210 protein-coding genes, 3 tRNA genes and 2 pseudogenes (1 of these 215 only partly in view) are annotated in these 230686 nt (G+C 36.6%); 82 read left to right on the plus strand and 133 right to left on the minus strand.

Features of this window, described 5'->3' with window-relative positions; all coding sequences use genetic code 11:
• Window positions 1-27: 27 nt before the first annotated feature.
• The 3 genes from NG809_RS08675 to NG809_RS08685 form a co-directional block, all read right to left on the minus strand.
• Complete coding sequence (locus NG809_RS08675; protein WP_262149818.1) at window positions 28-1857, minus strand: ABC transporter ATP-binding protein; 1830 nt, start codon at window positions 1855-1857, stop codon at window positions 28-30.
• Between the two features lie 50 nt (window positions 1858-1907).
• Window positions 1908-2831 (minus strand): M28 family metallopeptidase, encoded by a 924-nt coding sequence (locus NG809_RS08680; RefSeq protein ID WP_262149819.1) that lies wholly within the window; start codon window positions 2829-2831, stop codon window positions 1908-1910.
• Between the two features lie 146 nt (window positions 2832-2977).
• Window positions 2978-3367 carry a DUF4293 domain-containing protein gene (locus tag NG809_RS08685; RefSeq protein ID WP_262149820.1) on the minus strand — a complete coding sequence of 130 codons (390 nt, stop codon included), beginning with the start codon at window positions 3365-3367 and terminating at the stop codon, window positions 2978-2980.
• A gap of 145 nt (window positions 3368-3512) precedes the next feature.
• Between NG809_RS08685 and rho the strand changes: the two genes are divergently transcribed.
• Entirely contained in the window at window positions 3513-5360 is a 1848-nt protein-coding gene (rho, locus tag NG809_RS08690) for a transcription termination factor Rho (RefSeq protein ID WP_262149821.1), read from the plus strand.
• 165 nt (window positions 5361-5525) lie between these two features.
• Window positions 5526-6122 (plus strand): superoxide dismutase, encoded by a 597-nt coding sequence (locus NG809_RS08695; protein WP_262149822.1) that lies wholly within the window; start codon window positions 5526-5528, stop codon window positions 6120-6122.
• A 141-nt stretch (window positions 6123-6263) separates the two neighbouring features.
• Here NG809_RS08695 and NG809_RS08700 read toward each other — a convergent pair whose 3' ends face one another.
• Window positions 6264-7022, minus strand: coding sequence for a murein L,D-transpeptidase catalytic domain family protein (locus NG809_RS08700; protein WP_262149824.1), 759 nt, complete (start codon window positions 7020-7022; stop codon window positions 6264-6266).
• A 118-nt stretch (window positions 7023-7140) separates the two neighbouring features.
• Window positions 7141-7590, minus strand: coding sequence for a peptide-methionine (R)-S-oxide reductase MsrB (gene msrB / locus NG809_RS08705; protein ID WP_262149826.1), 450 nt, complete (start codon window positions 7588-7590; stop codon window positions 7141-7143).
• Window positions 7591-7919: 329 nt separating this feature from the next.
• On the opposite strand from msrB, the gene NG809_RS08710 reads away from it, so the two are divergent.
• On the plus strand, window positions 7920-9164 hold the full coding sequence (locus NG809_RS08710) for a DUF445 domain-containing protein (RefSeq protein ID WP_262149828.1): 1245 nt from the start codon (window positions 7920-7922) through the stop codon (window positions 9162-9164).
• A gap of 130 nt (window positions 9165-9294) precedes the next feature.
• Here NG809_RS08710 and NG809_RS08715 read toward each other — a convergent pair whose 3' ends face one another.
• From NG809_RS08715 to NG809_RS08745, 7 genes are all read right to left on the minus strand, one after another.
• Entirely contained in the window at window positions 9295-10620 is a 1326-nt protein-coding gene (locus tag NG809_RS08715) for a helix-turn-helix domain-containing protein (protein WP_262149830.1), read from the minus strand.
• Between the two features lie 212 nt (window positions 10621-10832).
• Window positions 10833-11402 (minus strand): hypothetical protein, encoded by a 570-nt coding sequence (locus NG809_RS08720; RefSeq protein WP_262149832.1) that lies wholly within the window; start codon window positions 11400-11402, stop codon window positions 10833-10835.
• A gap of 67 nt (window positions 11403-11469) precedes the next feature.
• The gene (locus tag NG809_RS08725) at window positions 11470-13797 is read right to left on the minus strand and encodes a GEVED domain-containing protein (RefSeq protein ID WP_262149833.1); all 2328 of its coding nucleotides are present in this window, start codon (window positions 13795-13797) and stop codon (window positions 11470-11472) included.
• 236 nt (window positions 13798-14033) lie between these two features.
• The gene (locus tag NG809_RS08730; RefSeq protein WP_262149835.1) at window positions 14034-14663 is read right to left on the minus strand and encodes a hypothetical protein; all 630 of its coding nucleotides are present in this window, start codon (window positions 14661-14663) and stop codon (window positions 14034-14036) included.
• A gap of 183 nt (window positions 14664-14846) precedes the next feature.
• Window positions 14847-15884 (minus strand): quinone-dependent dihydroorotate dehydrogenase, encoded by a 1038-nt coding sequence (locus NG809_RS08735; RefSeq protein ID WP_262149837.1) that lies wholly within the window; start codon window positions 15882-15884, stop codon window positions 14847-14849.
• A gap of 428 nt (window positions 15885-16312) precedes the next feature.
• Complete coding sequence (locus NG809_RS08740) at window positions 16313-17008, minus strand: pseudouridine synthase (protein WP_262149838.1); 696 nt, start codon at window positions 17006-17008, stop codon at window positions 16313-16315.
• A 26-nt stretch (window positions 17009-17034) separates the two neighbouring features.
• Window positions 17035-17229, minus strand: a complete 195-nt coding sequence (locus NG809_RS08745; RefSeq protein WP_056027245.1) for a DUF4177 domain-containing protein — start codon at window positions 17227-17229, stop codon at window positions 17035-17037.
• Between the two features lie 288 nt (window positions 17230-17517).
• Between NG809_RS08745 and NG809_RS08750 the strand changes: the two genes are divergently transcribed.
• The 4 genes from NG809_RS08750 to NG809_RS08765 all read left to right on the plus strand — a co-directional run bounded on the left by NG809_RS08750 (window position 17518) and on the right by NG809_RS08765 (window position 21930).
• Window positions 17518-18042, plus strand: coding sequence for a hypothetical protein (locus NG809_RS08750; RefSeq protein ID WP_262149842.1), 525 nt, complete (start codon window positions 17518-17520; stop codon window positions 18040-18042).
• Window positions 18043-18442: 400 nt separating this feature from the next.
• Window positions 18443-19984 (plus strand): glycine--tRNA ligase, encoded by a 1542-nt coding sequence (locus NG809_RS08755; RefSeq protein WP_262149843.1) that lies wholly within the window; start codon window positions 18443-18445, stop codon window positions 19982-19984.
• Between the two features lie 79 nt (window positions 19985-20063).
• Window positions 20064-21197, plus strand: a complete 1134-nt coding sequence (locus NG809_RS08760; RefSeq protein ID WP_262149845.1) for a serine hydrolase domain-containing protein — start codon at window positions 20064-20066, stop codon at window positions 21195-21197.
• Between the two features lie 121 nt (window positions 21198-21318).
• Complete coding sequence (locus NG809_RS08765) at window positions 21319-21930, plus strand: YdeI/OmpD-associated family protein (protein WP_262149847.1); 612 nt, start codon at window positions 21319-21321, stop codon at window positions 21928-21930.
• Between the two features lie 303 nt (window positions 21931-22233).
• On the opposite strand, the gene NG809_RS08770 is transcribed toward NG809_RS08765, so the two are convergent.
• Both NG809_RS08770 and dinB read right to left on the minus strand, forming a co-directional pair.
• Window positions 22234-25299 carry a DNA polymerase III subunit alpha gene (locus NG809_RS08770; RefSeq protein WP_262149848.1) on the minus strand — a complete coding sequence of 1022 codons (3066 nt, stop codon included), beginning with the start codon at window positions 25297-25299 and terminating at the stop codon, window positions 22234-22236.
• 16 nt (window positions 25300-25315) lie between these two features.
• Window positions 25316-26464: a DNA polymerase IV gene (gene dinB, locus NG809_RS08775; RefSeq protein ID WP_262149850.1), complete on the minus strand. Its 1149-nt coding sequence runs from the start codon at window positions 26462-26464 to the stop codon at window positions 25316-25318.
• 61 nt (window positions 26465-26525) lie between these two features.
• Here dinB and NG809_RS08780 point away from each other — a divergent pair, with 61 nt between their 5' ends.
• The gene (locus NG809_RS08780; protein ID WP_262149851.1) at window positions 26526-27302 is read left to right on the plus strand and encodes an XRE family transcriptional regulator; all 777 of its coding nucleotides are present in this window, start codon (window positions 26526-26528) and stop codon (window positions 27300-27302) included.
• Window positions 27303-27362: 60 nt separating this feature from the next.
• Here NG809_RS08780 and prfA read toward each other — a convergent pair whose 3' ends face one another.
• From prfA to lon, 5 genes are all read right to left on the minus strand, one after another.
• On the minus strand, window positions 27363-28448 hold the full coding sequence (gene prfA, locus NG809_RS08785) for a peptide chain release factor 1 (protein WP_262149853.1): 1086 nt from the start codon (window positions 28446-28448) through the stop codon (window positions 27363-27365).
• Window positions 28449-28687: 239 nt separating this feature from the next.
• On the minus strand, window positions 28688-31522 hold the full coding sequence (locus NG809_RS08790; RefSeq protein WP_262149855.1) for an alpha-amylase family glycosyl hydrolase: 2835 nt from the start codon (window positions 31520-31522) through the stop codon (window positions 28688-28690).
• 159 nt (window positions 31523-31681) lie between these two features.
• The gene (locus NG809_RS08795) at window positions 31682-33745 is read right to left on the minus strand and encodes a T9SS type A sorting domain-containing protein (protein WP_262149857.1); all 2064 of its coding nucleotides are present in this window, start codon (window positions 33743-33745) and stop codon (window positions 31682-31684) included.
• A gap of 149 nt (window positions 33746-33894) precedes the next feature.
• The gene (locus NG809_RS08800; protein ID WP_262149858.1) at window positions 33895-35007 is read right to left on the minus strand and encodes an AI-2E family transporter; all 1113 of its coding nucleotides are present in this window, start codon (window positions 35005-35007) and stop codon (window positions 33895-33897) included.
• 306 nt (window positions 35008-35313) lie between these two features.
• Window positions 35314-37719, minus strand: a complete 2406-nt coding sequence (lon, locus tag NG809_RS08805) for an endopeptidase La (protein ID WP_262149859.1) — start codon at window positions 37717-37719, stop codon at window positions 35314-35316.
• 255 nt (window positions 37720-37974) lie between these two features.
• On the opposite strand from lon, the gene NG809_RS08810 reads away from it, so the two are divergent.
• From NG809_RS08810 to serS, 12 genes are all read left to right on the plus strand, one after another.
• Complete coding sequence (locus NG809_RS08810) at window positions 37975-40107, plus strand: SurA N-terminal domain-containing protein (RefSeq protein WP_262149860.1); 2133 nt, start codon at window positions 37975-37977, stop codon at window positions 40105-40107.
• Window positions 40108-40231: 124 nt separating this feature from the next.
• Window positions 40232-41185, plus strand: a complete 954-nt coding sequence (locus tag NG809_RS08815; protein ID WP_262149861.1) for an MlaD family protein — start codon at window positions 40232-40234, stop codon at window positions 41183-41185.
• Between the two features lie 18 nt (window positions 41186-41203).
• The gene (locus NG809_RS08820; protein ID WP_262149862.1) at window positions 41204-42529 is read left to right on the plus strand and encodes a 4Fe-4S dicluster domain-containing protein; all 1326 of its coding nucleotides are present in this window, start codon (window positions 41204-41206) and stop codon (window positions 42527-42529) included.
• A 90-nt stretch (window positions 42530-42619) separates the two neighbouring features.
• On the plus strand, window positions 42620-43405 hold the full coding sequence (locus NG809_RS08825) for a (Fe-S)-binding protein (protein WP_262149863.1): 786 nt from the start codon (window positions 42620-42622) through the stop codon (window positions 43403-43405).
• Window positions 43406-43435: 30 nt separating this feature from the next.
• Complete coding sequence (locus NG809_RS08830; protein WP_262149865.1) at window positions 43436-43606, plus strand: hypothetical protein; 171 nt, start codon at window positions 43436-43438, stop codon at window positions 43604-43606.
• Between the two features lie 256 nt (window positions 43607-43862).
• The gene (locus NG809_RS08835) at window positions 43863-45026 is read left to right on the plus strand and encodes a hypothetical protein (protein WP_262149867.1); all 1164 of its coding nucleotides are present in this window, start codon (window positions 43863-43865) and stop codon (window positions 45024-45026) included.
• Window positions 45027-45092: 66 nt separating this feature from the next.
• Window positions 45093-45581 carry a hypothetical protein gene (locus NG809_RS08840; protein WP_262149868.1) on the plus strand — a complete coding sequence of 163 codons (489 nt, stop codon included), beginning with the start codon at window positions 45093-45095 and terminating at the stop codon, window positions 45579-45581.
• A gap of 87 nt (window positions 45582-45668) precedes the next feature.
• Window positions 45669-46799, plus strand: coding sequence for a glycosyltransferase (locus tag NG809_RS08845; protein WP_262149870.1), 1131 nt, complete (start codon window positions 45669-45671; stop codon window positions 46797-46799).
• A gap of 1 nt (window position 46800) precedes the next feature.
• Window positions 46801-48051: an MATE family efflux transporter gene (locus NG809_RS08850; RefSeq protein WP_262149872.1), complete on the plus strand. Its 1251-nt coding sequence runs from the start codon at window positions 46801-46803 to the stop codon at window positions 48049-48051.
• Between the two features lie 52 nt (window positions 48052-48103).
• Window positions 48104-50005 (plus strand): asparagine synthase (glutamine-hydrolyzing), encoded by a 1902-nt coding sequence (asnB, locus tag NG809_RS08855; RefSeq protein ID WP_262149873.1) that lies wholly within the window; start codon window positions 48104-48106, stop codon window positions 50003-50005.
• A 33-nt stretch (window positions 50006-50038) separates the two neighbouring features.
• A complete protein-coding gene (locus NG809_RS08860; protein WP_262149875.1) occupies window positions 50039-50548 on the plus strand; it encodes a hypothetical protein in 510 nt (169 codons plus the stop codon).
• A 111-nt stretch (window positions 50549-50659) separates the two neighbouring features.
• Window positions 50660-51940, plus strand: coding sequence for a serine--tRNA ligase (gene serS / locus NG809_RS08865; RefSeq protein ID WP_262149876.1), 1281 nt, complete (start codon window positions 50660-50662; stop codon window positions 51938-51940).
• A gap of 109 nt (window positions 51941-52049) precedes the next feature.
• On the opposite strand, the gene NG809_RS08870 is transcribed toward serS, so the two are convergent.
• From NG809_RS08870 to NG809_RS08895, 6 genes are all read right to left on the minus strand, one after another.
• Window positions 52050-52631, minus strand: coding sequence for a pentapeptide repeat-containing protein (locus NG809_RS08870; protein WP_262149877.1), 582 nt, complete (start codon window positions 52629-52631; stop codon window positions 52050-52052).
• A 178-nt stretch (window positions 52632-52809) separates the two neighbouring features.
• Window positions 52810-54039: a rod shape-determining protein RodA gene (gene rodA / locus NG809_RS08875; protein ID WP_262149878.1), complete on the minus strand. Its 1230-nt coding sequence runs from the start codon at window positions 54037-54039 to the stop codon at window positions 52810-52812.
• Entirely contained in the window at window positions 54036-56063 is a 2028-nt protein-coding gene (locus tag NG809_RS08880) for a peptidoglycan D,D-transpeptidase FtsI family protein (protein ID WP_262149880.1), read from the minus strand. The genes rodA and NG809_RS08880 overlap by 4 nt, the downstream gene beginning before the upstream one ends.
• Window positions 56060-56566 (minus strand): rod shape-determining protein MreD, encoded by a 507-nt coding sequence (locus NG809_RS08885; RefSeq protein WP_262149882.1) that lies wholly within the window; start codon window positions 56564-56566, stop codon window positions 56060-56062. The genes NG809_RS08880 and NG809_RS08885 overlap by 4 nt, the downstream gene beginning before the upstream one ends.
• A complete protein-coding gene (mreC, locus tag NG809_RS08890; protein WP_262149883.1) occupies window positions 56559-57413 on the minus strand; it encodes a rod shape-determining protein MreC in 855 nt (284 codons plus the stop codon). The genes NG809_RS08885 and mreC overlap by 8 nt, the downstream gene beginning before the upstream one ends.
• A 28-nt stretch (window positions 57414-57441) precedes the next feature.
• Window positions 57442-58467: a rod shape-determining protein gene (locus tag NG809_RS08895; protein ID WP_262149884.1), complete on the minus strand. Its 1026-nt coding sequence runs from the start codon at window positions 58465-58467 to the stop codon at window positions 57442-57444.
• A 236-nt stretch (window positions 58468-58703) separates the two neighbouring features.
• On the opposite strand from NG809_RS08895, the gene hemA reads away from it, so the two are divergent.
• From hemA to NG809_RS08930, 7 genes are all read left to right on the plus strand, one after another.
• The gene (hemA, locus tag NG809_RS08900) at window positions 58704-59978 is read left to right on the plus strand and encodes a glutamyl-tRNA reductase (RefSeq protein WP_262149886.1); all 1275 of its coding nucleotides are present in this window, start codon (window positions 58704-58706) and stop codon (window positions 59976-59978) included.
• Window positions 59965-60873, plus strand: coding sequence for a hydroxymethylbilane synthase (gene hemC / locus NG809_RS08905; RefSeq protein ID WP_262149887.1), 909 nt, complete (start codon window positions 59965-59967; stop codon window positions 60871-60873). The genes hemA and hemC overlap by 14 nt, the downstream gene beginning before the upstream one ends.
• Before the next feature lie 203 nt (window positions 60874-61076).
• Window positions 61077-61658, plus strand: a complete 582-nt coding sequence (locus NG809_RS08910; protein ID WP_262149888.1) for a DUF1287 domain-containing protein — start codon at window positions 61077-61079, stop codon at window positions 61656-61658.
• A gap of 6 nt (window positions 61659-61664) precedes the next feature.
• A complete protein-coding gene (locus NG809_RS08915) occupies window positions 61665-62321 on the plus strand; it encodes a peptidoglycan recognition protein family protein (RefSeq protein WP_262149889.1) in 657 nt (218 codons plus the stop codon).
• Window positions 62322-62564: 243 nt separating this feature from the next.
• Window positions 62565-63242, plus strand: coding sequence for a uroporphyrinogen-III synthase (locus tag NG809_RS08920; protein ID WP_262149891.1), 678 nt, complete (start codon window positions 62565-62567; stop codon window positions 63240-63242).
• Between the two features lie 30 nt (window positions 63243-63272).
• On the plus strand, window positions 63273-64304 hold the full coding sequence (hemE, locus tag NG809_RS08925; RefSeq protein WP_262149893.1) for a uroporphyrinogen decarboxylase: 1032 nt from the start codon (window positions 63273-63275) through the stop codon (window positions 64302-64304).
• Window positions 64304-64843 carry a hypothetical protein gene (locus NG809_RS08930; protein WP_262149895.1) on the plus strand — a complete coding sequence of 180 codons (540 nt, stop codon included), beginning with the start codon at window positions 64304-64306 and terminating at the stop codon, window positions 64841-64843. Before hemE ends, NG809_RS08930 begins: the two co-directional genes overlap by 1 nt.
• Before the next feature lie 61 nt (window positions 64844-64904).
• Here the strand turns inward: NG809_RS08930 and NG809_RS08935 are convergent, their stop codons facing one another.
• Both NG809_RS08935 and NG809_RS08940 read right to left on the minus strand, forming a co-directional pair.
• Window positions 64905-65537, minus strand: coding sequence for an NAD(P)H-dependent oxidoreductase (locus NG809_RS08935; RefSeq protein WP_262149896.1), 633 nt, complete (start codon window positions 65535-65537; stop codon window positions 64905-64907).
• A 189-nt stretch (window positions 65538-65726) separates the two neighbouring features.
• A complete protein-coding gene (locus tag NG809_RS08940; protein ID WP_262149897.1) occupies window positions 65727-66026 on the minus strand; it encodes a cytochrome C in 300 nt (99 codons plus the stop codon).
• 131 nt (window positions 66027-66157) lie between these two features.
• On the opposite strand from NG809_RS08940, the gene meaB reads away from it, so the two are divergent.
• Window positions 66158-67144: a methylmalonyl Co-A mutase-associated GTPase MeaB gene (gene meaB / locus NG809_RS08945; RefSeq protein ID WP_262149898.1), complete on the plus strand. Its 987-nt coding sequence runs from the start codon at window positions 66158-66160 to the stop codon at window positions 67142-67144.
• Here meaB and NG809_RS08950 read toward each other — a convergent pair.
• Entirely contained in the window at window positions 67141-67689 is a 549-nt protein-coding gene (locus NG809_RS08950) for a DUF4251 domain-containing protein (RefSeq protein WP_262149899.1), read from the minus strand. The two genes, meaB and NG809_RS08950, sit on opposite strands and share 4 nt — an antisense overlap.
• Before the next feature lie 112 nt (window positions 67690-67801).
• Here NG809_RS08950 and NG809_RS08955 point away from each other — a divergent pair, with 112 nt between their 5' ends.
• Both NG809_RS08955 and NG809_RS08960 read left to right on the plus strand, forming a co-directional pair.
• Window positions 67802-68608, plus strand: coding sequence for a M48 family metallopeptidase (locus NG809_RS08955; RefSeq protein ID WP_262149901.1), 807 nt, complete (start codon window positions 67802-67804; stop codon window positions 68606-68608).
• Window positions 68609-68674: 66 nt separating this feature from the next.
• On the plus strand, window positions 68675-68992 hold the full coding sequence (locus NG809_RS08960; RefSeq protein ID WP_262149902.1) for a hypothetical protein: 318 nt from the start codon (window positions 68675-68677) through the stop codon (window positions 68990-68992).
• 34 nt (window positions 68993-69026) lie between these two features.
• On the opposite strand, the gene NG809_RS08965 is transcribed toward NG809_RS08960, so the two are convergent.
• The 9 genes from NG809_RS08965 to pgi form a co-directional block, all read right to left on the minus strand.
• Window positions 69027-69656: a porin family protein gene (locus NG809_RS08965; protein WP_262149904.1), complete on the minus strand. Its 630-nt coding sequence runs from the start codon at window positions 69654-69656 to the stop codon at window positions 69027-69029.
• Window positions 69640-70455 carry an ABC transporter ATP-binding protein gene (locus tag NG809_RS08970; RefSeq protein WP_262149906.1) on the minus strand — a complete coding sequence of 272 codons (816 nt, stop codon included), beginning with the start codon at window positions 70453-70455 and terminating at the stop codon, window positions 69640-69642. The genes NG809_RS08965 and NG809_RS08970 overlap by 17 nt, the downstream gene beginning before the upstream one ends.
• The gene (locus tag NG809_RS08975) at window positions 70455-71207 is read right to left on the minus strand and encodes an MlaE family ABC transporter permease (RefSeq protein ID WP_262149908.1); all 753 of its coding nucleotides are present in this window, start codon (window positions 71205-71207) and stop codon (window positions 70455-70457) included. The genes NG809_RS08970 and NG809_RS08975 overlap by 1 nt, the downstream gene beginning before the upstream one ends.
• An 85-nt stretch (window positions 71208-71292) precedes the next feature.
• On the minus strand, window positions 71293-72627 hold the full coding sequence (locus NG809_RS08980; RefSeq protein WP_262149910.1) for an exopolysaccharide biosynthesis polyprenyl glycosylphosphotransferase: 1335 nt from the start codon (window positions 72625-72627) through the stop codon (window positions 71293-71295).
• A 69-nt stretch (window positions 72628-72696) separates the two neighbouring features.
• Window positions 72697-73326 carry a 7-carboxy-7-deazaguanine synthase QueE gene (locus tag NG809_RS08985; RefSeq protein ID WP_262149913.1) on the minus strand — a complete coding sequence of 210 codons (630 nt, stop codon included), beginning with the start codon at window positions 73324-73326 and terminating at the stop codon, window positions 72697-72699.
• Between the two features lie 50 nt (window positions 73327-73376).
• Complete coding sequence (locus tag NG809_RS08990; protein WP_262149915.1) at window positions 73377-74261, minus strand: bifunctional 5,10-methylenetetrahydrofolate dehydrogenase/5,10-methenyltetrahydrofolate cyclohydrolase; 885 nt, start codon at window positions 74259-74261, stop codon at window positions 73377-73379.
• A gap of 24 nt (window positions 74262-74285) precedes the next feature.
• Window positions 74286-74582 carry a type II toxin-antitoxin system RelE/ParE family toxin gene (locus NG809_RS08995; RefSeq protein ID WP_317619160.1) on the minus strand — a complete coding sequence of 99 codons (297 nt, stop codon included), beginning with the start codon at window positions 74580-74582 and terminating at the stop codon, window positions 74286-74288.
• The gene (locus NG809_RS09000) at window positions 74572-74790 is read right to left on the minus strand and encodes a DUF2683 family protein (protein WP_262149917.1); all 219 of its coding nucleotides are present in this window, start codon (window positions 74788-74790) and stop codon (window positions 74572-74574) included. The genes NG809_RS08995 and NG809_RS09000 overlap by 11 nt, the downstream gene beginning before the upstream one ends.
• Window positions 74791-74908: 118 nt before the next feature.
• On the minus strand, window positions 74909-76549 hold the full coding sequence (gene pgi, locus NG809_RS09005; protein WP_262149919.1) for a glucose-6-phosphate isomerase: 1641 nt from the start codon (window positions 76547-76549) through the stop codon (window positions 74909-74911).
• 237 nt (window positions 76550-76786) lie between these two features.
• Between pgi and NG809_RS09010 the strand changes: the two genes are divergently transcribed.
• On the plus strand, window positions 76787-78217 hold the full coding sequence (locus tag NG809_RS09010) for a glycoside hydrolase family 125 protein (protein ID WP_262149921.1): 1431 nt from the start codon (window positions 76787-76789) through the stop codon (window positions 78215-78217).
• Between the two features lie 59 nt (window positions 78218-78276).
• Here NG809_RS09010 and NG809_RS09015 read toward each other — a convergent pair whose 3' ends face one another.
• Window positions 78277-79194, minus strand: a complete 918-nt coding sequence (locus NG809_RS09015; protein WP_262149923.1) for a DUF4349 domain-containing protein — start codon at window positions 79192-79194, stop codon at window positions 78277-78279.
• A gap of 278 nt (window positions 79195-79472) precedes the next feature.
• Between NG809_RS09015 and NG809_RS09020 the strand changes: the two genes are divergently transcribed.
• On the plus strand, window positions 79473-80831 hold the full coding sequence (locus tag NG809_RS09020; protein ID WP_262149925.1) for an acyl-CoA dehydrogenase family protein: 1359 nt from the start codon (window positions 79473-79475) through the stop codon (window positions 80829-80831).
• A gap of 85 nt (window positions 80832-80916) precedes the next feature.
• On the opposite strand, the gene NG809_RS09025 is transcribed toward NG809_RS09020, so the two are convergent.
• On the minus strand, window positions 80917-81294 hold the full coding sequence (locus tag NG809_RS09025; RefSeq protein ID WP_262149927.1) for a DoxX family protein: 378 nt from the start codon (window positions 81292-81294) through the stop codon (window positions 80917-80919).
• A 126-nt stretch (window positions 81295-81420) separates the two neighbouring features.
• Here NG809_RS09025 and NG809_RS09030 point away from each other — a divergent pair, with 126 nt between their 5' ends.
• Entirely contained in the window at window positions 81421-82269 is an 849-nt protein-coding gene (locus NG809_RS09030; RefSeq protein ID WP_262149929.1) for a helix-turn-helix transcriptional regulator, read from the plus strand.
• A gap of 102 nt (window positions 82270-82371) precedes the next feature.
• Here the strand turns inward: NG809_RS09030 and NG809_RS09035 are convergent, their stop codons facing one another.
• Window positions 82372-82659, minus strand: a complete 288-nt coding sequence (locus NG809_RS09035; protein WP_056082726.1) for a hypothetical protein — start codon at window positions 82657-82659, stop codon at window positions 82372-82374.
• Window positions 82660-82757: 98 nt separating this feature from the next.
• Window positions 82758-84365: a fumarate hydratase gene (locus tag NG809_RS09040; protein WP_262149930.1), complete on the minus strand. Its 1608-nt coding sequence runs from the start codon at window positions 84363-84365 to the stop codon at window positions 82758-82760.
• Between the two features lie 302 nt (window positions 84366-84667).
• Here NG809_RS09040 and fumC point away from each other — a divergent pair, with 302 nt between their 5' ends.
• Window positions 84668-86062 carry a class II fumarate hydratase gene (fumC, locus tag NG809_RS09045; protein ID WP_262149931.1) on the plus strand — a complete coding sequence of 465 codons (1395 nt, stop codon included), beginning with the start codon at window positions 84668-84670 and terminating at the stop codon, window positions 86060-86062.
• A gap of 252 nt (window positions 86063-86314) precedes the next feature.
• Here the strand turns inward: fumC and NG809_RS09050 are convergent, their stop codons facing one another.
• From NG809_RS09050 to NG809_RS09105, 12 genes are all read right to left on the minus strand, one after another.
• Window positions 86315-87352: an outer membrane beta-barrel protein gene (locus NG809_RS09050; protein ID WP_262149933.1), complete on the minus strand. Its 1038-nt coding sequence runs from the start codon at window positions 87350-87352 to the stop codon at window positions 86315-86317.
• 30 nt (window positions 87353-87382) lie between these two features.
• The gene (locus tag NG809_RS09055; protein ID WP_262149934.1) at window positions 87383-87994 is read right to left on the minus strand and encodes a hypothetical protein; all 612 of its coding nucleotides are present in this window, start codon (window positions 87992-87994) and stop codon (window positions 87383-87385) included.
• Window positions 87981-88541 (minus strand): RNA polymerase sigma factor, encoded by a 561-nt coding sequence (locus NG809_RS09060; RefSeq protein WP_262149936.1) that lies wholly within the window; start codon window positions 88539-88541, stop codon window positions 87981-87983. The genes NG809_RS09055 and NG809_RS09060 overlap by 14 nt, the downstream gene beginning before the upstream one ends.
• 272 nt (window positions 88542-88813) lie before the next feature.
• Window positions 88814-89596: an ABC transporter ATP-binding protein gene (locus NG809_RS09065; protein ID WP_262149938.1), complete on the minus strand. Its 783-nt coding sequence runs from the start codon at window positions 89594-89596 to the stop codon at window positions 88814-88816.
• A gap of 169 nt (window positions 89597-89765) precedes the next feature.
• Window positions 89766-91229 (minus strand): DUF5687 family protein, encoded by a 1464-nt coding sequence (locus NG809_RS09070; RefSeq protein ID WP_262149940.1) that lies wholly within the window; start codon window positions 91227-91229, stop codon window positions 89766-89768.
• A gap of 76 nt (window positions 91230-91305) precedes the next feature.
• The gene (locus tag NG809_RS09075; protein ID WP_262149942.1) at window positions 91306-91884 is read right to left on the minus strand and encodes a hypothetical protein; all 579 of its coding nucleotides are present in this window, start codon (window positions 91882-91884) and stop codon (window positions 91306-91308) included.
• Between the two features lie 2 nt (window positions 91885-91886).
• The gene (locus tag NG809_RS09080; RefSeq protein ID WP_262149943.1) at window positions 91887-93551 is read right to left on the minus strand and encodes a DNA repair protein RecN; all 1665 of its coding nucleotides are present in this window, start codon (window positions 93549-93551) and stop codon (window positions 91887-91889) included.
• 66 nt (window positions 93552-93617) lie between these two features.
• Window positions 93618-94520: a type IX secretion system protein PorD gene (gene porD / locus NG809_RS09085; RefSeq protein ID WP_262149945.1), complete on the minus strand. Its 903-nt coding sequence runs from the start codon at window positions 94518-94520 to the stop codon at window positions 93618-93620.
• Between the two features lie 37 nt (window positions 94521-94557).
• The gene (gene coaBC, locus NG809_RS09090; RefSeq protein WP_262149946.1) at window positions 94558-95760 is read right to left on the minus strand and encodes a bifunctional phosphopantothenoylcysteine decarboxylase/phosphopantothenate--cysteine ligase CoaBC; all 1203 of its coding nucleotides are present in this window, start codon (window positions 95758-95760) and stop codon (window positions 94558-94560) included.
• A 116-nt stretch (window positions 95761-95876) separates the two neighbouring features.
• Window positions 95877-96200, minus strand: a complete 324-nt coding sequence (locus NG809_RS09095; protein ID WP_262149947.1) for a DNA-directed RNA polymerase subunit omega — start codon at window positions 96198-96200, stop codon at window positions 95877-95879.
• Window positions 96201-96242: 42 nt separating this feature from the next.
• Window positions 96243-97238 (minus strand): outer membrane protein assembly factor BamD, encoded by a 996-nt coding sequence (locus tag NG809_RS09100; RefSeq protein WP_262149948.1) that lies wholly within the window; start codon window positions 97236-97238, stop codon window positions 96243-96245.
• 98 nt (window positions 97239-97336) lie between these two features.
• Entirely contained in the window at window positions 97337-97966 is a 630-nt protein-coding gene (locus NG809_RS09105) for a TetR/AcrR family transcriptional regulator (protein WP_262149949.1), read from the minus strand.
• Between the two features lie 93 nt (window positions 97967-98059).
• Between NG809_RS09105 and NG809_RS09110 the strand changes: the two genes are divergently transcribed.
• The 4 genes from NG809_RS09110 to NG809_RS09125 all read left to right on the plus strand — a co-directional run bounded on the left by NG809_RS09110 (window position 98060) and on the right by NG809_RS09125 (window position 100472).
• Window positions 98060-98686: a TatD family hydrolase gene (locus NG809_RS09110; protein ID WP_262149950.1), complete on the plus strand. Its 627-nt coding sequence runs from the start codon at window positions 98060-98062 to the stop codon at window positions 98684-98686.
• Window positions 98679-99425 carry a tRNA threonylcarbamoyladenosine dehydratase gene (locus NG809_RS09115; RefSeq protein ID WP_262149951.1) on the plus strand — a complete coding sequence of 249 codons (747 nt, stop codon included), beginning with the start codon at window positions 98679-98681 and terminating at the stop codon, window positions 99423-99425. The genes NG809_RS09110 and NG809_RS09115 overlap by 8 nt, the downstream gene beginning before the upstream one ends.
• A complete protein-coding gene (gene rnpA, locus NG809_RS09120; protein WP_262149953.1) occupies window positions 99412-99786 on the plus strand; it encodes a ribonuclease P protein component in 375 nt (124 codons plus the stop codon). The genes NG809_RS09115 and rnpA overlap by 14 nt, the downstream gene beginning before the upstream one ends.
• Window positions 99787-99860: 74 nt before the next feature.
• Entirely contained in the window at window positions 99861-100472 is a 612-nt protein-coding gene (locus tag NG809_RS09125; protein ID WP_262149954.1) for a DUF4126 domain-containing protein, read from the plus strand.
• A gap of 37 nt (window positions 100473-100509) precedes the next feature.
• On the opposite strand, the gene NG809_RS09130 is transcribed toward NG809_RS09125, so the two are convergent.
• The 17 genes from NG809_RS09130 to NG809_RS09210 form a co-directional block, all read right to left on the minus strand.
• Window positions 100510-102993, minus strand: coding sequence for a hypothetical protein (locus tag NG809_RS09130; protein ID WP_262149955.1), 2484 nt, complete (start codon window positions 102991-102993; stop codon window positions 100510-100512).
• Between the two features lies 1 nt (window position 102994).
• Complete coding sequence (locus tag NG809_RS09135) at window positions 102995-103516, minus strand: LptE family protein (RefSeq protein WP_262149957.1); 522 nt, start codon at window positions 103514-103516, stop codon at window positions 102995-102997.
• 11 nt (window positions 103517-103527) lie between these two features.
• Entirely contained in the window at window positions 103528-104229 is a 702-nt protein-coding gene (locus NG809_RS09140; protein WP_262149958.1) for a hypothetical protein, read from the minus strand.
• A gap of 24 nt (window positions 104230-104253) precedes the next feature.
• Entirely contained in the window at window positions 104254-105546 is a 1293-nt protein-coding gene (locus NG809_RS09145; protein WP_262149960.1) for a sigma-54 interaction domain-containing protein, read from the minus strand.
• A 26-nt stretch (window positions 105547-105572) separates the two neighbouring features.
• Window positions 105573-106373, minus strand: coding sequence for a tetratricopeptide repeat protein (locus tag NG809_RS09150; protein ID WP_262149963.1), 801 nt, complete (start codon window positions 106371-106373; stop codon window positions 105573-105575).
• A complete protein-coding gene (locus NG809_RS09155) occupies window positions 106345-106845 on the minus strand; it encodes a hypothetical protein (RefSeq protein WP_262149965.1) in 501 nt (166 codons plus the stop codon). The genes NG809_RS09150 and NG809_RS09155 overlap by 29 nt, the downstream gene beginning before the upstream one ends.
• A gap of 43 nt (window positions 106846-106888) precedes the next feature.
• Window positions 106889-107377 carry a DUF1016 N-terminal domain-containing protein gene (locus tag NG809_RS09160; RefSeq protein WP_262149966.1) on the minus strand — a complete coding sequence of 163 codons (489 nt, stop codon included), beginning with the start codon at window positions 107375-107377 and terminating at the stop codon, window positions 106889-106891.
• A 9-nt stretch (window positions 107378-107386) separates the two neighbouring features.
• The gene (locus NG809_RS09165; protein ID WP_262149968.1) at window positions 107387-107797 is read right to left on the minus strand and encodes a hypothetical protein; all 411 of its coding nucleotides are present in this window, start codon (window positions 107795-107797) and stop codon (window positions 107387-107389) included.
• A gap of 53 nt (window positions 107798-107850) precedes the next feature.
• Window positions 107851-109284 carry a tRNA (N6-isopentenyl adenosine(37)-C2)-methylthiotransferase MiaB gene (miaB, locus tag NG809_RS09170; RefSeq protein WP_262149970.1) on the minus strand — a complete coding sequence of 478 codons (1434 nt, stop codon included), beginning with the start codon at window positions 109282-109284 and terminating at the stop codon, window positions 107851-107853.
• 158 nt (window positions 109285-109442) lie between these two features.
• Window positions 109443-110195, minus strand: a complete 753-nt coding sequence (locus tag NG809_RS09175) for an energy transducer TonB (protein WP_262149972.1) — start codon at window positions 110193-110195, stop codon at window positions 109443-109445.
• A 175-nt stretch (window positions 110196-110370) separates the two neighbouring features.
• Entirely contained in the window at window positions 110371-110859 is a 489-nt protein-coding gene (locus tag NG809_RS09180) for a hypothetical protein (protein WP_262149973.1), read from the minus strand.
• 66 nt (window positions 110860-110925) lie between these two features.
• Entirely contained in the window at window positions 110926-112143 is a 1218-nt protein-coding gene (locus tag NG809_RS09185) for an MFS transporter (RefSeq protein ID WP_262149975.1), read from the minus strand.
• Between the two features lie 11 nt (window positions 112144-112154).
• Entirely contained in the window at window positions 112155-113888 is a 1734-nt protein-coding gene (locus NG809_RS09190) for a thiamine pyrophosphate-dependent enzyme (RefSeq protein WP_262149977.1), read from the minus strand.
• A gap of 326 nt (window positions 113889-114214) precedes the next feature.
• Window positions 114215-114925, minus strand: coding sequence for an energy transducer TonB (locus tag NG809_RS09195; RefSeq protein ID WP_262149979.1), 711 nt, complete (start codon window positions 114923-114925; stop codon window positions 114215-114217).
• Window positions 114926-114990: 65 nt separating this feature from the next.
• Window positions 114991-116190: a diaminopimelate decarboxylase gene (lysA, locus tag NG809_RS09200; protein ID WP_262149981.1), complete on the minus strand. Its 1200-nt coding sequence runs from the start codon at window positions 116188-116190 to the stop codon at window positions 114991-114993.
• 253 nt (window positions 116191-116443) lie between these two features.
• Window positions 116444-117667 carry a 3'-5' exonuclease gene (locus tag NG809_RS09205; RefSeq protein ID WP_262149983.1) on the minus strand — a complete coding sequence of 408 codons (1224 nt, stop codon included), beginning with the start codon at window positions 117665-117667 and terminating at the stop codon, window positions 116444-116446.
• Between the two features lie 262 nt (window positions 117668-117929).
• Complete coding sequence (locus tag NG809_RS09210) at window positions 117930-119456, minus strand: DUF853 domain-containing protein (protein ID WP_262149984.1); 1527 nt, start codon at window positions 119454-119456, stop codon at window positions 117930-117932.
• A gap of 288 nt (window positions 119457-119744) precedes the next feature.
• Between NG809_RS09210 and NG809_RS09215 the strand changes: the two genes are divergently transcribed.
• The 3 genes from NG809_RS09215 to NG809_RS09225 are packed head-to-tail and all read left to right on the plus strand — an operon-like array spanning window position 119745 to window position 121839.
• Entirely contained in the window at window positions 119745-121154 is a 1410-nt protein-coding gene (locus NG809_RS09215; protein ID WP_262149986.1) for an MBL fold metallo-hydrolase, read from the plus strand.
• Complete coding sequence (locus tag NG809_RS09220; protein ID WP_262149988.1) at window positions 121155-121520, plus strand: rhodanese-like domain-containing protein; 366 nt, start codon at window positions 121155-121157, stop codon at window positions 121518-121520.
• A gap of 19 nt (window positions 121521-121539) precedes the next feature.
• Window positions 121540-121839 (plus strand): thioredoxin family protein, encoded by a 300-nt coding sequence (locus NG809_RS09225; protein WP_056027470.1) that lies wholly within the window; start codon window positions 121540-121542, stop codon window positions 121837-121839.
• A 144-nt stretch (window positions 121840-121983) separates the two neighbouring features.
• Here NG809_RS09225 and NG809_RS09230 read toward each other — a convergent pair whose 3' ends face one another.
• The 6 genes from NG809_RS09230 to NG809_RS09255 form a co-directional block, all read right to left on the minus strand.
• A complete protein-coding gene (locus tag NG809_RS09230) occupies window positions 121984-122739 on the minus strand; it encodes an amidohydrolase (RefSeq protein WP_262149992.1) in 756 nt (251 codons plus the stop codon).
• Between the two features lie 110 nt (window positions 122740-122849).
• The gene (locus NG809_RS09235; RefSeq protein WP_262149994.1) at window positions 122850-123752 is read right to left on the minus strand and encodes a glycosyltransferase family 2 protein; all 903 of its coding nucleotides are present in this window, start codon (window positions 123750-123752) and stop codon (window positions 122850-122852) included.
• A 5-nt stretch (window positions 123753-123757) separates the two neighbouring features.
• Window positions 123758-124723: a glycosyltransferase family 9 protein gene (locus NG809_RS09240; protein ID WP_262149996.1), complete on the minus strand. Its 966-nt coding sequence runs from the start codon at window positions 124721-124723 to the stop codon at window positions 123758-123760.
• A 2-nt stretch (window positions 124724-124725) separates the two neighbouring features.
• Window positions 124726-125145, minus strand: coding sequence for a SufE family protein (locus NG809_RS09245; protein WP_262152568.1), 420 nt, complete (start codon window positions 125143-125145; stop codon window positions 124726-124728).
• A gap of 32 nt (window positions 125146-125177) precedes the next feature.
• Window positions 125178-126275, minus strand: a complete 1098-nt coding sequence (locus NG809_RS09250) for a glycosyltransferase (RefSeq protein ID WP_262149998.1) — start codon at window positions 126273-126275, stop codon at window positions 125178-125180.
• Window positions 126272-126502 carry a uroporphyrinogen decarboxylase gene (locus NG809_RS09255; RefSeq protein ID WP_262149999.1) on the minus strand — a complete coding sequence of 77 codons (231 nt, stop codon included), beginning with the start codon at window positions 126500-126502 and terminating at the stop codon, window positions 126272-126274. Before NG809_RS09255 ends, NG809_RS09250 begins: the two co-directional genes overlap by 4 nt.
• Window positions 126503-126653: 151 nt before the next feature.
• Between NG809_RS09255 and NG809_RS09260 the strand changes: the two genes are divergently transcribed.
• Window positions 126654-129182: an ATP-dependent Clp protease ATP-binding subunit gene (locus NG809_RS09260; RefSeq protein WP_262150001.1), complete on the plus strand. Its 2529-nt coding sequence runs from the start codon at window positions 126654-126656 to the stop codon at window positions 129180-129182.
• A gap of 106 nt (window positions 129183-129288) precedes the next feature.
• Here the strand turns inward: NG809_RS09260 and NG809_RS09265 are convergent, their stop codons facing one another.
• Window positions 129289-130833: an IS1182 family transposase gene (locus NG809_RS09265; RefSeq protein WP_262147575.1), complete on the minus strand. Its 1545-nt coding sequence runs from the start codon at window positions 130831-130833 to the stop codon at window positions 129289-129291.
• Window positions 130834-130978: 145 nt separating this feature from the next.
• Here NG809_RS09265 and NG809_RS09270 point away from each other — a divergent pair, with 145 nt between their 5' ends.
• The 9 genes from NG809_RS09270 (at window position 130979) to NG809_RS09310 (ending at window position 139131) form a co-directional block, all read left to right on the plus strand.
• A complete protein-coding gene (locus NG809_RS09270) occupies window positions 130979-131686 on the plus strand; it encodes a response regulator transcription factor (RefSeq protein WP_262150003.1) in 708 nt (235 codons plus the stop codon).
• A gap of 3 nt (window positions 131687-131689) precedes the next feature.
• A complete protein-coding gene (locus NG809_RS09275; protein ID WP_262150004.1) occupies window positions 131690-133102 on the plus strand; it encodes a sensor histidine kinase in 1413 nt (470 codons plus the stop codon).
• Between the two features lie 131 nt (window positions 133103-133233).
• On the plus strand, window positions 133234-133731 hold the full coding sequence (locus NG809_RS09280; RefSeq protein ID WP_262150005.1) for a hypothetical protein: 498 nt from the start codon (window positions 133234-133236) through the stop codon (window positions 133729-133731).
• 31 nt (window positions 133732-133762) lie between these two features.
• Complete coding sequence (locus tag NG809_RS09285) at window positions 133763-134617, plus strand: YoaK family protein (protein ID WP_262150007.1); 855 nt, start codon at window positions 133763-133765, stop codon at window positions 134615-134617.
• A gap of 234 nt (window positions 134618-134851) precedes the next feature.
• Window positions 134852-136627, plus strand: a complete 1776-nt coding sequence (gene mutL, locus NG809_RS09290) for a DNA mismatch repair endonuclease MutL (RefSeq protein WP_262150009.1) — start codon at window positions 134852-134854, stop codon at window positions 136625-136627.
• A 4-nt stretch (window positions 136628-136631) separates the two neighbouring features.
• Window positions 136632-137354, plus strand: a complete 723-nt coding sequence (locus NG809_RS09295) for a rhomboid family intramembrane serine protease (protein WP_262150012.1) — start codon at window positions 136632-136634, stop codon at window positions 137352-137354.
• A 6-nt stretch (window positions 137355-137360) separates the two neighbouring features.
• Complete coding sequence (locus NG809_RS09300; RefSeq protein WP_262150013.1) at window positions 137361-138353, plus strand: endonuclease/exonuclease/phosphatase family protein; 993 nt, start codon at window positions 137361-137363, stop codon at window positions 138351-138353.
• Window positions 138354-138397: 44 nt separating this feature from the next.
• On the plus strand, window positions 138398-138736 hold the full coding sequence (locus NG809_RS09305) for a hypothetical protein (protein WP_262150015.1): 339 nt from the start codon (window positions 138398-138400) through the stop codon (window positions 138734-138736).
• A gap of 20 nt (window positions 138737-138756) precedes the next feature.
• Window positions 138757-139131, plus strand: a complete 375-nt coding sequence (locus NG809_RS09310) for a hypothetical protein (protein ID WP_262150017.1) — start codon at window positions 138757-138759, stop codon at window positions 139129-139131.
• A gap of 52 nt (window positions 139132-139183) precedes the next feature.
• Here the strand turns inward: NG809_RS09310 and NG809_RS09315 are convergent, their stop codons facing one another.
• The 20 genes from NG809_RS09315 to mraZ all read right to left on the minus strand — a co-directional run bounded on the left by NG809_RS09315 (window position 139184) and on the right by mraZ (window position 161812).
• Window positions 139184-140698 (minus strand): GH3 auxin-responsive promoter family protein, encoded by a 1515-nt coding sequence (locus NG809_RS09315; protein WP_262150018.1) that lies wholly within the window; start codon window positions 140696-140698, stop codon window positions 139184-139186.
• Window positions 140699-140801: 103 nt separating this feature from the next.
• Window positions 140802-141422, minus strand: a complete 621-nt coding sequence (locus NG809_RS09320; RefSeq protein ID WP_262150020.1) for a DUF6705 family protein — start codon at window positions 141420-141422, stop codon at window positions 140802-140804.
• A gap of 1 nt (window position 141423) precedes the next feature.
• On the minus strand, window positions 141424-142923 hold the full coding sequence (locus NG809_RS09325; RefSeq protein WP_262150022.1) for a hypothetical protein: 1500 nt from the start codon (window positions 142921-142923) through the stop codon (window positions 141424-141426).
• 197 nt (window positions 142924-143120) lie between these two features.
• A complete protein-coding gene (locus NG809_RS09330; RefSeq protein WP_262150023.1) occupies window positions 143121-143531 on the minus strand; it encodes a BrxA/BrxB family bacilliredoxin in 411 nt (136 codons plus the stop codon).
• A 406-nt stretch (window positions 143532-143937) separates the two neighbouring features.
• A complete protein-coding gene (locus tag NG809_RS09335) occupies window positions 143938-144384 on the minus strand; it encodes a GatB/YqeY domain-containing protein (RefSeq protein WP_262150025.1) in 447 nt (148 codons plus the stop codon).
• A 91-nt stretch (window positions 144385-144475) separates the two neighbouring features.
• Entirely contained in the window at window positions 144476-146389 is a 1914-nt protein-coding gene (gene ftsZ, locus NG809_RS09340; RefSeq protein ID WP_262150027.1) for a cell division protein FtsZ, read from the minus strand.
• A gap of 82 nt (window positions 146390-146471) precedes the next feature.
• On the minus strand, window positions 146472-147872 hold the full coding sequence (gene ftsA, locus NG809_RS09345; RefSeq protein ID WP_262150029.1) for a cell division protein FtsA: 1401 nt from the start codon (window positions 147870-147872) through the stop codon (window positions 146472-146474).
• An 86-nt stretch (window positions 147873-147958) separates the two neighbouring features.
• A complete protein-coding gene (locus tag NG809_RS09350; protein WP_262150030.1) occupies window positions 147959-148924 on the minus strand; it encodes a cell division protein FtsQ/DivIB in 966 nt (321 codons plus the stop codon).
• Window positions 148925-148966: 42 nt separating this feature from the next.
• On the minus strand, window positions 148967-150340 hold the full coding sequence (murC, locus tag NG809_RS09355) for a UDP-N-acetylmuramate--L-alanine ligase (protein WP_262150032.1): 1374 nt from the start codon (window positions 150338-150340) through the stop codon (window positions 148967-148969).
• 61 nt (window positions 150341-150401) lie between these two features.
• Window positions 150402-150710, minus strand: coding sequence for a GIY-YIG nuclease family protein (locus NG809_RS09360; RefSeq protein WP_262150034.1), 309 nt, complete (start codon window positions 150708-150710; stop codon window positions 150402-150404).
• Window positions 150711-150788: 78 nt separating this feature from the next.
• The gene (gene murG, locus NG809_RS09365) at window positions 150789-151931 is read right to left on the minus strand and encodes an undecaprenyldiphospho-muramoylpentapeptide beta-N-acetylglucosaminyltransferase (RefSeq protein WP_262150036.1); all 1143 of its coding nucleotides are present in this window, start codon (window positions 151929-151931) and stop codon (window positions 150789-150791) included.
• 57 nt (window positions 151932-151988) lie between these two features.
• Window positions 151989-153227: an FtsW/RodA/SpoVE family cell cycle protein gene (locus NG809_RS09370; RefSeq protein ID WP_262150038.1), complete on the minus strand. Its 1239-nt coding sequence runs from the start codon at window positions 153225-153227 to the stop codon at window positions 151989-151991.
• Window positions 153228-153291: 64 nt separating this feature from the next.
• The gene (gene murD, locus NG809_RS09375) at window positions 153292-154617 is read right to left on the minus strand and encodes a UDP-N-acetylmuramoyl-L-alanine--D-glutamate ligase (protein WP_262150040.1); all 1326 of its coding nucleotides are present in this window, start codon (window positions 154615-154617) and stop codon (window positions 153292-153294) included.
• An 87-nt stretch (window positions 154618-154704) separates the two neighbouring features.
• Window positions 154705-155946 carry a phospho-N-acetylmuramoyl-pentapeptide-transferase gene (mraY, locus tag NG809_RS09380; RefSeq protein ID WP_262150042.1) on the minus strand — a complete coding sequence of 414 codons (1242 nt, stop codon included), beginning with the start codon at window positions 155944-155946 and terminating at the stop codon, window positions 154705-154707.
• Between the two features lie 44 nt (window positions 155947-155990).
• Entirely contained in the window at window positions 155991-156359 is a 369-nt protein-coding gene (locus NG809_RS09385; RefSeq protein WP_262150045.1) for a four helix bundle protein, read from the minus strand.
• 30 nt (window positions 156360-156389) lie between these two features.
• The gene (locus NG809_RS09390; protein WP_262150047.1) at window positions 156390-157850 is read right to left on the minus strand and encodes a UDP-N-acetylmuramoyl-L-alanyl-D-glutamate--2,6-diaminopimelate ligase; all 1461 of its coding nucleotides are present in this window, start codon (window positions 157848-157850) and stop codon (window positions 156390-156392) included.
• Window positions 157851-157945: 95 nt separating this feature from the next.
• Entirely contained in the window at window positions 157946-159943 is a 1998-nt protein-coding gene (locus NG809_RS09395) for a penicillin-binding transpeptidase domain-containing protein (RefSeq protein WP_262150049.1), read from the minus strand.
• Window positions 159927-160292, minus strand: coding sequence for an FtsL-like putative cell division protein (locus NG809_RS09400; RefSeq protein WP_262150050.1), 366 nt, complete (start codon window positions 160290-160292; stop codon window positions 159927-159929). Before NG809_RS09400 ends, NG809_RS09395 begins: the two co-directional genes overlap by 17 nt.
• Before the next feature lie 123 nt (window positions 160293-160415).
• Window positions 160416-161309, minus strand: coding sequence for a 16S rRNA (cytosine(1402)-N(4))-methyltransferase RsmH (gene rsmH / locus NG809_RS09405; protein WP_262150052.1), 894 nt, complete (start codon window positions 161307-161309; stop codon window positions 160416-160418).
• Between the two features lie 44 nt (window positions 161310-161353).
• Window positions 161354-161812 carry a division/cell wall cluster transcriptional repressor MraZ gene (mraZ, locus tag NG809_RS09410; RefSeq protein ID WP_056082924.1) on the minus strand — a complete coding sequence of 153 codons (459 nt, stop codon included), beginning with the start codon at window positions 161810-161812 and terminating at the stop codon, window positions 161354-161356.
• A 272-nt stretch (window positions 161813-162084) separates the two neighbouring features.
• Between mraZ and NG809_RS09415 the strand changes: the two genes are divergently transcribed.
• The 7 genes from NG809_RS09415 (at window position 162085) to NG809_RS09445 (ending at window position 167191) form a co-directional block, all read left to right on the plus strand.
• Entirely contained in the window at window positions 162085-162846 is a 762-nt protein-coding gene (locus tag NG809_RS09415) for an alpha/beta fold hydrolase (protein ID WP_262150055.1), read from the plus strand.
• Window positions 162847-162906: 60 nt separating this feature from the next.
• Window positions 162907-163530, plus strand: a complete 624-nt coding sequence (gene yihA / locus NG809_RS09420) for a ribosome biogenesis GTP-binding protein YihA/YsxC (protein WP_262150057.1) — start codon at window positions 162907-162909, stop codon at window positions 163528-163530.
• Window positions 163523-163972 (plus strand): GNAT family N-acetyltransferase, encoded by a 450-nt coding sequence (locus NG809_RS09425; protein ID WP_262150059.1) that lies wholly within the window; start codon window positions 163523-163525, stop codon window positions 163970-163972. The genes yihA and NG809_RS09425 overlap by 8 nt, the downstream gene beginning before the upstream one ends.
• A gap of 637 nt (window positions 163973-164609) precedes the next feature.
• A complete protein-coding gene (locus NG809_RS09430) occupies window positions 164610-166049 on the plus strand; it encodes a tetratricopeptide repeat protein (RefSeq protein ID WP_262150061.1) in 1440 nt (479 codons plus the stop codon).
• Window positions 166050-166161: 112 nt separating this feature from the next.
• Entirely contained in the window at window positions 166162-166599 is a 438-nt protein-coding gene (locus NG809_RS09435) for a transposase (protein WP_262150063.1), read from the plus strand.
• Entirely contained in the window at window positions 166566-166868 is a 303-nt protein-coding gene (locus tag NG809_RS09440) for a hypothetical protein (RefSeq protein ID WP_262150065.1), read from the plus strand. Before NG809_RS09435 ends, NG809_RS09440 begins: the two co-directional genes overlap by 34 nt.
• Window positions 166865-167191, plus strand: a complete 327-nt coding sequence (locus tag NG809_RS09445; RefSeq protein WP_262150067.1) for a helix-turn-helix domain-containing protein — start codon at window positions 166865-166867, stop codon at window positions 167189-167191. Before NG809_RS09440 ends, NG809_RS09445 begins: the two co-directional genes overlap by 4 nt.
• Before the next feature lie 121 nt (window positions 167192-167312).
• Here NG809_RS09445 and NG809_RS09450 read toward each other — a convergent pair.
• The 3 genes from NG809_RS09450 to NG809_RS09460 all read right to left on the minus strand — a co-directional run bounded on the left by NG809_RS09450 (window position 167313) and on the right by NG809_RS09460 (window position 167566).
• Window positions 167313-167396, minus strand: a tRNA-Leu gene (locus tag NG809_RS09450).
• Between the two features lie 9 nt (window positions 167397-167405).
• Window positions 167406-167478 (minus strand) — tRNA-Gly (locus NG809_RS09455).
• A 6-nt stretch (window positions 167479-167484) separates the two neighbouring features.
• Window positions 167485-167566 (minus strand) — tRNA-Leu (locus NG809_RS09460).
• A gap of 174 nt (window positions 167567-167740) precedes the next feature.
• Here NG809_RS09460 and NG809_RS09465 point away from each other — a divergent pair.
• From NG809_RS09465 to NG809_RS09490, 6 genes are all read left to right on the plus strand, one after another.
• Window positions 167741-168121 carry a DUF3127 domain-containing protein gene (locus NG809_RS09465; RefSeq protein ID WP_262150068.1) on the plus strand — a complete coding sequence of 127 codons (381 nt, stop codon included), beginning with the start codon at window positions 167741-167743 and terminating at the stop codon, window positions 168119-168121.
• A gap of 60 nt (window positions 168122-168181) precedes the next feature.
• Window positions 168182-168832: a leucyl/phenylalanyl-tRNA--protein transferase gene (gene aat / locus NG809_RS09470; RefSeq protein ID WP_262150069.1), complete on the plus strand. Its 651-nt coding sequence runs from the start codon at window positions 168182-168184 to the stop codon at window positions 168830-168832.
• Window positions 168833-168839: 7 nt separating this feature from the next.
• A complete protein-coding gene (locus NG809_RS09475) occupies window positions 168840-169526 on the plus strand; it encodes an SIR2 family NAD-dependent protein deacylase (protein ID WP_262150070.1) in 687 nt (228 codons plus the stop codon).
• 10 nt (window positions 169527-169536) lie between these two features.
• Window positions 169537-170085 carry an RNA 2'-phosphotransferase gene (locus NG809_RS09480; protein ID WP_262150072.1) on the plus strand — a complete coding sequence of 183 codons (549 nt, stop codon included), beginning with the start codon at window positions 169537-169539 and terminating at the stop codon, window positions 170083-170085.
• 35 nt (window positions 170086-170120) lie between these two features.
• On the plus strand, window positions 170121-170873 hold the full coding sequence (locus NG809_RS09485; RefSeq protein ID WP_262150074.1) for a metallophosphoesterase family protein: 753 nt from the start codon (window positions 170121-170123) through the stop codon (window positions 170871-170873).
• A 68-nt stretch (window positions 170874-170941) separates the two neighbouring features.
• Entirely contained in the window at window positions 170942-172666 is a 1725-nt protein-coding gene (locus NG809_RS09490; RefSeq protein WP_262150076.1) for a M14 family metallopeptidase, read from the plus strand.
• 34 nt (window positions 172667-172700) lie between these two features.
• Here the strand turns inward: NG809_RS09490 and NG809_RS09495 are convergent, their stop codons facing one another.
• Entirely contained in the window at window positions 172701-173585 is an 885-nt protein-coding gene (locus NG809_RS09495) for a cupin-like domain-containing protein (protein ID WP_262150078.1), read from the minus strand.
• A gap of 454 nt (window positions 173586-174039) precedes the next feature.
• Between NG809_RS09495 and NG809_RS09500 the strand changes: the two genes are divergently transcribed.
• Window positions 174040-176748 carry a peptidase associated domain and porin domain-containing protein gene (locus tag NG809_RS09500; RefSeq protein ID WP_262150080.1) on the plus strand — a complete coding sequence of 903 codons (2709 nt, stop codon included), beginning with the start codon at window positions 174040-174042 and terminating at the stop codon, window positions 176746-176748.
• Between the two features lie 48 nt (window positions 176749-176796).
• On the opposite strand, the gene NG809_RS09505 is transcribed toward NG809_RS09500, so the two are convergent.
• Window positions 176797-177294, minus strand: coding sequence for a DinB family protein (locus NG809_RS09505; protein ID WP_262150081.1), 498 nt, complete (start codon window positions 177292-177294; stop codon window positions 176797-176799).
• 170 nt (window positions 177295-177464) lie between these two features.
• Between NG809_RS09505 and NG809_RS09510 the strand changes: the two genes are divergently transcribed.
• From NG809_RS09510 to NG809_RS09550, 9 genes are all read left to right on the plus strand, one after another.
• Window positions 177465-178403 carry a GLPGLI family protein gene (locus tag NG809_RS09510; RefSeq protein WP_262150082.1) on the plus strand — a complete coding sequence of 313 codons (939 nt, stop codon included), beginning with the start codon at window positions 177465-177467 and terminating at the stop codon, window positions 178401-178403.
• Window positions 178404-178531: 128 nt separating this feature from the next.
• The gene (locus NG809_RS09515; RefSeq protein WP_396124913.1) at window positions 178532-178786 is read left to right on the plus strand and encodes a ferrous iron transport protein A; all 255 of its coding nucleotides are present in this window, start codon (window positions 178532-178534) and stop codon (window positions 178784-178786) included.
• On the plus strand, window positions 178787-180802 hold the full coding sequence (gene feoB / locus NG809_RS09520; protein WP_262150083.1) for a ferrous iron transport protein B: 2016 nt from the start codon (window positions 178787-178789) through the stop codon (window positions 180800-180802).
• A complete protein-coding gene (locus NG809_RS09525) occupies window positions 180803-180955 on the plus strand; it encodes a hypothetical protein (protein WP_262150085.1) in 153 nt (50 codons plus the stop codon).
• Window positions 180956-181000: 45 nt separating this feature from the next.
• Complete coding sequence (locus NG809_RS09530) at window positions 181001-181582, plus strand: Uma2 family endonuclease (RefSeq protein ID WP_262150087.1); 582 nt, start codon at window positions 181001-181003, stop codon at window positions 181580-181582.
• Window positions 181583-181744: 162 nt separating this feature from the next.
• Entirely contained in the window at window positions 181745-183127 is a 1383-nt protein-coding gene (gene glmM / locus NG809_RS09535; protein ID WP_262150089.1) for a phosphoglucosamine mutase, read from the plus strand.
• Between the two features lie 39 nt (window positions 183128-183166).
• The gene (locus NG809_RS09540; RefSeq protein WP_262150091.1) at window positions 183167-183385 is read left to right on the plus strand and encodes a hypothetical protein; all 219 of its coding nucleotides are present in this window, start codon (window positions 183167-183169) and stop codon (window positions 183383-183385) included.
• A gap of 355 nt (window positions 183386-183740) precedes the next feature.
• The gene (locus NG809_RS09545) at window positions 183741-185120 is read left to right on the plus strand and encodes a tetratricopeptide repeat protein (RefSeq protein WP_262150093.1); all 1380 of its coding nucleotides are present in this window, start codon (window positions 183741-183743) and stop codon (window positions 185118-185120) included.
• 133 nt (window positions 185121-185253) lie between these two features.
• A complete protein-coding gene (locus tag NG809_RS09550; protein ID WP_262150095.1) occupies window positions 185254-187221 on the plus strand; it encodes a PAS domain-containing sensor histidine kinase in 1968 nt (655 codons plus the stop codon).
• On the opposite strand, the gene NG809_RS09555 is transcribed toward NG809_RS09550, so the two are convergent.
• The 5 genes from NG809_RS09555 to NG809_RS09575 all read right to left on the minus strand — a co-directional run bounded on the left by NG809_RS09555 (window position 187212) and on the right by NG809_RS09575 (window position 191471).
• Window positions 187212-188186 (minus strand): ADP-ribosylglycohydrolase family protein, encoded by a 975-nt coding sequence (locus NG809_RS09555; RefSeq protein WP_262150097.1) that lies wholly within the window; start codon window positions 188184-188186, stop codon window positions 187212-187214. The genes NG809_RS09550 and NG809_RS09555 overlap by 10 nt on opposite strands.
• Entirely contained in the window at window positions 188183-189184 is a 1002-nt protein-coding gene (locus NG809_RS09560) for an AAA family ATPase (protein WP_262150099.1), read from the minus strand. The genes NG809_RS09555 and NG809_RS09560 overlap by 4 nt, the downstream gene beginning before the upstream one ends.
• Window positions 189185-189236: 52 nt before the next feature.
• The gene (locus NG809_RS09565; RefSeq protein ID WP_262150100.1) at window positions 189237-189746 is read right to left on the minus strand and encodes an O-acetyl-ADP-ribose deacetylase; all 510 of its coding nucleotides are present in this window, start codon (window positions 189744-189746) and stop codon (window positions 189237-189239) included.
• A 456-nt stretch (window positions 189747-190202) separates the two neighbouring features.
• Window positions 190203-190697 (minus strand): YfbM family protein, encoded by a 495-nt coding sequence (locus tag NG809_RS09570; protein ID WP_262150102.1) that lies wholly within the window; start codon window positions 190695-190697, stop codon window positions 190203-190205.
• A gap of 78 nt (window positions 190698-190775) precedes the next feature.
• On the minus strand, window positions 190776-191471 hold the full coding sequence (locus tag NG809_RS09575) for an NUDIX hydrolase (RefSeq protein ID WP_262150104.1): 696 nt from the start codon (window positions 191469-191471) through the stop codon (window positions 190776-190778).
• A 123-nt stretch (window positions 191472-191594) separates the two neighbouring features.
• Here NG809_RS09575 and NG809_RS09580 point away from each other — a divergent pair, with 123 nt between their 5' ends.
• On the plus strand, window positions 191595-192233 hold the full coding sequence (locus tag NG809_RS09580; protein WP_262150106.1) for a DUF1579 domain-containing protein: 639 nt from the start codon (window positions 191595-191597) through the stop codon (window positions 192231-192233).
• Window positions 192234-192356: 123 nt separating this feature from the next.
• Here the strand turns inward: NG809_RS09580 and lepA are convergent, their stop codons facing one another.
• Window positions 192357-194153: a translation elongation factor 4 gene (lepA, locus tag NG809_RS09585; protein WP_262150108.1), complete on the minus strand. Its 1797-nt coding sequence runs from the start codon at window positions 194151-194153 to the stop codon at window positions 192357-192359.
• 632 nt (window positions 194154-194785) lie between these two features.
• On the opposite strand from lepA, the gene NG809_RS09590 reads away from it, so the two are divergent.
• Complete coding sequence (locus NG809_RS09590; protein ID WP_262150111.1) at window positions 194786-197074, plus strand: GH92 family glycosyl hydrolase; 2289 nt, start codon at window positions 194786-194788, stop codon at window positions 197072-197074.
• Between the two features lie 38 nt (window positions 197075-197112).
• Here the strand turns inward: NG809_RS09590 and NG809_RS09595 are convergent, their stop codons facing one another.
• The 5 genes from NG809_RS09595 to NG809_RS09615 all read right to left on the minus strand — a co-directional run bounded on the left by NG809_RS09595 (window position 197113) and on the right by NG809_RS09615 (window position 201086).
• Window positions 197113-198141 carry a hypothetical protein gene (locus NG809_RS09595; protein ID WP_262150113.1) on the minus strand — a complete coding sequence of 343 codons (1029 nt, stop codon included), beginning with the start codon at window positions 198139-198141 and terminating at the stop codon, window positions 197113-197115.
• A 34-nt stretch (window positions 198142-198175) separates the two neighbouring features.
• On the minus strand, window positions 198176-199201 hold the full coding sequence (locus NG809_RS09600; RefSeq protein WP_262150115.1) for a hypothetical protein: 1026 nt from the start codon (window positions 199199-199201) through the stop codon (window positions 198176-198178).
• A gap of 107 nt (window positions 199202-199308) precedes the next feature.
• Window positions 199309-199803 carry a hypothetical protein gene (locus NG809_RS09605; RefSeq protein ID WP_262150117.1) on the minus strand — a complete coding sequence of 165 codons (495 nt, stop codon included), beginning with the start codon at window positions 199801-199803 and terminating at the stop codon, window positions 199309-199311.
• A gap of 7 nt (window positions 199804-199810) precedes the next feature.
• Window positions 199811-200518, minus strand: coding sequence for a hypothetical protein (locus NG809_RS09610; RefSeq protein WP_262150119.1), 708 nt, complete (start codon window positions 200516-200518; stop codon window positions 199811-199813).
• A gap of 16 nt (window positions 200519-200534) precedes the next feature.
• A complete protein-coding gene (locus NG809_RS09615; RefSeq protein WP_262150121.1) occupies window positions 200535-201086 on the minus strand; it encodes an RNA polymerase sigma factor in 552 nt (183 codons plus the stop codon).
• Between the two features lie 418 nt (window positions 201087-201504).
• Here NG809_RS09615 and NG809_RS09620 point away from each other — a divergent pair, with 418 nt between their 5' ends.
• From NG809_RS09620 to porW, 5 genes are all read left to right on the plus strand, one after another.
• Window positions 201505-202257 carry a Rossmann-like and DUF2520 domain-containing protein gene (locus NG809_RS09620; RefSeq protein WP_262150123.1) on the plus strand — a complete coding sequence of 251 codons (753 nt, stop codon included), beginning with the start codon at window positions 201505-201507 and terminating at the stop codon, window positions 202255-202257.
• Window positions 202258-202286: 29 nt separating this feature from the next.
• Window positions 202287-203042 carry an SIMPL domain-containing protein gene (locus NG809_RS09625; RefSeq protein WP_262150125.1) on the plus strand — a complete coding sequence of 252 codons (756 nt, stop codon included), beginning with the start codon at window positions 202287-202289 and terminating at the stop codon, window positions 203040-203042.
• Between the two features lie 94 nt (window positions 203043-203136).
• A complete protein-coding gene (locus tag NG809_RS09630) occupies window positions 203137-203655 on the plus strand; it encodes a KdsC family phosphatase (RefSeq protein ID WP_262150127.1) in 519 nt (172 codons plus the stop codon).
• A 51-nt stretch (window positions 203656-203706) separates the two neighbouring features.
• Complete coding sequence (locus tag NG809_RS09635; protein ID WP_262150130.1) at window positions 203707-204261, plus strand: Maf family protein; 555 nt, start codon at window positions 203707-203709, stop codon at window positions 204259-204261.
• An 83-nt stretch (window positions 204262-204344) separates the two neighbouring features.
• A complete protein-coding gene (gene porW / locus NG809_RS09640; protein WP_262150131.1) occupies window positions 204345-206963 on the plus strand; it encodes a type IX secretion system periplasmic lipoprotein PorW/SprE in 2619 nt (872 codons plus the stop codon).
• Between the two features lie 15 nt (window positions 206964-206978).
• Here the strand turns inward: porW and tsaB are convergent, their stop codons facing one another.
• From tsaB to NG809_RS09715, 15 genes and pseudogenes are all read right to left on the minus strand, one after another.
• A complete protein-coding gene (gene tsaB / locus NG809_RS09645; RefSeq protein WP_262150133.1) occupies window positions 206979-207659 on the minus strand; it encodes a tRNA (adenosine(37)-N6)-threonylcarbamoyltransferase complex dimerization subunit type 1 TsaB in 681 nt (226 codons plus the stop codon).
• 115 nt (window positions 207660-207774) lie between these two features.
• The gene (locus tag NG809_RS09650; protein ID WP_262150135.1) at window positions 207775-208779 is read right to left on the minus strand and encodes a virulence RhuM family protein; all 1005 of its coding nucleotides are present in this window, start codon (window positions 208777-208779) and stop codon (window positions 207775-207777) included.
• A gap of 26 nt (window positions 208780-208805) precedes the next feature.
• Window positions 208806-209234, minus strand: coding sequence for a hypothetical protein (locus NG809_RS09655; RefSeq protein WP_262150138.1), 429 nt, complete (start codon window positions 209232-209234; stop codon window positions 208806-208808).
• A gap of 36 nt (window positions 209235-209270) precedes the next feature.
• Complete coding sequence (locus NG809_RS09660; protein ID WP_262150139.1) at window positions 209271-210023, minus strand: SDR family NAD(P)-dependent oxidoreductase; 753 nt, start codon at window positions 210021-210023, stop codon at window positions 209271-209273.
• A 61-nt stretch (window positions 210024-210084) separates the two neighbouring features.
• Window positions 210085-210456, minus strand: a complete 372-nt coding sequence (locus NG809_RS09665; protein WP_262150141.1) for a YraN family protein — start codon at window positions 210454-210456, stop codon at window positions 210085-210087.
• Between the two features lie 44 nt (window positions 210457-210500).
• Window positions 210501-210854, minus strand: coding sequence for a DoxX family protein (locus tag NG809_RS09670; RefSeq protein ID WP_262150143.1), 354 nt, complete (start codon window positions 210852-210854; stop codon window positions 210501-210503).
• A gap of 1 nt (window position 210855) precedes the next feature.
• Window positions 210856-211785: a S66 peptidase family protein gene (locus NG809_RS09675; protein ID WP_262150145.1), complete on the minus strand. Its 930-nt coding sequence runs from the start codon at window positions 211783-211785 to the stop codon at window positions 210856-210858.
• Window positions 211786-211888: 103 nt separating this feature from the next.
• Window positions 211889-212575 carry a LysE family translocator gene (locus NG809_RS09680; protein ID WP_262150146.1) on the minus strand — a complete coding sequence of 229 codons (687 nt, stop codon included), beginning with the start codon at window positions 212573-212575 and terminating at the stop codon, window positions 211889-211891.
• A 139-nt stretch (window positions 212576-212714) separates the two neighbouring features.
• Window positions 212715-214865, minus strand: coding sequence for a ribonuclease R (rnr, locus tag NG809_RS09685; protein WP_262150148.1), 2151 nt, complete (start codon window positions 214863-214865; stop codon window positions 212715-212717).
• A gap of 663 nt (window positions 214866-215528) precedes the next feature.
• Window positions 215529-215780: pseudogene (locus tag NG809_RS09690) on the minus strand (thrombospondin type 3 repeat-containing protein); the annotation flags it as partial.
• 133 nt (window positions 215781-215913) lie between these two features.
• Window positions 215914-216657 (minus strand): hypothetical protein, encoded by a 744-nt coding sequence (locus NG809_RS09695; protein ID WP_262150150.1) that lies wholly within the window; start codon window positions 216655-216657, stop codon window positions 215914-215916.
• A gap of 889 nt (window positions 216658-217546) precedes the next feature.
• Window positions 217547-217801 (minus strand): annotated as a pseudogene (locus NG809_RS09700) (thrombospondin type 3 repeat-containing protein); the annotation flags it as partial.
• A gap of 340 nt (window positions 217802-218141) precedes the next feature.
• Window positions 218142-218678, minus strand: coding sequence for a hypothetical protein (locus NG809_RS09705; RefSeq protein WP_262150152.1), 537 nt, complete (start codon window positions 218676-218678; stop codon window positions 218142-218144).
• Window positions 218679-218919: 241 nt separating this feature from the next.
• Window positions 218920-219354, minus strand: coding sequence for a ribose 5-phosphate isomerase B (gene rpiB / locus NG809_RS09710; protein WP_262150154.1), 435 nt, complete (start codon window positions 219352-219354; stop codon window positions 218920-218922).
• 36 nt (window positions 219355-219390) lie between these two features.
• The gene (locus tag NG809_RS09715) at window positions 219391-220995 is read right to left on the minus strand and encodes a DUF4139 domain-containing protein (RefSeq protein ID WP_262150156.1); all 1605 of its coding nucleotides are present in this window, start codon (window positions 220993-220995) and stop codon (window positions 219391-219393) included.
• Between the two features lie 685 nt (window positions 220996-221680).
• Here NG809_RS09715 and NG809_RS09720 point away from each other — a divergent pair.
• Window positions 221681-222871: a phosphoglycerate kinase gene (locus tag NG809_RS09720; RefSeq protein WP_262150158.1), complete on the plus strand. Its 1191-nt coding sequence runs from the start codon at window positions 221681-221683 to the stop codon at window positions 222869-222871.
• 621 nt (window positions 222872-223492) lie between these two features.
• Here the strand turns inward: NG809_RS09720 and NG809_RS09725 are convergent.
• From NG809_RS09725 to NG809_RS09745, 5 genes are all read right to left on the minus strand, one after another.
• Complete coding sequence (locus tag NG809_RS09725) at window positions 223493-224314, minus strand: class I SAM-dependent methyltransferase (RefSeq protein WP_262150159.1); 822 nt, start codon at window positions 224312-224314, stop codon at window positions 223493-223495.
• A gap of 100 nt (window positions 224315-224414) precedes the next feature.
• The gene (gene mnmG, locus NG809_RS09730; protein WP_262150161.1) at window positions 224415-226277 is read right to left on the minus strand and encodes a tRNA uridine-5-carboxymethylaminomethyl(34) synthesis enzyme MnmG; all 1863 of its coding nucleotides are present in this window, start codon (window positions 226275-226277) and stop codon (window positions 224415-224417) included.
• A gap of 189 nt (window positions 226278-226466) precedes the next feature.
• On the minus strand, window positions 226467-226874 hold the full coding sequence (gene ybeY / locus NG809_RS09735) for an rRNA maturation RNase YbeY (RefSeq protein WP_262150163.1): 408 nt from the start codon (window positions 226872-226874) through the stop codon (window positions 226467-226469).
• Window positions 226875-226878: 4 nt separating this feature from the next.
• A complete protein-coding gene (locus NG809_RS09740; RefSeq protein ID WP_262150165.1) occupies window positions 226879-229035 on the minus strand; it encodes a patatin-like phospholipase family protein in 2157 nt (718 codons plus the stop codon).
• 2 nt (window positions 229036-229037) lie between these two features.
• Window positions 229038-230686, minus strand: the 3' portion of a protein-coding gene (locus tag NG809_RS09745; RefSeq protein ID WP_262150166.1) for a bifunctional UDP-N-acetylmuramoyl-tripeptide:D-alanyl-D-alanine ligase/alanine racemase. Its footprint extends 799 nt past the window's final position; 1649 of the gene's 2448 nt are visible here — the last part of the coding sequence; the start codon falls outside the window, past its right edge — the gene reads right to left on this strand; its stop codon occupies window positions 229038-229040.

Consider the following 230686-nt stretch of genomic DNA (forward strand, 5'->3'; position numbering starts at 1 on the left):
CTTATACATCTTAATGTTTCAAATCAATTACTCAAAATTCTGCAGTTCAACCAGCTTGTTGTACATTCCTTTTTTGGCGATAAGATCGTGGTGATTTCCCTGTTCTACGATTTTCCCTTTCTCCATAACGACGATCCAGTCGGCTTTTTGGATGGTGGAAAGACGGTGGGCGATCACCAGTGAAGTTCGGTTCTGCATCATATTTTCTAAGGCAATCTGTACAAATCTTTCAGATTCTGTATCTAAAGCTGAAGTTGCTTCATCCAAAATCATAATTGGTGGATTTTTAAGAACCGCTCTTGCAATTGAAATCCTTTGCTTCTGTCCGCCTGAAAGTTTTCCTCCTGCTTCACCGATGCTCGTTTCATACTGCTTCGGAAGATCCATAATGAAATCATGGGCATTGGCAATCTTTGCCGCTTCCTGAATTTCCTCTAAGGTTGCATCAGGTTTACCTAAAGAAATATTATTTCTGATGGAGTCGTTAAAGAGAATATTATCCTGTGTAACGAGTCCGAAAAGCTTTCTGTAGTTGGAAAGTTTAATGTTTTTAATGTTTTCTCCATCCAAAAGAACTTCACCGTTATCTACGTCGTAAAATCTTGTTATCAGATTGGCAAGTGTGCTTTTTCCACTACCACTCTGCCCTACGAGAGCAACAGTTTTACCTTTCGGAATTGACAATGAGAAGTCCTTCAGAACATCTCTGTCTTCATATCCGAAAGTGATGTTTTTAAACTCTACATTTTGCTTGAAATCATTAATTTCTTTAGCATCTTTTTCTTCTTTGATGTCATAAGTTGCATCAAGAATATCAAAAATTCTCTTTGCAGAAACTTCCCCTTTCTGCATATTTGAAATAGCAGAAGAAAGTGATTTTAATGGCTGTAAAATGGTATAAAATAGACCAATATAAACGATAAATTCACTTCCGGAAAGCCCCTCTCCTTTTATGGCAAGACGACCTCCGAAATATACAATCATACCAATCGTGATGGCTCCCAAAAGTTCACTGACAGGCGATGCCAATGCTTTCTTTTTAAATAATCTCAGTGACAGAAAACGTATTTTATTGAGTACATCATCAAATCTTTTTTTGATTTGAGGCGATGCATCAAAAATTTTAATAATCTTTAAACCTACCAAAGTTTCATCAACGAAAGAGTACATTTTACCCAATTCGTTCTGAGCTTCTCCTGTGTCTTTTTTCAAACTTTTACCAATGATCGAAATTAATGTTCCCATGATCGGAAAAACTATTAAAGTAAAAATCGTGAGCTGAAAATTGGAATAAAGCAAATACGCCATTGTAATGATAATGACGATAGGCGAACGGATCAAATCAATTAAACTGTTCAGGATATTAGATTCAACTTCTCCTACATCTGAGGTAATTCTTGCAAAAACATCCCCTTTTCTGGAGTTTGTAAAAAATGAAACAGGAAGATCTAAAATCTTATCATGCAGCTGAATTCTGAAGTCTCTCGAAACACCGGTTCTTGAAAATGTAAGATAAAATTCTGAAAAATAGCTGAAAATATTCCTTAAAAAGAACATCGTAATAAACATGATGCAGGTAATCAGAAGAATATATTCCGCTCCCTTTTCTATTTCAAGCTGTTGAATAAAATAATTAAAACTCTCCGAGAGGAAACTTCCCACAGACTCAATCCCTTCATACACAGGCTTACTGTCTATCTTTTTTCCATCTTTTTTAAAAAGGATGTTCAGCACAGGCATGAAAAAAAGCATGGCAACAATGTTGAAGATCGCATAGAGAACGTTGAAGAAAATACCTGCTGCAATAGATTTTTTATACGGAAGTATATTGTCGATTGCCCGTTTATAATAATTCATTAAATATTAAAATTAATCCACAAAAATAGGGAATTTAAAAAGAAGACGTTTTAATTCAGTTTTACTTTACTGTTGTATTTTGGTGCAAACGTTTTTGGGGTGAGCTTTTCTATTGTTTTGGCAAAATTATTAATGATATTGGTCATGTTGTCTACATCAACGATAGAAAAATCGTCATTCACCTGATGGTAGTGTTTAATTTTAGACATATCTGCTGTAGAAAACGAATGGGCAATAATTTTCTTTTTAGCATAGCTTACATTGTCACTTCTGTAAAACAACTGTTGTTTAGCGTAAGGATCCGGATAAATTTTAATCATTCCGTCTGCGTGATGATTAAACAAATCTGCAAGGTCTGAAAACTCATCTCCTGTCATAAACATTGCGTTTTTACCAAATTCAGATTCTGTAGCAATCATTTCAAAATTGAAAAGTGCTGCCAGATTTTTATTGATTTTCTCCATTCCTTTATCTGCCGCAAGTGCTGTTGAACCTAAAAGTCCTGCTTCCTCTCCGTTAAAAGCCATGAAAACCATGGAGAATTCCGGTTTTTTATCTTTAAAATATTCAGAAATACTCACCAATGCTGCAATTCCGCTGGCGTCGTCGTCTGCACCATTGTAGATATTATCGCCTTTATCATCATTGGTTCCTATGTGATCGAAGTGACCGGAGAATCCCAGCATTTTTTCAGATGTACCTTTCTTAATTCCACAGACATTATAAACCGTTTGCCCTTTGTACTGAAAAGGAACGAGGTAAGAATCGCCAAAACAGTAATCAAGCTTATTTTCTTTAAATAATTTTGAAATATAATTGGCTGCCTGCTCATTTTCGGGAGTTCCTATGAGACGGCCTTTCATCTCGTCGGAAGCCAACCTTGTAACAATGGTTTTTACAGTTCCCTGGCTCACGGCCTGTGCAAAACTTAAAACTGAAAAGAATGATAGTGCTAATACTGATAACTTTTTCATAATACTGTTTTATTGGAATATTAGACGCAAGATAAAATGTTTTGTTTCAATTTTAACAATCTTTCTACAATTTGATCAAAAATTTAGCATAAAAAAACAGCCTTCCAATAAGGAAAGCTGTTCTCACTCAAAAAATCATTGTCTGGCTAACGCAGTCTGTCTACAGATTTCACGAGCCTCTCGTCTTTTTTGATGTAAATGTTGGCAATAGCCAGACAGATTACAGCAATAAACGGGAAAATCGGCTCAATACCCTTCTCAGGAAAATCTATTCCTCCGGGTAAGTTTAGCAGCCAGTACAGCAATACACCAATCAACAAAGCGTTTATAACGATGCTGATGTTATTCAGCATGATTTGTCTTGTTCTGTTTTTAAAGCTGAAAATACTCAAAGCACCGACAATTACTAAAATTGCAGATACAATTTTTATCAATGGAAACGTTCCGAAAACTTCTGCATCCTGACCTGTAATAAACAGGAAAACAGGTGCTAAAGTAGCAAGTAATATCCAGATGGTCTGTATTCTTTGTAGCATAAACTTTAAAATCAGGACAAAAATAGCATAAATTTTGCACAATTCAAAAATAAGTGTAGATTTGCATCATACAATTACCCTTGAAAACAAAAGTCACCGGACTTACTTTTCTTACTTACAATAAATTACATTTTTTACATTAAATATGTTTAACATAGAAACGTTAAGGTCAAAATCCGTAACGGAGTTGACTAAAATCCTGAGAGATTTGGGCGTTAAAGTTGCAAGAAACAGCACAGATAATGATAAAATCTTTGCCGTACTTGACTTTCAGGCGTCTAATCCTAAAGTGGCAAAAGATTACTTCAACACCACAGAAACTACAGCAGACAGTACTCCAGCTTCAACTACTGAAGAAACCACCGCGGAAAAACCTGCGAAAGCTCCTGCCAAAAAGCCTGCAGCCAAAAAAGCACCTGCGAAACCAAAAACTCCTGCAGCTGCAAAAGCAGAACCTCAGGAAGTGAAAGCAGAAGAACCTACAGCACAAACTGATCAAAAAACAGAAACGGCACAGCCTGAAATTTCAGCAGCAGAAGTATCCGAAAACGATCAGGCAAATAGGAAAAAAAGAAGAAGGCTGCCTTCGGAAAACAGCCAGCCTCAAAATACCGAGAGCAACACGGAAGAAAACACAGAATCTTCTGAACCAAAAGCTCCTCAACAAAATACGCCACAAGAGGAAAGACCTAGAAAACCTGTACATCCTCAACATTCTAAAGGGCAAAATCAACAACGGAACCAAAATCCAAATCAAAACCCTAATCAGAATCAAAACCAGCATCAACAGCAACAGCAAAATCAAAATCAGAATAATCAGCACCAAAACAGAAATCAGGACAGACCTGAGGAAGTGGAGCAGAAAAAAGAGTTTAGTTTTGACGGCCTGGTAAGCATTGAAGGTGTTCTTGAAATTTTACCGGATAACTACGGATTCCTGCGTTCATCAGACTTCTCTTACATTTCTTCACCGGACGATGTGTATGTTTCAACTGCACAGATCAGAAATTTCGGACTGAAAACCGGAGATAACGTAAAAGGAATCGTAAGACTGCCTAAAGAAGGTGAAAAATATTTTTCTCTGTTAAAACCTACAGAAGTTAACGGACGTGATTTGGCATTTATCAAAGACCGTGTTGCTTTTGAATACCTTACACCCCTTTTCCCTGAAGAGAAATTTAATCTTGCAGGAAAAGGAGCAACGATCTCCACAAGAATTGTAGATCTTTTTGCCCCAATCGGAAAAGGCCAGAGAGCGATGATTGTTGCCCAGCCAAAAACGGGTAAAACGATGCTTTTGAAAGATATTGCGAATTCTATCGCAAGCAACCACCCGGAAGTTTACATGATGGTACTTTTGATCGACGAACGTCCTGAAGAAGTTACCGATATGGAAAGAAGTGTAAATGCGGAAGTAATCGCTTCTACATTTGACGAAGCTGCAGACAAACACGTAAAAGTAGCCAATCTGGTTTTAGCCAAAGCCCAAAGAATGGTAGAATGTGGACATGATGTTGTGATTCTTTTAGATTCCATTACAAGATTGGCAAGAGCTTACAACACAGTAACTCCGGCATCAGGAAAAGTACTTTCCGGAGGTGTGGATGCCAACGCACTTCACAAACCGAAAAGATTCTTCGGAGCTGCAAGAAAGATTGAAGGCGGAGGATCTTTAACGATTATCGCTACAGCTTTAATTGACACAGGTTCTAAAATGGACGAGGTAATCTTTGAAGAATTTAAAGGTACCGGAAACATGGAACTTCAACTGGACAGAAAAATTGCCAACAGAAGAATTTATCCTGCGATTGATTTGGTTGCATCAAGCACCCGTCGTGATGATCTTCTTTTAGATGAAAACACCTCGCAGAGAATGTGGATTTTCAGAAAATTCCTTTCTGAAATGAATCCTGTGGAAGCCATGGATTTTGTGAATAAAAACATCAAAGGAACGATCAGCAATGAAGAATTCCTGATGTCGATGAACAGATAATTTTCAGTTAAAAAAATATTTAAGGCACATACTCAAAAAGTTTGTGCTTTTTTTATTTCAGCAAGTCGAATCATCAATGTTAAAGATTTATTAAAATAATCCGTAATTTTTGATAATGGCTTAAATATTGGCTAAATTTGGGTAATAACATTAAAAAATATAATTATGTCATTTGAATTACCACAACTAGGTTATGCTTACGATGCTTTAGAGCCGACTATTGATGCAAAAACAATGGAGATTCACCACTCGAAGCACCACCAGGCGTATATCGACAATTTAAATAAAGCAATTGAAGGTACTGAGCTTGCAGACAAATCTATCGAAGAAATCTGCAAAACAGGAACTGACAAACCTGCAGTAAGAAATAACGGAGGCGGACACTTTAACCACTCATTATTTTGGGAAATTCTTACTCCTGGTGGTAGCAATGAGCCTGTAGGATTGGTTAGAAACGCTATCGAAAATTATGGTGGATTAGAAAAATTCAAGACTGATTTTTCTGAAGCTGCTAAAACAAGATTCGGATCTGGATGGGCCTGGTTGGTTAAGAATGAAGATGGTTCTGTTTCTGTAACTTCTACGCCAAATCAGGACAACCCTTTGATGCCTGTTGCAGACATTAAAGGAACTCCGGTTTTAGGATTGGATGTTTGGGAGCACGCTTATTACTTAAACTACCAAAACAGAAGACCTGATTATGTTTCAGCGTTTTTCTCTGTTGTAAACTGGGATAAAGTGGAGGAATTATTCAACAAATAATCTTCAACAATTCATAAAAAAGGTTCAGAATTAATTTTCTGAACCTTTTTTTATTTTAGTATTTACATTTAATCATTAAACAAAATTCAACAATTAAATAAGAGTTTACTTTTCAGCCAAAAGCCAACTGCCAGAAGCCTCCTAAGCTTTATTCAGCCACTCCGATTTTGAAAGATAATTCTGATCCGGATAATAAATAAAAAGAAGATTTCTTCCTTTGATTGTATTGATGATCGGCTGAGTCAAATCTCTAGGAACCGCCGGACAGCCCCAGCTTCTTCCTATTCTTTTATGCGTTGCGGCAAAATCTTCGCTCACGTAATCTGCACCATGCATCACGATGGCTCTTCTGTAAGCCGCATCATTAAAACCTTTGTCCATCCCAAGAAGTTTTAAGGAATATCCGTTTCCACCGTTGTAGGTGGCATCAGTGATATAAAAACCCATGCTGCTTTGTAAAGAACTGTCGGTATTCGAAAAATTGGTGGCAAATTCTTCACCCGTGTTTTTTCCGTGGGCTACAAGAGAATTAAACAGCACTTTCTTATCGTTCAGATCAATCACCCAAAGCCTTTTCGTATTGGATGACATAGAAAAATCGCAAACAGTAAGCAAATGTGAATTTTCATTAAGTAGACCCGCCTTTTTCATATTTTCAAAACCAGTCAGCGCTTTGGAGAACACTTCAAAATTCAATTCATGTTCAGGCGCGAAAGCAATAGATTTGTAAAGTTCTTCGGAAGTTGATGTTTCAGATTTTTCTGATGATTTCAGATTAACAATCTTTTCAGATTTTTTTTCTTCACTCATTTTAAAATTTTCTTTTTTATCTGCTGGAGAAAGATAAAACGAGGTCGTCACTACATACACTACACTTAATACACTATACAATAACTTCATTCAATATTATGTTAAATTAAAATTGCGGAGACAAATTTATAAAAACATAATTATCAAATACTTAACATTGGAATAGTTTAACTCAATTTAAGAAACATTAACAACCGGAAAAAGTGAATTATTTCCCTGATTCTGAATCCCCTACAAACTCCAGACTTATAGAATTCATGCAGTATCGCGTGCCTGTGGGAGCCGGCCCGTCATTGAAAACATGACCCAAATGAGAATCACAACGTTTGCAAACAACTTCTATTCTTTCCATACCGTGAGAAGAATCCCGATTATATTTTACTCCGTTTTTATCAGCTTCAAAAAAACTTGGCCATCCGCAGCTGCTCATAAATTTCTGGTTGGAACGGAAGAGATGATTCCCACAAACGGCACAGTAATATTCTCCGGGCTCATCAAACTCATTGTATTTTCCTGTAAAAGGTCTTTCTGTGGCGGCTTCACGTGAAATCGCATACAATTCTGGTGAAAGAATTTTTCTCCATTCGTCATTGGAAATATTCAGTTTTTCAGTTTCTGTTCTTGAGTAATATGGATTGTTTTTTGCTTGGTCTTGCATAAGATTTAATTTAAAAATTGATTTTATTAACGCAAATATTTAACCACAAATCGAAGATTCGACGAAGTCAAAAGGCACAAAAGTCATTTTCTCTGTTTAGTGCTGTCGTAATTCAGTTTTTAAAGTTCACAAAATGTAATAGTTAAAATTAGATAACGCTGATAAACTTATCACCTAAAAACTTAGTGCGAAATGTTAAGATTTAAACATTAAATAATGCAAAAGACTTATTTGATCTTTTCACCGTTCACTTATAAACTTAAATTTCAACTATACCTTTTGTGACTTTTGTGGTAAAATACAATACCAAATTTACTAAATTTGAGGATATGAATGATGAACTGAAAAGAAAACAACTCAATAAATACAAGGCTTTTGCTACGGGACTCTTTGTTTTGATGGCAATTATCTTCGTTGTTACCACTATTTTACAGAAGACCCACGATTCTCATTGGATCGGCTACGTCCGTGCTTTTTCTGAAGCAGCAATGGTAGGCGCTTTGGCAGATTGGTTTGCGGTGACAGCACTTTTCCGTCATCCGCTCGGGTTGCCGATTCCGCATACAAATCTGATTGAAAACAGTAAAGAAAAACTGGGAGATAATCTGGGAAGTTTCGTGGTTTCTAATTTCCTTTCGCCTCAAACCATCCGTCCTTATATTCAGAAAATCAAAATATCCAACTTTGTGGGAGAATGGCTGACGAAAGAAAGAAATCAGGAAGTTTTGATTAAAAATCTTTCGGATATAATCTTGGATATTCTGAATAAACTGGATGATGCTGAAGTCAGCCGTTTTATCAGTAAAAAAGTGAGCGAAATGACCGATGATATTCAGCTGAATAAAATTTTAGGCAACGGAATCATATATCTTTTAGACAAAAACGACCATCAGAAAATCGTAACCAATCTTTCAAAACAAATCAAAGAATATTTGATTGAAAATGATGAGATGATTAAAGAAAGGGTGAAAAAAGGAAGTTATTCTTTCATTCCATCTTTTGTAGACAAAAAAATTGCTGAGAAAATTGCAAGCGGGCTATCTGATTTCTTCCGCGAAATAGAGGAAGATACCAACCACGAAATCAGAACTTTAATTACAGAAAAAATTTATGAGTTTTCAAATGATTTAAAAGAAGATCCAAAGTGGATTGATGAGTTTAAAAGCATTAAGAACGATTTTTTAAACAATCAAAAGCTTGATGAATACGCAAATGACATCTGGGTTTCAATTAAAAAAACATTGAGTACCGAACTTCAGGAAGAAGAATCTTCATTGAAAAAATACATTACCAAAAACCTCAACGAGTTTTCTGAAAACTTAAAAACCGACGAAAAACTTCAGAATAAAATCGACAACTGGGTGAGAGTAACGGCCTACAAATACATTCTGAAAAATACGCACCAAGCCGGAAACCTCATCAGTTCCACCGTCGGAAACTGGCAGGGCAAAGAACTGAGTGAAAAACTTGAATTAGAAGTCGGTAAAGACCTGCAGTTCATTCGTGTGAACGGAACTTTGGTTGGCGGTTTGGTGGGATTGATTATTTATACTATTTCGCATTTTTTTATTTAAAATTCTCACGCAGATTGAGCAGATTTTTACAGATCATTTAATTTTACGATCTGTTAAGTCAATCTGGAGACTTTAAAAACAAAAAATCAAAACCTCATCGATTTTGCTTTTTTATCTTGTCTTTAAGTTTTTATATTTCGTTTATCCACAGGTAAATATCCTGTTCAGAAGGAATATTGATTTTTTTTCTCAGTCTGCTTTTTCGGGTTTGCACGGTTCTTACCGTGACGAAAGTATAATCAGCAATATCTTTTGTAGAAAAATTGAGTTTTAGTAAAGCACAAAACCGCAAATCTTCACTGTTGATTTCGGGATATAATTCTTTTAAATTTTCGGTAAATTCGGGGTAAACTTCCTGGAAACGGGTTAGAAATTCGGGTTTGTTTTCTTTGGCCAATTGCACAATTTCTTCGAAGGATTCATTCACTTTTTGTTTTAAATCTTGGTTTTCTATTTCTTTTTCTTGAATTATGATTTCTTTATCTTTTGCCTCTTCAACATATTTCTTGCGAGTGAGAAGCCATGTAATAAAAAATAAAATGAGGGATATCAAAAAGATAATATAGAGGCTTGTTTTAGATTCTTCTTCGGCCATTTTATTTTCCTTCAGAACTTTTTTTAAAGGAATTTCTTGATTTCTCTTTTTTATCACTTCTATACTGTCATTGATGAAAGTATATTTTTCCAGATATTCTTTTTCCTTTTTCCCGTCGCCAATTGCTTTGTAGGCTTCGTAGAGCAGTTTGTAATCTTCTTTAATTTCGCTGGGGTTATTAATTTTTTTATAGATTTTAAGAGATTCATTGTAAAAAGAAATGGCTTTTTCATAATCCTTTTGATAAAAATGATATCTACCGTTCATTCTTTCCACCAACGCTTTTTGGAACTCCCGAAATGAGCCTTCATCATACAGCTTTTCTCCTAAGTCAAGATAATATCTTGCTGAATCTGATTTTTTCTCATACAGTATAAAATATTTTGCAAGCCGCACCGACGTATAAGGACTCCGATAATAGTAGTGGGCTTTTTGCGCATCTTTATAATACGACTTGTACATGTTTTTCTTTTCATAAAGAAACCCTCTTGAACTATACATATATTCAAGATCTTTATTTTCACCTTTTATGACTTCTAAAATTGAAATGGCTTTGCCATAATTTTCCAATGCAAGCGATTCATAATCTAAATAATCATAATTTCTTGCATATTGGGCATAGATTTTTGCCTCTATAAGTGGATTTTTAAAGCTTTTATTGGTAGCTTCTGCAAGCTCAAGATATTCAAAACTTTCTTTTATTCTGTAAAGCGTCATGCAAATATTTGCGGCAACTACATAAGCTTCACTTTTTCCTTTTTTATCATTTAAAGATTCATAATTTTTAATGACTTTTTTACATAAAAGTAAAGATTTTTCCACCTCTGCCGAACCTCTTAATCTTGGAATTTCTTTTTGCAATAAAGAATCTGTTTCTTTTTTTGAAATTTGGGAAAAGCAAAAATTGACAACAAAAAGCAGTACAAAAATGAATTTGAACCTTGATGGTATGAAAGAAGTTGGTGCTTTTTTAGAAAACATAAGTCTCAAAATTACTAAAATAGGATATAAATTAAAAAAAACCGACCAATTTTAATGGCCGGTTGATAACATTTTTTTATGTTTTTATTAAATTAAGGCTTCCAAAACGTCCATTTTTGCCCGTTAAAAACAATCAATCGGTGTTTATCCGATGTTGCTCCTTTCAAAAAAGCCATCATTCCCGGAGAAGGATTTTTGATGGTCGCATAACTGGAAACTATTGGCAAAACCATTGCTTTGTCGGAGGATTCCAACACCAAAACGCCTTCTGTAGATGTAGTTGCATTTCCGATAATGGCTTTTGCTCCCGCTATATCTGCAAGTGGGGCAGCTTGCGGATCTTTTACCAAAGCTTCTACCGCAGAAGAATATCCAGATTCTACGCTGAGGTCGCTCCAACCTGTGTTTTCGTTTTTTACTTTTACTTTGTACTGCCCTGTCGCAGAAACATCAAAAATTAAAGTTCCGCCTTTGGCATCGTTGGCGCCTGTGGGTACGGTTTCTACATAAGGAAGAATAATTCCCTTATCGTCATCTGTCCCGAATTCCAATAAAACGGAAGTGCTGCTGACATTTCCTGCTGAATTTGTTGCCCCAATTCTTACCTGCGAAAAAGCAAGTGCAGATATGGATAGCGTGAGTGTAATTACTATTTTTTTCATAATTTTTTCTTTTTTAAGTAACCTTTTGAAAGTTGGAATTTAGTTTTGATTAAATTATCCGTCATTATTAAGGGCAACCTTGAGTGTTGAAGCATTTCCAACCTTCACCTGTCCCCGGTCCTGTATAGATTTTCAGACAGCCTTTGCCACTATCTGCAAAAGTATCAAATACCATCATTCCCACAACTGGATTGGTAATCTTGTTTATGTGGTTGATTGCAGAACTTTGTGCAGGATCGCTCGTCATTCGGGTAATCACAAAACCTTTACTTTTACTTTCCAAAACGGTGAAAGCAGAGTTTTTGTTCATTGGCCAATCGCTTGCTGTATTATTTGTTCCTGAACTTGTTTTTCCTGCTCTTCCAAGAGTTGTGATACCGTGTTTCACCGGGTACGTTGCTCCTGTAACCAAGGTTGGGTCTTCATAACAAACTGCGCAATATTCGCCGGCAATTTTGGAAATGGTGTACGCTCCCTGCATCGCATCATCAGTGAATTCAAATACAACACGTGATACTTTTTTTCCGTGAAAATTAACATTCACAGTTCCTTCGCGTGTTCCAGAGGCAGCTTCAAAAACAACAGGATATTGAGCATCATAAAAACTGTTGCCAGAAACGCCAATATTTGCAGGGTTATAAATAGAGTAATTTGCAGGTGTTAAGGTAATGAGGCTGTTGTTTTCATCATAAGCATTTACCTTTACCCTATCGCCATAGTCTATATCGCTTAATGTGAATGATAACAAACTAATTGGTGTATTAAAAGACAGCGTACTCACAATTTTTTGTGATTCCGGAAGCCCAGATGATTGATTATGTCCTATTTGAATACCGGTTTCGCCATTATAATGATCATCCGAAATTCTATTGGGAGTAAACAAAGATGCAGCCAAGGTAGTTGTATGGGTAAGACTCAATCTGTTATTTCCGATGCTGATATTGTTGTTGGCAAATACAGCTTCGGATTTTGCAGTTCCGTTATTGTATGGGGTTAAATTTGCCATTACTACAGGACAGCCATTTGCGTTTGTAATGGTAATTCTTCCATCTTCTACCTCACCTCCAAATACAGAACCTGTTGGGAGTATGATATCTGCATTGTTTTTAGCAATTCTTAATCTGTAATAGGTTTCCCCAGCAGAAAGTCCAGATAATCCTGACCAGCTTAGAATGGCATTTGTTGCACCATTTGGTACAGCCACTGATACAGCTTCGGAAGCATCGAAAGTTCCGTTTCTATTAAAATCGATCCAACCTCTCAATGTTGCGCCAGTTCCTGTAGAATTTACTACCGGTACCGTGATTGTATAAGTGTTAGTAGCTGTAGTAAGTGCGGGAAATACCATACTGTTTTCATCATTTATATTATTATTGTCATCACCGTTTGCATCGGCATTAGGATAAGCGTCGAATTCTAAATCTATTGTGCTGCCAATCATTAGTGATGCGGTATTGTTTGTAGCATCATACTGAGAAGCGGTGTGACGAGGTCCGTTTGAAGAAAGCAAGGTTTTATAGCTATCGGGTGCATCTCCGAAATCAGATATTGCAAAAGGATTCAGTGGGTAAGCACAACTTGCCAAATCTCCTTGCCCTCCCATTGGAGATATATTTCCTATTTCTGAAACGGTAAAATTGTTATTCATACGGAACAATTTCGTTCCGTTAGAAATATATAATTCTCCTGCCGAATTGAAAGAAATACCATTTGGATTTTCCCCCATATTTTGCTTCAGAACCTGCTCTAATACCAAAGGTGTAGACCCCATACTTGTTTGCGGAACTGCACTTTTTACTCTAAACACATACGCTGTTGGTGAACCGTTGCCACCTGCTAAAATCCATAAGTTGCCATTTCCATCCATTGCAATATCACCACCGGCATTGTCATTCAAAAGGGTATTAAGGCTAACTCCGTTTTGATTGACATAGTTACTAGCTATGGTTGCCCATGTATTATTGGTAATGCTATAATATTTCAAAACATTGGTCGAAGTTATTGCATAATATCCCAGTCCATCATTGGTTGCCGTACCTCTAAAAATTGTTCCGGTAGTTCCTGCTAAAGTTGCGTACGTATTGGTAGTAGGATCATAACTTACAAATGTATTATTTGTGGAAGCGGTTCCTTGAACCTGAACGTAATAAAATTTACCCGTTGCATTGCTATATCCTAAAGCATTCGGGCCGTTTGTACCTGTTGGTGTTGCCGGATGTGGTGTGGTATTGATGACTGTGCCTAATGCGGCAGAAGTTAGCGGATTACTAAATGCTCTTATCTCCCCAGTTGTAGCACTTAAACTATAAGTTTTCCCTTCGCAATCAAATTGAGCATGTCCGAGATTAAAACTGATTAACTGAAAAATCAGTATCAAAAAAAAATTTGTTTTCATTAAAAATTGTATAATTATTTGTGTATTTTATTGTAAAATTGATTGCTTATTGCCTTACTTTTTATTAATAGATCTTTCTTTTCTACAACAATTTGTTTTTCCAAAATCAATAATGCTTGGAAACTATATTTAGAGAGTTAACTAAGAATAAATCTCAAACTAAATACATCTCAAAAATTTATCTTCTTTACTAACAGAAAAAAATTAAGTGAAGTATTAAAAAAATATCAAAGAATTTACGAAAGAGATGGCGGCGGTCTTACCGGGAAAGCAGATTTATTCTGAACCGTAAGAATTCCTGCTCTTTTAAAATGTTCCGATGCCAACTTAATCTCTCTAAAAGAAAAAGAAGTTTTGTAACCTTCGGAACGATTGATTTGTTTCGCATAGGTTGGCTGAAAATGCTCAGTAAAAGTAGAAATTTTCCCTATGAAAGTAAAGCGTTTTTCTAGTTTAGAAGTAGAAAATGTAAGTTTGTAGAAAGAAGGATTATCTTTTTTAGGAGCAATTTTTTCCTGAACCTTTTTTGCCGATTGCTTTTGGGCAATATGTAAAACGGATTGTTTTTTCGGCTCGGGCTTTATATTTTTTGAAGGAAGAATTTCTACAATTTCATAATTTTCAGAAGATTCGAGATTAGAAATTTTAACCCCCGAAGAAATGTAAATTTTACTTTTTGGGGAAGATACAGCTAAAGAATCTGGTTTCGAAACCAAAATCTCTTTTTCACCATAAACAGAAGTTCCGGCAGAAATAAAAATCTGAGCTTGAAAACTCTGAACAAGAAAAAACAAAAAGACATAGAACAATTTACTCGTAAAAAGTAAACTGTGCCAATATTTGCCATCATTTGTGTTTTTGCTCATATTGTGTTTTTCGTAAAGCAAAGAGAATAAAAACCTATAGAAAATACAAAAAAACACCTACGACACAGATACGCAAAAGTTACAGATATTTAAAATTCAATCTGTTACAAAAAAAAATGAGCACCTCATCAGATAAGGTGCTCTATTCAATTTACCAGATAAATTTATTAGAAGACAGTATTTCTATCTGGAGATCCTACCCGCTCTCGTCAAAATTTCTTTATTAATACCGTTAATCAACTGTGGACCTTCGTAGATAAAACCTGTATACAGCTGAACCAAAGTCGCCCCTGCATTCAGTTTTTCAATCGCATCTTTTGCAGAGTGAATTCCACCGACTCCAATGATTGGGAACGCACGGTTGCTTTTATCCGAAAGATATTTAATCATTTTTGTACTGCGCTCACGGATAGGTTTTCCACTCAAACCACCGTTTCCGATTTGCTCTAAAGTTTCTGCAGAAGTTTTCAGGTTTTCTCTGTTGACTGATGTATTTGAAACTACAATTCCATCGATTTTTGTATCGGCAATAAGTTCAATAATCTCGTCTAATTGCTGATTGTTTAAGTCCGGAGCGATTTTTAGAAGGATCGGTTTTGGATTTACTTTAGTTTGATTAATTCCTTTCACGGCTGTTATCAACTCTCTCAGGTATTCGACATCTTCCAGTTTTGCGTGGCTGCCAACGTTGGGACAACTTACATTCAGTACAAAATAATCTACGTAAGGATGCAGACCTTCAAAACAGTCAAGATAATCCTGTGTATAGTTTTCCGGCGTTGTATCGGTGTTTTTTCCGATGTTTCCACCGATGATGATTTTTCCTTTGTTGCCTTTCAGTTTTTGAATCGCTGCCTGCAAACCATCATTGTTGAAACCCATTCTGTTGATGATTCCACCATCTTCGATGAGACGGAATAGTCTTTTCTTAGGATTTCCGGCCTGAGCTTTTGGCGTTACCGTTCCTATTTCTACAAATCCAAATCCTAGATCACCTAATTCATTGAATAAAACTGCATTTTTATCAAAACCAGCTGCCAACCCAACCGGATTTTTAAATTTCAATCCGAAAACTTCTCTCTCAAGACGTTTATCTTCAATAGGTTTCGGAAGGAATAATTTGGTAAGAAACCCGAAATTTTTGAGCATCGAAAAAGTAAAGTGGTGTACTTCTTCAGGATCAAATTTGAAAAGAATTGGGCGAATGAGCGATTTGTACATTGAAAAAAAGTTTTACAAAAATAATCATTTTAAAATTAACGGATTATTGATGTAGGATACTTTTTCTCGAATATGAATTTTACGAATTCTTTTACGAGTTATGGAAATCTGCACGATCTGTAAAATTTGCATGAGAATTTATCGCAAAGTTTATTAGCAAACTTTTTATTTTAAGAGACAAAGGCAAATAAAATTTGCTTCACGAAGCGTGAACGTTAGCTTACTGATCAACTTGCTGATCATTCTTTATTCCTTGAGGTTGTAAAAATGAATATAAAACTTTGCGTTAAAAAAGCTACTGCTGAAAATTCGTCACTTCGAGTAACGCAGCAAAGCGGAGTGTATCGAGAAGTTTGCGCGATGTTCTCGATACATTTTTCTCCATTTCATTACGAAAAACACTCGAACTGACGGAAATTTTGTTACAATTACAGATATACACTCAAATCGAGTTTCAGAATATCCCCTACTCTTTTGAAATCTTCATCAACCGTTGCGTTCAAGGTAATTTTTTCATTTGAAATAGGATGATTGAAAGCCAATTGATGCGCGTGCAGTGTCATTTTTGAAATGCCAAAAGTTTCAAGCCACAATTTGTTTTGCTTGTTGCAGCCGTGTTTTCTACAGCCTAAAATGGGATGCAGAATATGTTTAAAATGTTTTCTCAACTGATGAAACCGTCCTGTCTCTGGAATCGCTTCTACCAGACAATATCTTGAAGTCTGATGTTTTAAAAAAGGCAAATCTATTTCTGAAGTCTGTAACCGACGATAATATGTAACCGCGTTCTGCTTAATTTCATTTTCATTCACCAAATCGTAATCGATGGTTTCTTCATCTTTCGCCCAGCCACGAAGAATGGCGATGTATCGCTTTTCAACCTTTTTCTCTTCAAACTGAGTGCTCATAAGTCGCAAAGTGTCTTTATCTAAAGTGAAAAGCAGAACGCCTGAAGTTTTTCTGTCTAATCGGTGAACAGGATACACTTTTTGTCCGATCTGTTTTCTCAGTTCCTGAATTGCGTAAGTGTCTGCCTCTCCGGAATAGAAAGATTTATGAACCAGGAGTCCGCTGGGTTTGTTGATGGCAATAAGATGTTCGTCGCGATACAGAATTTCTAACATTCCGCAAAACTAAGGATAAATTAGTTTTACAACTCTCTTTTAAAAGTATAAATAACACCGTAAAAGGTTCCTCCGTAATCCCTGCTTTCTGCGACCACCAATTCCCAGCCTTCACTTCCGTGTTGATTTAAAATCTTATCAATTTCAACAGGATCATATTTGGTTCCCCAAAATCCTTTCGGTTCAATAATAACTGTTTTATACTCGAATCTTTTTTTCATAATACATTTCTATTCAGCTTTAAATTTAAAATAATTAATTGAAATTTAGACGTAAACCTAACGGGTTTCAGAAACCCGTTAAGTTTTGTATTTTTATTCATAAGTTTAAAAGTGCAACTACTTATTTAGTTGAGTCCTCCTTTTCTTTAAACACTTCTCAGATTCTACAGTAGAAGCTTTTTCATGCCTAAAAAAAAAAGAATTACAAATCTCCTTCAGATGAAAAAATTAACATTTTATCCTTACTGATAATTGATTATTTTATTTATCATTGCAAAAAATAAAATTATGAAAAACTTCAGTTTAATATTACTCACATTGCTGTTGTCATCGAATCTTTTTTCGCAAACGACTGATACTTTGAGTTTAGGCAAAACAGGCAGAGAATTTTTCATCAAGGGAAACCAGAAATATAAGGCATCTGAATACAAAAGCGTTTTTACCAATCAGGAAGCTTTGGCTTACATGAAAAAATCACGTACCAACAATGCTGTTTCTCAGGTTTTTGGGATAATGGGCGGCGGATTGGTCGGATGGGGACTGGCTTCTGCAATCAGCGGAAAAAAAACAGTGCAAAATGGTGTGGTAATTAAAGAACAGGCAAAAGGTGGCTGGGGATTAGTTGGTGCCGGCGTTGGATTAATCGGTATCGCAATTCCTTTTGCAATTGGTTCTTCTAAAAACCTTAAAAATGCTGTTAAAACCCAGAATGAAGCTGACAGAAGAGGCAACGAATCTCAAAAGACTCATGCCAACAGATTTTACAAACTTGAAATTGGCGGAAACGGAGTTGGATTAAGTTATAATTTCTAAAAATAATGTAAAGCGGTTTTTTTAAACTGCTTTTTTATTCCTTATTAAAATATTGCATGATCTAAACCTAACGGGTTTTCGAAACCCGTTAGGTTTGGAAGTATGCTTTTGTAAAATTGGGATTTTAATTTTTGAGCTGTCGCTAAACCTCATAGATTTTTGAAACCTATGAGGTTTTCTTTGGAAAAATTACAGTTGTTCATAAACGTAATTTTCTCCATAGCCCTGATGGGAACGGCATCCTTTTTTGTGGCGGATGCAACGAAGTGGAGACCGCCACAAAAAAGATACAGTGGACAGCAGGTTCCCGGCTCCTAAAAATCTGCAATGCAAAAACTTCCGTCATCCCGCTTCCCACTTCCCGCTTTTTCACTATTTTTGCACGTAAGACGAAAAATTTATGGCAAAGCAAGACGATGTTTTCAAGAAAGTGATTTCTCACGCTAAAGAATATGGGTTTATTTTCCCTTCAAGTGAAATTTACGATGGTTTATCTGCAGTTTATGACTACGGACAAAACGGTGCAGAACTGAAAAACAATATCAAACAATACTGGTGGAAAGCGATGGTACAGTTGAACGAAAATATTGTGGGTATTGATTCGGCGATCCTGATGCACCCGACCACCTGGAAAGCCTCGGGCCACGTTGATGCTTTTAATGATCCTTTGATTGACAATAAAGATTCTAAAAAACGTTTCAGAGCGGATGTTTTGGTGGAAGATTACTGTGCGAAGATCGAGGATAAAGAAAATAAAGAGATTGAAAAAGCTGCCAAAAGATTTGGTGAGTCCTTCGATAAAGCTCAGTTTGAAGCGACGAATCCTAAAATTTTGGAATACCGTGCGAAGAGAGCTGAAATTCTTTCAAGATTGGCGAAATCTTTAGAAAATGAAGACCTTGCCGATGTAAAATCTTTAATTGAAGAACTGGAAATTGCTGATCCGGACACCGGTTCAAGAAACTGGACTGAGGTAAGACAATTTAATCTGATGTTTGGAACCAAACTGGGTGCTTCTGCAGATTCTGCGATGGATCTTTATTTGAGACCGGAAACTGCTCAGGGAATTTTTGTTAATTTTTTGAATGTACAGAAAACTTCGCGTCACAGACTTCCGTTTGGTATTGCTCAGATTGGTAAGGCGTTTAGAAATGAAATCGTTGCGAGACAGTTTATCTTCAGAATGCGTGAATTTGAACAGATGGAAATGCAGTTTTTTGTTGCTCCGGGAACTGAAATTGAATTCTACGAACAGTGGAAAACAAAACGTCTGAACTGGCACAGAGCGCTTGGTTTGGGTGATGAAAATTACAGATTCCACGACCATGAGAAACTGGCGCATTATGCAAATGCTGCGGCGGATATTGAATTTAATTTCCCGTTTGGATTTAAGGAACTGGAAGGTATTCACTCAAGAACCGATTTCGATTTGAAGGCGCATGAGAAATTCTCCGGAAGAAAATTACAGTTTTTCGATCCTGAGAGAAATGAAAATTATGTTCCTTATGTGGTGGAAACTTCTGTTGGTTTAGACAGATTATTCCTTTCTATATTCTCGCATTGCTTAAAAGATGAAGTACTGGAGGACGGTTCGGAAAGAACAGTTTTATCGTTACCTCCAGCGTTGGCTCCGGTAAAAGCAGCGATTCTTCCTTTGATGAAGAAAGATGGTTTGGCAGAATATGCTGAAAACATCTTCAATGATTTGAAATACGATTTTAATTTATTCTACGAAGAAAAAGATGCGATCGGAAAGCGTTACAGAAGACAGGATGCCATCGGAACGCCTTACTGTATCACAATTGACCACGATTCGTTAACCGATCACACAGTGACCATCAGAGACAGAGACACAATGCAGCAGGAAAGAGTTCCGGTTTCTGAACTGAGAAGAATTATCGATGAGAAAACGAATTTCAGAAATTTACTTTCTAAAATATAAATTGAAAGCCTTGAGAAATCAGGGCTTTTTTGATGCCTGATTCTAAAAATATTCTAAATTTGTTGAAGACCCAATTCTTATGATTATTCTTTTTTATATTACTTTATTTCTGGTAGCTGTCGTGATTTTATTCTATATTTTCGGATATGCTTACCTCTTTAACGGTATTTCTAAAACCTATCTGCGTGGGAAATCCAGCGCTAATATTGACGATGGTAAATTCTTCAGCAAAAACGTCATTGAAACGAAATCTCCTAAACCTTGGGTTAAAGCTGATAATTACAACAAAGAAGACTTACCTAAAAATATAGTTGATGATTTAAATCTTGGTAACACCGCTTCATTTTTAGTCATAAAGGACGGAAAACTGTTACACGAACAGTATTGGAAAGGGTACAACAAAAATTCGCTAACCAACTCTTTTTCTATGGCGAAGGCAGTAACTGTGATGCTTTTGGGAAAAGCTTTGGAGGAAGGAAAAATTAAAGATATCAATGATAAATTTTCTGATTATTTTGATGAATTTAAAACCAAACCATCTGCAGAAAATTTAACTTTAAAAAATCTGGCTCAGATGGAATCCGGTTTGGATTGGGATGAAGATTATAAAAATCCTTTCCGGCCGAATGCCAAGGCTTATTATGGGAAAAGCCTTATTGATGCTACATTTAAAAGAAGATTTAAAGAAAAATCCGGCGAAAGATTCGAGTATCAAAGCGGATCGACTCAGCTTTTGGGTTTTGCCATAAAGAAAGCTGCTGGACAAACGCTGGCAAGTTATCTATCTGAAAAATTCTGGATTCCGCTCGGTATGGAGCAAAATGCCATTTGGAGCACGGATAAAAGTGGTATGGAGAAAACGTATTGCTGCATTCACGCCACTTCCAGAGATTTTGCAAAGCTCGGACAGCTATTTTTAAATGACGGTGAATTTGATGGTCAGCAGTTATTGAATCTTGATTTCATCAATGAAATGAAAAATCCGACCAAAAAATCAAGCGAAATTTATGGAATGGGTTTTTGGATTAATAACGATAACCCTATTAAACATTATTATTTCCTCGGACTTCAGGGGCAATATATTATTATGATTCCTGAATATAAAATGGTAATCGTGAGAACAGGAAGTTATAATAATCTGCCTAAAACAGACAGAGGAAGACCAAATCAGGTGAGGTTTTTGGTGAATGAAACAGTGAAGCATTTTTCTTAAGGTTAAGGTTGAAGTTGAAGTTGATACTTAGGGAACAAAGATTAATTTAGATTTGTCTGAAACTTAAATAGACTTAAAAGCTAAAACACCTATTGTTTCAAATTCTTTTAAACAGAAAATTATGAAAAATTACAACCCGAAAGTGGATGAGTACATTGAAAAAGCTCCGGAGTTTGCACAACCGATTTTAAACATAATTCGTGACGTTGTTCATGAATGTTATCCTGAAATCGAAGAAGCGATCAAATGGAAGTTCCCGACTTTTATGTACAAAGGGAAAATTCTCTGCTCGATGGTGTCGTTTAAACAATATTGCAGCATGGGGTTTTGGCTTCACGGTGAAATGCAGACCATAAAAAATCTCAAAACCGATGCCGAACAAACCAACATGTTCAGTCTCGGGAAGATTACGAAAATGGAAGAACTTCCGAAAAGACCTCAGCTCAAAAAAATCATCTTTGAAGCCATGGAACTGACCGATATGGGCGTTAAGCTAAAGAAATCAGCACCTTCAAAAACCGAAATTGAAGTTCCTGACTATTTTCAAAATGCTTTAAATCAAAATCAAAAAGCTTTGGAAGTTTTTCAAAAAGCATCACCTTCTTTCAGAAAAGAATATGTCAATTGGATTGTTGAAGCCAAAACCGAAACTACCCGGAACAAAAGAATGGAGCAGGCTATAGAATGGATTTCTGAAGGAAAAGGCAGGAACTGGAAATATGAGAAGAAATAGAGATGGAAGCAGGAAGATGGGAGCCGGAAGTTTAGCGGCTTGAAATATTTTTTTTTAACTGAAAGTTTTTTTTTAAAAAAGGTCAACTTTCACATTAAATTGATCATTTTTCATAGGTGATGGACGCTGAAAAAGTAAAAAATTTTGAAGTTGATTTCTTTCAAGAAACAGCTTACAAAATTGATGTCCAAAGCTTATTTGAACTTGCCTGCCGCTCATATTCAACTTTAAATTCACCATTGATCTTTTGTGCCTTTTCTGGTTGATATAATTATTTGACAAGCTGTAAAACATTAAGCATGATCAACTAAATTTCTGTCTTGGCAAACCAATTTCGTGTTCCTGCGGATAAGGCTTTCTTGAAGTCATGCTTACATCTTCCTTTACCTGCTGATGAATGTCATAACGCTTTTTACTGTCGTAAGCATATCTGGGATCTGGAATCATCGGCATTTTTGCCATTTTGTGAATAGTTATCGTAGGAAAATGATAATCTACTTCCACTGTTCCGAGCAAAAGATAGCAGCCGCCACCCTGGAAATCGTATTCTTTCAGACTGTCGGGGAAATGTGCCGTGTCGAAATAATCGCCGTTGACGTCAATCCATGTTCCAAAATACATCGTTCCTTTTTTAGTAGGAACATGCTTTCTTGAAATGAGATAGGCGAGCATTTTGACCTGTTTTTTGTGGTTTTTCAAAAGATCTTTCACGAAAACCGAGCCTCTGTATTTGGTTTCAAGTAAATCAAAAGGTGTAGAAGAAACAGGAAATCCTATAATCTCAAGCTCATCAAATGCGTCTTCGAAAGGATCTCTTTTCAGTTCGGGAAGTCTGTATTCCTGTGGAGGTTCTTCAATCAACATCAGGCCTCTGTTTTCAGGTTTAAAATTAATGAGCAGCAATCTGGCTTCCACCAGAAGTTCGTTTTTTCCTTTTCCCGTAAACCGAAATGCGCCAATGAAAATAAGCGTCTGTACAGATTCTATTCCAATCGCAACTCTTCGGATGAAGTCTTCAAGCGATCTGTAATTTCCGTTCTGTTGGCGTTCCAAAACAATTTCGTGAGCGACTTTTGTTTCAAGATTCTGGAGTAACATTAACCCTAAATAAATGTTTTTTTCATGTAAACTGGTTTCAAAATCACTTGAATTCACACAAGGTGGCTGAATATTTCCACCGGACATTTTGGCTTCGTGAATATAGACTTCAGTACGGTAAAACCCACCCTGATTATTGATCACAGAAACCATAAATTCTAATGGATAATACACTTTCAGATATAAACTCTGATAGCTTTCCACCGCATAAGAAGCCGAATGTGCCTTGCAGAAAGAATATCCTGCAAACGATTCAATTTGTCGGTAAGCCTCAGTCGTAAGTTCAATGGAATGACCTTTTGCTATACAAGATTTGAAGAAATGCGTTTTTACTTTCTGGAGTGCAGACAGCGATCTTCCCTTCCCACTCATCGCTCTCCGCAGAATATCGCCATCGCCTAAGCTTAATCCACCAAAATATTGTGCAATTTTTAGAACGTCTTCCTGATATACCATAATTCCATATGTGTCGCTGAGATGTTTTTCAAAAATAGGATGGAAATATTCAAACTGATCAGGATGATTGTGCCGGAAAATATACTCCCGCATCATTCCGCTTTGTGCAACGCCGGGACGGATAATAGATGATGCCGCAACCAGTGTGATATAATCTTCACATTTTAATCTTCGCAAAAGTCCACGCATGGCGGGAGATTCTATGTAAAAACAGCCAATCGTTTTCCCGACGGCTAAATATTCATTGCATACCGGTTCATTTTTAGAGAGCGTTGTATCCCGAATATCAACATCAATTCCCTGTGTTTTCTTGATGAGTTTTACCGTGTCATTAATTGTTCCCAGACCTCTTTGGGAAAGAATATCAAATTTTTCCAGACCAATATCTTCTGCCACATACATATCAAACTGAACGATTGGAAATCCTTTTGGCGGCATTTCAAGAGCGGTGTAGTTGGTGATGGGTTCTTCAGAAATCAAAATCCCACAGGCGTGCATACTTCGTTGATTCGGGAATTTCTCCAACAGTTTTCCATATTGATGAACCAGTTTCACAACGGAATTCATCTCGTGCGTTTCCATTGATTTACCTGCTAAATTGTCCAATTCTTCTTTTGGTAAACCGAAAGCTTTTCCAACTTCACGAAAAATTGATTTGTATTTGAATTCCACGTTGGTTCCACAAAAAGCCACGTATTCTTTACCATACTTTTTAAAAATATATTCGAGCATTGCATCACGATCCTGCCAACTCCAGTCGAGGTCGAAATCGGGAGGTGCCGTACGGTTAAGATTTAAAAAACGCTCAAAATATAAATCCAGTTCCAAAGGACAAATGTCTGTAATTCCAAGGCAATAACTTACAATGGAATTAGCACCGCTTCCTCTTCCCACATGCATAAAACCCATTTCATTGCTGTGTTGAACAATGTCCCAGGTGATAAGAAAATAGGCTGAGAAATTAAGATCTCCAATGACTTTAAGTTCTTTTTCAACTCTTTTTTTTGCGGTTTCATCATCACCATATCGCTTTTTCAGGCCCTCAAAAGCGAGCTTATTTAAAAGTACTATATCTTCTTCGCGGGATTTTAAATAATATTTTTTATTCTTATTTTCGGTACTTCCGCGTTCTTTATAGGTAAAATCAAAACGACATTCTGCTAAAATTTCTGTTGTATTATTAATGATTTCCGGATAGTGTACGAATGATTTTATTAAATTTAATTCGGTAGTAAAATACTCAGATTTTCGGCAGATATCGTCTTCATTGAGTTTCGAAAGAATTGTATTGTTGTCGATCGCCCGCAAAATTCTGTGCAGATTGTACTCTTTTTTGGTGCTGAAAGTTACCGGATGCAAAACCACCATTTTATGGGTTTTATCTTTAAATTTCTGACGGATCAAAAAGTTTAACTCTTCTTCTCTGATGCCTATAAATTCATTTTCTTTTAAGCTTTCCGGAATGTTGTTTAATGGGTAAATGATGAAAACCTTTTCAAATTCCGGAGCTGTTTCAGAAAGTTCAACGCCGTCACAATTATGAGCGGTCAGCATTTTATTCACTTCTCCAATTCCACTGAATTCTTTGGCAATGGCGATGTACAGAAGTCTGTTCTCTTTTCTTACTTCAATTCCGGCGATGGGTTTAATGCCAAATTTCTCGCATTCTTTTTTAAAATCGTAAATAGCGGTTACTGTATTGATGTCTGTTAAAACCAGTTCTTTAATGCCCAATTCGTCAGCCTGCCTCACCAGTTCCTGTACCGATAAAGTGCCGTAGCGAAGACTGTGAAAAGAATGACAGTTGAGAAACATTTTATTTACATTTTAATTATTGACCAAAATCAAAACCTGAAGCTCTGCCTACAGCATCGGTTCCAAAACGGTTTTTGAGGTAATCCATCGTTTGGTAAAGATTCATTTGCTCTTCGGTATCTTCAAAAAGATTCATCTGATGATTCCCGTGAACGAGATCGGTAAACCGCAATCCGATAAGGCGAATTCTCATCCTCCGCGTGTACAGTTTGTCGAAAAGTTCCAGCGCAACCCTTGATAAAGTGTGGTCTGCAGCCGTGTAAGCCACGCGGCTTTGTTTGGTTTCCGTATCAAAATTGGCATAGCGGATTTTCACCATGATCGTTGAGGTGATCCATTTTTCCTGTCTGAGCTGAAATGCAAGTTTTTCAGCCATTCCGCTGAGGATTCTTTTTAATTCCAAAACATCAATCGTATCGGTCGCAAAAGTTCTTTCTGTGGAAACAGATTTCCTTTCAGAGTAGGGAACCACGGGATTTTCGTCGATGCCATTGGCTTTTTTCCAGAGTTCTTTTCCGTTTTTCCCGATCATTTGCTGGAGGACTAAAACGGGCATTTCTGAAAGGGTATGAATGGTCCGGATGCCAATTCGTGACAAAAGCTGAAACGTTTTATCGCCGACCATCGGGATTTTCTTTACTGAAAGAGGATTTAAAAAAGATTTCACCTCCATTTCTTTAATTTCCAGTCTTCCGACGGGTTTAGATTCTCCGGTTCCGATTTTAGATACCGTTTTATTGGTTGAAAGGGCAAAACTTATGGGTAGTCCGGCTTCTTTGTTGACGGCTTCGGCAATTTCTTTCGTCCATTGGTAGCAGCCGTAGAATTTATCCATCCCCGAGAGATCAAGATAAAATTCATCAATACTCGCTTTTTCCATGACGGGAACTCTTTCCTGAATAATTTCTGTAACCTTATGCGATAGATTTGAATACAGTTCATAATCTCCTTTAATGATCTTCGCATCGGGGCAAAGTCTCAGAGCCATGCGGATCGGCATTGCAGAGCGTACGCCAAATTTTCTGGCTTCATAAGAGCAGGAGGCAACAACGCCACGGTCGCCACCCCCGATAATCAAAGGAATTCCGTCGAGTTTGGAGTTGCCCAATCTTTCGCATGACACGAAAAACGTATCCATATCCATATGTACAATCGCACGATTCATGGTGTAAAATTAGTTACGTTTTTAAACAAAAAGCGTATATTTGTTGTTACAAATTATAACAATGTCAATTTTTTCAGATAACATCAAGGTTTTGAGAGGTAAAAAAATGATCACCCAGCAGGAGTTGGCAGAAACATTAATTATTACCAGATCACGATACGTTTCTTACGAGGACGGTCGTTCTGAGCCGCCGTATGAGGTCTTAATTAAAATTTCCAAATATTTTCACATCAGTATTGATCTGTTGCTTACGGTAGATATCCGAAAATATCCTTTAGAAGAAATGCTGAAACTTCCTGACAACCGTATCGTGCTTCCGGTGGTGGTGGATAAAATTGGAAACGGCAGCATTGAAATTATTCCTCAAAAGGCTTCAATGGGTTACCTGAACGGATACAGCGACCCGGAATATATTGAAAGTCTGCAAAGGATTTCTTTACCGTTTCTGACCAACGGAAAGTACAGGGCTTTTCCTGCCGATGGGGATTCTATGCCTCCTTTTAAAGATGGTTCTTTTATTATTGGAAAGTACGTTGAAAATATTGAAGATTTAAAACCTAACAAAAGTTATATTTTCATCACACTGGACGATGGAATTACCTATAAACGATGCAAGGCTAAAAAAGAAAATTCGATCACGGTAAGTGCCGACAACGATTTTTATGAACCTTATGATATTGATTTGAAAAATATTGTTGAAATCTGGCAGTATGCATCAGGAATTTTCCCTGAAGAATTTGAAGCAGATCATCCTCAGCATTATAACGTGAAAGATCTTTTCATGGAACTGAGAAAAGATATCAAAAATCTTGAAAGTAAAATTGAACAGCAGAAGTAAAACTTCACAAAAAAAGCTTCCAAAAAATTCGGAAGCTCAGTTTATATTCGAAAGAAAATTTTAATAATTATCTTCTTCTCCTTTCATTTTTTCTGCGTTTTCTGCCATAATTACGGCATCGATCATCTCAGAAATATCGCCATTCATATAGGCATCGAGATTGTACATCGATTTACCGATTCTGTGATCTGTAACTCTTCCCTGAGGATAGTTGTACGTTTTAATTTTTGCCGAACGGTCTCCGGTAGAAACCATCGATTTACGCTGTGCAGCAATATCTCCAACAGATTTCTGAACTTCAATATCGTACAATTTGGTACGAAGCATTTCCATTGCCAGCTCACGGTTGGCCAGCTGAGAACGCGCCTGCTGGCAAACCACCACCATTCCTGAAGGCTTGTGTGTCAACTGTACTTTGGTTTCAACCTTATTTACGTTTTGTCCACCTGCTCCACCTGAACGTGAAGTCTGCATTTCGATGTCAGCAGGATTTAATTCAAAATCAATTTCTTCAGCTTCAGGTAAAACCGCAACTGTGATGGCTGAAGTGTGAACTCTACCCTGAGATTCTGTTTCAGGAACACGCTGTACACGGTGAACTCCGGATTCAAATTTCATTATTCCGTAAACGCCGTCGCCTTCAATCTTTAGGATCAATTCTTTATAACCTTTTGCAGCTTCACTGGAGTCTGTAATTTCATGCTTCCAGCCTTTGGTTTTAAAGAACATGGTATAAGCTCTGTAAACGTCCTCCACGAAAATCGCAGCTTCATCACCACCGGTTCCGGCACGAAGTTCCACGATAACGTTTTTGTCGTCTGTAGGATCTTTAGGAATCAAAAGAACTTTTAATTCTTCTTCCAAACCAGGAAGTTTCTGCTGAGCTTCCACTTTTTCTTCTTTAGCCATATCAACAAGGTCTCTGTCTGAACCATCAGCGATGATCTCTTCAGATTCTGCGATATTGTCTAAAGCATTTTTATATTGGTTGTAAACGTGTACTATTTTTCCTAAATCGCTGTATTCTTTATTTAAAGAAGAATATTTTTTCTGATCCGAAATTACGTCTGGCTGTATAATAAGGTCTGCCACCTCATTATATCTCTGTTTTATCGCTTCTAATTTTGGAATTAATGACTTAGACATATTAAAAATTTAGTTTGCAAAGATACGGAATTGACAATGAAGAACAAAAGACCATTTTGAATGAGCTTAAAGTTTGTTGCTAACCACAAAAGTCACAAAAGATTTAGAGAATTTTTTTTATTCATTAAAGTTCAAAAAAGAAATATGCATTTACTCTTAAATGTTATTTTTTAAAAAGCCCTGCCAGCATTTCAAACGCTGGCAGGGCTGATGTGAGGATATTTTTAATAAACTCAATCTTACTTCACAATCATTTTTTCAATAGAAACTCCTGTGTTTGATTTTAAATGAACCAGATAAGTTCCTGAAGGATAATTGGTATTGATTTCCAAAATTCCGTTTTCAGTTTTAAGCTTATAAGAGTCCATTTTTTTACCTGTCAGGTCGTATATTGTGATTTCTCCATTTTTTACTTTGTGATACATCAGTTTTGCCATTTTATTTTTCACCGGATTATCGGCAATCTGAAGCGAAAGTCTGTTTTCTAAATTCTGCTCCGATGTTGACAAAGTTCCCGCTGCACTTCCGTAGATTCTAAATTCACCCGGCTCCAGACTGATTGGTGCTGTTGTAGATGCCACAGTGTAGGAAGAGTTATCCATCAAATTCTGCCACTGACCGACGTATGGGAAGTAAGGAACTACATTTCTCGTTGTAAGTCCGTAGTTTGCCAGCACCACAACGTTTTTCATTCCTGCAACAGTGTTATCCTGAAGATAAATTCGAGTAACCAAACCATCAACATCATTCGTCAAATTGTTTGACTCCACGGTATATGTTTTTGTTTTAAATACAGGATGAATATTTCTTAAATTAATAATCTGCGACCATGTACTGTAAATAGAATTTCTGTTCGGATTGGTATCATAACCCAAAGTGAAGGCTACAGGTTTTTCGTCAGTACGGCAGGCGTTGTTGATGCTTCCGTCCGGACATCTGTTGATGCTGAATTCATAGCCCAGCTCCCCAAACTGCCAGATCATTTTTGGTCCTGGAATGGTAAAGAAAGTTGCTCCAAAGGTTTTCATTCTGTTTAAAGCTGTATTTAAAGTAGTCACATTATAGCCACCGTTGCTCGCGCCATAAGCCAGATTTTTAAACATTAATCTTTCCTCGTCATGACTTTCACCAAATCCTACAGTGTAATTGTTGGTAAAACCGTGCGACTCGTGATCCATACGGTCAAAACTGCTGTTGTCTTTGTAACCCATTGTGTTTTGGTTGTATGGGCCATTTTGGTTGTTCCAAAGCATTACACCTTTACCTTCTGCCACTCTGTAGTTTGCCCACTGCTGCTCTTCGGCGTCAGTCCCAAGGTGCTCGAAAATCATGTAAGAATTGGGATCGATAGCCCATTGCTTGTCTGCATAATATTTCAGAACATCTACTCTGTCCTGCTGATAGGCATTGGTACAGGTTTCATCGTTTTCAGTACAGTTTTGAGTAAATCCTTTGGTTAAATCCCAACGGAAACCATCAACTTTATACTCTGTAAGCCACTGCTGAAGACATCTTTCAACATAATATCTCGTTGCAGCTGTGCTGTGGTTGAAATCATTAAAAACATTGTAAGAATGCTTCGGAACTGTATTAAAATAAGGATTATTGGCAGCAATATCGCCATAACCGTCACCATCAGGATCTACATTCCAAAGTCTTGCCAGCGGATTTCTTCCTGTTGCGTGGTTGAAGGCAACATCAAGAATAACAGCGATTCCCTGCTGATGACAAAGGTCTACGAATTCTTTAAATTTCGCCGGAGTTCCGTACGCTTTATCAATTGCATAATGAAATGATGTGTTGTATCCCCAAGAAAGATTTCCTTCAAATTCCATGATGGGCATCAACTCAATTGCATTGACATTTAAATTTTTTAAATATGAAATTTTATTAATCAGCGACTGCCAGTTTTTCTCTGCCGTGAAGTCTCTCAAAAGCAATTCATAAATGATAAGATTTTCTTTATTCGGTCTTGTGAAATTGGTTACCTGCCATGGATAAGCTGTTTCACCAGTTTTAAACATGGAAACCTCGAATCCTTGACCTGCAGGAAAAGCAGGTAAATTAGGATAGGTTGTTGCTGAAATATACTGATCGTCATAAGACGAAAGAATCTGAGGAGAAAACGGATCTGCCACTTTCTTCAAATCATTGGTTCTGTACTGGAAAGTGTACAGCTGCTGAGGCGTAAGTCCTGACAGCTCAATCCAATATAAATCCGGATTTGTGGTGTCACGCTTCATTAAATAAGTATCATTGACTGCCCAGCTGTTAAAACTTCCGATCACATGAACAAAATTCTTAAACGGAGCATATAAGGCCAGTCCTACTTTTGTCTGGTCTGTAGGGTGATAACTAATTCCCTGCTTCATCCATGTTGGAATTGCCTGCGAAACTACATTTCTCGGAGTCTGAAGAACGAAAGTTCTGTTTTTTATCGTGTTGTTGGCGTCTGTGGCAATCAGTTCCATATCCGCATCGGCAACCATTGTGTAGTTGTAAGAATATGAAGTTGACGCTGAAGAAGTGGAGCTCACAACAACACCGTTAGCCTTTAGCTGATAAGTTGCCGGCGTAGTTGCTGTAGCAGTAATGTTGATGGAACTTCCTGCAGCAACACTGGTAATGCTGTTGGCTGCGGGGCTGGTCATATTTAAAGTCAGAGTACCGACATTTACCAAAACATCTGATGTCTGACTGCTGCCTGTTTTTGTTTTCAAAAGAAAACCGATTCTTCCGATATTGGTTCTGTTGTAAAAAGTTGTTGGCGTGAATGTAAGCGAATAAGAATCTGTTCCCGAATTATAAGCCAAACGGTTTGTTTCATTAGAGTTTCCCCATGTGCCATTAGTCGGGCAATCCTGACTGTTGGCATAGTTCTGATCTAAAGACCAAGTCCAGATGTAAATTGCATTATTCGCAACACCCCATGCTGTCTCGTCAATTTGGTTTCCCGGCACCGTGAGTGTAATCTGCTGTGTTTCATTAAAAGGATTGGGCGAAATCGTGTAGGAAATCTGACCAAAAACATTAGCGATAATCAGCAGAAAAAAGGATATAAATATTTTTTTCATAAAGCTCTATTTTTAGCGAATCTACAATAAATTTTAAAACGAAAATTACTCTCATTAATATTTTATCATTTAGAGAAAATAAAAAGCCCATCCGGAGATGAGCTTCATGTAAAAATTAATGATTAAAACAGTGACTGGTGTTTATTATAAAATTTGTGTTTAGTTTTTGATGATTTTTTTTGAAACTTTCTGCCCGTTTTTAAACTGAACTTCTACGATGTAAATTCCTTTAGAAAAAGAAGTCATGTCAATTTGATTATTTCGCAATTCAACTGGCATTCTATGTCCGACAAGACTTGTTACATATACATTTTGAATTGACGAATCTGTCTTGATATTTAAAATTCCATCAGTCGGATTAGGAAAAATTCCAAATGAAATATTTTTAGAAACATCAGAAACACTTAAAGCTGAATTCGGCTTTAAACATCTTACGGAAGAGCCCTGACCTCTTGGAGCTCCTGCTGAAGGATTTCCGATGGTTGTTCCTATGTATAAATATTTCGCGCCCAAACCTGTGGGAGTTGAACTCCAGAAATACCCTCTCTGACCAACAAACCCAAAAGAACCGTCTGTAAAAGATCTGTTTCCGCCCGCGGGAAGTTTGAGTTTACTTTCATAAGCCGTTGCAGGATTATTGATTCCTTCAGCATTTTTAGCATCAGTCCAGTCGGCTTGTGAGGGCATTTGCCAGTTGGGTCCTATTGCTTTGCAAGGATCTGCCGCGTTTACAGCACTGACAGAATTTGGTGATGCTGTCCATTGATCATTCAGATCATTTCCTCCCCACCACGAACCGAGAATGAAAGACGAGGAATTACTTAGTCCATCAGGAGAATTGGGCGAAGGAACATTGGATGTTGCTGAATTTCTGGTCTGATGGCCATCATCCCATCTTCCCCACTGGAAAAGATCTCCGTACGAATCGGCATCAGAAACTGAAGTCGCCACCTGCGAACTTCCCAAATTCTGCTGAAGCCAGATTTTACCGTCTGCACCTCTTACAGTTGTATAAGTTACGGGTTGCCCTTTATAATTAAATGTTACACATCCCAGGTCGCCTACATTTGTTCCCGGATCTGTATTGTTGCATGAATTGTTTGATGATGTTGATGGAATTGTAATCCGCTTCACTTTTGTATTTCCTTCCGAATACGCCAAAACGAGATAATTATTCGCATTGTCTACAGCCAGATCATTATAAGTTGCCTCACCATCAGAGATAAAATCCCCTCCGAAAGTTGACCACGTATTTGTCGCTGTATTTAATTGATAGACTGTATTTTTCAAAAAGTTATCATTTTCCCAACGGCTTGCCACAACATAAGGTTTCCCTGCTGAAGTTACCGCCAAAGCAACGTGCTGTACTCCGCCTGAAGAAAAATAAGCGTTTCCGACCTGTTCCCATGAGGTTCCGTTAAATTTTTTAACATTAACTTTTCTGGAATTTGATGAGTTTGAAACATAAGCAACATACAGATTATTATTGGCATCAATTGCAATGTCAGAAGTATATTGCTCGCCGGAAGATGCTGCATCTACAATGCTACCACCAACTAAACTCCAGTTGTCTGAAGATGTTGCAGTAGTTGAGTTTTCGTAAACCCGTACTCCGCTTGCCACATTGGCTGTATAGACTTTATTGTTGGTTCCGATTACCATTTCTGCGAAGGCCGCACCGTTTGAAAAGCCGGCATTTCCTACCTGTTCCCATGCTCCGTTCACTAATCTTTTTACCGTTCCTGAACCCAGCGTGCTGTAAGTGAACAAAACCCCTGAAGGAGCAACCGCCGAAGCATGATAATTGATTGTAGAGGTCGCAGCACTTGGTAATTGTGTCCACGAAGTTCCGTTAAAATGACGGACTTCCAGACCGCTTCCCTGATTGGTGTAATAAAGATCGGTTCCTGCTGCGTTGATTGAAAGTGAGTTGTAAGTTGCGTAACTGTTGGTAATTCCTGCGCTTCCTCCAACGTAAGACCACGAAGTTCCGTTAAATTTCTGAACCGAACCTTTTTGAACCGAAACGTCATAATAAGAAAGATAATAATTCCCTGCGATATCAATTACTAAATTATTAAAACTGCTTCCACCCGCAGAAACACTGGCAGATGAACCAACATTTTGCCATTGCTGGGCTTTGACAAAACTATTTCCTGCAAACGATAGCAACAAAGCCGTAAAGCTCAATTTTGATACTGACGAGTATAAACTTCCAAACATAATAATCTTATTTTTATTTATTCTAAATTGACTTAATTTTTCTGCAAATTTAGATTTTGTAAATAAAAAAGACTTATCATTTCCGAAGTTTATGTTATCATACCCTGAAAATATTTTGTTTTAAATTTAAATTATTAAGAATCAGAAATTTAATCTTTTTCTTCGAAGGTAATATTCTTTGAAATTTTGTATTTTCTTTTCTTTTTGTCCGGTTTTCTGTCTTCACCCAAAAGTTTTCCCCACGCCTGAAGGCCTTCCACTCTTTCAAAAATAATCTTTATAATCGCAATTGCAGGAATGCAGAGCAGCATCCCTGAAATTCCCCAAAGATGTTCACCGATAATGATTCCGATAAAAGAAAAGAGTGCATTAATTTTGACTTTTGACCCAACTACAAACGGAAGTACAATATTCCCGTCTATCGCATGAATAATAATGTAGCCAATTGCCGTGTAAACACAGTCTGAAACTGTACCTGTAGCAAATGCGATAAAGCATGAAATTATAAGAGAGATGCAAATTCCGATGTATGGGATTACATTTAAAAGTCCTGTAAGGACACCAAGAAGGATCGCATATTTTACCCCAAGAATACTGAGCAAAGTTGTTGTAAGTACAGATACAATTATGATCTGAATAAACAACCCGATGATATACTGCTTGGTCATTACTCTTACTTCAAAAACCGCATCCATCACACTGCTCTGGTGCTTTTCATTAAAAACACTGATGATAAAACGGTTTAAAAGTCTTCTGTAATTCAATATAAAAATGAAAAACAGGATAAAGAAAGCTAAAAAGCCAAGCCCGCTGGAGAAAATTCCGAATGTAAAGCCTAAAATCAGTCCTGATGACGACAGTATTTTGCCCACACCCTGATCGATATAATCAAACTGCTCCTTGATTTTCACATTGAAAGTTCTCGAAACCCATTGCTGCAAATCTTCAAAAACATTGGTAAACTGAGCCCTCAACTTGGGAATATCATTGGTGAAGCCTGCAATCTGTGTCGAAAAGAAATAAATGAGTCCCGCCAGAAAAATCATCAGTAAAAAAACCGACGCCAAAGTGGAAAACGACCTTGGAAATCTCAGCCTTCTTTCCAAAAAAGTAGCAAACGGTAAAAAAAGCATCGCCATGAGGAATGCCAGAAAAAACGGAGCCAGAATGCTCTGCCCAAGACAGATAAGATAGCCAATTCCGATGATTGAAATGACTGCAAGTGCAAGTTTCTGCAGAAAAGGAAGTCGAAGTAGATTCATTTGGAAAGTTGTGTTTAAAATAAGGGAACACGCTGAGGCATAAACAAAAAACACGCCTTTCAGCGTGCCTGATGTAATTTAAATTATGTTTTAATTTTAAAACCAAATCTCAACTGCCTGCGTTTTGCGTAAGGGATAGAAGCGGCATCCTTTTGTGAGGAGGAACGACGAGCAAAAGATATAGCTGATAGCCCGACCCGCTTGCATGTTGCGTTGGGGAACGCTGGCAGGGTTCAAAACCCTGCCAGCGTTGAGCGTTGGCCATGCAAAGGGATACGCCCAAAATTTTATTACAAAAAACTTTGGCTATTTTTCCAATGCAATATCGATGACCTCCTCCATTCTGTTGACATAATGCACTTTCATGTTTTTGATGTAATCCTGTTTTATTTCGTTCACATCTTTGCGGTTGGCTTCGCAGAGAATCACTTCCCTGATTCCCGCTCTGGTTGCTGCGAGAAGTTTTTCTTTAATACCACCCACCGGAAGTACTTTTCCACGAAGTGTAATTTCTCCGGTCATAGCAAGGTGAGGCCGAAGTTTTTTATTGGTAAACGAAGAAATCATCGACGAAAGCATTGCAATTCCCGCAGACGGACCGTCTTTTGGCGTGGCACCTTCCGGAACGTGTACGTGAACGTTTTTCTTTTCTATTAAATCTTCATCAATTCCCAGTTCTTCATGTTTTGCTTTGATATATTCCAATGCAATGGTCGCAGATTCTTTCATTACTGTTCCCAGATTTCCGGTCATGGTCAACGTACCTTTTCCGTTGCTGAGAATACTTTCAATGAAAAGGATGTCTCCGCCAACGCTCGTCCACGCCAAACCTGTTACAACTCCCGGCGAATCTGTGATTTCAGAAATATTTTTAGGTCTTGGAACACCCAAAATCTCATCCACTTTATCAATGGAAATTTTGGGGTCATATTCTTTCACAAGAGCAGTCTGCAAAGCTACCCAACGGGCAATTCCTGCAATTCTTTTTTCCAAAGAACGCACGCCGCTTTCTGAGGTATGAGCTTCTACAATATGCTTCAGTTCGGCATTTCCGAGTTTGAATGATTTTCCATCCAAACCATTTTCGTCCTGTTGTTTTTTTATCAAATGTCTTTTGGCGATCTCAATTTTCTCTTCTAAAGTATAGCCGGCAATCTGAATGATCTCAGTTCTGTCTAAAAGCGGCGTCTGAATGGTTGACAGTGAATTTGCCGTTGCGATGAACATCACTTTAGACAAATCATAACCCAACTCAAGGAAATTGTCGTAGAAAGAATTGTTCTGTTCTGGGTCTAAAACTTCAAGCAAGGCCGAGCTAGGATCGCCGTGAAGACCTTGTGCAATTTTATCCATTTCATCCAAAACGATCACCGGATTTGAAGTTCCTGCCTTTTTGATAGACTGAAGAATTCTCCCAGCCATCGCACCGATGTAGGTTTTTCTGTGACCTCTGATTTCGCTCTCATCGTGAAGTCCGCCCAAAGAAAGGCGTACATATTTTCTGCCTAAAGCATCTGCAATCGACTTTCCTAACGAAGTTTTACCAACTCCCGGAGGTCCGACTAACAAAAGAATCGGCGATTTCATATTGTTTTTAAGTTTCAGAACCGCCATGTGTTCTAAAATTCTTTTCTTAATATCTTCAAGACCAAAGTGGGCTTTGTCTAAAATTTTCTCAGCTTTCGCGATATCGAAAACGTCTTTGGTGTAGCTTTCCCACGGAAGTTCTACGAAAAAATCAAGATAATTTCTCTGAACATTATAGTCAGGCGAATTTGGATTCTGCCTTTGAAGCCTTGAAATTTCTTTTTGAAAATGCTCCTCAACTTCAGGACTCCACTTTTTGTCGTTAGCCTTTTTTAAAAGTTCTTCAACATCACTTTCAGGCCCGCCGCCCAGTTCATCCTGGATAGTTCTGATCTGCTGATTCAGAAAGTACTCTCTCTGTTGTTTATCCAAATCTTTCGAAGTTTTCTGATGAATCTGATTTCTGAGCTCCAGTTTTCTGAAGTCTTCATGCATCATCTCGTAGCACTTTTTTGCACGTTCCGACAGGCTTTTCTCCTCAAGAAGTTTCTGTTTTTCTTCAGACCTGAAACTTGCATTGGTACATACAAAATTCAGAAGATCTTCATTGTTGCTGATGTTTTTTATTGCAAAATTGGCAGCGTTGGGAATATTTGGATCCAGCTCAATAATTTTAAGGGCTAAGTCTTTAATATTTTCAAGTAAAGCCTCATACTCTTCTTTATTTTTTGGTTTTGAATCCTTTAATTTGCTAACTTCAGCTTTAAAATAAGGCTGAGATTCCACAAAATTTTTAATTTTAAACCTGTGAAAACCTTTTGTAATTGCTGTGATATTACCTTCAGGAAGCTTGATGATTTTGATAATCTTCGCCAAAGTTCCCGTTGTATAAAGATCTTTTTCTACTGGCTGCTCAATATCTGAATGTTTTTGGCTTAAAATCCCTATCAGTTCGCCATTTTTCTGAGCTTCTTCCAATAGTTGAATAGAGTTTTTTCTACCTGCAGTAATCGGAATAACCACTTGCGGAAACATCACCATATTTCTAACAGGAAGAATAGGAAAAACCTTCTGCTCTGCATTTTTTTCTGTTTCGGAAAAGTCTGAAACATTGATTCCTTCAGTTACAATATCGAAACTTCCACCTAAGATTTCGTCAAAATCTATTTCTTCAAATTCTGTCATAGTATTTTCAATGACAATTTGTCATTATAATTTATTTGTTAATCGCAGGAATCTGAGAAAAGCTTTTGTCAAAAGCCTTGAGATTCCAGAAAGTTTAAATGGTCAATTGATATGCCATTTGATTTTAATTAAAAAATGTGGTCAAAATTTCCTTTTTACATAAAATTAAATTTAAAAACCTAAAAAAGCAACTTAGATTATGCTAATTTCTTAAAAATGTGTATTTTCGCAGACTATATAAAACTATATTATAAAATGGCAATTTTAGGACAGATTAGGAGTAAACCTTGGCTATTGATGGGGATTATTGCACTTGCACTTTTAGCATTTTTAGTAAACCCAGAAAGCATCGAGAAGGTTTTTGGTAAAAATCCTGATGTTTTAGGAAAGGTTAATGGCGAGAAAATAACCCGTGAAGAGTTTAATGACCAGCTATTTGTATTGCAGGAGCAGGCAAAAAATCAGGGTCAGCCACAAAACGGTCTTGAAGAGCAGGCTTGGCAACTATTGGTACAGTCTAAACTGATCAAGCAACAATTTGAAAAAATGGGATTTGAAATGACAGATGATCTTTTCTGGAATCAACTTCAGTATGATCAAATGTTTTCTCAAAACCAACAGCTTTTTGACGAAAAAGGAAACTTTAAACTTCAGGAGCTGAAAAAAGAAATTGAAACGCTTCAGAATACGAATCCTCAAGGGTACAGCCAATGGCTGAAAACCAGAAAATCTATTGAATACAGAATCATGGCAAGACAGGTATTTGCCAATATTTCCACAGGACTTACAACCGGAAAAAAAGAGGCTGAAGAACTGATGAGACAGAGAGATCAGTTGGCTGATATTGATTTCGTAAAAGTAGATTACACTTCTTATCTTGCAAAAAATAAGATTAAAGTTACTACTGAAGATTTAAAAAACTATATCGATCAGCATTCTGTAATGTTCAAAACTGAACCTAGCAGAAATCTTGGCGTGGTATATTTCCCTGCAAAACCAAGTGCTGCCGATGACGCTGCTGCATTAAAAGAAATCAACAGACTGTACACAGGAACTGAAAGCGGTGAAAACTTCACCAATACAGCAAGTGATTCTCTGTTTGTTTTGGCTAATTCTGATGTGCCTTTCAATAATCAGTATGTTCAGGCAAATCAGGTTCCACAAGCTCTTCAAGGCAAAGTTGAGACCGCTGCAATCGGGCAGGCTTTCGGGCCTTACAAAGAACAGGATCTTTATGTAGTTTCTAAAGTTTTAGATAAAAAACCTTCAGATTCTACCCTTTCTAAGCACATCTTAATTGCTTACAAAGGTGCTGAAAGATCTACTGCAACAAGAACTAAGGAAGCTGCAAAGAAAATTGCAGACAGCTTACTTGCAGCAATTAAAGGTAACCCTGCAAAATTTGCAGAAGGTCTTAAATTATCAGACGAACCAAATGCAGTAGAAAGAAACGGTAGCGTGGGCTGGACTACACCTCAAAGCCAATTTGCTCCTGGATATTTAAGCTTCCTTGCAAATAATGCGAAAGGCTCTACAGGTCTTGCAGAAACAGAATTTGGTTATCACATCATCAATGTTGAAGACAAAAAAGCGGGAACAATGGGCTATAAAATTGCTCACCTGGTAAAAGCTATAAAGCCATCGGACGCTACAGAAAATACAATTGATAAAAACTCAAGAAGATTTATTCAGCAGGTTGAAGGGAAATCTTTCAATGATTTTGTAAATATTGCTAAAAAAGGAAATTTTCAGTATACCAACGCTGCACAAGCCAAAAGATTTGACGGACAGATTCAAGGTTTAGGGACAGAGGCAGATTCTGAAATTCTTAAATGGGCATTTGATAAGAAAAGAGAAAAAGGAGATACTGAGCTATTTCCTGTAGAAGGAACCGGCGATAAAATTGTAGTTTACCTAAACGGAAAACAGGAAAAAGGTCTTGCTGATCCTGAATCTGTGAGAAGCCAGATCGAAACAATAGTTAAGAACAAATTGGCTGCTAAAAAGATTGCTGAGAAAATCGGTAAAGCATCAAGTCTTGATCAAGTCGCTAAAATGTTTGCTACAACAAAACAGTCTGCTCAGGTAAATATTCTTCAGCCTTCAGTGGCAGGAGCTATGGAGCCTAAAGTTGCCGGTGCTGCTTTCGGAATTCAGAAAGGTAAAGTTTCAAATCCTATCGAAGGAGGAACTGGAGTTTACGTTTTGGTGAAAAAATCTGAGACCGTAAACAAGCAGGGAGGTGATCTAAAACAGTTTACAGAATCTATCACTCAGAGAAATGCCGGTATGTTCGGACAGGCTTGGATGAAGAGCTTACAGGACAATGCAGACATCGATGATTACAGAATCGAGATCTGGGATAAGTTGGGATCGCAACAACAATAAAAATTAATTTTATCATAATATTGAAAGCGGCAAAGTTTTTGTCGCTTTCTTTGTACTTAACACCGAGCAATAGTTTAATACACTCAAAATGTATTATATTTGCTCATTAGAAAAAATTTAAAAAGTGAAATTCAGCAAAGAATTAAAAGCCGGTCTCATTGCGTTATTGGCTATAGTCAGTTTTGTGTTTTTATTCCAGTTTATGAAGGGCAAAAGCCTTTTTACAACGGATAATATTTTTTACGCTAAATACGAAAATGTAGAAGGTCTTACGCAGTCTGCGCCCGTTTCTATTAATGGTCTGAAGGTTGGTCAGGTTGATAAAATCATTCCTATTACCGGTAAAGACGGACAAATCAGTTTTGTTGTAAAAGTTACCGTAGACGACGAGTTTGAATTTTCAAAAAATTCCAGTATTGAAATTTTTGAACCAGGTTTGATGTCTGGTAAGGAAATGAAACTGAACCTTAAATATGGTGGTGCTACAGCTAAAGACGGCGATACTTTACAGGGAGCTTACAAACTTGGAATGCTGAACAGTCTTTCTTCTCAGGTTGGGCCGGTAAAAGATCAGTTACAGACCGTGCTTCACCGAGTTGATTCTTTGATGATGAATGCCAATCAGGTGATGAATGCTCAAAACAGAGAAGAAATCAAAGTTTTACTTCACAACTTAAACAGAACTGTAGGCGCTTTAGAAAACACAGCAGGAAGCGTGAACAAATTAGTTGGAAACAATGATCCTAAACTTCAGAGGGTTTTGGATGAGGCAAGCCTTACAATGCAGAGCGGTAAAACAACTTTAGACAAATACGGAAATCTTGCTGAAAGCATCGACACGCAAAAACTAAATGCCACGATTGCAAATCTTGACGCAACGGTAGGCCAATTAAATAAAGTAATCGGAGGTATTGACCGTGGAGAAGGAAGTTTAGGTAAGATCATGAAAGACGAGCAGCTTTACAACAACCTTAATACTGCATCCACGAATCTGAATGCTCTTCTTGAAGACTTTAAAGCCAATCCTAAGAGATATGTAAACTTCTCAGTGTTTGGTAAAAACGCAAATAAAGAATAACTTTTAACCTTCTTTGGTATGCAATATATCGACAATATCCTATTTGTGATTTTATTGGTTGCGGGATTTGGTCTTTTCGCAAAAAGTCTACAAAAAATTTACAGAAACATCCAACTCGGGAGAGCAATCAACCGCAGTGACAGAAAAGCCGAGCGATGGGAGACCATGGCTCGTGTTGCCTTAGGGCAGAGCAGAATGGTGAAGCGCCCTATATCCGGGATTCTTCACATTTTCGTTTATGTAGGTTTCGTAATCATCAATATCGAAGTTCTTGAAATTATTATTGATGGGGTTTTTGGTACGCACAGGTATTTAGCAACGCTGTTTGGCTCTACTTTTTACTCTGTTTTCACAGCAATTTTAGAGGTACTTGCTGTTTTGGTAGTTCTTGGCGTAACAGTTTTCTTTATCAGAAGAAATTTTTACGGTGTTAAAAGACTGACGATGAAAGAACTTTTCGGATGGCCGAAAAATGACGCCAACTGGATTCTGATTATTGAATTTGTCTTAATGGTTGCATTTTTCACGATGAACGGTGCAGATTATTATGCAGATCAACTGGCTCCTTCTCAACATCTAGCGGGAAGCTTTCCTATCTCAAGATATCTGTTTCCGTTTTTTGAAAATTTTAGCCTCGAAACTTTACATCTTACAGAAAGAATTGCGTGGTGGTTTCACTTCATCGGAATTCTTTTCTTTGCCAACTATCTTTATTATTCAAAACACTTACATATCATTTTAGCCTTTCCAAGCACCTGGTATGCAAATCTTGATCTTTATGGAAAGTTTAATAATTTAGATTCCGTCACAAAAGAAATCAAATTAATGATGGATCCGAATGCTGATCCTTACGCAGCTCCGGCTGAAGGCGTAGAAGAAGCTCCCTCGAAATTTGGTGCAGAAGATGTTTTTGATTTAAATCAGGTTCAGCTTTTGAACGCCTATTCCTGTACAGAATGCGGAAGATGTACTTCGGTTTGTCCGGCAAATATTACGGGTAAAAAATTATCTCCAAGGTTAATTTTAATGAAAACGAGAGACCGTCTGGAAGAAGTGGGAAGAAACATCGATAAAAACGGTAAGTTTGAAGACGATGGCAAAAAACTGCTGAACGACTACATCACGAAGGAAGAACTTTGGGCTTGTACAACTTGTAATGCCTGTACACAGGCTTGTCCGGTACTTTTAGATCCGCTATCTATCATTTTTGAAATGAGAAGATTTTTGGTAATGGAACAGTCTGCTGCTCCACAGGAATTAAATCTGATGATGACCAACGTTGAAAACAATGCAGCTCCTTGGCAGTACAATCAGGCGGACAGACTAAATTGGGCAAAAGACTAATTAGATAATTTAATTAATTTGGAAATTTGAAAATCCGACGTTCAGTTTATTTTCAAATTCTCAAATTGGCACATTTTCAAATTGAATAAAATGGATTTCACTATAAAAACAATGGCCGATTACGCAATGGAAGGCAAATCTCCGGAAGTTCTCTTCTGGGTAGGATGTGCCGGAAGTTTTGACGACAGAGCCAAAAAAATAACTAGAGCATTCTGCAAAATTTTAAATAATATCGGCGTTGAATTTGCCGTTCTCGGTCAGGAAGAAAGCTGTACTGGCGATCCTGCAAAACGTGCCGGAAACGAATTCGTTTTCCAGATGATGGCGTTAACGAATATCGAAGTTTTAAATGCTTACGAAGTAAAAAAAATCGTAACGGCTTGCCCGCACTGTTTTAATACTTTAAAAAACGAATATCCTGCCTTAGGCGGAAATTACGAGGTAATTCACCACACTCAATTCCTTAAAAGCCTTATGGAAGAAGGCCGTCTGAAAATTGAAGGCGGAAAATTTAAAGGTAAAAAAATCACTTTCCACGATCCATGCTATCTCGGAAGAGCCAACGGCGAATACGAAGCTCCAAGAATTCTCCTCGAAAAGCTGGATGCCGAACTGGTAGAAATGAAGCGTTGCAAAACCAATGGTCTTTGTTGCGGTGCCGGTGGTGCACAGATGTTCAAAGAACCTGAAAAAGGAAATAAAGACGTCAACATTGAGCGTACTGAAGAAGCGCTTTCTACAGAACCGAAAGTCATTGCTACAGGCTGCCCTTTCTGCAATACGATGATGACCGATGGCGTGAAGCATTTCAACAAAAACACCGAAGTAGAAGTAAAAGATATTGTAGAACTTTTGGCGGAGGCTGAGGATCTGTAATAAAATAATTAATTTTACAAAAATTTTATCATGAAAATTGGTGACAGAGCAAAAGTAGATCCTAAATTCACAGGTCTTGAGACTTGGGTAGAAGGAACTGTGATAGACACTGAAAAAAATCCTTTCAAAGGAATTGTCATTGCAATAAAGGATGCTTTAGGTCGATTTTTTTTGGTGAAGAAAAATTTTTTAAGCTTCTGAAATAGATGTTTGCTATTGCTTTTGATATGACAATTGGTGATCTAAAAGAGAATTTTGGCGATCCATACAATAATGCGTATTATGAAATTGGCAGAATTTTACGCAAATATGACTTTCACAGCACTCAGGGAAGTGTCTACCTTACTCAAAATGAAGATATGTCAAAATTGCTTCGTGCAATGGTCTGATTTTACAACATTTATGAAAGAGTAATCAAACTATTTTTCTGTAAGCATATAAGATTTAAACTGTTAATTTGGAGGAAACAAAATCATTCGAAAATCTGAAATCTCAGTGGAAATTTTCTTTCCTCATCACACTTATTCTGATGCTTGTCTTAAGCATCTGGAACTTCAAAAACAGAATGTACGACTGGGATATGCCTGGCTACATGGGTTGTTTTTACACCATTTTGGAGCCTGATAAACCTAAAGAAATTCATGCAAGAATTTATCAGGAAATTAAAAAGGAAGCTCCCAAAAAAGAATATCTTGATATTATTGGAGTGGACTTTTATGATGAAACCCGTCAATGGTTTGCAAAAGAAACCCAGTCCTTTTCTGAGCAACTACCTTATTTTCAAATAAAAGTTGGATACAATCTGACGCTGCTGGCATTGTACAAAATTGGTTTTACGGGACCAATGTCTGTCACAATTCTAAGCATCATTTCTTATTTTATTTCCGGAATTCTCATGTTCTTTGTTTTAAAAACAATCTTTCCGGGAAATCCGTGGCTAAGTGTTTTGCTTTCTGTCGGCATTTGTTTACTCGATCCGATGACACACATGGCACAAATCTCAACGCCGGATATGTTTATTTTTCAGTTTATGATGCTGTTTATGATTGCTTTTCTACGAAAATGGAATCAGTGGACGATGTTTTTAATTCAATTTTCGATTGTCATTGTAAGGCCGGATTACATCACATTTTCACTTACGTTTTACGCAACCCAGTTTATTTTTGAATATATTTCTTCAAAAAAACTGAATTATTTGATTGTTGTTCAATCGGTTTTTTTAATTATTATTTATGTTTCCATACTCCATTATTACAACTATCCTGGTTGGAAAGCCCTGTTCTACGATACATTTATCTACAGACGTCCTTTTATCAGTAAGCAGCCAGCGGAATTCACAATGTCTGAATATTTTAATTTTCTGCTTTCAAAACTGCTCTTTTTCAAGAAAGTAACTGTCTCATGTATTGCAATGATGATCGGCATTTTTTGTTTTACGAAAGATAAGTACACACGATTATTTGCAATTTGTTTTGCTATTAACATATACATAAAGTTTGTCTTATTCCCACAGTCGGCGGCTATCAGATTTTTCTTTCCGTTTATTGCGCTTCTTCTGATGACTTTTTTCTATAGTTTAAGTAAAAGATTTCCTAATCTTAAAATCGGGAAAATTGCTTAATTTTACATTTTAAAAATCTATTTAAATCAAAATTGCTGATTTTGTTTTACAGATAAATATAAGCCTATGAAAATTGAAGAATCTGATATTGTAGAAGCCAACGACTACAGAGTCATTATCTATCCTGCATCAAGACCTTTTGCAACCGTTGAAGCAAAGAAAATCACAGAAAAACTGTACGATTTTCTCGCAACTTGGGCTGCTCACGGCAAACCGCTTTCGTCTTCATTTAAAATCGAAAAAAATCAGTTTATTGTGATTTGTGTAGATGAGGAAAAAGAAATGGCGTCCGGCTGCAGCATTGATGCACTTGGGAAAATCATGCGTGAAATTGACGATGAATATCAGCTGGGACTATTCGACAGAATGAAAGCCAGTTTCGTAGAAAACGGCGAAGTGAAAACTTTAAAACTGATCGATTTCAAATCAAAAGTGAGAAGCGGAGAAATCTCTAAAGACATTGATGTTTTCGACTTTTCAAAAAATACGTACCTCGAGTTTTTAGGAAATTTCCTTCTGCCTTTCGAGAGAAGCTGGGCTTCAGTAATTAAATAATTTTCAATTAAATATTTCAAATTTCCTTTGCGGTTTCCAATTTATTTTGAGACTTCAGAGGAAATTTTGTTATTTTGATAGTTCTAAATGCAAAAAGTGCTTTTTTTAACAACAGCGCATCATCCGAAAGATGACCGCATCTATTATCATCAGGCAAAATCGCTTGCTGAAAACGGCTTTGAAGTTAAGGTCACGAGCCTCTGCGAAAATTTAATTGAAATAATAGATACAATTCAAATTGAATCCTTTTCTATTCTAAATCATTCGTCTAAAGATAAGATTGAAGCCTTTTTTAAAGTCTGCAAATCCTTTCAGCCCGATACAATTATTTGTTCAGAACCGCTGGCAGTTTTTGCAGCAAACAAATTTCAAAAAATCAAAAAAACTTCTGTCATTTACGACGTTACAGAATGGTATCCTGCTATGTCGATGCTCAGCCCCATTGCTTATCCTGCTAAATTTTTTTACGCTCTGAAATTTTATCTGATCAATCTTTACGCGGGATTTTTAAGCTCAGATTTTATCTTCGGTGAAGAAACCAAGAAATTTCCTTTAGCTTACTTTTTCCCGTTCAAAAGAAACCTCACGCTTCCCTACTATCCGGATCCTGAGTTTGTTTTTTCAAATATTAACAGTTTAAAACCAAACGAAATTACACTTTGTTACACCGGACAGATTTCTAAGGATAAAGGAATTGGTAACTTTTTTAAAGCGATTGATTGGGTTAGAAAAAAAAATTCAGAGGTCAACATCAAAATACTCATCATCGGATCTGCAAGAAATGAAGAAGATAAAATGTATTTTGAAAAACTATTATCTGAATTTGAGTTTGAAGATATCAAAATAAAACAGCCGACAACATTTGAAAGATTCACAGAAAGCTTTGCCGAAGCTGACCTTTGTTTTGACCTGCGTGAACTGAATTTTGAAAACAATCACTCTCTTCCCATAAAACTTTTTTACTACATCGGAGCCGGAAAACCTGTCATTTATTCAAATTTAAAAGGTATTCGGCAGCACATGGACGTATCAGACTTTGGTTTTTTAGTTAAGCCTGATGATTCTGAAAAAATTGCAGATATCATTTTAAATTATATCAAAAATCCTGAACTTTATCACAATAACGCACAAAAAGCATCGGAAGTTTTTAGAGAAAAATACAACTGGAATGTGATCAAGGATTCTTTCATTCAATTTATAAAAACCGGCGAAAACTAAAATGCTCACAATTCTCAAAACTTTTGTGTCCCGCTTTCTTATTCTCATTTTGAGTTTCGGGCTGGTCATTTTTTCCACACAGTTTTGGGGGAGCGAAGGCAAAGGAACCATCTCGATTGTGATTGCCAACGCCGCAATTGTAAGTTTTTTCAGCAGCATTTTTGCGGGTAGCAGCACCTCTTATTTCGCATCAAAGTTTAAGACCGAACAGATTTTAATTTACTCTTATTTGTGGTCTGTTTTAACGGGAATTACTGTACCGCTTCTGTTTTCTTTCTCGGAAATACAGTCAACATACATTTTTCATTTGATTGGAATTTCAGTATTTTCCGCATTTTTATCCGTCAATGTCAACGTTTTTATTGGGATGCGTAATCTCAAAATGTTCAACATTTACACGGTTTTACAGCAACTTCTACACGTCATTTTTTTATTTGGATTTATTTTTATTTTAAATTTAAAAGCCGTTTCAAGCTATTTTACGGCACAGATTTTTTGTCTTGCCACTTTATTTTCACTCAGTTTTTTTCAGATTATTAAAAAATGTAAAACTTCAAATTTTAAATTTTCATCTGAGGTTTTCAAAAATATGTTCGATTATGGCTGGAAAAACCAACTCAGTGCATTGATTCAGTTTCTGAACTACAGACTTTCATTTTATTTCCTTGAACATTACGATGGAATTTCTGCGGTCGGAATTTTTTCTGTTGGGATTACCTTTGCTGAAGCCATCTGGACGATTACCCGTAGCATTGCTGTCGTCTTGTATTCGGAAGTAATTAACAGCAAAAGCAAGGCAGAATCTATTCTAAAAACAAAGCATTCACTAAAACTTTCGTTCAGCCTGATGTTGATTTTTCTTTTAGGTATCATTGTTATTCCAGGTTCAGTTTATGAACTTATTTTCGGCAGCGCCTTCCGTGGAACTAAAGAAATTATACTGATTTTATCGCCAGGAATTTTCGCCATTGCGGTCAGTGATATGGTTGGCTACTATTTTTCAGGAATTAAAGAACTGAAAATACTAAACATCAAATCAATAGCAGGTTTAATTGTAACTGTCATCTTATCAATTATCCTCATTCCAAAATATGGAATTTATGGAGCCGGAATTTCAACGGTTGCTTCCTATTGCCTTTCAGCATTGATTTTATTCTATCATTTTTACCGTTCGACGACATTTAATTTTAAAGATTTCTTGATTTCAAAAACAGACTTTGATGAAATTAAATTTAAATTTCTGAAAAAGTAAAATCTCTTTAGAACCTGCACTTTTCTTATTTTTACATCACAATATCAAAATTATGTGCGGAATCTGCGGTTATTATTCATTTAAAAAAGAAATTTCTACGAAGAATATTCTGGAAATGAATAAAGCAATTCAGCATCGTGGTCCTGATGATGAAGGATTCTGGCTTTTAAATCAAAACGAAGGAAAATCTTTTTCAGGATTGGATTCTACAGAAAAAATCAAGTCAACTTTTCCGATTCTTAAAGATGAAAAATCTCAGCTGGCATTGGGTTTCCGGAGACTTTCAATCGTTGATCTTTCGGAAAACGGGCATCAGCCTATGACTTCAACGGATGAAAATTTAGTCATCACATTTAACGGAGAGATTTATAATTTTAAAGAACTACGCACTGAACTTGAACATTTTAATTATCACTTTAAAAGCAGTTCCGACACAGAAGTCATTCTGAAAGCCTACGAAAACTGGGGAAATTCAATGTTTGAAAAGCTGGACGGAATGTTTGCGATCTGCATTGTAGATTTAAATCAAAAAAAAATCATTTTCGGTCGTGACAGAATGGGTTTGAAGCCATTATTTTATATCAAAAATCAGGATGGATTGTTTTGGGCTTCAGAAATAAAATCTTTATTAAAAAACGAATTTGTACAACCCGAAATCAACTGGAACGGCGTTTACACCAACTTTCTATTCCAGACCACTTTGGCTCCGGCAACCTGTTTTAAAGATATTTTTTCTCTGGAATCCGGCAGTTTAATGATTTTAGATTTAGAAAACCACTCCATTAAAAAAGAAAAATTCTGGACTTTAAATTCAAAAATAAACTCTGAAATTTCTGAGGAGGAAGCGGTCAAAAAAATCGACGAATTGCTTGCTAAAAGTGTTTCCGAACAGCTTTACGCCGACGTTCTAGTCACAAGTATGATGAGTGGCGGAATTGATTCTACTTTAATCACTTCCAAAGCAAAGCCTTTTAAAAATGACGTAAACGCATTTACTATTCAATACAAATTTGCTGAAGATGAAGTGAAAAATGCATCTTTGGTCGCTGAAAATCTTGAAATTAAACATCATATAAAAACCGTGAGCGATGATGAAGTATTAGCAGATTTGAAGGAAAATATTCAGCATTTTGAAGAACCTTATTCAAGTCTGGAAGTTTTGATGAATGCTGCGGAATACGCAAAAAAACTGGGTTTCAAAGTGGTTTTAAGCGGAAATGGTGCAGATGAACTTTTTGGCGGTTACAGTCATGCTTTAAAACTTAAAAAGTGGCTTTTGCTGAAGAACTTTAATTTCGTAAGAAACTTTATCGTGACAAAAGACCCGTTTTCTGAAAGAGTCAAAAACTATTTCTCACAAGATTCGGTGTTTGATTTTTTCCGTCAGAGTCAGGTCGGCATGAAACCTTTAGAGGCTGAAAATATTTTTAAATCTGATATTTTTAAAACAATCAATACAGATTTGACAAGATTTCATTTAACTGAAACCAAAAACTATGCAGGTTATTTTGAATATGATATGAAATATTCACTTTCGTCGCATCACGTTTTCAGAGATGATCTCAGCGCAATGAAATATGGTGTGGAATTCCGGTATCCATATCTGAGCAATGAGTTAATTGATTTCGTCTCAACCTTGCCGGAGAAATTCAGATTTAATGGTATTCAAAACAAACCTTTGCTGAGAAAAGTATCTGAAAATTATCTTCCCAAAGAAGTTTTGACCATGCCAAAACGTGGATTTTCTTTTCCATTGAATCATTTCATTAAAAACGAAGAGAAAGTTCAGAATTTTATTATTGAAAATCTCGAAAGCCTGAAAAAACGGAATTTCTTTACATCTGAAACTATCGATACGTGGTGGAAAAACCAAAACAACTTTTACGATTGCGTGAAAATCTGGCAGCTCGTGACATTTGAGCTTTGGTATCAGAAATATTTTGAAAATCTCTAACGGCTCTACAAATTAATATTTTAACTTTGTAAAATGAAGAAATATCTTTGGGGAATAGCGCTGTCGCTACTGGCACTTCTGAGCTGTAGAAGTGATGAAGAAAGCCTGCAAAACATCGATCAGATCATGACTTTTTACATGAAAAATGCGGCAGGACAAGATCTTCTGAATCCTACAGCAGTCGGCTCATACTCGAATATCAAAATGAACGACGTCTTTGGCGAAAATGACAATTCGCCAGTCAATTTTTCCGGCCCTACGATGCAGGCAGACTCAACTTATTCCATTGAATATACTGCAGGAGCTACACGAAGACTGCTGTCACCTGATGCCGGCGCCGAAAACCGGGTTTATTACTCAAGAATTGCTCTTAATCTAAGCCGGAAGGTGAATGACACTCTGTTTCAGACGGTTTTAGACACGATGGAAATTCAGTACCGGTGGTCGCCTGCACTTTTTGAGGTGTCGAAGGTTTTGTACAATAAAAATGAAGTTTTCAACAAAACTCCAACCTCAGGGAATACATTTACCATTACAAAATAATTTAATTTTCATAAATTGCAGGATGTAAGATATTGGATGGTGGAAGTTTAAAAAAATTCCGTCACCAAAAATTGATTTTACAACCATCTTCAAACACCCAACAACTCATTTATGTTACAGGTTCAATTTTTGCGCGACAATAAGGAACGCGTTTTAGAAGGTCTTAAAAAAAGAAATTTTAAGAATCCTGAGTTAGTAGATCAGGCAATTGCTACTGACGAAGAAAGAAAAAAAGTTCAGTTCGAATTGGATTCTCAACTTGCCGAAATGAATAAAATCGCCAAAGAAATTGGGATTTTAATGAAAGAAGGCAAAAAAGAAGAGGCAGAATCATCGAAATCTAAAACTGCACAATATAAAGAGTCGAGCAAAGAACTGGAGACAAAACTGGGCAGTTTAGAAGTAGATTTGACCAACATTTTATACCAAATTCCGAATATTCCGAATGAGCAGGTAAAAGCTGGCTCATCTGCGGATGACAACGAAATTATCTATCAGTCTCACGACGTAGAAGGTTTGGGCGAAGGTGCAATTCCGCATTGGGAACTCGCAAAAAAATACAACCTGATCGATTTTGAATTGGGTGTGAAAATCGCCGGTGCAGGCTTCCCGGTTTATCTTGGAAAAGGTGCGAGATTACAGAGAGCTTTGGTTCAGTATTTTTTAGATAAAAATGTTGAAAAAGGTTACATGGAAGTAAACCCTCCTCACGTTGTAAACGAAGCTTCAGGTTTCGGAACAGGGCAATTGCCTGATAAAGAAGGACAAATGTATGAAATTGCGAATAACACAACTGTAGAAAAACTATTTTTGATTCCTACAGCTGAAGTTCCGGTGACGAATCTTTACCGTGATGTTTTGTTTCAGGAGAAGGATCTTCCGGTTAAAAATACAGCATTCTCCCAATGTTACAGAAGAGAAGCAGGAAGTTACGGTGCTCATGTAAGAGGTCTGAACCGTCTTCATCAGTTTGAAAAAGTGGAAATTGTAAGAATCGAAAAGCCGGAAAATTCTTATGCTGTTTTGGAAGAAATGGTAGAACACATCAAAGAAATTTTGGTTGACCTTGAACTTCCGTACAGAGTTTTAAGACTTTGTGGCGGTGATACAGGCTTTGCTTCTGCGATGACTTACGATTTTGAAGTGTGGAGTGCTGCTCAGGAAAAATGGCTTGAGGTAAGCTCAGTTTCGAATTTTGAAACATTTCAGGCTAACAGATTGAAGTGCCGTTATAAAGCGGACGGAAAGTCTCAGTTGGTGCATACTTTAAATGGATCTGCGATGGCTTTGCCAAGAATTATGGCGGCTTTGCTTGAAAATAATCAGACTGAGGAAGGAATTAAACTACCGAAGAAAGTTGCTGAATATGCAAAATTTGATTTGATTAATTAAATGCTTAAATATTTAAACGCAAAGTTTGCAAAGGCGTAAACTTAGCAGAGAACAAAAAGTCAATTCATTTGCTTAAAATACAATAAAGACCACCAATCCGGTGGTTTTTTTATGCATTTTTGTCAATGATAATTTTGTGATGAAGCAATAAACCCGAGAGATTTGAAGGAGAAAATTTCGCTGCTTTCATTTTATTATTGTCGGGATTAAAAGCGAAACTGTAAGCCGTTCTGAAATCTGTCTGTTCAAGATTTGTACGGTCAAAAGTTGCACCGGAAAGATCACAGTTTAGAAAAGCTGCATTTCTGAGATCAGCTTCTGAAAAGTCGGTTTCATGTAAAATACAGTCTTTGAAAACGGTTTTTCTGAGTGACAGTTTATAGAATATAGAATTGCTGAGAATGCAGTTTTCAAATTTGAAGGAAAGTCCAAAATCATTGCAGGAATCAAAGGCAAGCCCAAGCATTTTTGAATTTTTGAAAATGACATCTCGGAAAGCAGTGGAATTTAATTTGACCATACTTAGATTACAGTCTACAAATTCACAGTCATTAAATTTAAAACCTGAAAAATCGGCGTATTCAAAATTACAGTTTTGAAAAATGCAGTTTTCGTATTCAGCTGATTGTAAAGGAGATTCAGTGCAATTTACCTGATTGTAATTTTGATATGAAATATAATTTGAATTCATGGAAATTGGTTGTGATTTGAATATAAAAATGTCCCACAGATTACACAAATATGCACAGATGCTTGCTAAATTTTGATTGAACAAATGATTGTTGAAGCTAAATTAGTTCATCAAACTTCGGAGGCATTGTCTATGATAAACTTCCAGCTCCCAGCTCCCATCTTCCAGCTTCCTTCTCCTACACCAAGCTATTCTTATCGGCGTAATTTAATTTAAAGAAAATAAAAGTCATAATCGAGAATGCTAAAAGCGAACTTCCACCGTAACTGAAGTACGGCAAAGGAATACCCACCGTCGGAAACAAGCCCATAACCATCCCTAAATTGATAGAAAAGTGCATTAAGAGAATCGAAGCAAAGCAATACCCGAAAACCCTATTAAAGCTAGATTTTTGCTTCTCTGCGAGGTAATAAATCCGTCCGATGAAAACCATGTAACATAATACTAAAACAGCACTGCCTACAAATCCCCATTCTTCGCCCACGGTACAGAAAATATAATCTGTTTCCTGCTCAGGAACAAATTTTCCCTGCGTAACAGATCCTTCACGGTAGCCTTTGCCAAACATTCCGCCAGAGCCGATAGCTGTTTTTGAATAAAGCAAATTATAGCCTGAAGTATCTCTGAAAGCCTTTTCACCTTTGTAAAGAACTTCAATTCTTTCTCTTTGGTGTTTCGGAAGCTTTTCAAGCACGTAAGGTGTCCCGAATGCCAATCCACAGAGCAAAATCAGTGATCCCGTAATTCCTGCAACAGAAATCACATCCCATGACATTCTGTGGTAATTTAAAAATATGGCGACTGCGTAAATCAGCACGATTGCAATGACAACGTAGAGCGGATTTATTGCGAGAGAAATTAAAAATACTCCGGCAAACAAACCTCCGATACCAAACAGTAAACCACTCAATCCTTCACGATACAATGCAATGAAAAATGCAAGAAAAACCAACAATGAACCAACATCAGGAATCATTAAAACGACCACGGCGGGAATTGCAATAATTGCCAAAGTAGTGAGTAAAGATTTTCTGTTTTTTAAATTAAATTCAGCTCCGGAAACGTAGCTCGCCAACATCAAAGCTGTCCCGATCTTTGAAAATTCCACAGGTTGCATGGTTATACTCCCGAATTTATACCAGTTTTTCTGTCCTAAAATTTCGGTTCCGAAAGGGAAAAGTCCGATCAAAAGCAACACACCGCCGATGTAAAATATCGCTGAAAGATTTTCAAAAAACTTACTTCTGCTGAAGAAAATTACAAGACCTACAAAAATTGAAATTCCGAAGAAAATCAATTGTTTTTCTCCTAATTTCTGATCTACACTGTAAATATTGGCAATCGCAAAAATGCAAAGCAAAAAATACAATCCGAGTCCGAGTTTGTCTATTCCTTCCGTCCACTTCATAGTTTCGGGTTTTTAGAAGTTTTTGCTTTTTCTTTTTCCTGAAGTTTGGCTTTTTGTTTTTTAACCAATTCAAGACTGTCCTGTATTTTTTTCAGTTTGATAGAATCCGGTTTTGGCTCTTTATAGAGACCTTTCCTTTTTAAATCAGCAATCCATTGGCGTTTGTATTCAGGCATAAAGCTTGAAGTGATCATTTTTTTGTAGAGATGCTCACGCTTCAAATCTCCGGTAATGTATTTTTCAGCAATTACAGTACAGGCGGGGCCTGCCCACGTTGCACCAAAACCGGCGTGTTCCATTACTGCAACCACAACAATTTTGGGCTTATCTGCAGGAGCAATCAAAACAAAAATAGAGTTATCTTTCCCTTGTGGAACCTGCGCCGTCCCTGTCTTGGCTAACTGTGTAAACTCACTTGATTTCAAACCTCTGGCAGTTCCGGCAAGCACTACGGCTTCCATACCTTTTAAAACCGGTTCAAAATGTTTGGCATCAACCAAAGTCTGATGTTTCTTTTTAAAGCGTGGGTCGGGATTGGGTTTTCCGTCAATAGATTTCACGATGTGAGGCGTAATGTACCAACCCCGGTTAGCGATTGCCGCAACATAATTGGCAAGCTGAATTGGTGTAACCAAAACATCGCCCTGCCCCATCCCGTTGTAGATGGCACCTGTAGACATTTCGTCCCAGTTTTTGAAGTCAGTTCGGTTTGATCCGTTGGCTTTGATAATTGCTTTAAATCTTCTTTCATAAAAATCGCCTGAAGGAATTCTTCCTTTTGCACCAACGGCAAAATCGTTATTTAAAAATTCTCCAACGCCGAAGCTGCTCATAATTTTTTTCCATTCATCAACACCTTTTGACGGATTTCCGGGATATTTTTTGATGATGGCAATAAATGCATACGTAAAGAAACAGTTACTCGAAACCTGAATCGAAGGAATCAGCGGATCTGCACCCCCATGACCTTTAATTCTTTTTCCTTTATAGAAAAATCCGCCTCCGCAAGGGAAAATCGTTTTTTCGTCCATCACTCCCATCTGCATTGCTGCAAGAGCTGTCAATAATTTAAATGTGGAACCAGGGGGATAACCTGCCTGCAAAGACCTGTCGAAGGTGGGTTTATTTTCGTAAATGGTATCTTTTGAAAGTCTGTAAAGATTTCTTGATTTGTTTGGTCCTGTAAAAAGGTTAGGGTCTATGTCCGGACCTGTCGCTGCAACCAGAACTTCACCGTTGTTGGGGTCGATGGCAACTACGGCTCCATGCTTGTCTACCAACATTTCTTCCGCCATTCTCTGAAGATCGTAATCGATAGTCAACGTAATATCTTTTCCGGTAACTACTTCTTTATCTAAAGTTCCGTTTTTGTAGGGGCCGACATTTCTGAGTTTAATATCTTTTTGGATGTATTTTATACCCTTGATTCCGCGAAGTTCTTTCTCGTAAGCCTTTTCAACACCACTTTTACCAATGAAATCTCCTGGAAGATAATAGGTAGAATCTTTTTTGATTTCACTGTCATTCACTTCATTCGTATACCCCAAAAGATTTCCGGAAGTGGAAACTTCATATTGCCTCTGAGGCCTTGAAACAATGTTAAATGCAGGATATTTAAATATAATTTCCTGAACCCTTGCAATGTCTTCCCTGCTTAAATCCTTAAAGAAAGTCATTGGTGTGAGTTTGGAAAAATATTTTTCTTTTTTGATGTTATTGACTCTTTTAATGAAATCCTGCTTTGAGATTTTCATTAAATTACAGAAAGCGATGGTGTCAAAGTCCGGTTTCATCAGAGCCTGAGTAAAAGAAATCTCGTAAGCCGGCTGGTTTCCCACCAGAATCTTTCCGTTTCGGTCGAAAATTACGCCTCTTTGGGGAATAATGTATTCTGTTTTTATGGAAGTATTAGCAGCATTCAGTGCATATCTGTCTGTAAACAACTGTAAATACGAGAGTCTTGCTATAAAAATTAAAGCAATGACAACAAGAATGGAAAAGATTTTTAAATAGCGTGTATTCAAACTTTTTGTTTGATTTTAAAGATTAATGCGTAAACGATTATAAATATAAACGAAATTATACTTGTTACCAACACATTAAGCAGAATTTCAAAAATCCTTGTGAATTTAAAAAACTCGATGTACTGCACAAACAGCTGATGTAGAAAGATACTTGAGAATAAAAAAAGTAAAAACTGACTCCACTGTAAAGACTGAAATGAGAAAAAATCTGTGGAGGTATCTGTGGATGTTCTGAAAATTAAAGTACGGAAATACGCGATAAGCGTTGTCGCAAATGCATTATTACCTCCGGAATGCAGAAAAATATCAATCGCAAGACCAATGAGAAAACTTAATCCAAGGAACTGAAATTTATTTCTGAAAAAAGGATAAAACATGACAAACACAGGATAAACAACAGGTGTGTAAATCCCGAAAGGCGTAATTCTGTTGAGCACAAAAATCTGTAATGCCACCAGAAATGCCATGATCAATAAATCAGTAAATATCGTTCTGCTAATCATGTTCTTTATTGATTACGGCCTGCATGGTATCCTGAATTCTCTGCACTTCTGCTTTTTTCAGGTTTTTAACCACATAAATTTTACTTAAAGCACCCATTTTTTCGCTAAGCTCCACCGAAATATCCCAAAAACCGGTTTGGTTATCTACAGAATATCCTGCCACTTTTCCAACCATTATTCCCTGAGGGAAAATAGCTGATTTACCATCAGTTACAATGGTATCTCCAACTCGTATCGATACATATTTTGGAATATCAGAAAGATGCATTGTTCGGGAATTATCACCTTTCCACGTCAGCGTTCCAAAATAGCCCGATTTTTTCAGGGCAGCATTGATTCTGATTTTGTTGACACTTAAAACCGACTGTACTAAAGCATAAGATTCTGTGGAATTGATGACGATGCCGGCAATTCCTTTAGGTGCCATAACGCCCATTTGCGGAAATACCCCGTCTCTTTTACCACGGTTGATGGTGAAGTAATTATTTCTTCTGTTGATGCTGTTGAAAACAATATCTCCGTCTACAAAAGTGTAGATTTGACCGCCACCCAAAGTATCGTGTACCTTTCTGAACATCGGATTTTTGTTGTAGCCTTTACCATATAGCTGCGTCATCAGCATTTTATTCTGAGCCACAAGATCTTCATTGGTCTGCTTAAGTTTCAGATAAGAAACCCCTTCGTCAATATAGCCGGAAACCCACGCATTAAAGGCTGCACTTTGACCTGCGAGCCACGATTTCTGCATTGCGTTTTTAGAAAATATCAGAACAAGAGCAATGATCTGCAGAAAAATAAAGAAGATAAACAAAGAGTTCTTCGAAAAAATTCTCAGCAAAAATCCCATTCAGATAAAAGGTCGTAAAAGGTTAAAATTATTTAATTAAGAAATTGAATTTATCCATATTCTTAAGTGCGATACCCGTACCTCTTACAACAGCTCTCAAAGGATCTTCTGCTACAAAAACCGGAAGACCTGTTTTCTTGTGAAGTCTGTCTGCCAAACCTCTCAGCAAAGCACCACCACCGGCAAGATAAATACCTGTTTTGTAGATATCAGCCGCCAGTTCCGGAGGAGTAAGCGATAAAGTTTCCATTACAGAATCTTCAATTCTGATGATTGATTTATCCAAAGCGCGGGCAATTTCTTTGTAGCCCACCATAATTTCTTTTGGTTTACCTGTAATAAGGTCTCTTCCCTGCACCGGAATATCATCGATATCCACATCCAAATCTTCAACCGCAGAACCCACTTCAATTTTAACTCTTTCAGCAGTTCTTTCTCCGATATATAAATTATGATGCGTTCTTAAAAAATATGCGATATCATTTGTAAATACGTCTCCTGCAATTTTCACAGATTTATCGCAGACAATACCTCCCAAAGCAACGACAGCAATTTCTGTTGTACCACCACCGATGTCGATAATCATGTTACCTTCCGGTTTCTGAACATCAATACCAACTCCTATTGCAGCTGCCATTGGTTCATAAATCAAACGTACTTCTTTTGCATTAACCTTTTGGGCAGAATCTCTTACCGCTCTTTTTTCAACCTCCGTAATTCCTGAAGGGATACAGATTACAATTCTTAAAGCAGGCTGAATAAATTTCCCTTTAATACCAGGAATTTTCTTAATAAACTCCTTAATCATGTGCTCCGAAGCATGAAAATCTGCAATTACACCGTCTTTCAAAGGACGGATGGTCTTGATATCTTCGTGCGTCTTACCCTGCATATGTTTTGCCTGCTCCCCCACTGCAATTGGCTTTCCTGTGGAACGCTCAATGGCAACAATAGAAGGTTGGTCAATAACAATTTTATTATTATGTATGATAAGAGTATTTGCGGTTCCCAAGTCTATCGCAATCTCTTGCGTAAACATATCGAATAAGCCCATAAGTTTCTGCTGATTTAAGTTTACAAAGATATAAATTTAACATTAGTCATAAAGTCTCATTTTAAATAATTTGGTTAAAATTTTATTAAATTTTTAAGCTTCTCTTAACAGTCTGCCCAATTCCATTCAATACAATTTTCTTTGTTTATCATCATTATAAATAGCTTTAGACGATATTTATCATTTATCAAATCACAAAAAGCTTTGATAAAAAAACTTTAAATTTGCACCTGTTTATGATACAGTATTCTAAAGTACATCAGACATCCAATTTTGCCGTGCTGTCAATCAGTTATGAGAAAGCGGATGTCGAGACCAGAGGAAAATTTGCTTTTTTTGATGAAAACATCAAAAGTTTCGTTACCAAAGTTCACGAGCAGGATCTTGGTGACGCATTCGTTGTGTCTACCTGCAACCGCACAGAAATTTATACGACGACCAACAATTACCTTCTCATAGCCGAAGAGTACTGCAAAACCATTGATGTACAGCTTACCGATTTTTTACATTTTGCCAATATTTTAACTAAGGAAGAAGCTCTGAAGCATCTTTTCAGAGTGGCAGCAGGCTTGGAAAGTCAGATTATTGGTGACTTTGAAATTATCGGACAAATCAAAAAAGCGTATGCCCGTTTTAAGAAAGAAAGAAAAAATTCAAATCCTTTTTTAGAAAGATCAATAAATTCTGCGATTCAGATCTCAAAAAGGATAAAAAATGAAACGGCAATTTCCAACGGAGCAGCTTCAGTTTCTTACGCTGCCGTACATTACATTTTAAACAATCAAAAAAGAATTACCGAAAAAAATATTCTTCTTCTCGGCGTTGGAGAAATTGGTCAAAACACAGTTGAAAATTTAGTAAAACACGTTTATCAGCCCAAAATAAAAATCGCTAACCGAACTCAGGAAAAAGCAGCAAAGATTTCTGAAAAATACAATATTCCAAATATTGACTACGCTGATTTTGATAAAGAACTGGAAAACACAGATATTCTGATCGTTGCCACCGGTGCAAAAATTCCGATTATCAACAAATCTCATTTGACTAACGGAAAAGAAACACTGATTATCGACCTTTCGATTCCACATAATGTTGATAAAAACGTTTCTGAACTTGAAAATGTAACATTGATCGATGTTGACGAACTTTCAAAACAGATTCAGGAAACCATTCAGCAGAGGGAAAAGGAAATCCCGAAAGCGGAAGTCATCATTAAAGAAATGACCAAAGATTTTCTTGAATGGGAAAAAAAGAGAAAACTGGCACCGAACATTCATCATTTCAAAGCCGTTCTGAAAAATATGGAACGCAATGAAATGCACAACTTTTACAGAAAAAACAAATACATCGACATCAATGATATGGAACTTTCTGAAAAAATGATTCAGAAAATTACCAACCGTTTTGCAAAATACATCATCGATAATCCTCTGAAAGCGGAAGAAATCAGCAAACTGATGCACGAAATTTTAGTTGAACAACCCAACAATGAATTCAATGAAAAACATTAGAATAGGAACAAGAAAATCTGCGCTCGCCCTGTGGCAGGCAGAGGAAGTGGCAGAAAAACTGCAGGAATTAAATTACACAACCGAAATTGTTCCGATTGTTTCTTCAGGCGACAAAAATCTTACCCAACCGCTTTATTCATTGGGAATTACGGGTGTTTTCACGAGAGATTTAGATATTGCTTTACTGAATGACGAAATTGACATTGCTGTACATTCATTGAAAGATGTTCCCACAAAACTTCCAGAAAACATAGAAATCGTGGCCTGTCTGGCGAGAGATTTCCCACAGGATGTTTTAATCAGAAGAAAATCTGCTGTTAATAAAGAATTGCACGAACTTAAATTAGCCACAAGCAGTTTAAGAAGACGAGCTTTTTGGTTAAAACAATATCCGGAAACGGAATTTTTCGACATCAGAGGAAACATTCAGACCCGGCTTCAGAAACTGGAGGAACAGGATTTTGATGCGACAATTTTATCACTTGCCGGAATCAAAAGAATGAAAATGGATATCGATTACGAATTCCTTCCAATGATGATTCCTGCTGCGTCTCAGGGTGTTGTGGCTGTTGCCGGACATTCGGAGAAGAAAGAGATCAACGAAATTTTAGCTCAAATCAATCACAGAGAAACCCAAATCTGCGTGGAAATTGAAAGAAATTTCCTGACTACTCTTGAAGGTGGCTGTACCGCTCCAATTGGTGCTTTTGCAGAAAGATTTGAAGATAAAATCAGATTAAAAGCGGCACTCTGCTCGCTCGATGGTAGAAATTATATCGCCACCGACGAAAGTTTTGAATTTAATGAGGAAGAAAATTTCGGAGCTAAGTTTGCGAATATCGTTTTGGAAAACGGCGGAAAAGAGCTGATGGCGGAGATTAAAAATCAGATCTAAAAATTCAAGATTTAAAATTTAAGATTCAAAGTTGCTATTGAAACGTTAAAGTTTTTTAAAGGAAATTTCTAACAAAATAGATTTGGAAGACTGCTTAATTTCGATTTGATTTAAATCTTAACATTTCTTTATATTTCAGATTCTTTATTGTTTGGATTTAATTTTTGAACTTTACAGAAAGTCTATCTTCAAATTTCTAAATAATGAAAAAATATTTTTCCATACTCATTCTTCTGTTTTTTGTTTTTGCAGCCAACGCGCAGAATCAGTTTGCCCAAAAACTGTCTGACGCTGCTTTGAGTCTGACAAAAGACCGTGTAGTTTACGATCCTGCCTATTTTTCAATCAAATATCCGAACGGCGATGTTCCCGCTGACAAAGGCGTTTGCACAGATGTGGTCATACGTGCATACAGAAAACTGGGAATTGATCTTCAGAAGGAAGTGCATGAAGATATGAAGAAAAACTTCTCAAAATATCCGAAAAACTGGGGTTTAAAAAGACCGGACACCAACATTGACCACAGAAGAGTTCCCAATCTGAGGGTTTTCTTTGCCAAATTCGGGAAATCAAAATCTATTGAAACCAATCCTGCACTCTACGCTCCCGGAGATATCGTGACGTGGCTTCTTCCCGGAAATTTAACTCACATCGGAATTGTAGTCAACAAAAAATCAGCGGACGGAAAAAGATATTTAATTGTTCACAACATCGGTGGCGGACAGGTCATTGAGGATTGTCTTTTTAAATTTACGATTACGGGACATTACCAATATTCAAAATAATCAGGCATGAAAAAGGTAATTTTCCTTCTTTTTTTATTCATTTTACATTTCAGTTCTGCACAGAATTCAGGTTTAAAAATTATTGAAAAACCTATTAATTATTCTTCAGAAAGAGTCCGTTTGAGTCTGGAATATCTCAAAGACCATCACGGTTTAATCCAGAAAACGCCAACCATTGTTCCTAAAATGATTGTTTTGCATTACACGGCTGGCGGAACGGTGGAAAGTAATTTTAAATATTTTAACAACACACATCTCGAAAGTGCCAGAAATACATTAAAAAAACAAAGCACGCTTAATGTTTCATCACAATTCATCGTTGATCGTGACGGCACGGTTTATCAACTGATGGAACCCAATCAGTTTGCGAGACACACGATTGGTTTAAATTACTGTGCAATAGGAGTTGAAAATATAGGAAGTAAAACTCAGTCACTCACCGAAAAACAAATCGAAGCCAACGCACAATTAGTCAGACACTTAACTCAAAAATATAAAATTGAATACCTCATCGGCCATTCGGAATACGGAGTTTTCAGGAATTCAAAACTGTGGAAAGAATCTGACCCGAAATATTTTACAGGAAAGGAAGATCCCGGAAAAGATTTTATGAACAAAGTACGACAGAAAGTTTCTGATTTAAAATTAAAAGAGAAACCTTAAAACTAATCTTTCATCTAAAATAAACTTTAGGTTTTTAGCAGTATTTTTGTCATTCTGAAAGAATCTCAATGCGCTAATATAAAACCGTTTAGATCCCTACGGAATGACAAAATGACTATTGTTATTGAGAATTATAACAAAACGAACATTCAAATCTAATTAAAAAACTTCGTTATTTCAATTTAATAGTAGGACTTTGCGATTTTAAAACAGATAGTAGTCCAAAACATTTTCTTTTATAAAATGAACATTTTATTTACCAAAAATTTAAAAAAAGAATATATCTCCGAGAAATTGGGAAGTGATATTTCGTTTGAAACAATTGAGGTCATCAAAATAAAATCCCTTCCAGTAAAAAGTTTTGATTTAAAAGACAATTCATTGATTTTCACAAGCGCAAACGGTGTAAAATCCTTTTTCGAAAACGGTTTTAAGCCTGATGAAGATTTTACGTCAAAAAACTACAACAAAATCTACTGCGTTGGCGAAAAAACCAAGAGAGAACTTCGGAAAAACGGTTTCGGAACCTTTAAAGTTTTAAAAAATGCCGAAACGCTTTTAAAGTTTATTATTGAAAAATGTTCGCAACAAAAATTCATTCATTTCTGTGGAAATTTGGCGCTTGACGTTTTGGATAAAAAACTTCCGCTGCAAAATATTCAGTATAAAAAAGTAGTGGTTTATGAGACTGAAGAGCTCAATCCGACAATTACTGAGAAATATCACGCCATAGTTTTTTTTAGCCCAAGCGGAGTTCGTAGTTTTGCGAAAAATAATCCTCTGGAAAACACACTCCTTTTTTCGATTGGCGAAACCACTTCCAAAGAATTAAAAAAATTTACTGATAATAAAATTTTTACCAGTAGAAAAAACAATTTAGAAGATTTATTAAAAATGCTGTCTGCAAACCTGAGCTTTTAAAGCCATGAGCCAGAAGCCAAAAGCTAAGTTATGATAAAAAACGACCTATATTTAAAAGCACTTCGTGGCGAAACTGTAGAAAGACCGCCGGTTTGGATGATGAGACAGGCAGGAAGATATTTGCCGGAATTCATTGCCCTTCGTGACAAATACGACTTCTTCACAAGATGCCAGACTCCGGAACTGGCCTCTGAAATCACTGTTCAGCCCATCAGAAGATTTCCGTTGGATGCTGCGATTTTGTTTTCAGACATTCTGGTAGTTCCTCAAGCGATGGGAATTGATTTCAAAATGAAAGAATCAGTTGGTCCGTGGTTGGAGGAGCCCATCAGAACTGCAGAACAGGTGGATAACATCGTTGTTCCTGATGTGAACGACACTTTAGGATACGTTTTCGACGCGATAGAAATGACTTTGGAAAAGCTGGATAACGAAATTCCTTTGATTGGATTCGCAGGTTCTCCTTGGACAATTTTGTGTTACTGCATCGAAGGAAGAGGTTCGAAAGATTTTAATATTGCTAAATCTTTCTGTTTCCTGCAAACCGAAGCGGCGCATAAATTATTACAAAAAATCACAGATACAACGATTGCTTATCTGAAAAGAAAAGTTGAAAAAGGTGTTTCTGCAGTTCAGGTTTTCGATTCTTGGGGCGGAATGCTGTCTCCGGCAGATTATCAGGAGTTTTCATATCAGTACATCAACCAGATTGTTGAAGCTTTGGCACCGTTGACTCATGTTGTGGTTTTCGGAAAAGGCTGCTGGTTTGCTTTGGAAGATATGACGAAATCAAAAGCCTCTGCACTGGGCGTTGACTGGACGATCACTCCGGAATTAGCAAGAAAATTCACCAATAATTCTGTGACTTTACAGGGGAATTTTGACCCATCGAGATTGCATTCAACTCCTGAAACAATCAGAAAAATGGTTCATGAGATGATTAACCGTTTTGGAAAGGATCAATATATTGTCAATTTAGGACACGGGATTTTACCGAATATTCCTGTGGAGAATGCTGAAGCGTTTATCAGAGCCGTTGTGGATTGGAAGCCAAATAATTAATGAACTCCAATATTGATCTATCTGAATTGAAGCACATTCTTGATTTTGAATATTTTGAAACCTATTCTTTACAACGTGGTTCGGATTTTGAAAAAATCATAATTGAAAAAGGAGAAGTGTGTGATCTGCTATCAGAAAAATATAAATCTGAAGATTTGAGTGTTGAAGAAAATCAAAAACTTATTGATCTGAATTTACAATTGCATAATGTTCAATTTTTAGTTGATGAAGATCAAAAACTTCATTACTCCGCTGAAAAACTGAAGAGATTTTATTCGAACGATTATGAAGCAACAGAGTTAACAAAGATACTTAAAACTAAAACGGAAAACGTTCCAGCTTGGATGTGTGCTCCAGTTTATCGTGATGCTATCGTATTTTATGATAGAAATGATACGATTATTGAGGTTTTAAACATTTGTTTTTCCTGTGAATTTATTCAAAATTCAAATAAACATTTCATAGATGCTGATATAAGTGTTTATCAAAGTCTAAAAAATCTTTTTATACGGTTTGGACATAAAATTGAATCCGATTAATAAAACAAAAATCCCTTTCAAAATAATTTGAAAGGGATTTTCTATGAAAAAAACTTAGCTCTTAATTTAATTCTGTAATAAAATCTTCTTTGGATTTTCTCACTTTAGTCAGGTTCACCAACCAGTCATTTTCAGAATCTCTGTAACCGATTGGTAGAAGAAGAACGCTTTTCAGACCTTTCTCTTTTAGATTTAAAATTTTATCCACAGCTTCAGGCGAAAAACCTTCCATCGGTGTAGAATCCACGCCTTCAAAAGCTGCAGCAATAATCGCCGCACTGAAAGGAATGTAAGCCTGTTTCGCCGCATGATTAAAGTTTTCTTCAGCAGTTCTCGGTGGATACATTGCTAAAAGCTGCTGTCTGTAATTTTCCCAGCCCTCGTTTTTAAAACCTCTGATTTCATTGGTCAGATCAAACATTTTGTTGATTCTCTCTTCGGTGTAATTATCCCAAGCTGCAAAAACCAAAAGGTGCGAACAATCCGTAATCTGCGGTTGATTCCAGGCGTGAGGTTTTATCTGTTCCTTAATTTCCTGATTGCTGATGACAATAATTTCTACAGGCTGCAAACCGCTTGATGTGGGAGCCAGCCTTGCCGCTTCTAATATTTTATCTAATTTTTCCTGAGACACTTTCTGTCCGTTCATTGCTTTTGTAGCAAATCTCCAGTTTAGTTTTTCTAATAATTCCATGTGTTGAATAAATTTTACGGAACAAAATTAGAAGAAAATTCAATAAAAAAGCCCATCAACAGGCTATTTGTGCTATTGCTAAAATCTATAATGTAACAAAAAAGGTTACAATTGGTTAAAAGGGAAAATATTTAGCCACAAAAAAATCTCTTCCATAATAAAAGAGATTTAATTTAAATTTTAAAAATATTATTTTGTTTTTGCTGAAACAATATAGTCGTAAACCCATTGGTGTTGCTCGTCTGTCAACCTTGCTTTAGGAGCCATGGAATTCATAATTCCTACCCACTCCACAGAAGTAAAATCATCTGGTTTTGGCAGACCGTGACATTTTTTGCAAGAATTTTCGAAAATTGTTTTCCCTTGAGCCAGTTGTTCAGAAGTACTTGTAGCTGCTGCAGGAGCTGTAGTTGTTGCAACAACCGCTTTTGGTGTGCACGACGCGAAAAGCAATGCTGCTAAAAGAGAAGTTCCTATGAGTTTTTTCATTTTATAAAAGTTTGATAAACAAAATTAGTGTTTCAGATTTTATTTTGTGTTCTCAAAACTTAATTTAGAAGCATTAAAATTAAGACTTTCATTAAACGCTTTTTCCTTTAAATTTTTATATTTTTGAATCGATGAAAATCTCTACACAGGAACTTTTCGAGGGAGTACGTTCAGGCAACAAACGCCTGATTGGCAAAGCTATTACTTTGGTTGAAAGCAAAAAAGCCGAACACAGAAAGCAGGCTGAAGATTTGCTGAAACAGATTATGCCATTTACTGGAAAATCCATTCGTGTAGGAATTACAGGCGTTCCGGGAGCAGGAAAATCAACTTTTATAGAAAATTTTGGACTTCTGGCAATTTCAAAAGGTAAAAAAGTGGCTGTTTTGGCAATCGATCCAAGCTCTGCCATCAACAAAGGAAGTATTTTGGGCGACAAAACCAGAATGGAGGAACTGACTAAAGAAGAAAACGCTTTCATCAGACCTTCCCCGAGTTCTGGATTTTTGGGAGGCGTTGCCAATGCTACGTTTGAAACAATGCTTATCTGTGAAGCTGCGGGTTACGACTATATTTTAATTGAAACCGTTGGTGTAGGGCAATCTGAAACTTTAGTAGCCGACATTACGGATGTTTTTTTATTTTTAAAAATTATTGGTGGCGGAGACGAGCTTCAGGGAATCAAAAGAGGGATTATGGAGATGACTGATGTGATTTTCATTAATAAAGTAGATGACGACAACCTTCAGAAAGCTAAAAACACAAGACTTGAACTGAAACGTGCTTTGGATTTTATTCCACCGAAGGAGAAGGACTGGAAAGTTCAGATTTTATTAGGTTCAGCTTTACATAATAAAGGTCTGGAAGATGTTTTTGATAAAATTGATGATTTCATTTCATTAAAAAAGAAATCCGGAAGATTTGAGCTGATAAGAAAACAGCAGTCAGAAAAACGCTTTGAGTACTGGGTTCAGGAATATATTTTAGCTTCGCTGAAAAAAAATAATCTGTTTGAAGAAGCTTATTTTGAGCACAAAAAAAATGCTTCAGAACAGGTTTCAAATCCAAGTTCTGAAGCAAAATTATTTGTTGACAAATTCCTTAATAATGAAGATTAAAGTTTATCTTTTTTAGTCTGAATTTCTGTTTTAGAAATATATCCGTCGTAAGAAATCGGCTGTCTGTCGTTGCTTTTGATTGAAACCAAAGCTTTTCCGTTCTTAAAAATTTCAATGAAAATATCAGATACATTCGTAACGTCTTTCGGCTGGATTTTATAAATCCATTTTCCTTTTTTCTTCTGAGATTTTTCTATGGTAAAGTCTTTTGAAGTAAATCTATAACTATTACCATCGGGATTATTATAGCTTGGGTTAAAAGATCTTCCGAAATATGGCAAAACGACTTCGAGCTCGTTCTTATTTATACTGAAACCATATCCGTCACCCTGTAACTGAAACATTCGTACGGCAGGCGCATTCGGCATTGAGTTGGCGATGTTGATGACATCATAATTGGTTGGGTTGGCTCTTTCTGCATGAAAGCTGAATTCATCAGAATTAACCAGAGCATTTGTTTCTGCCGGTGACATTTCCTGCGCTGAAATATTCTGGAAATTCAGGATAAACCCGAACATAAGAATAAATACAATATATTTTTTCATAATTTAATTAAATAAGATTAGCATTATACATAACAAATTTTGTGCTAATATAATATTTTGTTTTCCGTTTGGAACAAAAATTGTAAGACAGCCAATATTAACACGCGAAACAATGAAAACTAAATTCTTTTTAGGGTTAGGCGCAGCTTTACTAACTGCTGCAGCATGTACAACCAACCCAATTACCGGCAGATCTTCACTTCAGATTGCAAATAATTCTGAGATCCTTACCATGGCATCTCAGGAATACAAAACTACACTTACTGGATCAAAAGTGGTAAAAGGAACGGCAGACGCCAACCGGGTGGTAAATGTAGGGAATAAAATAAAGAATGCAGCAGAAAAATATTATGCAAACATCGGCAGGCAGGCTGATCTGGCCAATTATGCATGGGAGTTTAATTTAATTCAGGACAAACAGATTAACGCATGGTGTATGCCTGGCGGAAAAGTTGCAGTTTATACCGGAATTTTGCCAATTACTAAAGACGAGACAGGTTTAGCTGTTGTGATGGGACACGAAGTTTCTCACGCTCTTGCAGGTCACGGAAACGAGAGAATTTCTCAGTCTATGGTTGCGCAATATGGCGGACAGATCTTGGGTGGTTCAATATCCAATGCACAATGGGCAAAAGTATTTCAGGCGGCTTACCCTATCGGATCGCAGGTAGCTTTATTAAAATATGGGCGAAATCAGGAATCTGAAGCAGATCAGATGGGATTATATTTAATGTCGATGGCCGGATACGATCCAAGACAGTCAATCCCTTTCTGGCAGAGAATGGAATCGGCTTCTACAGGAGCAAGACAACCGGAATTCCTTTCTACACACCCGAATCCTGAGACCAGAATTTCAGGTTTAAACAAAAATCTACCTCAGGCTTTAGAATATTATAAAGCAGCTGGAGGAAGACTTTAAATATAAAATATTGCCTGATTCCATTATAAATCAGGCTTTTTTTTAATCTTATTTAAATTTAAAACTATGAAAAATCTATCGATAACGGGAATCGTACTTTTAGCAATAGCAATTTTGCTTTTCTACCTTACAACTGATGGTTTCACAACAGAGGAAATTGGTCTTCCTCACGTAATGGGAATCATGGGTGGCGTAGGAATTGGTTTAATCATCGGAGGAATCGTTGGTTATTCAAGCAAAGGTTCTGCAATTAAAGAAGAACAACGACGAAAAGAATATAAACAGCTTCAGCAGGAAAAAGCTGAAATGGAACTTAAAGCCCAGCAAATTGCCCAAAGGGAAGCAGAGCTCAACAGAGAACAAAACAGAAATCCTCAAATTTAATTTGAGGATTTTTTGTATTAAGACAGAATCTGATTTAGAATTTGTATCCGACACCGACCATGAAAAGATTAGCTCTGTTGTCATAACGGATGGTTTCTGTATTTCCCGCACCTCCTACTCTTCTCACAAAGTCTCTTTGATCTTTCGTTAAAGCACCCTCATATTTTGCATTCAATACAAGACTCTTCAATTCTACCTGTGCACCAAACTGATAACCTACTGTAAATTGGTTTTTAGAATTTTCTACAAAATCATTGTACGTGTCTTCCTTAGCGAGATTGTAGCTCATTACAGGGCCAATAAATACTCCAAGTGTGTTACCTAAAACTTTATGTCCAACCAAAAGCGGAACATCCAATCTGTTGTTTTTCACATCAAAAGTGGTGTTCGAAACAGGATCTGTGAATTCGTTTTTAAATGTTGTGTAGTACACCTCAGGCATTGCAAAAAATCCTAAGGGTAAATCAACTTTTACAGAAAGACCAACGTTGAAACCAACGTTATTACTTCCTTTGTTTTCAAACGCAGCGGTGGCAGAATTTGAAATGTTTTTCCAGGATGGCGAACCTGTCGGAAAGATTAAATTGGCCTTTCCGGCTAATGAAATCTGTGCAGTTGCTCCCATTGAAATTCCTATTAAAGCGATGCTAAGAACTTTTTTCATTTTCGTCAATATTAGTGATTGTATTTTCAATCGTTTTATTATTTTCAAGTAAATATTCCCTCAATTCTTTGAATAATTCTGATGAATAAACGAAATCAATCAGATTTTTATTGCCCGCAGTGATGAGGATATCTTTGTCGCCTTCCCATTCTTTAATACCCAATCTCAGATAAACGATTTTTTGGCCTATCGTCATTACCGAGTTCATATCGTGGGTGTTGATAATGGTTGTGGTGTCGTACTCCTGCGTAATTTCCACCAAAAGATCGTCAATAACATTTGATGTGTAGGGATCTAATCCTGAATTCGGCTCATCACAGAACAGATATTTCGGATGGTTTACAATCGCCCTGGCAATCGCCACACGTTTCTGCATTCCTCCTGAGATTTCAGACGGAAACTTTCTGTTGGCTTTATCCAAATGCACTCTTCCGATTACCTCAAAAACCCTTCTTTTTTTCTCTCTGAAAGTAAGATTGGTAAACATATCCAGCGGAAACATAATATTTTCTTCCACTGTCATCGAATCAAAAAGTGCACTGCCCTGAAATAATGTTCCAATTTCTGAACGGAGTTGCTGCTTTTCTTCACGGTTCATAATGTTGATATCTCTTCCATCAAACAGAATTTCCCCTGATGATGGCTGGAAAACATTCAGTAAACTTTTCAGAAAAACGGTTTTTCCCGAACCGCTCTGCCCGATAATCAGGTTAGTTTTACCTTTTTCGAAGGTGGTTGAAATTCCTTTTAGCACTTCAACATCACCAAAACTCTTTTTAAGATTTTTTACCTCAATCATCAGCTTAATATTAATTGTGTTAAAAGCAATTCGGAAATAATGATGAAAACCATCGTCCAAACTACCGCCTGTGTACTTGCTCTACCCACTTCCAGTGAGCCACCTTTCACATTGTACCCGAAATAGGAAGGAACTGAAGCAATCACAAAAGCAAAAACAATAGTTTTGGCAAAAGCATAGTAGATGAAAAGATTAGGCATATACATCTGGATCCCGCTTATATAATCCGCGGTTGTCCAGCTACCAGTGATCATTCCGGCAATATAACCTCCTAAAATACCGAAAACAATACTTATCGCTATTAAAATAGGATTGAAAATCAGACAGGCAAGTATCTTAGGTAGGATCAAAAAATTGGGTGAATTAACTCCCATAATATCTAAAGCATCAATCTGTTCTGAAACACGCATGGTTCCTATTGTTGACGCAATGTAAGACCCCACTTTTCCGGCTAAAATCAAACTGATAATCGTAGGTGCAAACTCAAGTACCAAAACAGCTTTGGTAGCGTACCCAACAAACGCAGGAGGAATTGGGAATGAAGATGCATCAAAATTATTAAACATCTGGATGGCAACTACCGCTCCCACAAATATGGATGTGAAGATAACCAACCCGAACGAATTAACACCCAAATCATTAATTTCCCGCATAAACAGCTTCCAGAAAACCCTCATTTTCTGGGGCTTCTGTAGAGATTTACCGATCAGGATCATGTATTCTCCTATGGCTGTAAAAAACTTTTTTAACATTCTGCTAAATTATACTATTTTTATTTAAATAAATTGAACATGAAATGAAGATTAAATCTCAAATATTAACCTTTCAAATGGGTTTTCAACCCGCTTTTTTATCTCCTGTAAAAATGAGAAAAACGGTTTTCAGGATAATTACAAGATCCAGTACAAAACTCCAGTTTCTCACATAAAAAGCATCCGCCAAAACTCTTTTATTCATTTCAACTTCTACATTTCCATCGTCACCACGAAGACCGTTGACCTGAGCAAGACCTGTAATTCCAGGATTGACCATGCTCCGAAGACTGTATCTTCCAATTTTCTGCCTGTAATGGTTGTCAACCGCAAGCATGTGTGGCCTTGGCCCTACTACAGACATCTCGCCTTTCAAAACATTGATAAATTGAGGCAACTCATCAAGGCTTGATTTTCTCAGAAACTTTCCAATTTTTGTAATTCTTTTGTCATTCTTTTCAGTCGTTTTGGTGGATGAATCTTCATTTACCACCATCGTTCTGAATTTCAGGCAACAAAAAACCCCTTCATGAAAACCATATCTCTTTTGGATAAAAAAAACCGGACCATTTGAGGAAATTTTAATTAAAATGGCTATTAGAGGAAACATCCACGAACAGATGAATAGCAAAACAAAGACCGAAAAAACAATATCGAAAATCCGTTTGAGAATAAAATTTGAAAAATAGTCTAAAGGATATTTTGTCTGCTTTAAAACAGGCTGTGTTTTGATGTATTCGAGGTCGTAGAGAAAAAACTCATTCTGAGAAATTGAAGGTACCATTGTAACATTCACCTTATTTTCTTCGGCGAGTTTAAAAACAGCCTCTTCTGTCTTCTTATCTATTGAGTTTTGAGTGGGAATAAAGACTGTATGAATTCCGTTTTTTTTCCAAAATGAAGTAATTTCATGAGGAACTAAAGATGGTTTAAAATCAAAAATCCTGTATCCAAAATCTTTTCTTTCTTTCAAAAAGTTTTTCAAGACCTCAGTTGATGCATTTTCTTCTAAAAACATGATGTTTCTGTTGTTTACACCACGAGACCTTAAATATTTAATCCCAAAATAAATTATTGATTTTGAAATCATTACGAAGACAAACAAATACAGTGAAAGCCATGCCAACTCACTGCTAAAGAACTGATTGTCACTCACTTTCCGGATCAGAACCAAACCTATGACAAATAGAATAAATTGTGCAATAATTCGCTCTGTAAATAAGGTATAAGTTAAATTTCGGGGAATATTGTAAATTTTTGTTCGTCCGCTTAAAAGTAGCCAAAACGAAATAAGCAGCAACAGCGGAAAAGAATTTTCATACCAAAGGTGTGCATTGTGAATCAGCTCTGAATTCCGGCTTACATAAAAAAAAATGAACACCGAAGCCAGAACCAAAAGGTCTAGCAAAACAATGATCATTTTTAAATATCTGGAGTACCGTATTCTCTGCATCTCGTACTGAAAACTTATCGGCTAAGATAACGATTTTTAAGGGATATTCAAGTATTTATGCGTCTGAACAGATGCCTGCCAACGGGGATTTGCAAGAATAAAACCTGTGATTTTAGGATAGATTTCCTCACGCTTGCTCCATTCGCTTTGAAGATATAATCTGCAGTTTTCAGAAACTTTCGCAGCCTGCTCCTCGGCAAATTTCAAATCATTATTATTGAAAACAATCACTTTCAATTCATGGGCTTTCTGATAAATCTCCTCTTTTGGAAGGCCGGTTTTCTTTGGCGAAAGGGTAATCCAATCCAATTGTCCACTCATGGGATAAGCTCCGGAAGTTTCGATGTGAACGGTGCAGCCCAATTCTTTAAGCTTTCCGGTTAACACATCCAGATTCCACATCAATGGTTCGCCACCTGTCAAAACAATAATTTTACAGTGGCTGGCAGCAGTTTCTGCAATTTCCTCAGCATTCATTAAAGGGTGAAGCGCAGGATCCCAGCTTTCTTTCACATCACACCAATGGCAACCGACATCGCAACCGCCCAGCCTGATGAAGTACGCCGCCTTTCCGGTATGCGCACCTTCCCCCTGAATAGTGTAAAAATGCTCCATCACCGGGAGCATTTTACCTTCTTTTAATAATATATCTTCTACTAAATCCATTTTTCTATTCCAAACCTTGAAGGTTTTTGAAACCTTCAAGGTTTAATTAATTAATCGTTGTAAACCGAAGTTTTGTAGGCAATGATGGTGTTTTTCATCAACATTGCTCTTGTCATTGGCCCGACTCCTCCCGGAACCGGCGTGATCCAGCTTGCTTTTTCTGCACAGCTGTCAAAATCAACGTCACCTGCCAGGTAATACCCTTTTGGAGAATCGTCATCCACTCTTGTAATTCCCACGTCAACGATTACGGCTCCGTCTTTGATCATTTCACCTTTCAAAAAATGAGGGTCGCCTAAAGCTGTAATCACTATGTCTGCTTTTTTCGTGTATTCTTCGATGTCTTTTGTGTAAGAGTGCGTCAAAGTAACCGTAGAATTTCCAGGGAAATCTTTTCTTCCCATTAAAATACTCATTGGTCTTCCTACTATCTTACTTCTACCGATGATTACACAGTCTTTACCTTTCGTTTCGATATTGTATCTTTCCAATAAAGTTAAAATTCCGAATGGAGTTGCAGGAAGAAAAGTATCCATTTCCAAGGCCATTTTCCCGAAATTTGTAGGGTGGAAACCATCAACATCTTTTCTTGGGTCAATTGCATTGATAATCTTTTCCTGATCGATCTGATCCGGCAATGGCAATTGAACGATGAAACCGTCAACCGCTTTGGATTTATTTAACTCATCAATTTTCTCCAGCAATTCAGATTCTGAAACTGTGCTCGAAAATTTAATTAAACTTGATTGAAAACCAACTTCCTCGCAATCTTTCACTTTTGCGTTTACATAAGCTTTGCTCGCACCGTTGTTCCCGACTAAAATTGCCACCAAATGCGGAGCTCTTCTTTTGCTTGCGAGAATTTTCTCTACTTCAACCTTTATTTCTGCTTTTATTTCTTTGGAAACTTTTAATCCGTCAAGAATTTCTGCCATTTTTACTTTTATTTTTTACTTTTATTAGATTTTAGGATATTTTTCCGGATTTTGATGGGTGCAAAAAACGGAAAGGATATAAATCATTTTTTCTGTCTCGTCGACTTCATAGAAAATGATGTAGGGAAATTTTCGCAACGGTAAAGCTGTGACATCTTTATATCGTTTTTGAAAATATGGATTAATTAAAATTCTGCTGATGGAAAGATCTAACTGTTTATTAAAACTTTTCAAAACCTTCATTGAAATCCCAGCATAATAATCTGTAGCAACCTCAATATTTTCTTCTGCAATAGGGAGAAATTTAAAGCTAAATTCTATATTTAGCTCTGATTCTTTTCAAAGACTCTCTGCCATCGACAGCTGTAGATTTATCTTGCTGTAAGCCTCTCTCAATGGCTTCAATCATTTCCTCAGTCAAATCAAAATCATCTTCCTCTTTCTCAAAACTGATTTTCATTTTCTGTAAAAGATTTTGAATTAGAGTTTCCTCTTCTTTATCCTTAAGATGTATTGTAATTGTACTCATGATCTTATTTTTATTCAAAATTAATGAAAATCCGTAATAGTTCAGTTATAGCTATAATTCAAAATATTAACACACCGAATTTAAAGCCAATAGCAATAAGCTGGATGCCAAAAGCTACTTATTTATTTGATTTATAATAATTAATCAACCCATTCGTAGAACTGTCGTGAGAATTAATTGCTTCACTATTTTCCAATTCAGGTAAGATTTTATTCGCTAAAACTTTCCCTAATTCCACTCCAAACTGATCAAAACTGAAAATATTCCAAATGACACCTTGTACAAATATCTTATGTTCATACAATGCGATCAGCTGACCCAAAGAAAAAGGGGTTAATTCTTTAATTAATAATGAGTTCGTAGGGGTATTTCCGTGGAAGACTTTATAATTTAACAAGAAGTCAATTTCTTCCTGAGATTTCCCTGAAGCTTTTAATTCTGCTTCAACTTCTTCTTCATTTTTACCAAAAGCCAAAGCTTCAGTCTGGGCAAAAAAGTTTGCTAATAATTTATCCTGATGATCAGAAACTTCATTTGGACTTTTCGCATACGCAATAAAATCGGCAGGAATCAATTCTGTTCCCTGATGAATCAGCTGATAGAAAGCATGCTGCCCATTTGTTCCAGGCTCACCCCAAATGATTGGACCTGTCTCATACTCAACAAATTCTCCGTTTCTGTCAACACATTTTCCGTTGCTTTCCATATCTCCCTGCTGAAGATAGGCTGCAAAACGGTCAAGGTATTGTGAGTAAGGCAAAATAGCATGAGTGGTTGCTGCATAAAAATTGCGGTACCAGATTCCTAAAAGTCCCATTAAAACAGGAACGTTTTCAGAAAAATCAGCTGTCTGGAAATGCTGATCTGTATTTTCAGCACCCTTTAATAATTGCTCAAAATTGTCATATCCTACGGCAAGTACAATGCTTAAACCAATAGCACTCCACAGAGAATATCTTCCGCCAACCCAATCCCAGAATTCGAAGATGTTTTCTTCTGCAATTCCAAAGTCTTTAACTGACTGAACGTTAGTTGATAAAGCCACAAAATGCTTTGCTACATCTTCCTGTTTTCCAGCTTTTAAAAACCAGTCTTTAGCAGAATTAGCATTCGTCATTGTCTCCTGCGTCGTAAATGTTTTTGAAGCAATGATGAATAAAGTTGTTTCAGGATTTAAGTTTTTTACTACTTCAGCGATATGATTTCCGTCTACATTCGAAACAAAATGAACGTTTAATCTTGTTTTAAAATGCTTCAAAGCCGAAACTACCATCACGGGCCCCAAATCTGAACCACCAATTCCGATATTTACCACATCGGTAATTTCTTTTCCGCTGAAACCTTTGTGATTTCCTGAAATTACGTTTTCAGAAAAAGATTTCATGTGATCCAAAACTCTTTTGATTTGAGGTTTAATATTTTCCCCGTCTACCAAAATTTCTTTATCCGAAAAATCCCTCAAAGCCGTGTGAAGAACCGCTCTACCTTCTGTTTCGTTGATTCTGTCACCCGAAAACATCTTGTTAATAGCATCACGCAACTGACATTCTACCGCAAGATTTAATAATAATTCTTTCGTTCTTGAATCAATTAGATTTTTAGAGTAATCGAAAATATAATTTTCCTTTTTGATAGAAAACTCTTCAAAACGGTTCGAATTGTACTGAAAAAGACTTCTCAACTCGAAGTCGTTATCGCCAAAATGTTCATCAAGAGATATCCAGCTGTTGGTTTGTGTAGGATTTATTTTAGATAGCATAGTGTAAGTTTAAAATTAAATTTAAATGATTTTGCGAAGAAAATTCCTTTAAATTCTTTCTGATAAATTTTGATTTGCAAATTTACGGAATTTCGGGCAATGATGTTTATTGTGGATTAAAAATCAGTCCTTAAGTTTTGTAATAAGATGTGAAATCAGTTGCTTATGATAGATTTTAAAAGTGTTGATTGAATAAAAAATGTTAGATTTGAAAATGATAACTTTAATTGACTCATAATGCTAAGCAGAAGAACATTCATCAAAAAATCATCTCTCGGATTAGGCTTATTTGCAATACCAAATTCTGCAACTTTTTTATTTGATAACGATTTTATATCGAAAAGACCAAAAGTAAGTGAAAGAAAGTTCACATCAACTACCGTTGAAAACACAATTAAAACCATCAAAAAATCTATCGCTGATCCTGAATTGTCTTGGATGTTTGAGAATTGCTTCCCTAACACTTTAGATACAACGGTAAAATTTTATCAGAAAAAAAATAGACCTTTTACATATGTGATCACCGGAGACATCGATGCGATGTGGCTTCGGGATTCTTCGGCGCAGGTTTATCCCTATTTAAGTTTAGCTAATGAGGATGAAAAACTCAAAAATTTATTGAAAGGTGTTATTAATAAACAGATTGAATGTGTTCTGCTGGATCCTTACGCTAATGCATTTTTTGATGATGCAAGTAAGATCAGCGAATGGAAAGATGATTTAACGGAAATGAAAGCCGGAATTCACGAGCGGAAATGGGAAGTCGACTCTCTCTGTTATGTGATCCGACTTTCTTACAATTACTGGAAAACGACGGGCGATTCATCTGTTTTTGATGATGAATGGAAAAAAGCAATGCTTTTAATTCTGAAAACATTTAAAGAACAGCAAAGAAAAGATTCGAAAGGACCATATAAATTTCAGCGGGTGAATGGAAATCCTTTAGATACACAATTTGCAGGTGGCTACGGAAATCCGACAAAGAAAATCGGTCTGATACATTCAATGGTCCGACCTTCGGACGATGCTGTTTTTTATCCGTTTTTGGTTTCATCAAATATGTTTGCGGTGGTTTCTCTAAGGGAGACGGCAGAGATTTTCTCTAAGATATTAAAGGATGAAAATTCTTCCATTCAATTTAAAAATTTAGCAAAGGAAGTAGATGAAGCCATTCAGAAATATGCGGTTTTAAACCATCCCACCGCAGGAAAAATTTATGCTTTAGAAATCGACGGCTTCGGAAATGCTCTGTTTATGGATGATGCGAATGTTCCGAATCTTTTATCAATTCCTTATTTGGGTTATGCTTCAAAAGATGACGAGGTTTATAGAAATACGAGGAAATTTTCTTTAAGCGTAGCCAATCCGTGGTTCAGTGAAGGGAAATTTGCGAAAGGAATTGGCGGTCCGCACATTGGCGAACACAAAATCTGGCCTTTGGGTTTGATTATGCAGGCTTTGACAACTGATGATGACGAAGAAATCATTTCAGTTTTAAAAATGCTGAAAGCCACTCACGCAGGAACCGGATTTATCCACGAATCTTTCGATGTAGACAATCCAAAAGATTTTACGAGATCGTGGTTTGCATGGGCCAACACGCTTTTTGGTGAATTGATTCTTCACCTTCACAAAACAAAACCCGAAATCCTGAAACGAAAGTTTTAAAACAAAAAAACCTCCGCAAATGCGAAGGCTCAGAAAAATCTATGTTGATAACCTAAAGGTTAGGATGCCGAATTATGTTCTTTTGTCTGCTGAATTCTATTGTTAGATTTGTTTTTTCGGTAAAAGTAAAATCCGATTCCTGCAATTAATATAATTGGCCAAATGGTTACAAGCCCCACCAACAGTTTTTGAATCAGATAAAAGCCTTCTACAAAAGCATTTTTCACATCATAAAGGAAATTAAATTTATATTTATTGTCGATGCTCTTTGTGTTGGTCACTACGATTTCTGCGATGCGAAGTTTAGGTTCTTTGATGTAAATATCAACTGTGCTGTACTTCAAATTATCCGAAACATCCATGTTAGCGAGCTGCTGCAGATTTCCGTCGGACATATTTTCGTTATCTAAAGTAACCTTGTCTTTATTTGCCTTGAGTTTTGAAATATTTTCTTCTGTTTTCTTGATTCTTTTGCCTTCCATTTCCGCATATTTTATGTTGGCGGTCACGTCTTCTGCATTGATTATTCTTGAATTAAGGAACAGTTTTTTGTTGTTGATTAAAGTCAAAAATTCACCCAGATTTTCTGTAGGCACGCGAACCTGCATTTTGTTTTCGGTCTGGTATTTTTTTACCAGCATAGCCTCTTCGTTTGAGGTGTTAAAAGTCTCTTCAGAAACCACATTGCTCTGAAGATTGCTGTGCGTAACGAATCCGCCAAGTTCCTGAACCGATTTTTCCATTGAGGTTGTGGCTTCATAAACATCTTTAACTTCCATGTTGACTTCAGCAGTTTTGATGAACTGTTTGTCTTTCACTTTCATGGTTGCTACAGAGGAAATATCTTTAGCAATAGCAGCAGAATCTGCATTTGCGGAAACTTCATAGTCACTTACCGTTGCTTCTCCTTTTTTGCATGAATAAATTCCCAGTAAAAGGGCAGTTGCGAAGCTTAATTTAATGTAAGTCGTTTTCATATTCTATATTTTTTGATGTTAGCTGCATGAAGTATTACTTTTTCTATTTAAATAAAACAAACCGTAATGATTTCGAAGTGCTATACGTTGCCGGATTGCTTATTTCAAAGTTGGGGCAGAAACCTTTGTAATGTTTGAAAAACCTGAGTAAAAACTTTGTAAATAAATATTTAATCTAAAATTTTGATAATCAATAATTTGTAAAACACTACATCTCTTCTGTGTGGTATTTCGGATTGATTTTTGCTTAAATTTTACAAATCAAAACAGAAATCAATATGTCTAAAACTTTTTCCAAAATCAGAAACGCCATAGAATTGTTTAAATCGATTGATTTTGACCAGCTCAGCGAAATTTCACAAAAAGTAAATCTTCCAAAACTCATGGAAAATTTTTCCAAACTGGATGACAAACAGCTCAGCGGAATGATGAAAATGCTTGACCCGAATAAAAAAACCAGAGAGCTTCCTCCCATCAATGGCGATTTCTACGACGTTTACCATACATTAACTCCCGAACAGCGCGAAGTTCAGCAGAAAGTGAGAGATTTTATGGAAAAAGAAGTCAAACCTTTAGTGAATCATTACTGGCTTCGGGACGAATTTCCGCACGAATTGATTCCAAAATTTCAGAAACTTGATATCTGCGGCGTAACCTACGAAGGCTACGGATGTAAAGGAATGCCGTTTTTAATGGAAGGTGTCATCGCGATGGAAATGGCAAGAATTGATGCTTCGATCGCCACATTCTTTGGAGTGCAGTCTGGTCTTTCGATGGGCTCAATTTATATTTGCGGTTCGGAAGAGCAGAAACAGAAATGGCTTCCTCAAATGCAGAAATTTGAAAAAATCGGAGCGTTTGGCTTGACTGAACCTGAAGTAGGTTCCGGAGCGGCGGGTGGTTTAACAGTTACCTGCAAGAAAACTCCGGAAGGCTGGATTTTAAACGGACAGAAAAAATGGATCGGGAACGCCACTTTTGCAGACATCATTATTATTTGGGCCAGAGATTTAGATGACGGTGAGGTGAAAGGTTTTATTGTAGAAAAAGATAATCCAGGTTACTCGGTCGAAAAAATAAGAGGAAAAATGGCTTTGAGAATTGTTCAAAATGGTTTGATTACATTGAAAGATTGTGTTGTCACTGAAGAAAACCGTTTACAGAATGCCAATTCGTTCAAAGACACCGCAAAAGTTTTGAGAATGACACGAGCCGGCGTTGCCTGGATGGCGACAGGATGTGCAAGAGGTGCTTACGAAAGTGCTTTGGACTATACAAGAACCAGAGAACAGTTCGGAAAACCTATTGCTTCATTCCAAATGATTCAGGGACATCTGGTGGAGATGCTTTCTAACCTTACCGCTATGCAGACGATGGTTTTCAGGCTTTCTGAAATGCAGGATGAAGGTACTTTAAAAGATGAGCACGCTTCCCTCGCAAAAGTTTTCTGTACATTAAGAACAAGAGATGTCGTTTCCAGAGCTCGTGAAGTGATGGGCGGAAACGGAATTCTGCTTGAATACGATGTCGCAAGATTCGTAGCAGACGCAGAAGCGATCTATTCTTACGAAGGAACAAAAGAAATCAACTCACTGATTGTGGGCCGTTCAATTACAGGTTTCAGCGCATTTGTGTAAAGGTCAATAGTGAATTGTGAGTTTTGCTCGCAAGTGAATTAAATATTGACGAGCCAAGCGAATTCACAATTCACAATTCACATTCCTATTTCAGCAAAGCTTTATATTTCTCTTTGTTATCAGCAATCATCCAAAGATTGATTAAAAACAAAACTCCGGCAATTGACATTCCTGTCGTTGATTTGTCGATAGTGAAAACGTGAAGAATAATTCCGACCATTACCGGAAAGATCACAATAGCACCCAAAGCCCGTGTTTTTGGGAAGATGAACAGTAATCCGCCAATAATTTCTACTGCTCCTACCAAAGGCATCAGCCAGTGCAATTTGTTGAACGCATCAAAAATCTTCATCTGTTCCGGAGTGATTTCCGGCATCGGCATGTAGTGTAGGAACTTGTCTAAGCCGGCGTTGACAAACATAAGCCCGAAAAGCAGGCAGATAATAAATTTTACGATTTTCATGATTGATCATTTTAATCAAATTTAAACAAAATTTTAATCCAAAAATTCATAACAAAACTCATATTTTAATTTTTATTATTTTTAATTATTCTAATTAAATTTGTGGTAGATTTCACAGAAAAGAAAATGCCATCAGAAACTAATCTACCTTTTTTCAAAAACGAAAACATCTCCGTAAACATTGGTGGATTAGATAATGAATACCAAATCGAAACCGAAAACTGCTTCAATCTTGTGTTTTTTCTGAGCTCCAATATAAGTCTTGAAGCAGATGATATTCATTCTGAAATTTCGATTAAAAAAAATTCTTATATTCTTCATTACAGTTTCTCTAAAAAAACCGCGAAACTGATTTCAACAAGCAGTTCTGCAATGGAATTTCTACATATTCAGTTTGAATATTCCTATATTTCAAATCTTTTGGATCCTCAAGAAAGTAAAGAAAACAAAAGTATTTTGGACAGGATGATTAAAAATCAGTTTATATTATTAAATCATTCAGAACCTCCAAAAATCACTGTTGAAATGCACATGATTATTAAGGAAATCACAGAAAGTTCTAAGAAAGGGGTTTTACAGAAACTCTTAATTGAAGCCAAAATTATAAAACTTCTCATGCTTATTTTTGAGCAATTCAGCGAATATAAAAACATTCCTACTACTGAAAATACTGCTCAGATAACAAAAAGTTTTATTGATAAATATTACGCACAGCAGATCAGCACACTTGATATTGCACTACAATTGGGTTTAAATGAAACTAAAATAAGGTCTGAATTTAAATCTGAATATAAACTTACAATTTCAGAATACATCAATGAACTCAGAATGTTGAAAGCCAGAAAAATGATTGTTAACAGAGAATTTCTCATTAAAGAAATAGCATCGGAATGCGGCTATGAGTACGTACCCAATTTCAGCCGTGCATTTAAAAAGAAATATGGAATTTCACCTGATAAACTGAGGAATATTTAAATAAAAAGAAAAACCACCGTAAAAAACAGTGGTTTTAAATATATGTTGTTTTGCTTTGATAGTCCTTTCTCCGAATTCAGGGGAAAAAGAACTGACAATCAATTAATGATGTCCGTGACTTCCGTGGCTATCGTGAACAAAAGGACCGTGACCTTTAGGTGAGTTGTAAACAACTTCTACACCTTCCTGCTCATAAAGCATTTTGCTTCTGATTTTCTCAGGGTCGAAAGGCTTTACTTTTCCGAAATATTCTTTCAAACCTTCAGTTAACCAAAGGGGAATAATAAAACCGAAAAACATTATAATACACCAAAACCCGACAAGCAACATACAAACGAAGTAAACTGTCCAGATGAATTGGTAAAACGGCCAAAATGCTGATAACATCATGATTCTTTTCTTAAAGATTTACGCAAAAATAGAACATTTTTACCTCTTAGGCAAAACATGAAAGCTGATTTTTGCTATTTATTTTAAATTTAAACTAATTAATGTGCCAAATCTGCGAAGAAGTCATTGCCTTTATCGTCAGTTATGATGAACGCAGGGAAGTCTTTCACCTCAATTTTTCTTACTGCTTCCATTCCTAATTCCGGGAAATCAACAACCTCAACAGACAAAATATTGTCTTTCGCCAAAATTGCAGCCGGTCCGCCGATTGAACCGATGTAGAAACCGCCGTATTTATTACAAGCATTGGTTACATCAGCAGTTCTGTTTCCTTTTGCCAACATCACCATACTTCCTCCGTGACTCTGGAATTCGTCTACGTAAACATCCATTCTTCCCGCAGTTGTCGGTCCGAAACTTCCTGAAGCCATTCCTTCCGGTGTTTTCGCAGGACCCGCGTAGTAAATTGGGTGGTTTTTGAAGTATTCAGGCATCGGCTTTCCTGCATCCAATAATTCTTTGATTTTTGCATGAGCAATATCTCTGGCAACAATTAAAGTTCCGTTTAATTTTAATCTTGTTTTGATAGGATATTTTGAAAGTTCAGCTAAAATTTCAGGCATTGGCTTGTTCAGATCGATTTCTACGGCTTCTTCCAAATGTGGCGGCGTTGCAGGTAAAAATCTTTTCGGATCCTGCTCCAATTGCTCTAAGAAAATTCCGTCTTTGGTAATTTTCCCTTTGATATTTCTGTCTGCTGAACAGGAAACTCCCATTCCTACCGGACAAGAAGCTGCGTGACGAGGCAATCTGATTACTCTCACGTCGTGCGTTAAATATTTTCCGCCAAACTGAGCACCAATAGCACTTTCCTGACAGATTTTCTGAACTTTTGCTTCCCACTCCAAATCTCTGAATGCCTGTCCGGCCTCATTTCCTTCTGTCGGAAGATTGTCATAATATTTTGCAGAAGCTTTTTTCACTGCAGCCAAATTCGCTTCAGCTGAAGTTCCACCAATTACCAAAGCCAGGTGATAAGGCGGGCAGGCAGCTGTTCCCAAATCTGAAATTCTTTCTTTCACAAAAGCTTCCAAAGACTTTTCGTTCAATAAAGATTTCGTTTTCTGATAAAGGAAAGTTTTGTTGGCAGAACCTCCACCTTTCGTCAGGAATAAAAATTCGTAGTAATTTCCTTTTTTAGCATAGATATCAATCTGCGCCGGAAGATTGGAACCTGAATTTTTCTCATCAAACATCGTTAGAGGAACAACCTGAGAATATCTTAGGTTTCTTTTTTGGTAAGTATTGTAAATTCCTTTGCTTAAATATTCGCCGTCTTCAACGCCAGTGTACACATTTTCACCTTTTTTTCCCATCACGATCGCCGTTCCGGTATCTTGGCAAGAAGGTAAAGCACCTTCCACAGCAACTGCTGCATTTTGAAGTAAGTTGTAAGCAACAAATCTGTCGTTATCGGTTGCTTCAGGATCATCAATAATTCTTCTTAAACTTTCCAAATGTGAAGAACGAAGCATGAAAGAAACATCTGCCATAGCTTCTTCAGCAAGAAGTTCCAGACCTTTCGGGTCGATGGTTAAAATTTCTCTTTCGCCATGCTGCTCCACTTTCACATAGTCTGAAGTCAATTTTTTATAAACCGTATCATCTTTCAAAATTGGATACGGATCCTGATATCTAAAATCCATTTACTTTCTATTTTCGGTGCAAAAATAAAACATCGTGAAAAAAGCATGAGTAAAATCAATGATTTAGATACGTATTTATAATGATTATAAATTGCGGGGTTGTTTTACATTGTTTAACTTTATAGAAACTTTAAAGTCACAAAAGTTTTTGATGCTGTTTATTTAAGTTTAATAAAGATCTTGTATAAGATCACAATAGTTTTAAAAATCTAAGATTTTTACTTTGCGAACTTTAAATTTTATTATTACATCTTTAAATTAAAGCACTAGCCTTTTGTAGTTAACTAAATTTTTCAATCACAATGAATTACAGAATAGAAAAAGACACCATGGGTGAAGTGCAGGTTCCTGCAGACAAATTTTGGGGCGCACAGACAGAACGTTCAAGAAACAATTTCAAAATCGGCCCCGAAGGTTCAATGCCTCATGAAATTATCGAAGCATTTGCTTATTTAAAAAAAGCTGCGGCATTTACGAACACCGACTTGGGAGTTCTTCCCGCAGAAAAAAGAGATATGATCGGCAAGGTTTGCGACGAAATTTTAGAGGGCAAATTGAATGATCAGTTTCCTTTGGTCATCTGGCAAACAGGCTCGGGAACACAGTCAAATATGAATGTGAATGAAGTGATTGCCAACCGTTCTCACTTTAATGCTGGCGGAAACTTAGGCGACAAAACTGAAGTTCACCCTAATGACGATGTGAATAAATCTCAGTCGTCCAACGACACCTATCCAACCGCGATGCACATCGCTGCTTACAAAAAAGTAGTTGAAGTTACAATTCCTGCAGTTGAGAAACTAAAAAATACGTTGAACGAAAAAGCAGTTCAGTTTAAAGACATTGTAAAAATCGGGAGAACGCATTTGATGGATGCTACGCCACTGACTTTAGGTCAGGAGTTTTCAGGATATGTTGCCCAGTTGAACTACGGAATTAAAGCTTTAAAAAACACATTACCCCATCTTTCTGAGTTGGCTTTGGGCGGAACAGCTGTGGGAACAGGTTTAAATACACCCCAAGGCTATGATGTGAAAGTAGCTGAATATATTGCAAAATTCACCAATCTCCCTTTTGTAACGGCAGAAAATAAATTTGAAGCTTTGGCTGCTCATGATGCAATCGTAGAATCTCACGGCGCGTTGAAGCAATTGGCGGTTTCTTTATACAAGATTGCTCAGGATATCAGGTTAATGGCTTCGGGACCACGTTCAGGAATTGGTGAAATTCATATTCCGGAAAACGAGCCTGGTTCTTCGATTATGCCTGGAAAAGTAAATCCTACACAGAATGAAGCTTTAACGATGGTTTGTGCTCAGGTTTTAGGTAATGACACCACAATTTCTTTTGCGGGAACTCAAGGGAATTATGAACTGAATGTTTTCAAACCGGTCATGGCTTACAATTTCTTACAGTCCGCACAACTGATTGCTGATGCCTGCATTTCATTTAATGATCATTGTGCTGTTGGCATTGAACCGAATCATGAGAGAATTAAAGAGTTAGTTGATAAATCTTTGATGCTGGTCACGGCTTTGAACACGCATATCGGTTATGAAAATGCTGCAAAAATTGCAAAAACCGCTCACAAAAACGGAACGACTTTAAAAGAAGAAGCAATTAACCTTGGTTTTGTCACTTCTGAACAGTTTGATGAGTGGGTAAAACCTGAGGATATGGTGGGAAGTTTGAAATAGAATATCGCTCACGAATTACATGGAATATTGCCCACAGATCGCACAGATTTTCACAGATTTTAGATCTGCTCAATTTGCATAATCTGCGTGAGATGAAAGCATTATATATTCAAATATTCAATAGATTTTTCTACCTACACCTCTGTGCAAATCTGTGAAATCTGTGGGAGATAAAAATTTAAATAATTGATAAAAACTCCGTGGAAAATAAATTTCTACGGAGTTTTCTGTTAAATATAAATGTGAAAAATCTTACCAACCTAAAGCAATTCCGAAAACCAAAGCTTTGTCGTTTTCAAAATAAGAATCTTTGAAGAAATTGCTGAAATCTCTTTTAACGAAAACACTTAAGTTATCATAAGAAACCGTGAACTGAGCGCCATAAACAAATGGATTGACCTGATAATTGGAACGGTCTCTGAAACTTTGAGAATCTCCTTTAACGATATTATTAGTTGACATTCTTACACCGCCATAAACGTTCGCAGTCATTCTCAAACCGTCTGAATAAGGTCTGTACTGAACATCCATTCCGGCATTTTTAATTTTAGAAAAATTATACTGAAATCCGAAAGGAACCATCAAATAACCTGTTCTTAATTTAGACTTATCTAAACTTCCTTCATATTTTGCCAACATCACATCGCTGTTTTGTTTCGCAAAAATCATATTATTGTCCGGACGAACTGTTCTCCATGAAAACCCCAGACCTGAAATCAATCCCCAAGGGCTCGTTCTGCTGAACTGGTAATTGAATTTTAAACCAAACTCCAGATTGTTGGCGTAGCCTAAATTTTTATCTAAATCATTATCCGGTTTATCATTCGTCAGCGTCATGATTCCGTAAGCAAAATAGCCTTCAAGGTTTTTTGTCGGACGGTATTTTTTGAGCAATTGTGATTTTAATTCTTCGTTTGAGGTTACGTCAGAATTTAAAAGAGAATATCTCACCTGCTTTTGGATGACCTGATCCAAATCAAAACCCAAAGCTTCAATTTTTGTATCTATTTTATCCGAATAGCTGTCGGCAATTTGCGCTTTCTGTCTGTCGAATTCAGCTTTATCTAAATTTTTTGCCTGAAGAACTAATAATTCGCTTTCCATCAGCTTCTTTTCTTCCTGAATAATTGCGTTGATCTTTACTGCGTATTCTTCTACTTTCTCTTTAACAATCGGGCTTACAGTGGTGTCTTCTTTAGACTGAAGGTTGATTCCCAACGCTTTTTTCTGTGCACTAACCGTCGTTGCAACAAGGCACAACATTCCTGTGATGATAAATTTCTTAATCATGATATTATTATTTTTTAGTTTAAAATTGAATTATTTATTGTTCAGATCGATGGTTGCGACATTGCTGCCGTCTTTGGATTTTTCGATAACATCTTTATGCTCGATTGAGAAAAGTAAGGTTGAAGAATCAACGAATTTCTTTTTCTTTTTCACCTGTACAGAATCGGATTTTGCCATGATTTTCGCAGGCTGATTCTGAATAATGATTTGAGAAGCAACTTCCGAAGGATTTTCTTTGATAAGTGGCAGATTGCTTTGAGTCTGAATTTCCTGCACTGTTTTTTCCTGCGAAGGAATATTTTTAGTCTCAGCCAATTTTTCTTCTTCTTTTTCAGAAATAATTTCATTTGAATTAATTTCCTCTGATTCTACCGGATTATCCTGTTTTTGAGAAGGTATATTTACCGTATCAGCCAGTTGTGATTTTGGATCTGCATCATTATTAAAAAATAAAACCGCTCCCAAACCAAAGATTACAACAAAACACGCAGCCAGATAAACCCAGTTCAATTTAGATTTTCCGGAAACAGAATTTTCAGTCTGAGCCTGAATTTCTGCCCACAAATCTCTTGAAGGAGTAAGCTCTCTTTCGTCGATTTGTTTTTTGAATTGTTTTTCAAAATTATTATTAAACGAGTTCATTTTTCAGTTGTTTTTGTTGTTGAAAGTAAATCTTTCTTAATTTTTCTTTTGCTCTGAAGAGTTGGGTTTTGCTCACTGCCAGTGAAATATTCAGTGTATCTGCAATTTCCTGATGCGAATAATCTTCAATCACATAAAGGTTGAAAACCATTCTGTACGCATCCGGAAGCTGATCTAAAAGTTCCTGAGCATTAAAGTCAAAATCAAAAGTCTCTTCCTGCAAATCTTCCAGAACAGAAGCATGAACGTCGTCGAGGTAAAAAACCGTTTTGCGGCTTTTAATGAAATTGAGGCATTCGTTGACCACAATTTTTCTCGCCCAACCTTCGAAGTTTCCTTCACCACGGAAGCTTTCGATGTGTTTAAAAATTTTGCAGAATGCTTTGATCACGCAATCTTCCGCCTGATAGATATCGCTGACGTAGCTTTTTGCCACACTCAGAAATTTCTTTACACTCTGATCATAAAAGATTTTCTGCGCAGCCGGATCCTGCCTTTTGAGGCGGCTCAGCAAATCATCTTTTTTATTTCCAAACAAAAGCTTCATGGTTTATTCTGTTTATATACTAAAGACAGCAAAAGTTTAAAATGGTTACAGATTTTTTCAAATTTTATCTACATTTTTCGTAAGCTACTGAAAATGAATGTTGTATTTTATTTAATTACTTTAAAAAACATTAATCGGATGCGATTCTAATGATGTTGCCCTTTCAGGGCTTTGTGATAATGTCAAATGTAAAATATCGGGCTGCACCCGATGCTAATGTTGTCGCCCCTTCAAGGCCTGTAATTTTACCGTCGATTATCCTTTAGATTTAATCAAAACGTCCCGCTTGTATTTTCTGTTGGCAAATCCTTTGTCACTACAGGCTCTTCAGAAATCACTTCCTGCTTTCCTGAGTTGACCTGATCTTCAAAATACTTTTCAAGGTCGCGTAAAGTTTCGGGCGTGGTTTGGATATCACGTACGACTTCGCCTTTATTCACAACCACAATTCTGTTGCAAACCTCGGTTGTGTGGGCAAGATCATGACTTGAAATTAAAAACGTCACCCCATTTTCTTTTGCAAAATCACGAATCATATTTTTCAGTTTGATCTGTGTGGAAGGATCGAGATTGGCAAAAGGCTCATCCAGAATAATAATTTCAGGCTTTCCAATTAATGCTCCAACAATTCCTACCTTTTTCTGATTTCCTTTGGATAGATCTCTTACGTATTTTCCTGCATTGACGATTTCTCCGTTAAACAAATCATGAAACTGCTTTATAAACTCATCTACAGAAGCTTTATTTTGACCTCTTAATTCTCCGATAAAATAAAAATATTCTTCAGGCGTAAGGTATCCAATAAGAAAAGTTTCGTCGATGAAAGCTGAAACTTTATTTTTCCATGCTTCAGATTCATTTACTTTAACATCTTCAACACTTACATAACCCGTTGTAGGCTGGATCAAATCAAGCATTAAACTGAAAAGCGTGGTTTTTCCCGCACCGTTGTTTCCGACCAAGCCGAAAGTTTCGCCTTTTGTAATTTCCAAATTTTCTATATTGAGAACGGTTGCAGTGCCGTAGGTTTTCGTGAGGTTTTGAATTGTAATCATTTTCTTTATTTTGTTGGGTGATGGATGTGGGATGATGGGTGTTTGGTTTTGCTAATAACACGACTTTCGATCTTGACGGTTATAACGTGAGCTTTCCAGTTTGAACCCGAATTACTTTACTTGAGTCTTTGTACTTGTTACTTGGCTCTTTCTACTTGGTTCTTTCAACTTAATCTTTTTTAAAAGCCTCAATCGTACTGTATTTCTCGGTTTTATAGACTTTAATAATGATATCGAAGATTTTTTCGCGGAAAATAAATCCTAAAAGACCCAAAACTGCGATGCTGGTTACCGCTGCAGTAATTCCGAAGAAGTAGAAGAAAATCCCGTAAACAGCCATTGGCAAAAGCATTTTGGGCACCATCAGAATAATCGTTTTAAAGGTGAATGTATTTTTTTGCCCAACTCTCTTTTCTTTTGAATTTAAATCGATGAGGTTTTTATTATAAGCGCCCGACAAGAGGGTAAACTGTGAGTTGACACCGATATTGTAGATTCCCGCCGCAAAAAATGCAAGGTAGACATCCCAACCGAAGTATACGTAGAATAAGGCCAAGACAATAGAAAAGACTGTTACAATATTCATAAGCCACCATTTGGCTTTAATATATTCTTTGTACGGCACGTTGAGCGTCATCATCAGAGGATAATAGGCACTGTCGAAAGCGGGAACTCTTCCACCGAAAGTAAACTGAAAGCCTCCGGTTACAAAAAGCCCCATAAACATTAATGCTGCAGGTGTCTGGTAGTATTTATTTGAAAACATCAGCAAGCCGTAAAACACAAAAAGGAAACTGCCTATTACAACACCTTTGGTTACCTTATTTCGCTTCAGCATTTTGATGTCATTGTTGATAAATGTTCCGATAGCTCCGTATTTATTAAGGAAAGCGATGTTTTCGGTTTTTCCGATTTCTTTTTTAGCTTCAAGACCTTCATCAAGATAAAAACCTTTTCGGATGTAATTGAAGGTAATTTTCCACAGACCAAGGAAAAGCATAGCAGGAACTACCGCAAAATAAGGTCGTTCGTACAAATTATAAAAAATCTTTTCTGAGTAAGATAAAACAGGGACAATTTCGTAATAATTTAAAGCCGCAAAAACTGCAATCAAAATTCCAACACCGATCGCCACATTTTCTTTATCATTAAATAAAAGATTGAGAAAATTATTCAGATAAAACAGAGAAGAAACTCCGATAAACCAAGTGAAAATTCCGACAAATCCGTAACCGTTGAAAGCTAAGATTCCACAAAAAGTAACCAAAAAAATAGAATTAAACCAACTCAGCGGCGTAAGAAAAGTTTTAATTAAAGTATAATTGACAACAATTTTTTTAGGAATATTCTGAGTAAGAAAAGGTTTGATATTCTGCGTAGGAATCTGCTGAACCATATATTTGAAAACCAAATCTATCAGCCAGCCAATTATCAGAAAACGTGAAATTACTTTTAATGGATCTTCATCCATTTCTTCCTGTGCAAAGAAATAAGCAATGAAAGACATCATTGCGAGCCACAAAACAAAGAAACAAATCCCAATAATCCTGAAAATCTTCATCGCCAGATTAATCCCGACCGACGAACCTCTGAAAAAACTCTTCCACTCGAGCTTCAGAAACCTTTTAAACATAGTTTACTTTTTAATATTAGTAAAAATAGTGTAGTTTTTGTTACAGTTTTAACAGGATTGACAAAAGAATAAACAATTAATATCTTCTGTAACGATAGCTAATAAATAAATATTGTACTTTATTCCGATCTTCCTTTTTGGGAATAAGATAGGACAAACTAAAATATCTTACTGCAACATCATCTTTAATGGTTAATGTAGTATTAATTTCCTTCCCTTCACTTTCATTCTCATTTTCATTTTCAGGAGATTCACTCATAATATTTGAAGCATAGGCTTCAAATTTATTGTAAATATTATTATACTCAACAATTACAGATTCATAATTTGGAAGCGCTATTTTTTGAGAAATGGTGTGCCGACCAAGCTTCTTTTCGTAATCTCTTTGCTCTACCCAAACTTCTGCTTCCAATATCTTTGATTTGATCATGACATTTTTGTCATATTTTGAATAGTACATTGTAATCGGTTCTCCGGTATCTTCCTGTTTTCTGGAAAATTTTTCAAATTTCAGGTTAGTTCCTGAAATTATTTCTTCAGGTTTACGATCCACATTTAATCCAACAAATAATTTTTGAAGATCTTTCTCGAAATGATCTTGTGCAAAAATAACATTGCCAAACAAAGAAATAAGAATTGTAAATAAAATTTTCATATCTAAATAATATCTGATTGTCCTATCAACTCCTTCGCCTGCGCCAAAGCCGCCTCCGTGATCTTGCTTCCGGAAAGCAATTGGGCAATCTCATTCAGTTTATCTTCGTCAGAAAGAGCAACGATGTTGGATTGTGTTTTACCGTTCACATCCTGCTTTACCACTTTGTAATTGTCGTTACCTTTTGCAGCAACCTGTGCCAAGTGAGAAATAACGATCAACTGCATATCTTCAGACATTTCACGCATCAGATTTCCGATTTCTTCGGCAACTTTTCCGGAAACTCCGGTGTCGATTTCGTCTAAAATTAATGTTGGAAGTTCATCACTTTCGGCAATAATTTTCTTTACTGCGAGCATCACTCTTGATCTTTCACCGCCGGAAACTGCCGTTTGAATCGGTCTTAGAGGAAAACCTGAGTTGGCCTGAAATAATAACTGAATATTTTCTTTCCCGAAACTGTTGAATTCCTGAGAATCCTGAAGATCGATTTCAACTTTTGCTTTTTCAAGACCTAATTTTTTAAGCAAACCTTCAGCTTTAGAAATAAATGACGGGGTGCTTTTCTTCCTTTTATCTGAAAGTTTTTTTGAAAGATCAGCCAGTGCTTTTTCTTTTAAAACAATGTTTTTCTCAATCTGAACAATCAGCTCCTCAAGTTCGGAAGCACCCTTCTGTTCGCCTGCCAACTGATCTCTGATTTCTCTCAAGCCTTCAACATCAGAAACATTATGTTTGATGAAAAGTGTGTTGAGTTTGTTATTAAGAAGACTTAAAAGTGCTAAATTTTCAGGATTGATCTCAATTTTTTCTGCTTCATTTTCAAGTTCAGAAATAATGTCTTTTATTTCCACGAAAGAAGTTTCAAGTCTACTGTCGAGCTCGGCAAATCCCTGTGAAACCTCGGCAATTTTAGAAAGTTTATTTTTAGCTTCATTAAAAAATGAAAAAATCCCCACTTCCTCCTGATGAAACCTCGACAGAATCTGAGCGAGATTTTCTGAAATCATTTCGGCGTTTGCCTGTACAGAAAGCTGGTTCTGAAGCTCTTCAAAATCAATATGATCGAGTTCTATTTCTTCCAGTTCATTTAAAAGAAAGGTTTTGTAATCACTTTCTTTATTGTTTTCTGTAAGCTGGGTTTTATATTTTTTAAGCTGAAGCTGCAGACTTTGGAAATTTGAAAATTCTTTCTGATATTCTTCAAGAATTGTTTTATTTCCTGAAATTCCGTCTATAATTTTAAACTGATATTCTGAGGTGAACAGATTGGAAGTTTCAAACTGAGAATGAATGTCTACTAACTGAGAGGTCAGCTCTTTAAGAATATCCAAAGTCACCGGAACATCATTTATAAACGCTCTTGACTTTCCTGAAGGAAGAATTTCACGACGGATAATCGTTTGATGCTCATAATCGAGATCGTTTTCAATAAAGAATTTTTTAAACTGATTATTTAATGAAAATTCAGTTTCTACAATGCTTTTTTCTTCCGCTTTAGAAATAGATTTTAGGTCTGCCCTTTCACCCAAAATCAAGCGCAATGCACCGAGGATAATAGATTTTCCTGCACCGGTTTCGCCGGTAATCACCTGTAAACCTTTGTTTAGATTAACTTCGAGCACATCGATGAGCGCAAAGTTTTTGATGTAAATTCTGGAAAGCATATTACGAAGTCTGCATTTTGTAATGCAAATATAAAATTTTAAACAGCGGTATTCAATATCAAACGTCTACTTCCACTTATTCCATTTGGTTTCGGCAAATTTTGGTGCGAAGACAGTCATCAGCTGTTTCAGATCTGCAACATTAACGCCACCGTTATTGCTTGAATTGAAAATATTGTAAATTTCGTCGCTTTTATTATCGATAAAAAGATTGAAGAAATAATTCTGCTGGAAATTGTTTTCATACATTTTCAGCTGCATCAGTGCATCAGAAAGAATTTTCTTACCCTGACTCTGATCCTGATTGAAAAGATTATCCAAACCCGCTCTGTGATACGTATACATCGTCGCACGAAGCTGATTCATATTTGGATTTAAAATTTCGCTGATTAAAATCGTGCGGCTTCTCGGCTCATTAATCGGATTCCAGCCTTCGTAGCCCCGGTTTTGCGAATTCTGGGCAATCTGCTGGGCCTTTGAAAACCATTGCGTACCGGCGTTGGACTGGAAACTGTCTGCATCGTAACCTAAAATTACGTACACATAAAAACTGATCACATCAATCAGATTTTTGCCGGAAAACTGTCTTTCGTTGAAGATTAGGTTTTCGTTTTCCACATATTCGAATGCAAATTTGGTATCCTGAACATTGATGAGCGGCGACTCGTAGGTCGTGTTATAAACCGGTCTTACGGCCTGCACTACGATACTGCCACGGTATCTGTTGCCGTCTCTTTCATTTAAAACCAATGAGAAATTTGATTTAATCTTTTCGAAATTCTGTAATTTCTTTCCGGTCCAGCTTGTATTGTTGATGAAGTCTCTTAAACTTTTCTCCAAAGCTTTAAATGCCTGTTGATTACTTCCCTGAATCTGTTGTGTATTAACGTTTACAGTCGCCAGAATTTCCTGAGCTGAAGAAAACTGAGAAATTAAAAGCAGAAAAAGTATGATGATTGATTTTTTCATTTCTAATATTAAAATTGAGAACGGAAATTTATTAAATTTATTTTAAATATTGATTTTCAACGAAATCGAGAATGTCTTTTGCTACAGAGTCTTTAGGTTTTAGATCAAATTCTTTCTTCTCTGTCTCTGTGAAAATTTTAATTTTATTGGTATCGTTTTTAAATCCTGCCCCGGCATCGCGGAGAGAATTCAAAACAATCATGTCGAGATTTTTCTTGTGAAGTTTTCCCATGGCATTTTCTTCCTCATTCTGAGTTTCAAGAGCAAAACCAACCAAAAACTGTTGCTTTTTCTTTTCGCCCATTGTCTTCAGGATGTCAGGATTTTTAATTAATTCAATGGTGAAACTGTCGTCATTTTTTTTGATTTTTTCTGAAGCCACTACTTTGGGAGTGTAGTCTGCGACGGCAGCGCTTGCAATTCCAATATCAACAGTATCGTAAAACTCAAAAACTTTGTCAAACATTTCTTTCGCCGAAGTAACTTTGTGAAGCTCAATATTTTGCTCTGAAACCTTCTCTGAACTCGGCCCGGAAATCAGAATCACTTTTGCACCCCGTTTTGCCGCTTCATCCGCTAATGAGTAACCCATTTTTCCTGAAGAATGATTTCCGATAAATCTCACAGGATCGATTGCTTCATAGGTAGGACCAGCTGTAATTAAAACTGTTTTTCCCTCAAAAGCCTTATTTTGATTTAAATTAAAAAAATCATCGATGATTTTGACAATTGTTTCAGGTTCGGCCATTCTTCCCTGACCGACCAATCCGCTTGCCAATTCACCACTTTCTGCCGGAATAATGATGTGCCCGAAATCTTCGGCAAGATCAAGATTATTCTGCGTGGAAGAATGTCTGTACATATCCAAATCCATAGCCGGAGCGATAACGACAGGGCATTTTGCCGACATATAGGTTGCAATCAGCAGATTATCACAAATCCCATTGACCATTTTGGCCAAAGTATTTGCTGTGCAGGGCGCTACGATCATCAAATCACTCCAAAGTCCCAAATCTACATGGCTGTTCCACGAACCGTTTTCTCCATAAAAATCGCTGTACACTGGTTTTTTAGATAAAACTGAAAGACTTAGCTTGGTAACAAACTGCTCTGCATCAGCGGTCATAATCACCTGCACGTCTGCACCTTTTTTAATCAGATCCCTAATCAGAAAATGAATTTTGTAAGCCGCGATACCGCCGGAAACTGCAAGAAGGATTTTTTTCCCTGAGATTGCCATCAGAATATTTTTAAAGTACTAAAATACTTATTTTTTAGCGAACATTGCTGTTGCAAAACACAAAGGTCATAAAAGAAAATTCTCTTATGACCTTTGCTTATAAAAAACACATATTGTTATTTTCTGTCTTCAGTTTTTTTGAAGTAAACATCGTCGTTCAACCATTCTTCAATCGCAATAGAAGTAGGTTTCGGAAGTTTTTCGTAATGCTTTGAGATCTCAATCTGCTCTCTGTTTTCGAAAACTTCTTCAAGGGTAGAATTGTGTACTGCAAATTCATCCAGTTTATTGTGAAGTTCTGTACGGATTTCTGCATTGATCTGCTCAGCTCTTTTGCCCATGATAACAATCGCCTCGTAGATTGATCCTACTTTGTCTTCAATCTTGTCTTTGTTGTAAGTAATGGTATTTACTTCTGCTTTTGTATCTTTTACGCTCATTTTGAGAAAATTAATTTATTTTTAAGATGGCAAATGTACGATTTATCTTTGGATTTTGAAAGTGGCTGCCGGAGGAGGTGTCTGCAACACTGCACTGTCTCTTCTCATTTGGTTTGCCTGCTTTTCGTTTTCCATCTGATCTTTCATCTGTTCTTCAGTTTTCACCTTTTTCGCTTCCTGATCAGCGATTTTTTTCTGTCTTTCGTTCAGCAAAGCAATTCTTTCTTCATTCTGCTTTTTCACAACAACAAAATCCTTCTTCTCTCTTTCAAGTTTTCCCCTTAAATCTAAAGCTGTCTTAGAGTATTCTGTATTCGGAAGTTCTTTTTCAACCTGTCTTGTAAAGGCTAAAGCACTTTCAATACGCTCATCTTTCAATTCGTAGTTGGATCCCATTGCCAGTAAATAGCGGGCATTCAGCATATAATCGTAGATTTTCGGACGAAGTTTTGTACTTGGGAAATCTTCCAAAACGTTTTCAAATGCTACACCGGTAGATTTGTAATCTCCCATTTTGTAATAGTGTTTCGCATTTTCGTATGCTTTGAATTCGAGTTTGTATGTAAGCTCATCAATCATGGTGTTGATGTTTTTTCCTCTTTCAGAATCAGGGTAGTTCGTAAGGAAATCCTGAAGCTCATTGATCGCTAACTCTGTACTCGACTGATCTAAGTTATAATCCATAGATCCGTTGTAGTAGCAGAGTGCAGACATGTAGGCAGCTTCTTCTTTTCTTGGATCCTGCGGAAAGCTTACGGAGAAGTTTTTAAACTGGTGCCCTGCAAGTTTATAATTTTTGTCGTAATAATTGGCATACGCCGAATTAAAAACCACATTCGGAGCATCATCTGTTCCTGCAACAAGATTAGGAAGTCTATCGTATAATGCCAATGCATTTTTCCATTTCTTTTTAGCAAAATTTTCGTTGGCAGTTTTCAGGATAAACGTTTTATCCGCACTGGTTAATGCTTTTTGCTGAGTGCTTTTACAGGCAGCAAGTACCGCTACAGCGAAAATACCTAAAATATACTTTTTCATAAGGAATTCAACAGATTCGGTATTTTTCCGAACTTTTAATTTGCAAAAATAAAACTTTTTTTACAAAAGACTTTTTTTTATGATTATTTAACGTAAAATTAGTCTGTAGCGTATCCCAGAATAGCAAAAACCGACATTAAAGTATTCACTCTTACCTTTTTTTCGGCTTCTCTGTCGTATGCATCAGAGTCTTTGTGTGGAACATAGAGCTCGTAGAAATTTTTATTTCTAATTACGAAAAGTGTTGCTCCGATAATTACGGTAAGTAAATCTTCCGGTTTTGGGGCAAAAGTAAAAACGCCTGATGCAACTCCTTTTTTCGTGACTTCATCAATTTTTCGAACAAACAACTGGTAGCAATCTAGAAGTTCGTTTTTTACCTGATCGGAGTGTCTTAATTCCTGAGTAACAAAGCCATGAAAGTAATTGTATTTAAAAAGTTGGGCGATAATAAACTTCACCATTTCCTTCATTTGCATTTCCGGCTTTCCGTCTTTGATGGTGTCTGCAAATTCAGAAAAATTCTCCCTTGTTTTTAAAACTCTGTACTGGTAGAGATAAGACATCATTTTTTCTTTGGAGCCAAAGTAATACGAAATCATCGCAACGTTGATATTCGCTTTTGAGCAAATATCCCTTACAGAAGTACCTTCATACCCTTTTTTAGCAATAAGTTCTTCAGCAATATCTAAAATATGGATTTGTTTCTCGGTAAACTTTTTCTTCATAGAAAATGACTTTGCCTTAAAGTTAAGAAATTTTTAACAAAATCAATAAACAGTCGTTTAAGAATCTAAAACATTATTTGATTATTTTTGAATATGCCTTATTTTGATTTTCACCATCACAAAATAAATATTTCAAATGGTATTTATAATCTTGAACTGTTTCAAACGGTTCCGGAGGTTTTGTTTTCTGTTGGAATTCATCCGAAAGATATCGATGAAAATAATTTCATACAGCAAATTGAGTGGTTAAAAGCAAGTATAAATGAAAACTGCTTTGCGATTGGAGAGTGTGGTTTGGATTCGATGGTTGCGGTGACTGCTGAAATTCAGAACGAAGTATTTTTAGAACAAATCAATATTGCCAATGAATTTAAAAAGCCTTTGATTATTCACTGTGTTAAAAGATTTTCTGAACTGATTCCATTTAGAAAAAAATCTGACTTTCCAATGATTCTGCATGGTTTTAATAAAAAACAGACCGTGGCAGACAGCCTTCTTTCAAATAATTTTTATCTGAGTTTTGGAAAAGCGGTTTTGTATAATCTATCTTTGCAAAATACTTTAAAAAGCGCTCCTTTAGATAAGATATTTTTAGAAACCGACGATGCAGATTTTAATATTGAAGAACTGTATCGCAAAGTTGCAGAAATAAAAAAAATATCATTAGAAAATCTTCAGGATCAAATTTCTGTTAATTTAGAAACGATAAAAAATGGATAAAAACTGGCTGGAAAGAACAGAACTTCTCATCAAAGAAACAGGTTTGGAAAATCTTCACAATTCCAACGTTTTAGTTGTAGGACTTGGCGGTGTAGGATCTTTTGCTGCGGAATTTTTGGCCAGAGCAGGTGTGGGAAGCATGACGATTGTAGATGGTGACACCGTGGATATTACGAATATCAACAGACAGTTGCCGGCACTTCATTCTACCATCGGAAAACACAAAGTTGAAATTGTAGGCGACAGACTTTTAGACATCAACCCGAAACTGAATCTTATCAGAATAAACGAATTTCTTAATCCTGACCGTATGGATGAAGTTTTTGAAGGAAAAAATTTCGATTATGTTTTAGACTGCATCGACAGCATTACCCCAAAACTTGCTTTGATCGTCGCCGCAAAACGAAGAAAAATAAAAGTCGTGAGCTGCATGGGAGCCGGTGGAAAAACAGATCCTGCAAAAGTTTTGGTACGCGACATCAGCAAAACCCAGCACTGTCACTTGGCAAGACAAATCAGAAAGAGGCTGAAAAAAGTAAAAATCGACAAAGGTGTCCGCTGTGTTTTTTCTGACGATATTCAGGATGAAGAAAGTTTGAAAATGACCGACGGAAGCAATTACAAAAGATCTTTTTACGGTACAATAAGCTACATGCCTGCGATTTTCGGACTGTATGCCGCTTCGGAAGTGATTAATTATCTGGTTAAAAAGACAGATTCTCCCGATGCAGAACTTTAAATATCCTTCTGCTGAAAAGCTGAAAGGTAAAAACGACATCAAATTACTTTTCGAAAAAGGGAAATGGAGAACTTTTGGAAATCTGCGGATTATTATTTTAAAAAATAAAGAAAACACTCCCATTTCTGAACTGAAATTCGGAGTTTCAGTTTCTAAAAGATATTTCAAAAAAGCGGTTGACAGAAACCGTTTCAAGAGACTTTTGCGTGAATGTTTCCGTTTAAACAAAGAGCTGTATAAAGAATCTTTCGGCGATTTGTCGCATGCCATGCTGTTCTGGGCTTCTTCGGAAAAAGCGGCTGGTTACAAAGAAGTTGAGGTACAGTTTGTAAAGCTGTGTCAGGCTCAGCGCAAAAAATAATTCTTCTGCAAAAGATTTTCGGAGAAAGCATTTAAAATTTCATTAATTTTAAACTTCACAAATCTGAAAATAAAATGCTGGACAATATTCCTTACTTTCCATATATCGTGAGTGCCTTTTTTGGCATCGGTCTCTCTGCCGCAACCGGTTTCAGAGTTTTTCTGCCGCTGTTTGCCGTAAGTCTTTCTTCCTATCTGGGCTGGATTCCCATGAGCGACAGTTTTGAGTGGCTTGCAGGTCTTCCTACTTTAATTATGACCGGAATTGCTACTGTTGCAGAGATTCTCGCCTATTATTTACCATTTGTTGACAATCTTTTGGATTCTGCCGCAATTCCGCTTTCTACAATTGCAGGCTCGGTCTTGTTTGCGAGTCAGTTTGCAGATCTCGGGACTTTTCCGCAGTGGGCATTGGCCATTATTGCAGGCGGAGGAACGGCAGCAACCATCAGTTCAGGTTTTGCGGGCTTGCGGGCGGCTTCCACAGCAACTACAGGCGGAACCGGAAATTTTATTGTTGGCAGTACAGAAACTGCGGGTGCAGGATTTATGACGGTCGTTTCGATGCTTACACCCGTCATCGCTTTTATTTTAAGTATTATTTTAATTGTACTGATTGTAATTGGAGGAAAAAAACTGATGAAAAAGTTTTTAGCTAAAAAGAATGCAAATCCCAAATTAGAATAAAAAAAAAACAGATCGAAAATGATCTGTTTTTTATTTTTTATCTGCCTCGGATGTCTTTTACTTCCTGAATTCTTTCTTCAAAATAAGATTTCTTTTCAGGATGTTTTCCAATTAAAATCTGGTAAGCCTGAATTGCTTTTGAGTATAGTTTCTGTTCCGTATAAAGCTTTGCAAGCGTCTCTGTCATCAGATGTGAAATATCGTCGTTGCGTTCTTTGATTACAAAACTGCTTTCGTCTTTCAACTGACTTATTTTAGGATTATTTTCGATGAAAGCTTCAATTGCTTTCTCTTTAATCTCCACTTTTTCCTTTTCTACTTCTGCCGAACGGTCAATTTTCAGCCAGCTTTGCCAGGTGTTGATAAAAACAGGAACATTGCTGTCTAAAATAGAAGGAATCTGACGCTGATCAGGCTTAACTTTGGGCTGAGCAGGGGCTTCAGCTTTAATTTCAGGCTGGGCTTCCTCTTCAATTTTCTGATTTGATTTGATAAAAGACGAAATATCATTCCCAAAAAAGGAAACGTTAAATGCCGGAGCGTTTTTTTCTTCTTCTTCTTCTAAATCTTCCTCAATATTTTTCGAAGTTTCTGCAGTTTCTGTTTCGGACTCATTCTCTTCTTCAGCAACCATTTCTTCAATCACAGCAGCTTCAACTGCCTGTTCTGTAATTTCAGGTTCTGGCATTTCTGCAGGTTTCTGTTCGGTAACTTCAACCTTTTTGCCAATAGAATAATCTAATGTATTTGTTTCGAAAGACATGGGCTTCCATGAAGTTGAATGTGCAGTTTCCGCCTCAGTTTCTGTTTCTGTTAACTGAGAATTTGTTTCTGTCTGACTGGAGATTTCTACATCATCCGCGGAACTTTCCTCATTCTTTACTTCCGTTTTCTCTTCATTTTCAACCACTTCAGGCGACTGAGTTTCAACCTCAAAAGACTGTGTTTCTGCAAAACTTATTTCAGAACCTGCATTTTCCTGTTCTTGTTCGGTTGTTTTTTCGTTGCCCGCAGAATCTTTTTTAGCTTCCTTCATTTTAAGCTCCACCTGCTCAATCAGACGGCGCATTTCCTCTTCGTATTTATTTTTTGAAGGTGAATTCTGTACCGGAATTTCCTGCTGAACGGGAGTTTTTGACTCAATTTTAACTTCAGGAAGGAAAGATTCAGTTCCGTGGAAACTTAGCTGAGAATCGTCTTCCACCTTTTGTTTCTCGTCTTCAGATTCAATTTTATCTTCAGAAATAATAGTTTCAGAGCTAAAATCTGTCTGATTTTGAACTTCCTCCGTAGAAACAGGTTCTTCTTTTGTAGCTTTCTCTTTAATTTCAGTTTCGAGAGGCGCAATTTCCTGAAAACTAATAGCTTTATCTTCCGCAATTGCTTCAACAGCTTCTTCTAAATTTTGTTCCGGCGAAACTCGGATTTCAGACTGATTAAAATTGATTTCCGTCTCTTCAACCTCATCTTTTTCAGTATTGGAAGCCGGTTTATCCTGATTTTTCATCTCTGATTCAGCCGCAAACCCTTCAGTTTGATCTCCTGAAATTGCGGTTTCTGAGCTGAAATCTTTTGGAGTTTCAACTTCGTCCTGAGAAACAGTTTCTTCTTTAGTTTCCTCTTTAATTTCAGTTTCAAGAGGCGTGATTTCCTGAAAACTAACTGCTTTGTCATGCGCAATTACTTCTTCAGCATGCTCTGAATTTTCGTCAGGTGAAACTTTGATTTCAGACTGATTAAAATTAATTTTTTCAGTTTGAGTATCACCTTTTTCAGTTTCCGAAACAGGAATTTCCTGATTTTGTATCTCTGATTCAGCGGCCACAGTTTCCGTTTTCCCGGATATTTGTTCAGACTCAGATTCTTTTATTTCAGAATTTACATCTTCAATTCTGTTTTCAGGTTTGCTGACTTCTGATTTAATTTCGCTTCCAATCCCAACAGATTCCGTATTATTTTCAGATCCGGTATTCAGTTTTTCTGTAACTAAATTTCCTGATTCTTTGCTGGATTCAAGATCAATTTTAACGGTATTCTCTTCATTGAGGAAGTTTTCTTCGCCTTCAAAAAGAATTCTGTTTCTCTGCCCTTCAACTTCCACCGGCTGGTTTGAAACTTCCGGCAGAGGCTGTACCGCTGTGTATGGAGATTCTTCAGCAGAGATTTCCAGCTTTTCGTCAGGGCGTCTCAACGGAAAACCTCCATTCTTTGGAACATAAGCCGGATAAGGCTTTTTATTTTCAATAACTGGTGAAACCTTTGGTAAAACAACTTCTGCTTCTTTCGTTTCCAGCTTTCCGTTGATGAGATGGTACAGATTTTTTTTGTCTGTGGTGTAGGCCGCAGTTTTAGAAAGTTCCTTTTGATAATTCTCAGATTCATAAAGATGCACGCCATACAGATGCAGGGCACGCACATTTTGAAGATACGGAAATTCCTGTATCTGATCTTTCAGAATCTGAAGATCTTCTTTCTGAATATTTTTGGGCTCTTTTAAAAGCTCTAAAACTCTAGTTTTCATCTTACCAGTTTGCTACAATGTCATTAAAAATCTTGTTGATGATTCTCTCTGTCACCAATCTCACCTGCGAAGCTTCAATATCTGCCTGAGAAAGGTCGCTGTTGAAGGCCGCTTCATCCATATACGTTCTGTCAAAACTCAAATCAGGATGCAGTTTGTTTTCGTAATGTACTTTTACCGTAATCGTCAGTTTATTCTGCGACTGCTGTATGGTACCGGCCGATGTCTGCTGTGTATTTGAGCTGATGTTGGTAGGCGTAATCGAGTAATCTGTAATCTCACCTTCAATTAAAATATCGGGGTTTGATTTTGTTCCTTTTAAGGTAGTTCTCTGTAAAAATCTGTTTTGAATATCTGTGGAAAACTGTTGCGAAAGTGTAGGATTTACCAACGGAGCATTATTCGGAAACTCATTGATCTGTACCGTTTTTTCATCCTTAAGAGATGATCCTGTGAAACTGTAGCAGGAATTCAACAAGCCCACAGCTATGAATAGTAAAAATAGATTTTTAAGAGAATTCATTTAATTTAAATTTAAAAAGTTCCTTTGGTCCCGATTTCGGCAATTTCGTCGTGACCGATCTGCTGAAGGGCATCTTCGTAAGCGAAATAGTTGGCAACGTAGGCGAAAGGCATCGTTAAGATAAGTCCGATACCACATGCAATAATTCCCAGCGAACCGATGATTCCTGCGATAATTACAAACAAAAGAATATTGAAAAAATTGTTTTTGGTCATTACCAAAGACATTTTCCATGCAGTTTTGATATCTTTAATTCCTTTGAGTGAAATAAGAGCAGGCAGATAAAACGCTTTAACGATAATAAAAAATAATGCCACGTAGAACACCATCATATACAGATAGAAGAATACAGGTAATCCTGTTCTTCCCATATCAGGATCCATGTATGATACCGTCGGAATCATAACAATTATCGGAATATAAAGTGCTATGATACCCGCCGTTAAAATCAACTGTATTATAAAGTAAGGCATGAAGTCGTCAAAATTGAAGATGTCACCAGCACTTGCAGGTATGCCTTTTGATTTGTTTCTCAGGAATTTATAGAAATTTCCCATTGCCAGATAACCGCAGAATGGAATAAAAGACATCAGCATCGTTACCAGGAAGCCTCCCAGGATACCTCCAAAATCTTTCTTTAGTAGTTCAAAACCTTTGTTCAGATAATCACCTAATTTAAAATTGATTGGCTTTGCGGTAAAATTTACGTTCATATTTTTTGATTTAATGTTTACAGTTTATTCTTCTAAGTTATATTGTTTTATTTTTCTGTACAAAGTCCTCTGCGAAATGCCCAGTTCATCTGCCGCGCGGTTTCTTCTGCCGTTGTGTTTTTCCAGAGCTTTTACAATTAAATCTTTCTCATTGTTTTGCAGAGAGAGAGATTCGGGTTTATTTTCTTCAATTTCAATGTCTTCAAAATCTTCGTAAGAATCATCTGAATTAGAGATGATCGTAGGATTCTGTACATTCTGACTGTTATTATTATTATTTTCAAAATACAGCAAAGAATTCGGGCTTGCCGCCTGTGGCGTAGATTCGGGAGTGTAAATTCTGTTGATCAGGTTTTTCTCCTGATTGCTGAGATCTCCGGTCCCGCGATTCTTTATGAGTTCCGAAGTTAAGGATTTTAAATCATTTATGTCGCTCCGCATATCGAAGAGAATTTTGTACATGATTTCTCTTTCGTTCCCAAAATCGGTCTGCTTCTGGCCGGCCGGCTGATTCACCACCATCGGCAAATGGGCATCCATAGGAATATATTCTGTAAGTTTTGCTACAGAAACCTTGCGGTCGCGCTCCACAACTGTCATTTGCTCAACGAGATTTCTCAACTGACGCACGTTTCCAGGGAAAGTATAGTTTTCGATGTAATGAACTGCGCCTGGATCCAGTTCCAGCTCAGGCATTCTGTATTTTTCGGCAAAATCGATAGCAAATTTCCTGAAAAGCAGATGGATGTCGCCTTTTCTTTCCCTCAACGCAGGCATATCAATCTGCACGGTGTTCAGACGGTAAAATAAATCTTCACGGAAACGCCCGTCCTGAATGGCTTTCATCATATTCACATTGGTCGCGGCAACGATTCTCACATTGGTTTTCTGAATTTGGGAAGATCCCACTTTCATAAACTCTCCGCTTTCCAGAACTCTTAACAAACGAACTTGTGTTTGCAAGGGCAATTCGCCCACCTCATCAAGAAAAATGGTTCCGCCATCTGCAACTTCAAAATACCCTTTTCTGGTTGCCGTTGCTCCCGTAAACGCTCCTTTTTCATGCCCGAAAAGCTCGGAATCGATGGTTCCTTCAGGAATTGCACCACAGTTGACAACGATGTAAGGCTGGTGTTTTCTTTTGGATTCTGAATGGATGATTTTTGGGATAAATTCTTTCCCCACACCACTTTCGCCGACTACCAAAACGGAAATATCGGTAGGTGCCACCTGTATAGATTTTTCTAATGCTCGGTTTAAAGCCGGAAAATTTCCGATGATGCCGAAGCGGTTTTTTATATTTTGAAGTTCGTTCATTTTTTAGATTTTTAAATTTAATTTATTTACAGTTCTTCAATTTGAGCTCTATAAACTTTATTGAAGTGATGGGTATAATCATCTTTCATGGTTTTACCCTCGTCATAGCTTTTTAAAGCCTTCATTTTTAAATCTAAATAATCTTTGTTTCTTATTTTGGCAACTTTACTTTTAAAATAAATATTTTCAGCAAAATTGTTGTGTTTACTTTGTTTTTCGAAATTCTCTAAAGCTTTATCATATTTTCCGAGTTCAAAATAAGTGACCCCTAATTGGTAATGATCGAATAAACCTACGTTATGATCTTTTTTCGCAAGCTGATTTTCGATAATGGAAATCGCCTTTTCTTTTTGACCTAAAGCTGAATAGCAAATCGCTTTAGCAATATGCAATTCGTAATCTCCATTTGAAGAATATCCTAAATAGCCTGTTGGATAAATATTTTCTAAAGCTTCAATATCCTGAATTGCGCCTTTGTAATCTCTTAAAAATTGATATTTGCACCATCCTCTGTATCCTAAATTCATTTTAGGATCAAGCTCAACAGCTTTATCGATTAATGTTTTCCACGTGATAAAATCTCCTCTTTTTAAATAAGGAACAGATTTTTCCCTGTAAAGGTGTGAAAAATTTGGGCAAAGTTTAATTGCAAAATCAAATGCTTCCTGTGACTCTCTGTAACCCTGAAAATCAGAAGCTTCATTGTAAATCTGACAAGCCCGTTTACATTCCTCGCCCTCTACAGCGTTACAGTTTACCTGCCCATGTAGGTTTGAATAAATAACCAGTATTAAAAGGCTAAGGTAGTATTTCTGAAACTTTTCCATGCTCAATTTTATAGGTTAAATATTGGTAATGATCAGCTTTTTCGCCATTTATTTTTATAGGCATCCAGCCTTTCAGGTTTTTTGTAAAATTAAGAAGTTGATTTGATAATTCTTCATTAAAATCATAGGCCTTATACTCCGAATCCATCTGTTGCATCCTGAATATTCCCGATTTTCCTTCACAATTAACTACAAAACGAATGGTAATGTATCCATTTGATTTTTTATCTTCAGTAAAATTTAATTTTTGAAGTTCATTGATAATCTTAATTTTTTCGCCGTCAATCTGAAATCCATTATCATTATAATATTGATAGCTTGTTTCTTGAGAACATTTCTTAAACTTGCCATCCAGCTTTGCATCAAACTCTATATTTCCTACGTGAGCTGGGTATTTTGAAGTTGCATTTTTCTCTGTCTGACAACTTATCGACAAAGGAATTAACAACAATATAAATATTAGATTTTTCATTTTTGTATGTGTTTTGTTTGAGATTTCGCTTTCTGCTAAAATTTTAATAAAATCTTAAGCTCCAGTTGTTTTTAAAGCTCTCGATTTCGTAGAATTTTCTTTCATTAATATTACTGATTCTCATTAATTTGAGATAATGAGACCATGAAAGATTGAATTTTTCAGGTAAAGATTTTCTTATTTCGAAAAGGTCAGACAGTGTCTGTCTTTTTTGATCATTTTCATTTTCAGATTTCGCAGACAGTGTCTGCGGAATTGAATAAGACAAATAAAATTGTCTCATCTGCTCTAAATTTCGTTGAGAAAATCCCTTTCCAAATTTTTCAGTTAGGTGAATAGACAAATCTTTTAACAACGCTTTTCCGTACTCTGCACGACTTTCACCATTTTGTTCGTCTTCCACAATCATCCTCCCAATCTCAAAATAGGTGAGCACCATTGTCTGATTTACAGCCACAGCCACTTTCTTTCTTGCATTATCCAATAATGCAGAAATTTGTGTCAAAAGATGATTGTTGGCTATGTTTTTCATATTTTAATTCTAAAATATTTCCTCTAAAAAACCAAAAGCATAAGGTTTGCTATGATGTTCGGTTTCAAAAACGTAAAATCTTTTCGTGGTTTTTGATAATTTTTCATCAACCAACAAAACCCAGCCGTTGTTCATGCATTTATCAAGACCGGTTTCGAGTATTTCTTCGGCTATCAAAGAATTTACACCTTCTTCTACGGGATAAATATCTTTCAGATTTTTAGCAATTTTCCAAACTCCGGAGCATTCTAAATCGGGATAATTGACAGAAAAAGTATGGTCTGAATTTTTGCTTAATTCAATTTTCCAAGATTCGTTAGTGCCTTTTTGGAAGCCAACTCCAACATAATTTTCTGTTTTATTTTGAGAAAAATAAAAGCTTGAAAAAAATAATATTAAAAAGGAAATGTGTTTTTTCATCAGATACATTGTTGTACAGCTATTTTAAAAGTCCCCTTGGGGGATTTAGGGGATTATACCGTTTCCCCTAAAAGCGTTCCCTGCGTATTCCCATGAACAAAAACAGACACAATGTCTCCCAATTTCTGACCTTCCATCATATCGAAAACACAAACAGCGTTCTGGGAATTTCTGCCTTTCCACTGATTTTTATTTTTCTTGGAAATTCCTTCGATCAAAATTTCGTGAACTCTTCCGACGTAACCCTGCATTCTTTTTCGGGAAAGTTCGCCTTGTAAAGCGATTACTTCTGCCAGACGTCTCTGTTTCACATCTGCCGGAATATTGTCTTCCATCTTTTTGTGAGCAGGCGTTCCGGGTCTTTCTGAGTAGGCAAACATGTAGCCGTAGTCGTATTCAACCTCTCTCATCAGGCTTAATGTGTCCTGATGATCTTCTTCGGTTTCGTTGCAGAAACCAATAATCATATCCTGCGAAAAAGAAATATCAGGCACAATTTCTTTTGCTTTTCTGATTAAATCCAAATATTCTTCGCGGGTATGCTGTCTGTTCATCGCTTCGAGCATTCTGTTGCTTCCGCTTTGAACCGGTAAGTGCACATATTTGCAGATGTTATCATGCTTTGCCATCATTCTGAATACATCAAGACTCATATCCTGAGGGTTTGATGTGGAAAATCTGATTCGCATTTCGGGTACGGCTTTCGCTACTGAATCAAGCAACTGTGCAAAATTCACAGCGTTCAGTTTCTGCATTTCAGATGCTTTGGCAAAGTCTTTTTTCGGGCCGCCACCGTACCACAGGTAAGAATCGACGTTTTGTCCCAAAAGGGTAATTTCTTTATATCCGCTTTCCCAAAGACCTTTACATTCCTCAAGAATTGAATGCGGATCACGGCTTCTTTCACGGCCTCTTGTAAAAGGTACAACGCAGAAAGTACACATGTTGTCGCAGCCTCTGGTGATGGTAACGTAGGCTGTAACGCCATTTCCGCCCAAACGAACCGGGTTGATGTCTGCATACGTTTCTTCCTTTGAGAGAATAACGTTGATGGCATCCCGCCCGTCTTCGGTTTCTTTCAGAAGATTAGGAAGATCTCTGTACGCATCCGGACCTACTACAAGATCCACAAGCTGTTCCTCCTCTAAAAATTTAGTTTTAAGCCTTTCAGCCATACAACCCAATACCCCAACAGTCATATTTGGGCGTTCTTTTTTAAGGTTTTTAAACTGGGAAAGACGCATTCTCACGGTCTGCTCAGCTTTTTCACGGATAGAACAGGTGTTTAATAAAATTAAATCTGCCTCTTCTACCTTCAAAGTAGTGTTGTAGCCCTGTTCGTTAAGAATTGACGCAACGATTTCAGAATCAGAGAAATTCATCTGACAGCCGTAACTTTCCAAAAACAACTTTTTGGAATTTCCGTCTTTCTCAGCGATGGCGAAAGCTTCGCCCTGTTTTGTTTCGTCTATATATTTTTCCTGCACGGTTTTTAAATTTGAGATTTGAGATTTGAGATTTGAGATTTAAACTGCAGTGCAATTTCGAATTTCAAACATCAAATTTCAAATGAATTCAGTTTGCAAAGATACAAAATATTGTGACAGAATGGCAGGAGTGAAATTTGAGATTTTGCCTGAAAAATTTATTCGGGTGCACCAAAGCGTAATGGCAATCTAAATCTGGTTTTAACGGGAACTCCGTCAATTTTTCCTGGAGTCCATTTGTGTTTTTTTCCTGTGACGCTTTTTATTCCACGCATAACTCTTTGGTCAAATTCAGGTAATCCTGAGGATTGTAAGACCTTAAGATCTTCAATTCCGCCTTCTGTATTTACCACAAAAGTTACTATCATTGTAAAAGCCCTTGACCAGTTATAACCACGGGTGTCGATTCGGTCAGCAACCAGTTTCCGGAACGCATTTATTCCGCCTCCTGATTGATTATTGTAATTGGCCGCCACGCCGGAAGGAATATAGCCATTCTTATAGTTTTCAAAGAGATGATCCGTGATGATGTAAAACTGCGCTACGGACTGTTTTTTTTCTCCGTCTATAACTACAGGTTTCCACTTGTCCATCAGGGAAACGACCTTAAGACCTAAATCATAAGTACACTTGTATTTTTCTGCTGCATCTTTATTGGTTTCATCCTTTAAGTATTTTATAGGACCAGTTTCCGGAATAATGACTTTCAGGTTGTAGACTTCTTCTTTATTTTCACAGGGCTGAAATCCGTTTTTTGTAACAATGTCATGAAAATCTTTATAGAAAGCAGCTTCGCCACCCTTATAAGGATATTGCCCTGCAGGATACTGATTGTATTCATTAAAATCATCCTGCGCTTTTAAAGTAAGCGATGCAAATACAAAAACTGGAAATAAAATATTCTTCATCATGAAAAACTCCGAATTAATCAGAGCTTTTGCGAAAATAAAATATCTAATTCAATTAGGCGGAGAATAAAAATTAAGAATATGTGAATTTAATATGGTGTAAAGTATAAGCTTTGTATTAAATCATCTGTGCGACAGCTTATCCATATTGAAAAAGAGCATGAGATTTTCAGCAAATTTAAATATCTGTTGCTACTGAATTAAAATTCATCTTAATCTTAATTTCGCTGCTCACAGCTTTTCCGTTGCAGGTGGCTGGCGTCCATGTATTCTTTATTCTTCTCATGATATACTTCATATCATCGAAAAAGACTTCACTGTTGTCAACTTTTGGGCTTCCTTCAATTTTTGTGATTTTGCCCATCTCATTTACTGTAAGTGTAAAAGTGAAATCTCCGTTTAAAACATAAAATTCAGAGTTCAGATAATTGAACATATATCTTCGAAGGGTCTCCGTGTAAGCGGCAACTCCTCCCTGCACATTGGCTGATTTAAAATCTTTACAATCCTTCACAGCAATCTGCAGAGGTTCACTGATAGCGATTTTCAGAATATTTTTATTGGTTTCTGAAATAATCACATTACTTTCCTGATCTTCTAAATCATATTGCTGTGCAAACAGTAAATTTGAAAATGCTAAACCTAATAGTAAAAGGGTTGATTTCATAAGGGTTGAATTTGTCTAAGCTCAATCAAATTTCCCACCAAATTTATCTAAAAAATTTTGATTTTTCTAAATTTCAACTGATTTTCTACCCGTCTCTTTTAATAATAATGAAATTAAAATCGCCAGCACAATTCCTCCGATCCAGAAAAATAATGAGCTTTGAAAATGACTGTCAGCATCAGAAAAACCAAGCGTTTTACCAAAAAAATGACTGAAAACCGGACTTAATAATGTTGTCACGCCAAAAGTGATAAAATTAATGGCTCCAGTGGAACTTCCTTTCACAAAATCAGGGTTGGCTTCTTTAATAACAGAATACGGAATCATTGCTGCTCCTGAACCGACTCCCAAAATAAACATCGTGAGTTTTGCTGAAAATAATTCCGGAAAAAATGCGAGTTGCAGGAGACTTAAAATCATCACAATTGCTCCACCTGCCAAAACAGGTTTTCTTCTTCCAATTTTATCGGTAATAAATCCCAATAACGGACAACCGAAAACCCATCCAAAGGCAACCATTCCGCTGGTAACGGCAGCATCATGAAAAGCAAACTGCTTATCTGTTTCGAAGAATGCAACTGCCCAGGTCATTGCAAAGATTGTGGTCGGTGCAAACAGCAGTCCTGAAATCAAACCGCAGAGCCACGACTGAGGATTTGTAAAAACAATTTTGTACGTTTCAAGATAGCCTAACTTTTTAGAATGATTGTCATCTTCCGTTTCCGCATCTTCTTTCGGTGTGACAAAATAAAGTGCAAAAGCAGTAATGATTGTAAAGATTCCCGACCAAAGCCAGAATGTATTAATATCCATTCCCGATTCTACCCACGGACCAACCAAAAACTGTCCCGAAGCGCCTCCCAGCATTCCAAGACATTGCGTAAAACCGATGGCTGTTGCCAAAGATTTAGATGAAAAACCTTTACTCGCCAGATAAACACAACCTGGAAATGCAAATGCACAACCCGCTCCCTGCAAAAGCCTGCCGGAAATTCCAGCAAACTGGCTTGAAATTAAAAATAACAATGCACCAATTCCTAAGATTAAAGTTCCTACAAATAGAGATTTTTTACCTCCAAACTTGTCCAAAGCAATCCCGGCAAGCAGACTGCAGGTGGAATAAGTGTAATAATAAGTTCCAATCATCCAGACCAAATCGAGATTATTGGTATTAAAATGACTGGTTAATTGTGGCAACATCACTGCGGGAGCAGATCTGATGGCATAGTCTAAAAAATAAAAAACGAGCCCAAAAACCCAGGCGATGACATAAAATTTCTTCAAAGAACTACTCATTACAATAATTCCTTGATGTGTTTATAATTACTTTTTACGGTATCTAAAGCTTCTTCCATTTTTCCGCCCAACATAAGTTGCGCCATAGATTTTGTCATACCAATTACCTGCTCCAATTCAATTTTAGGCGGCAGTGCCAAAGCATTTGGATTTGTGAATATATTGAGAAGATAGGGTCCGTCGTGGTTTAAACATTCTGTAATTGCTCCCACTACTTCTTCCGGTTTGTGAACATTTTTTCCGGGATAACCCATTGCCTGTGCGATCATTGCAAAATCAGGATTGATCATATCGGTTTCGTTGTCGGGCATTCCTCCAACTTCCATTTCCAGTTTTACCATCCCAAGACTTCTGTTATTGAAAACAATCAGTTTTACCGGAAGTTTATATTGAAAAATGGTTGCCATATCTCCCAAAAGCATAGACAATCCGCCGTCGCCACACATCGCAATCACCTGTCTTCCGGGATAAGCTAACGAAGCACCAATTGCCATCGGCATTGCATTGGCCATTGAGCCGTGGTTAAACGAACCCAGCATTTTTCGCTCGCCGGTTCCTGTAATAAATCTTGCGCCCCAGACACAACACATGCCCGTATCTACTGTAAAAATCGCATCATTTTTCGCCAACTGATCCAAAGTATGGGCAACATATTCTGGTTGAATATTATCTTCTGTCCCAAATTCCTTCACGTACATCAACTGATTTTCTTTTACTTTTTCATAAAATTCCAGTTGCTGATTAAGGAAATTGACATCTGTTTTTTCTTTTAATAATGGAAGTAAAGCTTTGATGGTTTCTTTTATATCACCCGTGAGACCTAACTCCAGTTTTGCTCTTCTGCCCAATCGTTCCGGACTTTCGTCGATCTGAACGATTTTATTTTTTACGGGCATAAATTTCTCGTAAGGAAAATCAGTTCCCAGCAACAAAACTAAATCAGCTTCGTGCATGGCATGATAAGCCGAAGGCAAACCTAGAAGTCCGGTCAGCCCTACTTCATTTGGATTGTTTGGCTGAATGGACATCTTTCCACGGAAAGAGTATCCAACGGGAGCTTTCAAAAATTTAGCAAGTTCCACAACCTCAACATTCGATTTTTCAGCTCCGATACCACAGTAAATGGTAACTTTTTCACTGTCATTAATCAAACCCGCCAAATGATTCAGTTCTTCATCTGATGGACGAACCACTGGATTGGTTCTAAAAATCTGATTGGAGGTAGTCGCTTCTTCCGCATCCAATTCAGAAACATCGCCCGGAAGCCCGATCACTGCAACGCCTTTTTTGGAAATCGCATGCTGAATCGCTGTCTGCAAAGTTCGTTGAACCTGTTCAGGTCTTGTGATCATCTGGTTGTAATAACTGCAGTCATCAAATAATTTAATCGTGTTGGTTTCCTGGAAATAATCCATTCCCATTTCATTACTTGGAATGGTGGACGCGATCACCAGCATCGGAACGTGAGAACGGTGTGCTTCGTACACTCCATTAATTAAGTGAACGTGACCTGGGCCACAACTACCTGCACATACTGCAAAACCGTCAAGTTCTGCTTCCGCAGCAGCTGCATAGGCACCGACTTCTTCGTGCCTTACATGAATCCACTCGATGCTGCTTTTTTTAACAGCAATATTTAAATGATTTAAACTGTCGCCCGTAACGGCGTATATTCTTTTGACATTGGCACTTTCGAGCATTTCTACAATCTGCTCTGCAATATTTTTAGCCATAATTATGATGTTTAGATTAGTTTCTACTTTGAAAATAGAATTTGAATCAAATTTTTTCTGTCCGAAAATCCGGAAAAAATAAAAATCAAATTTAGCAATTTAAAGTTTCTTAATGAAGCAATAAAGAAACTTTTATTTTCTGTTTACATCATAGCAAAAAAAACTCCGCAATTGCTTGCGGAGTCGTTTTGGTTTATTTTAAATATTTTTTAGTCAAAAAATTTAATCGCATTATCGTAAATTCTGTCGGCTGTAAAAACTTTAAATTTTATTAAGGTCAATCTACTCAATACAACTTAAATCAAAAAATTTTATTTATAAAATTATTATAGACTGATTGTAAGCGGCAATCTGAATTGACTTCTGACAGGTCTTCCGTGAATGTTGGCCGGAGTCCATTTATTTTTAACTTTAGCAACACTCTCTATAATCATGTCATCAAATTCTTTCAATCCTGATGATTCCTCAAGTTTTATATCACTCATTTCACCATCTGTATTAATAATGAATTTCACATGAATCCTAACTGTACTTTTAAAATTAAACTTCGACAGGTCAACGCTTTTCGCCACTTTTTTTCTGAAGTTATTGATTCCGCCTTCATATTCAGTTATTTTATAGTCCTTTGCAGGGTCATAACCTTCCGGTAATTCTTTAAAAAGCTCATCGGGAATAATCCAAAAACTGGTTTGAGAGGCCACTTTCTGCCCGTCAACTTCAGCCGGCTTCCAACCTTTCAAATGTTTTGCAACCTCTCTCGAAAGATCGTGAGTACATTTGTTTTTTTCCAGAGCCTCTTCATTTTCTTCCTTTACATATTTTATCGTACTATCCGGATAAACAACCAATTTAAAAGAATACATTTCATTTTTATCCTCACAGGGTTTCAGATTTTTTTCTGTTAAAACTCTATGAAAATCCTTGTAAAACTGTATGTTTCCACCCTCATAATCTTCCTGATCTTTTGGATATTTTTCTAAAATCTGTGCATTAAAAAAGCCACCGGTCAAAACAAAAAACAACACTATTTTTTTCATCTGTATTTTTTCCAAATTTAAAAAAAATCAAATTTTAAATTTTGGTGTTTTACTATTTAACAGAATTATAATATTTCAATCTGATTTCTCAGCAAATCTTCAAACTCATCTCTCTTTCTGATCAAATGCGCTTTCCCGTCTAAGAAAAGAACTTCAGCTGGCTTTAATCTTGAATTAAAGTTTGAACTCATCTCAAAACCATAGGCTCCTGCATTGTGGAAAGCCAAAATATCGCCTTCTCTTACTTCATTCAGTTTTCTGTCCCAGGCGAAAGTATCCGTTTCACAAATATTACCTACAACCGTATAAATTCTCTCCGCACCTTTAGGGTTTGATAAATTTTCAATCTGATGATAAGAATCGTAGAACATCGGACGAATTAAATGATTAAATCCAGAATTTACACCTACAAAAACTGTCGCAGTTGTTTGTTTAATGACATTGGCTTTTACTAAAAGATATCCACTTTTTCCAACTAAAAACTTTCCGGGTTCAAACCAAAGCTCGAATTTCTTTCCAGTAGATTTTGAAAATTCCGCAATTACTTTTTCTACTTTTTTACCCAAAGTTTTCACATCCGTCTCTTCCTCGCTGTCCTGATAAGGGATTTTGAAACCGCTTCCCATATCGAGATATTTCAGATTCGGGAAATGTTCGGATAACTCATGCATAATATCAAGAGCCTGAAGAAAAACATCGGGATCTTTAATTTCGCTTCCCGTGTGCATGTGAAGCCCTTCCACATTTAGATTCGTAGACTTCATCACACGTTCTATGTGACGAACCTGATGAATTGAAATACCGAATTTAGAATCGATGTGACCAGTAGAAATTTTATAGTTCCCACCAGCAAAAATATGCGGATTGATTCTTACTAAAATAGGATATGTATTTCCGTATTTGTTGCCGAACTGCTCAAGAATAGAGATATTATCGATGTTGATGTGAACTCCGAAAGTCATCGCTTCCTCTATTTCAGCCAGGTCAACACAGTTGGGAGTGAATAGAATTTTTTCTTTTGGGAAGCCCGCTTTCAGACCTAATTTAACCTCATTGATGGAAACGCAATCCAGAGACGCACCGAGGTTTTTGACGTATTTCAGAATATTGATGTTGGTCAGCGCTTTGGCTGCGTAGAAAAACTTAGTGTGTTTCAAAAAAGAAGATGTCAGTTTTTCGTACTGTATTTTTATGGATTCTGCATCGTAAACGTACACCGGTGTGCCAAATTCATTGGCGATTTTCAATAATTCTTTTGAGGTCATATTTTAAAATTTTACATAAAAAAAGACAGATTCTTCGAAAAGAGTCTGCCGCAATATTATTTTTTATGCAACGCAACTCTTAGGTATTCCAAACCTTTGAAAACTTTACAGCTCCCTTTTTTCCGGTTTGTTTTTGTTTAAAATTCTGCATTGCTATTTTTATTCTGGTGCAAAAATACTATTTATTTTGAGAAATTAAAGTTGAATCTTCTTTAATGCTGATAAAATTATATTTGAACCTCTGATTTTTCCTCTATTTCGGTAAAGGCAAGGTTTCAAAATCACCTCTGAGCAAAGCAATCTGAAGATCATTGATTAAATCTGATGACTGAAAACATGTCTCTATTTTTAACTTTGATAATTTACTTAAAGTCTGGATTTGCGTAAAAAGTTCGTAGAATCCATAAGAAGTCACTTTCCCATTTTCGATGATGATGAAAAGTTTTTCACCTAATTTTCTGCCTGCTCCCAGCCAAAGCTCATTTCTTTTTTTAAATTCAATGGTATTCTGGAGAATTTCTGCAAATTCAAATTCGGGTTTTGTGGCTAAAAATTTAATCGCTTTTGCGCCCTGAGTATAGGATTTAAATTTAATGATGGGCTTTTCGGTTTTATTCAGTTTTGTTTTTTCAACTAAATACTGATTATTTCTGAAATACAATCCATACGGGAAAATATCTCTTTTTCTGATATTCTTGGAATTCAGAATCAGCTTTGCGATAATATCATTTCCGGTCAGTTCAAAGTGAATCTGCTCAACAGCATTTTGGATGGGTTCCCATTTTTTAGATTTGGAATTAAAAATCTTTTTCGAAAATTTGTTGATATCTTGAGCGTGCTCCGAAAAAATAATTTTCCCGTTATCATCCTGAAAATAAACAAATCCTTTCTCATTGGGTAAATCCTGAGTCAGCAACTTGATTTTGTTGATATAATTCTTGGCATTAGTTTCCTCATGCTGTTTCTGAATTATTTCATTTTCTGTATCCTTTGAAATCAACAGTTTGAAGAGTTCTAAAGTTGCCCTCGCATCGCCGTCAGCTCTGTGCGCATTCGCCAAAGGAATTCCCAAAGACTTTACCAGTTTTTGTAAGGAATAACTTACTTCATCCGGAATGAGTTTTTTAGCCAAAGGAATGGTATCTAAAGTGTTGATTTTGAAATCATAACCCAACCTTTGAAACGACTGGCGAAGCATTCTGTAATCAAAATCAATATTGTGACCGACCAAAGTTGTTCCTTCTGTAATTTCAACCACTCTTTTTGCCAGTTCATGGAATTTTGGAGCGGTTTTGACCATTTTAGGGCTGATGTTGGTTAGTTTTTGCACAAAAGGCGTGATGTCGCTTTCGGGATTGACCAGCGAAATAAACTGGTCCACAATTTTGTGACCGTCATATTTATATATGGCGATATCGATAATGCATTCTTTCCTGAACCCTGCACCATTGCTTTCTATATCTATAATCGAATACATTATAATTATTATCTAAATTAAAATAAAAGCCGAGCTTTTGAAACCATAATATTTAAAACATTAAGAAAATTAAATTTGTAAGTTTTCTTTAGAGGAAATGTAAACATTTCTTAAGCATTCCGCTTACATTTGTCTGTAAATTCTTAATAATTCTTCATCTTCTTGAAAAGATCTTAATGGTTAAAAATTCATTTAACTGTATTTTAAATCTTGGCTAATCTGCTAAAATAATAAAATTAATCAGAAAGACTAATCTGCGTCGTTATCTTCTGCGTTTTCCCAGTCCCAGCATTCCTAAAATCGCTTTGGCACCTTCACGCATCAAAGTGTTGGCAAATGTTCTTCCTGCACTGCTTTTCAGAACCTGCTCAAACATTCCAGGTTCTTCTTTTACAGGTTTTGTTTTTTGAGTTGGAGCTGAATTTTCAACCGCCTGCTCCATTCTTTTTACTAAAATTTCATACGCAGACTCACTGTCGATTGGTTTTTCATATTTTGAAACCAGTGCTGATCTGGAAGTTAAGTCAGAAACTTCAGCATCATTCAGAACATCCATTCTTGACTCAGGAGAAATGAGATATGTGTGAACCAGAGGCGTTGGAATTCCTTTTTCGTCCAATGCAGTGACAAAAGCTTCACCAATTCCTAAGTTTTGAATTAATTCAGAAGCATTGTAAAATTCCGTTGTAGGATAGTTTTCAACGGCTTTTGAAATTTCCTTTTTATCTTTTGCAGTAAATCCTCTTAAAGCGTGCTGTATTTTCAAACCCAATTGCGAAAGCACATTTTCAGGAACGTCGCCCGGAATCTGAGTAATAAAATAAATTCCAACTCCTTTTGAACGGATCAGTTTTACCATCGTTTCAATTTGTGAAACTAAAGCTTTGGAGGATTCATCAAAAATTAAATGTGCTTCATCAATGAACAATACCAATTTCGGTTTTCCGCTGTCGCCTTCTTCAGGGAAAGTCATATAAATTTCAGCAAAAAGCGAAAGCATAAATGTGGAGAAAAGCTGTGGCTTATTCTGAATATCAGCCACCCTTAAAATATTGACAACGCCTTTTCCATCGCGAGTTTCAAGTAAGTCGTGAACATCAAAACTTAATTCCCCAAAGAAATCTGCGGCACCCTGTTGTTCCAATGCAACAATTGATCTTAAAATAGCTCCTAAAGATGCTGAAGCGATTGAACCGTAATTCGCCGACAATTCAGCCTTGCCTTGCGGATTGTCGGTTACATATTGTAAAACTTTTTTTAAATCATTTAAATCAATCAAAGGCAAACCTTTGTCGTCGCAGTATTTGAAAACAATCGACATGATGCTTTGTTGGGTGTCATTCAGTTCCAAAATTTTACTTAATAAAACAGGACCAAATTCAGTAACAGTTGCTCTCAATTTCACACCTTTTCCACCGGAAATGCTCATCAATTCGACTGGAAACGCCTGCGGATTGTACGGAAGTTGAGTTTTTGCATAACGATCTTCAATGATAGAATTCATCTGCCCCGATTCTGCAATTCCCGAAAAATCTCCTTTAATATCTAAAACCAAAGAAGGAATTCCTGCGTGGGAAAGTTGTTCGGCGAAAACCTGAAGTGTTTTTGTTTTTCCGGTTCCGGTGGCTCCGGCAATAAGACCATGACGGTTAATGGTTTTTAAAGGAATCGTGACGTTGACTTCTGTGACAACATCACCATCCAGCATTCCTTTTCCTAAAATTATATGTTCTCCTTTTGGAGTGTATCTTCTTGAAAGTTCGTCAATAAATTTTGTTTTGTCTGCCATTTGATTTTTTTAACATCTAAAGGTAATTATTTTTGCAAAAACAGCAGTTTCAATTTTATGAATTTCTTAAAAATCTAAATTTAAAATGACTATTGTGAAATATGATATAAAACAGTCTACAAATTTTATCTACTTCTATATTGTGCTTAATGTCTGGAATTTAGCAAGTTCCACACAAATTGAAAATATTAAAATTTTACAATTGAAAGAAACTATCATTCACAGTTATCATTTCTTTATAATTAATTCATTACTTTGTAGCTTCATAATTATATTAAATCGGAATCAATGAAAATTGAACAAATATATACAGGTTGCCTCGCTCAGGGCGCATATTACATCGTATCAGAAAACGAAGCTGCAATTATAGACCCGCTGAGAGAAGTTAAACCTTACCTTGACCGCCTTGAAAAAGACAACGTCACCTTAAAATATATATTTGAAACTCATTTTCACGCAGATTTTGTCTCCGGACATTTGGATTTAAGCAAAAAAACAGACGCGCCAATTGTGTACGGACCCACTGCAGAACCGGATTTTGAAGCCATTATTGCTGAAGACAACCAGATTTTCGAAGTAGGAAAAATCAAAATAAAGGCTCTTCACACGCCTGGTCACACGATGGAAAGTACAACTTACCTTCTGATCGATGAAAACGGTGTTGAAACTGCTATTTTCACAGGAGACACCTTATTTTTAGGAGATGTGGGCCGCCCCGATCTGGCTCAGAAAGCAGGAACGATGACTCAGGAAGATCTTGCCGGAATTTTATACGAAAGCTTACACAGCAAAATTTTGCCTTTAGATGACAGCATTACCGTTTATCCTGCTCACGGCGCGGGTTCGGCCTGCGGTAAAAATATGCAGAAAGAAACAGTTGATATTCTTGGAAATCAAAGAAAAACCAATTATGCGCTGAATCAGCCTGATAAAGAGTCTTTTATTAAAGAAGTTCTTGATGGATTAACGGCTCCACCAAAATATTTCGGGATGAACGTCGCCATGAACAAAGGTGGTTACGAAAGTCTTGATGATGTGATGACCAAAGGTTTAAACCCCGTTTCAGTGGAAGATTTTGAAAGTTTTGCAGAAGAAACCGGAGCTTTGATTTTAGATACACGCGGACCCGCAGATTTTCATAAAGGGTTTATTCCCAACTCTGTCAATATCGGTTTAAAAGGAGATTTTGCACCTTGGGTTGGAAGTTTGATTGTTGATGTAAAGCATCCTTTGCTTTTGGTAGCCGATGAGGGAACCGAAGAGGAAGTAATCACAAGACTGAGCAGAGTTGGTTTTGATAATGTTTTGGGATATTTAGAAGGAGGTTTCAGTTCATGGAGAAATTCCACAAAGGAGATTGATGAAGTGAAAAGGATTACTCCAGCTGAATTTGTAGAACAGTTTAATGAAAATTCAAAAATCATTGATGTAAGAAAAATCGGTGAATATTCTGCCGAACATATTGACAACGCTTACAGCAGACCTTTAGATACAATCAGCGACTGGGTTTCAACGGTTGATGATTCTGAACATTTCTTTTTACACTGTGCCGGAGGTTACCGCAGCATGATTGCTGCAAGCATCCTCAACTCTCACGGAATCAGAAACTTTACTGAAATTGAAGGTGGTTTCAACGGCATTAAAAAAACAGAAAAACTACCGGTTTCGGATTTTGTCTGTCAGTCTAAAACGCTCTAAATGAAAATCTTTTTATTTGGAATTATTCTCGTTGCATTCTTCTCACTGAATGCATGCAAAACTGCGTCCGTACCGCAAACAAATGCTAAAACTGATATTCTTGAGCTGGTGAGAGATTCAGAAACCGTTCTGGTTGATGTTCGGATTCCGGAACAGTATGCTGAAGGAACAGCAGACAAAGCTATCAATATTCCATTAGTAGAAATTCAGAACAAAGCAGAATCTTTGAAAGGTAAAAAGGTGGTCGTTTTCTGCAATAAAGGAATTCAGGCAGATGACGCAGTGGAAATCTTAAAAAAGAACGGCATTGAGGTGTATGATGGCAAGACTTTAGATAATATCAAAGCCATTCAGAATTTAAAGTAAAACATTTAATGAAATTGTTATGTCACAAAAATTTCAGGAACTCATAGAATCAGAAAGACCCGTACTCATCGATTTTTTCGCAACATGGTGTCAGCCTTGTAAAGTGCAGTCATCGGTTTTAACGACTGTGAAAGAAAAAGTGGGAGAAGGCGCAAGAATTGTAAAAATTGATGTAGACCAATATCCTGCAATCGCCTCCCAATACGGCGTGCGTGGTGTTCCGACTTTGGCGGTTTTCAAAAAAGGAGAATTGCTGTATAAAGAAAGCGGTGTGCATGACGTGAACCGTCTGACTCAGCTTTTGGAGCAGTATATTTAAACTTTGTGCTTTTTCAAAGTTTTTTTTTAGAGTAACTTTAACAATGTTTGTCATCCCGTAGGGATCTAAGCTATTTTTTAGAAATAGAATAAAAGATTCCCGTCTGGATCCCTACGGGATGACAAAACTCAGCCAGTCAACAGTCTATTTAATATCAATCGAAAAAGAATCACGATCATTCAAAAACTGAAAATGATTTCTAAAATCTTTCAATTCATCTAAATTTAAATCTGCGGTTATCAAATTTCCCTTTTTTTCCGCAACTTCTTTCCCATCTGCGAAAAAACAGTGCGAACTTTCCTGATAGAAAAGACCATTTCCGTCGGTACCGATTCGGTTTAAACCGAAAACATAAGATAAATTTTCTATTGCTCGGGCTTTGAGTAAATGCTCCCACGCTCCTACTCTCTTTTCAGGCCAGTTGGCAACGTATAATATTGCATCATAATCATTATTATTTCTGGCAAATACAGGAAATCTTAAATCATAGCAAACCTGCAGCAGAAAACGGATTCCAAGATATTCCACTATCACTCTTTCACTTCCGGAAGTGTAAATTTTATCTTCTCCGGAAAACGAGAACAGATGTCTTTTATCATAAAAAGACACTTCGCCATCCGGCTTTACAAAATACATTCTGTTGAAAAATTTGCCATCCACTTCCACAGAAGCACTTCCGGCAAAGGCAGAATTTTTCTCCTGAGATATTTTCTTTAAAAAAGTTAAAGATTCTTCATTTTTATCGGAAACTTCGGCTGCATCCATACAAAAGCCTGTTGAAAACATTTCAGGTAAAAGGAAGAGATCCGCTTCCTGATCTTGAAGTTGATTTTCAATTAATGCAAAGTTTTCATTTTTATTTTTCCAGACGATATTCTGATTTAGTCCTGTAATTTTCATGAGCAGTCAATTAAGTTCTTAAAATTACGGTTTTCAATTCTAAACAAGCCTAACTTTAATAAATAATGCATGGATAGCCATATCCGAATATCTGCTATTGAGTACGAAAATCACTTCATTAATTTAAACAGTAGTCCTAGCTTATACAAATCTAGATAACGAAGACTTTTGTTGCCATGTAAAAGTTTTTTCTCCAGAAAGTTTTTAGAAATTTTAAAAAAGAAAACAATAAAAATATTGAGAGGAAAAAAATTTAATTTTCCAAATGCTTTTACAAGTTTAATATCTGATATTCTGTCTTTTACAGCATTGTTTTTCAACATGGCAGAAACGCTTGCTACAGATTCTTTGACTTTTTCTAAATATACCTCGTTGGTTTCAACATCATTGTTCAAAACCGGATTTTCAATGTGATGAATGATGATATTTTCAGATTTTAAATCCATGGCAAAAAGCAGGTCTTCATAACCGTAATTGCTGTAAGAAACATTGAAAGGAATTTTATATAAAACGTTCTGTCTGATCACAAAATTATTGGTCTGAAAACTTAAATAAGGATGAGATTTTCTTTCCCCGACCGAAAGATTTTCCCTTTCTACAGCAAATTTCCAGCGTAAAAGATGTTTCTGATCAGGAATTTCTGCGGGAACTTTTCTTCCGCCATACAAAACGTCGGTGAGAGGATTTTTTGAAAGAAAATTAATGTAATTTTTCAGAAAATTTTCCTGAATTAGTTTCCCGTCACAATCTAAAAAAAGAAGATATTCTCCCTGAGCATAATTCAAAAAAAGATTCCTGATTTTTGACCTTCCCAAATTTTTATCAAGTGAAAGAAATACACTTGCAACATCTTGAATTTCAGAATTTAAACTACAAGATTTCCAGTCTGAAAAATCATCAATTAAAATAATTTCAGCAGAGAGATTTTGGCTTTCGATTTCCTTTTTCAGTCCGTAAACCAATTCACGAACATCAAAATTATAAACAGGAATACAGACCGAAAGTTTTATCATTATTTTTAAATCTTTTCAACGACCCGCATTACTTCAAGCTCTTCAAGACATGCCCAGTCACCACGGTAACATTCTTTGTCCCCAAAAACAGAGCACGGGCGGCAAGATAAATCTGAAACCCGTACAACATCATTTTCACTTTGCCCGAATCCTAAAAAACCGGCTAAAGGATCTGTAGATCCCCAAACTGAAATACATCGGGTTCCTACAACGCTCGCCAGATGCATGTTGGCAGAATCCATCGAAATCATCAGCTCGAGTTGGGATATCTTTTTTAATTCTTCTGAAAGACTCAGTTTTCCGGCAAGACTTTCCGTGTTGGGAATCTGACTTTCCCAGGATTGTAAAGTTTCAGTTTCCTTTGAACCTCCTCCAAAGAAGTAAATTTTGTGTTTTTTGGCAAGAATTTTTACCAGCTCAAAAGATTTTTCAAGAGGCATCATTTTTCCCTGATGCTGAGCAAACGGAGCAAATCCTATTCCTTTTTTGTCATTGGTTAAAGGTCTTAACTGATGCGAAAGTTCCAAACTGAAACCCATTGCCCTGAAAACATCGGCGTATCTTTCAACGGTGCGTCTAAGCTGTTTTTTATTGAGATTCCAGACGTCTGTAAGTTCTTCTTTTTCCTCCTTGCCTTTATCTATTTTAAAGACTTTCAGGCCTCGTCGTTTGTAGATTTTATCGAGAATTTTCGTGCGGATTACATCATGCAGGTTAGCAACAAAATCAGGTTGGAACTCTTTCTGAAGTTCATTTGCCAAACGTCTCAATCCGAAGAAACCTTTGTAATCATCAAGGTCAACCCCTTTGAATTTAACATTTTGAATATCAGTGAACAAACCCTCAAAATTACTTCTTGAAACCATTACAATTTCAACATCAGGATTCTGCTCAAGAAATTCTCTGAAAACAGGAACCGTCATGGCAACATCCCCAAAAGCGGAAAAACGGTATGCTAAAATTCTGGTCACAACTAAGATTTCAACTGATAAGCTACTGCGTAAAATTTAATCTGTTTTGTCATTGCCATCAAACCATTGGCTCTGGATGGCGACAGAAATTCCTGAAGCCCGATTTCTGAAATAAATTCAAAATCTGAATCTAAAATTTCTTTTGTGGAATGACCGCTGTAAATACTTACCAGAAGAGAAACGATTCCTTTCGGCAAAATCCCGTCTGAATCGGCATTGAAGAACAGTTTTCCATCTTTAAATTCGGCATCAATCCACACTTTGCTCTGGCAGCCTTTAATGATATTGTCGTCAGTTTTTTTATCGTCAGGAAGACCTTTCAGTTCCTTCCCGAGGTCGATGATGTATTCATATTTTTGCTCCCAATCGTCCAGAAAAGCAAATTCATCAATAATCTCCTGCTGTTTTTCTTTAATGGTCATTTCTATACTTTCTTTGTGCAAAGATACAAAATTTAGAAACGAAGCGCGTTTTCAACAACATTTAACAGTTTGATTTCTTCCCTTTCCCAACAAAGAATGTCCGAGGCTTTGCTCAATTCAGAAAGATAATTATTTCTTCCTCTATTCAATACTTTTGTAATGGCAGCTGCAATATTTTCAGGATGATGATCTTCGATAATTTCTCCCACATCAAATTGATTTTTAACATTTTTCATTTCCGGTAAATCCGCCATTATTAAAGGAACCCTTGCCTGAATGCAATCTAAAACTTTGTTGGGAAGCGAATAAAAATAACTTTCGCCGCCATTTTCTTCAATACTCATTCCGCAATCAGCTACCAAAGTGATTTTCCTGAGATCATCGGGATGAAGTTTACCTAAAAACTGTACTTTGCGTTGAAGGTTTTCTCTAATTACCAGTTCTTCATATTCCTTTTTTCGTGGTCCGTCGCCTGCAATTTTAAAAATTACATTCTCCAAATGATGCATTGCCAAAATAGCTTTATCGATCCCCCGAAACGGATTGATTGCCCCCTGATACAAAAGAATTTTTGGATTGTTTTCCGGAATTTCGATATTAAAACTGATTTTCCGGGGTGCATTTTGCAGAACAACGGGGCTGACTTCGTATTTTTTGCTGAACCAATTGGCATAACTTCCGCTGGCCGTTATCATAAATCTGACGTTCGGAACTAATTTTTTTTCTAAAAACCGCCAAAGTTTTTGAGACATTTTACCCTGAATTGCAGGCATTTCAGAGAATATTTCATGACTGTCAAAGATAAGCGGAATATTTAATTTTTTTGAAATCAAATAATTGGGAAGCAAGGCATCAAGATCATTGGCATACAAAACAGTGTTATTATCTGCTTTTTGCTTTAAAAGACGGTAGAGTTGCCAGTTAAATTCAAAATAAGCCGTTTTCAAACTTTTTGAAATAAGGAAAATTCTGACAAAAGGATACGGTCTTGCCATTTCTTCGGCACCGTTCCAGTCATTCCCAATAAGTTCAATATCGTAGTCATTTTCGTGTAATGTTTTGCAGACTTTTTCAATCCGCTGATCAGTATAAAGATTGCTGAAAGCAGAAATAATAATTTTTCTTTTCATTTTAATTTCTTCTTCCCGATAATCAAATAATAAACCTGGACGAGGCAGATAATGGCATTGGGAATAATTACAGGCCACAACATTCCGCTGAAGATTCCGTAGGTCACAAAACAGATGCAGCCTACAAGATTTACAATTCTGATTTTGGTGAGATCTTTGAGAATAAAACTTAAGACAATGAAGAAAGACGCGGCATAGCCTATATACGATGCAAATTCCTGGCTCATGAAAATATTTAAACGAACACAAACTTAGTCATTTTCAATAAGATAAAAAACAAATTTCTGCCATAAAGTCAGAGATTGTTTTTTGGTAAAATATTTGTAACTTAGATATTGAATAAATGGCAATGGTGCATTTATTCTAACGAGTTATATTATGGATTACAAGTTTTCACAAGGTTTGAGCCAGGTGTTCAAACAAAGCAAGAGCGAAGCAAGAAGGCTGAAAAGTGAATTTCTTAATACAGAACATCTCCTTTTGGGAATACTAAAAACAGAAAACTCTGCCAAAGAAATTCTTACAAACCTTAATGTGGATCTAACACAGATAAGAAGAAAAATTGAAACTTTAAATATTGCAGGCATTAACCCTATTTCAGAGGAAGTTCCGAATATTTCTTTTACTAAAATGGCAGATCATGCGGTAAAGCGTGCCGAGCTGGAATGCAGACAATATAAAAGCAACGAGATCAACACCGTTCATTTACTTCTGGGTATTCTTTATAAATATGAAGATCCTACTTCCAATATTTTAGGAGCCTATGATGTAGATTACGAAGGTGTTTCTAAAGAATATCAGACGATGCTTAAAAATTCAGGTCAGGCTCCACAGATGAGTGCTTATGACGATGATGATGAGAGAGAAGATTTTGAGCAGATGAGAAAACCTACAGGAAACCTTGGTTCTGCGAAAAGCAAAACTCCTACTTTAGATAATTTTGGAAGAGACTTAACTTCATTGGCAAGAGACGGGAAATTAGATCCTGTAATCGGGCGTGAAAAAGAGATAGAAAGAGTTTCCCAGATTTTATCAAGAAGAAAAAAGAACAATCCTCTTCTGATTGGTGAGCCTGGAGTTGGTAAATCAGCCATCGCAGAAGGTTTGGCTTTAAGAATTCAACAGAAAAAAGTTTCAAGAGTATTATACGGAAAACGTGTTATTACTTTAGACTTGGCGAGTTTAGTTGCCGGAACAAAATATCGTGGTCAGTTTGAAGAGAGAATGAAAGCAATCATGACTGAACTTGAGAAAAACAGAGATGTGATTTTATTCATTGATGAGCTTCACACTATTGTTGGCGCAGGTAGTTCAACAGGAAGTCTGGATGCTTCAAATATGTTTAAACCTGCTTTGGCAAGGGGCGAAATTCAATGTATCGGGGCAACGACCCTTGACGAATACCGTCAGTATATTGAGAAAGATGGTGCTTTGGAAAGAAGGTTCCAGAAAGTAATGGTGGAACCAACTTCGATTGAAGAAACTGTTCAGATTCTGAATCAGATTAAAGATAAATACGAAGAACATCACAACGTAGTTTACACCGATGAAGCAATTCTTGCGTGTGTAAATCTTACGTCAAGATACATTACCGACCGTTTTTTACCGGATAAAGCGATTGATGCAATGGACGAGGCGGGATCCCGTGTTTATATTAAAAACATGAAAGTTCCAACCGAAATTATCGATTTTGAAAAGAAAATTGAAGACATTAAGGAATTAAAACAAAAAGCAGTGAAAGCTCAGGATTATCTTGAAGCCAGAAAACTGAAGGATGAGGAAGAAAGACTTCAGATGGAGCTAAACTCTGCTCAGGATCAGTGGGATAAAGATGTTAAGGAGAAAAAAGAAACCGTTTCTGAAGAAAATGTTGCAGAAGTAGTATCTATGATGAGCGGCGTTCCTGTGACGAAAGTTGGTAAGAATGAGCTTGATAAACTGGCCCAGATGGATGGTCAGCTAAACGGAAAAGTAATCGGTCAGGAAGACGCTGTGAAGAAGGTTGTAAAAGCAATTCAGAGAAACAGAGCAGGACTGAAAGATCCAAACCGTCCGATTGGTACATTCATTTTCCTTGGTACAACCGGTGTTGGTAAAACAGAGCTTGCAAAAGTAATGGCAAGAGAACTATTCGAATCTGATGAATCTTTGATCAGAATCGACATGAGTGAATACATGGAGAAGTTTGCAGTTTCAAGATTGGTAGGTGCGCCTCCGGGATACGTTGGATACGAAGAAGGCGGACAATTAACGGAAGCGGTAAGAAGAAAACCTTATGCCGTTGTTCTTTTGGATGAGATTGAAAAAGCTCACCCTGATGTATTCAATATTTTACTTCAGATTTTAGATGAAGGCCACGTAACGGACAGTTTAGGAAGAAAAGTCGATTTTAGAAATACGATTATTATCCTAACTTCAAACATAGGAACGAGAGATCTTAAAGATTTTGGAGATGGTGTAGGTTTCGGAACGAATGCAAAGAAAACCAACACAGATTCAAGAGCAAGAAGTACAATTGAAAGCGCATTGAAAAAGGCATTTTCTCCGGAATTCCTGAACAGAATTGATGATATTGTGATCTTCAACTCTTTAGAAAAAGAAGATATCAAGAGAATTATTGATCTTGAATTAGGCAAACTTTACGGAAGATTAGAAAAATTAGGCTACAAAGTAGAATTAACTACAGAAGCCAAAGATTTCATCTCTGAAAAAGGCTGGGACAAAGACTTCGGTGCTAGACCTCTGAAAAGAGCTATTCAGAAATATATTGAAGATTTACTTGCAGAGATGCTCGTAAACAAGCAGTTATCTGAAGGTGAAACTGTAGTCTTGGACCTCAACGAAGCCAAAGACGGCTTAGCCGGAAAAACTTCAAAATCTAAAAAAGAGAAATCTTCTCAACCTTAAGATTTATAAAATAACAGACAGAATCCGTCTCACAACAAAATTTGAGGCGGATTTTTTATTTCAGTAAAATGTATATTATTTTGGAAAATAGAAAAAGTTGTCCTCTTTAGGCAACTTTCTTTCTTAGATTGTGTGCTAAAGCGTGTAAACCGAACTCCAATTCTACTTTTTTCAGACCTTTGAGGGTAAACCGCTTAAAATTATTGCAATGTTTGAGATGTGCAAACACAGGTTCTACTTCAACCGAGCGTTGTTTTCTTTTTTTAATGCCTTTTTCACTGTTTAAAAGCTTTCGTATTTTCTCTTTGTAATCTTCCAAATGATGGTTCCGTTCGATGCTTCGGTTTTCTTTGGAACTGTGGCAAACGCCTCTAATTGGGCATCCATAGCAGTTTTTAGCCTGATAATGGGAGAGCTTTTGAGGATAACCGGTCTTGGTTTTGCGCGTGCTTTCGTGCGTTTTTTCCATCTTTTGTCCCATCGGACAGATATAAAAATCGCCTTCCCCGTTGTAATGCAGATTTTCTTTGCTGAAAGTCTTGTGTTTCGCCTGATAATGGGCATTCTGCTCTTTGTCGAAAGTATTGTATTTTACAAATGGTGTAATATTGTTCTGTTCCAATAATTCGTAGTTCTGCTCGCTTCCGTACCCCGCATCGGCAGTGAGTTCTTCCAACTCTTCCATTCTTTTTTTACCAAACAATTTCTCAAAATTTTCCAAATGACGCTCCAAAGTATTGATATCATTGGTTTGCTGATGGATGGTATAATTGACGATGATTTGATTCTCTGTGGAAATCTGTGCATTATAAGCCGGTTTGAGCTGTCCATTCATCATGTGATCGTCCTTCATTCTCATGAAAGTAGCATCTTCATCGGTCTTGCTGTAGGAATTCCGCTCTGCTAAAATAGCTTCCTGAGCTTCGTATTTATCGAGGTTTTTCTCAAAATTGTTTTTAATGTAATTCAGTTTGGCTTTGGCTTTTTTGTCGGAATCGGTTTTACCCCCGCTGCCTTTTAATTTGGCATTGATATTTTCTGCCGTTTGCCGGATTTTTTCTTTGCTGATCTCTTTGAACTCCGGCGGTTCAGGGTCTTTATCTTCTTCCTTTGCCACACTTTGAGCGTATTTCCAGAGCTCTTCCAGTTGACGAAGCATTTTTTCTTTGTTGGTTTTGATGGAATTTGCCCAGACAAAAGTGTAGCGACCCGCCTGTGCTTCAATTTTGGTTCCGTCTACAAACACCTGTTTCAGGCTCACCAAACCTTCTTCTGCCAAAAGCAAAACCACCTGGGAGAAAATATTTTTGAAGGCGGCTTCAAGTTTATGGGCACGAAAACGGTTCACGGTATTGTGATCTACAATACTCATGTTGGAGAGCCACATGAAGTTGATGTTTTCACGAAGCGCTTTTTCGATTTTCCGCGATGAATAAATATTGTTCATATACGCAAAAACCATCACCTTGAGCATCATCACAGGGTGATAACTGGGATTTCCTTCTTTACTGTAAGCTTTCAGGAGCGGGTCAATGTTTACCTTCTCCAAAATATCATTAACGATCCGAACAGGATGATTTTCGGGAATCAAATCCTCAAAACTATAAGGAAACAAAACCAACTGATTTTGATTATAATGCTTAAAATTCATAAACAACTATCTGATTATCAGATATAAATATACGAAATCCTGCAATAATTACCAAAAAAAACCGCCTCAGTTGTGAGACGGATTCTTTTATTTCACGGCATCACCACTGAAATGAATTTCTTATTTTTGTGAAACAGGAACCTTTATGAAAAAAATAATTCTGATTGAAGACGAAACCAGCGTAGTTTCTTTTATTAAAAAAGGACTTCAGGAAAACGGATACGAAATTTCAGTAGCTTTCGACGGGCTTACGGGAGCTAAACTCGTAAAGGAAAACGACTTCGATCTGGTGATTTTAGACATTATGCTTCCTGAAATGAACGGATTGGAAGTGTGCAAGGAAATCAGAAAAACAAATACTCATGTTCCGATTTTATTTTTAACGGCATTGGGAACTTCTGAGAATATCGTTCTCGGTTTGGAAAGTGGCGGAGACGATTATTTGGTGAAACCTTTTAAATTTATCGAACTTGTTGCAAGAGTAAAATCTCTGTTGAGACGAAGCAACGGCAGCGCATCATCCGATTCAGATGATGAAGACGTTCAGAGCGGACATATTTACCAGTTTTCAGATTTAAGTTTAAATGATTACACCAAAAAAGTGACACGGGCAGGCGAGGAAGTTTCGCTTACTTCCACAGAGTTTAAGTTGCTTCTGTATTTTCTGAATAATCCGGAAAAAGTAATTTCCCGTGCAGAAATTCTTGATGCAGTCTGGGGCGTGAATTATGAAATGGGAACCAATGTGGTGGATGTTTACGTAAATTACCTGCGGAAAAAAGTAGACACTCATGAAGATAACAAACTGATTCATACCGTAATTGGAATGGGATATGTACTAAAAAAGGCTTAGAAAATGTTTAACCGGGTAATTAACAATCAGACTAAAACGATGATTCTGCTGATGGTCGTTTTCGCCACCATCATTTTGCTGTTTGGCGGTTTGGTTTATTATTCGATTGTTAATTTCTCGCATCAGAGATTTTATGAACTTTTAAAAATCAGAACCACAACCATTGTTCAGATTGAAAAGAGCAAAAAACAGCTGGATCTTCCCGAAAACCATATTCTCAACAGCCTGAATGACGAAGAACTTCCCATGGAAAGAGATTATGTTTTTTCTGTTCCGGAGGATTCAAATTTTAAAAAAATATCTTCCGAGGTACACATTCCAGACAGTTTTTTTAAGAATATTATCAGAAAAGGAGAAGCGAATTACAATGATAACGAGTTTTATTATATCGGGCAGAGTTTTAAATACAACAACAAAAGTTATATCGCAATTGCCTCAGCCAAAAACCATTACGTTGTTTATTATTTAGGATTTCTGAAGCGTACTTTGATTACCTGTATGGTTCTCTCCCTGTTTTTCAGCATGATTTTTTCGTTTTATCTTTCTAAAACTTTATTTAAACCGATTTTAAAAATCACAGGAAAAGTAAAAGAAATCAGCTCAGAAAATTTACATTTAAGACTCGAACCTCAAGCCGGAAACAAAGAACTGAACGAACTTGTAGACACTTTCAACACGATGCTCACACGGCTCGAAACATCTTTTGAAACTCAGAATCACCTTATCGGAAATGTCTCTCACGAGCTCAGAACGCCGCTCACCTCGATTATGGGAGAGGCAGATGTGGCTTTATCAATCAACCGCAGTGCTCAGGAATACAAGGAAACTTTAGAAATTATTCTCGACGAAGCAGAAAAATTAGACAAGAAAATTAAGGCTCTTCTTCTCATTGCCCAAACCGGATTTGACGGTAAAATTCAGAAAATAGACAGAGTTCGGATCGACCAGCTGATCTGGGACGCCATAGAAACCATCAGAAAAATAGATTCCCGAAATAATATTTATCTGGACATCAGCATGCTTCCGGACAACCCGAAAAAACTTAAAATCCTTGGGAACGAGCAGCTGCTGCATCTTGCAGTGACCAATATTATCAACAACGGCTGCAAATATTCAGATTTTCAGCAGGTGAAAGTTTCTTTAGGTGCTACAGACACAGACGTTTACATCATCATCAAAGACAGCGGAATCGGTATTCCCGAATCTGAAATGCATAAAATCTATGATCCGTTTTTCCGTGCTTCGAATACCAAAAATTACGAAGGTTATGGCATTGGTTTACCTCTGGCAAGGAATATTGTAAGAATGCACAATGGTGAACTGATTGTAAGTTCGTTCGAAAATCAGGGAACAACGGTTCAGCTTAGATTTCCAACGTTGTACAATACATTAAAGAACGAAGAAACACAGATTTGACTGCCATTTCTAATATTCTAATCTCATTTTAATCCTTTTAACTACATTTTAATTCCTTTCCAAAAGGCTTTTAATATTGTGATCATAGTTTTGTAGAGTAAAAAAAGTTTCACTAACCAAATCTACAGATTATGAGCACAACGATTTTAATAGCCACAGATTTTTCGCTTGAGTCTTTAAATGTAATGAAGAAAGTTTTGAGAGAAAAAAGTTCTTCAAATAGTGGCGGGCAGTACAAAATTTTACTGGTGTCAGGTTATGATGCCGGAGATTCAATCAGAGATTTATTATTCAGCAATAAAGGCAAAATTTTCAGCAAAATCAGGTCTGCGGAATTTTGCGAAGCTTTAAGCATCATTAAAAATAAATATCCGGATATGGTAACCAAAATTACCTGCGATATTTTTACAGGATATTTTCAGAGAACATTTGATCAGTATCTCAAAGTTTCTGATGTGCAGGAAGCGTATTACTCTGATTCTTTAAAAGAAATCAATCACAGCGGAAAATTTGATATTGTACCTTTTCTGAGAAAGACAAATATACTTGAAGCTCAGGAAATAAAGGTTGTCACTCCGGATTTCATGCCTGAAAAAGGAAAGATTGCAGAAGTCTTTGCAGAAGTTTAAGATGAAGGTTTAATTATTAAAGAATTAAAAAATGTTAAGGAATTACAGCAGCAGCCGAACGCTCAAGGAAAACATACAGTTAGGGACGCTGACTGCCTTCGTGGCAGGAACCATAAACATTGCCTCACTGTTGATATTTCTCTCGTTTACTTCAAACGTGACCGGTCATTACGCTGTTTTTGCAGCAGAAATAAGTAAAGGAAACTGGTCTCAGGTTTTGGTAGCCGGACTTTGGATTTTCATGTTCTTCTTCGGAAGTTTTGTTTCCAATCTTTCGGTGATAAACCTTCACAAAAAGAGCAAATATCTGGCACATTCCATCCCACTGATTCTGGAAATTATATGTTTAATGGCGGTAGGAATTTACGGACAGCTGTATTATCAGAAAACACTCGAGGAAGCGGAAGTTTTAGTGGGAATCATGCTTTTCGCCACAGGTCTGCAGAATGGCTTAACGGCGAGTATCTCCAACTTCTCTGTAAAAACCACTCACCTTACGGGTACAACCACAGATTTGGGAATTCTCACTTCAATGTTTACTCAGAAAAGATTCAGAAAAAATCCCGAAATGGTGGCTAAGGCCAAACTACTTTGGAGCATTATGGCAGCATATGTGGTGGGAGCAGTATTTTCAGGATTAACCTATTACATTCTGGAATTCAGAGTGTTTTATGTCATCAGCGCCTGTCTTTCTGTGGTGATTGGATATGATTTTTATAAGATTAATATCAGACACTTCAGAACCAACTACAGATATTCAAAAATCTACAAAAGTCCTAATCTGATGTCTGTTTTGTATGATAGATTACACGGCAGCGCAGCAGTGGAGAAACCTATAAAAAGAAAAGAAAAGTCTAAACTTATTCTTGAAGAAAAATTGATGTAAATATTTTCAAAAGCACATTAATTGTATATACTTAGTTTGGAACTCCTGCACCTTTTTTGGGCAGGAGTTTTTTTTTCAACTATACAAATTACCCGTCAAGGTCATTTATGAGCAGTATTTTTTGTCTGAAAAAAGTTTTAAACATTTATTGTTGATATTTAAATCTTTAATTCATAGTCTGTTTTTTTCTGTTGTAATTTGCTTTGAGTATTTTTGTAAGTTCATTACGCATATATGTCAGATATTATTCAGCTTTTACCGGATCACGTAGCCAATCAGATTGCAGCAGGAGAAGTCGTGCAGCGGCCTGCCTCCATTGTAAAAGAGCTGCTGGAAAATTCTATTGATGCAGGTGCTTCAAAAATAGAGCTCATCATCCGTGAAGCGGGAAAAAATTTGATTCAGGTGGTTGATGATGGTAAAGGAATGTCTGAAACCGATGCCCGAATGGCTTTTGAAAGACACGCCACATCAAAAATCCGTGGTACCGAAGATATTTTTAAAATTGCGACCAAAGGTTTTCGTGGTGAAGCTTTAGCATCCATTGCGGCTGTAGCACAGGTCGAACTGAAAACCAGGTTGAAGGACGCTGCTTTGGGAACCAACATCTACATCGAAGGCGGAACATTTCAGTTTCAGGAACCGACTCAGACTGCCGAAGGTTCTAATTTTTCGGTTAAAAATCTTTTCTATAACGTTCCCGCCAGAAGAAAGTTTCTTAAAAACAACAATATAGAATTCCGTCATGTGATTGATGAGTTCCAAAGAGTTGCACTGGCTCATGAAAATCTTGAATTTTCCTTTTTTCAGGATGATGAAGCGATTTTCAGATTGAGAAAAGGAAGCCAGATGCAGAGAATCGTGGATATTTTCGGCAGAAAACTGCAACCACAGTTGATTCCTATCAAAGAAGATATTATCTGGTGTAAACTTCATGGTTTTGTAGCTAAACCTGAAGGGGCAAAAAAGACCAGAGGCGAACAGTTTCTCTTCGTCAACGGAAGGTTTTTTAAAAGTGCTTACTTCAACAAAGCTGTTCAGGAGGCTTTTGACGGACTCCTACTGCCTGGATTTATCCCAACATTTTTTCTTTATCTTGAAATCGATCCTGAGAAAATTGATGTCAATATTCATCCACAAAAAACCGAGGTCAAATTTGAAGATGAACATCTGATTTTCGCTTTGATGAGGTCAACTATTAAGAGATCTTTAGGAATTTACAACATTGCTCCAAGTCTGGATTTTGAAAGAGATCCACACCTTGATCAGATGATGCAGAAAAGTTTTCCGAGTAAAGGAAATGTTTCCGTGAAAATGCCCGAAATAACGGTAGACCGCGATTACAATCCATTTGCTGAAGAAAAGCAGGTGACTAAGGCGGAAATGCAGAATTTGGCAGAAATGTACCATCAGAATATCTCTGCAGAACCATCAAAAATTAATCTTTTTGAAGACGAAGATTTCGATGAAGATCTGATGAGGCTTCCCAACGGATACTGGCTTTTCAATAAAGGCGACAGAACCCTGATGCTTGATTTGGGCAGAATGCACCGGTTGGTGGTTTCAGAAAATACTAAATCTGAAAGAAAAATAAACTCTGCAAGCCATACTCTATTGTTCTCTTTGGAATATCACATGAATGAAATCGAGAAGAATAAATACCGATCGATAAAAAAATATCTGCCGGAACTTGGTTTTGACATGAAAATTGCACACGAAAGTGTTTTAAGAATAGACAGCGTGCCGGAAGGCTTAAAAGAAACTCAGGTAATGAAATTTCTGGAGAATCTTTTTGAAGTACTGGAATACAAAACCGAGGAAGAATTTATGCAGTTTTACCAGAACCAATGGTCTAAAATGCAGTCTAAATCGCGTTTTGATTTTATTTACAAAAAAGATGCGGAACAGCTTGTCAAAGATTTCACCGCATTGGGCTTCCCAGAGTATTTACCGAATGGAAAACGTTGTTTTTTTGAAGTGCCATTTAATGATTTTAAAAATAAATTTTAAATAGATGTTTAATACTATACCACCGATTACCCGAAACATAATTATTCTGAATATTGTGGTTTTTATTGCAGCACTCGTTATGCCACAGCTAAACGATTACCTTTCTGCATACTTTCCGCTATTGCCACAGTTCAAGTCGTGGCAGATCATCACACACATGTTTATGCACGGAAGTTTTATGCATATACTTTTTAATATGCTTACATTGTTTAGTTTCGGGCCAATTCTGGAGCAATCTCTGGGAGATAAAAAATATTTAATTCTATATTTTCTGAGTGGCCTGGGAGCTTTTGCATTATATACTCTGTGGAATTTTTTACAGTATCAAAGTGCTTTTTCTGAATTAAACGATTTAGGATTTAATATACAAGGCTATATTGCAGATCCTGAAAGCTTTGCAAACACCAAAGTTTCATTACAGGTTCAGGAATTGGTTAGTCAAAAAATAAACCCTGTGTTATTTGGAAGAATGGTTGGAGCTTCGGGAGCCATTTTCGGTGTTATTGCAGCGTTTGCAACTTTATATCCAGACTCAAAAATAGGAATTATGTTTATCCCGATTCCTGTAAAAGTTAAATATGTTTTGCCCGTTATTATCATTGGCTCAATAGTATTGGAAGTTACAGGCAATACAGGTGGCATTGCACATTTAGCTCACGTTGGAGGTGCCATCGTAGGTTTTATTTTAGCAAAAATCTGGAAGAAGCACCTCTACCGTTTCAATTAAAATGTTATGAAAATTGTAAGGATTGCTCTTCTCATAGCTCATCTTGGAGTTCTCTGTCTGTTATTTGGCGTTTTGCTGAATGCTTATGTTCCACCGAAGATTTTTTCTTGGTTTAATATTTTGTCGCTGGCATTTCCTGTATTAATCTCTGTTTACTGTTTACTGACTGTAACATGGATTTTTATGTGGAAAAAAAGGGCTTTTGTTTTTATGTTTTTGGGATTGTTTTTCTTTTCTGCAACACAGCGCTGGGTCAATTTTAGTTCTCAAAAAGAAACAGGCGATTTAAAAATCATCACATTTAATACAAAAGGCGGAAAATTTGGTAAAAACGAAATCGAAAATTACATCAACGGAAAAGGTGCAGATATCGTTTTGCTGCAGGAAGACGGCAATCTTGATTATCAGTTTACAGGGTTAAAAAAAGCAAAGGAAAGACCTTTGAGTTCTCTTTATTCAAAATACGAGATTGTGGGGTACAAAGAGATTTTTGAAGGAATGTACAGCGAAGATTTTAATGCATTTGCCGATTATACAGATCTTAAAATTAATAATAAAACGGTTAGACTTGTTAATGTTTATCTTCAGCCATTTAAATTCGACAAAAGCATGGTTAAGCTTAAAGGAAACAGCGCTGAAGACGAAACGAAAGTGAAAAATATCGTAAAAAAACTCATCCCTACTTTCAAAATGCATCAGGATCAGATTGACATGATCAGAAAATATGTAGACAATTCTCCCTACCCCGTAATTATGACCGGAGATTTTAATGCAGTACCCAATTCCTATGAATATTATCATTTAGGCAAAAATCTGCAGGATGCCTTTGTAAAAGTGGGAAAAGGAAGTGCTACGAGTTTTCATGATTATAAATATCCGCTGCGTTTAGACTATATTTTTTCGTCAGAATCTATTCTTCCTGTTTCTTATGAAGTAGATCATTCAGTGAAAATTTCAGATCACTATCCTGTTTCGGCCACCTTAAAATTTTCAAACTAAACTGAAATTATGGCAAATAAATTGCTTCTCAAAAAAGAATCTCTATGAAAAATTTTATCTTTGGAATTGCTTGCCTCATCACTGTCGGATTATCCTGCAGCAAAAAACCCGACACCTCTGCGGTGGCTGCGGTTGATGAAAGCAGAGCAACTTACGACACCACTGCCATAGATTCTTTTTCTCCGGGAGCAACTTCAGTAGATGTGGTGAGACAGATCAGAATGTCTTCACAACGCTATCAGGACTCTCTGAAAGCAGTGGTTAAACTTCAGGAGCAGGAGAAAAAAATTGCTGACGAACTGGAAAAAGAAAATAAAAAGAAAGCGGAAGAAGAAAAGAAAAAATCTTCCGAAACTAAAGATGACAAACCCAAAACTGAGTAATAACTTGTAAATATTTTTATATGAAAAAGAATATCATCATTGCAGCAGCATTTTTAGGTTTAATGACTGCCTGCGAAAAATCAACATCGAAAACAGAAACCATTGAAAATCCTGATGGCTCTAAAACAACAATTACTACTACTGAAACGACTTCAGGAATTGTGGACAGTTCGGATGTCAACAAAACCAGAAATGACATCAACAATAAGATTGATAAAGCAACCAGCGAAATCGACACCAAAGCTGACGCAGCAAAACAGAAAATTGATGCAACCGCAGAAAAAACAAAAAAGGATCTGAACGAAGCAGGCAAAGACATCAAGGAAGCAGCTGCAAAAGGTGCCGGAAAAATTGAGGAAAGTGCAAAAAAACTGAAAGAAGATTTGAATAAATAATTAATCAAACAATAAAAATGAGAAACCGCAGAAATGATTCCTGCGGTTTTTTTTATTTATTTAATTCTAAAAGCACATCTATATATTCACGGTCATTGCTCAGTCGCGGAACTTTGTTTTGTCCACCCAGTTTGCCTTTGGACTCCAGCCAAAGGTAGAATAAATTGGGTTTTGCGATGTGAACCAAAGGTCTTTTCAAAGTAATGTTATTGTACCTTTTAGCCTCATAATCAGAATTAACTGATTTTAAGTGCTGATCAAAAGAATCTACAAATGCATCCAGATTTTCAGGTGGTTTGGTAAATTCAAAAATCCATTCGTGGGCACCACTTTCGTTTTCTTTCATAAAAACCGGAGCGCCTGTAAATTCTGCAATGCTTGACTGTGTACATTCACAAGCCTTTGCCAAGGCGGCATCCACATTATTAATCATCAGTTCTTCCCCGAACGCATTGATATAATGTTTGGTTCTTCCCGTAATTTTTATTCTGAAAGGATCTGTGGATGTGAAAACTACCGTATCGCCAATCAGATAACGCCACAAACCGCCGTTGGTGGTAATGACCATTGCGTAGTTTTTGCCCTTTTCAACCTCTTCCAGACACACTACCTTCGGGTTAGAAAGATGAAACTGATCCATCGGGATGAACTCATAGAAAATTCCGTAATCGAGCATCAGAAGCATCTCGTCGCTGTCTGATCTGTCCTGAATTCCGAAAAAGCCTTCTGACGCGTTGTAAATTTCGTAGTAATTTATTTTTTTACCGATGATTCCCTGATACTGTTCACGGTAAGGCTTAAAACTGATTCCGCCATGAAAAAAAACTTCAAGATTAGGCCAAAGCTGAGAAATACTTCCCGCGTCAGTTTCCTTTAAAACCCTTTGCAGAAGCACCATCATCCAACTTGGGACTCCAAGAATACTTCCGACATCTTCATTTTTAACTTGCGAAACAATTGCCTGAAGTTTAGATTCCCATTCAGACATCAGAGAAACTTTTTTATTGGGAATGGTGGTAATTTCTACCCAAAAAGGTAGATTATCAATGATAATAGCAGAAAGATCTCCAAATTTTGTATTGAAGTCAGCGTAGAGTTCGGAACTTCCGCCAAGACGTAGATTTTTATTGGTGAAAAGCTGGTTTTCCGGATGATTGTTGGCGTAGATAGAAACCATGTCTTTTCCGGCTTTCATGTGGCAGTATTCAAGACTTTCTGCGGAGATTGGGATAAATTTACTTTTCGCATTCGTCGTTCCGGAAGATTTCGCAAAATGCTTGATGTAACCGGGCCAGCTGACGTCTTTCTGCCCCTGCCTTGCCTTTTCGATGTAAGGTTCAAAATCTTCATAACAAACTACAGGGACTTTATTTTTAAAATCCTGATAGCTTGAAATGGAGTTGAAGCCATGCTTTTTCCCGTACTCGGTGTCTTCCGCATGAAAGAGCTGCGAAAAGAGAATCCCTTTCTGGGTTTCTATCGGATGATCGATGAAATGCTGTATCTGGTCTATCCTCTGCTTGATAAACCAATTGACCACCGTATTGAAAAGTGCCTTTGTTGCCATTACAACAAATATAACAATTCTTGGATAGGCAGGAAATTTTTGGGTATAAAAAAACCGCTGCACAAAAAGTACAGCAGGATAATTTTTTTATTAAACTATAATATTACTCTTTCGTTAGAGTTATATCTGTCGGTATTACAAAACTATAATTTTTACCACTTGAGAGTCTCTCTTCAGAGTCTGTAACTTTCCAATGAGCTGTTACAGGATTACTCCCGGAATTAATTGTTAAGCTTATAAAACCTCTTAAGGGAAAAAATTCTGAATTTGCTGGCTCTGTTTTGATATCATACAAGTGTCCTGCTAATTTATTTGGTTCAACAGCATCTGCAAATACTACAGTTGGCCATTGTGTAGAAGATACTCCCATATTAATTTCTGAGGTATATATTATTGATTGATTAGACGTGCCATAATCTTGCACCATTTTGTAATGCCCATAAATATTATCCGCGTAATAATTTACATTTAAATCCTCATAATCTTTAAACTCACTCATAGCTTCTTTCCAAAGCGTAACAATAAATGTCTTATTACCATTCGTATATTTCCACGTACCTACAAAAGAATCAAAGTAATGATTAATATCCTTATAATATTTTGGATTCGCAGGTGGAAAATCAAATGAAGTGTTGTCAGTATATAGATTTTTATATTCTGTAATCTGTTGTGCAAAAATTGTATTTGCCAAAAAAAGCAGGAAGATAAATAATTTTGTTTTCATTTTAATTACAATTTTGAGAATTAACTATTCCATTTGATTTTAATGTAATTTTAGAATAAGATGTAAAATCACTATTACTCTCAAACAAAGATACACCTGATGAAAGACCTGTATCTTTTAAAAATTTTAAAAAATTTACTTTGTCATTTAGTGGATTACTTGTTTCAGAAAGTAAGCCTGAAGGTTTTTTATAGTATTTGGTAAATACTTTTTCTATTTTTTTGAATCTTTCTACATCAACAGTTTGCCCAATATTATTTGGATTTTGATAGTAGAAAAAATTCTGGAAAACGGCAGGATTTTCAATTGTCATTGCATATTTTGTACCATCTGCCGTAATTACGTAAAAAATAAAATTAGCAACGTCAATATGATTTTTTATTAGAAGCTGATTTATTTTAGCTAAATCATCCCAAGTAAAAACAGAGTATGTTCCATTCCCCGTTATACCATTAGCATCATGTGTATGTACGATAACTACATATTTCTGCAGTGGATTATCACTAATGTCAATTGTCCCAGCCGCTCCTACAGGAAAATTTTGAATAGGGTTTGTCGTTGAAGAAGTCGCTGCAGCATCAATAAAAAATCCATTCTCTTGATTTTGAGAAGTTGTTCCTGAAATTGTAACAAGAGCAGGTTTTAACTTTGTAAATTTAGTATTAGTATTTTTAATTTTATCACACGGGTCTGCTACAGACCCAAAACCTCCTCCCGGATTATACGGTCCTGTAGAAATTGGCGAAGAACCCGGCCCCACTCCGCCACCAGGAGAAGCACCGCCACCCCCACAGTCAGTAGGCAGCATAACATATTGTATAATATAAAAACCCTCATCAGCAGGTGTACAATCCATATGTCCGGGAGTACCGCAGAGACAGCCGGCTTCACCTGTCTGATGTATCTCACTACTACAGATTCCTGGAACATATACATATTCTTGAAATGGAACTTTCGGACAATACAAAGCTCTTTCTACTGACGAATTATCCCGTAACAGACCGAGATATTCTAATTTTACATGATTGGCTACATCTTCTTTTGCAATTTGAGACTGATGATTTACGATGATACTGTCATACCTTATCATATATGCATCAAAAATACCGTTATCCTGTTCGTTTAGAACATAATTTTCCAGATACGAGGATCTTTCTTCTTTCTCTAAATAAAAAGTATATGTTTTCTTTCCGTTATCCTGCTCAGAAATATATACATATTCTGCATCAATTGAAAAGTCATTGATAACGAATGTTTTCGAATGTTCAGTATCCTTACTATTCTTTAGACTTTTAAACTTTAGTTTTTCAAAGACATTAGGAGCTTCATTTTTAAATTCTGCGTAACGAAGCTGTCTTATAAGATTTTGAGTTGTATTTTTACTGTATTCCTGCTCACTTTGAAGGAGCTCACTTGTGCAGGAAAAAAGAACAAATAAAAATACGGATAAAGATCCCAACCAACGGATTTGGCGACCTGACTTTAATAATTTCTGTTTCAATATATAAAATAAATTTGTTTCAAAATTTGTTTCACAAAAATAAGATATTTACAGTTTTATACAACACTTTGTGAATTTTTATTCAAATTAAACCAAATAATTTCAGAAATAATTACGGTAAACCTCATTTACTTAAATAAAAACAAAAAAACCGCTGCACAAAAAGTACAGCGGTCTTGAGATTATTAAAAATATTACTAACAATACTCGTCGTAAGCAGCCTGAAGATTGGCAGCGATGGCTCCCGCAGGATTTCCTTCGATGTGGTGTCTTTCAAGCATGTGTACCAATTCTCCGTCTTTGAAAAGCGCTACACAAGGTGAGCTTGGAGGGAATGGTGCCAAATGTTTTCTGGCTTCAGCTACAGCATCAACGTCATAACCAGCGAAAACAGTTGTTAAATGATCCGGTTTTTTATCTCCTGTAACAGAATAAACAACTCCCGGTCTTGCAGCACCAGCCGCACATCCACAAACAGAATTGATTACCAAAAGTGTTGTTCCTGATTGCTTCAAAGCAGTTTCCACCGCTTCAGGTGTATCTAAATTTTCGAAGCCTTTATCTGTAAGCTCTGCCTTCATCGGCATTACTAAATCTGTTGGATACATATTTTAATTCATTTTTAAATTCGACACAAATTTACAACAATTATATTTTTTAATTGATTTATAAAAACTATTTGAAACTTTAAGAAAAGCAATATTGGGAAATGAATAATAAAATTTGTTTATTCATAAATTTTTGTTAAATTTGAATTGATTCTAAAACCGATTTTACATGAAAGAAAATTGATTCTTGAGGATTATTTATTCACGTAAACTATATTTCAAATAATAAACTTCCCTCTAACTATTACATTTGAAGTTTTAGTTTCAAACAAAATGAAGCCCGAAAATAAATTCTCGGGCTTCTTTAATCAAATCGATATGCAAAGGTTGAATATCCAAAAAATATAACTGATGATCTATAATTGATGAATGATATCAAACATCAATTATCATTGATCAATTGTGTTTACGAAAGCAGCTTCTTCGCCATTTCGGAAATGCTTTTTCCGTCAGATTTTCCTGCGAGGTTTTTTGATGCTGTTCCCATTACTTTTCCTAAATCTTTCATAGATTCGGCACCGGTTTCGGCAATGATGGCTTTTATTTCAGCTTCCAGTTCTTCGGCAGATAACTGTTTTGGTAAATACTGCTCGATTACTTTCATCTGAGCTTCTTCTACTTCTGCCAAATCGTTTCTTCCCTGAGCCATGAACTGGTCATAAGAATCCTTACGCTGCTTCACCATTCTCTGAAGAATAGCGATTTCCTGCTCAGGAGAAACTTCGGCACCCAAAGCCTCGGTTTTTAATAATAATATCTGTGATTTTACAGCTCTCAAAGAATCCAAAGCTACTCTGTCTTTGGCTCTCATGGCTGTTTTTATCGCTTCGCTGATGGTAAGTTCTAAACTCATAGTTTATGCTTTTGGCTATTAGCATCTGGCTATTGGCTTAATTAATATGACGTTTTTAAGCCATTCGCCAGAAGCCAAATGCTAACCGCAATTAATCTACATCTTTATTTAAAAATCTGTTTTCTCTAATCTGGACGGAGCCGTCGTTGCTTTCAGATATAAAACTGTGGATGTTATGTTCTGATGCGTTGGCACCGTCGATAGAAATATTTTTTCTTTTGAAAGCCGGAATTGTTTCGAAATCATCCTGTTTGTCAAAACTCTGATAACGGGAGTTGAATTCTTTCAGTTTGTTTCTTCTTTCCAACACTTTTTCCTGATCGGCAGGTTTATTGACAAAAGAAAATTCAGATTCTGTCTGTCTTGTTGTTTCTGTTTCAACTCTCTTTTCAAACACTGGCTGCTGTTCAGTTTTAGGCTGTTCAGTAGTCTGGTAGAAAGTTTCCACAGTGTGTGTAGTTTCTTCTACTCTTTTTTCAATCACTGCCGAAGTTTCCACTTCATTTTTTGGCTGTCCGAAGTCATATTTCGGTTCAGAAACAGGCTCGTTTACAGTAAAATTAAATTCTACAGGCTTCTCCTGAGAAAAACTGTTGCTGAAATTGTTCTGTTTCGGTTCTTCTTTTTTGTTTTCAAAATCAAATGAGAAAGACTGAATTTCCAAATCGTTTGAATCTTCTTCGAAAGTGAACAGATTTACGCTTTCATCACGTGAAGGTTCTTCGTTTTTCCAGCTATGCGTGAAGCCCTCTGCTGTATCTTCCTCTCTGTCAGAGAATTTGATTGCAGTTTCTACTTCTTCCTCCTCAATAATCATTTTTTTTTCAGAAGACAACAATTTGAATTGCGGTAAATCCTGCTCTTCATCATCTAATCTGAAAAGATTTTTTCCACCGAAATCGTAACCCTGCTCAGGTGTTGTCTCTCTCTCTTCCTTTGTTTTGAAAGGAGATGCTTTCGGAGTTTCCAAAGTATCATTCAAACCGATTCTGATTTTCTCAGTAGGTCCTGAAAACTTTTGGTTGTCGTTTGAAAAACCAGTAGCAATCACCAATACGCTTACTGCATCACCCAATTCCTCATCTGCACCCACACCGAAGATGATGTCTGCCGTGTGACCAGCTTCCTTCTGGATATAATCCATGATAATTCCGATTTCGTCCATTGTAGCTTCTTCCACGCCGCTTCTGATCAACAACAACACGTTTCTTGCGCCCGTAATTTTGTTGTCGTTCAACAATGGGGAATCCAATGCTTTTTTCACAGCTTCCTCGGCTTTGTTTTCGCCTGAAGCCATACCTGTAGACATCAATGCTGTACCGGAATTCTGAAGTACAGATTTAGCATCTCTAAAGTCAATGTTTACGTCAAAGTAACCTGTAATCACCTCTGCCATCCCTTTCGCAGCGTTGGTTAACACTTCATCGGCTTTTGAGAAACCCTGTTTGAAACCTAAATTTCCAAACTGCTGTCTTAATTTATCGTTGTTGATTACGATTAATGAATCAACATTATTTCTTAATTTTTCAAGACCTAATTCAGCCTGATCCAGTCTTCTTTTACCTTCAAAGCTGAAAGGCACGGTAACAATTCCTACAGTAAGGATTCCCATGTCTTTTGCCACTTTTGCAATGACAGGAGCAGCACCGGTACCTGTACCACCGCCCATTCCGGCAGTGATAAAGACCATTTTGGTATTCTGTCCCATCGCAGCTTTGATGTCTTCAATGCTTTCGATTGCAGATTTTTCTCCTACTTCAGGATCTGCACCGGCACCAAGACCTTCTGTAATTGTGGTTCCCAACTGAACTTTGTTGGCAACAGGATTATTATCCAAAGTCTGGGCATCTGTATTGCAAATCACGAAATCTACCCCGTGAATTCCTTTTTCGTACATGTGCTTCAGGGCATTGTTACCGCCGCCACCTACACCGATTACTTTTATGATTGACGAATTTCCTTTTGGTAAATCAAATGAAAATCCCTGTGTTCCTATATTTTCCATATCTATATTTTTAACAATTGATTTTTGACTAATGATCCCGGATACATCATTTATCGCCGATCATTCATCATTTATATTTTTTTTACTCTACTTCCTCGAAGAATTTTTTAACCTTTTCCATCAGCGACTGTCCGAAAGTTGGCTTAGCCTGTCTTTTTTCAGATGGCTGTTCTATTTCGGATGGTGGCAAATATGTTGGCTGCTCTGCCTGTACCGGAGCAATATTTGCTTCGTTATCAGCGGCTGCAACCGTATCGTTCTGCACTTTTGCTTTCGGTTCTTCAACAATAATTTCCTCTTCAGGAAGATTGGATTTTTTGTCCCTGATCTTTAAACTTTCCATCAGCAAACCGATTGAGGTCGCAAATTCCGGTCCCTTAAGATACTGATTTTTATCGTTTGCCACATATTCATTTGCAAAACCAATTCTGCTGTCAAAACCTGTGGTGTAATTGGCGAGCTGACGAAGGTGTTTCAGGTTTGATCCACCACCCGTAAGTACAATTCCTGCGATTAACTTTTTCTTCTGATCGAAAGCTCCGTAAGCCTTTAGTTCTGTATTGACAAGATCGAGAATTTCTTCCACTCTGGCATTGATGATCTGTGCTAAAGTTTTAAGAGAAATTTCTTTATCAGGTCTTCCGTGAAGTCCTGGAATTGTTACATACGTGCTGTCTTTTTCAAGCTCAGGCACTGCAGAACCGAATTTTACTTTCAGTTGCTCGGCATGTTTTTCAATAATTGAACATCCTTCCTTGATGTCTTCGGTGATAATTCCACCACCGTAAGGAATCACGCAGGTATGACGGATAATGCTGTCTTTGAAGATTGCAATATCTGTAGTACCACCACCGATGTCAACAATGGCGACACCCGCTTCTTTTTCTTCCTTCGTTAAAACTGCCTCCGAAGATGCCAAAGGCTCCAAAGTAAGCGCTTCCATCTCAAGGCCTGCCTCACGAACGCATCTTGCGATATTTCTGATGCTTCCCATCTGCCCAACGACAACGTGGAACTTGGCTTCAAGACGACTTCCATGCATGCCGATCGGCTCCTGAATTTCTCCTTCAGAATCCACTTTGTACTCCTGAGGAAGTACGTGGATAATTTCTTCTCCCGGAAGCATGACTAGCTTTTTCACCTGATCTTTTAATGCTTCAATATCATCATCTGTGATGAATTTATCCGGATGTTCACGCATAATATAATCTGAATGCTGAAGCGAACGGATGTGTTTACCCGCAATCCCCACCGTTACTTTACGGATAGGCACTCCCGCGCTTGACTGTGCCTCTGCCACAGCTGCTTTGATTGAATTAATGGTTTGTGAAATGTTATTCACAATACCTTTGTGTACTCCAAGACTTTTGGCCTTCCCCACACCGAGAATTTCTATTTTCCCGTGGGCATTCCTTCTTCCGACAATGGCGACAATTTTAGTCGTCCCGATGTCAAGACCTACTGAATACTCTTGATTTTCCATTGTGTTATATCGATTTGATTTTATTCCTTAATTTATTTAATAGGATTTCATCCTATCTTTTGTTATGCCGTCCCTTTGGGACTTTTTTATTCTATTTTTACCTTTGCTTTTGTTTTCGGCTTTGCTGCCGTTTTCTTCTCCAGAGCTTTCTTTTTCTCCTTTGTTTTTACAGCTGATTTGGGCTTCACCGATTCTTTAGGTTTTGCTGAAGCTGCTTTTTTCTCTGCCGGTTTTGCTTTTACTTCCTCCTTTTTTGCCGGAGTTGCTGCAACGGGAGTTTTAGCTAAATCTTTATGGCCTGCTTTCAGAATACTGTCGTTTTCTTTAAAATAGGGATTCAGCGTTGTCACAATCTGATTATCATATTTCACAGAAACCATACTGTATTTCTGGGAATCCTGAAATATCAGAAACTTTTCCACAAATGTTTTGAAACCTTTTACTTTAAAATCTATATGATCCAGATCTCCGATTTCCACTTTATAATTTCCTTCACTGGTCAACAGGTAATAACTGTCTTTATGTTTTGAAATTCCTATAAAATACTTTTTACTGAAATCGTCTTTATCAATTTTGCTCACCAGTTCCGCCACTTTTTCATATTCGTCTTTCTTCACATTTCCAGTCACCAACATGCATGAATGCGAATAGGTTTTCGAAATTGGAAATTCAGTTCCTTTTTCATCAACATAGAAATCTCTCCCGTTGTAATTTAGGCGGAACACCGGAACTCTCTGTTTGATATCCAGATGCAGCTTTCCGTTTAAATTTAAATAAACATTGGCACTGTCAACCGCCGGAAGTGCATTGATTTTCTTTTCCAGCTCCGGAATATTTAAATCTCCCACTTTGCCGGAAGGATTTTCCTTGATGACGATTTGCTTGATATCTTTTTCGTCAATAAAGTAAACCGGCGTTTTCTCATTCATTTTTACAGAAATTTTCTCATCCGTAATCTTCTGACCACTGAATTTCTTTAACGAGAAACTCAGCAGGAAACCAAGAATGATCACTGTGATGGCAATTTTTAAAATTCTGTATTTGTTTTTCATAATCCCCTAAATCCCCAAAGGGGACTTTCATACTGTTTTATCTTAATTTTTACTTAACCACTCACAAATCGGGTCGTACAGCGTATCTATATTTCCCGCACCGACAGTGAGTAAAATGTCAAACTCCTTTTCTTTTATTTTATTAAATGCTTCAGATAAATTTGAAATTTCCTTTTTATCTAAAGTCACTTTTTCCAATAGCCAGTCTGAAGTAATGCCTTCAAAATTCTCCTGAAGCTCTCTCGCCGGATAGATATCGAGCAAAATCAACTCCTCAGAATTGCTTAAACTTTCAGCAAATCCGTCAGCAAAATCTCTTGTTCTGCTGAATAAATGGGGCTGAAATACCACCAATAATTTTTTATCCGGATAAAATGTTTTAATTGAACCCACAACCGCATTAATTTCTGTCGGATGATGCGCGTAATCGTCAATGTAAATTTTTCCGCCCGGATAAATATGTTTCGTATATCTTCTTTTGATGCCTTTAAAATTGGCTATAGCTTTCTTTAAAGTTTCAAAATCAACTCCTAAATTGTGCAGAATGGCAATCGCAACCGTCGCATTTTCTACATTGTGAATTCCCGGAACATCCCAAACGAACTCTTCGACAAGCTCAGAGTGACAATCGTTTGCTGGTACATGAAAATCGAAATAGATTTTATCATAATCCATGCGGAGATTATCTGAGTAATAATCGGCTTCCTCGTTGACGGCGTAGGTTTTGTGTGCTCTTCCTATATCAATTCCTTTTCTTACAAAAAGCTGTTTGTCTTCCGGAACCAATGCTGCAAACTGTCTGAAACCTTCTTCGATTGTATTTTTATCTCCGTAAATATCCAAATGATCGGCATCCGTGGAAGTAATCACCGCCCAATCCGGAGAAAGGTTGAGGAAACTTCTGTCATATTCGTCGGCTTCCACCACAGAAAATTCCGTTCCGTTAAACAGGAAATTTGATTTAAAATTCTCAGAAATTCCACCTAAGAAACATGAGAAAGGCAAATCTGCTTCTTTACACAAATGCGAAACCAAAGTAGATGTTGTTGTCTTTCCGTGGGTTCCTGCAACAGCGATGCAGTTTGTGTTTTCGGTAATTAAGCCTAAAACTTTTGCTCTCTTTTTTACTTTAAAATCATTTTCATTAAAATAATCCAGTATCCCCAGTTTTTTGATTGCCGGAGTGTAGATGACCAAAGTATTTTCTTTCTGAAGTGACGAGATTTTACCGTCAATAACATCTTCAAAAACAATATCGATTCCTTCGCTCATCAACATTTGAGTCAGTTTTGTATTGGTTTTATCGTAGCCCAAAACATTCTTGCCCGAAGCATGGAAGTAGCGCGCCAAAGCACTCATCCCAATACCTCCGATTCCGACGAAGTAAAAATTCTGATATATTTCTAAATTGTTCATTTTTAATTTAATCTTGTTTTGCTATCTAAGCAATCTTATAATTTTGATGCATTAACTAAATTTAGTTAGTACATGAAATCTTTTTTTTCAACAACCCTTCGACAAGCTCAGGGAATTCCCAATTATCATTTATTATAGCTTCTTTCTTTTTTCTGCTCCACCCTTTCACTTGCTTTTCAAATTCTATAGCTTGATTAATATCATTAAACTCATAGTAGAAAACCAATTCTACAAGTCTTCTTTTATAAGTGTAGCTTTCTGGCTTGTTCCCATCATTATGTTCATTTATTCTTCGCTCTAAATCATTTGTAACTCCTGTGTAATAAGAGTTATCGGAACATTTGACAATATAAACGTAGTATAACAACATAATTTTATCCTTATTCAACAACCCTTCGACAAGCTCAGGGTGACATCTCTAATAATGGATGCCTTTAAATTTCCGCTGTCAGGCTGAGCTTGTCGAAGCCTTAAAAATCTCATCCACAATTTCTTTTGCCGCATTGGGTTTGGCAAAATATTTCAGATTGTCTGACATTTCTTTTCGTACATTTTCGTTTTCGCAGATTTCTGATAATGTGTTCCAGAATTTTTCCTCCATTTCTGAATCTTTTACAATTCTTGCTGCATTTTTCTCAACTAAATTCATCGCATTTTTGGTCTGATGATCTTCTGCGGCAGTTGGTAACGGAACCAAAATCACGGGCTTTTTTGCCATCGCCAATTCTGAAATCGCTATTGCTCCCGCTCTGGAAACGATCACATCGGCTGCAGAATAGGCAGTTGCCATATCGGAAATAAACTCCTTGATTTGGATGGAAGCCGGAGGCTGGATGCTGGAAGTTATCTCCGCAAAGTCCAATTTCCCAGTTTGCCAAATCAACTGATGGCCTTTTTCTTTCAGGTTTTCTAAATTATCTTTCCAGCCGTTGTTTAAAGTTCGTGAACCTTGCGAACCACCTACTGAAAGAATCGTTAATTTATTTTTGTCTAAACCTAATTTTTCTTTTGCAGTTTCAGAGTCGGTTAAGTCTGAAATTACATTTTGGCGAACCGGATTTCCAAGGAAGAATGTTTTAGTTCCATGAAAAAATTTCTCCATATCCGGATAGGCTGTAAAAATTGCTTTCGCTTTTTTACTGTTGGCAGTGTTAGTCTTTCCAGGAAAAGAATTCTGCTCCTGGATGAAAGTGGGAATCCCCATTTTCGCAGCCATGAATAAGGCTGGACCGCTCGCAAAACCACCTGTTCCTACCGCAAAATCAGGTTTGAATTCTTTAATTATTTTTTTTGCTTTAATCAAACTTGAAATAAGCTTGAAAGGCAATCCTATATTTTTAAGCAGATTTCCTCTGTCGAAACCGGCAATGTTTAAACCCTGTATTTTGTAGCCAGCCTGCGGAACTTTTTCCATTTCCATTTTTCCGTTGGCACCGATGAACAAAAATTCTGCATCAGGAAATCTTCTTTTGATTTCATCTGCAATAGCGATAGCCGGGAAGATATGTCCTCCTGTACCGCCGCCACTCATAAGAATGCGAAAATCCCCCTTTCCCCCAAAGGGGCGAGCGATGTTAGATTCTATGTTCATTTTTGCTTCCACAATATTTTTTATCTTTTAAAAAGTCTCCTTTGGGGATTTAAGGGATTAAGCTATATCGTTAATTTCTGCTACACTTTGTTTTTTGCCAATACCTTCTTCATCATAAACCTGTATTCTTGAGCTTACACTCAAAACCAGCCCCAACTGGATGTAAGTCACCAACATTGAAGTTCCTCCGTAACTGATCAGCGGCAATGGCTGTCCAGTAACAGGTATTAAATTGACGGCAACTGCAATATTCACAGCCAACTGCACAAAAATCATCACTCCAATGCTCAACACCAGCAACGATCCGAAAAACGCAGGCATTTTACTGGCAATCATTACAATTCTCACGATCATAATCATGTACAGAATAATCAGAAATGCTGAACCGAAAAGTCCGTATTCTTCAACGATAATGGCAAATATAAAATCGGAAGCAGACTGTGGAAGCATTTGTTTTAAAGCACTTTTCCCTGGTCCCATTCCGGTAACGCCACCGTGAACGATGGCAGCTTTCGCCTGCATGACTTGATAATTTTTAGCCTTTACGCTTTCATCATCTACATCAGCAGTTTTGGCTTTGCTTGAGGTAAATGTTTCAATACGGCTCATCCATGTGTGAACACGGTTTCCACCGATCATATTTGTATTTAAAGCAACCAGTAAAAACAAAATAATTGCAATAACTGAAGTTGAAATAAATCCTGCGATGTACTTCCAATGGAGCTGTCCGATAACCAGAACGATTACTGAAACCATTAATATCATCAATGCTGTAGAACCGTTGTCTTTTGCAACCAGCAAAAACACCAGTAAAATGGGTCCGAAAATAAAGCCTATATTTTCTCCAACCGTTCTTTCTCTAACTATTTTTTTGGTTAAATATCTGCAGAGATAAATAATCAGCATTAAAAATGCAAATGACGATGGCTGAAATGAAAACGGCGTACCCGGAATTTTTAACCATCGTGAAGCACTCGCTCCGTCAATCGTTTGACCTGTAAACATCGTTAATACAAGCAATCCACACATGATAATCAGCAATCCCATGCTTATTTTGCCAATGTGTTCGTATTTTACCATTCCGACCATTCTCATCAGTCCAAATCCTAAAATCACAAAAAACATGTGTTTTACAACGTGGCTGGTTGTCGTACCGTTGTTTACGATGTATTCCAGATTAGAACTTGCAGAATAAACCGGAAATATCGAAAAAATGGAAATCAAAATGATGACCATCCAAAGAACTTTGTCGCCCTTCAGAAATTCAAATTTTTGCTCTGTAATCTGTTCGTTCATATTGTTTGTACTGATGTAGAACGTATAAAGTACAATGTACTTTGTACACCTGACATTTTACATTTTATTTTAATACCTGCTCTTTAAACTGATGACCTCTGTCTTCATAATTATTGAAGAGGTCAAAACTTGCGCAGCATGGTGAGAGTAAAACCGTATCTCCTGATTTCCCGAGAGACTTTGAAACTTTCACGGCTTCTTCCATGCTTGATGTGCTGTAAATCAGCTCTTTTTTGTCTTTGAAGAAGTCGATAACTTTTTGATTATCAAGCCCTAAGCAGACAATTGCTTTCACTTTTCTTTTAACTAAGTCTTCAACTTCTGTGTAATCATTTCCTTTATCTACGCCACCGACAATCCATATTGTGGGGTTTTTCATGCTTTCCAAAGCGTAATAAGCGGCGTTAACGTTGGTTGCCTTACTGTCGTTAATGAATTTTACACCATTAATCTCTGTAACCAATTCCAGTCTGTGCTCAACTGCCTGAAAAGTCATCAGTGAATTTCTGATACTTTCATTGTTGATTTCTAGTATTTTACCGGCAATTGAGGCCGCTAAACTGTTGGCAACATTATGATTTCCCAATAAAGACAATTCATCAATTTTCATGGTGAACTGGTCTTTCAGATTAACTTCAATATTTTCTCCGTTAATAAAACCACCTTCAGAAAGCTTCTCTTTCGTAGAAAACGGGATCATTTTAGCCTTAATCTCAAATTTTTCGAGAATATTTTTACTCATTTCGTCATCTTTATTGTAGATGAAAAAATTGTCGTTCTCCTGATTTTCAGCAATTCTGAATTTCGCCAAAGCATATTCTTCATAGTTGTAATTGTACTGATCGAGGTGATCTTTAGACAAATTCAACAGCAGAGAAATATAAGGTCTGAAATTCTGAATATCATCCAGCTGGAAAGAGCTTACTTCCAAAACATAATATTCGTGGTTTTCGTCGGCCACCTGTTTTGCAAAACTGTAGCCTATATTTCCGCCTAATCCTACATTTAATCCGTCGTTTTTAAGAATATGATAAATAAGAGACGTTGTTGTCGTTTTACCGTTGCTTCCAGTGATGGCAATGATCTTCGCATCTGTAAATTCCGCGGCAAATTCTATTTCCGAAGACAGTCTGATGCCTTTGTCATGAATTTTAGTGATCATCTCAGCCTTCTTGGGAATCCCCGGACTTTTTACAATCCAGTCTGCATTTAAAATTCTTTCCTCATCGTGATTTTCCTCTTCAAATTCAATCTCATTTTCAGTCAGAAAATGTTTGTAGTTATCCTTAATGGCACCTTTGTCTGAAAGAAACACTTCCAAACCTCTCTTTTTAGCCAGATAAGCAGCACCACAACCGCTTTCGCCACCTCCTAAAACAACTATTTTCATAATTAATTTTTTGTAAAATGTACAATGTAAGCCGCACAATGTATTTCAAACTGTTATACATTCATACTTTTTACTTTATACAAAATTCTACCTCATCTTCAATGTAATGAGACAAACTATCGCCATCATAACTCCTATGATAATCATCCTGTTAACGATTTTACTTTCGTGGAAACCGTCTTTCTGATAATGATGATGCAGAGGAGACATTTTAAACAATCTGTTATTCTGGGCATATTCCAACCCGAATTTTCTTTTTCTGTATTTGAAAACAACCACCTGAAGCATTACAGATATGTTTTCGATTAAAAAGATTCCGCATAAAACGGGAATCATTAATTCTTTTCTTAAAATAATCGCCAAAACGGCAATTACACCGCCGAGCATTAAACTTCCCGTGTCTCCCATGAAAACTTGAGCGGGATAGGTATTGTACCAGAAAAACCCGATCACCGCACCTACCATGGCGACGGCAAAAATGGTGGTTTCACCCATATTCGGGAGAAACATAATATTGAGATAATCTGCAAAAATGATGTTACCTGAAACGTAAGCGAAAAATGCCAGCGCCAGTAAAATAATCGTACTCGTTCCGGCCGCGAGACCATCAATTCCATCGGTGATATTGGCACCGTTTGAGACTGCTGTTACAATGAAAATTACAATCGGGATGAAGACAATCCATGCCCATTCATGAGCTTCGGCATCATCCATCCAAAACAATATTCCACTGTAGTCAAACTCATTATTTTTGGTGAACGGAACTGTAGATACGGTAATTTTTTCAGTTGGAGAAAAATTCTGTTCCACATTATTTCTGTTCACTACTTTAGCATCAGCGTACTTTCTTTTAACCGTAATATCGGGATGAAAATACATGGTAACTCCAACGATTAGCCCTAAACCAACCTGCCCAACGATCTTAAATTTTCCGCTGAGACCGTCTTTGTTTTTCTTTACTTTCTTTAAATAATCATCAATAAAACCAATTGCACCCATCCAGACTACCGAAACAATCAGCAGAACGATATACACATTGGTAATTCTGGTAAACAGTAAAACAGGTATCAGGGTTGCAATGATGATGATCAAACCACCCATGGTTGGTGTTCCTTCTTTCTGTTTTTGTCCGTCTAATCCCAAATCACGAACCAACTCGCCCATCTGTTTTCCTCTCAGGTAATTGATGATATTTTTACCGTAAATAAGAGCAATCAACAAAGACAGCAACACCGCCATTCCTGCACGGAAAGAGATGTACTTCATCATTCCCATTCCTGGAATGTGGATGCCTTGGCTCGTAAGATATTCGTATAGATAGTATAGCATTTTTTTATAATTGATGATTGATAAATGATGATTGATATTTAAAACTAATCTTCAAGTTTATTCCTTAATTGTTTTTTGTAAGCTGATGTTACTTTTAAAATCTCTAAAGATTCTTTCATTATTTCATCTATTTTTTCTTTTGGCAACATATTAACCTCTTCAATAACTTCCAGCCAAAATACAGTTTCATCTGCTTCTTCGACAACAATGCAAATTTTTGCATATTTTTCCTTATCTGATCTCCCTCTGCACATTGCTCTATAGTTGGCTGCTGTAGAACTCGCTGAACGAAAAATCTGTTTTCTAATAACTGATATTTTATCTGAATATGGCAGTTCTGATAAATCATTGATAATTTTAATAGCCAAAGATTTTGTTCTTTTGCTAAAAATCTGATTATAATTATTCTCCATCGATCATCAATTATCAATAATCATTTATGCCTATTTACCCATCAGCTTCCACAGCTCATTAATTACTTCTTTATCATCAAAATGATGCTTTACACCATTGATTTCCTGATAATTTTCGTGGCCTTTTCCGGCTACGACGATGATGTCTTTAGGCTCGGCAAATTTTATCGCCATTTTTATCGCTTCTCTTCTGTCGGGAATTGAAGTGTATTTGCTGAAATTCTGAGGTTCAACGCCCGCTTCAATTTCTTTTATAATTGCATTTGGATCTTCTGTTCGCGGGTTGTCTGAAGTGATGATTGCCAAAGTTGACTTTTTAGTCGCAATATTTCCCATTTCTGGTCTTTTGGCGTGATCTCTGTCGCCACCGCAACCGAAAACCGTGATCAGTCTTTCGTTTTTGGTTCTGATTTCGTTGATGCTGTCTAACACATTTTCTAAAGCGTCCGGAGTGTGAGCATAATCTACGACGAAGAAAATTCCGCCGTCAGATTTAAAGGTTTCAAATCTGCCATTAACTCTTTTCAAAATGCTGATTGCCTGAAGAATTTCCTCCTGTTGAAAACCTAATTCTGAAGCAATTCCGAAAACCAAAAGTAAATTGTAGACATTGAACTTCCCTGTTAAGGTTGTCCAGAATTCTTTTCCGTTGAAGTTTAACAGCATTCCGTTGAAATCTACTTCCAAAGTTCTACCGTGGTAATCTGCCATCGTTTTCAAGGCATAGGATTTCTTCTTTGCTTTGGTGTTTTGAAGCATCACATTTCCGTTTTTATCATCCACATTGGTGATGACAACTGCTTCATCATTTAATTCATCAAAAAATCTTTTTTTCGTTTTTAGATATTCATCAAACGTTTTATGATAATCTAAGTGGTCATGTGTAAGATTAGTAAATCCTGCTATTTTAAAAGTTAAACCTTCAATTCTGTTTTGAGAAATACCGTGAGAACTTACTTCCATAAAAGCGAATTCACAACCTTCATCAACAGCCTGAGCCAAAATTTTATTAATGGTAATTACATCCGGAGTTGTATGTGTAGCCGGAATAACTTTTTCACCAATTCTTATTTCTACCGTTGACAATAAGGCAGAATTATAGCCTAAATTTTTAAACACATCAAAAAGTAAAGTAGATACAGACGTTTTTCCATTTGTTCCCGTAACTCCGATTAACTTTAATTTTTCTGAAGGATTTCCGTAAAAATTGGAAGCTAAATGTCCAAGAGTTTTTGATGAATCTTTTACTTTGATATAGGTAATATTTTCATCTAAATTTTCCGGAAACTCCTCGCAAATAATTACTGTTGCTCCTTTTTCGATAGAAGATGCGATGTAGGAATGTCCATCTGCAACCGTTCCTCTCACTGCAATGTACAATGAGTTTTCAGTTACCTTTCTGCTGTCGAATACCAAAGCTGAAACTTCCCTTTCAGGATTTCCTGCTGTTTCCAGAATTTGGATTCTTTCCAATAATTTGCTTAATTCCATATAACCTACATGTCAGTGCTTTGCACCTCTAATTCATTTACTTTATCTTATTCTACCAACATTTCGCAACTTCGTTGCTTTCTGTCTGTCATTTTTTAATTCTGCAACGTCAGATAAATCCTTTGATTTTTACTGATAACCGTGCCTTCGAGAGGAAACTGTTCTTTAATTCTTCCGACTCCTTTAAATTCCACCCGATAACCTAAATTTTCCAGTTGAGGAATTACATTTTTGCCGATTAAACCGACAACAGTGGGCATCTGTTTATTATTTACTGCTACTTTTACGTTCGGTTCAACCAGTTTGTTCAGGTTTACCTTTTTGTCAACGAGCATTTCCTTTTCAATATTCTGCGGTGTTTTCAGGAAAGTTTTACCTGCAATTTCCTTAAAAACCGGCGCAGAAACTGTTCCTCCGTAAAATCCTTTGGAAACATTTGGCTCGCTGATCATGACGTAACAAGTATATTTCGGATTGTCTGCCGGATAAAATCCTGCGAATGACGCTCTGTACTTCATTGGACCAGGCAACCAGTATTCAAATCTTGCGGTTCCGGTTTTTCCTGCCATTTTAAGGTTGGGTGTGAAAATACTTCTCGCCGTACCTTTTTCAACAGCTTTCGTAAGCGCACTTGTCATCATCTGAATTGCTTTTTCTGATGCCATTTTTTTTACCATTACCTGCGGCTCTGCTGTAAAAGTTACCTTCCCGTCCTGCATGATTTTATCGATGAAAAGAGGCTTTACCATTTTACCTTTGTTGGCTACACCATTGTAGAAAGTCGCCAGTTGCAAAAGATTAATGTTGGTAGAATAACCATAACCAATTGATGCTAAGGTCGCTGCATTCCATCTTTTATGTTCAGGAGTAAGAATTTTTGGTTTTGTAATTCCAGGAAGTTCGATATCCATTTTATCGAAAAGCTTCCATCTTTTTAAATGATCCAGAAATATCTGTGGCTTGTCTGCGTAATACTGAGTGATCAGTTTTGCAGTTCCCACGTTACTGGATTTCGCCAAAACATCACTGATTTCATAGATTCCTCCACCGTGGCCGTCATTGATTCTCTGCTTGGCATAAACCCATGAGCCGCTTCCAACATTTACTGTTGTTTTTTCATCTATAAAACCGTCGTCCATTGCTGCCAAAAGTGAAATCACTTTAAATGTAGATCCAGGTTCAATATTATCCTTTATCGCATAATTGTAGGAATCCACATACTCACCGGCATCATCACGCTGTAGATTGACCATCGCACGGACTTTCCCTGTTTCCACTTCCATAACGATTACGGTTCCGTGTTTTGCTTCGAAATTAATAAGCTGTTTTTCTAAAGCTGAATGTGCAATATCCTGAATTCTGAGGTCGATAGTTGTATAAACATCCTGTCCGTCAACAGGCTCCTCCACTTTCCAGTAATCAATAGGTTTCCATTGAGACGAATTGATTCTTTGTTCGAGACGTTTGCCGTCTTTGCCCCGCAAATATTTTGAAAAGGCACCTTCAAGACCAGATGTGTACTGACCATTGTCCATTCCAATGGTTCCCGAGCCTATTTCAGTTGTAGCCAGTTCGCGCTTGTAATTTCTTTCTACAATGAAACCTCCTTTATTTTTTCCTCTTTTAAAAATCGGAAACTTGCGGATCCTGTCGTACTGGTCAAAATCAAGACCTCTAACTAAAGAATAGTACTGATTTTCTTTTCCTTTTTTACGTTGCTCATCAAACCTTTTGCGGTATTCTGCTCTTGGCTTTCCGAACATTTTGCTTAAAGAATCGCTGAGTGCACCGATATTGTTTGTATAAACAGTGTCGCGCATGGTTTTAAAATCGAGATAAATATCGTACCTCATCACAGTAGTTGCCAAAATAGATCCGTCTGATGCAAAAAGATTTCCTCTCGCAGCTTTCAGCTTGGCTTCACGGTAATTTTTGTTGATATAATCTTCTTTAATTTCGGTAACATTGGTATTCTGCAACAGTACAATTCTGCCCATAAACAGTGCAAATACGCATAAAGCCACCACTGCAAAGAGGTAGCCCCAACGTAATGTTTTTTTACGTTTGTTATCGTATTCATTTTGATTCTGCATCCGTACTGTCCAGTTTTATTAGTAGTTTATGCGGGTGGCTTTCGAGCGTCATCAGAGAATCCTGTGCTACTTCTTTTCCCAGCTCCGATTCCATTTTTACTTTGATGAGTTTACTCTGAGCGTAAGCATTTCTTGATTTAAATTCTTCGGTTTCTTCCTTTAAGGCATTGACAATTTTAATTTTCTGATTTACTAAATGGTTGGTGTAAATCATTGCCATCATCAACACAAAAAGCAGCAGAAAGTATTTGTAATGGGCCTTCACCTCATCACGATTCAGAAAATTCCCTTTTACAATATCTATAAAAGTGAGTTTTTTCTGAGGTTTATATGTTGTTCTCTTTGCCAAAGACTTTGTCTTACTTATTTTAAAATATTAAATGTCAATCTGTTTTACAGTGAATTCAGTTCGTTGGTCAATTGTGAATTTCAAAGCTTTTCAATTGACAATTCACCATTCACTTATTCACATTTAAACCTTTATTCCTGTTCTCATTTTTGCACTTCTGGCTCTTGAGTTTTCTTCAATTTCCTGATCATCAGGAATAACTGCTTTGCTCTTTACCAGCTCAAATGCTTTGCTGAAGTTTCCGTAGATATCTCTTTCGGGCTCACCTTCAAACATTCCGTTTTTCAGGAATCTTTTTACCAGACGGTCTTCCAGTGAGTGATAAGAAATTACCACCAGTCTTCCGTCCTGTTTCAAAACATTGTAAGACTGAACCAGCATTTCTTTTAAAACATCAAGCTCCTGATTCACTTCAATTCTGATAGCCTGAAAAAGCTGTGCATAAAATTTATTCACTTTATGAGGTGGCAGATAACTGAAAAGCTTTTTCAGATCTTCAGTTGTTTCAATCACCTTGATTTTTCTGTGATGAACGATGTCACGGGCTAATTTTCTCGCTTCTCTCAGCTCGCCGTAGTAATAGAAAATGTCTGCTAAAGCTTCCTCGTCATAATCATTGATTACTTTTTTAGCATCAAGACTCTGCATGATATTCATTCTCATATCCAGCGGAGCATTGCTTCGGGTAGAAAAACCACGAACAGCTTCGTCAAACTGATGGGATGAAACTCCCAAATCTGCCAAAACTCCGTCAACTTGGGAAATCCCGTACATCAGCAAAGAATTTTCAAGAAATCTGAAATTCTGATTGATCAGCGTAAATCTTGGGTCGTCTATTGTATTTTTAAGCGCATCCAAATCCTGATCAAAACTGAACAGCTTTCCTTTTTCTGAAAGCCGGGTCAAAATCTCTCTCGAGTGACCGCCACCACCAAACGTACAGTCTACATACACGCCGTCAGGATTCGTCACCAAATCATCTACACTCTGCTTTAATAAAACGGGATTATGATACATGTTAAGATTGTGTTTTTTAATTATTTACAATCAAGGTTCAGCAATTATTCTTCATTAAAAGAACCCATCACCTGCTCGGCAAGATTTGCAAAATCCTCTTCATTGGTTGAGATTACACTTTCGTAGGCATCCTTGTCCCAGATTTCAAAAAGTTCACCTGCACTCGTAATCACAATGTCTTTCTGAAGACCTGAATACTGCGTAAGATCTTTTGAAATCTGAAGCCTTCCGGCATTATCCAGCTCCACGGTTTTCACACCTGCCGTAAACATCCTAATAAAATCAGCATTCTGCTTGTTGAATCTGTTGAGTTTATTAATTTTGTCCATCATTTTATCCCACGCATTCATAGGGTAAACTTCAAGGCACTTTTGGAACACAGAACGCTTTACTACAAAGGTTTTGTCATCAAAATTCTCCATCTGCTTTATTAAAGAAGAGGGTACTTTGAGACGGCCTTTGTCGTCTATTTTGCACTCATATGTTCCAATGAAATTTCTCATTTGGGACAAAATTAGAAATATTTTTCCAAAACCTCCCACTTTTTCCCACTTTTTGACTTAATGTTAATAAGTTTTACTTTAATGGTCTGAAAACATCTTTAGTGACTGATAATTTGGAAGTTGTAAATTTCAGAGAATAAAGCGCGGATAAGTCTTTCTGAAAAAACTCCCTAAAAAGTGCAGTTGTATGTTATTTTTATTTTAAATTAGGCTTGGCAAAATATTTGTGAGGTTTAATTTGTATTTTTGCATGGCTTTCTTAAAGCATATTTATGATATTCAAAACAAAAAAAGAGAAAAAATTCGCCTTTGTGGAAGCGGGAGAAGGACATCCATTGGTACTGTTGCACGGTCTGATGGGTGGTCTCAGCAATTTTGAGAAGATGGTAGACTTTTTTTCTGCAAAAGGTTTTAAAGTTTACGTACCTCAGCTTCCCATATATGACCTTCCGGTTCTCAACACCAATCTTACTACAATCGCCAAATACGTTATTACTTTCATTGAAACTAATATAGGAAAACCCGTTACCATCGTTGGGAACTCAATGGGTGGTCATGTTGGTTTGATTTTGACTTTAGCACGACCGGATCTTGTCCAGAATCTTGTGCTGACAGGCAGTTCAGGCTTATATGAAAGAGCTTTCGGGGACAGTTTTCCGAGAAAAAATGACCGTTCATATATAAGAAAGAAGGCAGAGGAAGTTTTTTACGACCCCACTGTGGCTTCAGAAGAATTGGTAGACGAAGTTTTCAGCGTCGTAAATGACAGAATGAAAGGTATAAAAACTGTGATGCTGGCCAGAAGCGCCATCAAACACAATATGTTAAATGATCTTCCAAAGATTTTGAGACCAACATGTCTGATCTGGGGGAAACAGGACAACGTAACTCCGCCTGAAGTTGCCATTGACATGAATAAATTTATCCCAAATTCCGAACTTTTCTGGATTGATAAATGTGGTCATGCAGCAATGATGGAAAAACCTGATGAATTCAATGAAATTCTCTACGCCTGGTTAAAAAATAAAGTTTAATTAAAAATATTACAGCCATTAAGAAATTTCTTAATGGTTTGTTTTTCTAAAATATATATTATGGTTATTAAAACAGCCACTTTTGTAAAAAGCAGCGGAAAATGGCAGGAATGTCCTGAACCAGACATGCCGGAATATGCTTTCATCGGCAGATCAAACGTTGGTAAATCTTCTCTCATCAATGCAATGATGAATCATAAAGATTTGGCAAAAACTTCAGGAACACCTGGTAAAACACAGCTTATCAATCATTTTTTAGTGAATGAAAACTGGTATCTCACTGATTTACCTGGGTATGGATATGCTAAAGTTTCGAAAACGCTCAGAAAAGATTTCGAAAAACTGATTACCAACTATATTCTGAACAGAAGAAATCTTGTGAACCTTTTTGTTTTGGTCGATTCACGACACAAACCTCAGACGATTGACTTAGAATTTATTCAGTGGTGTGGTGAAAGCGGAGTTCCATTCTCAATTGTATTCACAAAGGCTGACAAACTGAAACCTAATGCAGTTGTAAAAAATATTGAAGATTATAAAACCGAACTCCATAAAACATGGGCAGATCTTCCGGAAATCTATGTGACTTCTGCAGAAAAAAAAGAAGGCTGTGGTGAAATTTTAAGTTTCATCCAGACTACAAATGAATTTTTAATTAATAACAGCGTTACCTTCGATGAGTAATATTATCTGGAAAATTAAAACTTTTGATGAGTTTACGGTTCCTGAACTGTACGCTGTGCTCAAGGCAAGAATCAATGTTTTTGTGATCGAACAGAACTGCCCATATCCTGATCTTGACGATTACGACCAAAAGGCTGTTCACATTTGGGCTGAGGAAAATGGGGAAGTATTAGCCAACTGCAGGATTTTTGATCAGGGAATAAAATATCCCGAAACTTCCATCGGCAGAGTTTTAACTACAGAAAAAGCGAGAGGTAAAAATCTGGGAAGGCAACTCATTGCCTACGCCGTTGAAACCATTGAAAACCGTTTCAAAACTACACAAGTTAGAATTTCTGCTCAGGATTACCTTTTAAAATTTTACGGTGAATTTGGCTTTGAAGACACCGGAAAAAAATATCTTGAAGACGGAATTCCTCATACAGAAATGTTGCGAAAATAGTTGCTTGTTATTTTTGAATTAAACAATACAATCAGTTTTAATAAAATTATAAAAACCCGGGAATCGTCTTGGGTTTTTTTCGATTTAAATGAATACCAAGTTTAAAAGTTCAATTTTTTTAAGCTAAAATTCACTTAAAAACATCCGGTAAATATCTCTAAAAATGAGTCGATTTGCACTATCCATGAAAAAACAGACTTCTAGTTTCTGTTTAAATCAAATTTTATTTAATTAAAAATCAACTGATTACATGATAATAAATATTGAATAGAAGGCAAATATTATGTTAAATCGAATTATTTAAAGTTTATTTGCCAACTCAAAAAAAACACACTTGATGAGATCTGAAAAATTATTTTAATTTCTCAAAAAATCTCATCACACCCCTCCGCAAAAAAGAAGAATTGCCTATTCTTCTGCAAAAAAAACACAATGATATTCAACTTTGTGGAGGGAGAGATGAGACCAGAATTACTCTCAGCCAAATCGGTAATCTTCTCAGCAATCATGATTAAAAATGATCTCAAAGTTTTTCTTAATTTTAATCATTGAAATTCCTTCAGAGCTGCAGAAGATTTAAAAATTCTTCAAACTCTGCAAGCATGGGCTTCAGCGGAATTTAAAACTATTAATTAAAGTGGCTAAAACTGTATTTTTTACATTCTATATATTTCTCTTAGGCTTCATCACGGCTAATGCACAAACTTATACCAAAAAAGAAACAGATTCTATTTTTAATAAGGACGTTGCTTCACTCTTTAAGAAAGGTCAACTTCAGGAATCTCTGGAGCTGTGTAAAAAAGTGATACAGGAATACGAAAGGTTAAATGCCAACGAAGACGCAGCCAAAGCATATCTCTTCGCCGCAAACATATCCAGCAATCTCTACAGAACAAAGGAAAGCCTGCGCTATCTTGATCTTGCCCTTGAAAAGTGTAAAGATCTCGACAATCCTGTTTTGAATGCCAGAATATATGGAGAATACGGCAGAAATTACAATGATCTGGGATTCAAAGAAAAAGCAATTGAGTATTACAGCATTGCCATCGATATTGCAAAAGGAAATCCGAAATCAAATGGGAAAAATCTACAGTATTTTTACGGCCTCCGCAGTGTTATTCATGAGGAAAATAAAAACATCAATGCCTTCTATAAAGATATTCAGAATGCTCATAAATATTTCCCAAATACCCATACCGCCTCAAGATTGGCAAAGTATTATATTTCTTATCAGAAAAATCTGGATTCCGCAAAATACTATCTGGATCTTGGTGAAAAAATATACTCCTCCGGAAAAATTCCTCTTTTTCAGAAATCTGTGTTGCAGAGAAATTTTGGAAGATATTATATAGAAAAGAAAGAATTTGCAAAAGCAATCGAATGCTACAATGAAGCGCTTGAAATTTGCAAAAAATTAAAAAAGCCTCAGGATGTTCGGGATATACACAAGCTTTTGTACGAAGCTCACAAAGCCGCTCAGAACGACAGTGAAGCAATCATTAATCTTGAAAAATACACTTTTTTAAGTGACAGCCTGAAGTCTGCAAGCACCAAAATACAGGAGATTCCTGTAAAAAAGCTGATCAGGGAAAAAGAAGAAGTTTCAGAAAAATCCAGAACAAAACTTTACTTTATTATTGCGTTAATCTTACTTTTATCTGCCGGCATTTTTACATTTTTAAGAATAAAATACAAGAAAAAGAGCAGGGATGATGAGGAAAAACTGTATTCTAAGGAAGAAGAAAACACTCAGCTACAGCAGAAAGTAAATGAAGCTTTTGATGAAATTATTCTGCTTGCCAAAACAAACAGCCCCGAATTTTTTACCCGTTTTCAAGAAGTTTATCCTGAAGTAATCAGTAAATTATTGAAGATTGATTCTAAGCTCAGGGTTTCGGAACTTACACTTTGTGCGTATATTTTTTTAGGTTTCACCACCAAAGATATCGCCAATTTTACCTTCAGAACCCTAAGTACCGTTCGTAACCGAAAGCACAATTTGAGAACGAAACTCAATATTCCTGCTGAGGAAAGCACTGAACTGTGGTTTAAAAACCTTGGTAAGAAACAATTTTAAACAGACTGCATATCAATTAATTAAACAATAATAGTATCACAATAGACCCATTGTTTTTTTAATATCCCAAACCTTTACACGTTCTTTGAAGCCAATTTATATATCACAAATTTTGGACTTCAAAAATATTCACATAGGTTCTCTTATCGAGCAGAAAATTAGAGAAAACAAAACAGAGATTTCAAGAATCTGCAATTTCATGGCATGCCAGGAAGATGAAATTAAAATAATGCTTTCATCAAAAGACTTGAATTCTGATGTTCTTTTAAAATGGTGCAAACTTTTGGAATATGATTTTTTTAGAATCTACAGCCAACATCTAATTCTTTACGCTCCTGTTGCTGCTTCTACAGCAGACAAAAATGCCAATACTAAAAGGACTGCCTTGCCGGTTTTCCGAAAAAATATATACACGCAGGAAATGATCAGTTTTATTCTTGAACAGATTAACTGCGGTCAGATGACCACATCAGGCGCCGTTGAAAAATACAGAATACCAAAAACCACATTATACAAATGGATCAACAAGTACGAAAACTTAAAAAGCTGATTGACAATTATCTCCACAAATCAAAAAATGAAATTTTAATTGCTTTCGGAAGACCTTCCGGAAAATCGGATAGTGAGGTATGGTTCTTCAGAAGATTTAATTTAAGCTTCTTTAATGATGAGATTGTATTTATTTTTGAAGATGACAAGGTGGTAGATATTTCGATCGGCGAATATTTCCTTTGGAAAGAATTGAAGAATGTGTATTATTTTGAAGGAAAAAATCCTGAATATAAAGTTGTGTCTTTATTAGCACCAAAAGATTTATGAAAAACCCAGGACCTAACTACAAACTCATTTTCAGTGATATTCTAGATTTAAAATATCCAGAAAAACGAATTGCCTGCACCCATTTATTAGAAAAAGAAGATCTCTCTACGCTTGATATCATTAAGCTCAATAAAATCATTTTCGGCAGTTCAGGAAAAGAAGCAGAAAGTTTCAACCAAAAACACCGTACCTACACTCAATCGGACATCAAACAGATTATGGAATATCAGAAGAAAAATAAACTAAGCAATCTGCAGGTTTCCAATGAATTTAAAATGAGCAGAAATACCATTTCGAAATGGAAAAAAATTTACGCGGAATAGATTAATGAAAGATTTTTGAGAATTTTTTGTGCGGCTTGCGATTTATTTTATTTAGAACACCCTTTTAGCCACCCCTAAAAACAAAAAAGACTGATAATCAATGATTAACAGTCTTTTTAAGTACCCCAGACGGGACTTGAACCCGTACATCCTTGCGGATACAGGATTTTAAGTCCTGCGTGTCTACCAATTCCACCACCAGGGCGTGATGTAGAGCGAAAAACGGGACTCGAACCCGCGACCCCAACCTTGGCAAGGTTGTGCTCTACCAGCTGAGCTATTTTCGCAAGTTGTGCGGATGAAGGGACTCGAACCCCCACGCCTCACGGCACCAGATCCTAAGTCTGGCGTGGCTACCAATTACACCACATCCGCATGATTATTGAAATATTTTAAAGAACTTCCTTCGTTTTTGTGAGTGCAAATATAGGGCAAAAATTTATATCTGCAAGTCTTTTCAAACTTTTTTTTCATTTTTTTTAAAATTTAATTTCTTCCTTTATTTTTACGTTTCATTTTATTACTTTTACATCTTTAACATTTAATGATATGGAATTACAAGGTACGGTAAAGAAAATCTCTGAAGTTCAGTCTTTTGCAAGTGGTTTTCAGAAAAGAGAAATGGTGATTTTGACGCAGGAGCAGTATCCGCAGCCAATCAACATCGAATTTTTGCAGGATAAGATCAATTTGCTTGATAATGTTTCTGAAGGTGAAAATGTAAAAGTGGGAATCAACATCAGAGGTAGAGAATGGGTCTCTCCACAAGGCGAAACAAAATATTTCAACTCTATTACAGGATGGAGAATTGAAAAGGTAATGGATAACAACAGTGCAGAGCCTACACACGCAGCACCAAACCAGTCTGCTTCGCCAACTTCATCAAACGCAAACCCTTTTGAAGAAGAAGACGACGATCTTCCTTTCTAATTGAAATTTAAAACTCAAAATACAATCCTGCTTTCCAAAAAAAGTGGGATTTTTTGTCTTATGATAAAACTTGATCCCAAAGAAATCACTTTCCCCGACCCTGAATTTTATGATGGTCACGAAGGTATCATCGCATACGGAGGAGACTTGTCTGCAGATCGTGTTTGGTTTGCCTATCAAAATGGTATTTTCCCATGGTTTAATCCTGATGAAGAAATCCTTTGGTGGTGCCCGGATCCAAGATTTGTGCTTTTTCCTGATGAAATCAAGATTTCAAAGTCGATGAAGAAAATTTTAGATAGAAACACTTTCACGTTTACCGAAAACCAGTGTTTTGAAGAAGTGATCCGGAACTGTCAGCAGACAGCGAGAAAAGATCAGGATGGGACGTGGCTTTCTGAACAACTTATTCAGGTTTTTCTGCAATTTCACAAATATGGTTTGGCGAAAAGCATTGAAGTTTGGCAAGATAAAGAATTGGTTGGCGGATTTTACGGTTTGAAAATTGGTGATGTTTTCTGCGGTGAAAGCATGTTCAGCAAAGTGAGCAATGCCTCAAAGGCGGGTTTTATCAATTTTGTTGAAAGAAATAAGAATTCTTTAACCCTGATCGACTGTCAGTCCCACACGCCTCATCTTGAAAGTTTGGGCGCACGGATGATTGCCAAAAAAGATTTTTTGCATATTTTAAGGGAAAATAATCAGATTTAAAAACCTAATGAAAAAACTTACCATTTTAAGCGGAGCCGGAATCAGCGCCGAAAGCGGAATAAAAACCTTCAGAGACGGCGACGGACTTTGGGAAAACCACATCATCACAGACGTGGCAAGTCCGGAAGGCTGGCGGAAAGACAGAGCACTTGTTTTGGAATTTTACAACCAAAGACGCCGTCAGCTGCATGAAGTAGAACCTAATGAAGCCCACAAATTACTCGCAGCACTGGAACAACATTTTGAAGTTCAGATTATCACTCAAAATATTGATGATCTGCATGAAAGAGCCGGCTCTACCAATATCACCCATCTTCATGGCGAGCTTTTCAAATCCTGCTCGTGCAATAATAAAGATCTGATTTATGAACAGAAAAATGATATCTTAATTGGCGATAAAGCAGAAGATGGTGCACAGCTCAGGCCTTTTATTGTCTGGTTTGGCGAAGAAGTTCCTATGATGGAAAAAGCAACCAAGCTCGCCCGTGAGGCAGATATTTTTCTGGTTATCGGAACATCACTTCAGGTTTATCCTGCCGCAGGATTGGTTCATGAGATTAAAGATGACTGTCTTCTGATCGTTATCAATCCCAATGAAACAGGTTTTGGGTACGGGCAGGGAGCTGTTGTGATGAAAGAAACAGCAACTCAGGGGATGAAGTTACTGTTTGATAAATTGGTGGATTTGGCTTAAAAATAAAACTATGACTGAGTCCCAAAAGAAAAAAACAAGCAAATTCCTGAGCTACGTTCTCCGGCATCATCCTGAATTGATTGGCTTAAATTTAGATGAAAACGGCTGGGCAAATGTGGATGAACTCATTGCAAAATCAACTAATGACACTCAAGGTTTTACTTTCGAAGAACTTAATGAAATTGTGGAAACCAATGATAAAAAACGTTTTGTTTTTAATGAAGATAAAACCAGAATCAGAGCCAACCAAGGGCATTCGATTGGGATTGATTTAAATTTAAAACCTCAGCAACCACCCGAATTTCTGTATCATGGAACAGCTCAGGCAAATGTTGATTCAATTTTGGAAAATGGCATTGAAAAAAAAAGCAGGCAGCACGTTCATTTAAGTTCAGACAAAGAAACCGCAAACAAAGTGGGGATGCGACATGGGAAACCTGTAATTTTAACCATTAAAACAAAGGAAATGTCTGAGGACGGAATTCTTTTTTATCTTTCAGAAAACGGTGTTTGGCTGACGGATTTTGTGGATCAAAAATACATTTTAAAGAATCCATAAAAATTTCCACGTCTGAATTACCACAAAATATTTAAATGAAAAGAACTTTAGCCATTGGCGACATACACGGAGGATTTAAAGCCTTAAAACAGGTTTTGCATAGAGCAAAAGTAACAGAAAATGATAAACTTATTTTTCTGGGCGATTATGTCGACGGCTGGAGCGAATCCTCTCTGATAATAGATTTTCTTATTAAACTTTCGCAAAAGCAGGAATGTATTTTCATCAAAGGAAATCACGATGCATGGGCAGAAAACTGGCTTTTATTGGGTTCCGAGCCTCCTGTCTGGCTTGCCAATGGCGGACAAACTACTGTTGACAGTTATTCAGAATATTCTTTGGAAGAGCTTGATGTTCATCTTGAGTTTTTTCAGAACATGAAAAACTATTATGTGGATGAAGAAAACCGGCTGTTTATTCACGCCGGATACACTTCGACCGACGGTCCGGATGTGGAAATGTACACCGCAGACAGCCGCTGGGACAGAACTCTCTGGGAAACGGCAGTTGCCATGGATAAAAAATTATCGGAAAATCCAGATTTGTATCCTAAGAAATTATTACTGTTTAAAGAAATTTTCATCGGTCATACGCATACTTTGCATTTAGGAATCACAGAACCTTTAAGAAAAAGCAACGTGTGGAATCTTGATACCGGCGCGGCTTTTACCGGAGCTTTGTCAATCATGGATGTTGACACAAAAGAATTTCGGCAAAGCGATACTCTTCCCCATCTGTATCCTGAAGAAAAAGGCAGAAATCATTATAAAGTTAAACTGAAAATTTAAAGATTAACCAAAGTTTAAATCATTTCTAAATTTCTGAAAAAGATTACCAATCTAAAACCAATGAATATATGAAACCGAAGTATTTCCTCTTTCTACTGATTTCATCGATATTTTTTTCTCAAAATCAGTATCAGACACCTTTTGAAAAAGGAAATGGAAACACAACTGTGACATATCAGGAAATGAATGCCTTTTATGAAAATCTTGCAGAAAACTTCAAGACCATTCAATATCTTAAAAAAGGTGAAGATGACAACGGAAAACCAATCTATGTCGTGGTTTACAATCCTTTTCCTGAGAAAGATTTCGAGAAATTAAGGAAAGAAAAAGCCATACTTTTCATCAACAACGGAATTCATGCCGGAGAGCCCGACGGAATCGATGCTACCATGATGCTGATGCGGGATTTAGCTTTAAATAAAATTAAAACTCCTGAAAATTTCGTTGTGGCCGCAATTTCTGCCTACAACATCAGCGGAATGCTGAACCGTGGAGCATTTTCAAGAGCCAACCAAAACGGTCCGGAACAGTATGGTTTCAGAGGAAATGCAAGAAATTTAGACCTCAACAGAGATTTTATTAAAGTTGATTCTAAAAATGCAAAGAGTTTTCAGGAAATTTTCCAGTGGCTGAAGCCTGATGTTTTTATCGACAATCATGTGAGCAACGGAGCAGATTATCAGTATACTTTTACTTATATTTCTACTTTTAAAGAACGTTTGGGTAAAATCTTAGGAGAATATTTTTATAATGATTTTCAGGCTAAAAATTTAAATGATTTAAAGAAAATCGGCTATGAAAGCACGCCTTATGTCAACATTCATGGCGATGTGCCCGATATTGGTTTTGCTGCTTTTGAAGATTCTCCGAGATATTCTACAGGTTACGCATCACTTTTCAATACGATGGCAACCATGCCGGAAACCCACATGCTGAAGCCTTACGACAAACGCGTGGATGCTACTTACAAATACATGCTTGTCAATCTTCAGAATTTAGATAAAGATTTTAAAAAAATTAAAAAGCTCCGAATCGACAATTTAAAACAGTATCAGGCAGGAAATCAATATGGCATTCGCTGGAAAATAGATTCTACTCAGTATTCGACCATGGATTTTAAAGGTTTTGAAGGAAGATACAAACCGAGTGATATTTCGGGGAAGCCAAGACTGTTTTATGACAGAAGCAAACCTTTCACAAAAAAGATAAAACTGTTTACAACGGCGGTTCCTACCAGCTACATTACCATTCCGAAGTATTATGTGATCCCCCAATCGCAATATCGTGTGATTGAAGAACTGAAACGCAATCAGATTCAGATGAAAATAATCACAAAAGACAGCACGATCGCGGTGGAATCGTATAAAATTAATGATTTCAAAACCGTGAAAAATCCCTCTGAAGGTCATTATCTTCATTATGAAACCAAAGTTGAAAAATCAGATAAAAAAGTAACAGTCGCGGCAGGTGACTATCTTGTTTCCACACAGCAATTCGGAGTAAAATATCTCGTTGAAACACTTGAACCGGAAGCCACAGACTCTTTCTTCAACTGGAATTTCTTCGACGCAATTTTATCTCAGAAAGAATATTATTCAGCCTATATTTTTGAGGATACCGCTGCGGAATTGTTGAAAAAAGACAAAGACTTAAACCAGAAATTTAAAGCTAAAAAAGATTCAGATAAAGAGTTTGACAATGACGGAAATGCACAACTCGACTGGATTTACAGAAATTCTTCTTATTTCGAAGAGAAAACATTCAGACAATATCCCATCTACAGAATTTTATAAAAAAAGACGTCTCAATTGAAACGTCTTTTTTAACTTATCTTTTAGGTAAACCTTTTTTTAAGGCCCACTCGGCTCTGGTAACAGCTTTGCGCTCTTTCCAGTCCATGTATTTCTTTTTGAAATTTTTCTTCATCACGTCATCAAATTTTCTCTGAACCGTAAGATTCCACAACGACTGCGCTTTCACGGCCCACGATTTGTCCCACGCTCTGAGAGAGATTGAAAAACTTCCGTCAAGATACTTCATCCAGTGCCACCATCCCGTCGGCATAAACAGCGTATCACCATGCTCAAGGAAACATTCTATACCTTCAACTCCGTCCAGAGCAGGGAATTTTGCGAAATCCGGATTGGCAATATCGTAATCTTCAAGTGCGTAGGTTGCGTAAGGAAGTTTGTATAATCTGTCCTTCCATTTATTTTCGAAAAGCAAAACATGTTTTCTCCCGTTAAAATGAGTGTGGAAAATATGCGCTAAGTCAATATCATAATGCAAAAACGTGACAGAACCCTTTCCGCCAAAAAACATTGAGGGAAATTTATCTAAAAAACCACCCATCAGATCTTTCGGAGAAATGTAATCTTCCAGAAGTTTTTTTGCCTGCTTGATCGGGTCGAAAAAGAAAATTCTGAGATCTGTAGGCTCTTTCTGAATCAGATCAATATAATCTGCAAACTTCATTTTGGTCGTCGGCGTATTGATTGGTGCAGCAGGATCGGCTTTTTTTGAATCATAAAGCGGAACTTCCACATCACCTACTGCTTCCTTCACATAATCCATTGTCCACTTTTGGTAAGCCGGCCATTTTCTTGCCATATTTTTGATGACAACAGGTTTTCTTGGCTTTAAATATTTTTCAATAAAATCTTCCTGAGTAATATCGTCTACAACATCAATCGGCTTTAAGATAACTCCCATTTTTTAAAAAAATTAATGTTACAAAATTATTAAATAAATGTATATGCCAACGAAATAAAGATTTTTTTAATCTATGATGTTCATCACATTATTTAGAACGGGTAAAAATATTTTATTTTGTTTTTGGAAACTGAAAACCCTATTTCGCTTTCAGAAAAGATATCAGAAAATTTAATTCTAATTTTGATATTATTGATTTTTACATGAGCCGAAAGTCTTTCAAACATGTAAATCACTCAAACTTTAGTGATTTTTAAATACGATTAGTTCGTTCCTTCCGTTTCAGTTACTTAAAGAAATTTAACTATTCCATAAAAATTAAATCTCTATTGTGAGTAACAAAATTGGTTTCTCACAAACTAATAGTTCAAATAATAAATTCCGGAAATATTTTAATCCCAACTTTTAGGGGTTGAAAAACGGTTTTAAGACTTAAAAAAATAAATAACTTGATATGAGACAAAATTTTTTCCTCTTTGTTCTGATGTTCTGCTCGGCGATGCTATTTTCGCAGAAGACCATTTCAGGAAAAATTACTGATGATGACGGCATTGGCATCCCAAGCGCCAGTGTAACTGTAGAAGAACCCGGTAAAGACGCCATTCTGGCTTACGGAATTACCAATTCTAAAGGGGAATACAAAATTACATTTACCTCATCCGAGAGCAATGTAGACCTTAAAGTGAAAGGTTTTAACCAAAAACCAATTACAAAGCAGATCAGCAATTTAGACCAGAACCTGAATTTCAAAATGCAGTCTGAAGCTACAGAAATCAAAGAAGTACAGTTAAAAACCAAACTGATTACCGCAAGAGGCGACACCATTGCTTACGATCTGAAAGCATTCGACAGCAAAAGTGACCGTACTTTGGCTGATGTGATGAAAAAAATCCCGGGAATTGAGGTCAATGCAGACGGAACAGTGCTCTATCAGGGAAATCCTATCAACAAATTTTATGTGGAGGGAAAAGACCTTATGGAAGGTGGCTACGGAACAGTAACCAACTCTTTACCCAAAGATGCCATCGCAAAACTTGAAGTTTTGGAAAATCACCAGCCGGTAAAAATGCTTCAGGGCAAAATACCATCCGATGCAGCAGCCATCAACATCAAACTTAAAAAATCTGTGACCATGACCGGTCGTGGCGAAGTAGGCGTTGGTGCAGATCCGCTTTTGTGGAATGTAAAGATGACCCCAATGTTCTTCAGCAAAACCAGTCAGTGGGTAGCCAACTACAAAACCAATAATGTGGGAGATCAGGTAGAAAACGAGGGAAATATTTTAGGCAGTTACAACCCGTGGGAAGGAAGACGTGGAAACGTTTCTCAAAATGACTGGTTAAACGTAGAAACTTCTGGTACACCGAGCACACCTGTTAAAAGATATTTGTTTAATAATGTGCACTATGCTTCAGCAAACTATCTTACTAATATTGACAAAGCTAAACAATGGGAATTGAAAGCCATTGCAAATTACACCAACAATGCCGTTGAAAGAGAAGATTACAGAGAAACAACTTATCAGACAGGTGATTTAGCAGGTAGCAAAGTAATTAACAGTACAAGAAATGATTTCTTTACAGACAAAGTGAGAGGCGAATTGTTGTTTACCAAAAATGCAAAAAAAGGTTTCTTTAAAAACTCAACAAGCTTCAGCCAATTCTGGAATGCAGACCGTGCTTTTGCCGTAAGAGAAGGTAGATCTGCTGGACAGGCAGTGGAATCTCCGACTTCAAATTTTCAGAACTCATTAAGCACCATTATTCCATGGAAAGAAAAAATGGTAAACCTTAGATCATATATCAGTTATCAGGACGATCAGCAAATGTTGAAAGTTTCACCGGCAGATTATCTTCGTTTTCCATTTAAAGAAAACGAAAATGCACCTATCGGAACGATTGCTTTCCTACCTAATACAGTTGCACAGCAGAATTTCAGACTAAAAACTTTAGACACTTCACATTCTGCCAACATCAGTTTTACTAAAAAAGGTTGGACCTTCACTCCTTCTGTTGGGTTCGACTTCTCAAATGACAGACTGAATACCGATTTTAACGCAATTGCTCTTTCAGGAATACCCAATTTTAATGGTCCCGCATATGAAAACAACCTAAAATTTACAGAAATCAATCCTAACGCTTCATTAGGTATCAACTACAAAACTGACGTATGGAATGTATTTGCAAATTTACCTGTAAACTTCACCAGCATCAAGGCTGAAGATGACGTGAGAGGAGTTTCAAAAGATTTAAACAGAACTACTTTTACGCCTAATTTATTTGCTCAATATACTTTTGCATCATTTTGGAAAGCCAGCGTGAATGCCAATGTGAGCAATAATTTCGGAGACATCCAGACAGCTTACGCAGGTTACATGTTGCTTTCACCAAATGGGTTTAACGTGATGGACGCCAATAATCCGATTCCGCAAACAACAACTTCTGCATTGGGCTCAAGGCTTGAATACAGAAATCCCCTGAATAATTTATTTTTTAATGTAAATTATTCATATTCAGACAGCAAAAGAAACCTGCTTTCGGCTCCTTTACTAGATCAAACTACAGGTTTTACATTGATGCAGTATCTTGATATTGAAAACCATTCTAAAAGCAACAGGCTAAGTGCAGAAGTAGGAAAATATTTCCCTTCATTTAAAACAAATGCCTCTGTAAACTACAGAAATACAACTTCAATCTCAGATGCATTCCTCGACGAGGTGAGATTTAAAAATAAAAATAACAATCAGTCTTATGGTTTTAAGCTAAATAACACCTATTTCAGCTGGATGAGTGTAGATTTCAACATGAGTCTCTCGCGTACTAAACAGGAAGGCCGTACAGGTACTTTAGGTATTAACAAGGGATACAATCATAATTTAGCAGTATTTTTCTACCCTCTCGAAGATCACAATATCGGTTTTTCATGGGATCAGTTGAATACAACGAACAACGATACTACCTACAGAAACCCTTTCTTTGATGTATCTTACCAGTTCACATGGTCTAAAAAGAAAATTGACTTTGAACTGAAATGGATGAACATCAGCAACAGAAAAGTGTTTGAAACGTATGATCTTAACGGAACATTGAATTCGTTAACATACACCAGAATTCAGCTCAGACCGAGCCAGGTTATGTTTACAGTGAAATTTAACTTTAAATAATAAAAATATCCCTTTCAGATTTGAGAGGGATATTTTTTTTGACGTCTTCTAAAAGCCCTGAACATCTGCAGTCGGACCATAGCTTCCAGGAAGTTCAATATCATTTAAACGGTAGTACACCCCAAGCTGAGCCCTGTGATGGGTAATCTGATCCAAACTGTGGCGGATGGCTGAGTACTTTGTCCATTTTGCCAGTTCGTGTCCGTCGGCTTTCAAAGCCCAATACGGAAGGAGGTCATCTTCTGTGGCATTTTCCAGAGCATTCATGCTTTGTTTGTAATTGTTTTCGAAAGTCTCCAAAATTTCCTTTCTTGTCGTAAGTAATTTTGGTTGCATTGAACTATCAGAAAAATCAAGTTCAGAAGAATTGAGCATAAAGCCCGCCCAACCAAAAATTTCTGCGATGTGCGTCACGAGATGATTCATCGCCATGCTTTTTTCGTGTGGCTTGTATTCTCCTTTGTCTTCAGGATAAATTTCAAAAAACTGCTTTGTGGTTTTGTACTCCTGTGTGAGCTCGTCTCTCAACTGTTTCAGAGTGTCCATAAAATTTTATTTTGTGTTGTTCCTTTTCTGACATCAAAAATTATGCTATCAGAGTTACTGATTTTCAGAATGATAAATGATTCATACTTTGAAATATTTAAAATTAATTTAAAAAAAACTGTAACATTTATCAGAGATTTCTAACTAATAGACAAACATTTACTTTTAAAATGAAAAAACTACTTTCAATATTTTTAATTGCAACGGCGGTATTCGTTAATGCTCAGGATTCCGGTGAAACGGCAAACAGATTTTTTTACGAGCTTAACTTTAAGCCTAAAAAAGATTCCGCGAAAGTGGATAAAGTGATCACCATTTTGGATATCACAGATAAGAACAGATCTATCTATCAGGATTACACGATCATCGCTCAGGATTCTATCATGAAGCTGGAAATTGAAGCCATGCAGAAATCCGGTCAGATGAAAGATCTTTCCAAACTGATCAAAATGCCAAAACTGTCTGCAAGGGTTTACAAAACGTATCCTACCATGAAAATTCAGTTTGTAGAGAAAATCACCAGCGGATTTACGCCTGCCAACATCGGATACGTTGAAGAACCGAAATTTGCATGGAAAATTCTTTCAGACAAACAGAAAATCGGAGAATACAACACACAGAAAGCAACTACAGAGTTTGGAGGAAGAAAATGGACAGCATGGTTCAGCTCAGATATTCCTTTTCAGGACGGACCTTACAAATTCTCCGGACTTCCAGGTTTAATTGTAAAAATAGAAGATGAAGCTAAAGATTACTCATGGGTTTTGCAGGGAAACAAAAAAGTACCGAATTATACTGAGTATTCTTACATCGAAAACATGATGCAGGCGAAAGGCGGAAAGGTAAGTGAAATGCCAAGGGATAAATTTGAGAAGAAATTCAACGAATTTAAAAAAGATCCTTTCGCTACCATGAGACCGATGCTGACAAAAGAAATCATGTCACAATCTATCCCAGGAATGGATGGCACTGTAGGCGATATGATTAAAAAACAGGAAAAACAGTACAAAGATTTCTTCAAAGCAGTTGACAACGAAATCGAGCCTGCTTACGGAGCCATAATTGTAGGCGAGGTAGAAAGAACAGGAACTGAAAAAGCAAAAAAATAAACATTCATATTTAACTTAACTATATTAAAGCAAACCCAAATACAGAGATGTGTTTGGGTCTGTTTTTTAAAGGGTTCCAATTTAGATTAAATTTAAATAACCTATATTTGCACGACAAATTTTCAGCTTTGAAACAGAAAGATCCACAGAAACTGAGTCAGTTCCCAAAAAACAAAAAGGGAATTATAAAAGGTTATGACAATGAGCATTTAACCATGCCTACCAAGATCATCGAAATGGGTCTGCTTCCTGAAACTTCCTTTACAATTCTTTATCAGGCACCTTTCAACGGGCCGATTTATGTGGAATTTGGTGAAGAAAAAAGCAGGATAGCGCTCAGGGAAGAAGAAGGAGATTTTATTATTGTTGAAGAATCGATCTAAATGCAGGAAAATCAAGAAAAACAGGTGCTTTTGGTAGGAAATCCCAACGTGGGAAAGTCTACCCTTTTCAATGCACTTTGCAATACTACCCAAAAAACAGGGAACTATGCTGGAGTAACTGTTTCCAGCCATTCAGGAAGCTATTCATATAAAAATGAAGAAGTAAAAATTACCGATCTTCCGGGATCTTACAGCATTTATCCAAGTTCGGAGGATGAAGCCGTTTTTTCCAAAGTGCTTCTCGACAAAAAAAACTATGCCGGTGTTATTTACATTCTTGAAGCATTAAGCATTAAAAGAGGAATGCTTTTGCTGCAACAGATTCTGGATGCGGGTTTGCCAATGATTGTGGTTCTCAATCAGGTAGATCAGGCTAAAAGAAGAGGTGTAGACATTGATGTAAAAAAACTTGAAGAAACTTTAGGTTTAAAGATCATTCAGACCAACGCCAAAGAACAAACCGGAATTGAAGAACTGAAAGAGTCGATTCTGAAAAATGAATTTAAAAAATCTGAGGTTTCTTATTTTGCAATCCCTGCTGAGCATAAAAATTTAGTTGAAAAAATAGTTTCTCATACAAATTCAGATAATAATTACAGAGCATGGCTGAGTATTTCGCTCGGTTCAGATGAAAGAAAATCTGTTGAAGAAAATTCAGGTTTAAAATCATTAAACCCGAAAAGAATTCAGGTTCAGGAAACGGTACGAAGATATCAGCTTGCAGATAAAATGCTTCAGGGAATTATTACAAAAAAACAAAATGCCAAAGAACTTCTGACCGAGAAATTAGACAAAGTTTTAGTTCATAAATTCTGGGGTTACATCGTATTTCTCTTTGTTTTACTGATTATTTTCCAGTGTGTTTTTTTCCTTGCAGAGTATCCAATGAACTGGATCGATGAATTGTTTGCATGGATGTCCGGTTTTTCTGGCGAACATTTGCCGGAAGGCCCTCTAAATTCTTTAATATCAAACGGAATCATTCCCGGTGTCGGCGGCATCGTAATTTTTGCTCCACAAATCGGGATTTTACTGTTCTTTCTTTATATTCTCGAAGACTCAGGATATATGGCAAGGGTTGTTTTTTTAATGGACAGGTTTCTGCGACCATTTGGCTTAAATGGAAAAAGTATTGTTCCGCTGGTTTCAGGAACTGCCTGCGCAATTCCGGCAGTAATGTCTACGAGAAATATCGAAAATTTAAGAGAAAGATTGCTGACCATTCTGGTAACGCCTTTTATGACGTGCTCGGCAAGGCTGCCGGTGTACAGCATTATGATCGGTTTGATTATTTCAGACGGCAATTTCTTTGGAATTTCCTATAAAGCTCTGGTACTTTTGGCGATGTATCTTTTAGGATTTTTTGTCGCTCTCCTTTCTGCTTTCATCCTGAAATATTTCATCAAAGAGAAAGGTAAATCCTATCTCGTGATGGATCTTCCCACCTATAAAAAACCGCTTTTTTGGTATGACTTTAAACTTGTTTTAGGAAAAGTCTGGGAATTCATCACCGGAGCCGGAAAAATTATTTTCGTTGTCAGTATTATCATTTGGGTGTTAAGCTATTTTGGTCCGAAACTGAATGAAAACGAAATTGTTGCAACCGATGTTGAATTGGATCATTCCTATCTTGCAAGAATGGGAAGGGCCATCGAACCCGCCATCGCTCCACTCGGTTATGACTGGAAAATGGGTGTTGGAATTCTGACGAGTTTTGTAGCAAGAGAAGTTTTTGTGGGAACCATGTCTACTCTTTACAGTCTGGATGACGACGCTCCTGAAGGAAAAGTAATCGACAAAATGAGAAACGATGTAAAACCTGACGGCAGCAAAGTTTTCAGTTTTGCTACAGGAATCTCAGTATTGCTTTTTTACGCTTTTGCCATGCAGTGTGCATCGACAGTTGCCATCGTCTACAAAGAGACAAAAAGCTGGAAATGGACTGGTTTTCAACTGGCAATGATGACCGGTTTGGCATATTTTGTGTCGCTGATTGCTTATCAAATCTTACAGTAAATGGATATCTCACTAATTCTTCAGTACGTCATCGTTTTTTTGCTTGTGGCTTTTGCAGGATATTCTCTGTATAAAGTTTTCAGGAAAAATTTCAGTACCAAAAAATTTAAATCTGGTGGTGGTGGATGTGATAAGGATTGCGGGTGTTCATAGAAATCAATATGTACTATTTTCTGTAACTTTGTTAAAAATCACAGCATGGAAATTACGGACATCAATCAATTAGACCCCGATAAAGATTATACTTACGCAGATTATCTTTTGTGGAAATTCAAAGAAAGAATAGAGCTTTTTAAAGGCAAGGTTTTTAAAATGAGTCCAGCTCCTGCAAGGATTCATCAGGATATTCTGAGAAATATTAATAGAAAATTTGATCAAATATTTTACAAAATGCCATGTAAGGTCTATTTTGCTCCCTTTGATGTGAGACTGCCTAATAAGAATGGTGATGTTTACTCCGTCGTACAGCCAGACTTGAGTGTAATTTGCGACCTAACAAAATTAGACGATAGAGGATGTTTGGGCGCTCCCGATTTAATTGTTGAAATTCTTTCCCCAGGAAATACAAAAAAAGAGCAGGATCTCAAATACCGTATTTACGAAGAAGCTGGTGTTTTTGAATACTGGATCGTGCATCCTACAGATAAAAACATTCAGGTTTTCGTTTTACAGAACGGAATTTACATAGGCTTAAAACCTTTTACTGAAGGCGAAATAATCACATCAAAAACATTTCCGGAACTCAGCTTTTCTACGGATGAAATCTTTGCAAATGTTTAAAGATTTATTAACAAAACCATCCTTTTTAAAAATCGTATTTTTGCAGAAATTTCGAAACCCGAAACCCGAAACCCGAAACCCGAAACCCGAAACCCGTATCTCGTATCTCGTATCTCGTAACCCGAAATTTAAACATTAAACAAACAAAACTTTAAACTTTTCATGTCATTAATAAAATCAATCTCAGGAATCCGTGGAACTATCGGTGGAAAAGTAAATGATAACCTTACGCCTTTGGACGTTGTAAAATTTGCTTCTGCGTTCGGAACATGGCTTCAGAATAATAAAAATAAGAAAGATTTAACCTTAATTATCGGTCGCGATGCAAGAATTTCGGGATTGATGGTTAATTCATTGGTTACCGCCACTTTACAAGGCCTAGGAATCAACGTGATTGACCTTGGACTCTCAACTACCCCAACTGTTGAAATCATGGTTCCGGAATTAAAAGCCGATGGAGGAATTATCTTAACAGCATCTCATAATCCAAAACAGTGGAACGCTTTAAAACTTTTAAATGAAAAAGGAGAATTCATCAGCGGAGAAAATGGTGCTGAAGTTTTAAAATTGGCAGAAGACGAAGATTTCAACTACGCAGAGGTGGATGATTTAGGAAAATATGAAACGAGAGAAGATGCGTTTGATATTCATATTCAGCAGATTTTAGATTTGCCGATGGTAGATGTTGAAGCTATTAAAGCTAAAAAATATAAGGTTGTTTTAGATGCCGTGAATTCTACCGGTGGAATTGCCATTCCTATGCTTTTAGAAAAATTAGGCTGCGAAACGGTAAAATTATACTGCGATCCAACTGGTCATTTCCCTCATAATCCTGAACCTTTGAAAGAACATTTGGGAGATATTTGCGAATTGGTTATAAAAGAAAGAGCAGATGTTGGAATCGTTGTAGATCCGGATGTGGATAGATTGGCTTTAATTGACGAAAAAGGTGAAATGTTTGGCGAAGAATATACTTTGGTTGCCGTGGCAGATTATCTTTTAAAGAATAAAAACGGAGCGGCGATTTCAAATCTTTCTTCAAGCCGTGCTTTAAGGGATGTAGCAAAAAAGCACAATTCAGAATACTTTGCAAGTGCTGTAGGAGAAGTAAATGTGGTGAACTTAATGAAAGAGAAAAATGCAGTTATCGGTGGAGAAGGAAACGGTGGAATTATCTATCCTGAACTTCATTACGGAAGAGATTCTTTGGTGGGTGTGGCTTTATTTTTGACTCATTTGGCAAAAGAAAACAAAACAGTTTCTGACCTGAGAGCGGGCTACCCTGCATACTTCATGGGCAAGAAAAAAATTGAGCTTACACCGGAAATTGATGTGGATGCGATTTTAACTAAAATGGAAAAAGAGTATCAAAATGAAGAAGTCTCTACCGTTGACGGTGTAAAAATTGATTTTGAAAACAACTGGGTTCACCTTAGAAAATCGAATACTGAACCGATTATCAGAATTTACACCGAAGCGTTTTCACAGCAAGAAGCTGACGATTTGGGTGACAAAATGATTGATAAGATAAAAAGTTTGATTTAAATAAGAATTTTTGTACTTTTAATATATAAATGCGGTACAATGACAATTACCATTAATCCTAAAAATGATAAGGAACTCGCTAAAATAAAGGCGATTTTGAAAGCAGAGGAAATTGATTTCGTTGAAGAAATCAACGATGAAGATTGGTGGAATGAAATTTCAGCTGCTGAAAAAGAATCAATAGAAACAGGGTTAGAAGAAGCTGAAAAGGGTTTAGTCGTTTCTCATGAAGATTTTTTAAAGTCTTATGGAAGATGACTAAAATAGTCTGGACAAAACGTGCAAGAAATGATTTTGATAATATTTATCAGTATTGGACCGAGCACAATCATTCAAATGTTTATTCGTAAAAAGTTTTAGATGAAACTTTAAGAATAATCAGCATTTTACGGGATCAGAATAAGATCGGGCTAAACAGCAACCGTAAAAATTTAAGACGGGTTTTGATCTTAGAGAATTTCTCTCTAACTTATCAAATTTTACCATCAGAAATTAAAATAATTTCATTTTTTAATAACAGACAAAACCCAAGGAAAAATATATTTAATTAAAAAAGTTTTTTCGAAGTTTATAAATCAATTTTGGGCTTTGAAAATAACGGCGAGATACTATATTGGAAGAATATTTTGAAAATGAACTTGTAAAAAAGTTCGAAGAAATGGTGGAGAGCAATGAGGAATTCTACTTCGATACAGAAGAGCTGGAAGACATTATCGTTTACTACCTTGAGCTTGGAGACTTTAATTATGCTGACATTGCAGTAAATTACGGCCTGAAGCTTCACCCTAATTCTCTGGAAATAAAAATAAAAAGACTTGAAGTTTTACTGGAGTGGGAAGATTACAATTCTGCAAAAGAACTTATTGATGAACTAAAAGGTGCATCAATGGAAAACACTGATTTCTTGGTGTGCTATGCAAAATTTTATTCGAACCTTGGTAATCCGAAAAGGTCTATCGACATTTGTAAGCAGGCTCTGGAACTGGGCGAAGAAGAAAACTTCCTCAACAATTTTATTGCAGACGAATACATGAATCTCGGCGATCCCTTCAATGCTCTGAAACATTATCAGCAGGCTTTGAAAGATGATCCTACAGATGAATATTCATTGGAAAACATTATGATCTGCTTCAACGAACTTAACCGAAGTGACGAAGCTATTGCTTTTCTGAATTCGTATCTGGATGATTTTGCCTTTTCTGAAGTGGCATGGAGCGAGTACGGACAGTTTTATTTCAACAGAAAAAATTACGAAGAGGCTATCCGCGGGTTTGATTATCTGTTGGCCATCAACTCGAGCGCAGTGGGCGTTTATGCAAGCAAAGCTGCCTGTTATGAAGCGTTGAAGCAGTTTGACAAAGCCATCGAAGTGTATGAAGAAATGCTGGAACTTGAATACACCAAAGCATTTACTTTTTACAAAATCGGACTTTGCTTTAAGGCTCAAAAACAGCTTTTCGTGGCACTTACTTACTTCCAAAAGTCATTAAGGGAAGATCCTCAGTTTTATCTTTCAATGATGGAGCAGTCGTATCTGTACGAAGAAATGGGTGCCTTGGCAGAATCGCTGCACTTTGCCAAAGAAGCCACTCATCTGAACGAAAACAATCTGGAATATCAGAAGAGACTCGCTTTCCTATTTATTGAATCGGGCAGGTTTGAAGAAAGCCTAGCATGTTTAAAGAAACTGGTAGAGACAGAGCCATCACGTTTTTACAACTGGTATGCGTACAGCGAAGTTCTAATGCTCGTTGGAGAATACGAAGAAGCGATTACCGTTTTAAAAATGGCACTAAAATCGCACAACAGAGCCGAGTTGTATTACCAGCTCAGCAATTGCTGGTTTAATCTCAGAGAGCAGACGAAAGGCGCAGAAGCACTGCAAAACGCATTAGAGCTTGATCCTACTTTGGTTTCGGATATGCAGAAAAAATATCCATTTCTGAAAGACGAGGTTAAAAATGCCAAGTCTAAAGTAAAAAAGAAAAATTAAACAGTTTTAATACAATAAAAACGGATTTATTTAGCTTTAAGTAAATCCGTTTTTCTTTAAATCCATACCATAATTCACCGGCAATAAAAAGACTTTACTTATATTTGTTACGTTTATGTTTAATCAGGAATCCTTGTCAGACGAAAGCTTCAGCCAGAATTTAATTATTCAGGCACTGGCTTCTTCACCGGCTCCAACAGCCATTTATTCAGGTGAAGATATTGTTATCCGCTTTGCAAATGCGGGTATGCTTGATTTGTGGGGCAAAGACTCGTCTGTGATCGGTAAAACACTGATGGAAGCCATTCCTGAACTCGAAGGGCAGCCATTCTTAGAATTATTACAGGAAGTCTGGCGTTCCGGCGAAACATATTCTGTTTACGAAGCTCCGGCAAAACTGATTAAAAACGGTGAGGAAAAGCTTGATTATTTTGATTACGAGTACAAAGCACTTACAGATGAAAACGGTAAAACTTGGTGCATACTCAACACCGCACTCGAAGTAACTTCACGCCGGGAATTTCTGCAGCAGATCAAAGAAAAAGAAGAAAGAGAGCACGCTCTTAATGAGGAAATGGCAGCAACGCTTGAGGAGCTGACTTCCACCAACGAAGAACTCAGTCTTTCAATAAGGCAGCTTGCAGAAAGCCGAGAGTACATCCGTACAATAATTGAGCAGGCTCCTGTGGGAATTGCGATGCTTAAAGGACCTAACCATGTGATCGAAATTGCCAATCCGGCTATTCTGAATATATGGGGACGCAAAGAATCTGAAGTGATAGGCCGTCCGCATCAGGAAGCCCGCCCAGAGATACGTGACCAGTTTGTAAACCAATGGCTCAGCGAAGTTTTCCACAGTGGAAAGCCAAGAATCAACTCTGAATTCACAGTAAAACTATACCATAACGATGGATTAAGAGATGCAATTGTAAACTCCATCTATCAGCCTATTTTTTCTGATCGCGGTGATGTTTCGGGCGTTCTTGTGATTTTGGAAGAGATTACACAACAGTTTCTCCAGCGACGCAAAAATGCAAATGATCAGCAGATGCTCGCTCTTGCCATTGATGCCGGTGAACTTGCTACTTTTTATTATCAGCCGGCTACCAATCTTTTTTCGGGAAACAATTTACTTAAAACATGGTTCGGTTTGTCTTCCGAAGAAAATATAGACCTCTCTGTAGCACTGGATGTTATCGTTCCTGAAGACCGTGAACGGGTAATTGAAGCTATAAGTAATTCGCTTCGTAAAGATTCAGACGGTCATTATTTTATCGAATATAAAATCCAGAACAATACAGACCAAAAGGTGAGACTTCTGCAGGCAAATGGCAGAGTTTTCTTTGATAATGACGGCAACGCATTAAGCCTGAACGGTACTTTAAGAGATATTACCGAACAGAAAAAAGAAGATCAGCGCAAGGATGATTTTATGGGAATGGTGAGTCATGAACTTAAGACACCGCTTACTTCATTAAAAGCATATCTTCAGATGATGCAGAGGATGGGAGAAAATACAGACAGCTCGAGGCAACAGAATATGCTGGAAAAGTCTGTAAAACAGGTTGATTATATGAACAGTATGATTAATGGTTTCCTGAATGTATCCAGACTGGATTCTGCACAGATGCACATTGAAAAAACAGTTTTCGATTTCGAATTGTTATTTGCAGAAATTGAAGATGAAGTGCTTTCAACGACTACCAACCGTAATTTTGTTTTTAAATCTGCCGGCCAGAAATTAATACTTGCAGACCGTGGAAAAATCTCTCAGGTACTACACAATCTTATCGGGAATGCCGTAAAATACTCGGTTAGCGGTACCCCAATTATTTTAGAATATGGAGATTTTGGCATTAACGAATTGAAAATTACCGTAACAGATCATGGCATCGGAATACCCGAGGCAGATCAGCACAGAATCTTCGACCGTTACTACCGCGTAAAGGATGCAAACAGCAGATCAATCGCAGGATTCGGTATCGGACTTTATCTTTCCAAAGAAATTATTGAGCTTCATAAAGGGAAGATTCTTGTTGAAAGCGTTAAAGATAGCAGTACGACGTTCTCAGTTATTTTACCTCTAGGTGATCATTCCTGATTCGGGAACAGCTTTTTTTCTAATTTGAGGCAGAGATTTTCAATATCATCTTTTCTTACCAAATCAGACACCCATTCCTGAGGAATATTTTCAAAACCGTAATAAATTCCAGCAATTCCGCCAGTGATTGCTCCCGTTGTGTCGGTATCATCTCCCAAATTGACGGCTTTCAAAACTGCTTCAGAATAACTTTCAGTAGTTAGGAAACACCAAAGAGAAGCTTCCAAACTAGCAAGAACGTAGCCTGAAGAACCTATTTCCCCATCCTGTAAGGTATATAACGGAGCCAAATCATATTCACCAACTTTTAATTCTAAAATTCGGTGGAATTTATTCATTTCTTCCTGAGAACAGATAGGATTGTGATCCAAAAAGTCCCGAACAGTTTCCTGCATAATTCTGTATGCTTCCCATTTACCTTTTCCTGTCAGAATTTCCAATGTAAATTCAAGGTAAATAAAACAAGCCAAAACTGAGCGAATATGCCCGTGTGTAATGCTGGAAACCTCTTTTACTTTATCGAAACGTTCTTCAATTGGTAAATCTTTAATGTAAAATAACAGAGGCAAAATTCTCATTAAGGAACCATTGCCATTATCAAACTCAGACGTTCCGCCACACAAATTTGGTGAAGTTCCTTTGCTGATTCTACGAATAGCCTGCGATGTGGCAATACCTATATCGAAAACACTCCCGTGCGGTGTCCAGATTTCTTCATTGTACCACTGCAAAAACTTTAGTGCCATATCTTCTAAATCATATCCAACACAAAGACTATCAACAAGACATAATGCTAAAGAACTGTCGTCACTCCAAGTTCCAGCGGGTTGACGGTGAGTTCCCATAGCTCTCATCGTTGTAACTGGAGAACGTCTTAATTCATCTCTGCTTCTAAATTCCACCGGAACGCCCAAAGCATCGCCAATGCAAACTCCGAAAATCCCTGATTTTATACTGTTTTTCATTGATTAAAATTTAAAATCTGACTCCTTTCGTCAATCAGTCTCAGAATATATTTTGAGGCCGAATCCTCCCTATCTTTCAAGCTTCCGGAAATTTCCTGAAACTCAATTCCATTTTCTCTTAAAACGTTCCTATGGCTATCATCCAAATGATTTCTTTCATCGATATCAAGCCTTGTTCCGTCCTGAATATACTCTGCATCTTTGGTTAAATAAAGATATAAATCTGCTTTGTTTGTTTCTAAAATTTCATCCGGAACAACCAATTTTTTATTAAAAATAAATTCAGAATACGATTTTGTGATATGGCAATCGGTATCAATCAAGGTTAAAAAACTTTTTGAAAAATCCACATTTTCAATACGATCGGCATGTTCGGACAAAACTTTCTCCAAATCTTCAAATTGAAATTCTTTTGAATTCTGAATTAAATCTCTCCCCGCTTCCGAAACTTTATTTGATTTAAAAACTTCGGATAATGTATTGGCCAAAAACGTTTTTCCCGTAGATTCTGTTCCCAGAAAAACGACCTTTAATGCAAAATATTTTTGAACAGATAATGGAAGGAAATTCCATTTATCAAATATATTTTCTCTTATTTTTGAAGCTGAAATTTGAACATTTTCCCGATTTTCATCAAACATAAAATGATCGATGTCCATAATCTCAGAAAGCATTTCGCCATATTCTTCAGACGTTACCAGAAAATTTTCTTCTTTAAAATATTCATTAAAAACCTCACTCCATTTCTTTGAAATTTCCCAATCTGAAACAGAAGAATTCGGAAAATCATCTTCATTATAACTGAAAACTTTTACTTTGAGATTTTGATCATTTTTAAAAGTCTCTTTTATCCACTTTTGACGTGTTTTCCCATCAATTTTTTCGTTGGTTTCCGCACAGACTAAAACGGTCACGCTACCTTTCGTCAGGGCAAATTCAATCATTTTCTGATGACCGAGATGAAACGGATAAAATTTTCCAAATACGAAACCCTTCATTAAATAACTTTAAACTATAAAGAAAAATAAATTGATTAAATATTAAATTGATTTAAAGATTTAAAAGCCGTTTATAAATCATTTCATTTTCATCATCAAAGCAAACGAAAACAATTTTTTCAATGATTTCAGATTGGAAATTCTGGACTTCACGAACTGCAATTTCTCCAGCCAGTTCTTTTGGAAATCTGTAAACGCCCGTGCTGATATTGGGAAATGAAATGGTCTTTACACCTAAACTTTCAGCTAATTTTAAAGAATTTTTATAACAATCTGCCAAAAGCTGTGAACATATTCCTTCATCATTATTCCAAATCGGCCCGACAGTGTGGATAACGTATTTTGCAGGAAGATTTCCGGCAGTTGTGACCACAGCCTGCCCCGTTTTACATTTTCCCTGCCTGTTTCTAATTTCAGTACATTCCTCCAAAATCTGTTTCCCTCCTGCCCTGTGAATAGCTCCATCCACGCCACCGCCGCCCATTAATGATGAATTGGCTGCGTTGACAATCGCATCGGCTTTGATTTTTGTGATGTCGGCTTTGATTAATTCAATTTTCATGATTCTATATTAATCTTAGTTTTCTTTTAAAATTTTTTATCGGATAGTTATTGCATTTCTTTAGGAACAATTAGGTTTTCTTAGTTTAATTTTTCAATTCATCCCTCACCTCCATCAAAGCAAACCCAAAAGATTTTCGTCTTTCCGAAATGGTAGATTAGGAACACCTAATTTTAATTCCAGCATTTCAAGTCAGAAATTTTCAATGGTATTTTGTAAAGTATATTTCACGATTGCGTTATTGTTACACAAATATAAAACTTTAAAACAATTTACAAAATTATTTTGCGTTAATTTTACACTATTAATTTAATCAATTGATTATCTGCGAGTAAATTATTTTCTGATGACTTATTTAACATTGAGCGAAAAAAAAACGGACTAAAATCCGTTTCTGTTTTATCAGTTTTAATGTTCGTTACATTATAGACTCTCTTTCATATAAAATATTTCTATCTAATTTATAAACGTAATTATCGCTTCACTATTTTGTGCTGCTTTGGCGAAAGTTTTTTGAACTGCAACAAATTCTTCAGCTAGATAATCAAAGGCATCTTCTCCTTCTTCCCAAATTTCGGGATAGATTCCTTCTTCTGACATTTTTTCAGGATTAAATCTCTGCTTTAAATCTTCAATCGTTATTTTCGAGATTTCGTAATGCAGCTCTAAAACTTCATCAGGTTTTAAAAAATGAGCTGGACCATAACCTAAATCCTGATCTTCATCAATAAGTTGTCCACTAAACAAAACTCTTGTAAGACGATGCTCCGAACTTGCTATACCCTCTCCAGTAAGCAAAAAAATTATTCCTTCCCAAGCCTTGTCTATATCAGTTAGGTTTTCATTTTCTGATTCGTCTTCATAAATTACAGCCTCTAAAAGTGTACTGTCCTTTAAATAGTTTTCAAGCTCAGAATTCGTTACTCTAAGTAAATTTCCAATCATTCCCATATCTTACAATATTTTGTTTTCTTAATTTGAAGTTATTTTGCTGAGCTAAAATAATAAAACAGATTTTAAAATGGATAATCATTTTATCTCAAAATAAAAACCTTCTTCCTCAAGCTCTCTGTATTTTTCCTGATTAAAAGTAAACAATTTCCCTGGTCTGCCACTGCCCTCCTTTTTAAAGTTATTGGTTTCATTAAGAAGACCGTAACTCATCATTTTTTTCCTAAAATTCCTTCTGTCGATTTCCTTTCCGATGATGGTTGTATAGAGATTTTCAAGTTCAGAAAATACAAACTCATCATTCAGAAGATTAAAACCAATGGGCTGATACTGAATTTTTGTACGAAGTCTTTTTAGGGCAATATCAATAATGGTCTGATGGTCGAAAGCCAGTTTTGTAAGCTGATTCACACTGAACCATTTTGCATCATCTGCATCAGAATCGGCAAACAATTCATGATAAGAAGGATTCACCAAACCTAAATAAGCCACAGAAACCACCCTATTTCTCGGATCCCTACCTACATTTCCAAAAGTGTACAATTGCTCCAGAAAATCCGGTTTAATGCCAGCTTCTTCCTGCAGTTCTCTTTTTACGGCATCGTCAAGATTTTCATCATCCAAAACCAAACCTCCAGGCAAAGCCCATCCACCTTTGAATGGATCAATATTTCTTTTAATTAAAAGAATCTGTAAATCTTTCTTATCAAAATACCCGAAAATAACGGCGTCGACGGCAACTTTAATATCCTGTAAATTTTTTGGAGAATCCATATTTTAATTTGCGTTATGAATACACAAAATTAGGAATTACAAATCTTAATTACAGGATTAAAATAATATTTTTTTGAATTCATTTAATTATTAAATTTATAATCATTTTAAAACTAAGTAATTATGAGAAAATTAATCTTAACAATCTGTGCAGCATCTGCATTTGTTGCCTGCGACAAAATGAATAAGGATGTAAAAACAGGTTCAGACGCAACCTCAACTAACGAAAAAGAAGAATGGAAACCCGTAGATTCTGCAACCGCCACCAAAGCATGGATAGAATACGCAACTCCCGGAGATATGCAGAAAATGCTCGCAAAATCCGATGGAGTATGGATGGGAGAAAACACCATGTGGATGGCGGACGGAGGTAAACCGATGACAAGCAAGTCAACAACTACAAACAAAATGATTTTTGACGGTCGCTACCAAACCAGCGAACACAAAGGAGATTTTATGGGAATGCCATTTGAAGGAATGAGCATTACAGGATACGATAATTCCAAAAACAAATTCGTCAGTACGTGGATAGACAATATGGGAACCGGATTTATGAACATGGAAGGCGACTGGAACGCTTCCAAAAAATCCATCGAATTTAAAGGAAAAATGACAGACCCATCAAGACCCGGAAAAGACTGCGACGTGAGGGAAGTCTATACTTTTGTGGACGACACCCATCAGACCCTGGAAATGTTTGGCCCTGATGCCAAAACAGGCAAAGAGTTTAAGACCATGGAAATAAAATATACCAAAAAATAAATACGGAAACCGCCTTAATACACGCAGTTTAATTCAAAGAAAAAATCCGCAGAAAAAATCTGCGGATTCACTTATTTCAAGCCATTCCACCTGGCTCTTTTTACTTTTTACCTGGCTCTTTCTTTAGTCATTCAACTTCAAAACAGCCATAAACGCCGATTGCGGTACTTCTACCCTTCCAATCTGCTTCATTTTTTTCTTTCCTTCTTTCTGCTTTTCAAGAAGCTTTCTCTTTCTTGAAATATCACCACCATAACATTTTGCGGTAACGTCTTTTCTTAAAGCTTTGATGGTTTCTCTTGCGATAACTTTCGCCCCCAAAGCTGCCTGAACAGCGATATCAAACTGCTGTCTCGGGATCAGTTCGCGCAGTTTCTCACACATTTTTTTACCAATATAGTAAGCATTCGAATCGTGAATCAATGAAGATAAAGCATCTACCATATCTCCGTTGATCAGAATATCCATTTTTACAAGTTTGGAAGAACGCATTCCGATTGGCGAATAATCGAACGACGCATATCCTTTCGAAATAGATTTCAGACGGTCATAAAAATCGAAAACAACCTCAGCCAAAGGCATATTGAAGGTCAATTCCACTCTGTCTGCAGTCAGATAACTTTGGTTAACGATTTCACCTCTTTTCTCGATACAAAGCGTCATTACAGAACCCACAAAATCAGATTTTGTAATGATTGAAGCCTTGATATAAGGCTCTTCCACTCTGTCTAAAAGATTGGGATCAATCATTTCAGACGGGTTGTTGATTAAAATGGTTGTTTCAGGATCTTTCTTGGAATATCCGTGGTAAGAAACGTTGGGAACCGTCGTGATCACGTTCATATCAAACTCTCTTTCAAGTCTTTCCTGAACAATTTCCATGTGAAGCATTCCTAAGAATCCGCAACGGAAACCAAAACCAAGTGCTGCCGAACTTTCCGGTTCGAAAACCAGAGAAGCATCATTCAGTCTTAATTTTTCAAGTGAAAATCTCAATTCTTCGAAATCTTCAGATTCAATAGGGTAAATTCCGGCAAAAACCATTGGCTTTACTTCCTCAAAACCGTCAATCGGTGCTTCAGCAGGATTCACAAAAGAAGTAATGGTATCTCCCACCTTCACCTCGCGGGCATCTTTGATTCCGGAAATAATGTAACCTACATCACCACATTCAATCGTTTTCTTCGGAACCTGTTTCAGTTTCAAAGTTCCAACCTCATCAGCACCATATTCTTTTCCTGTAGCGAAAAATTTAATCTTTTCGTTTTTAGAAATACTTCCGTTCACTACTTTAAAATACGCTTCAATTCCTCTGAACGGGTTGTACACAGAGTCAAAAATCAACGCCTGAAGCGGTGCCTTCGGATCTCCAACAGGAGCAGGAATTCTTGCAACAATCTGCTCCAACAAATCGTGAACCCCTTCACCGGTTTTCCCCGAAACACGAAGTACATCTTCATATTTACAGCCAATCAGTCCCATAATCTCGTCAGTAACTTCCTCAGGATTTGCAGACGGAAGGTCAATTTTATTCAGAATCGGAATAATCTCCAGATCATTTTCCAAAGCAAGATACAGATTGCTAATCGTTTGTGCCTGAATACTTTGCGCAGCATCCACAATCAGAAGTGCACCTTCACAAGCAGCAATTGAACGGGAAACTTCGTAAGAAAAATCCACGTGTCCCGGAGTATCGATAAGATTTAAAATATATTTTTCGCCATTAAGCTCATAATCCATCTGGATGGCGTGAGATTTTATCGTGATCCCACGTTCTTTTTCCAGATCCATATCATCAAGCGTCTGAGACTGTAATTCTCTCTGAGTCACCGTGTTGGTATACTCCAAAAGACGGTCTGCCAAAGTAGATTTACCGTGGTCAATATGGGCAATTATGCAAAAATTTCGTATGTTTTTCATTTAAGAACTATGTAATTTGCAAAGATAACAAAATGCAGGATAATTCCTCAGTCTTAATCAGGTACAGCAGAAATTAATTTTGCATCAGAATAATTTTCAGGAGCTGAATCCCGCTGTCCACTGTATCTTTTTTGCGGCGGCCTCCTCTTCGTTGCGTCCGCCACAAAAAAGGATGCCGTTTCCATCGGGGCTAGGGTATTGTTTTTTGTTTTCACTTATGTTTTAAAAAAGAAAAGGATCGTGATATAGACCACCCCGTCTCAATTTTCCCTGAAAATCGAGCCACCCCTCCAGTGGAGGGGAATTGCGTTTGTTGTATTTACATGAATACTAAAAAAACAGTGAATACCATAAAGTTTGTCATCCTGAAACCTTTAGGTTCGACGAAGTCAAAGGATCTCAACTTGACTCTTTCCACATTACATTTCTAATACTGCGTTGAGATCCCTACGGGATGACAAACAGGGTGGATAGTATTGCAAACAAGAATATTTCGGGCAGATAATCATATTATTCAACGTAAAATTTAGTTCTAACCAAACAAAGTTTCAAAATATTCTTTGAATCATTTAACATAAAATCTTTACCTTTTCATTCCAAAATTTCACATGAAGTCTAAACTTATTTTTAAAATGAAAAAAGCGCTCTTACTTCTTTTAATTATACCTTTTACACAGATCAAATCGCAGTGGATTGAGAAAGCTCCAGAAAATCCTGAAGAATTTGTCAATCCTCTTATAGGAACACTTTCCAAACCTTCCCTTTCCAACGGAAACACTTATCCCGCCGTTGCCGTCCCGCACGGAATGAATCTCTGGGCGCCCCAAACCGGAAAAAACGGAAACGGCTGGCAATACACTTACGATGCCGATAAAATAAAAGGAATCAAACAGACGCACCAACCTTCCCCATGGATGAACGATTACGGAATGTTTTCCATCATGCCTGTGACCGGAAAGATGCGTTTCAGTGAAGACGAAAGAGCAAGTTGGTTTTCCCACAAATCTGAAGTTTCAAAACCGTATTACTACAGTGTTTATCTTGCTGATCACAACGTCACTGCCGAACTCACACCAACAGAAAGAGCCGCCCAGATGCGACTCACTTACCCAGAATCAGGAGAATCTTGGTTTGTGGTGGATGCTTTTGATAAAGGTTCAGGCATTACCATTATTCCCTCCGAAAACAAAATTGTTGGTTATTCCACAAAATATTCACGGGGAAAACTGGTCGGTTTTAAAAATTATTTCGTGATTTATGCCGATAAGCCTTTCACCAAATATTCAACATGGAAAGACAAAGATTTTGTAAAAGATGCGCTTGACATTACCGGTGATCACTGTGGTGCCGTTGTAGGTTTTGCCACGAAAAAAGGTGAAAAAGTGAATTTGAGAATTGCATCATCTTTCATCAGTTTGGAGCAGGCAGAATTAAATTTAGAAAGGGAACTCAGCAAAGATTCTTTTGATCAAACCTTAAACAAAGCCAAAACAGCTTGGAATCAAAAGCTCAAAAGAGTGGAAGTCGCTGGTGGAACAGTCGATCAGATGCGTACTTTTTATTCGTGTCTGTACAGAATGCTTTGCTTTCCGCACAAAATGTATGAGGTAGATAAAGACGGAAAGATCGTGCATTACAGCCCGTATTCTGGAAAAACAGAAGCAGGATACCGCTTTGCAGGAACCGGTTTTTGGGATACATTCAGAGCGCTCTACCCTTTTCTGAATCTTGTTTATCCCGACATCAATATTGAAATGCAGAAAGGTTTGATCAACGATTACAAAGAAGGCGGCTGGCTTCCGGAATGGTCGAGTCCCTCCTATTCTGATATTATGATCGGAAATAATTCTGCATCTGTTGTGGCTGATGCGTACATCAAAGGTTTGAGAGGTTATGATATTGAAACGCTGTATCAGGCTTTACTTCATGGTGCCAACAATGCCGGTCCGCAAGCAACGGGAAGGCTTGGAGTTGAGTATTATAACAAATTAGGATATGTTCCTTATGATGTAAAGATCAACGAAAATGCAGCCAGAACTTTAGAATACGCCTACGATGATTTTGCCATCGCCCAACTCGGAAAAGCCTTGGGAAAGCCCGAATCTGAATGGAAAGAATACTACAGACGTTCTCAGAATTTCCAGAAAGTGATCGATCCGGATACAAAACTGGCTCGTGGCAGAAATCAGGACGGAAGTTTTCAGACACCTTTCAATCCTTTTAAATGGGGAGATGCGTTTACAGAAGGAAATTCGTGGCATTATACGTGGTCGGTATTTCAGGATATTGACGGGCTGGCAAAGCTGATGGGTGGAAGAAAAGCGTTTTCTAAAAATTTAGATAAAATATTTGAGCTTCCTCCGGTTTTTGATAATTCCTATTATGGCTCAACCATCCACGAAATTCAGGAGATGGTCAACGCCAACATGGGACAGTATGCCCACGGAAATCAGCCTGCACAGCACATTATTTACCTTTACAACTATTCCGGTGAGCCGTGGAAAACGCAATATTGGGTTCGTGAAACGATGAACCGACTCTACCAACCGACACCAGACGGATATTGTGGCGATGAAGACAACGGACAAACCTCAGCTTGGTATATTTTCTCGGCTTTGGGGTTTTATCCTGTCACTCCGGCAACCGATCAGTACGTTTTGGGCGCTCCACTATTTAAAAATGCTAAAATTCATCTGGAAAACGGAAAAACCATTGAAATAAAAGCGGACAGGAACAGCGAAGAAAACCGCTATGTCAATTCATTAAAGTTCAACGGAAAGAAATATTCGAAAAACTGGCTCAGCCATCAGGAGTTGATGAAAGGTGCCAATTTAAAATTTGAAATGACTTCTCAACCGAATAAAGAACGAGGAACCGACGAAAAAGATTTTCCTTACTCCTATTCGACAGAAAAAAAATAATAAAACTAAAAATTGCCTCAGAAAACGAGGCAATTTTTTTATTCTGTAAAGACGAAATCTCCTGTGAGCGGGTCAATGTATATTTTTGTTATCGTTCCGTTTTTAAACCCATATCCTTTAGTCACTTTTCTGCTGGAGCCGGAATCGATTGCCACACCAATAGCTGCGCCAACCATGCCTCCGGCCATTGCTCCTACCAACGCACCTGTTCCCATTTTTTCCGGAAACATCTGAGCTCTCGAAGCCATTATATAACTTCTGGAGTTGTCTTTTTTAACTTCATTAAATCCTGTTGCCGTACCGATATACTGAATTCCATTATCTACATAACAGAAAACTTCAGCCATAGAAATACTGAGGTCCTGCCTGTTGTCTATCTTTTTCACTTCACCTTTTTTGTTTTTTACTAAGATGTGATTTGGGTCGGGAGTCTGTTCAAAAAAAGTTTTAAAATTAAAGTAAACTCCATCTTTTAAAATATTTCCATTCAGTGCTTTATTATTTTTTGAAAGATAGGCGTCGTAATTCTCCAACTCCTTTTCCGGAATATAGTAGCTCAAGACGGGACTTGTGTAAGAATTTTTTATAAATTCTGTGATGATTTCAGAGGTGGTCTGAGCCAGATTTTTTGCCACTTTGGAATCTGAATTTAATTCTACAAAAACATTGTCAAACCGATCTATGAAATAATACTTATCATTTCTTTTCAGAAAACTGGAGATTCTTATTTTAGCTTTTGCAAAGTTCATTACATCATTAGGAGCCTGTTCATTGTAAATTTTCAGTTCTTCAAGAAGAATGGTAATATCATTACTCCCACCCGTTTTATTATCTTCTGAAAATTTCTTTGACAAAAAATCACTTACATCCTGCTCAGCAAGTTTTATATCAGCAGTTCCTCTCTTATTCGTTATTGACCCAACATTTTTATCCTGTCTAAGATCCTTTACATTAAGAGATCTTTTGCGAGAACTCTTATCTTTTAAGCTTTGTTTTAAATCGATATTAACCGTTTCCTGCGCAGATAAAAGTACAGTAGCAAAGAGGAATAAAAGTATTTTCTTCATCTTACATGTGATTAAATTTCCAATAAAAATTGATCTATTTTTTCATAAAGTCCTGTGGCAAAATATAATTTCCAGTCAAAGGATCAAGAATTACTTCTGATCCGGCCATAGCACTCCTCTTTTTTGCAGCTTTGGCATCAATTGCCGTAATGGCAACATTGGCAACTACACTACCGATGATACCCGCCACACCGCCACCAAGCATAATCATTGGAGAATTTGATTCGGGGTAAAGTTCCTCTTTTTTAGCTTCAATGAAAAGTCCCTGATCGTCTCTGAAAATCTCAACATAACCAACAGGAATCGTTTTAAACGGAACACCATTATGAACAAATGCATAATAATTTCTGATGGGCTCTTTCTTATCTCCGTTAACGGCTTTTGTAACAACACCTTTTTTGTCGGTTTCAATCGTAAATCCCTGCTCAGGCTTGTGCGTAAAAAAGCTGTAGTAATCTTTGTAAACACCTTCTTTAAGTTCGTCTGTCTTCAGAATTTCCAGTTTATCTTTCAAAACTGTGGTATAATTTGGAAGTTCAGTTTCTGACACTGCAAAATCCCATTGTTTAGCTTCGTATGATTTTTTCATCAGTTCTGTGAAAGTCAGCGTCAGTTTCTTAGAAAGACTTTGCGCCAGATAAGGCGTTGTACGGGACGAAACCGTGGTCACAGTATCTTTACGGTAAAGAAAATGATATCCATCTTCTTTTTTGATAAACGTACTTGCCCGGATTTCAAGTTTTCCGATGGAAAATTTTTCCTGTTTATCTTCAGTAAGCGCAATATTTTCGAGAAGCAGAACCAGTTCTTCGTTTCCTCGCACAGGATTGTATTTGTAAAACCAGTTCTTAAAATCTGTTTCAGCATTGTTTTCGAAAACCAGATTGACCTGATCTTTATGATACACCACCGAGCCAATCTCCGGATTGGATCTTTTATCGATTACTGTGAAGCTCTTATAATTTGCTTTGCTGTTTTTAATTGATTTTGAAAGATCAATAGTTTCGGTTTTCTGCGAAAAGGCCAGAAACGGCAGTAACAGAAAGATAAATTTTGTCATTTCTAAATTTTATCTCAAAAGTATGAATTTAAATCAAACGACCCTCACAAAATCAATTGCGAGGGTCGTTCAAACATTAAAAAAATAAACTATTATGTAGACTGCTTTTACGGTGTTGAGCCTTTTTTGTTTCCGTGAGGTTTTCTTTCGTTCATTTTATCTCTCATCATCGACTCAGAATTAAAAAGCTTCAACACCTTTTGGCAAGGGATTACTTTCTGCATTTTTTCTGCATATTCTTTTCTGTTATCCAGCATCTGTTGTCCTACATCAAAACTTTGATTCAATTTTGTTTTGGCTTCTTCTTCAGAAAGCGTTTCAGGATTAAAATCAGAATCAAACTGTGATTTAATCTGTTTCTGCTTATCCATATATTCATTGTACAGTTTTGTGAATTCTTCCTTATCGTCGGCATCAATATTCAACTGCTCCAGCACCATATTATTCCGGAATTTGATAAGCAAAGCCTTCCTTTCTTCCGGTGACATTTTATTGATAATTTCTTTGCGCTGCTTGGGATCCATCTTCTTCCAGTCGTACTCTTTCTGGGCATAGATTCCAAGACTGCAGAACGCAAATAATATTAAAAAAAGTTTTTTCATCTTCTGTTTAGTTATAAAGATCCAAATACACATCCTGATTACCGTTTACTGCAAGATCTGCAATTTCAGAACTGGTAAAAGAATCCAGATATTCGTTCATCTGTTTTTCTGTCTGTTTGGCTGATGCTGTTACCGTTTTCACATTTTTAGAATGATCCACATTCTGCACAGCAGTTCTTACGACAGGTTTTATATTTTGATCTTCAGCTATTTGATTATTGGTTTCTACAGAAGTTAAATCTGCCTGTAAAGTTTCATAAGCAATCTGGCTTTCCTTTTTAGGTGTAATTTCTGCCAGTGTGTTTACCGGTGAAGTGTCTGAAATGCCGTTATAAACAAGAGATCCACCAAAAACCAAAGCAATACATGCTGCTGCGGTATACGCCCAATTGAGTCTGATAATCGGAGCTTTTTTCTCCACCTTAATCTCTGCCAATACATTGCTCTGAATATCTTCAAATAAATGCTCAGGAGTTGTATAGATGTTTTTTCTGTCGAGTTTTTCAACATCAAAACCATTTATTTCTGTCATTACATTGTTCTGAATAGCTTCAAATAAACCTTCTGAAACGCTGTAAATGTTTTTGCGCTCTAATTTCTCAATATCGAAACCATTCACTTCGGTCAACACCTGATCCTGAATATTCTGAAACAGATTATCCGGAACATTGTAAATGTCTTTCCGTTCTAATTTTTCTATATCGAAGTCTTTCATGTTTTGGTTTTGAAAATTATTTTTCGAAATTTTCTTTTATATACTCTTCTATTTTCTGTTTGGCGTAATGATAATTGGTCTTCAAGGTGCCAACAGACATATCCACAATTTTTGAGATTTCCTCGTAAGGAAGATCATCATAATACCTCATCGTAAAGACAAGTTTCTGCTTTTCGGGCAGGCTCTGTATCGCTTTTTGCAGCAAAATCTGTATATCTTCTGCATCGGTTCCTGCATTGTCTGCCACAAGATTCTGCATGTGATAATCAGGATCTTCATCTGTCTTCTGCATTTTTTTAAGCTTGTTAAGCTGTTGCAGAGATTCATTGGTTGCAATTCTGTACAGCCAGGTGTACAACTGACTGTCATTTTTGAACTGATGAAAATTCTGATAAGCTTTAATAAACGTTTCCTGCAAAGTATCCTGAGCCAGATCGCCATCCACGATTATCCTCCTGATGTGCCAATACAGCCGGCTTTGGTAAGCATCCATCAAAGCACGAACTCCTTTTTCACGAGTTTTCGGGTCTTGCATCAACGAAATTATTTCCGCGTCTTTATTCTTCATAAGATGCTTTCATTGTTTTGGATTACAAAAATAGCTGAAAGTTAAATTACTTCTTCAATTTTGAGCCCATTAAATTATTATTAGTTTAAAAAAGAGATTACATTTAAACCTAAATATATTGAAATTAAAATTATCCACTCTTAATTGCTAATTTTTAAACCACAAAGTCGCAAAGAAAAGCTTGGAAAAATTCTTTAAGAAGTCCAAAAAAGCTCAAAGTTTTGCATGTTTCCATAACATCAAAAGAACGTTAGAAACTTTCTTGTTCAAATTTACATTGCCTTAATGTTTTACCCCGGTAAATCTTAAAAAATCTAAAGCATAATGATCCTTAAAAACTTAAAGATCTTAATGGTTTAAAAAACTTTAATACAGTTCATCAATTCGTTTTCAAAACCAAAATTTCTATCTTTGTTTTATGCAAATTGTAATCATCGGTTCCGGAAATGTCGCCTATCATCTGGCGAAAGCTTTTGTTTTAAATAAAATTCCTGTCGCTCAGATTTTCGGAAGAAACGAAACTGAACTTCAAAAAATTTCTTCAAAATTAAATATCCCGTTTTCAACCGAAAAACCGGAAGATGCTGATTTGTATCTGATTTGCGTAAGCGACAGTTCGGTAGAAAATGTTTCACATTTAATTACAAAGAAAGATTGTCTCGTTGCACATACTTCAGGATCTTTGTCTAAAGAAATTTTGGTTGGAGACTACAGAAAATCAAGCTTTTATCCTTTGCAGACTTTTTCAAAATCAAAAGATTTAGATTATTCAAAAATTCCTTTTTTTATTGAAACTGAAAATGAGGAAGATCAGAAAATCTTGACGGATTTGGCCACTAAAATTTCAGAAAATGTGATGGAAAGTACGTATGAAAAAAGAAAATACATCCATCTCACGGCAGTGTTTGCCTGCAACTTTGTGAATCACCTTTTTTCCAGAGCCAAAGAGATTTCAGATGCTCAGGAAATTCCTTTTGATTATTTTTTGCCATTGATCGATGAAACTTTTCAGAAAATACATGAGATTGACCCTGAATCAGCCCAAACCGGACCAGCCGTAAGAAATGACAAACGGGTTCTGGAACTTCATGAAAATCTTTTAAAGGATGAAAGTCTCGACATTTATAAAACCTTAAATCTTTCCATCAAAAAAATGTACCAATTGCCATAAAGTTTTAACTTTGATGAAAACCAAATAATATGAATACCAACGTCATCCGTTCTCTCATCATCGGATTTGCAATTGTAATTACAGCACTTATTCTAGGCTCAAGTTTTAAAAACAGAAATTTAAAACAGGATACCATTTCCGTTACCGGACTGGGTTCCAAAGATTTTATATCGGATGAAATCAGTTGGGGAGGAAGTTTTGATGCCAGTGCAATGGATGCAAAAGAAGCATACAGTTTGATTTCACAGGACAAAGAAAAGGTAAAAGCTTTTTTCTACAGCAAAGGTTTCAAAGCAGGAGAATTTGCTTTTGGTGGTGTGAATTTCTCAAAATCATACCGTACCGTTTCCACAAAAGATGCAGACGGAACAGAAAGGTCAGAAGAAATTTTTGATGGCTACAGAGCTTCGCAAAATGTGTTTTTCAGAGCAAAGAAAAATCCGGATCTGATGAAAAAAATCGAAACGGTGATGGATAAAACTGCCGAACTTATCAACAGTGGAGTACAGTTTGAGCCATCCGCAGCTCAATACACTTATTCAGATCTTTCTTCATTAAAACACAGTTTAATTCAAGCCGGATCAAAAGATGCCAAAGAAAGAGCTGAAAAAATTGTAGAAAGTGCCGATGGAGATTTAGGAAAACTTAAAGATGCTTCGATGGGCGTTTTTCAGATTACAGCAAAAGGTTCTACAGACGAAGACAGCTACGGCGGAAATTTTGACACTTCAAGCAAAGAAAAATCAGCGAGAATCACGGTAAGACTGACGTATAATCTTGATTAAAATAATTTAAAAATAAAATAAAAACGATAAGTGAATGCAATTGACCTGAATCTATTATCATTCATCAATAATCATTTATCAATCATCAACTAAAATGAGTTATAAAGAAAAATTAAAAGATATAAAAGCATTCGTTTTTGATGTAGACGGTGTTTTTACAGACGGAAGCGTTTACCTGATGCCTGGAGGAAATATGTCCCGAGTTATGAATGTTTTGGATGGTTATGCAGTAGTGAAAGCTTTAAAAAATGATTATTTAATCGGTGTAATTACAGGTGGAAATGACGAAATGGTAAAACACAGAATCAACTATCTCGGAATTGAAGACTATTATCCTAAATCACACAACAAAATGGTTGAATATGAAGACTTTAAAAAGAAATACAAACTTAAGAACGAAAATATTCTGACGATGGGAGATGACCTTCCTGATATTCACATGATGGAAAATTCAGCGATTGCGACCTGCCCAGAAAATGCCGTTCCGGAAGTGAAAAATATTTCAGATTACATTTCTTCTGTAAAAGGTGGAAGCGGGGCAGTACGGGATGTGATTGAGCAGGTAATGAAAGTGCAGGGTAAGTGGCATGATGACAATACACAGTCTGTTTAGATCTATTTTAAAAATCAATCATCTTTTATCAATTATCATTCATAAATACCGATGAAAATATTACTTGCATCACAGTCGCCCAGAAGAAAAGAACTTTTATCCAGCTTAGGTTTTGGTTTTGAAGTCTTGAAAATTGACTGCGAAGAAATTGTTCCTGAAAATGTGAAAGTGGGAGAGTCTGCCGCCTACTTATCTGAATTAAAAGCCAACGCTTTCAGAGATTTGGCTGACGATGAAGTGCTGATAACAGCAGATACCGTTGTCGCGGTAGAAAATCAGTTTTTGGGGAAACCTTCGGATGAAAATGAAGCAAGAAAAATGCTGAAACTTTTGTCAGGAAAAACACATCAGGTGTACACAGCCATTACAGTGAAAAGTTTAGATAAAACCATCACTGAAACAGACGTTGCAGATGTGGAATTTGATGAAATCTCTGATGAGGAAATTGATTTTTACATCAAAAACTATCATCCATTCGACAAAGCTGGCAGCTACGGAATTCAGGAATGGCTCGGAATGGCAAAAATTAAAAACATAAAAGGAAGTTATTATACGATAATGGGACTTCCCACACATCTCGTTTACAAGATTTTAAAAAATATTTAAAAAATTCCAAATAAAAATTTGTTATTTTTACAAAATCATCATTCTGCGATAATAAAAAGCAGATTAGAGAGTTATAATAGATAATGAAAAAGAATATCTTATTCCTTTTAACAGCGATTCTCGTTGTTTCCTGTTCTACGAAAGTAAAAAAGCCGGAAGCGAGATCGAAGTTCATTAAAGGATTTTCAACATATTACAACACGCTTTTCAATGCAAAGGATGCTTTGAATACGGAGTTTGAAAATAGAGACAAAGCTCATAAAGACAATTTTTATGCGCCTTACATTCCTATTTTAACCTATGACGAGCAACCTTTGGGAAGTGATTTGGGACAATCTGCCGCTTTTGCAGAAAACTCAATGAAAATGGCAGAGGTAAACCGCCCGCAAAATGGAGGAAGGCCACAAGGTCCTCCGGGTATGCCAGGTGCTCCCGGAGGCAACAGCCCAATGATGGGAGGGCAGGGATCACAAAATCCAAACCAGCCAGTCACAAAAGGAGCAACAATTCTTGAAATTGCTGAAGCAAAGGCTTTAAAGGCCATCAATAAATATTCAGTTATCCGAAAAAATGAGGAGGTTAACAAAACTATTTTTGACGCTTATATTATTTTGGTTCAGTCAAGAATTTATCAGGGAAAAAATCTTCAGGCTTTAGACGCGCTCAATTATGTTTACACGCACATGAAGGAAGATAAAAGACTTCCTTTAGCCAAAGTTTATGAAGGTCTTGCTTATGCCAAAATGAATAATTTCCACAAATCTGAACAGATCTGGGGACAGATAAAAAATGAAGGTTTAAAAAAGGATTATGATAAACTTTTAAGCATTTACCGTTCTGAAGCTTTGCTGGATAATGGTAAAAAAGCAGAAGCTCTCGAAGAACTCAACCGTGCCTATGCGTTAAACGGCAACCGACAGCTGAAAAGCAGAATTGCTTTCCTGAAAGGGCAGGTGGAGCAGGAATTGGGCAAAAATGATGAAGCAAGGGAAAGTTTCATGGCTGCCTACAAATATGCCAACGATTTTGAGTTTGAAGTAAAATCCCAGATTCAGATTGCCAAAACTTTTAACGGAAAAGGAAACTACGACGGTGCGAGAGAATATCTTGAGAAAATAAGCAAAAAAGGAACTTACGGCTCACGAAAAAATGAATTTTACTACGCCTTAGGTTTAATGGCTAGTAATGCCGGAAAGAAAGACGAAGGGCAGGAATTTTTCAGAAAATCTTTAAAAGAAGCAGTTTCAGACGGACAGGTGAGAGGTCTTGCTTATTACGAAATCGGTAAGAATTATTTGGATAAAAACGATTACATCGGTGCGGGAGCTTATTACGATTCCGCCCTGGCTGTGATGACTTATGAACCTTCAAAAGTTTTACTGAAAGACCAAAGTACATACATCAAAAAAATTTCAGTTAACTATTATCTGATTAAGAAAAATGACAGTATTTTGTCGCTGGCAAAACTCAGCCCTGAACAAAAGACAGAGTTTTTTAACAAACATATTGCAAAGCTAAAACTTCGGGAAGAAAAAGAGGAGCTTGAGAGAAGAAGAGCAGAAAGAAATAAAGGCTTTGACACCGGAGATTACAGTGCCAATTCTATGTTTGCCAACTCTGGAAATACTTTTGAAGATTTCGGAGTAAGCAATAAAGGTTTCTATTTCAGCAATACCGGAACAGTGAGTAAAGGGACTTCAACGTTTAAGCAGGTTTGGGGTGACAGGGCACTTTCAGACAACTGGCGTTTTTCCAAAAAAATGGCGACGATTGAAGATATGAAAAATGAGGCTTTAGGTGTAACTTCCGTACCTAATCCGAGACGTTTTGAACCGGCTTATTATATCGAGCAAATTCCTACCGATGCAGGAAAACTCGGTCAGCTGAAAAAAGACAGAGATACAGCTTCTTTAGGCTTAGGCGTGATGTATCAGAATTACTTTACCAACACTCCTTTGGCTACGAAAACGCTTTATGATCTGGTGGATGTAAAACCTGAAGAAAAAGTAATGTTGCAGGCTCTGTATGAGATTTTTGCGATGAATTATGAAAAAAATCCGCAGGTAGCTGAGCGTGCAAAACAGATTCTTTTAAAAGATTATCCGTACACTTCATACGCAGAATTTGCCAGAAATCCGAAGAACAATACGTTTGTAAAATCATCCGCTGATACTGAGAACGAATATAAAATGGCCTTTGCCCTATATGAATCTGAAAAATTTGGCGAAAGTCAGACATTAATTGAACAGGCAATTCAGAAAAACCCTAAGGATGCTCTGGTGCCTAAACTGTCTCTTTTGAATGCTTTTAATGCAGGAAAATCGAGTGGAAAAGAGGTGATGATTCTACAGCTGGAACAGATTGTTTTAAATTACGGTAAGACTCCTGAAGGCGAAAAGGCAAAGCAGATGCTGAATTATCTGAAAAGTGATCTGGCATTTCAGACCACAGACAATCAAGGAAACACTTTACCTCCAGGTCAGGTTCAGGCACCTGGAAATTTCCAGAATCAACCGCAGCAATCTACAGGTCAGCAGGCGCCATTGATGGGAGCTCCGGGAATTCCGATGGGAAATATGCCTAATTCTACACCGCCAACGCAGAATACGATTCAGACGAAACCTACGGATAAACAACCTCAGGGAAACAATCCGAATTTTAATATGACAAACCCGAATGCAGTTCCTGCAAAACCAAAATAAATAAAAAAGCGAAGATTATTCTTCGCTTTTTTTCTTTTTAACTCCGTGGAAATCTTTCAGATAAAAGGGCTCGAAATAAGCAATATCCTCAAAATCTTTGGCTTTTATTTTTTCTAAAGTTTTATTAACCAGATATTTTGCGGAAGGGTAGATGTTTTCATTAAATTCAGCATATTCCAACTTCAGAATATCTTTTGCTTTTGCAGCTCCGTCGCCCACAAAAAGTACTTTTTTGTCTTTAAATTCATGAAATGAGGTTTCATCCAAAACTTTTGCTTCTGTATGACTCAATTCTTCTCCTGAAATTCCGTCGTAAACAGCCGTGTAAACTTCCATTCGCCTTGCATCGACCAAAGGGATAACCAAATCATAGTTTTTCCCTATAAAAGGCTCTTTCATGCTTTCCAAAGAATTGACTGCAATCAAAGGAATATTTAAGCCGTAACAAAAGCCTTTAGCAGAAGCTGCACCAATTCGCAAACCAGTATACGAGCCCGGACCTTTTCCAAGGCAAACGACATCGATTTCTTTTAAAGTAATTTCAGCTCCTTCCAACGCCCATTCTACAAAAGTGTGTAATGATTCCGACTGTTTATAATTTTCTGAAACTTCTTCTGCCACGCATAGCAGCTTTTCATTATCTGAAATGGCTACTGAACAGTTTTTTGAAGAGGTTTCGAGGTATAGGATTTTCATTTAATTAAATTTAAAATAAGACTTTTTAGCAAGTTTATTTTTATATCACAAAAGTACCAAAAGAAATGATTGAATGAAAGACCTTCGAAAGTTTACAAAATGTAAAAGTTTACGCTTAAATATCTTTTCCTAATCTCTTTATTTCTTTATCAAAATCAGAAACTATTTTTTGGGTTTTATCGAATGTTTCATATTCAATGACTGCTTTTTTATCGGCGACAATTTTCGATACTTTTCCGTTTCCTTCAAGAATTTTGTATTCATTAAAGTTTAAAAACTTATTCACACTTTCAGCCAAAGCTTCCATGGTAAAAGTATTTTCCCTTTCAATTAAACCTTCAATGTAATCGAAATATCCTGTAACTGTTCGCTCGAGCTGCTGAATTTCCTTTTCTGAGAGATAGTTTTTAGCAACGACAACATCAGATTTTAAAATTCTTCCTTCCGGAGAATGCTTCCAGGTTGTTAAACCCATATTTTCCTTTTTGCTGTCGGCATTTTTATATATAATTTCAGCTGCGGTTTTTCCTGTGATGGCAAAATGAAATTTATTCTGCACCGTTGCATAGAAATTTTTAGTCACCGCAGCATTTCTGTCATAATCAATACTGCATTCTGCAAAAATATCTGTTACCTGTTGATAAATTCGTCTCTCACTCGCACGAATCGAGCGGATTCTCTGCAGTAATTCTTTGAAATAATCTTTACCAAAAACCGTTTGTCCCTGCTTCAAACGTTCATCATCCATTACAAAACCTTTGATGAGAAATTCCTTTAAAGTCTTTGTTGCCCAGATTCTAAATTGCGTGGCTTTAGCTGAATTTACACGATAACCAACGGAAATTATGGCGTCGAGATTATAATATTCAATGTTTCTGGTAACGTTTCTTTCACCTTCAATTTGAACCTGTGCAATTTTTGCACTAGTTGATTCTTTATCCAATTCTTCTTCAAAATAAATATTTTGAAGATGCTTCGTGATTACCGTTCTGTCAACATCAAACAATGCCGCCATCGACTTTTGAGTAAGCCACGCGGTTTCATTCTGAAGAAAAACATCTACCCTAACTTCGTTGTTAGGCGTCTGATAAATTAAAAATTTTTGAAAATCCTCGTTCATTATTTGTTCGTTTTACAACAAATTTATCATTTTATTTCCACACTTTGGCGGCTCCATAATTTCCATTCAGATTTCATTTTAATCCAGATTTCGAGTACTCCGAGCTTCATTTCAAAATCCTGATTTTTGTATAAACCTTGTACACTGATTATTCTTCTGAGGCTTACAGTATTCTTATATTTTTTAATTTCGGAAACTTCAGTTTGAGCGATCTTTCTGTACATCACTTTTTTTGAAAAAAAATCTTTTCTGAAGTCATCCAGATTCTGAATCCAGCCGTTTGAATGGCCGAAAGAAACATCTTTGGCGAATAAATTTACAATCTCAGAATCGTTGTTTTTCATCAGCGAATCCAACTTTTTAGCCTGAATCAAAACATCTTTTTCCGCTTTTGAATATTTTTGAGAAAATGCTGAAAGTGAGAAGGATAAAAGTATTCCACACAAAAATCTCATTTTCAAATTCTCAAATTGACCCATTTTCAAATTGAATTATCCTTTTCTGTAAATCGTTCTCGGTTCGCTCTGAGCGCTCGGATAAATCGTCATATCTGAAACCGTCACGTGCTGTGGTGCGTTGACGCAGTAAGCAATTGCATCGGCAATATCTTCAGCTTTCAATGCTTCATAACCTGCGTAAACAGTTGCAGCTCTTTCCTGATCACCTTTAAATCTGATTAAAGAAAAATCTGTTTCCACTGCGCCAGGCTGGATATTGGTAACCCGAATTCCAAATTCTGTCAATTCGATTCTCATTCCTTCAGAAATAACGTCGACCGCTTTCTTGGTGGCACAGTATACAACGCCGTTTGCGTACGTCTGTCTTGCTGCAACTGAACTGATATTGATAATTTGCCCAGAACTTCTTTCTTTCATCATGGGAATAAGCGTTTTTGAAACATATAAAAGTCCTTTTACATTTCCGTCAATCATATTATCCCAGTCGTCTGTACTTCCTGCTGATAAAGGCTCTAATCCATGTGCATTGCCGGCATTGTTGATGAGAACATCTATGTTTTTCCATTCTTCAGGGAGTAAGGCAATAGCATTTTCAACTTCTTCCAAATTGCGGACATCAAAGTTTAAACTAAATATTTCGGTAAAAGCTGATAATTCTTTTTTTACAGATTCTAAAACATCTGACCTTCTTCCGCAAATAATGATTCTGTTGCCCTGTTTTGCAAAAAGCTCTGCTGTAGCTTTTCCGATTCCGGAAGTGGCTCCGGTGATGAGTATTGTTTTCATTTTGTTGTAAAATGTATGATTGTACATTGTACAAAGTACGAAAATACTTTATACATTGATTTTAATTCGCGTCGAATGCCTGAAAAGCATCCGGAATATGTTCAATTTCTAAGTTACCCTTTGAGTCTGGAAGAACGGAAATAATGTCAAATCTTACTTCCTGATTTTTATTAAATTCTTCCATAAAATGATTGGCAGCCAAAACAATTGATTTGATTTTTCCCTTGGTCACAGCTTCCTGAGGCAAAATAAAGAAATCTGTCGAACGGGCTTTCACTTCAACTACAACAATCAGATTATCTCTTTCTGCTATGATATCCACTTCATTCTTTTTAAAACGGAAATTTCTCACTAGAATTTTATATTCATTTTTAAGTAAATATTCTGCTGCAAGTTTTTCTGCTTCTTTTCCTAATTCGTTGTGATCTGCCATCGGGTGGGAGAGTTTTAGCGTTGGAGTGTATGAGAGTTTTTTCTTTATTTTCTGAACTGATACGCCCACCAAATCAAAACAATCTGCAATGGAAGTCTCAAAACCGTCAGCCAAAAATACTTGTGATGGATTTCGTAAAACTTTCTTGCCATCTCTATATTGGCAGGAAAAACTGCGATAAATAATGCGATAGAAAGGTATGCTCCCAACTTTTGTGTTTCGGGGAAAAGCAGGAGAGTGCCACACAGAATTTCTACTAAACCACTGATGTAAACCATTTGCAAGTGCATAGGAATATAGTCGGGCATAATTTTCATGAAAAACTGAGGTTTTACAAAATGGAAAATCCCAGCTGAAATCAGGAAAAATGCGAGTACAAATTTTGAGTAAAACATCATTTTATTTAAACGTTAATGATACATTTTTTCCGGCTTTCAAAGAAACTTCCGCTCCCAAAATCAATGGAATATTGTTGTGAATATGTCCGTTTGGAAACGCGAAAACAGCAGGAAAACTATATTTTGAAATTCTGTCTGAAATTAATTTATAGGCAAATTCATCAAAGCTTTCATCGTATTGTTTGTTCTCTTTTTCGTCGCCCATATTGGTCATTCCTCCGATAATTAAACCTTTAATTTTGGTAAAAACTCCAGCCAATTCAAGGCTCATGATCATTCTGTCTAAAGCATAAAAGTTTTCGCCGATATCTTCTATGAATAAAATTTTATCTTTAAAATCAAAAGAATATTTTGTTCCTAAAAGTGCGTAAACTAACGCTAAATTTCCGCCAACCAATTCACCTTCTACATTTCCATCTTTGTTAAACTGGTTCGATTTTAAAGTATATTTTAAAGGCTTTCCTTTCAGAATATTAAAGGTTAAATCATAACTTTCATCTGTTACACCGAAACTTGACGTTTTGATGGTTTGTCCGTGGATTGATGCGAAACCTTTTTTAAGCAAATAGCTTTGAATAACCGTATTATCCGAGTAACCTATATACCATTTTGGATTTTTGCTGAAACCTTTTAAGTTTAAATTCTCAATCAAATGCTGACATCCGTAACCGCCTCGTGAAGCCCATATTGCTGAAATTTCAGGATGATTTAAAGCCCAATTGACGTCGGTGATCCTTTGCTCTTCAGTTCCGGCATAATTGTATCCGTTAAAGAATTTTGTGTAAAGATTTTCTCCTAAAACAGGTTCAAAACCTTTAGTTCTTATCATTTGAATTCCTTTTTCCAATTGAGAGGGCTCAACGGCTCCTGCGGGAGAAATGATGGCTACTTTGTCACCTTTTTTAAGCGGTTTTGGAAATATTTTTTTCATCTGTACTGATTGTTTCTGTAGTTATATCTAATCGCTGTTTTTAATGTTATTTGTGTTTTTCAATATAAAAGCGATAATTAATTTCTGATTAAAATCGACTGGCTTATTTATTCTTTTTATATTTTAATTCCTTCTTTTCAGCTTCTTCCAACTGTTTGTCAAACTGATTAAACATCTTAAAACTTTGCAGGAATATAAAGAAACTGAAAATGATCAGCACCACTCCCACGCCTTTTCTGATGTTATTTGCCAACCGTTGGGTTAGTTTATAATGGAATTGTTTTGCGAGGAAAATTTTAGCCAAATCAATCAGAAGATAGGTCGAAATGACGATAGCAAGGTATAAAATCAAGGTTTCTGTGTCTGGATATTGATTTCTTACACCAATCACTGTGACCAGCCAAAAAAGAATTACCCCGACATTCAAAAGATTCAATAAAAACCCGTTGATAAAGGTTTTAAAGTAATTCTGACTGATTAATTTTTCTTCGCCGGGCATGTGCATTTTGGTTTTTGTCACCATCATGATGATCCCGTAACTGAGAATAAGAATGGATGTAATTCTGTAAAAACCGGGGTGTTTGTCGATCAAATCTACGATGTCTGCACTGGCATAATAGGCTGCAATAATACACAATAAATCTGCTGTAATAACGCCAAAATCCAATGCCAAAGCATGTTTAGGACCTCTTGTAAAACTGGTTTCGATCAACAGGAAAAAAATAGGACCAATGAAAACAAGACTTAACATAAAGCCCAGACCAATGGCCGAAAATACAAGTTCAAACATTCAAAATTGTTTCTATCCCAAATTTAAAAAATTATATTTCTATTTGTCTGTAAAAATGATTTTTTTTAAATCTGATTTATTTTATAACTAAAAGAAGACCACAAATTGCGGCCTTCTATTTTTTAAAAGTATTTAAACTCTACTCAACAATCTTAAAATCAAGCTGTTTTGCAATTAAATTGGCTTTTATTACTTTAATTTGTAACTCATCTCCCAGCTGATATCTGTTTCCTGTACGGGAACCATAGACTGCATGTGTCGCTTTGTCGTAGGTGTAAGAATCATCCATCAAATCTCGGAGTTTAATTAAACCTTCAGCACCATTTTCAGGAATCTGAACCCAAAAACCAAATTCTGCAACTCCAGAAATCACACCTGTGAAGGTTTCTCCCAAATGTTTTTCCATGAATTTTACCTGCATGAATTTGATAGAATCTCTCTCTGCATCTGCAGCCAGACGTTCTCTTGCGCTGCAGTGTTTTGCTTTTTCTTCCAGTTCGTTTCTGTCCGGAGATTTACCGCCATCCAGATAATGCTGAAGCAATCTGTGTGCAAGCAAATCGGGATAACGACGGATTGGAGAGGTAAAGTGCGAATAATAATCGAATCCCAAACCGTAGTGACCAATCGGCTCGGTAGAGTAGACCGCTTTGCTCATGCTTCGCATTGCCAACGTTTCGATCATATTTTCTTCGCCTTTTCCTTTGACATCTTTTAACAAAGTATTCAATGATTCAGCGACTTTTTTGGTATTTGCCAAATCTATTTTGTACCCGAAAGTGGAAACAAAATCTCTCAACGCCTCTAATTTAGCAGGATCCGGATCGTCGTGAACCCTGTAAATAAAGGTATTTTGATTAGGTCTTCCTTTTTTAAGTGAAACAAATTCCGATACTTTTTTATTCGCCAAAAGCATAAATTCTTCAATCAAATGATTCGAATCTTTGCTGATTTTGAAGTAAACGCCAATTGGCTGATTATTTTCATCTAAATTAAAACGAACCTCGCTTCTGTCGAAGGTAATTGCACCGTTTCTGATACGTTCTCCACGCATTATTTTTGCCAAAGCAGCCAAAGTGTTGATTTCCTCCTGCAAATCGCCTTCCTTGGTCTCAATTCTTTCCTGAGCTTCCTCGTAAGTAAACCTTCTGTCGGAGTGAATTACGGTTCTTCCAAACCATTCTTTCTGGATTTCAGCTTTGTCATTCAATTCAAAAACAGCAGAGAATGTATATTTATCTTCATTCGGACGGAGCGAACAAACATCATTACTCAATACTTCCGGAAGCATCGGTACGACGCGGTCTACCAAATAAACCGAAGTTGCTCTTTCGTAAGCCTCATCATCCAGAATAGTTCCCGGAATCACGTAGTGAGAAACATCTGCGATGTGAACGCCGACTTCCCAGTTGCCATTGTCCAGTTTTCTCATTGATAAGGCATCATCGAAATCTTTGGCATCTTTAGGGTCAATCGTGAAGGTCAAAACATCACGCATATCCCAGCGTTTTGCAGCTTCTTCGTCTGTAATTCTGCGGTCGATCTTATCTGCATCTCTTTCTACTTCCTCGGGAAATTCATATGGCAAACCATATTCCGCAAGAATAGAGTGGATTTCAGTTTCGTGCTCGCCTGGATTTCCAAGAACCTGCAGGATTTCTCCTTCAGGATTTTTGTCTCCGGGCTTCCATTCTGTCATTTTTACTACGACTTTATTGCCGTTTTCCGCACCATTTATCTTTCCTTTCGGTATGAAAATGTCTGTATTGATCGTCTTTTTATCGCAAACAACAAATCCAAATTCCTTGTGAGGAACGAGTTGGAATGTCCCCACAAATTCTGATCTTTTTCTCTCCAAGACTTCCAAAACGGAACCTTCGAGTTTTTTTCCTTTGAAGTTGTAGGTAACTATTAAAACTTTATCGCCCTGCAAAGCATCTTTCACATTTTTCGCATGTACGAAAATATCGTCTTTCATGTTTTCTACAGTGACGTAGGCATTTCCGCTTTGGTTAAAATCGATGGTTCCCGTTAAAGTACCTTCAATATTGAGATTGATGCTGTATTTTCCTTTTTCGGTTTCTTTAATTCTCTGGCTCGACAGTAATTTGTGCAAAGCCTGAATCACCATTTCGCGCTGTCTCGGATTTTTGTGATCAATCCCGTCTGCGAGTTGCTTGTAATTATATAATTTGGTTTGATTCTGATTCATAAATCTCATGATTAATCTTCCGATTTCCACGAGTTTATGATCGTTTTTCTGACTTATATATTTTTTCTTTTTTGGCATTTTTTAAAAATTTTGTTTTGTTTCAATCAATTCCCATTGATTGTTTATAAATTGGTATATTAAATATTTTCTTTTAAAGTGATGTATGTTGTCATTTAAAGTAATATCATTCTGATATGTCGTGTAAAGCATTTCAACATTAACTTTTTTTTCAAAATCATTTTTATTAATATTTATTAAAAGTCCATTTAATGTCTTTATCGGTTGAGTATCGTTCGCCTTATAATACATAAAAACCTCGTTTTCTGAACCTTCTTTAAATATTTTAGTTTTCCTGTTTTTAAGATTCAGGTTTGAAATATCTTTTGGAATATTTTCGAATTCAATTCCACTTCCCATTCCGCCAAATAGCATTCCCAAAATGAAGTTTTTTTTAGTTTTATTATAAATCTTCATTATTGTCTCCTCTGTCCAAAAATCACTGTTTTTATAAATAGGTGTTGCTTCATAATATCCTCCACAAGAACTTTCTAGTCCTGTCCCACATACAAGTAATTCATAATCAACCAAATAAATTATATTTTTTTCTTTTAATAAGGTAAAATCAATATCTTTTATAATTCTATCTGATAATGTATTGTAATTTATTTCTTTTGCTTCTTCCTGTAATTTTTTCAACCTTTCCTGTTCTCTTTTAATCACATCTGAGCAATCTCTTCCTTTACAACCATTGTTCTCAGGAATACCGGGAACTGTAGGACATGCATCATCTTTATCCAAAATCCCATCTTCGTCTGTGTCCGGCCAAGGACAGCCATTATTTTCTTCGGGTCCGGCAACTGACAGACAGGCATCATTTTTATCTAAAACACCGTCTCCATCAAAATCCGGCTATCTGCAACCATTATTTTCTACAACACCTGATTCTTTTGCACAACCGTCTAAATAAAACAAAACACCGTCTCCATCTTCATCCGAAAGACAAATCTTTTTGCTGAATTCTTTCCTGCATTTCTTGAATGTTTCTTTGTCAACAATTTCCTGTCCGTTTGCGAGGTAAATTGAAAATAAAAAGCAAAATGATACAAAAGTTTTCATTGAGTTTGTTTTAAAATTTATACTTATCTGTCGTAGGTATCTCTATCCACTTCTGAAGTTTGTATTGATAGGTTTTATAAACTTCTTTATATTCATCATAAATATATTTCACCGTAATAATTTTACCTAAATAATTTCTGAAATTGATCTCAAATTCCTGATAAGATCCATCCTTAAGATTTAATTTACTTTCTCTAAATCCTTTTGCAGGAATGAAATGATACTTTTCTCCATCATCTGCATTGGAATGACCTGAAATTTCACTCTTTTTCTGATTTAAAAATACTTTAATTGTTTTGTCATTCTTATCAACATTAGATTTAACCGTTTCCTTATTAACAAATTCACCTTTGTGAGGCAAATAGGGAATCATATTGACACTGAATTTTCTATGTAAATATCTTATAGTTTTTTTATTCCAAAAATCAGACTGATTATATGCCGGATTATTGTAATTACAGAAAACCGGTGTATAGTCATAAATATCTATGATTGTCATATGTTTTGAAAACGGTTGATGATAATTTACAACTATATTACTTTTTGAACTTGCAAAAATAATTTCATCAGAAATCATTTGTTCTAGAGTTTGAAATGATACACCTTTAAAATCATTTGTCAGTTCATTGCATTTTTTGAAATCCTCTTGCGCCGCTTCCTTTTCATATCGATCCATCCCAATCGTATCTCTCGGTTTTTGTGAAAAACTATACAGAAATATGAAAAGGGAAATAAACAAAAAGAAAATTTTCATAAAACAGATGTTTTCATAATATTTGAAATATTGATTCAAATATTTAATATTAATGCTGTATAAATTTAAAACAAAAAAGTGGAGAAGGAGAGATAAATTTTCTTCTGGAAGTTGGAAAATTTTATGGAATCAACAGTGTGGTAATTACCGTTGGACGGTGCAAATATATAAAATAAAAAATTAATAAATGTTTTTAATTGATTTACAGTAATTTAAAAGTTTAAATATATCAATTCATTAAATTTAGTTTGCAATCATTTTTTTGATTTATGTATTTATTTTAATCTTTCAATTCCTTCCATTTTCCATTACTGTATTCTAATTTTTTAGAAACAGGATACAATCCGCCAGAGCTGGGCGTATATGTTATTTCTAAAATATAAGGGCTCAAAAATCTTACATCTAAGACAATTGTAACTGCATTTTCTTTAACTTTTTTCCGACCCTGAGGAAAAATATAAGATGTACTTCCTGTTGAATTTGATTTTAGATAATTGTGTAATTCTTCTGATAAAACCGGACTAAAACTGTTGTCATATTCTTTAAACGGATATCTGATGAATACAGCAACATTATTTTTCTGAACAAATTTTTCCAAAGCTCCCTTACTCCAGAATTTTGTCAGTAAAAAATTATACTCATCTGTTTTTCTGCTACTTGTACAGGTAGGAACATAATTTCTTGAATAATAAACACATGACGGACCATAATCCATAAATTTCAAATGAACTAAATCTACTTTTATATCTTTATTTTTCTCAGCAAAGTATATCAATAATTTGCCAATCAGTTGATTATAAATATTTTCAATTGTCGAATTATCTTCTCTGAATTTTTCAAATTTGTTTTTTTCATCCTCATAAAACTGAGTACAATCCAGTTTTCCACCTGGACAGCCATTTTCTTCCTTTACGCCTAGAACAGTAGGACATGCATCATCTTGATCTAAAATCCCATCTCCATCGGTATCCGGCCAGGGACAACCGTTATTTTCTTCTGATCCTGCAGCTGAAGGACATGCATCATCTTTGTCTATAACCCCATCTCCATCGGTATCTGGCCAAGGGCAACCATCATTTTTAATAGTTCCGGACTCTTTTGGACAGCGGTCTAAATAAAATAAAACGCCGTCTTTATCTTCATCTGAAAGACATGCTTTTTTGCTGAATTCTTTTCTGCATTTTTTGAGAGCTTCTTTGTCGTTAATTTCTTGAGCATTTGCATAGAAAATGACAAAGAGTGAAAGGAAAATAAGATATTTTTTCATCAGAAATTTCTAAAATTTATATTCATCAATTGTAGCAATCTCTACCCATTTTTTGTTTTGGTACTGATAGGTTTTATACTTTTGATTTAATCTTACAACAACTATTTTTCCCAATTTATTTCTGAAAATTAGATTTAAAACATCATAGTTTTTTTCATTATTAATGTCTTGAAGAATTAAGTTTTCATCATCAGACTGAAAATAATATAGTTCTGTTTCAAATGTGTATTTTCCTTCTTTTTTTTATAAATTTTCCAGCTTTTTGATTTACTACAAGTTCATAGAACTTCATATCCCTATTAGATAAATAAAATGCTTCCTTTGATTCTCTATTTTTATTTAAAAATACTTCATATCCCAATGCGGGAACTAAGTTTTTCCTCCATTTTTTTACTATCTTTTGTATATTTTCTTCTGTCCAAAAAAACTTTGCATTATAAACAGGATTTTCAATATTGTAAGTAGGAACGTAATCCGTTGTATTAATCAGCATTCTTTGCTCATTAGCCAAAGTCTCATAAGTAAAAACTATATTTTTCTCTTTCTTCTTTTCGGTTACAATTTCTTGAATAATCAGCTTTGATAAACCTACAAAATCTACATTTTTGAAGTCAGCAATCAGTTTATCTTCAGTAATTTTCTCTTCTTGTATGATGTTCACTTTATTGATACTATCATCCACATACTGTTTATAGGTTTGTCCAAAAGAAATGAAAATGATAAAATTTAGGAAAAAAGACAGAGAAACTTTCATAGTTTTTTAATTCATATCAGTTTTATTGATAATTAATTTGTTTAAAATTGGTACAGACTTATAGTATTTAGTATTTTCAAATCAATCTGCTAATAGTTCAGACTTAGTTCCGATAAAATTAAAACAAATATGGAGAAGAGTTAAGTAAAATTTTAAAGAAATCAACAATTGTATTTAAATCTTGGACTTCGTTAATCTTTATAAAAAAGGCTTGCAAACTGAATTACAAGCCTTTATCAATTTAGCAGAACGCTATTTTATCGACTCTGTTTTGATGTCTTCCGCCTTCGAAAGGAGTATTAAGAAACTTATTTGCAATCTCTATCGCCACTTCCTTCGCAATAAATCTTGCGGGAATCGAAATCATATTTGCATCGTTGTGCTGTCTTGCCAATTCAGCAATTTCAGGCATCCAGCAAAGTGCACAACGGATTTTCTGATGTTTGTTTGCTGTAATCTGCACACCGTTTCCGCTTCCGCAGATCAGGATTCCCAATTCGTTTTCGCCGTTTTCAACTGAGGTCGCTGCAGGATGTACAAAGTCCGGATAATCCACAGAATCGGTAGAAAAAGTTCCGAAATCCTGAACTTCAAACTGTTCTTCAAGATGTTTTATCAGAATTTCCTTGTACTCGAAACCGGCGTGGTCACCGGCGATTGCGATTTTTCTTTTCATTTTACTTTTATATTAGATTTTAAATTTATTTCTGATTTACAAACCTCTCAAATCACTGTTTTTTAGTGAATTAACTTTATATGAGAAATTGATTTTCTGCGTTTCATTAGCATTCAGAGAAACATTCCAAGTTAGAATTCCTGTCTTTTCATCGTATTCTGCATTTCCTTTATCAACCATTGAGATGATAATCTGCTTGTCTGTAGTGATCGGAATCTGGTCTTTCAGCTTGATTTTTATCTTCTCACTTTTGTTATTTCTCACCGTAATTTCAAAAGCAAACTGCTGTTCTTTATTCGTGGAAGAAATGCTTTTTGTAAACGTTTTATCTTTCACAGGCTGCCTTCTGATGCTGATTCTCCGGTCTTCTCCCAAGGTCAGAATCATCTTGCTGTCGGTAGTTTCAGGATTGATCACGGTTTTGCCGACATTGGTATCTTCAAATACTATATTTGCTTCGGCAGGAATCAAATTGTACTTGTCTAAGTTTTCAATTTCAGCCACTAAAAATGCAGAATTGGAGTATTTTGGAACCGCAGAATAAATAAAGTTTGCAGGGATATCTGTAGAATTCAGATTAATGCTGTTGTCTTTATTATTCGATAAAATGGTGAATTTATCTTCCAGTTCGTAGCTTAAATTCAACTGATTTTGAGAAACTACATTTCTCGGTCCCGTTACTACAACTTCAGAAATTTCAGCCATCGAAACAGAAGATGTTGCTCTAACTGATGGATAATCATTACTTCGTTCCTCATACTTCGGCGGTGGCGGTTGATAATACAGTTGCCAAACACCCAACTGTGGAATTACTCTTTGCTGATTCGGATATCCTGAAATCAAATTCATCTTCACATTTTTCCAGTCTAAACCGGAATTCTGACGAACCATCGCTTTGTAACCCAGATTGATTTTATTTCCCAAACCATTGGTAATTACATCATAATAAGGTCTCCACGAAGCATTATTTACATTATATTTAATATCAAGATTTACATTTTCATTGGCTTCAGCAGAAACCTGAAGGATGAGTTTACCTTTCGGATAATTTTCTCTTTCCTGATTATTCAAATTAAATTTCGTCTCCAGACGGCTGAGTTTTTCCTGCCATGTATTGATAATTTCCTGATTTTTTACCAACGCTGTGCCCAGTTCCAGCCTTTTCTTCTGATTGTATTTCAACAATTTTGAAACCTCAGAAGCGTAAGATGTCGAACCCGCATTAATAGTTTGGTTTCGGTCTAAAATTTCAAGACTTTTTGAAAGCGTATTTCTCTCTAAATTTAGAATTTCTAACTTATTATTAGCCAGATCAATACTGTCTAAAACAATTTTATGCTGCGGATTTTTCTTATCTAAAGCCACCGCATACATCTCTACGTCATTTGAAAAACGATATGTGAGAATAGAAATTTTATTCTTACTTCCCAGTTTAATCGAATTCTGATCAATGTTTTCAGCAATATTGGTGATGATGATCTCAGAACTTCCTTTAGGTATTTTAAAAGAGGTCGTAGAAAAAAGCTCTCCCGATTGCTCATACACTGTCGCAGTTTTCAGCTCAGCTTCGGCAAAGACGGGCTTCTGACAATAGATTGATATGGAAAATAATGAAAGACCAAACAGATAGAATTTACTCATTACCTCAGTTTTTTTGAATGTTCAAATTTAAGTATTAAATCTCAATTGTTAGTTTCCCGTCGAATGAGTGTTAACATCATTGTGAATAACTGTGGAAAACTTTGTTGAAATTAAACTTTTTTTCTCAGCAAAAATTAACTAATGAAAGTTGCCTCCAAATTTTCGGGCACAAATTTCGAAAAACTTTCCTCAGACATTTCTTGACTTTCTCCATAGACCGGTTATTCATAAAGGGTATCGTGGAAAAGTTATCCATATTTGTTGATAAGTGACAGAAAATTCAGATTTACAGCGTGTTATTTTGTTAATTAAATATGAATTGTAATTAAACTTCGTGTTATCAAGTTTTAGCCCGAAAGTTATCCCCGAAACTCACAACACTCAACAACAGTATTCATTCTTTCTTTATTAAAAAAAAGAAAATAGTGTTGATTAGTGAGTGGTGCATTGTTCGGAAAATTTTGAAAACTTTTAAAAGTTTCGATTTTTTGCGAGACTTTAAAATCTTACATTTGTGAAACAGAAATTTAAAGAAAACAGTGAAAACGGCATGAGTTTGATGATTCATTTCAGCTTACAGAAACGGGGTCATTGCGAAAACAGTCTGAGCGGAAAAACTGAGTGAATTTCTCCAAGTTTTATACAAAGAATGACTGACGACTGCAGAAAAATATTAAATATACATATGAAAACAATCAACGATTTCAATTTTAAAGACAAGAAGGCTCTGGTAAGAGTAGATTTTAACGTTCCACAGGACGACCAGCTGAAAGTTACAGACAATACAAGAATTGTAGCTGTAAAACCTACTGTTGACAAGATTCTTCAAGATGGCGGCTCTGTAATTTTAATGGCTCACTTAGGCAGACCAAAAGGCGAGGTAAAAGATGAGTTTTCTCTAAAACACATTGTGAACGAAGTCTCTCAGGTTCTTGGAAGGGAAGTAAAATTCGTTGATGAATGTGTAGGTGAAAAGGCTCAACAGGCTGCTTCTGAACTGAAAGCCGGAGAAATTCTTTTATTGGAAAATTTACGTTTCCGCAGTGAAGAAGAAAAAGGGGATGAGGCGTTTGCTGAAAAACTTTCGAAATTAGGTGATTCTTATGTGAATGATGCATTTGGTACCGCTCACAGAGCACACGCATCTACAGCTGTCATTGCAAAATTTTTCGATTCAACTAAATTTTTCGGTTTATTGATGACTAACGAACTAAAAGCGATTGATAAAGTTTTAAAAAGTGGAGAAAAGCCTGTAACAGCGATACTTGGAGGATCTAAAGTTTCAACTAAAATTACCATTATAGAAAATATTTTGCCAGCTGTTGATAATTTAATTATTGGTGGAGGTATGGCATTTACCTTCATTAAAGCTTTAGGTGGTAAAATCGGAACTTCATTGGTTGAAGAAGATAAACTCTCTCTTGCACTTGAAATTTTAGGTAAAGCAAAAGAACATAATGTAAAAGTTTATCTTCCTTCAGATACGATTATTGCTGAGAGTTTCAGTAATGACGCAGATACGCAGGAAGTCAATATATACGAAATTCCTGAAGGATGGATGGGATTGGATGCAGGTCCAAAATCAAGAGATCAGTTCAACGATGTTTTATTAAATTCAAGAACGATTCTTTGGAATGGGCCGATCGGAGTTTTCGAAATGTCAAATTTCTCTGCAGGAACTGTTGCTTTGGGAGACAGCATTGCAGAAGCTACAAAATTGGGAGCTTTCTCATTAGTTGGGGGAGGAGACAGTGTAGCTTTTGTTAAACAATTTGGTTATGGTGAAAAAGTAAGTTATGTTTCTACCGGAGGTGGAGCAATGCTGGAAAGTTTGGAAGGTCTCGAACTTCCAGGTGTTGCTGCTATCAATAAGTAAGAAATTTTAATTTTATAAAATTGAAGTCTGTTGGAATTTCCGACAGACTTTTTTATTTTGATAATTTTTAAGATTGAATATTAATTTCGAAAAATCGGTTTCTCAATTTAAGTTATGCAATTTTTTTAAATTTTAGTGAATCTAATTGTGTTTTCGCAGAAATAATTTTAAATTTTATTTTGTAGAAAAGCCAAAATTTTAATTTTAGAGAAAAATGGTGAAAAATTGGCTGTCAGAATTAGGTTTTAAATTGAAAAACAGAAATTCCCAGAGCGTTTGGACGTAATTTAAATTTAGGGCTTAAAATGATATGTTTGTGTGAGAATTCATTTTTTAAATCTCATATTTTTCCTTTATTATTATTTTTTTCATGTGATTTGTAATTCCCAAAAGGTTCTAAGTATTTTTTTGTTAGTTCAAATATATTTTTTTCTTATCTATATCTTAAAATTTTTAGTGAGTCGAAAAATTAAATGATAAGTGAATTCTTACTTTTAGAACATACAAATTTAATTTTGATAAATTTTGAAAAAACAAAAACTCAGGATTTTTCCTGAGTTTTAAAATTTATGACAAAAATGCTGAAAATTGACCTTTAGAAATAGCTCAAAAATCGATTTTCTACTTTTTTTCGATAATGTATATCAAACTAGAAAATTCATTGGAAAATAATGCTTTTACGTTAGAAATCGTTCCATGAACCAGTGCTTTTATCCAAAATAGGGATGATTTTTTGTATTTTTCGCTCAACATGGAGATGTAATAAGAATCCAAGACTAATGGTTTGATTTTTCTCATTTTCCAGTTTGGCTTCTTTGAAATCAAATTTTCCATTCCATTTTTTGAAAAATGATAGATGTGTCTTGGCACATCATAAGCCGCCCAATATTCTTTATAATGTTTTGCATCGTAAGAAGTAGGGTTGGGAACAGCAATAATTAATAGACCTTTTTCTTTCAGTTTTTTATTAAAAATTTCAAGCATTTCATCCTGATTTTCTATGTGCTCAAATACGTGCCAAAGCGTAATTGCATCCAGACTGTAATCTTCAATTGTATTGATGTTATCTAAAATTGTAGCTTTCGAAATCTTATTTTCAGCTGCTTTTCTTGCATCAGGATTAGGTTCAAATCCGAAAGTTTCAAAATCATTTTCTGTATATTTTACAAATTCACCGGCACCGCAACCGTAATCCAAAACTCTTGAACCTTTATTAATTCTGTCTAAAAGAATTGTTTTTTTATACTGTAAATTGAAAGATTGCAAAAATTTATACAACTTTTCTTTCAAACTTCCGGAATCCTGATGATGCGAAATATAGTCTTCACTTTCATAATATTTAGAAATATTTGATGGAATAGGGGAGGTTTTAAAAACGCCCTTTGTTTCTGTTTCTATAATTTCAAATACTTCCTGAGAAAGAAAATGATCTTTAATTTTCATTTTTTTAAATTATATTTTAAAAATAAAGGTATTCAGAAAAGTGTTTTAAGCCTCTAAATACCTTAGTTATTTTAAATGTTTCACGTGAAACATATTTGATTTATCTTCCTAAATACACCATTAAAACGTTGATATCTGCAGGTGAAACGCCGCTTATTCTTCCTGCCTGAGCCAAAGTTTTAGGTCTTACTTTGTTCATTTTTTGTTTTGCTTCAGAAGAAAGACTTGATATTTTAATATAGTCAAAATCTTCAGGAATTTTCACATTTTCTAATCTGTTCAGTTTAGCAACATTTTCTTTCTCCTTTTCTATATAGCCTTTATACTTAATATTTACTTCGGCTTGCTCTCTTACTTCATCAGTATATTGGGATGTAAATTCTTTGATAGATTCAATTTCATCCAATTTATCTAAAGTAATATTGGGTCTTGTAAGGAATTGTGATGCTCTGTAAGCCTGATCAACAGGATTACTTTCAATGCTTTCCAGAATTGGATTGATAATTCCTGGCTTTAAAGAAGTTTCTCTCAAAAAGGTTTCAAGTTCCTGACTTTTTGCGATTTTTTCTTCCACTTTTCTCAGTCTGTCTTCCTTTGCCAGTCCTAATCCAAATGCTTTTTCTGTCAATCTGATGTCTGCATTATCCTGCCTTAAAAGCAATCTGTATTCAGCTCTTGAAGTAAACATTCTGTATGGTTCTTCAGTACCTTTAGTGATTAAATCATCGATTAAAACACCAATATAAGCCTCGTCCCTATTAAGAATGAATTCATCCTTCTCATGAACCTTATTATGAGCATTAATCCCTGCCATTAAGCCTTGTCCGCCTGCCTCTTCATATCCGGTCGTACCATTAATTTGACCCGCAAAATATAAGTTTTCAACCAATTTTGTTTCTAAAGTATGCTTTAACTGGGTAGGAGGGAAGTAGTCATATTCAATAGCATAGCCAGGTCTGAATACTTTTACATTTTCAAATCCTGGAATTTGTCTCATTGCTTTAATCTGTACATCTTCCGGTAAAGAAGAACTGAAACCATTTACATAAATTTCCACGGTTCTCCATCCTTCCGGTTCTACGAAAAGCTGATGCCTTGTACGCTCTGCAAAACGATTGATTTTATCTTCAATGCTTGGGCAATATCTTGGACCTAAACTTTGAATAGTACCGTTAAACATTGGACTTCTGTCGAAACCTTCACGTAAAATATCGTGTACTGTTTCGTTGGTGTAGACGATATGACAGCTTAATTGTTTGGTTAATTTCGGACTGTCTAAATAGCTGAATTTTTGAGGATTTTCATCTCCTTTCTGTTCTTCCATTTTGGAGTAGTCAAGGCTTCTGCCGTCCACTCGTGGTGGAGTACCGGTTTTCATTCTACCTGCTTCGAAACCTAAGGAAACCAATTGTTCTGTAATTCCGAATGCTCTTGGTTCACCCATTCTTCCACCTCCCAATTGTTTATCTCCAACGTGGATTAAACCATTCAGGAAAGTACCGTTTGTAAGTACAACGGATTTGGATCTGATCTCAATTCCTAAAGATGTTACAACACCAACAGCCTTATTATTTTCAATAATTAAACTCTTCACCATATCCTGAAAGAAGTCAAGATTAGGCGTGTTTTCCAATGCTAAACGCCATTCTTCAGCGAAAAGCATTCTGTCATTCTGTGTTCTTGGAGACCACATTGCAGGGCCTTTGGAAAGGTTAAGCATCTTAAATTGTATCGCAGATTTGTCTGCAATGATTCCTGAGTAACCACCCATTGCGTCGATTTCTCTTACAATCTGTCCCTTTGCAATTCCTCCCATTGCAGGGTTGCAACTCATCTGTCCGATGGTCTGCATATTCATTGTAACGAGCAATGTTTTTGAACCAAGGTTCGCTGCAGCAGCTGCGGCTTCACATCCTGCGTGGCCGGCACCTACTACAATTACATCATATATTTCTGATATCATTTCTTTATTGCTTATTTTAAGCTTTAAATTTTAATATTTTCTCTAAATGTTTCACGTGAAACATTGTTTTGTTTTAAAGGCTACAATCGCCTGTATACCGATATTTAGCCCCGATCGCAGCATTGTTTGAGCTCATTTTTTGAAAAAAAATAGCGAGTGCGGAGAGCGGGATTAAGCTCCTAAAAAATACTAAGAGTACTTTGCTAAATAAAAATCTTCTTTGCTTCGCATCAGTTTTTCTTCTTCCTCTGTTTTATCTTTATAACCCGAAAGGTGTAAGATGCCGTGAGCTAAAACCCGACGTAATTCTTCTTCAAAGTTTTTGGATAGGGTAGAAGCATTGTCTGAAATGCGCTGCAAAGATACGAAAATCTCTCCGCTTATGGTTTTACCCTTTACGTAATCGAAAGTGATGATGTCTGTGTAATAATCGTGTTGGAGATAGTCCTGATTTACTTTCAATAAATATTCGTCATTACAGAAGATATAATTGATTTCTCCAATCTTTTTGCCTTCGGAGAGAATGATCTCTTCAAGCCAGATTGTATAAGCTGTGTTGACTGTTTCGGGTAAGTTTTCGTAAAAGAATTGTATCATGATTTTAAAACCAGTGTCCTAAAATAACACTGAATATGCCTTTTTGATTGTTTTTAAGTGAATGACCAAAATTAAATCTGATCTGTCCAAACGGAGATTTATATCCGATACTTGCTCCGACTGAACTGTAATTTACTTTTACCGCATCTTCGAATGTAATATCGTCCGAGAGGTTGGCAAAAGAAAAGTTTCCGCTTAAGAAAAAGTTTTTCTTAAAATTATATTGAATATCATTTGAAATTAAAGCAACATTGTTACTGTTAAGCTGTGCAAAGTAAAAACCGTTGAAAGTTTTGAAATTGACTACATTCTGCTCAAAAATTCCTCCCAATCTGTATTGATAAAATTGCGGAAGGTTGTCACCGATGGTAATTCCACCATACAGATTCAGATGGTAACTGAACTGTTTAGACAACGGAATGTTGATTCTGATATCTGCTTTTACCTGAACGACTCTTTTTTCAACCTCAGATTTGAGCAAATCTATTACTTTACCTTCGGCATTCAGATAAAATCCTTTGGTAGGAAAGTCGCGGTCATTTTGTGTATCACTTTTCAAAAATACATAAGGATTGAGAAAGCGGTTGTATCTTTTGTTTGTGCCGTTCATTTCGGCTTCAAAATAATCATGGCTGATTCCTGCTCCAACAGCAAATTTATCCTTCCAGACCGATTGAATATAAGCTTCATTTCTCAGCCATTCCCATTTGTCGATATTGATATTGTTGTTTCCTTTGATATCGAAACTCATTCCCGAAGAGTAAATTCCAAATCCTGGAATATAGCCGTTGTCGATAAAATAGTTTAAATAATAACGGGGCTTATCTCCGACAATAACATCAAGGGAAAGATTTGAATTTTTAAATAAAAGTCTTTTCGCTGAATAATTAAGCAAAAGTCCAGTTTTGAAAATTTCATCATAGTGAAGTCCGAATTTTAAAAAATGTCTTGCATCATCTTCAGTCACGTATAATTTAAGATAATTGAAATTATTTTCGGTTACGATATCGTAATTGATAAAACGGTAATTGTTGGTCGCAACCAGTTTATCCAAACCACGGTTGATACTTCCATAGGTTTGCATCGATGGAAGACGGAGCCCCATTTTCCCGAGAACGTAGTTTTTACCGTATATTCTGCCGCCATCGATGGAAATGCTGTCAATCTTATAGACATTGGAATAAATTGGATTTACGGCCTGTCTGAGACGGTCAAATTCTCTCTTTGGAAGTTGATCTAAAATAGCTGCATATTTCTGACCTTCCACGTAACCACTGTCAAGAATTTTCTTCTTATCATCGTAGCTCGTAGCCGTCATTCCCGTAAGATTCGGTTTGATATTGATGTCTGTGTATTTGTACTGTCTTCTGGTGTCTTTTTGTATACCGAAGTCTATAACCTGATTTAAAATAGAAATAATATTGTTTAAATCTTCCCTTTTTGAAAGATCCTGATTCAAATCTACTCCAATCACAATGTCAATTCCTTTATCTTTTAGAGGTTTTGAAGGATAATTAACGGTCATCGCGCCGTCGATGTAAATGCTGTCACCAATTTTAACCGGATCCATCAGGGATGGGAAAGCTGAACTAGCCATAATCGACTGAACAAGATCTCCTTTCTCAAAAATTTCCATATTGCCACTTTCAAGGTTGGTCGCAACACAGAGGAAGGGAATGGGAAGTTTGGAAAAATCGTTGACGTTGGAAACGTTTTTAAATAATTCTTTTAAAAGGTAAACATTCTTCTGTCCGGAACTGATGGAAGAGGGAAGGGTGATTTTTCCGTTTTGAAGTGGAATTGAAAATAAATATTTGTCGACAGATTTATTAAAAAAAGTACTTTCTTTTCTGGATTTTGGATCACGGATTAATGAGTAGAAATCGGTATCCATCACAATTTTTTCAATTTCCTTACCGGAATAGCCTGAAGCGTACAAACCTCCCACGATTGCACCCATGCTCGTTCCGGAGACGTAATCTACTTTAACGCCCAAAGAATCCAGAACTTTAAGAACTCCGACGTGAGAAAACCCTTTTGCACCGCCGCCTGCAAGAGAAAGTCCTATTTTAGGATTCTTAGGAATTTTCAGATTTTCCTTTACCTGAGAATGAATCAAAAGTATCTGAAATGCGAACAAAAGAAGCAGGAGTTTTCTCATAGTTAATCTTTTACATAAATCCTTTTTACGCGTGGTGAAATGGATGTTAATACTTCGTAAGTTATGGTTTTGCAGTATTCTGCGAATTCTTTGAGGCTTGGTTTTGCATTAAAAACAGTCACAGTATCGCCCTCTTTTACGTTTGGAATATGGTCGACGTTAATCATCATCATGTCCATACAGATACTGCCGACAATTGGGGCTAAAGTTTTGTTGATGCCTACATTTCCGATCTGATTTCCGATTAATCTTGGAATTCCGTCTGCGTAGCCAACAGGAACGGTCGCAATTTTTAAAGGTTTAGCGGCTTTAAATCTTCTGCTGTAACCCACTGATTCTCCGGTTTCTATTAATGAAATCTGGGAAATTACCGTTTTGAAACTTACAACGGACTGCAGCTGTTTCTGTATTTCACTATTTTGTGATTCTCCCAGCATTCCAATCCCTATTCTTACCATGTCATATTGATGATTGGTATAATTGGTTATTCCCGATGAATTTAAAATATGGCGTAAAGGCGCGTAGCCCAGTTTTTCTATCAAATAAGCTGAGTTTTTTTCAAATGTATCTAACTGATTCAACGTAAAATCCTTCTCAGTTGGTATATCTGAAGACGAAAGATGGCTGAAAATACTTTGAACTCTCACATTCATTTTACCTAAAATCTCACCAAGCTCGTCCAGTTCATTCCCTTTGAACCCAAGCCTGTGCATTCCCGTTTCAAGTTTAAGATGGATTGGATACTCTTTGTCATAACCTGACTTCCTGACTGCTTCATAAAACAATTCCAAAACCCGAAAACTGTAAATTTCAGGCTCCAAATTGTATTGAATTACAGCATCATAGCTGTGCTGCTCAGGATTCATCACCACAATTGGCACTGTGATTCCTTTTTTTCGAAGCTCGACACCTTCATCCACGAAAGCTACGCCGAGATAATCCATGTGATGGTGTTGGAGGAATTCTGAAATTTCATAACTTCCTAATCCATAAGCGTTTGCTTTAACCATCGCCATCATTCTGGTTGCTGGTTTTAAAAGTGATTTATGGTAATTGATATTGTGTAAAAGGGCATTTAAATTGATTTCAAGAACAGTATCGTGTTTCCTGAGTTCCAAAAGATCTTTTATTTTTTCAATCTCAAATTTTCTCGCTCCTTTTAGTAAAATAATCTGATTTTCTATTTCTGTAAGATGTTTACTTTCAATTAATTCCTGAGTATTAATAAAAGTAAAGGTTTTAGATTTAAATAAATCACTAAAATTTGATATTTCATCACCGATCAGGAAAACAGAATCAAATTTCTGCTCGTTGACCAAGTCTGAAACTTCCTCGTAAAGCTCTTGCAAATTTGAATTGACACCAACGATGTCCGTTAAAACCAACGATTTTTTTGATTTTTTATATTCATTCAGAAACTGAAGGGCGGTTTTAAGTGAATCCAAATCCAGATTAAATGAATCGTTGATAACGATATTGTTTTTTTGACCTTCAATCGCTTCCAGACGCATTTCGACAGCCTTCAAAGCATTGATTTTTTCGATGATCTTCTGATTCTCTATTCTCAGTTCCTTTAAGACGGTTATCAGCGCCAAAGCGTTTGTTAAAGTCGCTTCGTCCCGCTGATGAACTGGAAACGAAATTTCTTCGC

It is taken from the genome of Chryseobacterium foetidum, from assembly GCF_025457425.1.
Classification (GTDB): domain Bacteria; phylum Bacteroidota; class Bacteroidia; order Flavobacteriales; family Weeksellaceae; genus Chryseobacterium; species Chryseobacterium foetidum.

Bases quoted from the DNA above. Each gene is read 5' to 3' on its own strand.
- NG809_RS08675 (WP_262149818.1), bottom strand. From the start codon at position 1,857: ATGAATTATTATAAACGGGCAATCGACAATATACTTCCGTATAAAAAA.
- NG809_RS08680 (WP_262149819.1), bottom strand. From the start codon at position 2,831: ATGAAAAAGTTATCAGTATTAGCACTATCATTCTTTTCAGTTTTAAGT.
- NG809_RS08685 (WP_262149820.1), bottom strand. From the start codon at position 3,367: ATGCTACAAAGAATACAGACCATCTGGATATTACTTGCTACTTTAGCA.
- rho (WP_262149821.1), top strand. From the start codon at position 3,513: ATGTTTAACATAGAAACGTTAAGGTCAAAATCCGTAACGGAGTTGACT.
- NG809_RS08695 (WP_262149822.1), top strand. From the start codon at position 5,526: ATGTCATTTGAATTACCACAACTAGGTTATGCTTACGATGCTTTAGAG.
- NG809_RS08700 (WP_262149824.1), bottom strand. From the start codon at position 7,022: ATGAAGTTATTGTATAGTGTATTAAGTGTAGTGTATGTAGTGACGACC.
- msrB (WP_262149826.1), bottom strand. From the start codon at position 7,590: ATGCAAGACCAAGCAAAAAACAATCCATATTACTCAAGAACAGAAACT.
- NG809_RS08710 (WP_262149828.1), top strand. From the start codon at position 7,920: ATGAATGATGAACTGAAAAGAAAACAACTCAATAAATACAAGGCTTTT.
- NG809_RS08720 (WP_262149832.1), bottom strand. From the start codon at position 11,402: ATGAAAAAAATAGTAATTACACTCACGCTATCCATATCTGCACTTGCT.
- NG809_RS08725 (WP_262149833.1), bottom strand. From the start codon at position 13,797: ATGAAAACAAATTTTTTTTTGATACTGATTTTTCAGTTAATCAGTTTT.
- NG809_RS08730 (WP_262149835.1), bottom strand. From the start codon at position 14,663: ATGAGCAAAAACACAAATGATGGCAAATATTGGCACAGTTTACTTTTT.
- NG809_RS08735 (WP_262149837.1), bottom strand. From the start codon at position 15,884: ATGTACAAATCGCTCATTCGCCCAATTCTTTTCAAATTTGATCCTGAA.
- NG809_RS08740 (WP_262149838.1), bottom strand. From the start codon at position 17,008: ATGTTAGAAATTCTGTATCGCGACGAACATCTTATTGCCATCAACAAA.
- NG809_RS08745 (WP_056027245.1), bottom strand. From the start codon at position 17,229: ATGAAAAAAAGATTCGAGTATAAAACAGTTATTATTGAACCGAAAGGA.
- NG809_RS08750 (WP_262149842.1), top strand. From the start codon at position 17,518: ATGAAAAACTTCAGTTTAATATTACTCACATTGCTGTTGTCATCGAAT.
- NG809_RS08755 (WP_262149843.1), top strand. From the start codon at position 18,443: ATGGCAAAGCAAGACGATGTTTTCAAGAAAGTGATTTCTCACGCTAAA.
- NG809_RS08760 (WP_262149845.1), top strand. From the start codon at position 20,064: ATGATTATTCTTTTTTATATTACTTTATTTCTGGTAGCTGTCGTGATT.
- NG809_RS08765 (WP_262149847.1), top strand. From the start codon at position 21,319: ATGAAAAATTACAACCCGAAAGTGGATGAGTACATTGAAAAAGCTCCG.
- NG809_RS08770 (WP_262149848.1), bottom strand. From the start codon at position 25,299: ATGTTTCTCAACTGTCATTCTTTTCACAGTCTTCGCTACGGCACTTTA.
- dinB (WP_262149850.1), bottom strand. From the start codon at position 26,464: ATGAATCGTGCGATTGTACATATGGATATGGATACGTTTTTCGTGTCA.
- NG809_RS08780 (WP_262149851.1), top strand. From the start codon at position 26,526: ATGTCAATTTTTTCAGATAACATCAAGGTTTTGAGAGGTAAAAAAATG.
- prfA (WP_262149853.1), bottom strand. From the start codon at position 28,448: ATGTCTAAGTCATTAATTCCAAAATTAGAAGCGATAAAACAGAGATAT.
- NG809_RS08790 (WP_262149855.1), bottom strand. From the start codon at position 31,522: ATGAAAAAAATATTTATATCCTTTTTTCTGCTGATTATCGCTAATGTT.
- NG809_RS08795 (WP_262149857.1), bottom strand. From the start codon at position 33,745: ATGTTTGGAAGTTTATACTCGTCAGTATCAAAATTGAGCTTTACGGCT.
- NG809_RS08800 (WP_262149858.1), bottom strand. From the start codon at position 35,007: ATGAATCTACTTCGACTTCCTTTTCTGCAGAAACTTGCACTTGCAGTC.
- lon (WP_262149859.1), bottom strand. From the start codon at position 37,719: ATGACAGAATTTGAAGAAATAGATTTTGACGAAATCTTAGGTGGAAGT.
- NG809_RS08810 (WP_262149860.1), top strand. From the start codon at position 37,975: ATGGCAATTTTAGGACAGATTAGGAGTAAACCTTGGCTATTGATGGGG.
- NG809_RS08820 (WP_262149862.1), top strand. From the start codon at position 41,204: ATGCAATATATCGACAATATCCTATTTGTGATTTTATTGGTTGCGGGA.
- NG809_RS08825 (WP_262149863.1), top strand. From the start codon at position 42,620: ATGGATTTCACTATAAAAACAATGGCCGATTACGCAATGGAAGGCAAA.
- NG809_RS08830 (WP_262149865.1), top strand. From the start codon at position 43,436: ATGAAAATTGGTGACAGAGCAAAAGTAGATCCTAAATTCACAGGTCTT.
- NG809_RS08840 (WP_262149868.1), top strand. From the start codon at position 45,093: ATGAAAATTGAAGAATCTGATATTGTAGAAGCCAACGACTACAGAGTC.
- NG809_RS08845 (WP_262149870.1), top strand. From the start codon at position 45,669: ATGCAAAAAGTGCTTTTTTTAACAACAGCGCATCATCCGAAAGATGAC.
- NG809_RS08850 (WP_262149872.1), top strand. From the start codon at position 46,801: ATGCTCACAATTCTCAAAACTTTTGTGTCCCGCTTTCTTATTCTCATT.
- asnB (WP_262149873.1), top strand. From the start codon at position 48,104: ATGTGCGGAATCTGCGGTTATTATTCATTTAAAAAAGAAATTTCTACG.
- NG809_RS08860 (WP_262149875.1), top strand. From the start codon at position 50,039: ATGAAGAAATATCTTTGGGGAATAGCGCTGTCGCTACTGGCACTTCTG.
- serS (WP_262149876.1), top strand. From the start codon at position 50,660: ATGTTACAGGTTCAATTTTTGCGCGACAATAAGGAACGCGTTTTAGAA.
- NG809_RS08870 (WP_262149877.1), bottom strand. From the start codon at position 52,631: ATGAATTCAAATTATATTTCATATCAAAATTACAATCAGGTAAATTGC.
- rodA (WP_262149878.1), bottom strand. From the start codon at position 54,039: ATGAAGTGGACGGAAGGAATAGACAAACTCGGACTCGGATTGTATTTT.
- NG809_RS08885 (WP_262149882.1), bottom strand. From the start codon at position 56,566: ATGATTAGCAGAACGATATTTACTGATTTATTGATCATGGCATTTCTG.
- mreC (WP_262149883.1), bottom strand. From the start codon at position 57,413: ATGGGATTTTTGCTGAGAATTTTTTCGAAGAACTCTTTGTTTATCTTC.
- NG809_RS08895 (WP_262149884.1), bottom strand. From the start codon at position 58,467: ATGGGCTTATTCGATATGTTTACGCAAGAGATTGCGATAGACTTGGGA.
- hemA (WP_262149886.1), top strand. From the start codon at position 58,704: ATGATACAGTATTCTAAAGTACATCAGACATCCAATTTTGCCGTGCTG.
- hemC (WP_262149887.1), top strand. From the start codon at position 59,965: ATGAAAAACATTAGAATAGGAACAAGAAAATCTGCGCTCGCCCTGTGG.
- NG809_RS08910 (WP_262149888.1), top strand. From the start codon at position 61,077: ATGAAAAAATATTTTTCCATACTCATTCTTCTGTTTTTTGTTTTTGCA.
- NG809_RS08915 (WP_262149889.1), top strand. From the start codon at position 61,665: ATGAAAAAGGTAATTTTCCTTCTTTTTTTATTCATTTTACATTTCAGT.
- NG809_RS08920 (WP_262149891.1), top strand. From the start codon at position 62,565: ATGAACATTTTATTTACCAAAAATTTAAAAAAAGAATATATCTCCGAG.
- hemE (WP_262149893.1), top strand. From the start codon at position 63,273: ATGATAAAAAACGACCTATATTTAAAAGCACTTCGTGGCGAAACTGTA.
- NG809_RS08930 (WP_262149895.1), top strand. From the start codon at position 64,304: ATGAACTCCAATATTGATCTATCTGAATTGAAGCACATTCTTGATTTT.
- NG809_RS08935 (WP_262149896.1), bottom strand. From the start codon at position 65,537: ATGGAATTATTAGAAAAACTAAACTGGAGATTTGCTACAAAAGCAATG.
- NG809_RS08940 (WP_262149897.1), bottom strand. From the start codon at position 66,026: ATGAAAAAACTCATAGGAACTTCTCTTTTAGCAGCATTGCTTTTCGCG.
- meaB (WP_262149898.1), top strand. From the start codon at position 66,158: ATGAAAATCTCTACACAGGAACTTTTCGAGGGAGTACGTTCAGGCAAC.
- NG809_RS08950 (WP_262149899.1), bottom strand. From the start codon at position 67,689: ATGAAAAAATATATTGTATTTATTCTTATGTTCGGGTTTATCCTGAAT.
- NG809_RS08955 (WP_262149901.1), top strand. From the start codon at position 67,802: ATGAAAACTAAATTCTTTTTAGGGTTAGGCGCAGCTTTACTAACTGCT.
- NG809_RS08960 (WP_262149902.1), top strand. From the start codon at position 68,675: ATGAAAAATCTATCGATAACGGGAATCGTACTTTTAGCAATAGCAATT.
- NG809_RS08965 (WP_262149904.1), bottom strand. From the start codon at position 69,656: ATGAAAAAAGTTCTTAGCATCGCTTTAATAGGAATTTCAATGGGAGCA.
- NG809_RS08970 (WP_262149906.1), bottom strand. From the start codon at position 70,455: ATGATTGAGGTAAAAAATCTTAAAAAGAGTTTTGGTGATGTTGAAGTG.
- NG809_RS08975 (WP_262149908.1), bottom strand. From the start codon at position 71,207: ATGTTAAAAAAGTTTTTTACAGCCATAGGAGAATACATGATCCTGATC.
- NG809_RS08980 (WP_262149910.1), bottom strand. From the start codon at position 72,627: ATGATCATTGTTTTGCTAGACCTTTTGGTTCTGGCTTCGGTGTTCATT.
- NG809_RS08985 (WP_262149913.1), bottom strand. From the start codon at position 73,326: ATGGATTTAGTAGAAGATATATTATTAAAAGAAGGTAAAATGCTCCCG.
- NG809_RS08990 (WP_262149915.1), bottom strand. From the start codon at position 74,261: ATGGCAGAAATTCTTGACGGATTAAAAGTTTCCAAAGAAATAAAAGCA.
- NG809_RS09000 (WP_262149917.1), bottom strand. From the start codon at position 74,790: ATGAGTACAATTACAATACATCTTAAGGATAAAGAAGAGGAAACTCTA.
- pgi (WP_262149919.1), bottom strand. From the start codon at position 76,549: ATGCTATCTAAAATAAATCCTACACAAACCAACAGCTGGATATCTCTT.
- NG809_RS09010 (WP_262149921.1), top strand. From the start codon at position 76,787: ATGCTAAGCAGAAGAACATTCATCAAAAAATCATCTCTCGGATTAGGC.
- NG809_RS09015 (WP_262149923.1), bottom strand. From the start codon at position 79,194: ATGAAAACGACTTACATTAAATTAAGCTTCGCAACTGCCCTTTTACTG.
- NG809_RS09020 (WP_262149925.1), top strand. From the start codon at position 79,473: ATGTCTAAAACTTTTTCCAAAATCAGAAACGCCATAGAATTGTTTAAA.
- NG809_RS09025 (WP_262149927.1), bottom strand. From the start codon at position 81,294: ATGAAAATCGTAAAATTTATTATCTGCCTGCTTTTCGGGCTTATGTTT.
- NG809_RS09030 (WP_262149929.1), top strand. From the start codon at position 81,421: ATGCCATCAGAAACTAATCTACCTTTTTTCAAAAACGAAAACATCTCC.
- NG809_RS09035 (WP_056082726.1), bottom strand. From the start codon at position 82,659: ATGATGTTATCAGCATTTTGGCCGTTTTACCAATTCATCTGGACAGTT.
- NG809_RS09040 (WP_262149930.1), bottom strand. From the start codon at position 84,365: ATGGATTTTAGATATCAGGATCCGTATCCAATTTTGAAAGATGATACG.
- fumC (WP_262149931.1), top strand. From the start codon at position 84,668: ATGAATTACAGAATAGAAAAAGACACCATGGGTGAAGTGCAGGTTCCT.
- NG809_RS09050 (WP_262149933.1), bottom strand. From the start codon at position 87,352: ATGATTAAGAAATTTATCATCACAGGAATGTTGTGCCTTGTTGCAACG.
- NG809_RS09055 (WP_262149934.1), bottom strand. From the start codon at position 87,994: ATGAACTCGTTTAATAATAATTTTGAAAAACAATTCAAAAAACAAATC.
- NG809_RS09060 (WP_262149936.1), bottom strand. From the start codon at position 88,541: ATGAAGCTTTTGTTTGGAAATAAAAAAGATGATTTGCTGAGCCGCCTC.
- NG809_RS09065 (WP_262149938.1), bottom strand. From the start codon at position 89,596: ATGATTACAATTCAAAACCTCACGAAAACCTACGGCACTGCAACCGTT.
- NG809_RS09070 (WP_262149940.1), bottom strand. From the start codon at position 91,229: ATGTTTAAAAGGTTTCTGAAGCTCGAGTGGAAGAGTTTTTTCAGAGGT.
- NG809_RS09075 (WP_262149942.1), bottom strand. From the start codon at position 91,884: ATGAAAATTTTATTTACAATTCTTATTTCTTTGTTTGGCAATGTTATT.
- NG809_RS09080 (WP_262149943.1), bottom strand. From the start codon at position 93,551: ATGCTTTCCAGAATTTACATCAAAAACTTTGCGCTCATCGATGTGCTC.
- porD (WP_262149945.1), bottom strand. From the start codon at position 94,520: ATGAAAAAATCAATCATCATACTTTTTCTGCTTTTAATTTCTCAGTTT.
- coaBC (WP_262149946.1), bottom strand. From the start codon at position 95,760: ATGGCAATCTCAGGGAAAAAAATCCTTCTTGCAGTTTCCGGCGGTATC.
- NG809_RS09095 (WP_262149947.1), bottom strand. From the start codon at position 96,200: ATGAGCGTAAAAGATACAAAAGCAGAAGTAAATACCATTACTTACAAC.
- NG809_RS09100 (WP_262149948.1), bottom strand. From the start codon at position 97,238: ATGAAAAAGTATATTTTAGGTATTTTCGCTGTAGCGGTACTTGCTGCC.
- NG809_RS09105 (WP_262149949.1), bottom strand. From the start codon at position 97,966: ATGAAGAAAAAGTTTACCGAGAAACAAATCCATATTTTAGATATTGCT.
- NG809_RS09110 (WP_262149950.1), top strand. From the start codon at position 98,060: ATGCCTTATTTTGATTTTCACCATCACAAAATAAATATTTCAAATGGT.
- NG809_RS09115 (WP_262149951.1), top strand. From the start codon at position 98,679: ATGGATAAAAACTGGCTGGAAAGAACAGAACTTCTCATCAAAGAAACA.
- rnpA (WP_262149953.1), top strand. From the start codon at position 99,412: ATGCAGAACTTTAAATATCCTTCTGCTGAAAAGCTGAAAGGTAAAAAC.
- NG809_RS09125 (WP_262149954.1), top strand. From the start codon at position 99,861: ATGCTGGACAATATTCCTTACTTTCCATATATCGTGAGTGCCTTTTTT.
- NG809_RS09130 (WP_262149955.1), bottom strand. From the start codon at position 102,993: ATGAAAACTAGAGTTTTAGAGCTTTTAAAAGAGCCCAAAAATATTCAG.
- NG809_RS09135 (WP_262149957.1), bottom strand. From the start codon at position 103,516: ATGAATTCTCTTAAAAATCTATTTTTACTATTCATAGCTGTGGGCTTG.
- NG809_RS09140 (WP_262149958.1), bottom strand. From the start codon at position 104,229: ATGAACGTAAATTTTACCGCAAAGCCAATCAATTTTAAATTAGGTGAT.
- NG809_RS09145 (WP_262149960.1), bottom strand. From the start codon at position 105,546: ATGAACGAACTTCAAAATATAAAAAACCGCTTCGGCATCATCGGAAAT.
- NG809_RS09150 (WP_262149963.1), bottom strand. From the start codon at position 106,373: ATGGAAAAGTTTCAGAAATACTACCTTAGCCTTTTAATACTGGTTATT.
- NG809_RS09155 (WP_262149965.1), bottom strand. From the start codon at position 106,845: ATGAAAAATCTAATATTTATATTGTTGTTAATTCCTTTGTCGATAAGT.
- NG809_RS09160 (WP_262149966.1), bottom strand. From the start codon at position 107,377: ATGAAAAACATAGCCAACAATCATCTTTTGACACAAATTTCTGCATTA.
- NG809_RS09165 (WP_262149968.1), bottom strand. From the start codon at position 107,797: ATGAAAAAACACATTTCCTTTTTAATATTATTTTTTTCAAGCTTTTAT.
- NG809_RS09175 (WP_262149972.1), bottom strand. From the start codon at position 110,195: ATGATGAAGAATATTTTATTTCCAGTTTTTGTATTTGCATCGCTTACT.
- NG809_RS09180 (WP_262149973.1), bottom strand. From the start codon at position 110,859: ATGAAATCAACCCTTTTACTATTAGGTTTAGCATTTTCAAATTTACTG.
- NG809_RS09190 (WP_262149977.1), bottom strand. From the start codon at position 113,888: ATGGCTAAAAATATTGCAGAGCAGATTGTAGAAATGCTCGAAAGTGCC.
- NG809_RS09195 (WP_262149979.1), bottom strand. From the start codon at position 114,925: ATGAAAAAAATAGTGTTGTTTTTTGTTTTGACCGGTGGCTTTTTTAAT.
- lysA (WP_262149981.1), bottom strand. From the start codon at position 116,190: ATGACCTCAAAAGAATTATTGAAAATCGCCAATGAATTTGGCACACCG.
- NG809_RS09205 (WP_262149983.1), bottom strand. From the start codon at position 117,667: ATGTATTCGATTATAGATATAGAAAGCAATGGTGCAGGGTTCAGGAAA.
- NG809_RS09210 (WP_262149984.1), bottom strand. From the start codon at position 119,456: ATGGCAGACAAAACAAAATTTATTGACGAACTTTCAAGAAGATACACT.
- NG809_RS09215 (WP_262149986.1), top strand. From the start codon at position 119,745: ATGAAAATTGAACAAATATATACAGGTTGCCTCGCTCAGGGCGCATAT.
- NG809_RS09220 (WP_262149988.1), top strand. From the start codon at position 121,155: ATGAAAATCTTTTTATTTGGAATTATTCTCGTTGCATTCTTCTCACTG.
- NG809_RS09225 (WP_056027470.1), top strand. From the start codon at position 121,540: ATGTCACAAAAATTTCAGGAACTCATAGAATCAGAAAGACCCGTACTC.
- NG809_RS09230 (WP_262149992.1), bottom strand. From the start codon at position 122,739: ATGAAAATTACAGGACTAAATCAGAATATCGTCTGGAAAAATAAAAAT.
- NG809_RS09235 (WP_262149994.1), bottom strand. From the start codon at position 123,752: ATGATAAAACTTTCGGTCTGTATTCCTGTTTATAATTTTGATGTTCGT.
- NG809_RS09245 (WP_262152568.1), bottom strand. From the start codon at position 125,145: ATGACCATTAAAGAAAAACAGCAGGAGATTATTGATGAATTTGCTTTT.
- NG809_RS09250 (WP_262149998.1), bottom strand. From the start codon at position 126,275: ATGAAAAGAAAAATTATTATTTCTGCTTTCAGCAATCTTTATACTGAT.
- NG809_RS09255 (WP_262149999.1), bottom strand. From the start codon at position 126,502: ATGAGCCAGGAATTTGCATCGTATATAGGCTATGCCGCGTCTTTCTTC.
- NG809_RS09260 (WP_262150001.1), top strand. From the start codon at position 126,654: ATGGATTACAAGTTTTCACAAGGTTTGAGCCAGGTGTTCAAACAAAGC.
- NG809_RS09265 (WP_262147575.1), bottom strand. From the start codon at position 130,833: ATGAATTTTAAGCATTATAATCAAAATCAGTTGGTTTTGTTTCCTTAT.
- NG809_RS09270 (WP_262150003.1), top strand. From the start codon at position 130,979: ATGAAAAAAATAATTCTGATTGAAGACGAAACCAGCGTAGTTTCTTTT.
- NG809_RS09275 (WP_262150004.1), top strand. From the start codon at position 131,690: ATGTTTAACCGGGTAATTAACAATCAGACTAAAACGATGATTCTGCTG.
- NG809_RS09280 (WP_262150005.1), top strand. From the start codon at position 133,234: ATGAGCACAACGATTTTAATAGCCACAGATTTTTCGCTTGAGTCTTTA.
- NG809_RS09285 (WP_262150007.1), top strand. From the start codon at position 133,763: ATGTTAAGGAATTACAGCAGCAGCCGAACGCTCAAGGAAAACATACAG.
- mutL (WP_262150009.1), top strand. From the start codon at position 134,852: ATGTCAGATATTATTCAGCTTTTACCGGATCACGTAGCCAATCAGATT.
- NG809_RS09295 (WP_262150012.1), top strand. From the start codon at position 136,632: ATGTTTAATACTATACCACCGATTACCCGAAACATAATTATTCTGAAT.
- NG809_RS09300 (WP_262150013.1), top strand. From the start codon at position 137,361: ATGAAAATTGTAAGGATTGCTCTTCTCATAGCTCATCTTGGAGTTCTC.
- NG809_RS09305 (WP_262150015.1), top strand. From the start codon at position 138,398: ATGAAAAATTTTATCTTTGGAATTGCTTGCCTCATCACTGTCGGATTA.
- NG809_RS09310 (WP_262150017.1), top strand. From the start codon at position 138,757: ATGAAAAAGAATATCATCATTGCAGCAGCATTTTTAGGTTTAATGACT.
- NG809_RS09315 (WP_262150018.1), bottom strand. From the start codon at position 140,698: ATGGCAACAAAGGCACTTTTCAATACGGTGGTCAATTGGTTTATCAAG.
- NG809_RS09320 (WP_262150020.1), bottom strand. From the start codon at position 141,422: ATGAAAACAAAATTATTTATCTTCCTGCTTTTTTTGGCAAATACAATT.
- NG809_RS09330 (WP_262150023.1), bottom strand. From the start codon at position 143,531: ATGTATCCAACAGATTTAGTAATGCCGATGAAGGCAGAGCTTACAGAT.
- NG809_RS09335 (WP_262150025.1), bottom strand. From the start codon at position 144,384: ATGAGTTTAGAACTTACCATCAGCGAAGCGATAAAAACAGCCATGAGA.
- ftsZ (WP_262150027.1), bottom strand. From the start codon at position 146,389: ATGGAAAATATAGGAACACAGGGATTTTCATTTGATTTACCAAAAGGA.
- ftsA (WP_262150029.1), bottom strand. From the start codon at position 147,872: ATGGAAAATCAAGAGTATTCAGTAGGTCTTGACATCGGGACGACTAAA.
- NG809_RS09350 (WP_262150030.1), bottom strand. From the start codon at position 148,924: ATGAAAAACAAATACAGAATTTTAAAAATTGCCATCACAGTGATCATT.
- murC (WP_262150032.1), bottom strand. From the start codon at position 150,340: ATGAACAATTTAGAAATATATCAGAATTTTTACTTCGTCGGAATCGGA.
- NG809_RS09360 (WP_262150034.1), bottom strand. From the start codon at position 150,710: ATGTTGTTATACTACGTTTATATTGTCAAATGTTCCGATAACTCTTAT.
- murG (WP_262150036.1), bottom strand. From the start codon at position 151,931: ATGAACATAGAATCTAACATCGCTCGCCCCTTTGGGGGAAAGGGGGAT.
- NG809_RS09370 (WP_262150038.1), bottom strand. From the start codon at position 153,227: ATGAACGAACAGATTACAGAGCAAAAATTTGAATTTCTGAAGGGCGAC.
- murD (WP_262150040.1), bottom strand. From the start codon at position 154,617: ATGAAAATAGTTGTTTTAGGAGGTGGCGAAAGCGGTTGTGGTGCTGCT.
- mraY (WP_262150042.1), bottom strand. From the start codon at position 155,946: ATGCTATACTATCTATACGAATATCTTACGAGCCAAGGCATCCACATT.
- NG809_RS09385 (WP_262150045.1), bottom strand. From the start codon at position 156,359: ATGGAGAATAATTATAATCAGATTTTTAGCAAAAGAACAAAATCTTTG.
- NG809_RS09390 (WP_262150047.1), bottom strand. From the start codon at position 157,850: ATGGAATTAAGCAAATTATTGGAAAGAATCCAAATTCTGGAAACAGCA.
- NG809_RS09395 (WP_262150049.1), bottom strand. From the start codon at position 159,943: ATGCAGAATCAAAATGAATACGATAACAAACGTAAAAAAACATTACGT.
- rsmH (WP_262150052.1), bottom strand. From the start codon at position 161,309: ATGTATCATAATCCCGTTTTATTAAAGCAGAGTGTAGATGATTTGGTG.
- mraZ (WP_056082924.1), bottom strand. From the start codon at position 161,812: ATGAGAAATTTCATTGGAACATATGAGTGCAAAATAGACGACAAAGGC.
- NG809_RS09415 (WP_262150055.1), top strand. From the start codon at position 162,085: ATGATATTCAAAACAAAAAAAGAGAAAAAATTCGCCTTTGTGGAAGCG.
- yihA (WP_262150057.1), top strand. From the start codon at position 162,907: ATGGTTATTAAAACAGCCACTTTTGTAAAAAGCAGCGGAAAATGGCAG.
- NG809_RS09425 (WP_262150059.1), top strand. From the start codon at position 163,523: ATGAGTAATATTATCTGGAAAATTAAAACTTTTGATGAGTTTACGGTT.
- NG809_RS09440 (WP_262150065.1), top strand. From the start codon at position 166,566: ATGGATCAACAAGTACGAAAACTTAAAAAGCTGATTGACAATTATCTC.
- NG809_RS09445 (WP_262150067.1), top strand. From the start codon at position 166,865: ATGAAAAACCCAGGACCTAACTACAAACTCATTTTCAGTGATATTCTA.
- NG809_RS09465 (WP_262150068.1), top strand. From the start codon at position 167,741: ATGGAATTACAAGGTACGGTAAAGAAAATCTCTGAAGTTCAGTCTTTT.
- aat (WP_262150069.1), top strand. From the start codon at position 168,182: ATGATAAAACTTGATCCCAAAGAAATCACTTTCCCCGACCCTGAATTT.
- NG809_RS09475 (WP_262150070.1), top strand. From the start codon at position 168,840: ATGAAAAAACTTACCATTTTAAGCGGAGCCGGAATCAGCGCCGAAAGC.
- NG809_RS09480 (WP_262150072.1), top strand. From the start codon at position 169,537: ATGACTGAGTCCCAAAAGAAAAAAACAAGCAAATTCCTGAGCTACGTT.
- NG809_RS09485 (WP_262150074.1), top strand. From the start codon at position 170,121: ATGAAAAGAACTTTAGCCATTGGCGACATACACGGAGGATTTAAAGCC.
- NG809_RS09490 (WP_262150076.1), top strand. From the start codon at position 170,942: ATGAAACCGAAGTATTTCCTCTTTCTACTGATTTCATCGATATTTTTT.
- NG809_RS09495 (WP_262150078.1), bottom strand. From the start codon at position 173,585: ATGGGAGTTATCTTAAAGCCGATTGATGTTGTAGACGATATTACTCAG.
- NG809_RS09500 (WP_262150080.1), top strand. From the start codon at position 174,040: ATGAGACAAAATTTTTTCCTCTTTGTTCTGATGTTCTGCTCGGCGATG.
- NG809_RS09505 (WP_262150081.1), bottom strand. From the start codon at position 177,294: ATGGACACTCTGAAACAGTTGAGAGACGAGCTCACACAGGAGTACAAA.
- NG809_RS09510 (WP_262150082.1), top strand. From the start codon at position 177,465: ATGAAAAAACTACTTTCAATATTTTTAATTGCAACGGCGGTATTCGTT.
- feoB (WP_262150083.1), top strand. From the start codon at position 178,787: ATGCAGGAAAATCAAGAAAAACAGGTGCTTTTGGTAGGAAATCCCAAC.
- NG809_RS09525 (WP_262150085.1), top strand. From the start codon at position 180,803: ATGGATATCTCACTAATTCTTCAGTACGTCATCGTTTTTTTGCTTGTG.
- NG809_RS09530 (WP_262150087.1), top strand. From the start codon at position 181,001: ATGGAAATTACGGACATCAATCAATTAGACCCCGATAAAGATTATACT.
- glmM (WP_262150089.1), top strand. From the start codon at position 181,745: ATGTCATTAATAAAATCAATCTCAGGAATCCGTGGAACTATCGGTGGA.
- NG809_RS09540 (WP_262150091.1), top strand. From the start codon at position 183,167: ATGACAATTACCATTAATCCTAAAAATGATAAGGAACTCGCTAAAATA.
- NG809_RS09555 (WP_262150097.1), bottom strand. From the start codon at position 188,186: ATGAAAAACAGTATAAAATCAGGGATTTTCGGAGTTTGCATTGGCGAT.
- NG809_RS09560 (WP_262150099.1), bottom strand. From the start codon at position 189,184: ATGAAGGGTTTCGTATTTGGAAAATTTTATCCGTTTCATCTCGGTCAT.
- NG809_RS09565 (WP_262150100.1), bottom strand. From the start codon at position 189,746: ATGAAAATTGAATTAATCAAAGCCGACATCACAAAAATCAAAGCCGAT.
- NG809_RS09570 (WP_262150102.1), bottom strand. From the start codon at position 190,697: ATGGGAATGATTGGAAATTTACTTAGAGTAACGAATTCTGAGCTTGAA.
- NG809_RS09575 (WP_262150104.1), bottom strand. From the start codon at position 191,471: ATGGATTCTCCAAAAAATTTACAGGATATTAAAGTTGCCGTCGACGCC.
- NG809_RS09580 (WP_262150106.1), top strand. From the start codon at position 191,595: ATGAGAAAATTAATCTTAACAATCTGTGCAGCATCTGCATTTGTTGCC.
- lepA (WP_262150108.1), bottom strand. From the start codon at position 194,153: ATGAAAAACATACGAAATTTTTGCATAATTGCCCATATTGACCACGGT.
- NG809_RS09590 (WP_262150111.1), top strand. From the start codon at position 194,786: ATGAAAAAAGCGCTCTTACTTCTTTTAATTATACCTTTTACACAGATC.
- NG809_RS09595 (WP_262150113.1), bottom strand. From the start codon at position 198,141: ATGAAGAAAATACTTTTATTCCTCTTTGCTACTGTACTTTTATCTGCG.
- NG809_RS09600 (WP_262150115.1), bottom strand. From the start codon at position 199,201: ATGACAAAATTTATCTTTCTGTTACTGCCGTTTCTGGCCTTTTCGCAG.
- NG809_RS09605 (WP_262150117.1), bottom strand. From the start codon at position 199,803: ATGAAAAAACTTTTTTTAATATTATTTGCGTTCTGCAGTCTTGGAATC.
- NG809_RS09610 (WP_262150119.1), bottom strand. From the start codon at position 200,518: ATGAAAGACTTCGATATAGAAAAATTAGAACGGAAAGACATTTACAAT.
- NG809_RS09615 (WP_262150121.1), bottom strand. From the start codon at position 201,086: ATGAAGAATAAAGACGCGGAAATAATTTCGTTGATGCAAGACCCGAAA.
- NG809_RS09620 (WP_262150123.1), top strand. From the start codon at position 201,505: ATGCAAATTGTAATCATCGGTTCCGGAAATGTCGCCTATCATCTGGCG.
- NG809_RS09625 (WP_262150125.1), top strand. From the start codon at position 202,287: ATGAATACCAACGTCATCCGTTCTCTCATCATCGGATTTGCAATTGTA.
- NG809_RS09630 (WP_262150127.1), top strand. From the start codon at position 203,137: ATGAGTTATAAAGAAAAATTAAAAGATATAAAAGCATTCGTTTTTGAT.
- NG809_RS09635 (WP_262150130.1), top strand. From the start codon at position 203,707: ATGAAAATATTACTTGCATCACAGTCGCCCAGAAGAAAAGAACTTTTA.
- porW (WP_262150131.1), top strand. From the start codon at position 204,345: ATGAAAAAGAATATCTTATTCCTTTTAACAGCGATTCTCGTTGTTTCC.
- tsaB (WP_262150133.1), bottom strand. From the start codon at position 207,659: ATGAAAATCCTATACCTCGAAACCTCTTCAAAAAACTGTTCAGTAGCC.
- NG809_RS09650 (WP_262150135.1), bottom strand. From the start codon at position 208,779: ATGAACGAGGATTTTCAAAAATTTTTAATTTATCAGACGCCTAACAAC.
- NG809_RS09655 (WP_262150138.1), bottom strand. From the start codon at position 209,234: ATGAGATTTTTGTGTGGAATACTTTTATCCTTCTCACTTTCAGCATTT.
- NG809_RS09660 (WP_262150139.1), bottom strand. From the start codon at position 210,023: ATGAAAACAATACTCATCACCGGAGCCACTTCCGGAATCGGAAAAGCT.
- NG809_RS09665 (WP_262150141.1), bottom strand. From the start codon at position 210,456: ATGGCAGATCACAACGAATTAGGAAAAGAAGCAGAAAAACTTGCAGCA.
- NG809_RS09670 (WP_262150143.1), bottom strand. From the start codon at position 210,854: ATGATGTTTTACTCAAAATTTGTACTCGCATTTTTCCTGATTTCAGCT.
- NG809_RS09675 (WP_262150145.1), bottom strand. From the start codon at position 211,785: ATGAAAAAAATATTTCCAAAACCGCTTAAAAAAGGTGACAAAGTAGCC.
- NG809_RS09680 (WP_262150146.1), bottom strand. From the start codon at position 212,575: ATGTTTGAACTTGTATTTTCGGCCATTGGTCTGGGCTTTATGTTAAGT.
- rnr (WP_262150148.1), bottom strand. From the start codon at position 214,865: ATGCCAAAAAAGAAAAAATATATAAGTCAGAAAAACGATCATAAACTC.
- NG809_RS09695 (WP_262150150.1), bottom strand. From the start codon at position 216,657: ATGAAAATTTTCTTTTTGTTTATTTCCCTTTTCATATTTCTGTATAGT.
- NG809_RS09705 (WP_262150152.1), bottom strand. From the start codon at position 218,678: ATGAAAGTTTCTCTGTCTTTTTTCCTAAATTTTATCATTTTCATTTCT.
- rpiB (WP_262150154.1), bottom strand. From the start codon at position 219,354: ATGAAAAGAAAAATCGCAATCGCCGGTGACCACGCCGGTTTCGAGTAC.
- NG809_RS09715 (WP_262150156.1), bottom strand. From the start codon at position 220,995: ATGAGTAAATTCTATCTGTTTGGTCTTTCATTATTTTCCATATCAATC.
- NG809_RS09720 (WP_262150158.1), top strand. From the start codon at position 221,681: ATGAAAACAATCAACGATTTCAATTTTAAAGACAAGAAGGCTCTGGTA.
- NG809_RS09725 (WP_262150159.1), bottom strand. From the start codon at position 224,314: ATGAAAATTAAAGATCATTTTCTTTCTCAGGAAGTATTTGAAATTATA.
- mnmG (WP_262150161.1), bottom strand. From the start codon at position 226,277: ATGATATCAGAAATATATGATGTAATTGTAGTAGGTGCCGGCCACGCA.
- ybeY (WP_262150163.1), bottom strand. From the start codon at position 226,874: ATGATACAATTCTTTTACGAAAACTTACCCGAAACAGTCAACACAGCT.
- NG809_RS09740 (WP_262150165.1), bottom strand. From the start codon at position 229,035: ATGAGAAAACTCCTGCTTCTTTTGTTCGCATTTCAGATACTTTTGATT.